Below are 230,686 nucleotides of genomic sequence, written 5' to 3'. Positions count from 1 at the left end.
ATAGGTGCAGTGGCAAGAATTTTGGGACCAAAGGGCTTAATGCCAAATCCAAAACTGGGGACTGTAACTACCGATATCGTAACGGCAATTAAAAATGCCAAAAGTGGTCAAGTAGAGTATAGGGTTGAAAAGGCAGGTATTATTCATGCTGGAATTGGTAAATTATCATTTTCCAAACAAGATTTGCTAGATAATGCATCAACTTTAATATCTGCTGTAGTTAAAGCAAAGCCTTCTGGTGCTAAAGGAAATTATTTAAAAGCAATATATCTATCTTCTACTATGAGTCCATCAGTAAAAATAGATTTAGCAAGTATATCGTAAAATACGACAAGGAGAGTTAAGGTGTTAAGATCAAAGAAACATGAATTTGTCGTAGAACTTGAAGAGGTGTATAAACGGTCAAATTCCGTGATAATTACTCATTATCATGGGCTTACTGTTAGTCAAGTAACTCTACTACGTAGGTCTCTTAAAGCAAAAAATGCGGGGTTCAAAGTAGTTAAAAATACTTTGTCAAAAATAGCAGCAAATAAGGCTGGTATTGGTGATATTGTACATTTGCTTGTTGGTCCGACAGCCTTTGCATATTCTGAAGACCCTGTTGAAGCTGCGAAAGTTGTTGTAGAATTTGCTAAAACTAATGAATGTTTGAAAATAGTTGGTGGTTTAGTAAATAATCAAGTATTAGATGCGAATTTTGTACAGCAACTTGCAAAATTGCCTTCATTAAATGAGCTTAGAGGCAAAATTATTGGTGTGGTACAAGCTCCTGCAACTAAAATTGCTGGTGTGGTGCAAGCTCCTGCAGCCAAGCTTGCTAGAGTTTTTCAAGCTTATGCAAATAAAGAATAATTTAATAAAAAAGTTTTAAAAGGAAGAAAATTATGACAGACCTAGTAAAAATTGTAGATCAATTGTCAACACTTACAGTAATTCAAGCAGCAGAGCTTGCAAAAATGCTAGAAGAAAAATGGGGTGTAACAGCTGCAGCTCCTGTAGCACAGGTGGCGGGTCCTGTAGCATCAGAAGCAGTAGCTGAAAAGACAGCGTTTGAAGTTGTTTTAGTCAGTAGTGGTGATAAAAAAATAGAAGTAATTAAGGTAACTAGAGAACTTACTGGTCTTGGCTTAAAAGAGGCTAAAGAGTTAGTAGATGCTGCCCCAAAAACTATTAAATCCGGTGTAAATAAAGAAGATGCTGAAAGTTTTAAAGCAAAATTAGAAGCAGCTGGAGCAAAAATTGAATTAAAGTAATTGAGTATACCATCGGGCGGGAAAACCTAGAGTTTATTTTGGGGGTGTATTAAAAACTTGTTTGTGTAAGCTCATATTAATTAGGCTCTGTGAAGGTTGTTAGGATAACTTTCTAAGTTAATTATAGAGTATAGTGATTAAAGAATAGGGACAAAGGGGTAAAAGATTAAGCGTACATTTGTAAGTATGAGAATCCCCATTTATGGGTATTAACTTAAGCACAGGGTTGTTATTGTTGAGCAGTATTTTAACAAAAAAGATGTCATTCCCGTGTAGGCAGGAATGACATTAACCGTCACAGGGATGATATACTCGAATGATTTGGAGAATTGGATTTGAAAATGAGGGGCGAGTCAATGGAGCGTACATAAGGTACGTGAGTACACGAGTCCCTGATATTTTAAAAAACAATTTTTCAAAGCAGAAGAGTATACTTAGGCTGCTTAAGTTATACCCATGTAGTAGTTTTGTGATAGCCTTTCTTTATAAAGCAAAACAATAATAAATATATGTATACTTGAATGTGACTCCGAATTATTTTTTGAAAATATCAGGGACTCTTGTACTCACGTACCTTATGTACGCTCCATTGACTCGCCCCTCATTTTCAAATCCAATTTGGAGTCACATTCGAGTATACCGCAAGATTTAGAATATACATAGATTGGTAGAAACATTTTGGGACTAAATCTAGGTTTGTATTGTTAATAATGGAAATGAACTTGTTGTGTGATATTCTATTTGGTTTACGAGTTATGTTGCTAAATATGTTATCATACCCGTATAAACTATTACATTTTGTACAAAAACTTATAAGACAAAGTTCTTTTGCTTTAATAGGTCTTTGTATTTATTTATCCAAAATTCTGAATCAGATGAAGATAAGAAACAGATTTGTACATTTTAGTATATTTTTCTACTTTAAAGAATTGGTGTGGCAAAATTTCGGGTATTTGTGTATTTACGTACTAGATGTACGCCTAGTTCGCTTAGCCCTTGTTTATTGTCCCCATTCTTCAAATCATTTAAGTACACTCCTATTATATTTGAATAATTTAACGAATTGGTTTCGCAAAATTACAGAGTATTCGCATGTTTTTATTCCTAATGTACATATGCTATGCTCCCCTCTTGTTTTATGCTCTAATTCTTTAAATCATTCAAGTAATATTTTTAAATCGAGTTTTTTTAGATTTTTATCTTTATTTGGAGTTTATATAGAATACTAAAAAAGAAATTTAAGGTATACTCTTCTGCTTTGAAGAATTGTTTTCGCAAATACTTGCGGGGATTTCGCGTACGAACAACGGTTTACTACGTTGCGTTTGCTCACCCTTTGTTTGTTGTCCCCATTCTTCAGATCATTCGAGTATAACAATTTAGTTTATGTTAAGGTAAAGAAATTGGTAATTAAAGTTTAATTTTGAATTAAATAATCTGAATTTGATGTAACAAGTTAGTAGCAAATTTAATGTTATCTTTATTAGGGTTGATGTTATCCGAGCTATGATACACGGATAAGCAAACTCTATATTATCTCAGCGTAGGTAGTGGAATCTAAAAAAGTAGCCTTCTAGACCTTGCTACTTTCGTAGGGGGACATTGAGACTATTGTAATATGTGAGATTCCAAGTTTGAAGTAGATTTTTACTTGGTTTCAAAATAAAAAATTATTAAAAGCATTAATCGGGAGATTATATGACAACGCAATCCTTATCAATTGGCAAACGCGTAAGAAAAAATTTTGGTCACATAAATTTGGTAGCGTCTATACCAAATTTGATAGAGGTTCAGAAAAATTCTTATGAAAAAGGTTTTTTACAATTAGGAGTTAAAGATTCTGAGCGAGAAAACAGAGGATTACAATCAGTATTAAGTTCAATTTTTCCGATTCACGACCCCTCTAATATTGCATATTTAGAATTTGCTAAATATGAATTTGATAATCCTAAATATGATGTCGAAGAGTGTACTCAAAGAGGTCTTAGTTATGCTGCTCCTCTTAAAGTCACATTGCGATTAAGTATTTGGGATATTGATGAAGACACTGGAGCAAGAGAAATCAAAGGTATTAAAGAACAAGAAGTTTATATGGGGGATATTCCCCTAATGACAAAGAATGGTACTTTTATTATTAATGGTACAGAAAGAGTGGTGGTATCACAGATGCATAGGTCACCTGGCGTATTTTTCTATCATGATGATGGGAAAATTCATTCTTCAGGGAAGTTTCTATATTCTGCTAGAGTTATACCTTATAGAGGATCATGGCTAGATTTTGAATTTGATGCTAAAGATATTGTTTACTTTAGAATAGATAGGAAAAGAAAGCTTTATGCTACTACTCTTCTTAGAGCCATTGGAATGTCTACCAATGAAATTATAAAATTCTATTATGATACGGTAACATGTTTTACCAAAAATGCAAGCTGGGCAACAAAGTTTATACCTGAGTCTATAACTGCTCATAGGCTAGTTAATGACTTAGTGGATGCGGATACCGGCAATGTGATACTTGCATTTGGTCAGAAGATTACTCCTCGTTTGGCTAAAAAATTTGCTAAAGATGGAGTGAAAAATATTTTGGTAGAACGTGAATATTTAGTAGGCAAATATTTAGCACAAGATCTTGTTAATCCGGATAATGGTGAGGTACTAGCCGAAATTGGTGAAATGATCACAATGGATATGCTGGACTCTATTATGACTCTTGAAATTCCGTCTGTCGATGTACTTGCTATAAATCCACAATCAAGTCCTTACATAAGGAATACCTTATTTGCTGATAAAAATCAAAATTATGAATCAGCATTGATAGACATATTTAGGGTATTAAGACCAGGAGAACCAGCTAATATTGAAGCTGCTAAAACATTATTTAACAACTTGTTCTTTGACCATGAAAGATATGATCTTTCAGAAGTTGGTCGTATTAAAATGAATGCAAGATTGGAACTTAATATACCAGAATCTACAGCTATTTTAACTATTGAAGATATTAAAAATATTCTTAAAGTTTTAGTAGAGCTAAAAGATGGTAAAGGTTCGATAGATGATATTGATCACCTTGGTAACAGAAGAGTTAGGTCAGTTGGTGAACTAATTGAGAATCAGTTCAGAATTGGTCTTGTTCGTATAGAGAAATCAGTACTTGAAAGAATGTCGGTGGTTGATCTTGATGCCGTTATGCCTCATGATTTAGTAAATTCAAAAGTTTTGGTTTCTGTAGTAAAAGAATTTTTTAGTACTTCACAACTTTCTCAATTTATGGATCAAACTAATCCATTATCAGAAATAACTCATAAAAGAAGATTATCAGCTTTAGGACCTGGTGGAATTAACAGGGAGAGAGCAGGGTTTGAAGTGAGGGACGTCCACCCTACTCATTACGGGAGGATTTGTCCAATTGAAACACCAGAAGGACAGAACATAGGTTTGATTAATTCCATGGCTACTTATGCTAGAGTTAATAAGCATGGCTTCATTGAAACACCTTATCGAAAAGTCGTGGATTGTCATGTAACTGACGAAGTTGTTTACTTGTCAGCTATTGAAGAAGGAAAATATAAAATTGCTCAAGCTAATGCAGTTGTCGATCAAAAAGGTTTGTTACAAGAAGAATTAATTAACTGTCGAACGGAAGGTGGTAATTTTGTTATGGTTACCCCTCTAGAAGTAGATTACATTGACGTTACCCCGATGCAGGTTGTTTCCGTTGCTGCATCACTTATTCCATTTTTAGAAAATGACGATGCTAATAGAGCCTTGATGGGGTCAAACATGCAACGTCAGGCTGTCCCGCTTATTAGAAGTGATGCTCCTTTAGTTGGTACTGGTATTGAAGGAATTGTTGCACAAGATTCTGGGGTTTCAGTTGTAGCCTTGCATGATGGAATAGTAGAGCAAGTTGATTCAACTAGAATAGTTGTAAGGACTAAGGAGCAGAAAACAGATGGATCACCTAGTGTGGACATTTATAATTTATTAAAATTTCAAAGATCTAACCATAATACTTGTATTAATCAAAAGCCGTTGATTAACGTTGGTGATTATGTAAAAAAAGGTGAAGTAATTGCTGATGGACCAAGTACAGATAATGGTGAAATAGCTCTTGGTAGAAATGTGCTGGTAGCTTTTTTACCATGGAATGGTTATAATTTTGAAGATTCGATTTTAATATCAGAACGTATTGTAAAAGATGATATTTATACCTCAATTCATATTGAAGAATTTGAAATAATTGCTAGAGATACAAGACTTGGTCCCGAAGAAATTACTCGCGATATTCCAAATGTTAGTGATGAAAGTTTACGCCATCTTGACGAAGTAGGTATAGTATATGTTGGTGCAGAAATAAAACCAGGCGATATCTTGGTGGGTAAGGTTACCCCTAAAAGTGAGTCACCTATGACTCCAGAAGAGAAATTACTCAGAGCTATTTTTGGAGAAAAAGCTTCAGATGTTCGGGATTCATCTTTACGTGTTCCTACTGGGATCACTGGTACAGTGGTAGAAGTACGAGTGTTTTCTCGTAGGGGAATAGAAAAAGATGAGCGTGCTATAGCTATTGAAAAGCAACAAATTGAAAAATTATCAAAAGATAGGGATGATGAACTTCGAATCATAGAGCATTTTGTTTTTATGCGTTTAGAAAAGATTTTAACAGGACAAATAATTGTTAGTGGTCCTAAATCCGTAAAATCCGGTCAATTGATTAGTGATCAAACCCTTAAGTCATTATCAAAAGGACAATTTTGGCAACTGATTGTTGAAGATGCTAATGTAATGAATGAAATTGAGCAAATTAAACGTCATTATGATGAAAAGCAAGACAAGCTTAATAAGCGTTTTACTAGCAAAGTAGAGAAATTACAAAGTGGTGATGACTTACCACAAGGGGCTCTTAAAGTTGTAAAAGTATTCATTGCTACTAAACATAAGTTACAACCTGGAGATAAAATGGCCGGAAGACACGGGAATAAGGGTGTTATCTCTCGTATTATGCCAGAAGAAGATATGCCATTTTTAGAAGATGGTACAGTAGTTGATATCGTTCTTAACCCACTTGGCTTACCTTCACGTATGAATGTTGGGCAGATTTTAGAGACTCATCTTGGTTGGGCGGCAGTAAATCTTGGTAAAAAAATATCTTCTATGTTGGATCAAGTTCATAACAAAAAAATTGATGTAGAAGAGCTTAAATCTTTTATTTCCGAGGTATATGGGCATAACTCAACGACAAAAAATATAAAGAAAATGTCCAATCAAGAGATTATTGAGTTTTGTAATAATATCGATAAGGGGGTATATTTTTCAACCCCAGTTTTTGACGGTGCAAAGGTTGAGAATGTAAAAGAAATGCTAGTCCTTGCAGATCAAGACCCATCAGGTCAAATTAGGTTGATTGATGGTAGAACAGGAGAGTATTTTGATCGTGCCGTTACAGTTGGCTATAAATATTTCCTAAAATTACATCATTTGGCCGATGATAAAATCCATGCTCGTTCTATCGGTCCTTATAGTTTGGTAACTCAGCAACCATTAGGTGGTAAGTCGCATTTTGGAGGTCAAAGATTCGGTGAGATGGAGTGTTGGGCACTGCAGGCTTATGGTGCTGCTTATACGTTACAAGAAATGTTAACTGTAAAATCGGACGATGTGGTTGGTAGAATTAAAATTTATGAATCTATTGTTCGAGGTGATAACAATTTTGAATCGGGTATTCCTGAGTCGTTTAACGTGATGATCAAAGAGTTCAGGTCTTTGTGCTTAAATGTAAAGCTTGAGGATACTACCACAGATTAAAGATATTTTTTGCAATTGCTACAGAAGGTCCAAGAGGCTTTTTACTAAACTATATCTGAAAAATTTTTTAAGGAAGAATCTTTATGACAACAGGGATGACAAATTTTTACGGACAATTAAGCAGTACTCAGCAATTTGATCAAATAAGAATTAATATTGCTAGTCCTGATCAAGTGCGTTCATGGTCTTTTGGTGAGGTAATGAAACCTGAGACAATAAATTACCGTACTTTCAAGCCAGAGAAAGAAGGATTATTTTGTGCTAGAATTTTTGGACCCGTGAAGGACTATGAGTGTCTTTGTGGTAAATATAAACGTATGAAATATCGTGGTATCACTTGTGAGAAGTGTGGTGTTGAAGTTACTACATCTAGAGTCCGAAGAGAAAGAATGGGGCATATTGAGCTAGCAGCACCAGTTGCCCATATATGGTTCTTGAAATCTTTACCATCAAGGATTAGTACATTGCTAGATATGACTATGAAGGATCTAGAAAAAGTTCTATATTTTGAAAGTTATGTTGTTGTTGATCCTGGGTTATCTGCTCTGCAAAAGGGTGACCTTTTATCAGAAGACAGTTTGCAAAAGGCACAAGATGAGTACGGAGAAGATAGTTTTACTGCTTCTATTGGGGCTGAAGTTATTCAGCAGATGCTTACAGAACTTGATTTACCTGAATTAAAGAAGAGTTTGCAAGAAGATTTATTAAATACATCTTCAGAAGTTAAAAAGAAGAAGATTGTTAAAAGACTTAAGTTAGTTGAAGATTTTCTTGAATCTGAGAATAAGCCAGAATGGATGATTATGACTGTTCTGCCAGTTATCCCACCTGAAATTAGACCATTAGTTATGCTTGATGGAGGAAGGTTTGCAACTTCTGATCTTAACGAACTTTATAGAAGGGTTATTAATAGAAATAATAGATTAAAGAGACTACTTGAACTAAAAGCACCGGATATTATCATCAGAAATGAAAAAAGGATGTTACAAGAATCGGTCGATGCATTATTTGATAATGGTCGTCGTGGTAAAGTAGTGAAAAATACTAATAAACGTCCATTTAAGTCACTTAGTGATATGCTAAAAGGTAAACAAGGTCGTTTTCGTCAGAATTTGCTTGGTAAACGAGTGGATTATTCTGGTCGTTCTGTTATCGTTGTGGGACCAGAACTTAAGTTGCATCAATGTGGTTTACCAAAGACGATGGCGTTGGAATTATTCAAGCCATTTATTTATTCAAAGCTTGAATTATATGGAATTGCTACCACTATAAAAGCCGCTAAGAAAATGGTTGAAGCTGAGAAATCAGAAGTATGGGATATTTTAGAAGAAGTTATACGTGAACATCCAGTGTTGTTGAATAGAGCACCAACTTTGCATCGTTTAGGTATCCAAGCTTTTGAACCTTTACTGATAGAAGGGAAAGCTATCCAGCTACATCCTTTAGTCTGTGCTGCGTTCAATGCTGATTTTGATGGTGATCAGATGGCAGTGCATATCCCTCTTTCAATTGAAGCTCAGCTTGAGGCAAGAGTACTTATGATGTCAACAAACAACATATTGAGTCCGGCAAATGGTCGTCCGATTATCGTCCCTGATAAGGACATAGTACTAGGTCTTTATTATTTAACAATGGTTTTTGACAATGAACCTGGTGAAGGGATGAGTTTTGCTAGCATGTCGGAGATTGAACATGCTTTGTATAATAAGGTAATAACTATTCACTCAAAGATAAAATTTCGTCGCGATGTGCTTAATATTGAAGGGGAGGTTGTATCAACTATAGTGGATACTAGCTTTGGTAGGTTAATTATAGGAGAATTATTACCACGTAATCATAATGTTGGATTTAAGTTTGTAAATAAATCCATGACTAAAAAGGATATATCTGCGGTTATTGATTTGGTATATCGCCACTGTGGACAAAAGGCTACAGTGATCTTTGCTGATCAACTAATGAAACTTGGATTTAAATATGCTTGTTCCTCAGGCATTTCTTTTGGTATGGACGACATGGTTGTACCAAAATCAAAAGATAGCCATATTAATTCAACATTGACTGAGGTAAAAGAATTTGAACAACAATATTCTGATGGTCTAATTACTTACGGTGAAAAATACAATAAAGTGATTGATGCTTGGTCTAAATGTACGGATAAAGTAGCAAATGACATGATGAAAGAAATTGCTATGATACCTGTTAATAATAAGCCTAATCATCAGAAAGTAAATTCGATATATATGATGGCTACTTCGGGAGCAAGGGGATCAGCAGCACAGATTAAGCAATTAGCTGGTATGCGTGGTTTGATGGCTAAACCATCAAGTGAGATTATTGAAACCCCGATTATTTCTAATTTTCGAGAAGGTCTTACTGTTCTTGAATATTTTAATTCTACACATGGTGCACGTAAAGGTCTTGCAGATACAGCGTTGAAAACAGCTAATTCTGGGTATTTAACCCGTAGATTAGTTGATGTTGCTCAAGATTGTATAATTACTGATGAAGATTGTAAAACTACAAAAGGCATAGAAGTCAGAAGTATTATCGATGGTGGTGAAGTTATTGTATCGCTCGCAGAGCAAATTTTAGGCAGAACAGTTGCGATTAACGTATATCACCCAGTTACTAATGCATTATTACTATCAGCCGGTGAATTAATTAATGAAGCAAAATTAGAAGAAATCGAATCTTCTGGTTTGGATGTGGTAATGGTAAGATCTGTTCTAACATGTGAGGTTGTTGATGGAATATGTGTAAGATGTTATGGTAGAGATCTAGCCACTGGTTCTTTAGTATCAGTTGGAGAAGCAATAGGAGTGATTGCTGCCCAGTCAATTGGTGAGCCAGGTACTCAGCTGACCATGAGAACTTTCCATATTGGAGGAGCTGCAACGAAAGGTGTTGAAATATCTTCAATAGAAGCCTCTCATGATGCAAAAGTGAAGATTTTAGGTCGTAATGTGGTTGTTGATTCTGAGGGACGTAAGATCGTAATGGGTCGTTCATGTGAGTTATTATTATTGGATGCTAATAATAATGAGAAAGCAAGGCATAAAGTAGCGTATGGTTCAAGATTAATAGCCGATGATTCAGATAAGGTAAAAAAAGGACAAAAATTAGTAGAGAGGGATCCGTACACTATTCCGATTATTACCGAGAAATCTGGAAAGGTTGTATTCAAGGATATGGTAGAAGGAGTGTCAATTCGTGATATCACTGATGAAGCAACTGGTATTTCTAGCAAAGTTATAATTGAATCAAAACAATATTCACGCGGAGCAGAGTTACGTCCTCGTATTCAATTAGTTGATGAGAATGGAGAAACTATTATGCTATCCAATGGTTTGGAGGCTAGATATTACATGCCAGTGAATGCTATTTTAAATGTTGAAGATGGTGCTAAGGTGTCAGTAGGTGATATTTTATCACGTATTCCAAAGGAATCAACCAAAACAAAAGATATTACTGGTGGTCTTCCACGAGTAGCTGAACTTGTTGAGGCTAGACGTCCAAAAGATCATGCTGTTATTGCAGAAGTAGATGGTAGAGTTGAATTTGGCAAAGACTATAAGTCAAAAAGGCGTATTGTTATTCAGCCAAGTGATAACACTACACCAATTGAGTATATGGTACCAAAGGGCAAACATGTTGTTGTTAATGAAGGTGATTTTGTAAAAAAAGGCGATATGTTAATTGATGGCAATCCAGTTCTACAGGATATTTTAAAGGTAATGGGAGTGGAAGCTCTTACAAGCTACATGGTAGGAGAAATCCAAGCGGTTTACCGTTTACAGGGCGTAAAAATTGACGATAAGCACATTGAGGTAATAATTCGTCAAATGTTACAAAAAGTAGAAGTAACCCATTCTGGGGATACGACATTAATGGTTGATGAGAAGATAGATTATCGTGAATTTGCCGAAATTAATAAAAAAGCTATAGATAATGGTTTAAGACCGGCTGAAGCCCAACCAATCCTACAAGGTATTACTAAGGCATCGCTGCAAACTAGATCATTTATTTCTGCTGCTTCTTTCCAAGAAACAACAAGAGTTCTAACGGAGTCTGCTATAGCTGGGAAAATTGATAAATTGCGTGGGTTGAAAGAAAATGTCATAGTTGGTAGATTAGTGCCAGCAGGAACAGGCTTTTACATGAATAGGATGCGTAAACTTGCAGCTAAATTGGACCAGGAAGAGGTCGATTATCAGAAAACTTTAGGATAGATTCTCTTTAATAGGGAGTGTACTCTTCTGCTTGGAAGAATTGTTTTTTGAAAATATCAAGGATTCGCGTGTTCATGTACCTTATGTCGCCTAGCATGCCCACTTCTCATTTTCAAATCCAATTTTCCAAATCATTTGAGGATGTTGCTATGATTTACGCGAATTTGGGATAAGAATTGACAAATTCTTATCCCAAATTCGGTGAAATTATAGATTGCCTACGGTCTCCTTGCTAATAGACGTATATGTCTATTAGCAAGCGAACGTACGTAAGCGTGGCAATCCATGAAGCTTGTCATATCGAAACAATCAGATTTGAGACGACTCTGCATCTGATTGTTAAATTAATATTTTGCTAAAAACATGATTTTAATCTTTTAAAATCATGTTTTTAGCTTTAGAAAGGTTTAAAATGCATTCGCGTTAGCCGCTTTAAGAATGCATTTTTCCTTGAGTATATCTTATCTTTAAATCAGCAGAGCATTAGTCACGAATCTAGTTAGTGTAGGTTGCAAGAATGTTTCTAATTCTTTACGGACTTCATCAATATTATCTATTTTTTTACCGTCACGGCTTAATGTCATCTCACCAGAATTAACATGCTGCATGACAGATTCAATTATTTGCTTATTATCATGCTTACCGTCCATATATTGCAGAGCAAATTTTTCAAAAAGGTTAATAGCTACCACCTCATGTCTTTGGTTTGTTACCCACATATTGGGTGTATGAGCTACCTGATATGCGATCAGCTTTGATGCTTTAGGTTTATTAAGATCTACTTCTTTTCGAGTTACCTGTAACGTTATATTAATATATCCTTGCAATACTAATTTCATGGCATTAGCTAAGAACTCAGCCTTTATTTCATTCAATTTTGTTCCATGTAATTTTTTATTGCTACTCACGGCAATTTTATCAAAACTCATTGGGTTATTGATATTCTCAGAGAAAGTATAGAGTATTGCTTTCATATAAGGAGAAGATGTTGATAAACTACTATCCTTATTACCATTATAAAAAAACTTCTCTGTTTCAAGTGAATTAAGATCTATATCAACAAGAGGCTTTTCTGGTACTATATTAAATGTCATATTAAATTTATTAATATCCTCATTATTGATAGATCTATTTAATTTAACACTATTATGGCAAAGTAAGGTTGATCTAAATCGACGATTGGTAATGAAATTCATATATTGTTCGGTTCTAACAATATCATTTATCGCTTGTAATTTTTCCACCACTTTTGCCGGCATATTTCCTAAATACATGCTAGCTATACTACAATCAGACAGATATTGTAGATTATTTTTTTTAGCCTCATCCATAAATTCATGAAAATAATATTGTACATTATCTTCTTCTAGATGGTCATGACGCAAATAATGGTCATTTTGTTTGGCAAGCAAACTGGCTTCAGATTTTAACACTTGAGCATAAGGAGAGTCGGAAGTTTCCAAGCTATCCTTAACAAATTCAAGTAACAATCTAGATTGAGCAATTTTATCTTGAATGTTATTAAATGTATTTGAGTGATAAAGCATCATATCTCTTATGGTACGAACCATATTCCAACCAGGTAGTGTATTATAACTAATATACGCGATTCCATTCTCTGATAAATTTTTACTACTTACTTCAAAAATCTTATCCTGAACAAATTTTGGTACCCAAGAGATTACTCCATGAGTAATTATGTAATCAAATTTACCAAATGATTCATCAATATCTGTAATAGAACAATGTCGGAATTCTATATTTTTAAGAGCTAATCCTTCTTTATGTTTATTAGCCTCATCTATTTGCACTTTAGATAGATCAACTCCAACAAAATGTGCTTTAGGATAGTTAACAGCATGAGGTATTAAATTCCCGCCTGCAGCACATCCTAGCTCTAGAACTCGTGCAGTTTCAATTGCTATTGGTTTCATCCCAAATAAAACAGCAAGCGTCCGTAGGTGATATGGATTGGTTAAGGCGTACGGATAACTTTCGTAAGGCACTTCATCGTATGTATTATGAGGTGCTGAGGTGAGTTCTAAATTAGTGGTCATATATTCTCCATAACGTAAAACAAAACAAGGATAACACCGTATTTTGTTGTCAATTCTTTAAATTTTTACTAGTATAACCTCAAGTATCGATATAAGAATTATTAATTCTTATATCGATACTTGCTTTGTTATAAGGAAAAATGTACTCTTGAAGCGGTTCTACGAGTGCATTTTAACTTTTTTCATCATTCAATATGTGATTTTAATTATTAAAATCACATATTGAATGGAGTGTTATATTTTAACGATCAGGTGGGCAGCCGTTTCAAACCTGATTGTTTCTATATATAACACTGAATTCGATGTAACTTGTTACATCGAATTCAGGTTAGTATACACTAAAAAATTCAATACACTAATAGTCTTCTTGCATTAAATTGGTAACTTATAAGTAAACCCTATACCAAATTCTCCAACCCCTATGGTCTTTTTAATAGGAGTGGCTGGTATAAATTGCTGGGTTTTCATATCCAAAGTAGCATAGTTAATCTTTATTGAATGAGCAGCTTGTAATTTTACTGCTGCATCAATGCTAAAATTGCTAGATAACTCCTTAGAAAATCCAAGACCCACTTGCCAAGCAAAACAATTACTACGAGTTGTTTTAATTCTAAAATACTCTACATTCATTAAATCCCAACGAGAAGAAGCAGAGTTAACTTTTACCCGTGCCACCCCAGCACCTAATATAACAAAAGGAGTTATTTCCTGCACTTTATCGAGATCATATACTAAATTAATCATATATATATTGGAAATTACCTTAGTGATCCCTGGAGTTTGTGGTATAATTAGAGAGGGAGCTAGTTCTTTTTGTGGTAAAACATAATGTAGTCGGTATTTTGGTTGGTGTGTTACCGAAAGCTCAATTGCCATTTGCGGATAGAAGTTGTAACCAATCTTACCGCTATACATCTTAGACCTTTTTAAAGTAAAACCACTACCTGAACTATGACGGAACTTTTTCACTACTGGTTCTACTATACCAGCTTCAGTACCAATATAAAAAAATCTTTGATCAGCTGTAATCTCATCTGCCTGAGCATTCACAAAAACTAAGAAACATATATAAGTTGTAAATAATATTTTTTGTAATTTAATCATTATAATTTTATACTTATTGAAAGCGTGGATTATATAATTATCTATAGGCAGGTCAATATAAAAAATTTTTTATTGTTGTATTTCCGTCTAATTTAGTTACTTCAAATGTTTATTTAATACTTCTTGTTTCATTTCTTTTGCATTTATTAAAAATTGTTTTGCTCGTTCAGTTTTTTGTTCAATTTCTTCAACTTCTTTTACAATTTTTTCTTGGATTTTAAGTAATGGTAGTTGGACTTTTACATCAGATATTTTAGGTATGGTTAATTGGGGTATTACTGAACCAGTATTTTTAATTCCTATTCTACTTAGGATATATTTCAAATACAGAGGATTTGCTACTTCTATTTTTGGTATTAATACAATTAATCTAATTATCGGATAGAATTTTTCATTTCTAAATTCAACATGACCTATTGTTCCACGGGCAGTTATTGTAACACACGGCTCGTTAACTTTGACAATGTTTGTATAACCATATATTGCTTTTGTTACATTATTGGAATAAATCGGTATTTGAAATTCATCTGTTTTCGATTTTGAAAAATTATCTCTTGGAATATCACCTCCAGCAAATAAACTTTTTGCAATATCTTTAATTGCGATTTCTTTAGCACTTACAGTGTTTTTTTGATATTCGAATATCTTGCAAAACTTACGCTATGTAAGGTTCTAAATAGCGTAAAGAGGGTGAACGTAACTGCTGTTGCATATAATGATCTAAAAGCCCTAACTTTATTTGATAAACCGTCTTACCTATTTTGTGTGCAGTTCTTTTTAGAAAAGCCCACACTAAAAATGCACAACTAATGTGATTACGCTGGATGCGTTGTTTTCTGCATTGGCATCGTTCTATACCGGTAAGTTGCTTGATTTCTCTATGCATGCTCTCAATTACCCAACGAAAGCCACACTCATCTTGTACGGCTTTAGAAGATTTTTGAGTTTTGTTATTGGTAACAATATAATCAACTCTGTTGGTAGAAACAGTAAGTTTAAACAAATTAACATGCTTATCTTTTGCAAAGCCCTTTATATGAATCTCCACTCCGCTCTTAATTTCCTCATCTGAAAACGTTAACTTGCTAACAGCTTTATAAGGCTTAGAAGAGGAAGTTTTAGTAACGTTTCTATTTGCTTTAATAGGAGCATAATAATATTTACCCAAGGAATCAACATGTTGCATAATTTTATGCGTAGCATACCATGTGTCAAAAAGCACAGTTTGAAAAGGAATCTTTTTGCTATACACAGCATTATTTAACATATTTAATAGGTGTTCTACTTTTGTCGCTCCATCATGTTCGGGCGAAAAAATTCGGTAATCTATTACCCAAAACTTATTAATATCCGGATTATAATATACCAAACTTACTACTCCTATACCAGTAGTAATACCACCTGTAGCCCCACTGTACTGTGATCTAGCAATTTCTATTTTCTTGGTATTTCTTTTATTTAACACCGTATCATCAAATATTGTATATCCGTTAGGCGATAAAATAACATCATCCTTAATATGTTCCCATAACAAAGAAGGTGTATATTTTTCATTTTTTAAAAATCTATTAATAACATCATGGCTACATTTTTTGGCATGTTCAGCATAGTAGGTCAAACTATAATTCTTTTGACTCACTATTAGAAATTGACAGTAATCTGTCCTATTAACTGGTATTGCTTGCAATTTTATCCTCTTGGCATTTGTAAATTATACTCAACATAATGTACCATTTTTTTTCTCATAGCGTAAGTTTTGCTTGTTAATTCTGTCTTGTAATTTATTAATTTTTTGCTTTGCTTCACTTTCTTTTTTCTCAATTTCTGTGATTTCTCCTATAATTTTTTCTTGGATTTCAATAGGGGGGAGAGGAACTAAAAAATCTCTTAACATTTGAGTATTGACGTGTTTTACTCCAACATTATCTGTTAAAACACTTAAAGAATTAGTTTTATTTTCAAAAAAATATCCAAGATACTCAGGTTTTAGAATATTTTTACATACAATACTATTGATTTGCTGATTAGTTGTTAATGCAATTTTATTTATAGCAACCTTACCTATCGTCCCTGTACAACTAAGTAACACACTGTTAACTGGTACAATTCTAACTTTATCTAATCCTTTTCTCGATATATGTTGCATTGTGTTTTCAATATACAAACTTGTAAAATCTTTAATTGTTGCCCAATTAATATCTTTACTATTCCAGTATTCTCTAATGCGTTTTGAAGGTGTTGAGCCGCTTATAATATCTTCACATACCTCTCCTAATTTCACTAATTTCCACTTACTTTCAATTTTTAAATTATCCTTTTTGTTTAGATTGATTGACTTATCAAATTTTTTCAAATCAAACGATATTAACTGCGAAAGACGAACATAATGTATATGTTCTTTCAGTGGATGATCATCGGAAATTTGAATTTCTGCAATTTTTTGTTCAATTTTACTATCTTTTTTATAATTCCTTAAAATATAGCTGTTTAACTTGTTCGGGTCTTCAAGATATTCGAATTCAGGATTATAGAGTTTTGAATTTAAGTTACCTTCTTCATCTTTATAAATATAAATTCCCTCACTTCCACGCCGATTTGAAAATTCATATCCATAAAATTCTTTTTCAATATTTTTTTCACCGCTATCAGCTAAAACAACTTTTTGAGAATAAGTTGTGATAAAATAAATCAGTTTCTGTTTTTCTAGTTCAATAATCTCATTGTAAGAAAGAGAATTGTACTCTTTAGTTAATACACTTTCTTGTTCATTCCTTGTTGATTTATTTTGTAAAATACTTACATAATCTTCAAAAGTTAAATCTTCATAAGTATTTCTTACATAAGTTGAAAAAACGTTGTGAATTCCACCACAAATTACATCATTAAAATTGGTAAAAAATCTGTTTACGATATGTTTTATTTGAATAAATTCAGAGTATTGGCGTTTTTCTAAAAATAAGATGATTGTTTTTGTTCCTGTTGCCATGAACGCACTAGAACCAGTAGAAACAATCGCCTTAGTAGAGAAATTATCTAAAATAATTTCTCTTGCTTTTTCGTAAATACCACCATTTGTTAATATTGAAATTGGCAAAACAATACCTGCAACAGCACCATCTTTCATTAGCTGTTTTGTTCTTTCAATAAATAAGCATTCAATTTCTGATGATTTATCTGTTAAAGAATTAAACAATTCAAAAGTATCTTTTCCGTTCTTTACAGTATTTTTAAATCCACTTACTGAATAAGGTGGATTTGCTACAATTATATCAAAAACATTATTTTCTTTTCCTTTTTCTTTTTTGTAAAGTTTCCCTTTGTATTTATCGTTATCAAAAGGAGCTAGTCCATCAGCACAAATTACATTAGCATCTCCATCACCATTTAAAAAGGAGCTGACCTTAGAAATTTTTACGAGACGGTAGTCTTTTTCTATTGCATAAACATAATTTTTTGCCCATTTTAGATTTTTACTTTGACTATTAAAGTTATTAATCGCATTTCTGCCAGCTTTAATATCAGCGTCTTTTATTTGATTTACATAGATATCTATCTCATCCATTATTTCCGTTATAAAGTGTCCAGAGCCAGAGGCGTAGTCTAGGACATAAGGCAAGAAATCTATATCACTCTCTATTTTTTTATCTATTATTTGTTTAATAGGTAGAGATTTACAAATAAATCTTGTCAGAGGTATTGGTGTAAAAAATTGTCCAGATTCTTGCTTAAAACCAGTATTAAGTAATAATTCAAAGAAATCTCCCAGATATTGATGTTTTTTTGAATATTTTATCTTAAACTTTTGTAGTAGTTTTACAACTTCCTTAACAATTTCAGCATTATCTATAAAAGTATCTTCGTCATATACGTCTTTAAACGCAAATTCTTGAGAGCTTCTGTAATATCTTAGCTTATAAAAAGTCTTTCTTAATTCTGCATTTTGAGTATGTTCAATCACTGCCTCAAATTCTGCACTACTAACATCTGGAACAATAATGTTGATATAATTACTTAATCCTTTCTTATAAAGATTATTTAATCGATCAAATAAACTTTCAAAATTATCATTTACTTTAAATTGGAAATCTAAATCTATGTTTAGATCTATTGATTTTGTATCTTCATCTTGTATTTTGCAAATAAAAAGATTGAATATTTTATTAAAAGCATTAGGTTTATCCGAGACAATATGCCTCCTTAAAATTTCTGCAAATTGATGAAAAATTGTTTGACCATCAGCAAACTCTAAATCATCTAAATCACCATATGTAAGACCAATATTTTTGAACTCATAGCAATTTATACTATTTTCAAAAATACCTTTCTTATTAAATGTCTTATCCCAAGAGTTAAAAATCTCAATATCATTTTCACCATTTAGACTGCTCGTATCTATTATTTCATTTGTATAAACAATTTTATTGCCCGCTAACTTAGAAGCATAAAGACAAAGAGCTTTTGCTTTTCTATCTTGCCTAAAATAACTTAAAAGTTGTCCACCGTCCCTAAACATTTTATTCTTTTCTTTATTAAAACTTGCACCCCAGTTTTTACATTCTATCATGAAGAGTGAGTTACCTTCTGCGTTCCTAACAAACCCCAGTTGCCAATTAAATAGGAGAGATGAAAGGTAGATTTTAAAAGGGACATAGGTTATTTTATCTTTTTCAACCAATAACAAAATAACCTATGAAAAAAGATTTTACCGCAATTTACTGTTTTGTCGACGATTTTATAAAGAATTTGGAAAATAATTTGCCTACAATTAATAGTAGTAAATTTAAACCTGGTGTAAGTAATTATTTATCAATAAGCGAAGTATTAACCATATTAATTGGTTACTATGATTCATATTGTGATTGTTTTAAGCATTATTACAAACAAGTAATCTTACATAATTATACAGAAGATTTTAAACTTGTTAGTTATGAACATTTTACTAAATTGATAGGTAGAAGTATGCCTTATTTAGCAATATTACTGAATCATTTGCTTGCTGAATGCACAGGTCTGTCTTTTGTAGATGCTACAGGTATAGCCGTATGTAAGAATTATCGTATAAGTTCACATAAGGTTTTTAAAGGAATAGCGGCAAGAGGAAAAACCACTAAGGGGTGGTTTTATGGACTAAAGTTACATTTAATCATAGATTCCGAAGGTAATCTGATAAAGGTATCTTTCAGCAGTGGTAATAAGGATGATAGGAAAGGACTTAAAGGAATGATATTTGGTATATATGGCAAAGTTTTTGGCGATCGCGGTTATATATCTAAAGAATTATTTGATGATTTGTATGACAAAGGCATCCAACTTATTACTCGGGTTAAAAAGAATATGAAAAATATATTAATCCCTATTATAGATAAGGTTATGTTGCTCAAAAGAACTCTGATAGAAACCGTAATAGGCAAACTTAAATTTCTTGATAAGTTAGAGCATTCTAGACATAGATCAGTTACAAATGCATTTAGTCATATGCTATCCTGCCTAATCAATTATCAGTTGCTAGAAAACAAACCTTCTATCAAAACTTTGCTTCCTATAGAACTTTTTGATATACAAAATTAATTGGCAACTGGGGTTGTTTTAGAAACTACTGGTGGATATGAAATGGAACTATTACTAACGCTTTGCAAATCAGGGTTTTGCTGTACATAGAGCCAATACTCGCAAAGTTAAAAATTTTATTAGGTCTTTTGGTAATGCAGCTAAAACTGACAGTCTTGACGCTAAAGCTTTGGCACTTTATGGTTTTGAACGATCAGAAAGATTAGAGCTATTTAACCCGAGTTGCCAATTAATTTATAAGAGCAGAGCTAGGTTTTATGAACATTTGAAGTTAATTTGTAACATTAAAACACTTAATAAAAACTATATTTTTTAGAAATATGTTTGTATTAAAAATGTTTTAGTATCGAGCCTCACATGAAACCAGCGTTAAATATAGCTTTTGCCAGTATAATTAATTGGCAACTCGGGTTATTTAAAGTACAATCTAAGCAAGCTTTAAACTTGTATGAATTAGTAGGACGTAGGAATGATCTTAAACAAATGTTGATTGCAGAAAAAAATAGGTTTCAGTTCCCGAGAGCTGATTTAATTAAGTCTAGTTGTGTTAAAATAATCGAAGTACTAGAAGAACAAATTGCATCTATTACTAAAGAAATAGATGACTTAATAGCAAAAGATAAACTCTTGCAGGCTAAGAAAGAGACTCTGCAAACTATTAGTGGTATAGGCACAGTAGTATCTAATGAGCTTATAGCTTTGTTACCTGAACTTGGTACATTGAACCGCAAACAAATAGCATCATTAGTAGGTGTTGCACCAATATCTAATGATAGCGGTAGATATAACGGATATAGACATACAGGTCATGGTCGAAATTTTGTTAGACCTATGTTGTTTGTAGCTGCTATGGCTGCTAGAAACTCTAACTCTGAACTGAAGGTATTTTATGAAAAATTGATCAATAGAGGAAAAAAGAAAATGGTGGCGATGGTAGCATTAATGCGTAAAATCATTGTGATTGCAAACGCTAAGTTACGTGATTTAACTAGCTCTGCAGAAGCAATAAAAATTTAAACCAAATTTATTTAAATTTTTATTGCGAACATAGTTGATCTAATAGACCTCTTTCGAAACTCGCTTATGCTGAGGGATTTGAAGGAGACGCTTCACCTCGAACCGCAGCGTACTCTAATGTACGTGAGGATTCGAGTACCGCATCGACGTACAAATCGCCAGCAGAAGTAGAGTTTCGAAAGAGGTCTAATGAATGTGGATTGCCTCGACACTCATGTGGTCTTGCTAATAGACGTCTTGTACTTTTCTACAATTTTTAAATGCTATACGTAAGGTGAATGGTTAATTATCATTTTCTTGCATTTTTTTATGATATAAAGCACCAAAATCAATCGGGTCAATCATCAATGGTTGGAAACCACCATCCTGAGTGACATCAGCAATAATTTTTCTAGCAAATGGGAAAATCATTGCTGGACAATGAATTGCTAGTATTATTTGGTGTTGATCTTCCTCTATATTAATTAAATTAAAAACCCCTGCATATTTTAAGTCCACTATAAATAGTCTATGCTTTTCACTCATTGCTTTAGCTTCTATACTTAATTCTACCTCATAAAAATTCTCTTCAGGTAAATTAGAAATATTGAGGTCTAAGAATAAGTCAATTTGTGGATTACGTTCCAAAGATACTAAAGATCTCGGAGCGTCTGGATTTTCAAAAGATAAATCCTTTATGTATTGTGCATTAACAGCGATATGAGGCATTTCTTTTTGGTTAGTATCTTTCATAATAATATAGTCCTTTACATTTTAAATTTTAAGTTATTGGAAGGGTAACACCTTTTTGTTTCATATATTTCCCATAACGATCGGCATAAGATATATTACAAGTTTGATCACCTTTTAAAAACAAAAATTGACATGCTCCTTCATTAGCATAAATTCTTGCTGGCAGTGGGGTAGTATTGGAAAACTCTAATGTTACATGCCCTTCCCATTCCGGTTCTAACGGCGTTACGTTAACAATTATACCACATCTTGCATAGGTTGATTTACCAACACAGATAACTAGCACATCTCTTGGAATTTTAAAATACTCAATTGTTCTTGCTAAGGCAAAACTGTTTGGCGGAATAATACAAACATCAACCTCTCTGTCTACTAAACTATATTCATCAAAATTTTTTGGATCAACTATTGCCGAATTAATATTAGTAAATATTTTAAATTCCTTCGAGACTCTTGCATCATAACCGTATGAAGATAAACCATAAGAAATAATTCTCTCTGAATTATTCAATCTAACCTGCGTATCAGTAAAAGGTGCAATCATATCGTGTTCTATACACATTTTTCTTATCCAATTATCAGACATAATGGTCATATATAATTACACATACTATGTTTAAATTACCGAATATAAATGATATAGTTAAAAATTAAAAGTACTAAAACTTTAATTAGCAGCTTTAATTAGCAGGGCAGCCTCATTAAAATATTTATATATTCTTCTACTTTAACCTTAGTTCGATATAAGAATTATTAATTCTTATATCGATACTTGCTTTGTTATAAGGAAAAATGCACTATTGAAGCGGTTCTACACCTGATTGTTTCTATATATAATACTGAATTCGATGTAACTTGTTACATCGAATTCAGGTTAATTTAAATAATTAGTTTCGCAAAACTGTAGGAGATTCACGTATATACTCAAATGATTTGAAGAATTGGATTTGAAAATGAATGATGAGCATGCGAATCCATGATATTTTCAAAAAACAATTCGTAGGAGCAAAAGAGTATACTCGGATGATCTAAAGAATGGGAACAACAAACAAGGAAAGCTTTGCCAGCATAGGATGACATCTAGACTACCGATACTAGAGTTAACGATAGCTGACATATAAGGCAAATATCCATTCATTATAAGAACGACTAACTACTTTGTTTTTACTTCTACTTGGACAACTTTCTGAAGACCATTATCGAAATATAAGGATAAATCAAAGTTATCACCAACTTTTAGTATAGTTCTTAGATCCAAGAGCATAATATGCATACCACCCGGTTGTAAAATAGCACTACTTTTAGCTGGGATGACTAGCTTATCGAGTTTTACCATTTTACTAACCCCTTTTTCATCAACAAAACTTTTATGTAATTCAACCTTGTTAGCTATATCTGAAGAAACATTTACCAAATTGTAATCGAGGTCAGAGTCATTAAAAATCTCAAAATATATTGCAGAATTATTATTTTTGCTAACAGTAGCAGAAGGTCTTGCCCAAGCATTTAGTATTGTAACAGATGCAGTAGGGGCTGATGCTTCTAATGATGCTGCTGGATTGTTATTACTTGGCATGGTAGTTGCAAAACATATTGATAGACTAAAATATAAAGTAACAGCAATGAAGGTTACTATGTTCTTAAGTAGCATATTATTACCATAAATTAAATTAATTACACAATCGATTCACTTAATTATATAACATATTATACATACACTAAGTATATTTTGCAAAAAAATAATATATTTATAGTGTATAATGCTAACTTTGGCTTACTTTAACAAATCTTTGTTTAAAAGAATCCCAATGATAGTGAACATTTACTGTTTTAATTTCTGTAACTGTAATATCTCCATTAGGTAACTGTGCAACATCAAAGCCTTTTTGTATAGATTCAGTAATTAGAGTCGTTGATTGACAAATATACCTAACATTAAAAAAGGGATTATTATCAGTATCTAATGAGCTTGTAGTTTTCTTAGTTGGGGTATTCAAAATAGGTACGTTTTTTTCTTTCATTCTAAACAACTTCAGATATTCTGTACGTTTTTATAACAGTTTAGTAATAAGGTGGCAAGAGTTTGTTGTTAGATTAATTTAGGTTATTTAGTCTAATTAGTTTTTTTTGTAATGAGGTGTGTGCTGTGTTAGAAGGTTTTGATTTTTCAAAGTCTGCAATAAGGTTATTTTTCTATTTTTTAAAGAAAAGAAGAATTAAACTAACTATTTTAGGGGTGTTATGCATAATACGGGGAATGATACCAGCTATTGATAGTGTGTTGCTACAAAAAATTATAAATTTGATTGAGTCTTTTTCTAATGAAACAGTTAAAGACCTACCTTCCTCCATGTTGTTTTGGGCAATAATATATGCATTTTGGTGGGTATGTGTAAATACTATGTGGCGAATTTATGATTATATTTATCTAAAAACCATGCCATATATCAAAGCTCAGATATTAGACGAAATGTATAATTACACTCAGTACCATAATCATAGATTTTTTCAAGAAAACCTTGCTGGTCATATTACCAATCGTATTACTGAAGGGGCTAGATCTTTTGAAATGGTTTTGTCTTTATTTGGAGAGAAAATTCTATACAAACTAGCTATAATTGTTTTTGCTCTTGGAACAATGTACTGGATACATCAAATATTTGCTACTATATTCCTTATACATATTTGTGTTTTTGTAGGTACTAGTGTTATCTGTTCAAGTACAATAAACAAATATTCAGTAAATTATGCACGAAGCAAATCAATAGTTGCCGGCAGTATTGTTGATGCAATTGCAAATATTGGTGCAATACGGATGTTTACTTCTCATAAATTTGAACGTCAGAATCTAGAAGTAAGGATAGATGATGCTGTAGTTAATGAACAAATTATGCAACTCTTTATGTTTAAGCTACGTATTGTACTAGGCATAGCTTGTTCTATAATGATTTTTATAATGGTTTATTATCTAGCTCAACTTCGTAGTCAAATGCAAATAACTATAGGAGATTGCGTGTTGATACTTACTTTATCTATAACGGTTAGTAGTGAAATTTGGGATCTAACGCAGGAAGTAGGAGATATGTTCGAAGAGTTTGGTTCTTTTAATCAAAGTGTATCATTAATGAAACCTCATATTATAGAAGATATTGAGAATGCCCATCTTCTAAAGGTTACAAAAGGTGAGATAATATTTAAAAATGTTAGTTTTAAATATTACCATAATAATAATTTATTTGAGAATAAATCCGTTACAATTTTGAGTCAACAAAGGGTCGGATTAGTAGGGTTTTCTGGTTCAGGAAAAACAACTTTTATTAATCTTATTACACGGTTGCACGATATAGACCAAGGAGAAATTCTAATTGATGGGCAAAATATTAGATATGTAACTCAAGACTCTTTACGAGAAAATATTAGTATAATACCGCAAGAACCAATCCTATTTCATAGGACAGTCATGGATAATATTAGATATGGAAAAAAAGATGCTAGCTTAGAAGAGATAATAGAGGCAGCAAAACTAGCTCATATACATGAATTTATTGAGAGCCTAACAGAAGGATACCAAAGCTTATGTGGTGAAAGGGGCAATAACTTGTCAGGTGGTCAGAGGCAGAGAATAATAATAGCACGGGCAATATTAAAGAATGCTCCAATATTAATTCTTGATGAAGCAACAAGTAGTCTAGATAGTGAGACTGAGGAGTTGATACAAGATTCTCTATATTACTTAATGCAAAATAAAACTGTATTAGTTATAGCTCATAGATTATCAACTTTGTTGAATATGGATAGAATTTTGGTTTTTAATGAAGGTAGCATAGTTGAAGATGGACAACATGAGGAATTACTAAAAAACAGTAAATTGTACAAAAAACTATGGAAATCACAAGTAAAAGGCTTAATAATTTAAAGAAATTGCTGATTATTTCACCTTATATACTCGGTGAACTTCAAGAATTGGCGTCGTCGTGTCTAAAGATCGAAGCTGCTCACGTACTAATGTACGCCTAGCAGCTCGACTTTGACACACTCCTAGCTCTTCTTGAAGTTATACTATCGTCTACCAACTCTTCATTTACGAGCAGTATACGTAAGGTGAGTGATTATTTATTACATGACTTATAGTTCTCGTACCATTTCCGATTATGGCATACACTCAACTATTGATTACAATTTTTAAATTACTCTGCTAATTCATTTAAGATTTGGTATTGTAATACATTATTATTTTGTGTATCATAACTTGAGTTCGATGTAAGACATCGGTTTAATAGCCTAGGGTGATATCACCCCTAATGAGGATAATACTGAGCCTAGTATTAATTTGCTACATCGATACTTAAGGTTATCATAAGAAATATTTTTAATCACTTGAAACTGAAGGAATTTAAAATGCAAGTATTCGTTGGAAAAGCTGCACCGGATTTTACAGCTAAAGCTATTATGCCTGATAATAGTATAGAATCTGAATTTAATCTTAAAAATTATGCTAAGGGTCATAAAGTTGTATTGTTTTTTTATCCCCTAGATTTTACTTTTGTTTGTCCATCAGAAATTATAGCCTTTAATAATAGATTAGGAGAATTTACTGAAAGAAATACAAAGTTAATAGCAATAAGCGTTGACTCGCATTTTTCTCATTTGGCTTGGAAGAATACTCCTTACAATAAAGGTGGTGTCGGCAATATCCAAATTCCTATGGTGGCAGATCTTAATAAAAATGCCTCACATAGTTATAATGTACTTCATGATGATGGAATATCACTGCGTGGTACTTTTGTTATTGATGAAGAATTCATAGTACGCCATTTGTCAGTTAATGATTTGCCAATTGGTAGAAATATTGATGAAGTAATAAGACTGATAGATGCCCTAGACTATAATGCAAAGCATGGTGAAGTATGTCCAGCTGGGTGGCATAAAGGTGATGAAGGTATTACCCCATCACATAAAGGAGTAGCAGATTACTTAGCTTCCAATGCAGAAAAATTATAGTATATAGAGTAGGTTTGCCGGATCAGTAGATGTCATTGCTAGCTACGAACACCAATGTACCGTATACCGTAGCTAGAGATGACATCGAGATTACCATATATGACACGCATAGGTTTACGCAGGTTTCTACCGCTAGTTGTAGCTTTTAAACTTCTCTAGTTAGAAATTAATTGTTTTTTTACTTAGTGGGGAAAAATTTTGTTATATACTGCAAATATCATCTAAGAGACTCCAATTTGGGATAAGAATTGACAAATTCTTATCTCGAATTCGCGTAAGGGATAATTTATGTCAAAGTAAGCTTAAAGCCAAAGAAAGAGATTTGATGCTTAAGGAGCTATTTTTGGATACTAACTAACCGAGTATCTTATACAAAAGAAACAATTGATATTCTAAGACTAATTAGGAGTGAAAATGTTGGTCCAAGGACTTTTTGGAGTTTAATAAAGATATTTGGTAGTAGTAGTACTGCAATTGAAAATATACAAGAATTCTCACTGCGAGGTGGACGCTCTAAACCAGTAAAGGTATTTTCACAAAGTGAGGCAAGTAAAGAACTTGAGCTTTTGGAAAAGAATAACGCCAAAATTATTACCTATAAGTCTTTAGAATATTCAAGGTTATTGTTAGAGATTTTTGATTGCCCGCCTATACTAAGTTATAAGGGCAATATCGGGTTATTATCACACGAAAGATGTTTAGCAATTGTTGGAGCAAGAAATGCTTCAGTAAATGGTCGTGCTTTTGCAGCTAGAATCGCTAAGGAATTGACAGACGCAGATTATATAATGGTTTCTGGACTTGCAAGAGGTATTGATACGGCAGTGCATCAAGTTAATATCTCTAAAACAATAGGAGTTATCGCTGGAGGAATTGATCATGTCTATCCCCTAGAAAATGTTAAATTATTCGAGCAAATTCAGCAAGAGGGGTTAATAATTGCTGAATTACCAATAGGGTCAAAACCTCTTGGACAACATTTCCCACAACGTAATCGATTGATTTCTGGTATATCTCTTGGAACGGTAGTAATTGAGGCAAGCCTAAAATCTGGATCATTAATAACAGCAAGGTTTGCTTTAGAACAGAATAGAGAAGTATTCGCAGTGCCAGGATTTCCGTTAGATCCTAGGTGTCAGGGTACTAATAAACTTATCAAGGAAGGAGCATATATGGTGGAATCTACCCAAGATATAGTAACTAATCTACCACATTTTTCTAAGGTTGTCAGCAAATCTAAGGATGTGGCGAATGATTCAGCTGAAAATAACCAGTTTAAAGCGTTAGATATAAAATATGCTAATCCAATTACCAACGATATGCGTATGAAAGTTAAGGAGCTTTTATCTTCAACTCCTATAGATTTTGATTGTTTGCATCAAACGCAGCTACCTTTGCAGGTTATATATATGATAATACTGAAGCTAGAACTGGCTGGAAAAATAACTAGATATCCTGGCAACAAGATATCTTTAATTTATAAATAAATATGAAATTAGTAATAGTAGAATCGCCAGCAAAGGCGAAAACGATAAATAAATATCTAGATAATGGTTTTAAAGTTATTGCTTCGTTTGGGCATATTAGAGATTTACCATCTAAAAATGGTTCAGTTCTGCCAGATGAAGATTTTGCGATGAAATATATTATATCAGATAAAGCAGAAAAATATGTTGAAGCAATAACTAAAGATGCTGCCAAGGCTGAAATGGTTTATCTAGCAACAGATCGAGACCGAGAAGGAGAATCAATTGCTTGGCATGTTGCAGAAATAATAAAAGAAAGAAACTTGGTTAAATCTAGTGATTTCTTTAAAAGAGTAGCATTTGATGAAGTTACAAAAAAAGCTATTTTACATGCAATTGAAAACCCAAGAAAGATTGATATTGATTTGGTTAATGCTCAGCAAGCAAGGAGGGCGTTGGATTATTTGGTAGGATTTACTTTATCACCGATATTATGGCGTAAATTGCCAGGATGTAGATCAGCCGGAAGAGTCCAGTCTGTAGCACTGAGACTTATTTGCGAACGAGAAGACGAAATTGAACGTTTTAAATCGCAAGAATATTGGGATATTAGTCTTAATATTCTTAATAGTAATAATGAACCGTTTTTAGCAAGATTAACTCATGTTAATGGTAAAAAATTAGAGAAATTCTCAATTACTAATGAACTAGCTGCCAATGATCTAGTCGAGAAAATAAAACTAAAGAATTTTCATGTTGCCTCTATAGAAAAAAAACAGCAAAAACGTCAACCGCAACCACCTTTTATTACCTCTTCGCTGCAGCAAGAAGCTGCAAGAAAATTAGGGTTTACTGCTAAGAAGACTATGCAAATTGCCCAAAAACTTTACGAAGGTATGGATATAGGTAATGAAACTATAGGTTTGATCACTTATATGAGAACGGACGGGACAACTCTTGCTAGTGAAGCTGTTGAGCAAATACGTCAGTTGATAGATAAGAATTTTGGGGATAAATATCTGCCAGCTAGCCAGCGAGTTTATAAATCTAAAGCTAAAAATGCCCAAGAAGCTCACGAAGCGATTAGACCAACTGATATTACCCTGCTACCAGAAAAGTTAAAGGATAAACTAGATAAAGATTTTTACAAGCTTTATGACCTAATTTGGAAGAGGACGGTAGCTTGCCAAATGGAAAATGTTATTATTGATTTGGTAGTAGCTCAGCTTGATACAGAAGATAAAGAATTTACATGCAGAGCAAATGGCTCAATTATTGCGTTTGATGGTTTTTATAAAATTTATCGAGAAGGTCTAGATGATGAAACAGAAGAAGAAAATAGGCTTCTACCACCGCTAAAAGAAGGAGAGAAATTAATTACAGATTCAGTGAATCCAGCACAACATTTCACTGATCCGCCACCAAGATATTCTGAAGCTAGTTTAGTAAAGAGGCTTGAGGAACTTGGTATTGGTCGCCCGTCTACTTATGCTTCGATTATATCAGTGTTGCAAGATAGAAAATATGTAGTTGTTGAGAAAAAACGATTCTTTCCAGAGGAATTAGGGCGTTTAGTTACAATATTTTTAACAGGTTTTTTTAAGAAATATGTGGAATATGATTTCACAGCTGATCTTGAAAATGATTTAGATGAGGTGGCAGAAGGTAAAATAGAATGGAAGTTTTTACTAAAAAAATTCTGGGATGGGTTTAATAACAATGTAGAAGTAGTTAGTGGAAAGAAAATATCTGATATAATTATTTATGTTGAAGAAGCCTTAGATTATCACTTATTTGGAGAAAAGTCAGAAAGTAACAAGTCAAGAATTTGCCCATCCTGCTCTACAGGTCAATTAGATCTGAAGCTTGGTAAGTTTGGAGCATTCTTAGCTTGTAGTAATTACCCAGAATGTACTTTCAAAAAACAAATTACCTCTAAAAATAGTGATGATGTTGCTACTACTATGGAAGAGAACAAACTATTAGGAGTAAATAAGGATGGTTTTGATGTTTTTCTAAAGAAAGGCCCATATGGTTTATATGTACAGACTAGTGAGCAAGTTGCCAAGGGTGAAAAGCCAAAGCGTGCATCATTGCCACCTTCTATTGCCCAAAATGATGTCACTCTTGCTTTAGCTATGAGGTTGCTTGAGTTACCGGCTAAATTATGTTTGCATCCTGAATCTCAACAAGAGATTATACTTGGTATAGGTAGATATGGCCCGTATCTTAAATATCTTGATAGGTTTATTTCAATACCAAAAAGATACGATCCTTTTACCATAACAACAGAGATCGCTGTAGAAATAATTGAAGCTAGTAATAATAAGTTAAAGAATAAACAAGAGAAAGATAATGGCAAGCAGGTAATAGTTGCAAAAAAAACTTCTAAAAAGAATGCTACAGCAAAAGAAACAACAAAAAAGAAAAAAGTACAATAAGCGGTTAAGATAAAATTATGGGAAGGGTTATCACAAGATTCGCACCATCACCAACAGGTATGTTGCATATAGGTAATAGTAGGACAGCTCTGATAAATTGGTTGTATGCTAGAAAGCATAAAGGCATATTCATTTTAAGGTTTGATGATACTGATTTTGAGCGTAGCAAACAGCAATATAAAAATGCTATTGAACAGGATTTAAAATTTCTAGGGCTTAACTGGGATCAAACCTTTTGTCAATCTAATAGACTTGCTAAATATGAGGCTGTAAAGACATTATTATTACAAAAAAATAGATTATATCCCTGTTTTGAGACTCAAGAAGAGCTGGAACTGAAACGTAAATTACAATTATCAAGAGGACTCCCCCCCATCTATGATCGGGCAGCTTTGAATTTGACTCAACAACAAATAAATGATTATATTAGTCAAGGAAGAAAGCCGCATTATCGATTCTTGGTATCGCATACTCCAATTATATGGCAAGATATGATTAAGGGTGAAGTTAAATATGATGGGAAAAATCTTGGTGATCCGATAGTTATCAGAGAAGATAATAGTATGACTTATATGCTTTGTTCAGTTATTGATGATATTGATTATTCGATTACCCATATTATTAGGGGCGAGGATCATGTAACTAATACGACGATTCAGCTACAAATGTTTGAAGCCCTACAGGAAGAACTATACTCAAATCAAAAGAGTATACCGAATTTTGCTCATCTTGGTCTAATTATTAGCCGAGATGACAAAATATCTAAAAGAATAGGAGGATTTGAGATCGCTGCTCTAAGGGATGAAATTGGATTAGAACCAATGGCAATTAACAGTTTTTTTAGTTTAATTGGTTCGTCATCAAGTATTGTATCGTTTAAGAATTTAGATCAGCTAATAAAAGAGTTTGACATTAATAATTTTTCTAAAAGTCCAACAACTTATTTGCCGGAAGAATTAGAACGTCTGAATCATAAATTACTAATTAGCCTTAGTTTTGATGAAGTAAAAGATCGCTTAAGAGAGATTAAGGCTGAGCAAGTAACTGAACAGTTTTGGTTGGCAGTGAGAGCTAATTTGCAAAAATTATATGAAATAAAAGATTGGTGGAATATTTGTTACTCACCATCCAAAGTTGAAGGATTAGATAAAGATTTTTTAAAACAGGCAGCTATATTGTTACCAAACGAACCAATAACCCTCGACAGCTGGAGCATATGGACTAAAAAAATTATGGTCGTTACTGGTAAAAAGGGCAAGGATATATTCTTACCTCTAAGGCTTAGCATAACGGGAATGGCATCCGGACCAGAAATGTCAGTAATATTACCATTACTTCGCAGAGAGGAAATTATAAAAAGATTAAGTTGATTTTTTTGTTGATCTAAAAAAATAACCTGAAAGGCTATTACCCCCAACTGTCGAAAGTTCGAAGGTAGAGCGGGTTTTAGGCAGGGCAGTTTAAAAGTTGTATATGGTCAACGTCATTGCTAGAAGACCGTAGGTCGACAAAGCAATCTATAATTTCACCGAATTTGGGATAAGAATTGACAAATTCTTATCCCGAATTCGCGTCTCATCTTCGAGATAAATATGAGCAAAAATTATGCTTCAAAGTAGTATTATTATGCGGTGTGTGGGATAAAAATTTATATTTTCGTTCCTGGCTACATATTGTCATTTTGCAGATTTTGTCATTTGGGGCATAGTTAAATCAAATAAATTGAACAAACTTTACCCTAGGCTATCAAACCGATATCTTCTAACAAACTGTTCTAATAGTTTGTTTTTACATAATTCGTAGCATTTTGTTTGCTGCTTACATAAAACTGAAGTTAAAGTAAATTAGGGAACACCATGACCTCCTACCTTCCGAGTTTTAAAAGTAGTAACTGGCTTTTTGGATTCTTGCTTAATTTCAACAATTCTATCATTTAGGAATTTTTGTAAATTTACATCATCTTTAACATTAACATGTTCTCCTTTCTGTTGGTATCCTATTTTAGGAGATCCATTTATACTTTCTTTCCTCTGTGCTGTCATTACTCTAACCGGCCCTACATTCGCTTCTTCCTCTCTTCCAAGAGCAATTTGTTGAACTTTTTCCATCCTTTTATCCGATTCAACCCGTACCAATTCCTGTAATAGTTCTATCTTTTCTTGAGGAGTTGATAATTTGTCTAATTCTCCATTGATATGTTCTTTTTTTCCTGCAAGATCTTTTCCACGTAAATTTGCATATAAAGATTCTGCTAGTTTCGTAATATCCTTACTGATTTTCCGCACTGGAAATAATAGAGAGTGCCTAAGACTACTCACCGTCTTTTCCAAAGTGTCCTCAAAATGCTTTGGCATAGCTGATTTGCTAGCTGTACGTACCATATCATCGTTTGTTGTTGGTATAACAGAGTGTCCTTGGACAAGATCATGTTTCTCAAAATGCTTTGGCATAGCTGGTTTGCTAGCTGTACGTACCATATCATCGTTTGTTGTTGATATAAAAGAGTGTCCCTGGACAAGATCAGATTCCTCAGAATGCTCTGCTGGCATAGCTGGTTTGCTAGCTGTATGTACCATACCATCGTTTGTTGGGAATTGCATGAGATCAACTTCAGGAGTTTTAACCTCTAATTTCACTTCTTCACTTTTGAGTTCATGAGGAGAGGAAACCACAGCTTCTTTTGTTCTATCCAACTCCTCAGTCTTCTGAGGGGAAGTTATAATACTGTCCACAGATAGTGTATCGATAGATTGTGAAATATCCACGCCATGTCCCTTGTTTTTGGCTACTTCTTGCATCATTGCTTTATATTTTTCTTGCGTTACTGGCAAGGTATAGATTTGTCCACCATGTTCTATATACCCAACTGCATCAGAACCAGTTCCATTAAACTTAACTGGACGTGGCGAGCTGACCTCGATTAGCTTACCATCATCATCATAGTGAGCCGTAAAATATACAGCCTTACTTGCAGCAATATTCCTGCCATGCTGATCCTTTACCGCTAGCGATAAATGCATTGGACCACCATCCTTAAGTTCTATCGGAAAATCTATCGTCCTATAATTTTTAATTTCTACTGTAGTACCATCACTTTTTTGCACTGTTTTAGGAGGATTTATTTGATGTGTTGCTTCTGTTAATGTAGCAATCTCGTTACCACTTGCATCTCGTACTATCTGCGTTTTAGTAGTAATACCATTACCACTTTCTTCTCCAACTCCATCCTTCCATTCCATAGGACTAAATCTATCTGTAAACTGGGTATGAACATTTTTGTAGCCGGCAATTTCTACTTGTTCTAAAGCTCTTTTTAACTCAGATCCTTTAAGAACTTCACTGATTTTCTCTTTGTTTTCTTCATTTTCACAGTACACACGAAATTTAGTTATATCTTCAATTTCTTCTAGTTTCGCTACATTATTATTTACTAGAGCTGCAACTATTAGCTCCCTCTGCTTGCTTAAGATTTGCTCTCTAATTGCTTGGGTTATAGGGTCAACATCTCGATCAGCAGCAGAAAAAGAAGGGGTACGGATAGCGTCAAGAGAATGGTCTACTAATTCTCTAGGATTTTCCTCAGCAGGATCTTGTAACACAAAGACGTCCTGAGCAAGTTCTTCTAGAGCAGGTTCCTCTCCTTTAGTAAAAGCAATGATTGCCTGCAACTTATCTTCATATCCTTGCCAACTATCAGGCATTTCCCCGTTCTGTATGGATTGTGCCAATTTGTCAGCTAGTTTCTCAAACACTATAGCTTTCTTAAATGTTAACTCATCTTGTTCAGTATTTTCCCCTATCTTTTTACCTTCATCAGCAGTAGTCTTGATTGTTTCAGCCAAGCCGTCTAATACATCATTTATTACAGCAACCTTGTTTTCTTTTGAAAGCAAATGATTTCCCGAAACTCTATTTGGAATTTCAAGTAGATGGTTAAATAGAGGATCAACAACCTCATTTTCAACTGTAATACTTTTTTCCTTAATGTCTACTTTTTCTCCAGCTTTATCTATTTCAATCATCAAGTCTGTATAATAATCAAAATACTCTCTAGGATTTTCTCCTTTACTCATTTTTACCACCCTATTCTTAAATTCTAATTATATTGATGCTAGATAATATTCTTCTTTAAAGCAACTAATTTGTTTTTATTTTGTTTTATTTTTAAGGCAACTTCCTTAAAAAGTATAGTCCATCACTTTAATTATCACCTCAACTATTGATGTAAGGCATCGGTTTAATAGCCTAGGGTGAAAGTTAAAAAATCGTCATTGCGAGAAGACCGTAGGTCGACGAAGCAATCTATATGACAAGCTTCATGGATTGCCGTGCTCACGTACGTTCGCTCGCTAATAGACGGTTTTTTAACTTTCAACAGTTATAGGATGACACCCTAGGCTATTAAACCGATGTCTTACATCAATAGTTGAGGTTAATTATATCATAAATAATATTAGCACTAAGCATATACGCAATTATATCTTGACATTTTCTTTGCCTAGAGGCAAACTAAGCTTTAACAAGCGGAAGTAACGGTAATTATGATCTTGATATTTATTTTAATGTTTTATGTTTTTACAATTAATAGGCATAGAGATAGTCAAAAGAGCTATAATTTTATCATACCATTATTTTATATTAATTTTTTAATAGCTAGTATCTATTTTTACTTACATGCTACTGACCACTTAAATATCTCTTTTTAATTTGCTATGAACCCAGTTTCAAACCAACCTACGATAATTATATATATTGCCATTGCTATTTTATGTATAGTAACAAATGTCGTAGCCTTTATTTTCCAATTTTTTTATTATGAACCACCCTGCCCTTTATGTTTATTACAAAGATTCGGTTTTATTGCTATCGGACTTGGAGCACTACTTAGCATAATATATAATCCTTCTTGAAAATATGATATGATTATATTCACCTCTAGTATTTATACGTTGATGGTAGGGCTTAGGCAGGTTTTGCTGCATATTTTACCCCATGATTTAGGATATGGTAATACTTTCCTTGGGTTACATTTTTATACATGGTCAGCAATAATTTCTTTTTCTTTAATCCTATTAATGTCTATAATTCCTATAATTAGCCTTATTCTAAGTAAATTTAGTATACTACAATTTTATCCTAGTTTTGTACCTACATTAATTGAGATTAGTTTGATAATTATCACTCTTGTTAATGTGTTTGCAACTTATTTTGAATGTGGTTTTGGCATGTGTCCTAGCGATCCTACAACTTACTTAGAATGGAAAAATTTACAGCAATTATTTGGTAGTAGTTAAGTAATTTTAACTTATTATATCTATGTTTAAAAAAGATAACTCTAAAGTTGCTGTAAGCCCAGAAACTGCAAAAACTTTGCGGAAGATAGAAGGAAAAATAGGGGTTAAGCCAAGTCCACAAAATCTTGCTGAAATAGTTGATGACTTACATAATCTCAAAGATAATTTTATGAAAGATATGAAAACCCCAAAAGTTATCACTCAATTCGGTGATTTTTTAAAATCTACTGTCGCTTTAATAGGATCTATTGGTAAATCTGCTAAAGAACGTGGAAAAGCATATGATAACTTTACCAAATCAGCAGAAGTCTAGGTAAAGCGATTAGCAAAGCATTCGAGGAGTCAAGAACACGTTGAAGATAAAATAATATTACCAAGGCAGATATTGATTCCCTGCGTGGGTTCATTAGTGTCCGGAGCTATCTTTATAGTTAACCAAAGAAGATTTTTGCTATAATAAGAGAAGTGCTGTCACCCCTGCTTCAGTGCGGGGTCTAAAAAAGTCTAACAAACCATCTTGGTTTATTTTTTTAGATTCCCGCCTACGCGGGAATGACAGCTCTGTGTAGTAACTACAACTGTAGTAGCCTGAATTCAACGTAACAAGTTACATCAAATTCAGGTTATTAGGTCATACTAGATTATTTTTTAGTCTCATTTGTTATTTGTGACTTCGGTAACATTATTTTGATATCAGCTTTACTTTCAAGATCAGCAACATACTTTAATATAGCATCTCTACTAAGTTGATTGGTTATACTAGCAGTAGCTTCCTCCTTAGAAGGTATTTGTGCAGGTCTTTTATCAAGTACAGTAATTATATGCCAACCAAATTGGGTTTTAACTGGAGAAGAGATTTCATTTACTTTCATTGATAATGCTTTATCTTCAAATTCAGGCACTAGCTGTCCAGAAGTAATATAGCCTATTTCTCCACCATTGGCTTTAGACCCTTCATCTTTTGAGAAATCCTTAGCAAGCTTAGCAAATTTTTCCCCTTTTTTAAGTCTATTTTGTACATTTATTGCGTCTTTTTCAGTTGCAACCAAAATATGACTTACTTTTACTTCCTCTTTTCCTTTTAGGCTAGCAACTAATTTATCATATTCAGCATTAATCATTTTCTCATCAACATGAGATTTTACATAACGCTCCATCAATTCTTGCTGAACCAATTGGTTTTTTACTATATTCAACTTAGATTGGAATTCTTTTGAAGATTCAATATTAGAATTCTTGGCTTCTTGCTCAAGCAATTTTGCATCGATATAGCCCTTTACTAACATTTCCTGTATATTCGCATCGAAATCAGTAAACTTTTTTCCTTTAGCACTTGGTTGGGTATCTAAAGAAGATTGGAATTGTTGCATAACCTGTGATTCTTTCACTTCACCACCTTTGTAGGTAGCAACAATTTTATCTTCATCAGCAAAAGCACTACTCGCAAGTAAACTAGCAGCTAAAAAAATTATAGTTGTTCTTTTCATTTGTTGTCCATTATTATATATTGTTTATGATAGCTGGATTTTATAAGGATAACCCTTCTACGTCAACAGCTATTTACAATTTGTTTGATAAATATCATAAAATATCATATTTTACAGGATATTTACTATTTGAATCTAGGATATAAATGCTTTCTTTACTTAAAAAATTATTCGGCACAGCAAATGATAGAAGTATAAAAAAATTATCTTCAGAAATTGAAAAAATTAATTTGCTCGAGCCTTCAATACAAAAACTTTCTGATGACGATTTGAGAAATAAAACAGAACAATTTAGGCAAAGATTAAAAGATGGTGAGTCAGTAGATGACTTAACTTATGAAGCTTTTGCTGTTGTACGGGAAGCTTCAAAAAGAATTTATGGAATGAGGCATTTTGATGTTCAGCTAATTGGTGGATTGATATTGCACCGTGCTATGATTACTGAAATGCGTACAGGAGAAGGAAAAACTTTAGTTGCTACATTACCTGCATATTTGAATGCTCTTACTGGTGAAGGGGTGCATGTTGTTACGGTAAATGATTATTTAGCAAAACGTGATTCTGAGTGGATGGGAAGAATTCATAATTTCCTAGGGTTATCTGTTGGTTGTATCACTGCTAATATCAGTGATGATGATAGACGTAACGCTTATAGAGCAGATATTACTTATGCAACTAATAACGAGCTTGGATTTGATTTCCTCAGAGATAACATGAAATATAGTGAAGATTCTAAGGTACTTCGCCCTTTTAAATTCGCTATTATTGATGAAGTTGACTCAATTTTAATTGATGAAGCAAGAACTCCGCTAATTATATCAGGTCCAGTAGACGATCGCTCGGATTTATACAGCACAATTGATAAATTAGTTCGTCAGTTTAAAGATGAAGATTACGAAAAAGATGAGAAATTACGGACAGTTAATCTTACTGAGAATGGTATAACTCATGTAGAATCAATGCTTGTAGCTAATAGTCTTATTGAAAAAGATTCAAGCCTTTACGATTTTGAAAATTTAAGTTTAGTTCATTATATCAATCAATCATTAAGGGCTCATATCCTCTTCAATCGTGATGTTGATTATTTAGTACGCGATGGAAAAGTTATGATTATTGATGAATTTACTGGACGCGTTATGGAAGGTAGACGGTATTCTGAAGGGTTACACCAGTCACTAGAGGCAAAAGAGCATGTACAAATTCAAAATGAGAATCAAACCTTAGCTTCTATTACTTTCCAAAACTATTTTAGGAATTATCCCAAATTATCAGGTATGACTGGTACAGCAATGACCGAAGATGCAGAGCTAAAAGACATATACAATCTTGATGTTCTTGCTGTTCCTACCCATAATCCAATTACTAGAGTTGATTATGATGACGAGATTTATGGCAGTAAACAAGATAAATATGAAGCTATCCTAAAATTAATAAAAGAATGTCATGATCGTGGTCAACCTGTTTTGGTTGGAACGGTTAGTATAGAGAAGTCTGAAGAAATTTCTAACTTACTTACCAAAAATAAAATAACTCATAATGTTTTAAACGCAAAATTTCATCAGCAGGAAGCATTTATTATAGCTCAAGCCGGACGATTTAAGGCTGTGACTATTGCCACAAATATGGCAGGTCGTGGTACAGATATTATGCTTGGCGGTAACCCAGAAATGCTAATAGAACAACTATCTCTAAAGAACCTAGCAAAAGAGCAATATGAATTAGAAATAGTAAAAATAAAAGAGCAGATAGCTGAAGAGAAGCAGCGTGTAATAGAGGCTGGAGGATTATTTGTTATAGGTACTGAAAGGCATGAGAGTCGTAGGATAGATAACCAGTTACGAGGAAGAGCTGGTAGACAAGGTGATCCAGGCAATACAAAATTTTTCTTGTCTTTAGAAGATGATCTGATGCGTATTTTTGCCTCAGACCGTATCTCCGGAGTTTTAAGAACGTTAGGTTTAAAAGATGGTGAAGCAATCCATCACCCTATGATTAGTCGTTCACTTGAAAAAGCTCAACAGAAAGTTGAAGGACATAATTACGAAATACGTAAAAATTTATTACGTTTTGATGATGTTATGAATGATCAACGTAAGATAGTTTATGAACAGCGCAGTGACATTATTAAGTCAAAAGATGCACATGATTTTTTAACTAACATGACAAAAGAACTAGTAGAAAAAGTAGTATTAACTTTTATTCCACCTAGTTCTTATAGAGAAGACTGGGATATAAATGCTCTAACAGGAGAGTTGCAGCGTATTTTTGCTATAAAACTACAGCATGAATCTATAACAAAAGCTGATGTTACCGAAGTACAGGTGATATCTAACGTTGTAAAAATGGTAAATGACTTGTACCAAGCAAAAGAGGAAGCATATAGTGTTAACTTGATGAATGACGCAATTAAGTATATTTTACTGACAACTTTAGATCAAGTATGGAAAGATCACTTACATAATTTAGATCATTTACGACAAGGTATATCACTAAGGGCTTATGCCCAAAAAGATCCTCTTAACGAGTATAAAAGAGAAGCTTTCAATTTATTTGAACAAATGCTCGATAATTTGAAGGAATTATTTATCCAAAGAGTTTGTCATCTCCATATGGATACTAGCCATATTAAAAAAGAGTCAATGTCTTTGGAAAATAAAAAACTTCAAAAGACAATGCAAGAAACTAGGGAGGACCCAGCTTTTCATAAATATAATGCTGGTGTTAGTATTGAAACTCAACTTAAAACCATCAAAACTCAAGTCAATCCACAGGATAGAGTACAATCAGACCCATCAAGTTGGGGAAAAGTGGCTAGAAATGAGTTATGTCCCTGTGGTTCTAGCAAGAAATATAAATATTGTCACGGAAGTAATGAATAAGCAGTGCAATTTAATGATAGACAGTCAACTTGTGAGTTGCTTAGTAGCCACCCAGTTTCCACAATTTAGAGATTTGCCTGTTCAGCCGGTCGAACTCAGTGGTTGGGACAACAGAACATTTCGCTTGGGTAAGCACATGCTTGTACGCATGCCTAGTAGCGAGAGGTATGCAATACAGGTAGAAAAAGAGCAAAAGTGGTTGCCTAGATTGGCATCTTTGCTGCCACTTCCAATTCCACTGCCTGTAGCAATGGGAGAAGCTGGTGAGGGCTATCCATGGCGATGGTCCATTTACCGCTGGATTGAGGGCGAAACTGCTACATCTGCACACATAGCCGACCTAGGTGACTTCGCAACCAATCTCGCACAATTTCTTATCGCTCTGCAAAGCATTGATCCCACGGACGGACCTCTACCAGGCTTACATAACTTCTATCGTGGTGGACCTCTAACGATCTACGACACTGAGACACGACAAGCAATCTCTGCATTAAGTAACAAGATCGATATCAGCACTGCTACTAAAATTTGGGAAGAAGCTCTGACTACTACTTGGCAAGCTTCGCCAATATGGATTCATGGTGACATCAGCACCGGCAACCTGCTAGTACAAGAAGGAAAGTTGAGTGCTGTCATTGATTTTGGAGGGCTAGGGATCGGCGACCCAGCCTGTGATTTGGCGATTACTTGGATGTTATTTCAAGGAAGAAGTCGGGAAATCTTTCGGACAATGCTTCCATTAGACGCCGGCACTTGGACTCGCGGTCGTGCATGGACATTATGGAAGGCCTTAATTATCGCAGCAGACCTCCCGGGTACAAATACTGCAGAAGTCACACAATCATGGCGTGTTATTGATGAAGTACTTACAGATTACAGGCATAACTAAACAATGTTATGAATAGCAAAAATAGGACATAGAAGTAATTTCTATATTAAAGCTCTTGTGTAACCTACAATAAATGATCATGATGATAAAAATAATCTTTATCATGGAATATATGTAATTATAATATTTTGGAGATGATGAGTTTTGTAGATTAACAGTAATAAAAAGATCTGCATTTGAGAAAATAGCTGGGTTCTATGAAGAAAGTAATAAAAATAGGTACAAGAAGAAGTCCTTTGGCTTTAATACAAACAAATTTAGTAGTAGACCAAATTAAAATTCATTATCCAAACATAATTTATGAAATAGTTCCAATAATTACCTCTGGTGATTTGATTAAGGATAAAAATCTGTATGATATAGGTGGCAAAGCTTTATTTTTAAAAGAAATAGAAAATGCTCTTATAAATGGCAAAATTGACTTAGCTGTACATTCCTTAAAAGACGTACCTTGCAAACTACCGTCAGAATTGATGATATGTGCTGTACTTGAGAGAGAAGATGCACGAGATGTATTTGTCTGCTTAGATTATAAATCAATAGAAGAACTGCCTTTTGCTAGTAAGGTAGGTACATCTTCAGTTCGTAGAAAAATCCTAATACAAAGAAAAAGACCTGATTTAAAAATTGTTACTTTTAGAGGAAATGTCGATTCAAGAATAAAAAAATTAATGCAAGGTGATGTTGATGCAACCATTTTAGCTTATAGTGGTTTAAAAAGATTAGGACTATTTAATACACAATATTGCCACTTAATAGAGACAAAAGAGATATTACCATCTGTAGGTCAGGGAGTTATAGCGGTAGAGATAAGAAAAAACGATCATAAAATACAGGAAATATGTAATAAAATTAACCATCTTGAAACATGGGAGCTAATGCAAGCTGGAAGGGCATTTTTGGAATATTTAGATGCAAATTGTAAAATTCCTGTAGCTGCTTATTCAACGTATATAGGTAATGATATTCTTACAGAGTTTATGCTTTCTGATTTTGACGGGAGTAAAATAGTTTTTCATAGCGACATTTCTAAACCAAAAGATTGTAAAAATTCTGGCATACAGGCTGCAAAAACTTTGATGTTAGCTATAGTGAATTGAGGAAAATTTGGTAACGTCGTCTTCGATCCCTCGCCTATTACATATAGGTGTCGCTCCATCGCTCCTGCTACTCAATTCTCTTCAATTGACTATAGGCTAAAACCTTCTTGGGTTAACTTAGAATTATTCTTAATAGCATTTCATTATTAATTCGAACTGGTTATCATTAGAAGGAATAATTTTTGTACTAGTATTGTAAATAATTGGATCATTAATTTGCTCGTGACCAAACCTATTAGTCTTAAATACTGGAATTTTTAAGGTTGCTGCAAAATCAGTAAGAACAGTAATGATACTCTTACCATCACCTCCACAAGTCCCAAATATTATAGCATTTACATGATCTAGCAGCCTTGCTTGTTTTAAATGATATAAAATGCGATCTAGCTGATATGGTTTTATGTCAACATCTTCCAAAAAAAGAATCTTATCTGCTGTTTTTATTTGCCATGATGTACCTATAGATGTTTGTACAATGGTTAGATTACCACCAGTAAGATTACCTGTAACAATTTTGCTAGATTTTGCAGCATGGTTGATTGCTGATAACCCTTTAATTTTAGCTAGAGTTTCTTTACCAGAAATTATTTTTGCTATTTTTATAAAATTCTGATGATCTCTTGTTGGATTAAATATTTCAATGATTCCGTTACCATGAATTGTCTTCCATCCCCATTCTTGAGAAAAGAAAATATGTAAAGCAGTCATATCACTAAACCCTATAAAAAACTTTTCCTTTATAGGTTTTTTCATGCGTTGTAAGTCAGGAATCAATTTTGCTGAACCATATCCCCCGCGAAGTGTCCATATTACGTCATTTGATTGATCCAGTAACGCGTTTTCTAAACACGATAACCTTGTTTTATCGTCGGTAGAATGGAATAAGCTTTTTCCTCCAAAGCAACTATTTGGAATATCTAGTTTCAATGAAGTAATATTTTTTAAATTAGATAATAATTTACTGCTTACCCCTGAGGCAGGAGCAACAACAGTAATTTTTGTATCTTTCAATAAGCTAATAAATTCCTTATTATTTTTGTTAAAGTCTAGATTCGAAAATGCTGATAATAACATAAAAACAACTGGTAGGAGTATTATACAAATATTACTTCTCATCGAGCATAGCCTATTTATGATATGGATGGTTTTCTATTATAGTCTGAATTTTATTATTGATTAATTAATTTGATTATACACGATAAAAGTTATGCACTAAGTAAAAATTAGTCAATGGCATTAATATTTTTTCTATTTACAATTAAGATATTAATAAGATTTAATCTATACTTTAAGCAATTATAGCAATATATTTGCTTGTTAATAAGATGTAAAATTAAGTTGAACATGGATTTTACAAAATGATCATTCATTTTTTATTCACAAACTTATCCACAATGCTTTTATATTATAGAGGACTATACATAGTTATATGCAGCAATTCCAAAAGTTGCCTAATTCTTTACATTTTCAATTATTTCTGTTATTGAACCACATTCTCTTCAATACATCATCTTTTCTTACAAAATGGTGATAAAAGGCAGCTAAAGTATGCAGAGCAATTAAAATACAGAGAATAAATGCTGAAAATTCATGCATTTTGTAAAATATTTTGGCAAATGATGCATTCTGAATGAATGAAGTGATAGTAAACAGTCCATATATATCAATGTTACGACCTGACATAATGGTCATTAATACACCACTGATTGGCATTATAAACATTAAAAGATAGAGTATATTGATATTTAAGGTAGCAACATTTTTTTGCCATCTTGGTAAATCACTTGGTAAGATTACTCTGATATTAATTAAACGCCATAGCAATCTTATGGATACTAGTAATAATACCATCACGCCTATAGCCTTGTGGGAGGCGTAAATTTGCTGTTTTATAACAGGATATTCTATGTTTTGCATAGAAAAACCAACTATAATCATTGACACTATCATAACTCCAACTATCCAATGTAGAAGTTTTGTAACTAAACCATAGGAATTTTCAGTGTTTTTAATAGTCATATTCAAACCTACAACATAGCTAAATAATTTTAAGTATATTCAAGTTTCTATCTTAATGTTAATATTTTTTTAGTTAGCAACTGTAAAATTATTATTCACTAAAGCTAATTTTAGTACTTGATCTATATTTGACACTGATAAAATTTCCAAGCTATTCTTTATATTCGGTGGAATATCTTTTAAGTCCTTGATATTCTCTTCAGGTATTAATACTGTTTGTATACCACCTCGGCTAGCAGCCAATAATTTTTCTTTTAGTCCTCCAATTGGTAACACTGTACCCCTTAGGGTAATTTCTCCAGTCATTGCCACAGTTCTTTTGACTGGTATTTTGGTCATAAGTGAAACAATAGTGGTAAATATTGCACATCCAGCAGATGGTCCATCTTTTGGAATTGCACCAGCCGGTACATGTAAATGGATATCAAGGTCTTTGTAATCTTCGTACTTCAGTCCAAAATTATTAGCTCTAGAGCGGAAACAACTATAAGCTGCTTGAGCGGATTCTTTCATTACATCCCCAAGCTTGCCTGTAGTTTTAATATCTCCCTTTCCAGGGAATGACAATGCTTCAATGGTTAATAGTTCTCCGCCAACTTCTGTATAAGCAAGCCCTGTGGTACTGCCTATTTGGTCTTCTTTCTCAGCTAAACCAAAATTATGTTTTCTAGCACCTAAATATTCTTCAAGATTTTCAGATGATATTGATATGCTTTTTACTTCTTTGTTACTCAGAATCTTTTGCAATACTTTTCTTGTAACAGAGCTAATTTCTCTTTCAAGCGATCTTACCCCTGATTCTTTGGTATAATATCTGATTAACTCTAAGATTGCTCCATCATCAATAATTAGCTCATTTTTCTTCATTTGATGTAGTTTCAATTGCTTTGGTATTAAATAGTTTTTAGCAATTTGTGATTTTTCTTCTTCAACATAACCAGAAACATTAATGATCTCCATACGATCTAGTAAAGCTCTTGGCAAATTATAAGAATTGGCTGTTGCAATAAACATTACTTCTGATAAATCATATTCTACTTCTAAATAATGATCAACGAAATGGCTGTTTTGTTCAGGATCCAAAACTTCAAGTAAAGCAGATGCTGGATCGCCTCGGAAATCAGAACCCATTTTATCAATTTCATCTAATAACATAACAGGGTTATTAGTTTTAACTTTTTTAATTAAGTTTATGATTTTTCCTGGCATAGAACCAAGATATGTTTTTCTATGACCTCTAATTTCCGATTCATCTCTAATGCCACCAAGAGCAAATTTAGCATATTTCCTACCCATTGCTTCAGCAATTGACTTGACCAGTGATGTTTTTCCCACTCCTGGAGGACCAATTAAGCATAGTATAGGTCCTTTAATTTTTTTAGAGCGTTGTAATACTGCTAAATATTCAATTATACGATCCTTGACTTTCTCAAGACCAAAATGATCCCGATCCAAAATTTCTCTAGTTTTGTTTATGTCAGTTTTACTATTATCAAATTTTCCCCATGGCATAGCTAATATTGTATCAAGATAGTTACGAATAACTGAGGATTCACCTGACATTTGATTCATAAGCTTTAGCTTTTTCAGTTCTGATTCAACTTTTTCTTTTGCTTCTTTTGAAAGTTTTAAGGTCTTAATCTTTTTTTCTATATCAGAAAAGTCAGATTTATCCTGCTCGAGTTCTTTTTGTATAGCTTTCATTTGTTCGTGCAAGTAATAATCACGCTGAGTTTTTTCAATTTGTTTTTTCACTCGTAGTTGTAAAGCTTGTTCTGCTTCCATTTGAGCCATACTAGATGTTAATGTATCTATTATAGTTTTAATTCGTGTTTGAGGTTTTGTTTCTTCTAATAAAGTTTGTTTTATTAGTAATGGTGCAGTCAGATAAGAGGCTAGCACATTAGTAATATAACTAAAATTTGTTGGATATTTGGTTATTTCATCAGCTATTGTTTCTATTATTTCTGAATTAATTTTTTTATGATTCTTGGTATATTTCATAAATAATTCAATGACAATTGACGTAGAAATTTTTAAAGCTTCCACATCAATTAGCTCTTCATCTTGTAGTATACTATATTCAGCCTCAAACATTTCTTCATTAGTTATGTTATGAAGTTTAACCTTCTGCATTGCTTCAACAAGAATTTTTGCATTATTTTGTAATCTTACTGTTTGTATAATTTTAGCAATTACTCCTGTAGAATAGAGATCTTGAATATCTGGAGTGTCTTGATCTTGTTGTTTTTGTAACACCAATAATATATATCTATTAGCATCTGTAGATTTAGTGTTAAGTAAGGCTTTTAGAGACTTTGTCCTACCGACAAGTATGGGAGCAACCATACCGGGGAATATCACCATGTCTTTTAATGCGAGTAGGGGTAATTTTTCTTTATTTGTCATACTAAAACCTTGAAAAATTTATATACTAAAGGGATTGTTAACTATATAATGTTGCCGTGCTGGGATTTCAAGCTACATTTATTTTGTATATGCATTTATCACCTCAATCTCCAAATATAATATCAATAGCAAGTAATAGGGTAAAACAATATCTGCATTTGACTCCAATAGTCCAGTCTGAAACTTTAAATGAAATGCTGGGGCATAAAATTTTCTTTAAAATAGAATCGTTGCAAAAAACTGGAGCATTCAAGGTTAGAGGGGTATTAAACCATTTATTAGAGTTACAAGAACGAGAACGTTTACTAGATAAAATTGTTGCATATAGTACAGGTAATCATGGAATTGGTCTTGCTTGGGTAGCAAAAATCCTTAATCTGAATGCAAGAATTTATTTACCAAAAGATACTTCTCCAATTAAGCAACAAGCAGCAAGATATTACGGAGCAGAGGTTATACTGACCGATACTAGGCAAGTGGCGGAAGATAGGGCAAAAGGTGACATAGAAAATGATTTCTACTATTTGCATCCTTCTGATAGTGATTCGAGTATAGCTGGAGCTGGTACTATGTGTTATGAAGCCTTGCAACAACTGGGGTTTAGCCCAGATGCTATTTTTGCTTCTTGTGGAGGAGGTGGATTACTTTCTGGATCATATTTAGCAAAAAAATTACTGTCTCCATCCAGCTTGCTTATAGGTTCAGAACCGGTTAATGCGAATGATGCTTTTTTATCTATTCAGCAAGGTTCAATATACAGATTTGCTAATTCACCACATACTATAGCAGATGGCTTGCGTACTTTAGCAGTTTCACCACGTACATTTAATTATCTAAATAAACTTGATGATTTCTTTCTTGCTGATGAATATTCTATATATTACTGGACCGCTTGGTTAACGCATTTACTAAAAATTGCTTGTGAACCATCATGTGCTTTAAATATGGTTGGAGTAGTTGATTGGTTAAAGAGACAATCAAAACCTAAGAGAGTTTTAGTACTTATATCAGGTGGAAACATTGATCCTGCTCTTTATCAGGAGCTTTGGAAGAGGAATTATCTATCTAATTTACCAAGCCCATTAATGTAACCTACCCCTGTTCGGGATAAGAATTAACTAATTCCTATCCTGAATTCGCATACTTTGAGAGTTGCAAACACAAATTAAGTAGTGCATAGTATTACTTATAAATACTTAGCGGAAGTTCGATGTAACTTGTTATACTGCTCGTAAATGAAGAGTTGGTAGACGATAGTATAACTTCAAGAAGAGCTAGGCAGTAGCAAAGTCGAGCTGCTAGGCGTACATGAGTAACGGAGCAGCTTCGATCTTTGGTCGCGGGAACGCCAATTCTTGAAGTTCACCGAGTATACATCGAATTCAGGTTACTTAATACTATAAAGGAGACTGAGTATGAAAAGAGCTGATGATAATATTGTAACCCCAGTTGCCAATTAAATAGGAGAGATGAAAGGTAGATTTTAAAAGGGACATAGGTTATTTTATCTTTTTCAACCAATAACAAAATAACCTATGAAAAAAGATTTTACCGCAATTTACTGTTTTGTCGACGATTTTATAAAGAATTTGGAAAATAATTTGCCTACAATTAATAGTAGTAAATTTAAACCTGGTGTAAGTAATTATTTATCAATAAGCGAAGTATTAACCATATTAATTGGTTACTATGATTCATATTGTGATTGTTTTAAGCATTATTACAAACAAGTAATCTTACATAATTATACAGAAGATTTTAAACTTGTTAGTTATGAACATTTTACTAAATTGATAGGTAGAAGTATGCCTTATTTAGCAATATTACTGAATCATTTGCTTGCTGAATGCACAGGTCTGTCTTTTGTAGATGCTACAGGTATAGCCGTATGTAAGAATTATCGTATAAGTTCACATAAGGTTTTTAAAGGAATAGCGGCAAGAGGAAAAACCACTAAGGGGTGGTTTTATGGACTAAAGTTACATTTAATCATAGATTCCGAAGGTAATCTGATAAAGGTATCTTTCAGCAGTGGTAATAAGGATGATAGGAAAGGACTTAAAGGAATGATATTTGGTATATATGGCAAAGTTTTTGGCGATCGCGGTTATATATCTAAAGAATTATTTGATGATTTGTATGACAAAGGCATCCAACTTATTACTCGGGTTAAAAAGAATATGAAAAATATATTAATCCCTATTATAGATAAGGTTATGTTGCTCAAAAGAACTCTGATAGAAACCGTAATAGGCAAACTTAAATTTCTTGATAAGTTAGAGCATTCTAGACATAGATCAGTTACAAATGCATTTAGTCATATGCTATCCTGCCTAATCAATTATCAGTTGCTAGAAAACAAACCTTCTATCAAAACTTTGCTTCCTATAGAACTTTTTGATATACAAAATTAATTGGCAACTGGGGTTATTGTAGTAAGCGTGAAACTTGCCCCGCAAATTAAGAAGAGGTTGCAAGTGCTTGGTAAAATTAAGCGACGTTCAGCACACTGGTTGATGAAGGAAGCAATTACTAATTATCTCAAATCAGAGGAACACGAAGAACAATTAAAACAAGAGACGATACAGCGTTGGCAAGAAGCAAGGGAAGGTAAATTTTTAGAAAATGATAAAATAACTGAGTAGCTTGATAGATGGGGAAGTGATAAAGAAGAGAAAAGACCTTAATGGAAAGATTAGTATGGTTGGAATCAGCAATTGCAGATTTGGTACGACTGAGAAAATTCATTGATAGAAATAATCCTAATGCTGCAAAGAGAGCAGCAGAAACAATAGACCTATTGCATAATTCTACTTCTGCTGGTAATTTGTGCGTTGGTACGGTACTCGAATCCTCACGTACGTTTGAGTACGCTGCGGTTCTGCGTTCCGGTCCTCCTATAAATTCTCTAGCAGAAGCGAATTCTGCAATAGGTCTAATAAAGAAAGCAGTTATCAAACTTATAGAATTTCCTTTGACAGGTAAACCGGTGACTAATCTAATAGATTATAGGGATTTATATATTCGATTTGGCTTATCAGGTTATATACTGCGATATCGAATATATGTGATACCATCTACGTAGTCCATATTAGACATGATAAGGAAATAGAATTTAAATGATTTGAGTTATTAAACATTAAAATTAAAATACTGATCCTTATAAGGTTCGTCTTGCAAGGTATAATGCCACCACTCAACCGAATATTCCTTAAAATTATGTTTTTTTCATTTTCTTACGTAGATAATTACGATTTTGTAAGTAAAGTTCATCAATTAGTTTACTATCATGGGAGGATACTATATCCATAAGATCTACAGAGCTATACATGTCAACCGTATTATCATCAAAATAAGGAATTAGACGACCATCTTTTAGAGGTCTTTTTATCATTTTAGGGCTTGGATTTAATTGTTTTCCAAGTTCGATAATAGTTAAATCTACAGTACTTCCACGACTATGAGGTGATCGTTTAGCAACATAACCTAATTGAAAAATTTCAGCCTTATTAATGTATGGATAATAAGAGTCTTTCATTTTTTGATCAGCAACATCTTCTCCCCATCTAACGAAATGTTGTACAGCTTTATTAGGTCTATAAGCATCATAAATTACCAAAGAGTAGTTATCATTTTTTATATCTTGCTGAAGATTTTTTAAGGCAGTAGCCGCTTCTTTAGTTAGTATAGCTCTATTAGCTTTATAGCCATCGATCTGCTTTCCTACAAAATTTCTAGTATCATAATACATCATCTGTTGAATTATAGTAGGATCTATTTGATCCAAATACACAAAACCTTCCGGTAAATTGACTGTTTCATTCAACATAATATATCTCTCAATTAAACCAATATTCAATATTTAGTAACAAAATTATTGTTAATAAAAAATAATAATTTATTATACTTTTTTCTACAATACAATATCTTAATTTATTGAATTGTCCTTGTGATAATATAGCTAACCCGACTAACATTTATCCATTTGTTTCAACGAAAAGGATGTCATTCCCATGAAGGCGGGAATCTATAATATTTCAGGGTTTTTTGAACACTATTTTAGATCACCGCCTACGCGGGGATGACAACATTGCCCTAGATCAACTGTGGATAAATACTAATCGAGTTAGCTATATTGTATATTATTTTAAGATTTTATAAAGAAACTTACAGAAAAAATTTAGCAGATAATTATGAATGAAATTCTAGAAGTACTAAATGGTGAAAGTAAAGTATTACTACACTCCTGTTGTGCTCCATGTTCAGGAGAGCTGATGGAAAAAATGTTAATGTCTGGTATTAATTTAACTATTTTTTTCTATAACCCTAATATTCATCCTAAAAAAGAGTATGAAATTCGTAAAAATGAAAATATCCGTTTTGCTGAAAAAATGGGTATCAGTTTCATTGACGCAGATTATGACGTGCAGAATTGGTTTGCAAGAAGCAAAGGTATGGAATATGAACCAGAAAGAGGTAAACGTTGTTCTATGTGTTTTGATATGCGTTTTGAACGGACAGCTCTTTATGCCTATGAGAATGATTTTAAAGTTATTACCAGTTCTCTTGGTCTTTCCCGTTGGAAAGATATGGATCAAATTAATGAATCAGGGATCAAGGCTGCTTCTCATTACGATGGAATAACTTACTGGACTTATAATTGGCGTAAAAATGGAGGTAGCAGTAGAATGTACGAAATAGCTAAACGTGAAAATTTTTATAAGCAAGAATATTGTGGCTACATCTACTCACTTAGGGACAGCAATAATTGGCGTAAGTTAAATAACCGTAGTGAAATTGAAATTGGAGAAGAATATTATAAGGAATAAGGATTTTTTTACACATGAATTGTAATAATTATCTTGATTATCAATAATAGTAAAGGTACTTTGGATAGGGAAAATGATTTATTCATCTTACGCGTGGCATTTAAAAGTTATAGGAGAAATAGCCCGGCGTCTATTAGCGAGGAGCTACTTTAGTAGCGACGAAGTGATCTAATGAATGTGGATTGCCATGACACTCATGTGGTCTTGCTAATAGACGTCTTGTATTTTTCTGCAATTTTTAAATGCCACGCGTAAGGTGAGTGATTTATTGAAAACAATTTATTAAATTTTAAGTCTTAAGGTATTAGTGGTCAATTATTTTTAGTGTATAGTGTTATTTATGAATAATTTCAGAGTTTTATTGGTAGTTTTTTGCCTATTTTTTACTAGTAATTGCGTTTTTGCTTCACAGAAAACAGTGAGAATTGGGTCTGGTTCTATTTTGAAGGGTTATTACTCTATCGGATTGGATTTGTGTAAAACCTTTACTTTAGCTGATAAAAGTGTGAATTGTGAAGTAGTACCTACCAGTGGAGGGGTTGAAAATTTAGCTTTGTTAAAAGAAGGTAAGATAGATTTAGCTTTAGTGCAATCTAATGTAGCACTTGAGGCTTTTGAAGGTACTGGATATTACTCTAATACAGAAAAAATGCAAGAAATGCGTCAGGTACTTAATCTATATGATGAGTTTTTTACTGTTGTTGTAAAAAATCGGGATGAGATAAAGACTTTTTCAGATATTGAGGGTAAGAGAATATCAAATGGCTTGCCATTCTCTATTAATACTATTACCTATAATGCTATAAGGAAGTTATATAATTTTACTAAAGAACCAATAGATGTTGATGAAATTAATTATGAAGAGTCAATAAAAGAATTTTGCGGTGGTAAAATTGATGTGATAATGATGACGGTAGGTCATCCTAATGCCTTGATGGGATTTACTGCTAATAGCTGTAAAGTTGATTTTGTGCCTATTGAAGATAATAAAATTGCACAATTAATTGCCACTAATAAAGCTTTTCATAAGGCATTACTGGATAAAAGATTATATCCTGGGATCACTCTTAATCAGAATACAGTAGCAGTAACAGCAATTTTAGTTACTAATAGTAATATGGATTCTAAACTATTGGATAAATTTATCGGAATGTTTCACAAAAACGTAAAACATTTTAAACATTCTAATTATATGTTATATAATATAGATATTGAGCATTTTGCTGATACTAATAATTTTGTTTTACCAAAACATTCAGTAGTAAGAAATAGATAATAATATAAATGCACCGGAGTAGTGTTAATTGTGTTTAAAAATATAATAATACCAATAGATTTGTCGGATAAACAATCAGTTAAGGTGATATTACCAAAGGCTTTAAGTTTTGCTACTATCTTTAGTGCAAAATTACATTTTCTTTATATCATCTCGGATTTCGGTATGAAAATGGTTGAGGATTATTTGCCTAAAAGTTGGGCAAAAGATCAAAAAGAAAAATATCGGGTACAAGTAACAGAATTAATTAGACAATATGTGCCGGAGGAGATCGAAGTTGAATTGCATATTGGTCGAGGGGCAGTATATGATGAAATAATACAATATGCCAATGAAGTGAAAGCTGACTTAATCATTATTTCAGCAGTAAGACCACAACTCAGAGATTATATGTTAGGTCCCAATGCGTCCAAGATTGTGCGGCACTCGGGTGTGTCTGTTTTGGTTGTCAGAGAATAAAACATTGGCTAGATATGAGAGAGGAATTTTTAGGAAGAACTATAAGTTTATGGCTATTGGAGGTTATCTTGATAAAATTTCTTGAAGACTTAATTAGTTTTCAATCAGTAACTCCTGAGAGTAGTGGTTGTATTGAATATATTAATGATTTATTAGAAGAAAATGGTTTTAAGACTGAAATCAAAATATTTGGAGAGGATAATTATAAAGTAACCAATCTTTATGCTGTTTATGGTAATGCAAGACCTAATATTTGTTTTGCTGGACATGTTGATGTCGTGCCAACAGGTGATAAGGCATTATGGCTTAACGACCCTTTTATAGCAACTACCGTAGGTGATAAGATTTATGGTAGGGGAGTTGTTGACATGAAGGGAGCGATAGCATGTTTCCTAGCTGCTAGCTTAGATTTTATTAAGTTAAATCCAACTCCGCATGGTTCAATTAGTTTTCTAATTACTAGCGATGAGGAAGGAAACGCCAAATACGGCACTGTGGAAATGTTAAAATATTTGCATAAGGGTGGTAATAATTTGATCGATCTTGCTATTGTAGGTGAACCAACAAATGAGCATCAAATAGGCGATACCATAAAAATTGGTCGGCGAGGAAGTGTTAACTTTAACTTAGCTCTATATGGTACAATGGGGCATGTGGCATATCCATTACAAGCCAGTAATCCGATTACTCCTTTAGTTCAGATACTCAATGAGTTGGTTAATTATCGACTGGATGAAGGAAGTGAATTTTTTCAACAGTCGAATCTAGAAGTTACGTCTATTGATGTAGGTAATGATGTTACTAATGTAATTCCTTCAAAAATTACAACAAAGTTTAATATTCGTTTTAATGATCTTCATTCATCATCGAGCATAACAGATTTGATAGATCAGATAATTAATAAATATTGTGCGAAATATAACTTTAAATACGAATTAAGTAGTGTAACTTCAGCTAATTGTTTTATCCAAGAACCAGTAGGGTTAATTGCCGATTTTGTTCGGGTAGTATCTAATACAACAGGAGTATATACAAAATTATCTACTAGTGGTGGTACTTCTGATGCGAGGTTTATCCAAAATTATTGTCCTGTTGTGGAATTTGGTTTACAATCTAATACAGCTCATAAAATTAATGAATACACAGAAATTAACGATTTACAAAGTCTGTATCATGTGTATTATAATTCTCTGATAAAATTCCTAGCTGAACCTATTTAATTAAGTTGTTAAAACAATCTATGTTAAGGTTAGGGATACAGCTATGCGGGTGTGACGAAATTGGGAGACGTACTAGATTTAGGTTCTAGCGCCGCAAGGCTTGGGGGTTCAAGTCCCTCCATCCGCACCACAAAATAATAATACAAAAACTGAAGAGCTTGATTTAATTTAGTAGCTCTTCAAGTTTTCGTAAGGTTTTAATATTGCTAATGAGTTTTTTAATATGCAAGTCACAGAACTTAAAAATGAAGGTCTAGATTTTGAAGTTAAAGTAGTCCTTCCTTCTTCTAAAATTACCAATGAAGTACAAAAAGAATTAGCTAGTTTAGCAAAAAAAGTTAAGCTTGATGGGTTTCGTGTTGGTAAAGTGCCAATCAGCATTGTTAATAAAAAATATAAGCAATCTGTTAGGTCTGATGTGGTAAACCATGAAATTAATCATGCAGTACAGCATGTTATTAAAGATCATAAACTAAAAACAATAGGTGATCCGCAGTTAGAAAATTTACGTAATGAAGAGAATGAGGATATAGAATTTACTCTAAAATTTGAATTATTACCTGATATTGAATTGCCAGATTTTAAAAAAATGAAAATTACTCATCCAAAGTTAGTAATTAAAGAAGATGATGTTAATAAGCAAATAGATAAGCTTGCATCTATATCAAAAATTTATAATAAAGAAAGTAAAGGGAAAGTAAAAAAAGGGCAGGAAGTTACTATTGATGCGATTGGTTATGTCAACAATGAGATTTTTGAAGGTGGTAAGGTTACAGATTATAAGCTAGTAATTGGTAGTGGAACTTTTATTGAGGGGTTTGAAGATCAGCTTATTGGAACTAAGATTGGAGATGAGGTAGAAGTCAACGTTAAATTTCCTGAAGATTATAATATGGAGCAAGTCGCAGGTCAACCGGCTAAGTTTATTGTACAAGTAAAGGCAGCACATTCTGCTGATGAGGTAGTTATTGATGATGAGTTTGCTAAGAAATTTAATTGTGAAACACTAGAAGAGTTACGTGATAATATTTCTAAAAGCATAGAAAATGAATATAGTGAGCCTATACGCACTTTAATGAAAATGAGCTTATTTGATCAATTAGAAAAGCTATTAATGTTTAATGTTCCTAAATCTTTAATAGACCAAGAGATAAGTATTCTGAAATCTCAAACGGAGGAGAGCAATAGTGACTCAGATTCGATATTTAAGGATAAATCAGAAGCAGAAATTAGTGAGTATTATAATAAGATAGTCTTACGTCGTGTTAGAATAGGTTTAATGTTATCCGAATATATGAAAATTAAGAATTTACATATCGAGCAGAAAGATCTTATAAGTGCTATTATGGCTCAAGCAAGGAAGTTTCCAGGTCAAGAAACAGCAATATTTGATTTTTATAAAAAAAATCCTAATGCTCTTGAACGCTTAAAAGGTCCGTTATTAGAAGAAAAAACAGTACAACATATTTTTGACAATGAAGTGATCTTAGAGGAAAAAAATTATACGAAAGAAAAGCTTGAAGAATTTTTAGCACAAGAAGAAGATCGTGTGGTATAGAGTCAAGTAGCAGGGCATTATCAGTAAGATATATTTGGAGGGTTTTATGCAAAATACTAATTTGATAATCGCTGTAGTAGGTTTATTTCTAGTGTTTGTCACATTCTTTATTTATAAAAAAAGCAAGAAAACATCGGTTAGAACGCTTGTTGATGATCCTAATAATGCAGAACCATTTAATAAAGAAAATAATAAAAAGAACCTCTCACTCAATGATAGAGTCGAGCTATCTTGGAAGTTTTTATATGAAATTACAGAATTAATTATTAGTAAATTCTCTAAAAAGGATGTAGAGTTAGTAAATAAACTTGGTCATATCCTGTTAGATAATGGAATGAGATATGAGCATGTAGTAGATCTTGGTATCAAACAACAGGCTATATCAAGGGTTGCAAGCATTGAACAACAAGCATATTCCCAATCTCAGAAAACTTTGGGTAAATAAGTATACTCAGGTAGAACTTCAAGAATTGGCGTTCCCGCGACCAAAGATCGAAGCTGCTCACGTACTAATGTACGCCTAGCAGCTCGACTTTGCTACTGCCTAGATCTTCTTGAAGTTATACTATCGTCTACCCAACTCTTCATATACTCAAATGATTTAAAAAATTGGTTTCGATAGTTGAGAGGTATTAACCATAGTACCCTACATTTTTTATATAACCACTATTAAAATAGCTGCTGATCGTCTATTAGTGAGGAGTCGCTGGAAGCGGCGACACGGCAATCCAGGATACGCGAAGCGTTACTCTAAAAAAACAGCTTCGTTGTTTACCTAGATCGCCACGACATCTAAAGAGCCTTGCTATGACGATTATAGAAAAATGTAGGGTACTATTGTTTAAGCCTTACAACAGTACTTCGCTAATAGACGGTTTTTTAACTTTCAATAGTTGTGCTTTAGACACGACGACCTTAATTCTTGAAGTTCTACCTGAGTATATTAGAATGCTTTATTATTTCTAGCAGGACCAGCATAAGGTTTCCTATCATTATTATTACGAGGAAAATAACTTTTTTTGCCATTATGACCATTAAATGGTTTTCTGCGATTCTTACTTTCCCTCATATCTGCTCTTGAAGTAGTTTCACCTTGATTTATTAGGCGGTCAATAGCTTTCCATCTGATATTATCTTCTGGCGAAATGAATGATAATGCACAACCTGAGAGACCAGCTCTACCAGTTCTACCTATTCTATGCAAATAATCTTCTGGAGCCATTGGTAAGTCATAATTAATAACATGCTGTGTATGAGGTATATCTAAGCCACGAGCTGCAACATCTGTTGCCACCATGATCCTATGACGAGAAGAGCGAAATGATGAAATTACACGATCACGTCTACCTTGTGTTAAATCACCATGTATAGCTTCAGCTTTGTGATCTTCAAATTTCAACATTTTTGCAAGCTGATCAGCACCACGCTTAGTTTTTACAAAAATAATTATAGAACCATCACGTTCATTTAATTGCTTTATAAGCTCAGGAAATTTCTCTTTATCAGAAACACGCAAAGTTTCTTGTTTTATTTGAGATGCAGCCTTAGTAGTTGATCCAACAGTAATACGATGAGGATTAACCACGTATTTTTGCGATAATGCAATAATATGTTTTGGCATAGTAGCTGAAAACATTAAAACCTGGCGTTTTGCAGGTATATATTTATTTATCTCTTCTAATTGTTCTTTCATACCCATATCAAGCATTCTGTCCATTTCATCAAGTACTACCAGTTGGATAGTATTTAATTTTAAAGTACCACGAAGTAAATGATCTATGATACGACCTGGTGTGCCAATTATAACTTTAGGATTTACTTTTAGTTGTGTAAATTGTTTATGCATTGGTTCACCGCCTATCAAAACCGCACTAGGAAGTTTTATTTGAGTAGTTACCTTAGTTAAAGTATCACGCACTTGAGTAGCTAATTCCCGAGTTGGAACAAGTACCAAAGACATTGATTTAGTCTGTATAAAAGAATTGATTATTGGTAGCAAATAGGCAAGGGTCTTACCCGAACCAGTTTGACTAGAAGCTAGAACATCATTACCTTGCATAGCAACCGGTATGGCCTTTCTTTGAATTTCCGTTGGAGAGGTTATGTTCATGCGTTCAAGTGATATAATCACTTCATTTGGTAAATTAAAACTTTTCATTATATAAGTCCAATATTATTTATCTTAAATTAAAAATGCTCAAATGCTTTACCCCAATTCGGGATTTTAACCGTCTATTAGCGAGAAACCGCTGCAAGCAGCGACACGCAAATTCGGGATAAGAATTAACTAATTCTTATCCCGAATTGGGGTACGATGTGGCAATCTTGTGAAGGAGACCTTATACTTCATGAAGATTGCCACAGTGCCTAACGGCACTTCGCTAATAGACGATTTTTTAATAAGAATTAGTTAATTCTTATCCAAAATTGAGACACCCTAGGCTATTAAACCAATGTCTTACATCGAATTCAGGTTAGTCAAAGCATTTGAGTAAACATATATTCTATACTTTAAAAGAATAAGTGTATGATTAAGTTCTTACGTTATAATGTGAGTTGTCAATTAATTGTGTAGTAAAAAACTATTATATTATGATGTAACAAAATATACTCACATGACCCAACAAAATTATAACTTTAACTTACAGTGAAACACTGAATTACAAAAAATAATCCATGAAGTGTATAAAAAGATGATACTACCCAAAATTCACTAGTTTAATAACCACTCATAAATTTTGAGTAGTTGCTTGTAGTTTTAAATAAATATTATTTTATTTGTAGATTAACAGCAGAAATTTTCCCCTTATTATCTTCTAGATCAAAGCCAACACTTTGACCTTCATTAAGATTACGGATACCGGCACGCTCTACAGCCGAGATGTGAACAAAAACGTCACTACCCCCATCGTCTGGCTGGATGAAACCGAAACCTTTGGTTGTATTAAACCATTTAACCTTACCTATTTTAGTAGCCATAAAAACCTTTTAGTATAGAGTTACTTATTCGAACTTAATTCACAACTCTTCCGTAGAAATTAAACCAAATAAATTGACAGATACAAGGTTTTCATGCTATTAAAGAGTTAATTATTAAACTCAAGCAAGTATGTTACTCTTTTTCTTAATAATTGTCAACAAGGGATAAGACAATTATGTGTAGATTCTATATTTTTCTTTGAAACATAGATATTTTAGCACAGTTTATTCACTGATTTATCAATTCTGTAAGTAGAATTTGAAAAATAAAAATTGTAAAATTGCTAGATGTATAGCATAGATATATAAAGCATTATGGCTTATAATCCGTAAATTTATAGTAATTTTTTGCTCAAAATTTCTTGCAACCATAAATATATATTGCAAAACTCCAAATATAACTACTATAAGTACATAGATATACGACAAGGGAAAAACAGCAATGGTATGCAGTACAGTCAAAATCATAGATATTGCAAGGGCAAGCCTAAGATTACCTAGATCATGTTTAGCTATATAGCCAAGTAACATGATAGCTAAACCTATGGTACCATAATCAACCAAAAACCAAGTGCAGAACCAAAGAGTCCCAAGGAAGACAACGTGAGAATAACCCTTATAGAAAAAATTATTTAGGCTATTTTGAAAACAATAAAGATAGCATTGACCTAGAAAAATAGGAATAAGTATGTTAGTTGTGGTGAACTGCTTAAATAATATGGTAGTAAAAATATGTAGTAGAACCCCGACTACAAGGATTTTAATTTTTGGTTTTTTATGAAAATTATAGCCAACAAAAAAGCAGAAAATCGGCATACTAATACGACCGATAACCCGCATTATTTCATATTCAGGGAAAAAGTATAACCCTAAATGATCTATCATCATGGTTATTATGGCTATAGTTTTCAAAAAATCTTGATAATTAGATTCAGTTTTCATCATTAATAAATTAACCTCAAATATCGATGTAACGAGTTAGTAGATTGAGCATAATTCTTGTATAGTTGGTGTTTTTGATCCACGTTTGCAAAGCCCCCCGCTTTCGTAGGAATGACACCGAAGCGATTTAACCTATGTCTTACATAGAACTAAGGTTAAATTATTTTGGATAAAGTTTAAAATAATAAACCATTAGAAAAAACGTTATCGCTCCAGCTAAAATTGTGGCTGCAAGCATAAAAGTTTTTACTAATAATAATTCGGAATAATAATATTCGGAACAATAGTGCTTAATCACCCAAATTACTAGTACCATTATTACGCAGCTGAATAAAATCTTGCCACAAAAAGAGTATAATTTTGAATCAATGAAAGAATGACCATATTTCTTTGTATATATATATAACAACCAAACATTATACCAAGCGGTAATAGAGCAGCCAAGAGCGATACCAAGATGACCAAATGGTTTCATCAGAACGATATTTAATATAGTATTCACAGTAAGAGAATATAATGTTATTTTTAAAGGAGTTTTCGTATCACTATTAGCATAAAATATAGGCATCAAAATTTTGGCAAGTATAAAAGCTGGTAAACCAAGGGCAAAACCGGAAATAGCTTCAGCAGTTTTAATTGTATCAGCATAAGTAAAAGCTCCACGCTCATATATTACATGAATGATTGATTCTGATAAAGCGATAATACCGAACGCAGCTGGCAAAGATAATAAAAGTCCAACTTTAATAGCATTATTTTGAATCCTTGCCGCTTTTTCTAAATCATTCATTTGGTATGTTTTTGATAATTCTGGTAATAATATCGTACCAAAAGTTACCCCTATTATAGATAAAGGAAATTGGTATATTCTATCTGCATAGGATAATATTGAAATTGTCCCTTCGATGAAGCTAGCTATTGATTGCGAGATAAATAAGTTAAGTTGCTGAAATCCAGAGCTAATAGTCGCTGGACCCATACCAAACAAAAACTTTTTTACATCTTTATTACATGGGTCAAAAACTAGTGGGAATGATAAACCAACCCTAATTACACAAAAAAACATAAAGATAATTTGTAATAACCCAGCAATCAACAAAGATAAACTAATCGATATAGGAGTAGATATATGTTCTTGTAATATTACTGTTGTAATTATAACAGTAATACTTAAAATGATCGGAGAAAAAGCAAAAGCTGCAAATCTTTTTACTGAATTTAAAATTCCCCCTAGTAAAGCACTTACCGAGATAAAAATTAAATATGGCATGGTAATGCGACACAAAATAACTGTCAAATTAAACTTGTCTATATCTTCATGAAAACCAGGAGCAATGATGAACATTAATGATGGCATGAAAACCTGCATTAACACTACTACACTTACTAAAATAATAAGTAAAATAGTAAAGATAATTCCAGTGAAATGGCGTGCTGCTTCTCGAGATTCTATGAGTTTTGTATTAAAAATAGGTACAAAAACGACTGAAAGAGCCCCTTCCCCAAAAATACGCCTAAATAGGTTGGGTAATTTAAAAGCAACATTAACACTATCAGCAATATTACCAGCACCAAATAATGAAGCAATGAATAATTCGCGAGCCAAACCAAATATACGGGAGATTAAAGTAAAGACAGATACTATAATTCCAGAACGAAATAATGTATATCCTTCGCCTTTCATTTAAGCTGCCTCGATATCATGTAAGCACTGTTCTTCACCTTATCGTTTTCGGTCATAAAGCAAATGCCAATTATTGATTTTCTATCTTAGTAGATACCCTTAATATACCTTCATTAATCAACTCCTTAGCTTTTTGAGCATTTTCCCAGCCAGTTACCTTCACCCACTTACCTTTCTCTAGATTTTTATAATGTTCAAAAAAATGTACTATACGTTGTTTCAACATCGGGCAAAGATCATCTAAATCTTTTATTGAATCAAAAGTAATATCTAGCTTAGAGCTAGGCACAGCGATAATTTTTTCATCCAATCCAGATTCATCTTCCATCATTAAAACACCAATAGGGCGTGACCTAATCACAGAGCTAGGTATGACAGGATAATGTGATACAACCAATACATCTACCGGGTCTCCATCCTCTGATAAGGTGTGCGGAATAAACCCATAATTACATGGGTAAAACATAGCGGTTTGCATAAACCTATCAACAAATATTGCTCCTGATTCCTTATCCATCTCATATTTTATAGGACTATCTTGCATTGGAATCTCGATAATCACATTTATCTCTTCATGACCAACTTTGGTCTTAATTTTTTCAACTAACATCATTTTACCCAATTAATAAATAAGTTCTTTTGCATTTTTGCAAGCAAACATCTACATAATGACTAATAAATGGCTTTAAAAGGTTTTCGTCACTTATCTTACCATTTTCATTAGATGCCACTAATACTCCAGCAGCAAATTTTTCAAATATTTTTTCTTCAATCTGTTGTATAGAGTTGTGTCCATCTAATAGTTCAATAATATGTTTTTCATGTAATTGCAATGAAACAACAGCATTAACTCGATTTGTCACAAACAAATTAGTTGAGTCTAATTTTTGGGCTTGATATCTTGCTAAATCGCTTACTTTTGGTTTGGACGAAATGTCATATATTGACTGAGGTCTTGTTGCAAATATTTGTACGTACCCTTGTAACACTAGTTTTATAATTACAGAATCTAATTCTTCTCTAATATCTTTAAGCTGTAATTTTTCTAATTTTTTCATAGCCAATTTACAAATTTGATCCAAAGTCAAAGGATTACCAATATTATCAGCATAAACATAGAAAACTGCCTTTATTATAGGAGAGGACGTCGAAATATTAGGGGATTCTGAATTATTATAATGAAATCCCAAACTTTCTACTGTATTATTCATATCCACTTCGTTTTCAGACATGACTGGTATAATATTAAAAGTAGTATAAAAATCACTTAACTTACTTGGTTCAATTGTCCTATTTATAGAGACATTATTGTGGCATAATAAAGTAGTCCTAAATTTACGATTAGTGATAAAATCCATATATTGTTCGGTTCTAACAATATCATTTATCGCTTGTAATTGCTCTGCAGCCTTGGCAGGTAAATTACCGACAAACATCGCAGAAAGTGTAGAATCCCCAAGGTAATTTAAATTATGTTTTCTAGCTGTACTTATAAATTCATTGAAATAAAAAGCTGTATTTTCTTCTCCAAGATATTCATGTAGTAAATATGAATCATTTGTAGTTTTAAGAAGTTTAGTTTCGTGTTGTAAGAATTTAGAATAAGAATTATCTGAACCTTCTAAAGAATCAGTAACAAAATCTAATAATAATTTAGCTTGTTGTATTTTACTATGGTTGTCAGTAAAGGTGCTACTGTGAAACATCATCATATCTCTGATAGTTTTTTGCATATTCCAGCCTGGTAGAGTATTATAACTAATAAAGACAATACCGTTAGGGTTTAATAATTTATTGCAAATTTCAAAAATCTTGTCCTTAACTATAGTAGACACCCACGAGATTACTCCATGGCAAATTATATAATCAAACTTACCAACTGACTCATCAAGATTTAGTATAGATAAGTGTTTTAGTTCAATATTTTTAAGACCTAAACTCTTAATTATTTCCATGCCATTAACAATTTGGACCTTTGACAAATCAATTCCTAAAGAATAAGATTTTGGGTAACTTTCAGCAAAATCAATCATATTGCCACCTTCAGCACAACCAATATCAAGTATCCTAGCAGTATCTATAGCAGGAGGTTTCATGTTAAATAATAGACCAATAGTTCTTAAATGTTCCGGTCTTGTATAAATAAAAGGAAAACTTTCATAAGGGAAATCATCATAATTAATATTATTTATTTGCTTTTCTAGTAAAGTGTTATTAGGATTATTTTTTTGCCCCATATATTTGCTCCATGATAAAAGTAATAATTTCTAGTGGATTTAGTTATTTTAAGCAAGGATTTTCTACATTTCTATAGGATACCTAATTAAAAGTATCTACGATTAAAATTAAATTTCTTTTGATGTTATTTCTTCTTGATCTTTTTACAGTATTTCCTTATATTCATGAGTTGTTTTTATATAAGTGAGCCTTTTAAAAGCGGGTGTAGCTCAGGGGTAGAGCACTACCTTGCCAAGGTCGAAGTCGAGGGTTCGAATCCCTTCACCCGCTCCAATATAAAAATGGTTCTAAGATAATACATATTCTCTCTACGGAGACGACCTAAATATGTCTGGAATAGAGTTAAATAAAATTGCCGCTTCTATTTTGTTAGCCAGTTTAATTGCAATGATGGTAGGGTTTATAACAAATATTTTGTATAAGCCTGTTTTACATCCTGAATCTCGAGGTTATAGTGTAGAAGTAACAGAAGATTCTCATAGTGACCTTGACGCTAAAGCTACTATAGAAGCACCAGTGAATATAGAAGAATTGATGAAAACTGCTAATGCTGAAGCAGGAAGGGAGATAGCAAAAAAATGCCTAATGTGCCATTCTCTTGATAAGAATAAAGCTAATAAGGTTGGACCACATCTATGGAATATCGTTGGGGCAGAAAAAGCTAAAGCAGAGAATTATAAATATTCAAGTGCTTTATCCAGCAAAGGGGGAATTTGGAATGAAGAAAGTTTATTTCATTTTTTGCATAAACCTAGTCAATATATACCTGGTACAAAGATGACTTTTGCTGGTTTAAATAAACCTCAAGATATAGCTAATGTTATAATGTTTTTAAAGACATTTGTTCATGACTAAATTCTCCCTTGATACCTCAATTTCGGATTAATTTCATTAATCCGAAATTGGAATGAGAAAGTAAACAATCAGGCTTAAAGCGGTTTGACGCCTGATTGTTAAATATTTCATTTGCTAATAATCTTATTTTTATACCAATAAAAATAAGATTATTAGCGATAATAGATTAAAATGCATTCGTAGAAGTGCTTCAAGAATGCATTTTTCTGATATTATAGCCAGTTTTGGATTAAAATTAAAAATTTTAATCCAAAATTGAGGTTTGATGTACGCGAATTCGGGATAAGAATTTGTCAATTCTTATCCCAAATTCGGTGAAATCATTTATCTATAGAAGGTATCCTATGATCCTATCTGAAATTTCAATAGTAGAATGGTGGCTGATCGCTGGCGTTATTTGTATAATTATAGAATTTGCTAACATTCCAAATGTTGGTTTTTTATTTTTGGGTCTAGGTGGAGTATCTACTGCAATAATATTAAACAATTACCCGGGTCTTTTAAAATACCAGTATATAATTTTTGGCTTTGCTTCTTTTATGTGGCTGATTACCTTATGGTATCCGCTAAAATTTTATGTTTACAAGAAATATGATAAGTACGAATATTCTGATATGGTTGGTAAGGAAGTAGTGGTATACAGCAATAAACTTCTAGTAGGGGAAACAGGACAGGTATTGTGGTCAGGAACTATTATGAATGCTAAACTCAGCAAAGATACTATAAAATCAGTACATAAAGGAGATATACTCCGCATAGTGCAAGTTGATGGTAATGTGCTTATATGTACTGCAAGAAATGGGAGTGTTACGAACTGATTTTTTTGGTAATTTTGTTGTCAAAATTTGCTTTTGCTCTATAACAATCGTCTGTGTATGCGAAGCACAACTGTTGAAAGTTTACAAATACCTATACCACAGCGTCATATATGGACGAAGCCCATATATGACGTGTAGAGAAGGTGTATACTGCTCGTAAATGAAGAGTTGGTAGACGATATACTCGATGAAAATCAAGAATTGCGTCGTCATTATCCAATATCTGCGGTACTCACGTACTATACTCAAATGATTTGAAGAATTGGATTTGAAAATGAATGGTGAGCAAGCGGAGCGTATATGTGTCACACTACTGGACAAAAAGGTTGGGTTGGTTGCACAAAGTGTAACTTAAACAATTTTATGATTAAGGAATCAAAAAATTGCTTATCTTTATTTCTTTCATGCTATCGATCCTAATCCATTGACCTTGTTTATTAACTATTCTATTTGTCCTTCTCACCCTTAATGCATAATTAATATTTTTATTGTGAAGATAGGTAATTAATTTCTCATTATCAAATTCCCTATCTCCTAATATTCCCTCTATCTTTTCCTTACCAAATTCCTCTATAAATTTCGATATTACTGCAATTTGATCGTCTGCCGTACATGCTCCTTTATAAGGAATTATTTTATATATTAATGGCATAGCAATTTTATATATGATACCGACAATACTAATATATTTCTTATCTCCTGTCCTAATTCCCAAGTGGTTCTATCTAAGTGTTATTAATCACTTGAATTCTTGATTTTATTAACTATAGAATATATTTCTTTTTTGCTGTAGCTTCTTCCAAAATTTTCATTAGCTATATCTGTGACACTTTTTGCACTCCATCCTTTAGATAAGTATAAATCTATAAATTTTTTTAAGTCATCTGCAAGAAGAGCTTTATGAGGTTCAGAAGCACTAGAAATTAGCAGTACTATTTCGCCCTTGATAATATTCGAGTTATAGAAATTTAGCACATCTTCTATTAACCCAGACTTTACTTCTTGATAAAATTTAGTAAGTTCTCGTGCTACACATACCTCCCTATTACCAAAAACAGTAAAAGCTGTATGTAGCGATTGTTCTATTCTGCTAGCAGTTTCAAAAAAAATCAAAGTTGCTTTTATATTAGATAATTCTGTAAAAATCTTCTTTTTACCTTCTGTAGTTTTTGGTAAGAATCCAGCAAATAAAAAGCGATCTGATGGTAATCCAGAAATGGTTATAGAGGTAGTTAATGCCGAAACGCCCGGCACTACATCTATGTGATAATTCAGTTTCCTTAAATCCCTTACTAGTTTATAACCAGGATCAGCAATTAACGGTGTTCCAGCATCGGATATTAGGCTAACTATTGCTCCATTATCAATTAATGTGCGGATAAATTCTCTTTCTTGATAATCACTATGATCATTATATACTTGTAACTTAGTCTTTATATTATGTTTTGCTAGTAATTTTCTTGATATTCTAGTATCCTCACACAGTATAATTGTGGAATTTTTTAACGTTTCTAAAGCCCGGAGTGTTATATCATCTAGGTTACCAATAGGTGTTGAGACAATGTATAGCCCTGGTTTAAAGATCATAATTTAATCCTATAAGTAAGCATTATGAGCAGTATAAAAGACTTCCTGCATAAGTCAAAGATAGTTGAAAGATTTTTAGGAGAAATGAAGTCAAGTCAAGCTGCGTACTCAAATGTACGTAAGGTACTAGGGCAAGTTCCGACGACAAAATCACCAGCTAGATTGACTTATGTACAAAAATTTTTAAAGGCTACCTTATCATTCATATGTCTTGTCTCTTTATTTTCTTGCCAATCTAATAAGGAGACTGTTGTTCCTAGGTCAAAAGAAGTTGCTCAGGAAACTCTAGAAGTGGCTATTTTAATGCCCCTAACAGGAGAACATTCTACATTAGGTAAGCAATACAACCAATTAATTAAAATGGGTCTAGAAGATGGCTTAAAAACTTATGTTCATGTTACTTCTTATGATGGTTCTAATGAAAAGCAGGTACTTGCTGCAATGGATAAAATACTACTACGTAAAACAAAAATTATTCTCGGACCATTATATTCAAATCTTACTTCTATAATTGCCAATAAAGCTAAAGCACATGATATTATTATCATTACCATGTCTAATAATCCTGTATTGGCAGACAAAAAACTTTTTGTATTTGGTCATGCTCCGTCAAAGCAGCTCACAAAAATAATTAATTACTTTGCCGATAATGATTATAAAAATTTCATTGCACTTTTACCTTCAGGTAGTCATGCACAAGCTATAAACCAACTTATCCAAAATATACTAATTCAAAAAAATTCTACCTTAGTGCGGAGTGAATTTTATGCTAATATACCGGAATCAATAGAAAAGGCGGTTTTAACTGTCTCAAATAGTGTTGATAATTTAAATGAAATGGAGGATACGGCAACTAAACCTGTAATTTATCTGTCAGATGATAGTAAAAATTTAGATTTGCTTTTTGATAGTATTCATAAGCATAATTTAGATAAGAAAGCAGTTATAATAGGTGATAACAGAATTGATATTGATCGTTCTGAACCGGTAGATATTATCTACACTGGTTCATTGAATATTGTTAATAGTAATATAATAGAAAGGGCTAAGAATATAGGTATTAATCATTTGTCTTTCATGCATACTGTAGCTTATGATCTAGGAAGGATAACATCAAAATATATAGGTAGCAACTTTAGCGAAGAACGATTTTTAGCAGCTATTAATGGCAAAACTCCGTATACTGGTATATCAGGTAATGTCTACTTCATCGATTCAATAGCTCAAAGAGAGTATGATATAATTAAGAAAGAAGATGGCTTGTATAGTACCATGGCAAGAAGTGATAACAAATTCTGATTTAGATATAGTTAACTCAAAAATGTTTAATTCGATAATCAAGTTTTTTTCTGAAGGCTACAATTCATGGCAGTTTATAGCGAGTAGGAATTATGTAGAAGCTACTTAAGTTAAGGTTAAATTCAATGAGATATTTTATAAAATATTCAAAAAAAACTCAGTCCAATTTTATCTTCAACTTGTTAACATTTTTGATAATCGCTAGCATCCTTATCTTTATTGCTTGGGGTTTAAAGCAGATGGCAGCACCAATAGCTGTATTAGAGCAACAACCAGTAACTCTAGAGTATAGTAATCTTTTGCAGTATTCTCTTAGAACGCTTTTGAGGATGCTAATTGCAGTAATTGTCTCATTAATTTTTACTTTTATTTATGCCAGCCTAGCTGTTAAAAGCAAGAAATGTGAACAAATATTAATTCCGTTACTAGATATTCTTCAATCTCTTCCTATTCTTGGATATATTTCTTTTACAGTTACAGTTTTTTTAGCTCTTTTCCCGTCAAGTATTATGGGAGCTGAATGTGCAGCGATATTTGCCATTTTTACATCGCAAGTTTGGAACATGACATTTAGTTTTTATTATTCGCTTAAGAATATCCCACAAGAATTGCATGATGCAGCATATATTTTTAGAATGTCAAAATGGAGGCAATTTTGGCAGGTCAGCGTTCCATATGCAGTGCCAGGATTAGTTTGGAATATTGTAGTATCAATATCTAGTGGGTGGTTTTTCGTAGTAGCTTCAGAGGTTATCACAGTTGGCAATACCCATATAACCTTGCCTGGAATAGGATCATATATTGCTTTAGCAATTACGCAGAAAAATCTTTATGCAATTAGCTCAGCAATTATGTCAATGTCACTGGTGATTATATTATATGATCAATTGCTACTTAGACCTCTAGTGGCATGGTCTGATAGATTTCGTTATGAAATGAACGCAGGTAACAATGTACCGCACTCTTGGGCATTCAATTTATTTCAAAGAAGTTTGATTATTCATAAATTATTCTCCCCTATTGCTTATATTGCAAAATTTATACTTTATCTCCCCATACTTAATCGTTATAGCGAAATAAATTCAAGTTCGTCAAATAATTTTTCCAATAATCCTTCGTGGAGCGATTATTTATGGTATACTATGCTGGGCGGCATAGCATGTTTTTCAGCCTATTACATATATCATTTCTTGCATTACGATATTGGTGGGTCTGAGCTATTGAATGTATTTGTTTTAGCATCAATTACTATGTTACGTGTGGTAGTACTTATAATTCTTGCGGCAATTATATGGGTACCGATTGGTATATATGTTGGACTAAATCCTAGAGTAACAGCTATTGTACAACCACTAGCACAATTTTTTGCAGCTTTTCCAGCAAACTTATTATTTCCAATTGTCTTTATAATTATTACTCGTTACGATTTAAACCCTAATATTTGGCTTAGTCCTTTGATGATTATGGGAGCTCAATGGTATATATTATTTAATGTTATAGTAGGAGCATCAACTATTCCCAATGATCTTAAAGATGCCACAAAAATTTTCAGAGTTAGTGGTTGGAATTGGTGGTTCAAAGTAATGTTACCAGCAATTACCCCATATTTTATAACAGGAGCAATAACTGCATCAGGTGGGGCATGGAATGCTAGTATCGTGGCAGAAATTATTAATTTTGGCGATCGAAAAATAGCAGCAAGCGGTATTGGAAGTTATATAGCTGAAATGACAATAAAGGCTGATTTTAATAAAATAGTTTTAGGTATGGGCATTATGGCTCTATTTGTGGTATTGTTTAATCGTTTATTTTGGCAACCGTTAAATGAGTATTCTATTAAAAGATTTCAGCTATAATTCTATGAATCTAGAATATCCAAAAATTTCAAAAAAGCCTATTGCATTTAACTGTAAAGTTATTATAATGTAATGTTTCGTTTAGCTAACCTAAATTCGGGATAAGAATTAGTTAATTCTTATCCCGAATTGGCTTGTTATAAGGAAAAATGCATTCTTAAAGCGGTTTTGCAAATGCATTTTAAGCCTTTCTAAAGCTAATAATTTTAATCTTTCAAAATCATGTTTTTAGCAAATTAATATTTAACAATCAGGTGAAGAACCGCTTCAAACCTGATTGTTTCTATATGTATCCCTGAATTCGATGTAACTTGTTACATTGAATTCAGGTTAGCTAGGCTAGCAATACAATGAATAATAGAATAAACAATCCATCTACGATAGTAGTTGCAATGTCTGGTGGGGTTGATAGCTCAGTAGTAGCTGCTATGCTCCATGAACAAGGCCATAAAGTCATTGGTATAACTTTACAATTATATGATCACGGTATAGCTACCAAGAAAAGAAATGCCTGTTGTGCTGGGCAGGACATTTACGATGCAAGAATGGTAGCAGATAAGTTGAACATTCCGCATTATATCTTAGACTATGAGTCTAAATTTAAAGAATCAGTAATTGATGAATTTGCTGATAGCTATATTAAAGGCGAAACCCCCCTGCCCTGCGTAAAATGTAATCAGTCAGTTAAATTTAAAGACTTATTAAAAGTAGCAAAAGATTTAGGGGCAGACTGTCTTGCTACTGGTCATTACGTGCGGAAAATCGAAGGTATCGATGGGGCAGAATTACATACTGGTATTGATATAACCAAGGATCAAAGCTATTTTTTGTTTGCAACTACCTTAGAACAACTAAATTATCTATCTTTTCCCTTGGGAGAATTAAGTAAAGAGCAAACAAGAAATATTGCTACTAGATTTAATTTAGGCGTCGCAGATAAGCCTGATAGCCAAGATATTTGTTTTGTGCCAGATGGTGATTATAGGAAGGTAATTAGTAAGATACGAACCAACGCTAATGAGAAAGGTAAAATAATTCATGTAGACGGCTTTGAACTTGGGACACATAATGGTATAATAAACTATACTGTAGGTCAACGTCGTGGGCTTGGAATAGCTTTTCATGAGCCACTTTATGTAGTAAGAATTGACCCTAATACAAAAATTGTATATGTTGGTCCAGATTCGGTATTAGATTCTACCGAATTTACTATTAAGGATGTTAATTGGCTAGGCAGAAAAATGGTTGCACAAGAGGAAATTGATGTGCAAGTTAAGATTCGCTCTACTCGTCCTGCTACCTTTGCCAAGATTAGTAAAATAAGTAATACAGAAATTAAAGTAAAATTAATCTCTGCAGAGAAAGCTGTAACTCCTGGTCAAGCTTGTGTCATATATGATAATGATCGGGTTCTTGGTGGGGGATGGATCACTAGAGAAATTGTATAGATCCAATTTCAGAAAAGTCTATTTTTATAAAATAAGTAATCTTAGCACTACAGTTGTAGTTACTCACAATGTTGTCCCTGCGAGGCTTTGCCCACGTGGATCACTAGTATGCCATTCCCGCGTAGGCGGGAATCTATAATATCTAATAGCCTTTGCAGGTTATTTTAGACCCCCTACCTACGCAGAGGTGACATCGTTTTTACTACTGATAGTCTAGTGATACGATACTACAACTGTAGTAATACACCGTTCTAGGGTTTTCTACTATTTAAAATCGGAGGAATTAATGAGTTTTTTAACGAGGAAAAGTTTTGAATCAATAAAAGAACTAGGTAAGACTAGTGGTCTTAGCAAAACCCTAGGAGCATTTGACTTAGTGCTACTAGGGCTTGGTGCTATAATAGGCACAGGTGTATTTGTAATGACTGGTATAGTCGCTGCCACATATTCTGGTCCTGCCGTCATGCTATCATATGCTATTGCCGGGATAACATGTATATTCGTTGCCCTTGCATATACAGAGCTTGCTACAATGTTACCTACTTCGGGTAGTGTATATACCTATGCTTACGTAGCTTTTGGGGAAATATTTGCTTGGTTAATTGGTAGCGTCATTGTACTAGAACTTGGTTTTGCTGCTGGTGCTGTTGCAGCCGGTTGGTCTGGATATGTTCAGGCAATATTGTCAGCAGGCGGAATATATTTACCTAAGGCTTTAACTGCTGTACCCGCCAATGGTGGCATGATAAATTTACCAGCTTTTCTTATTGTAGTATTTATTTCTTTTATTTTATATTTAGGAACAAAAGATAGTAAAAGACTCAATGCTATATTAGTATTTATAAAAATGGCAGCTATCTTTGCTTTTATCATATATGCTACACCACATTTTAATGCTACAAATTGGCAGAATTTTTTACCTTTCGGCTTTAATAATATGCTAGTTGGTGCGTCTATCCTATTTATTGCTATGACAGGTTTTGGTACGATAGCCGCTACAGCTGAAGAATGTAAAAACCCCAACCGTGATTTAATGATCGGAATTATTGGGTCACTGGTAATTTCAACAATAGTATATGTTATAATAGCTGGGTTGGCTACTGGCATAGCATCTTTTGATCAACTTAATAATGATCAACCACTTGCTTATGCACTGAGCCTAAATAACAGTAATATTGGTTCTGCCATTGTTGCTACTGGTGCTGTCGCTGGTATGACCACAGTATTAATGATGAATATTTATGGTACGTCTCGTATCTTTTATGTAATTGCCCGAGATGGGTTACTACCTAAAAGTTTTGCCAAACTACATCCTAAATATGATAGTCCATATATTACTATCTTACTATTTTCTGCCCTTGCTGCTATATTAGGGGGATTTTGTCCAACTGCAATTCTTGTTCAGCTATCATCTATGGGAGCTTTAATAGATTATACGGCAGTTGCTATAATAGTTATGTTATTTAGAATAAAAATGCCGGGTGCAACAAGACCGTTTAAATGTCCTGCTGCATTTATCATTATACCATTTGTTTTAGTAGCTTGTCTATATTTACTAGTTATACAAATAGTTGATGGTGAGTTTAATTTAATGACTGCAGGAAAAGCACTAATCTGCTGGTTTGTGGCAATGTTTGTCCTATATATTTTTAGGTCATTTTTCATAAAACGAGAGGTCTAATTTGTATGAGTGATAAATTACAATCTTTACGTGGTATGAAAGACCTACTACCTGAGGATTACCTAATTCACGATTACATAATAAACACAGCCAAACATATAGGCGGGCTTTATGGTTATCAAGCCATAAGTACACCTATAATTGAATATACTAAAGTCTTTGATCGTACACTTGGAGAGACTTCTGATGTAATAAGTAAGGAAATATATAGTTTTCTTGATAAAAGTGGTAATCATATCTCTCTTAGACCGGAGTTTACGGCTGGCATTATCAGGGCTTTTATATCTAATAATCTGCAACAAACATTACCTATTAAATTTTTTTCAAACGGTCCAGTGTTTCGTTACGACCGACCACAAGCTGGAAGACAAAGACAGTTCCATCAAATAAATTTTGAGTATATTGGTGGAGAACGACCTAGCACCGATGCCGAAACGATTAAGCTTGCATTAGATATCCTTCAAGCTTTAGAAATAGATCAAAATACAACTTTAGAAATAAACTCACTGGGTTGTACTACAACTCGTGCTGTTTACCAACAAAAGTTGGTAGAATATTTCAATGATTATAAGTCAGAATTATCAGAAGATAGCCAAAAGCGGCTTATCAAGAATCCAATGCGTATATTAGATTCGAAAGATGAGCATGATAAAAAAATAGTTGCAAATAGTCCGCTAATGTCACGCTATTATAGTAGTGATGCTGCAAAATATTTTGACGATTTGCTAAAATACTTAGATTTACTCAATGTAAAATATATCATTAATCCAAGATTAGTAAGGGGACTTGACTATTATTGTCATACAGCTTTTGAGTTTACTACTAGCAACCTTGGTAGTCAGTTTGGTAGTCAGTCGACAGTTCTTGCTGGTGGTCGTTATGATGGGCTGAGCAAACTTATGGGAGGTCCTGAAGTAAAAGCCATTGGCTTTGCTGCTGGAATTGAACGCCTTAGCCTAATGAGAGAGTACCACATATCTAAACCAAGACCAGTATTTGTCTTTCCCATTAGCGACAATAATTTAGAATATTGCTTAATTTTAACAAATCAATTGCGTCAAAAAAATATTCCTGTTACCTTAGATACTAACGGCAAAATGGCTAAAAGAATGGTACGAGCTAATCTACAAAAGGCTAAATATGCTATTTTTGTTGGCGATAATGAACAAATGAGCAATAATTTAAAATTAAAAGATCTTGATAAACAACAAGAATATCTATTGCAATTTGAACAAATTATGGAATTATTAGGTTCTGTGAACATTTCTATGTAAAGAGTAGATTTATAGGCATTTTCGCTCGCAGAACCGCAGCGTACTAAATGTCATATCTTTACCCACATCTTTTAAAAGTGGCATACTTATTAGGCTTTAAAAATACATCTTTGATATTAAAACCTGATATGTATAACCTTTAAAAAGATGTGGGTAAAGATATGACTAAATGTACGTGAGGATTCGAGTACCTGCTCGACGTACAAATTACCAGCAGAAGTAGAGTTTCGAAAGATATCTAATAAATAAAAAGATAATAGTCAAGTTAGTAATAGAGTATATGTTCATTAATAACTACATAAAAAGAATTTTTTGCTTGGTTCTATGAATATTGAATTTGTCAAGAAATGGCTAGATAGTTTAGGTTTTGTTTTAAAAAACGAAACACAAAACTCTTTTTCTAAATTTTTTAAAACCTATGAAATTGCTGTAACTTTGGATTCTGAAAGAATAGAAAAATCAATTATCGACTATAAAACAGAAATAAAACTTCACAGAAATACAACAGCTAATTTCTCTCAATCCGAAAATTTGGTAATCTTGGAATGCGTTTGTAGATTGCTTGAAAAGGGATATAGCCCAAATTCAATTGAATTAGAAAAAAGCTGGAACTTAGGACATACCGGCAAAGGTTTTGTTGATATTCTTGTTAACCCCAGTTGCCAATTAATTTTGTATATCAAAAAGTTCTATAAGAAGCAAAGTTTTGATAGAAGGTTTGTTTTCTAGCAACTGATAATTGATTAGGCAGGATAGCATATGACTAAATGCATTTGTAACTGATCTATGTCTAGAATGCTCTAACTTATCAAGAAATTTAAGTTTGCCTATTACGGTTTCTATCAGAGTTCTTTTGAGCAACATAACCTTATCTATAATAGGGATTAATATATTTTTCATATTCTTTTTAACCCGAGTAATAAGTTGGATGCCTTTGTCATACAAATCATCAAATAATTCTTTAGATATATAACCGCGATCGCCAAAAACTTTGCCATATATACCAAATATCATTCCTTTAAGTCCTTTCCTATCATCCTTATTACCACTGCTGAAAGATACCTTTATCAGATTACCTTCGGAATCTATGATTAAATGTAACTTTAGTCCATAAAACCACCCCTTAGTGGTTTTTCCTCTTGCCGCTATTCCTTTAAAAACCTTATGTGAACTTATACGATAATTCTTACATACGGCTATACCTGTAGCATCTACAAAAGACAGACCTGTGCATTCAGCAAGCAAATGATTCAGTAATATTGCTAAATAAGGCATACTTCTACCTATCAATTTAGTAAAATGTTCATAACTAACAAGTTTAAAATCTTCTGTATAATTATGTAAGATTACTTGTTTGTAATAATGCTTAAAACAATCACAATATGAATCATAGTAACCAATTAATATGGTTAATACTTCGCTTATTGATAAATAATTACTTACACCAGGTTTAAATTTACTACTATTAATTGTAGGCAAATTATTTTCCAAATTCTTTATAAAATCGTCGACAAAACAGTAAATTGCGGTAAAATCTTTTTTCATAGGTTATTTTGTTATTGGTTGAAAAAGATAAAATAACCTATGTCCCTTTTAAAATCTACCTTTCATCTCTCCTATTTAATTGGCAACTGGGGTTATGATAGTGAAACGAAAGAGTTTTTTCGTGGTTGCCTTTCTGCAACTTTAGTGTAAAATCAACAGAAAAGTTCTTGTGCAGAGTCACAGAATGTGCTAAGTATCTGATAAGATTGGTGAAGTTTGAACCAAAGATACTCTCCCAATTCGGGATGATACTTAAGTATTAACCTCAGTTTGATGTCAATCCCTGCGTAGGTAGGGGATATAAAAAAATGACCAAGATCAGGTTGAGTTAAGTTATTTTAGACCGCTACCTATGCATAGCACAACTGTTGAAAGTTAAAAAGTCGTCTATTAGCGAAGTGCTGTTGTAAGGCTTAAACCGTCTATTAGCGAGGAGACCGTAGGTCGACGAAGCAATCTATATGACAAGCTTCATGGATTGCCACGCTCACGTACGTTCGTTCGCTAATAGACGACTTTTTAACTTTCAACAGTTGTGCTATGCAGGGGGGTGACATCGTTAAGAGAGATAGGGGGAACATAATGATGGCAGGGATATAGAAATGAATTATATTTTTTAAATTATAGAATGGTAAAATGATGGCAAAAAAACAAAAATTCTTTAAATATTTACTGGCTAGTAGTGCAATCGCCTCGGTTGTAGCTAGCCTAGGCAGTAGTGGTGTGGTATTTGCGGCGCCTCAGGCTGATCGTGGTGCTATGATAACGTGGGACACGAATTTGAATAATATTGGTGATGATGGAGCGGGTAATCGCACTTGGAATCATATTAATAACGATGGTACAGATCGAGGGGCGAATTATGATATGCAGGCTGTTGTAATTGCAGCTGATAGACCAGCAATCAGCTATGGTGGTGGTTTTACACTTAATGCCGACATACTTGATGCCACTATTACAGCTATCAACCTAGCTAACCAGAATCCCGGCGAGCTTACGGTTAATCAAAATCTGTCAATCGGTTCTATAGTGCCTGATGCTCATCATGTTGGTGCAGGTGCTGGTAGGTTACCTATAAAGATAGAAGCTGGTCACACCTTAACTTTAACTGGTACTCCAGCTGCTGCGGTTGATCATGGCTTCGATGCAGACCCCAATACCTACACTGGCTTGGGTGCTGTAACGCTTGGTGGTGCAGGCTCAACTCTTGTAGTTCATTCTGATAATAATAGGGATATAGCTGTCGGCAATGTCTCGGCTGGTGTACATCAGCAGGGCGTATTAACCTTCGCAAGAGCTGGTACGGTAACCGGGACTATTGGTGCTACTAATGCTTTAGCAGAGGTTAATTTTGGAATTGCTGCTGGGCAGCCTAATGCGGGGGGAGGTGTTGTAAATTTAAGGGATGCAGTCAATGCCACCGATTTTAATATAAACCATAAAGATGTTATAGTTATTGCTAGAGGTTTGATGACTAGTACTGGTACTGTGAATTTTAATGCGGCTGGTAGGTTAACTGCTCATTCTGGGATTACGGGTAATGTGGATTTCCACGGTAATAACGGTACAATTATTTTAGGAAGTGGTAAGACAATCAATGGTGCTGTGAATAACACTGGTGGTGGTGGTGCTGGTATATTAAACTTCGCAGGAGCTGGTACGGTAACTGAGGCTATTGGTGCTACTAATGCTTTAACAGTGGTCAATTTCAGGGGAACTGAAACAGGTGTTGTAGAGTTACAGGGTGCAGCCAAGGTCACAAATTTTTATATAAATAATAATAAGATTACTGTCAATGCTAGAGGTTTGGTGAAGGGTAATGTGACTTTTAATGGGACTGGTACGTTAAATGCTGATGCTGGGATTGAGGGTAGTGTGGACTTCAAAGGTAATGATGGTATAATTACTCTAGGAGCTGGTCAGGAAATCGATGGTAATGTGGATAATAATAATGTTGGTGCTATTAAGGCTGGCATATTAAACTTCGCAGGAGATGGTGAGGTAACCGGGGCTATTGGTGCTGCTTGTGCTTTAGCAGAGGTTAATTTTGGAAATGCTGCTGGGGGAGGTGTTGTACAGTTAGGGGGTGCAGCCAAGGTCAGAAATTTTAATATTAACAATGCTGCTGCTAATGTTACCGCTGCAGGTTTGATTAGTGGTACTGTGAATTTTAATGCGGCTGGTACGTTAAATGCTAATGGGATTAGAGGTGGTGTGAATTTTAACGGTAATGCAGGTACAATTACTCTAGGAAATAATAAGACAATCACTGGTCCTATTACTGCGGGTGGAGCTGGTGTAGGCACATTAAATTTCGCAGGAGTTGGTACGATAACTAAGGATATTGGTGCTAAGGATGCAAGACTTGCCCGAATTAATATTAATGGTGCTACTACATTAAGAGGAAGTGTCTATACTAATGATCTGCACTTTGGTAATGCTGCTGGTCATACTGTAACAATTGGTGGTCATTTTGCAGGAGGAGTTACTTTTGATGCTGCTAATGATGGGATACTGACATTTAACGGTGCTGCTGGACCTTATGATTTCGACTCAACAATAGCAAATGGTAATCATGGTACTTTAAATGTTAATGCTAACCTCCAAGCTACACATAAAGACATTGGAAAGATTAAGACCATAAATATAGGTGCTGCTGGAGTAGGGAATAATAAGACTTTATTAATAAATGCCTCAGCTGATGATGTTGATCTTCTTAATGATGGTGTTGGTGGTAATCAAGCTATTATTTTCAGCAATGCAAATTCAGCATTGTCCTTACATACAAAAGATAATAATCGCACCATAACTTTTCACAATAATTTACCAGGATTTGTTGGTGTTGGTGGTGGTGGTCTCGTGTTGATGGATAGTAAGAATGCAATTTTAACTCTACAATCATCTGTAGGAGGAGTTAAGAGCCTTGGTACAGTTAATAATCTAACTAGTTTGATTGTTGGTGGCAAAGTTACCATCGCAGGAGGTGCTAATGGTCTTGACATCCATCGTGCAGATAGATTGAGCCTTATTAATGGAGCAGAATTTACCGATAAAAGTACCACCTCCGCACAGATTGTAGATATTCATATTGGGGCGGATGCTGGTGCTGGTGTCGGTCCAGCAAATTATATACTTGATGCAGAACACATTAATTTTGATTTAAATGCTCATGCTGATCATCAGATTATTTTTGACCATGCAGATGCTCAGTTAACCTTACGGAATAGTCATGCTGGAGATAGAACTATAACTTTGCAAAACAATCTAAATCCAGGTGCTCCTAATACAGGTGTGGTTGAGTTTGATTCTGTTAATGCTGGAGCAGAATTAAAGATTGCTGGATTTGGCTTATCTTTAGGTACTGCTGTTAATAAGTTACAAAAGGTAATTTTTTCTGGTGATGGCAAATTTAACACTCAGCAGATTACCATTAATAGTAAAAATATAGAATTAAATGTAAATGAACTAACATTGGGTGATGTTAATAGCAATATTTTATTTGCTACGAATACTGTATTTACCGCTAATGGTGATATTACAGGTAATGTAGATTTCAAAAATTATGCTGGTACAATTAGCTTGACACCTAATAAGAACATCAATGGTAGTATAATTGGCGGTGTTAATGGAACATTAGAATTCCTAGGAATTGGTGCAGTAACAAGTCCGATTACTAACTTAAAGATGTTAAAAGCTGGGGCAGGTGATGTAAGATTAGTAGGTGGCAATTATAATATTACTGAAATTCAAGGTAATGGTAATAATAATTTAATTTTTGCTAATAACTTTAATTTAACAGGTTCTATTAACTCAACAGGAGGAAATGCAGTTGGTTTAACATTCAAAGGCAACAATAGAGTTACTGGTGTAGTTGGAACGGCAACAAGTCCTGTTGGTACTATACAAGTCCAAGGTACTACCGTCTTTGGCGACAAAGTTCAAACTGCTAATGATAAGGACATCATAATATCTGCTGGAGCAACTGCTGAGTTTGCTAACAGCGTGACAACTCGTAATATTAAGGGATATGCAGCTGACCAAGGTACAGTTCAATTTAGTAATGCTGAAACTATAATCGTTAATAGTGCAATAGGTGCTACTAATGCAGTATATACTCTAGACATAGCGGGAGCAGATGTAAAGATTACCCAAGCAGTTTCAGCGAATTATATTAACTTCTCTAATGCTAATAAAGAGGCAACTTTAACGTTAGAAGGGACAAGTACTGTAGGTGGTATTAGGACTAATGGTAATAATGTTCATACTCTTGCATTAGCTGCAGATTTTACCACTGGAATACAAGATATTGGGTCAGAGAATAACAGGTTAAAATCTATTAAATTACTGGGTGATCATAAAATTACTATTAATAGTGGTTTATATTCCGATATATCAACTAAAACTAATAATACTGGTAAAGTAATTTTCAACTCGGATAGAAGCTTTGCTTATAATTTAGGAACAAATGATTTAAAATTGTCTGATGTAATCTTTGATAAGAATGCTACGGTAAGAGGTGATGTTTATTCTAAGCAAATAACCATTGCTAGTGATAAGACTGCAACTTTTGCTGGTGCTATAAACAGAACTATATCTGTGCCAAACTTCACTGTAGATGGAGCTAGCATATCAAGATCATTGAAAAGTTTTGCCTATAGTACACAAATTGGTTCGGATGAAATAAAAAATGAAGGTATTGCAAAATTTGATAAGGCAGTACTGGTTGATGCCAAAATTACTGGTGGTAAGGTAACGTTTGCCGATAATGTTTGGTTTAAACAAACTGCTAATGGGAAAGAAGTAAATTTTGCTGCAGATAAGTTTGTAATATTAGAACAAAATATCAGCTTTGCTAATATTAAAGCAGATCAAGCTAAGATAATTATATTACCTAAAACAGTCTCTATAACTGGTAATTTAGCAGCTAAAGATTTAACCGTAGATCTTGCAGCTAATCAATTAAAATATACTGGTCAGGCACAGCTGACAGGAAAGGTAGAATTAGTTACTGCCTCCTACGACACATCAAGCGGATCAGGTGGTAATATAGAGGTTCAGACAGGTAGTAAATTGGATTTATCGAAAGCAGACGAGCTGATTATAAAAGTGAAAGCTCAGACTGATATTAACAAAATCCCTGAGGAGGGTGCTAAGTATGTTGTGATTTCGTCAGTTAATGGTAATGGTCTTGTTGCAATTGATAACAGTAAAATTAAGCTTGACCCAACTGGTGAACAAAACCGTTTTGTAAAGTGTTCCATGGATTCTAGTGATCTAAAACTATATATAACTGACATTTCTAAGGAAGTTATAGCTAAAGAAATTGCTGATAAATCCCTATCACAGGAAGAACGGGAATTTTATATACAATTGAATAATGTAACAGATCGTAATAGTTCTGCTGGTAAGTTCAGGAACAATATAGGTTTGATGGATAGAGAGCATGCCCTTCAAGCGATGGATAGAATATTGCCTGGTAATGAAAATCCAATAGGAGAGAGCCTTGCAAGAAATCCAACATCTGAAATAATTAGAGGATTGATGGCTCAAGCTGATACCCAAATTACTGCAACAAGGATGGGAAATTCAGTACCTATGCAAAATGCTGCATCAGCTATAGGCTCTGGTGATGATGATCAGGTAATGTATGGAGTATGGGGTAGTCCATTCTATGGTACTGCTTGCCAAGAAACGTATAAAGGAGTTAGTGGTTATAAAGCGAAATCAGCTGGTGGAATAGTTGGATTTGATGGTTTAGTAAATGATAATCTGCTACTTGGTGCAGCTTATAGCCGAATTAACACACAAATGTCTCATCAGGATAAGAAATTTGGTGATAAAACTAACGGTAAGACTAATATCTTCTCCTTATATAGTTTATATAATCTTACCAATAATTGGTTTACTGAAGCTATAGCATCATATGGTATAACTAGGGTTAGGAACTCAGAAGGACGCCTAATTGCAACGAATGTGAAAAGAAATGTTACTGCTCTAGAGACTGCTGCTGCTAAGTATAAATCTATCTCTTATAGTGGTCAATTACTTACAGGGTATAATTATATAGCTTCTGAAAAGTTAATGATTACCCCAACAATTGGGTTCAGATATTCGCAATTTAAGGATGCTGGCTATACGGAAACTGGTACAAAATTCCAAAACCTAGTTGTTAAGAAAAGGTCGTACAATAAATTTGAAGGTATTTTGGGGTTAAGAACTGCGGCAACCCTGAAGGCTAACAAAGTACTGTTAATACCAGAATTGCATGGTTACGTTAATCATGACTTCAAAGGAAAAGCACCAATTATTGATGCAAGGTTAGATGGGATAAATGAACCATTACCGACTAAATCAGTTAAACCTGTTAAGACCTTCTTCACTGTTGGTACTGGTTTCACTGCGAAATATAATATGATGGAATGTGGTATTATCTATAATGTTAACATTGCCAGCAAATATATTGGTCACCAAGGTAGTTTGAAGGTTAAAGTGAATTTTTAAGTAGCTTATCCTCAATTTAATGAGTGCAAAATGGGGATATAAGAGTATTGTCATGGCAATTGTCATAACATAAACACTCTTAGCCCCGGAATTCTTTAAGATTTTAGCACATTTGTTAATGGTAGTGCCAGTGGTTAATACATCATCTACTAATAATATTTTTTGGTCTATAATTTGATATTTTTTATTGAATATAAGGCTATTTGATAAATTTTTTTCTCGTTCTTTTTTAGATAAAAAAGTTTGGGATTTGGTCCATCTTGACTTAATTAATACGTCAGGACTTACCGGTTTTTTTAGTAGTCTGCTGATTTCTTGAGCCATAATCAAAGCAGGATTATACATTCTAAACAATCTTTTGAATCTATTCATTGGAACTGGAACAATCAGGTCAATATCTTGAAATTCGCTGTGATATTGTATATAAAGTAATTTGCTGAAAGTTTTGGAAAAAATAGTCTTATCTTGATATTTAAAGGCATGAATTATTTCTTTGCTATGCTCATTAAATTTAATTAAGCTACGAGATACATCATACCAAGGTTTATGTTGAAAGCATTTTGCACAACACATATTATCTAAAATTGATATATCTAATCTACAACCACAAATATTGCAGTAAGGTTTTGTAATAAAATCAAGTTTCTTCCAACAATTTAGACAAAAACCCTCTTTAGTGGCAGTCATTTCAGCACAAGACAAACATCTTGCTGGCAAGATATAATCTATTAGGTAATTATACAATCTACTGATTTTGTACATTATTATAAAAGCAAACCTTTAGGCAATATCTCTAGTTAAGTTTACCGGTCTACGAACACATGGGTTGCCACTACTCGAAGAATCTGTTGATTCAACAGACACACAAGGGCTTTTAATCTCGTAAGGAGGACCAGGAGTGCATGATAATAATTGCAAGAGTATAACAAAAAACAGAGAAAATCTTAATAATTTTGTCATAATTGTCGTTTGGAATTAATTTTATTGTCTTAGATTCTATAGGAGGTTAACCTAGCTCGCAATAAATCTCAAGTACATTTGATAAAAAATAAGTTTTAGATACAAAATACATAATAGCTTGTGGCATTTTTCCTGACAAGCATATATACTCTCTTCAAATGTTTGCAAGTAATAACCTAAGGAAACGATGATAAGTACATCCTTCAAAGAAAGACCTCCTTATGCTAGAAAGTATAATAGCTGGCGTATTAGAATTTTATATTCAATAATTATTGGTTATTCAACATTCATATTTTGTCGTCAGAATTTTAATATTGCAATGCCTGCTTTAATGGATCATTTTGAGGTAACAAAAACTCAACTTGGCTGGATTTTAACAGTCTCTTCTATAGTTTATGGTGTAGGAAAGTTGTGTAATGGATTCTTTAGCGATAGATCAAATGCTCGTATATTTATGGTGGTTGGTCTTGCCCTTGTAGGCATCATAACATTGTTATCGGGTTTTGCTTCTAGTATAACCTTACTGGGTTTTTTATGGATTCTGAATAATTGGTTTCAATCCATGGGATGGCCGCCTGCAACACGTATGTTGACTTATTGGTACGCTTCTAAGGAATTAGGAATGAAATGGTCTTTAGGGGCTACTTCTAATCAAATTGGCGGAGCAACTACTATGATAGTGTGTGGCTATTTAATAGACGTTTATGGTTGGAAAGCAGCATTTATAATTCCTGGAATAGTGGCATTATTAATATCGTTATTTTTATTTAATAGATTACGTAATTCTCCCAATGAGGTTAATTTGCCCATAGTAGAAGAGTATAAAGAATGTGATATATCTCTTGGAAACAATGGTGATAATTTATTAACGCCTCAACTAATAAAAATTGTATTTTGTAATAAGTTGGTGTGGTATGTGTGTTTTGCTAATATGTTTGTTTATATTGTACGGTCAGGTGTAATTTTTTGGGCACCCGTATTTTTACATGAACTAAAAAACGTTACTATTGCTCAAGCTGGTCTACAAGTTGCTTCTTATGATATTTTAGGTTTAATTGGTGGTGTTGTTGCTGGATGGATGTCAGACAAGCTATTTCAAGGACGACGTGGTCCAGTTGGTTCAGTATTTATGTTTGTTTTGGCTTTTACTCTTATTTTATTTTGGCAAATACCAAACGAGTATGAAATATTTAGCATGATTATTCTTGCTTTGGCTGGTTTTTTTGTATCTGGACCGCAGGTCTTAATAGGTGTTGCTACAGCAGATTTTACTAATAAACAAGCAGTTGGTACAGCTAATGGTCTTTCAGGCTTATTTGGTTATCTTGGTGCTGCATTGGCTGGGGTATGTGTTGGTTGGATTTCTGATAATTTAGGTTGGAATGGTGTTTTTTTATTTTTTATCTTGTCTGCTTTCTTGGGGGCAATACTTTTTTCCTTAACTTGGAATTATAGTTCTAGAAAAATTGCATAAAGTACCACTTTAACCATGCTATCAGAATTTGCTTGCCAAAAATATATAAATTTATATAAATATTAACAATAAATTAATAAAGGTTTACTGTGACTCAAGAATATACATTTTCAATGATTAAGCCAGATGCTACGAAAAGAAATCTAATTGGTAAAATTATTTCTTACTTAGAAAATACTGGACTAAAAATAGTAGCTCAAAGAATGACTATTTTAACTAGAGATCAAGCAGAAAATTTCTATGCAGAACATAGGTCAAAGGCATTTTTTAATAGTTTAGTGGAATATATCATTTCTGGTCCAGTCGTCTTGCAGGTGCTTAAAGGGGAAAACGCTGTTTTAAAAAATCGTAGAATAATGGGAGCTACTAATCCAAATGATGCTGAACTAGGCACAATTCGAAAAGATTTTGCAGAGAATATTGAGGCTAATAGTATCCATGGTTCTGATAGTTTAGAAAGTGCAGAAAGAGAAGTGAAATTATTTTTTACTGAAAAAGAAATTGTAGAATAATTATAGTCTATATGAGATATAGTGTTGTAGTTATTGGTGGTGGTCATGCTGGTTGCGAGGCAGCTTCGGCTTCTGCGCGTTTAGGTGTAGATACTCTTTTAATTACTCTAAAATTAGATAATCTTGGTGAAATGTCTTGCAATCCTGCAATAGGTGGGGTAGCAAAAGGCACTTTAGTAAAAGAAATAGATGCACTTGACGGACTCATGGGTAAAATTATAGACCAAGCCGGTATCCATTATAAAATGCTCAATGAAAGTAAAGGACCAGCAGTTTGGGGACCAAGAGCTCAAGCTGATAGAAAACTTTATAAAAAAGCTATGCATAATGTCTTGATAAATCACCCAAATTTGACAATTTTATGTGCGTCTGTAGAAAATATTGAAGTCCACGACTCTAGAGTAAAGGCATTAACCTTAGATAATGGTACGTGTATTGAGTGTCAAAAAGTTGTGTTAACTACAGGTACATTTTTATCCGGACTCATTCACATAGGAACTAAAAAAATCCCATCTGGTAGAATAGGTGAAAAGCCGTCATACGGTTTATCTAACACTTTAAAATCTTTTGGTTTTTCTCTTGGTAGGTTAAAAACTGGTACCCCTCCAAGAATAGATGGAAGAACAATTGATTATAACGAAGTAGAAGTGCAGGCTGGAGATACCGTGCCACGTCCTTTCTCCGAACTTACAAATTCTGTTAAGATAAAGCAAATAAATTGTTTCGTTACTAGAACAACTGAACAAACTCATGAAATTATTAGGAATAATTTAGATAAATCAGCTATGTATTCTGGACAAATCAAGGGTATAGGACCAAGATATTGTCCATCCATCGAGGATAAGGTTACTAGATTCTCTAAAGCAAGTCATCAAATATTTTTAGAACCTGAAGGCTTGGACGACCATACTATATACCCAAATGGTATATCTACATCGTTGCCTGAAGATATACAATTAGCATTGCTAAAAACAATTCCTGGTCTTAAAAATGCCACTATGTTAAAACCAGGATATGCAATAGAATATGATTATGTTGATCCGAGAGAATTAAAAGTAACGTTAGAAACAAAAAAAATTAAAGGTTTGTATTTTGCTGGTCAAATTAATGGCACCACTGGCTATGAAGAAGCTGCGGGGCAAGGAATTATGGCTGGCATTAATGCAGCCTTATCGATAAAAAATCAATCAGATTTTATTTTGACCAGAGCAGATGCTTATATTGGTGTTATGATTGATGATTTAATTACCCTTGGTACAGTGGAGCCTTATAGAATGTTCACTTCCAGATCTGAATATAGACTTTCTGTTAGGGCTGATAATGCAGATTTAAGGCTAACTCAAATGGCCATAGATATTGGTGTTATATCCAATTTACGCAAAGAGATTTTTAGTAAGAAATGTGACGATATTCATAAGGTAGAAAATATTGTAAAAACTATTTCTTTAACAACTACTAAGTTAGCTAACTTGGGTGTGTCTATCGCACAAGATGGTTCATATAAAACAGCATTTGATTTACTAGGACTACCAAATTTTGGTGTTGATAAAACAATAGAGATATTCCCAGAACTTATTTCATTAAATAAAAAAATTCTTCATTATCTTTGTATTGAATCAAGATATTCTTCTTATTTGATTAGACAAAATGCAGATATTCAACTATTTAAAGAAGAAGAGTTGGAATTATTAGATGAGAATATTGACTACTTTAAAATACCAAGTCTGTCTACAGAAGTAAGAGAAAAGCTCCATTATCATAAACCGGCGACTATTGGTGCGGCTAGAAGAATATCTGGAGTTACTCCAGCTGCTTTAATAGCAATTATAATTTATATAAAAACAAGATATAAACATTAATGTATGACTGTCGTAATGTTCCACGTGAAATATTAGATGCCCTTGAAAAGTATCAAGCATTGACATTAAAATGGAATAAAACTATTAATCTCGTTTCTTGTAATACCGAGCGTGAGTTTTGGGTAAGACATATTTTAGATTCTTTACAGCTAATGAAGTATATAAATAACCAAAATATTCATTTAATAGATGTTGGTTCGGGTGGTGGATTTCCAGGGATAGTTTTGTCTATTGCTGGAATAAAAAATGTTACTTTAGTAGAATCTGATGTAAGAAAATCTATTTTTTTATTGCAAGCTTCTAAAATTTCTACTAATAAAGTCAATGTGGTTAATCAACGAATAGAAAATATTAAATTAGATTGTGATATATTAACTTCTAGAGCCTGTGCTCAGTTAGAGAAAATATTTGTTTATACCCAACATATTAATGTAAGAAATAAGTATTTATTATTTAAAGGTGAGCAATATCAAAAAGAAATTGAAATTGCTAAAAAGAGATGGTCTTTTTGTCATTCTATGTATGATAGTGAGACTTCTAATAATAGTAAGATTCTAGAAATTAGTAACATATATGACAAAAATAGTTGCGATAGTTAATCAAAAAGGTGGAGTTGCTAAAACTACAACTACTGTAAATTTATCGACAGCTTTATCTGTAATGGATAAAAAAATCTTGGTTATAGATTTAGATCCTCAAGGAAATAGTAGTACTGGTTTTGGTATAAACCAACAAGATAGAAAAGTTACTATTTATCAGGTATTAATTGGTTTAAGAACGATTGAAGAAGCCATAATACAAACAAATATTCCAAATTTACAATTAATTACAGCTAACACTAATTTATCCGGTGCTGAATCGGATTTATTAAGTATAAAAAAGCGTGAATATTTATTATCGGATTTGTTAAATAAGTTGGTCAGTAAATATGATTATATTATTATAGATTGTCCTCCTGCTCTTAACCTACTAACAGTTAATGCGTTAGTAGCTTGTGATTATGTATTAATCCCTATGCAGTGTGATTTTTATTCATTAGAAGGATTAAGTCATTTACTAAAAACAATTGAAATTGTAGAAAAGAATTTAAATCCGAAAATAAAAATTGCCGGTATTTTATTTACTATGTATGATAAGCGCAATCGATTAACTGAGCAAGTAGAGGATGATGTTAGAAAATGCTTAGGAAGATTGGTATTTAAGACAGTTATTCCACGGAATGTAAAACTATCTGAGGCACCATCTTACGGTCAGCCAGCAATTATTTATGATCATAAATGTACTGGCTCTATTGCTTATATAGAACTTACAAAAGAGATTTTAGGTAGAAATATATGAAAAACAAAGGTTTAGGCAAAGGGTTATCGGCTTTGCTTGGAGAAGAGGTTTTTACTGTAGAAAAAGATGAGTTAGTAAAAATTATAGATATTGATAAAATTGAAGCTAGGAATAATCAACCAAGGAAAAAATTTGAATATGATAAAATAAAAGAATTAGCTGACTCCATAAGTAATAATGGTTTATTGCAACCAATCATTGTTAATTCAACCAGTGATGGAAAATATAAAATTATAGCTGGCGAGAGACGTTGGCGTGCTTGTAAGATAGCTAGGCTTAGCGATATTCCTGCTATTGTAAAAGATATAGGGGATAAAGAAATTATAGAGATAGCACTAATTGAAAATATTCAAAGAGAGGAATTATCTGTTATAGAAGAATCAGAAGGATTTGAGCGGTTAATAAAAGAGTTTGGTTATACACAAGAGAAATTAGCAGAAAAACTTAGCAAGAGTCGTAGTCATGTAGCTAATTTATTAAGACTAAATCAATTACCACAATCTATCAAAGATAAAATAAATGAAGGGCTTTTAACTATGGGACATGCAAGATGCCTAATTAATCATCAGCAGGTCGAGGTAATAGCTAACCATATTATTGAAAATGATTTAAGCGTTCGACAAACTGAAGATATAGTAAAAAATTGGTCTAAAAATGAATATACAAAAATCCCAGAACATGATAGACATGTAGGGAAAAGATTTCTAAAAGAAAATAGTAAAGAGAATGATCTGCAATTATTAGCTAAATCATTGTCAGAAAGATTTAATATAAAAGTAACTATTGAAGACTACCCAATTGGTGGAAAATTAATATTTCACTATAGCAATTTAGAAGAACTTGATTCAATTTTGTCGAGGTTAAATTAAATGCAAATTTTTTTAGATAGTGCTGATATTAAAGAAATTGATGAGATTAATCAATTAGGTATAATTGATGGTATAACTACTAATCCTTCCTTAATGTCTAAGACAAAAGATGATTTTGGATCAACCATTGTTAAGATATGTAAGATAGTACGTTCTGATGTTAGTGTAGAAGTAGCTGGCAATGATGTTGACACTATGATTAGCCAGGGTAACAAAATTTTAGGAATATCAAGTAATATTGTTATCAAATTACCTATGACATGGAATGGTATTAAAGTGTGCCAGTATTTTGCAGATAAAGGAAAGAAAGTGAATATGACACTATGCTTTTCGGTTAATCAAGCTCTTATCGCTGCAAAAGCTGGAGCATATTATGTATCACCTTTTATAGGTAGGCTTGATGATATAGGTCAGAATGGTATGAGTTTAATAAGCGATATAAGACAGATGTATGATAATTATCAATATCAGACAAAAATACTAGCTGCATCTATAAGAAACCCGAACCATGTTTATCAATCTGCTATGTATGGAGCTGATGTTGCTACAATGTCTAGTAAAATTATCAAACAATTATTAGATCATCCACTAACAGATTCAGGTTTAGAGGTTTTTAATAGAGATTGGGATAAATCTGGATTAAAAATTGAGAATTGAAAATTTTAATAAGGTACTTACTTCCAATATAAATGTTACAAAATTTATAAAATTAATTTATACCGCAAGGTTAATCTTTTTCATCAACTATTTAGAGATTATAAGGAATTAAGAGTCATGTCATATCAATATGTTTATGTTATGAATGGTCTAAGTAAGACTATCAATGGTAAACAAATCTTAAAAGAAACGTATTTATCCTTCTTACCAGGGGCAAAAATCGGTATTATTGGTCCAAATGGTGCTGGTAAATCTACTCTTTTAAAAATTATGGCAGGTATTGACAAAGAATATGACGGTGAGGCGTTTGTAGCTAGTGGGGTTAGAGTTGGCTATTTAGCTCAGGAGCCGCATCTTGATCCTACTCAAAATGTTTTTGATAATATTATGGAAAGTTTAAGTGATAAGAAAGCTTTAATCGATGAATTTAATGAAATAAGCTATAAATTTGCTGAGGAAATGTCAGATGATGCAATGAACGAACTTCTAGCAAAACAGGCTGATCTACAGGAGAAAATAGATAGTTGTGATGCTTGGAGTTTAGAGAGGGAAATAGAGATTGCTATGTTTGCATTAAGGTGTCCAAATAAAGATGCCGATGTTACAAAAATCTCAGGTGGGGAAAAAAGACGAGTTGGGTTATGTAAACTTTTACTAGAAAAGCCTGATATGTTATTACTCGATGAACCAACAAACCATTTAGATGCTGAATCGGTATCTTGGCTAGAAAATTATTTAAAAAATTATAAAGGTACTGTAGTAGTTATTACCCATGATCGATATTTTCTTGATAATGTAACGGATTGGATATTAGAGGTGGATCGTGGTAGATGTGTTCCATGGCATTCTAATTACACTGCTTGGCTCGAGCAAAAGCAAGCAAAATTAGAGCTTGAAGATAAAGAAGAAGATGATAGAAGTAAACAATTAAAAAGAGAACTTGAATGGATACGTCAATCACCAAAAGCTAGGCAATCAAAAAGTAAGGCTAGAATTACCGCTTATCAGGATTTGTTGACCAAACAAAAAGAACAAAGATCCGGCACTGCACAAATTATTATACCTAATGGTCCACGCCTAGGCGATTTAGTTATAGAGGCAGAGCATATAGCGAAGAGATACGGTGATAAGGTATTGTTATCAGACTTTAGCTTTAAGGTTGTTCCAGGAGCTATTGTTGGTATTATAGGTCCAAATGGAGCAGGTAAATCTACTTTATTTAATATTATCACTGGCAAGACTGATCCAAATCACGGCTCTATTAAATTAGGACAGACTGTTAAACTTGGTTACGTTGATCAATCAAGAGATGATTTAGATGATAACAAGACTGTGTGGGATGAGATTTCCTCAGGTCTTGAAGAGTTGCAACTTGGTTCTAGATCAATGAAAAGTCGAGCTTATTGTGCAGCCTTTAATTTTAGGGGTGGAGACCAGCAGAAGAAAGTAGGGCAACTTTCTGGTGGTGAACGCAATAGGGTACATATAGCCAAATTACTAAAAGAGGGAGCTAACGTTATATTACTTGATGAACCATCTAATGATCTTGATGTTGACACATTACGAGCCTTAGAAGATGCTATTTTAGATTTTGCTGGATGTGTATTAGTAATAAGCCATGATCGTTGGTTTTTAGACAGAATAGCAACACATATTATTGCTTTTGATAAAGATGGAAATGCTACGTGGTTTGAAGGAAATTACCAAGATTACCATGATTATATGATTAATTTAACAGGGGAAAATATTATTAATCCTAAATATCGTCATAAAAAGTTAGTATAAACCTCAATTTTGGATTAATTTCATTAATCCGAAATTGGAATGAGAATGTAAACAATTAGGCTTAAAGCGGTTTGACGCCTGATTGTTAAATATTTCATTTGCTAATAATCTTATTTTTATTGGTATAAAAATAAGATTATTAGCGATAATAAATTAAAATGCATTCGTAACCAGCCGCTTCAAGAATGCATTTTTCTGATATTAGAGGTATATTATGTCTCTAGGAGAAATATTAGTGGTTATGTTAGTAGCACTGATAGTAGTGAAGCCAGAAGATATTCCAATCATTATAAAAAAAGTCCAAGAATTTAAATTATACTGCTCAGCTATCAAAAATCAAGCATTGGCCTATATTACGAAAGACCTAAAAATTGATAATGATATTCTAGAGAGTAATGCTGAGCAGTTGAATTTTTATTTAGAAAGAATCATTAATATCCAAGGCTATTATGATGGTAATTATTCTCTAGATGAGCTTAAAGCAAAGTATGATGAGCTTATAAAAATAAAAAGTACAAAGTATGTACAAGATTGTAAGAAATAATGAATTTATTGAATATATAAAAGATATATTAGCACCTTTTGGTCAAATAACTACTCGTGCGATGTTCGGTAGTTATGGCATATATAAAGATAGAGTGATAATAGGGATTATTGCAGAAAGTGAGCTATATTTTAAAGCAGATAGCTTCACTGCTAAATATTTTAAATCTTTTGGCTCACAGCCATTTACCTATAATAGCAAAAATAAGCTAGTAACTATATCATATTGGAAAGTATTACCTGAGATTTTAGATCAACAGGAAGAACTTGGAAAATGGGTCTCTATGGCATTTAATGTATCTATTAATTCCAAGAAAATACCTCATGCTTTAAATTATTGAGGTAGAATTGTGAATTATGAAGGACACCAAAAATCTGATATTGTATTTACTAGTAATTTAGCTGAGTCTACGGTAGAAAGTTTAATTAATCGTTGTGCAAAGGTCACCAACATATGCGTTGCTCTAGAGATGGTCTTAATCCGTTGTTGTAGATCAGGACTGTTTTACATAGTAAGGGAGAATGGTATAACAAGTGACCCCAATTCGGGATAAGAATTGACAAATTCTTATCCCAAATTCGCGTAAGCGGCAAACTGCTGTATTAAATGCAGCGTAAATATGTTGAAATCACTAAATATATTACGGTTTCACAAGTTCTGTACTGTCTGCAGTAGTGTCTTTTAAGGGCAAATCAAACTCCATGGCAAAAGCAGATTTTTCATCATTAGTGAAACAGCCTTCTGAGACTAATGTACGCTTCCAAATTTCAAGAAACATTTCAGGTGAGCAAGCTTCTTTAAGATCTTGTAAATAAGTACGCTTTTCAAGAAAATTCAAAACCGGGAAGAAGCTCGAGCTATTTAATAAAACATGTTTAGGCAGACCTCTATAACTATCTACGGTAACCTGCTGCAGCTCTGTATCAGAATAAAGATGCCATAATTCAGGCATTAATATGGTTTCTTCTTGATAAAAATGTAGAAGATTGTTAGACAAAAACTTATCATATAAGGAGCAGATATGGCAGCCCTGTATAACCCGTTCTTCATCATCCACTATTTTTATCGCATTTTCAAAAATCCCTTGAAACTCCATCAGCTCATCTTGCTGGTTGAAATGCTCTTGTTCAACATGCTTATGCACGGTTGATCCTTTTTCATTAAACAATGGGGTAAAATATTTTTCTTCTTTTTGTGCATGCATTTTTAGATCAACTGCAATATTATTAACAAAACTTACGCTATGTAAGGTTCTAAATAGCGTAAAGAGGGTGAACGTAACTGCTGTTGCATATAATGATCTAAAAGCCCTAACTTTATTTGATAAACCGTCTTACCTATTTTGTGTGCAGTTCTTTTTAGAAAAGCCCACACTAAAAATGCACAACTAATGTGATTACGCTGGATGCGTTGTTTTCTGCATTGGCATCGTTCTATACCGGTAAGTTGCTTGATTTCTCTATGCATGCTCTCAATTACCCAACGAAAGCCACACTCATCTTGTACGGCTTTAGAAGATTTTTGAGTTTTGTTATTGGTAACAATATAATCAACTCTGTTGGTAGAAACAGTAAGTTTAAACAAATTAACATGCTTATCTTTTGCAAAGCCCTTTATATGAATCTCCACTCCGCTCTTAATTTCCTCATCTGAAAACGTTAACTTGCTAACAGCTTTATAAGGCTTAGAAGAGGAAGTTTTAGTAACGTTTCTATTTGCTTTAATAGGAGCATAATAATATTTACCCAAGGAATCAACATGTTGCATAATTTTATGCGTAGCATACCATGTGTCAAAAAGCACAGTTTGAAAAGGAATCTTTTTGCTATACACAGCATTATTTAACATATTTAATAGGTGTTCTACTTTTGTCGCTCCATCATGTTCGGGCGAAAAAATTCGGTAATCTATTACCCAAAACTTATTAATATCCGGATTATAATATACCAAACTTACTACTCCTATACCAGTAGTAATACCACCTGTAGCCCCACTGTACTGTGATCTAGCAATTTCTATTTTCTTGGTATTTCTTTTATTTAACACCGTATCATCAAATATTGTATATCCGTTAGGCGATAAAATAACATCATCCTTAATATGTTCCCATAACAAAGAAGGTGTATATTTTTCATTTTTTAAAAATCTATTAATAACATCATGGCTACATTTTTTGGCATGTTCAGCATAGTAGGTCAAACTATAATTCTTTTGACTCACTATTAGAAATTGACAGTAATCTGTCCTATTAACTGGTATTGCTTGCAATTTTATCCTCTTGGCATTTGTAAATTATACTCAACATAATGTACCATTTTTTTTTCTCATAGCGTAAGTTTTGTTAAAAGAATCTTTAATACCAATTACAGCTGCTATTTTTCGAAAATCTGTTTTACCTAGCTCCTCTCCGAACTGGTACAGCTTCTTACGAATGAACTTATGTACACTTCTATACAAATCATATCTTAGCATTTGATTATATTCCTTAACTAAATTAGAGGATTAGATTGATCATAGGTTTGAAAAATAACGCGATAGCATTTCTATATTTACATATTATTAATTTATTACATCGATGGTTGAGGTTATGTTATAATCTTCTGAAATCATCTAATTCTAATTAGGTATAGCTTGTTTAAGAAAATACTAAAAATAAAATTTGTTTTTGTAACTATTACATTGATTTTGCTGATCAGCGGAATCAATTTTTGTATATTTTACTTATTTGTACCTGGTTTACTTGCAGAAAGTAAAACTCTAATAATTAAGCCTAAGTTGTCGATTGATCAAATTACTACGATATTAAATGATAACAAAATCATAAAATATCCTTATTTATTTGCATTTCTTACAAAAATATATTCATTAAAACATCCTATAAAAAGTGGGGAATATACTTTTACTCAAAATATTTCTCCAATGCAAACTTTAAAAATATTGTCCAGTGGCAAATCGATTATTCATAAAATGATTATACCTGAGGGTATACTTGTATATGAAATAATACAAAAGATTAATAATGAAGAACGCTTAATTGGTGAGATTCTAGGAACAATTCCTGAAGGATTTTTAATGCCATCTACTTATTTTTTTTCATATGGTGATCAAAAAGAGCAGATCATTGATAAAATGCGAAAATTAATGTCCCTGCATCTTGACAAAGTCATGGAAAAATTATCACCCAATTCCCCATTAAAAACCCGTCTTGACGTCTTAATTTTAGCGTCCATTGTGGAGAAGGAAGCTAGCTTAGACGCAGAAAAACCTTTGATTGCTTCTGTATTTCTAAATCGCCTTACCAAACATATGAAATTGCAAGCAGATCCAACGACGATTTATGCTATAACACTTGGGAAAGATAAACTAGCAAGGCGATTAACTAAAAAAGACTTAGCTATCCAATCACCCTATAATACATATTATGTCTTTAATTTACCACCTGGAGCTATTTCTTGTCCTGGAGTAAAATCTTTAGAAGCTGTAGTAAATCCTGCTAAAATTGATTCATTATATTTTGTCGTTAACATTATGGGAGGGCATAATTTTTCTAATAACCTTAACGATCACAATAAGTACGTTGAGATGTATCGCAAAAGTTTAAAGGAGCATTAAGTATGAACAATACTGAATTTGCCAAATTGGCTGAAAAAACAATATCTTTAATTGCTGATACAATTGAGGCAGAAGATAAGAATTGTCTTATCGATATTGATTTTCAAGGTGATATTCTAACCCTAACTACTAACCAAGGAGTATTTGTTATTAACAAACACTCAGCTGCTAAAGAAATTTGGTTATCTTCACCGATTAGTGGTCCTTACCATTTTTATTATGTTGCTGGTAAATGGAAATCAAAATCCTCTGATGATCTAGTTGTTATTTTAGAGCAGGAGTTAAAAATTAATATGCTAAATTGTAGCTATTAGTTGTTATCTTAACCTGAATTCGATGTAACAAGTTACATCGAATTCAGTATTATATATAGAAACAATCAGGTTTGAAGCGGCTGCCCACCTGATTGTTAAAATGTAATACTCCATTCAATATGTGATTTTAATAATTAAAATCACATATTGAATGATGAAAAAAGTTAAAATGCACTCGCGTCAGCCGCTTCAAGAGTGCATTTTTCCTTATAACAAAGCAAGTATCGATATAAGAATTATTAATTCTTATATCGATACTTGCTGAGGTTATCTTAGATTTAAGGAATAATGTCTAAGATTCATGATGTTATATCATTGTACTCTTTATTTAATTCTCTAACTGTCCAAATCCATATGATACAGATTATACCAAAGACTACCATTAAATAGATAGAGATGGATTGAAAAGTTGCAGAAGGCATAATAATAAATATTAAAGATTGGAGAAATGCACTTGTTGACTTTCCAAGCTTAGTGCCAATTATGTCTGCAGCTGCCTTACCTTTTGTTTTAAGTTCAGTATCTAAAGGAACATATGACATTTCTTTAGTAGAATCAAATAAAGTATACTTACTTGATTTACTTAACACATTATTAATTAGTCCCATTGTAATAGCAATCAAAGAAGGGTCGGTTAACATAAAGCTAACCACAATTAAGGCAGCAAATCCATCAAAGTCGGATACTGCAAAAAATAACATACCAGTTACAAAAACCATTATTGGTGTTATAATTGCTGCTGTAAACCAACCCAACCTTCTTACAATATTAGAACCAAGAATAACAAATAGAATAGTAAATATGCCAGTAATACTTAGATAGTTGCCAACAAAAGCAGCGAATTCAGTTGGCGTTTTATAAATTTTTGCAGCTGATGCCTTCCAAGGTCCTTCAACTAGATTTATAGCTATGCCATAGCAAATAAGTAGTGTAGCAATTAGTCTAATATATCTTGAAGCGATAATCATTTTAAAACTTTCCACAAGAGTTATTGATTGCTTCTTGACTGAAAATTTTAGTTGTTCTACCTGATCTTTAGCTAATATTTTATGGTTTAACATCCAAAAAGTTGCCACTGCTATTATACCAAGAACAAGTACACAGACTAAGATAATTTGTACTGAAAGTTCTGTATTTGTATGTTTTAAGTCAAAATTTTTAATTAAATATTGATTTAAATAAGCTAAATTTTCTAGAAACTTGCCTGATATATAAATACCTGTTTGTGCCAAGAGTCCAAATAAAGGATAAAATCTTTTCGATTGTTCTACCGAAGTGACATTATTAACAAACTGCCAAAAGAGTAATGCAAACATCACACCTGGCCATAATTCTGCTATAATATAGAATAGGGAAAAACTCCAATTAGATAAAAGTAATATAAACCACTTCAAATTAGGATAAGACTTTATTAAAATGCTGGCATGCTCACTACTCAAATGAAATATTGTATGATTAGGAAAAATATAAAAAGCAAATAAGGCAAAAAATATTAGAAAAATTGACAGTATAAGATAGAAGATATTTTCGCCTTTCATGTTATTTACTAATTTTACATAGATCATCATGACTAGAAATGAAGAAGGAAGAACACCCCAAAATTTGAGAAATGATACAGTTTCAGTACCAATCATAGTATTAACAAGGCTGTCTTTTAAGGCCCTGATAATGTTTTGTATAAACAAAATACAAAACATCAATAATGTTATGTATAGAAATTTGGATAATTCATGTCTTTCAACAGGCCAAATATATTCTAATAATTTATTTGTTAATTTTGAGGGTGAGGATGTATTGTGAGTTATAGAAAAATACGAAAGAATTCTAGAAATGACTGCCATATAAGACCTAACCTACTTATTTATTGGCTAGGGCTACATATTAAAGCTTATTGTCTTTAGTGTCAAGAAGAATAAGCACGAATTTGAGCAGGGTAATTAAAAATTATAATCAATAGTTGATATAAACATAAGTTTAACCGCTCCTGATATCATTCTTATACTAAAAGCGGGAATCCATAATATCTAATAGCCTTTGCAGGTTATTTTTTGGATTCCCGCTTTTAGCTAGGAATGATCGTTTTTGCCTAAAACCTTCTAGAGTTAGCTATACGTGACTACGGCTCATCCATGCTACTTTCAAAAAATAATTTTTGAAAGCAGCGAAGAATTGATACTAATATTAGACCTCTTGCAGAATTCGCTTCTGCTAGGGAATTTGTAGGAGGACCGGAACGCAGAACCGCAGCGTACTCAAACGTACGTGAGGATTCGACTACCGTACCGACGCACAAATTACCAGCAGAAGTAGAATTATGCAAGAGGTCTTTATTTTTATTACTGTTCTACCTGCGTTGTTGTATTACCTGCTAAAGATATATCTTGAATCTCTTCTAGTGGTATTGTTATTATTGACAAGTTAGTATCTACTGAGCAATCAATATTTTCGTTCTTACTATCAGAACTTTCACATACTTCTATTGGAAAAACTATTGGGTAATCAACGTTTTTGTTCTTACTATCAGAACTTTCACATACTTCTATTGGAAAAACTATTGGGTAATCAACGTTTTTGTTCTTACTATCAGAACTTTCACATACTTCTATTGGAAAAACTATTGGGTAATCAACGTTTTTGTTCTTACTGCCAAAACTTTTATATGCTTTGCATGCAGCAATCCCGACAAAACCTATAATAACACAACCAGTAGCTGCACCACCTATGCTTAACATTATTGTTCCACTATCCTGATTGTGATAAGTTGATTTTTCAGGAGTAGTATGTTTAGGAGTAGTAGTATTTTCTAATGTATAACCAGCATTTGTGTAACCCTAACTTATTGTACGTTTTGCAATATAATGTGCTGACAGATTATCTTTATCATCTATCGAGTTAGGACGAATCATAGAAAGAGTTGTCAATAACAGCATATCTTTAGCTGTATATAACTTAAGAGGCTCTACTTCTTTAGAAAGAGGTTTATCTTGTTTTAAAAAATTATGTTCCCGGTAATGATTAGCCCAGTCTCCCTGATTATGTTTGTTACGTCCCATATTTTTTCCTCCTTGTACATTAACAAATTTGTTGCGTTCAACCACTTTAGATAAAGTATCAATTAATATCAAGTAAAATTATTATATTTAATAGCTAATATTCTAAATATAATAGCATATTAAAAATTACTATATTATTTGGTGTTAAAAAGATTATTTCAGTATCTTTATGATTGACTAAATAGGATTATTATAGTGTATATTAAATTTTGCTAGATTTCACGTTTAGCAAAAAATATATAAAAACATTTTAGGAGCATATGATGATAAAAAAAAATAGATTAATTACTACTATAATAGGATTACTATTACTAAGTTCAAATAGCTTAGCAAGTACAACAGCTGCAAAATCAAATGCCAATAAAACTAATATTAGTAGTAGTGGCACTAATGATGAATTACAAAAAATTGAGAGTGATTTCAAGTCTTATGCTGCGGGAATTTCAGCAGAACTAAGAGAAGAAATAACAAAATATAGAATAGAAGTGGCTAAAATTAATGGTCAAAAACGTGAATTATATAAAAAAATCTCACAAGAAGCTCAAAACTATCTTGCCAAAGAACGAGACTATAAAAAAAGAATACTATCCTTAAGCAAAAATTCAGCTAAAAACCAAGAGGATACTAGCTCTATTGAGAAAAAATCTGACAAAAAAGATTTGCCTAAATAATGCTTTATGAACAATTTCAGCAGAATATTGAAAAGCTAGTTGATAGACCTCACCTGAGGTCTATCGCATTGGCTATTTCAGGTGGTTCTGATTCCATAGCCCTTTTAATGTTAACACATAAATGGGCTAGCACTAATAGTATTAAGCTAGTAGTGATGTTAGTTAATCATCATTTACGAGAGCAGGCTAAGTTGGAGCATGAGTATGTACGAGACTTAAGCCATAAATTGGGACATAGATATCACCAGCTTCATTTCGATCACCAAAATAATTTTTCTAATTTACAAGCAAGGGCTAGAGAAGGTCGTTATAAATTAATGACTGATTTATGTAGCAAATTAGATATATTGACAATTTTAACAGCACATCACTTGGATGATTATATTGAAAATTATTGTCTGAGATTAGAAAAAAAAAGTGGTCTATTTGGACTTAGTGCTAGCAATATTAATTGGTATAATAATGTTAAAATAGTGAGACCATTGTTTAACATTCCAAAACAACAGTTAATTGCATATTTAGTTACCAATAATGTAAAATGGTTTGAAGATGAATCTAATAAATCTAACAAATATCAACGAAATATCATTAGAAAAAAGCTATCCCTAGAAGGAGAATATATAAAGAATCAAATAACTTCTCAACAATCTAGAATTAACCAAGTAGTAGAAGAGAAATGGCAACCGGAATTGATTGCTTGCATCGCAGAATCAGTAAAAATTTATGATTTTGGTTTTGCTACTATAAATTTATTAAAATTTGCAGAATTTTCTAGTGCAATAATACTACAGGTAATCAGTTTTGTACTTATCATTATTAGCGGTAAGAACCGTGCCAGTAGATCAGGCTCAATAAGCATGATAACAGAACTATTACAACAAAAAATAGACTTTATTAAGACACTCCATGGTTGCGTGATTAAAAAAATTAGTAATAATCTAATAATTTACCGAGAATTTGGTAGGAATTTACCTATAGATATTAGACTTAATAATGTAGATGCATGGGATGGTAGATTTCATTTCTATATCAATAGACCTCTTGTAGAATTCGCTCTAGCTCAGGAATTTGCAGGATATCCGGAACGCAGAACCACATCATACTCAAATGCATGTGAGGATTCGAGTACCGCACCGACGTCCAAATTACCAGCAGAAGTAGAATTATACAAGAAGTCTAATAATTCAGGCTATTTGATCAGTAACCTAACGATCAAGGATTATAGTAAAATAAGGCAAGATTTAGATTTTAAAATACTGAAAGACGCAAGTTTTAACAATCATATAGCTATTTTATTCACCCTACCAGTAGTCAAGATACTTGAAAAAGTTATAGCCATACCCCATATATCGTATTATAATGACCAAGGTTTGAGAAGAAGGCTTAGTGTTTCTTTCTCTCCCAATTTTATGTCGCGTTTTACACATTTCTGTTAGGTGAGTAGTAGATGAATAATCAAAGTAAGAATGTTCTAATTTGGGTGTCGGTTTTTGTTTTAATGATACTTGTTTTTCATGCATTTCAAAATGATGGTTTTATTGAAGGAAGAAGTAATATCGCTTTTTCAGATTTTTTAACCAAAATTGATGAAAAAGCAATTAGTGCTGTTAAAATTCAGGGTAGAATGATTGAGGGAACTCTAAGCGATGGATCTTCTTTTTCGACTTATGCTGCTGACTATCCAGATCTAATAAATCGCCTAAATAGCAATTCGGTTCATATTGAAATAGTGCCACCTGATACAAAAATGAACTTGTTGTTTAACATATTTGTTTCGTGGTTTCCAATGATTCTTTTGATAGGTGGGTGGGTGTTTTTCATGCGTCAAATGCAAGGTGGAGGAAAAGCCATGGGTTTTGGTAAATCTAAAGCTAAGCTAGTTTCAGACAAAGGTCCAAAAATTACTTTTAAAGATGTTGCTGGAATTAACGAAGCTAAAGAAGAATTAACTGAAATTGTTGATTTCCTTAGAGACCCAAGCAAATTCCAAAAACTTGGTGGTAAAATTCCAAAGGGATGTTTACTTATAGGATCACCTGGAACAGGTAAAACTCTCCTAGCAAAAGCTATAGCCGGCGAGGCAAATGTCCCATTCTTTAGTATATCTGGCTCTGATTTTGTTGAAATGTTCGTTGGCGTTGGTGCTAGCCGTGTCCGTGATATGTTCGAACAAGGTAAACGCAATGCTCCTTGTATAATTTTTATTGACGAAATAGATGCAGTAGGTCGCCACAGAGGTATTGGTATGGGTGGTGGCAACGATGAACGTGAACAAACACTAAATCAAATGCTGGTCGAAATGGATGGGTTTGAGGATAATGAAGGGGTAGTTATTATTGCTGCAACTAACAGACCGGATGTATTGGATCCAGCGTTGCTAAGACCTGGGAGATTTGATCGCCAAATTACTGTTCCTAATCCAGATATTGATGGTAGAGAACAAATTTTACAAGTACATTTGAAGAAAATAAAATGTGCCTCAAATATAGTCGCTAGAATCATAGCTAGAGGAACTCCTGGATCTTCAGGAGCAGATCTTGCTAATCTTGTCAATGAATCTGCATTAATTGCTGCTCGCAAGGGTAAAAAAGAAGTAAGTATGACAGATTTAGAAGAGGCAAAAGATAAAGTGTTAATGGGTGTAGAAAGACGTTCTATGGTTATGTCAGATGAGCAGAAAAAACTAACTGCTTATCATGAGGGAGGGCATGCATTGGTTGGGTTGTATTGTCCTGCTTCTGATCCAATTCACAAAGCAACTATTATTCCAAGAGGTAGGTCACTTGGAATGGTTATGCGACTTCCTGAAAATGATCGTTTTTCTATGCCACGTGATAAAATGGAAGCTGACATAGCGGTGGCAATGGCTGGTAGGGTAGCTGAGGAGCTTATTTTTGGCAGAGATAAAGTTACTTCTGGGGCTTCTTCAGATATTAAAATGGCAACCCAAATGGCTAGAGCTATGGTAACGGACTGGGGGTTAAGTGATGCAATAGGACCAGTATATCATGGTTCGAGTAATGAAGATCTATATACTAGTGGTAGGGGAGCAGGTCATACTTCTGTACATACAGCAGAATTAATTGATACAGAAGTAAGAAAAATTATTGAAAAAGGTTATGATTTTGCCAAAAATATATTAACTACACATATTGATCAACTTCATTTGTTAGCTAAATTATTGATTGAACATGAGACATTGTCTGGTCAGCAAATTAAAAACTTGCTGAGTGATAGATCAATGAATTCAGAAGAGGAAAATTTATTTCCAATAAAAAATGACTATGGTGGTACTGTAAAAGTTAAGAAACTAAATCAGAAAAGAACAGCTGGGTAATTTAAAAGTCGTGGCTACGGTAAAGAAGTGTGCTTGATGTCACCCCACAACTGTTGAAAGTTAAAAATCGTCTATTAGCGAAGCACAGTTGTAAGTCTTAAACCGTCATTGCGAGGAGTCGCTGCAAGCGGCGACGTGGCAAGGAGGTCTTGACTATCATGAAGATTGCCACAGTGCCTAACGGCACTTCGCAATGACGATTTTTTAACTTTCAACAGTTGTGCCGTCTACGCGGGGATGACATCTTTTCACCATTGATTACAACTTTTAAATTGCTCTGAAATATAGTTAGAATTTTAGATAAGGAATAAACATGGCAGAACTTAGATTACCACCTAATTCTAAAGTCCGTAAAGGTACTACATATAAACATTCTGGAGAAGCGGTTAAGTTACGTAATATCAGAATTTATAGATATGACCCAAATTCTGAAGAAAACCCTAGAATTGATATTTATGAGTTAGATCTATGCAAAACAGGTCCAATGGTTCTAGATGCCTTAATTAAAATAAAAAATGAAATAGATTCTACATTGACTTTTAGGCGTTCTTGTCGTGAAGGAATTTGTGGTAGCTGTGCGATGAATATAGATGGAACTAACACACTTGCTTGCATTAAGGCTATTGAAGAAATTCGTGGTGATGTCAAGATATATCCTTTACCGCACATGAAGGTAGTAAAAGATTTAGTACCTGATATGTCGCATTTCTATGCTCAATATGAATCGATAGAACCTTGGCTAAAAACTGACAGTCCGCCACCTTCCAATACTGAAAGATTGCAGTCTCTTAAGGATAGAGAAAAACTGGATGGTTTATATGAATGCATATTATGTGCGTGTTGTTCCACCTCTTGCCCAAGTTATTGGTGGAATGGTGATAAATATTTAGGACCTGCGATTTTACTACAAGCATATCGGTGGATTGCTGATTCTAGGGATGAGTATACTGGAGAACGTTTAGATGCTTTAGAAGATCCATTTAAATTATATCGTTGTCATACGATTATGAACTGTACAAAGACTTGTCCGAAAGGTTTAAATCCAGCTAAAGCTATTGCAGAGATAAAAAGCCAAATAATAGAACGTCACGGAGTGTAAAGCGAATAGACTTACTTAACCTAAGTTCGATATAGCATTATGTATACTCGATGAAAATCAAGAATTGCGTTGTCGTCTTCAGGGATCTTCGGTGCTCACGTACTAATGTACGCTCCGCTCCTCGACCCTTTGACTCCTAGCACTTCATGATTTTGCTCTTCATCTATTAACTCTTCATTTACGAGCAGTATATATACTCTTCTGCTTTGAAGAATTGTTTTTTGGAAATATCATGGATTCGCATGCTCACCATTTATTTTCAAATCCGATTCTTTAAAGCATTTATAGATAAAAATCACTCTACATGATAATTTTTAATAAAATCAAACTTATAATTTTTTTTATGCAAAAGATCAACTAACTGACTTAAATTTTCTTTGCCATTAAATTGGTCTTGAAACATCTCATCATGCATAAGTAAAATTAATTTATTAGGTAAGGCAGTATCATTTCTGTTAAATTTATCTTCTATCTCTTGCACTAATTCATCTAAGGATTGAATTGGCTTGCCATGCTGATTATGAGCCCATTCTAAATCCCAGCCATATAGATAGAAGCCATTTTTATATATTCCATCATCATCTATTCTTTCTACTTTATCTTCTTCTTTTGAAATATATGGATCATCTTTACTTAGGTTAGGAAGACGGAATACATCTCTACCTGGTAGTCTAGTATTGACATGTGAACCAGTGAAACCAAAAACAGTATTATTTTTTTTAAGATCCTTAATTACATCCGGAAGCTGATGATAAAAATTCCTATAGTGGTTATGTGGTTATTAGCGTGAGTATAGCTGTGATTTCCTATTTCAATAAAAGGGTTTTTTTTAGCTAGATCAACAGCTTTCTTTAGGCTAGGACTCGAATTATCATAATGTAATCCTACCATGAACATGGTAATGGGAGTCTTTTTTTGGGTCATGACATTAATAACATTTTCGGTTCCTCCAAGAGGACCATCATCTGATGTTATATAAATTGTTTTATTTGTATCTGCACATAATGCATAAGGTAGATTTACTATAGCTACGAAACAATATATTAGGAAGATTTTGGTTATTCTCATAAAAATATACCTGAGATTATATGGTTAAGTAGGTTGCTTTTACCGTAAATAGAATTGTATCATTACATTACCAAGTATACCAAAGTAAAAAATTGACAATTAACAATAAATATTTACTGGTAGTGATATTAATAGCAATGTAGTGATTCATTTGAGTATACTCAGGTAGAACTTCAAGAATTGGCATTCCCGCGACCAAAGATATCCGCTGCTCCGTTACTCATGTACACCTAGCAGCTCGACTTTGCTACTGCCTAGCTCTTCTTGAAGTTATATTATCGTCTACCCAACTCTTGAAATCATAGTAGTATATAATTTTGCTAAGGACAAATAATCTTGCGATGATAAATTTTCAGATCGAGAAGAATTATCAATCTTTAATTGAGATAACAAATCTTCTATGTGCGGGGTTAGTTTCTTCAAAGATGATTTAATCATTTTACGACGTTCACTAAAGGCTAGTTTGGTAATTAGTTCAACTTTCCCAATTAGTTCAAGTGTTAATGGATTATTAAAAGGCACAAGTCTAACTATTGCAGAGTGGACTTTTGGTGCAGGGTAGAAAGCTTGCGGATTAACATCAAAGCATTTTTCAACTGAACAAAGTAACTGACATATTATTGATAATCTGCCATAAGATTTTGTCCCAACTTTACCACATATTCGCTCTACAACCTCTCTTTGCAGCATTAAAGTCATACTACTTATTAAGTATGATTTTTTTAACCATTTTATGACTAACTCTGTACCTATTCGGTAAGGTAAATTTGAAATAATAGTTATTTTATCATGTGTTTTGTCATGACTTAAGGTTGATAGATCAAATTTAGAAGCATCTGAATGAATAATATGTAGATTAGGGTATAACTCTCTTATTTCCGTCAGTAACGGTATGCATCTAGCGTCAGTTTCAACCACAGTTAAAGATTTAGGGTTGTAAGAAAGGATAGCTCTAGTGAGTCCGGCTGTACCAGGACCAACTTCTAATACAGAGTCATTTTCTCGGAGGCCACTTACGCTAACTATTTTATCACACAGACTACTATCAAAAATGAAATTCTGACCATATCTCTTAATAGGAACAATGCCATGTTGGCTGGCATGCTTGGCGATTGAAGGTAGTGTACTCAGATCATTCGAGTATATCACAAAGGTAACATTATTTTGATATATGCTTTCTTACGCATATCCTCAAAGTATTTTTGGGCTTTTTGTGACATTTTTTTATTGGTCAGAAGATTTACTACATAATTATTTTCATCTAGAGTAATATTAACTATCTTTTTATTACACATTAAGATTAACTTAAACCCATCTTGCATCTCGAAAACACTACTTTTCTCTCCTGTATTTAAATCCTTGAGAATTGTTTGTAGCGTAGAATCTAGAGTACTTAAATTTTGATTGACTATCTCTAACGTAGAAAAATCTTTATATAAAGATTCTTTGATATCGTGACAATTTGTAAGGCGTTTTTGTAACCCATACATCTTTTGCAAAGTTTTATCCTGTTTATCTTTTGAAGTAAAGATTTGAGCCGATACTTCTGCATCTTTTGAATTAGTCGCTAATATTATAGCATCAACTTCTTTTGCACTAATAGCAACTGATCTAGAAATACTAGATAAAATATTCATTTTGATAATTTCAGCACCAATCTGAGATTTAAAACTATTAATATCTACAGATTTACTCTTCAAAAGTTGCATTAATTGTCCTTTTGCCATTTTATTACGTTGCTCAATAGTCTCTATAGACTCATTTAACTCACTATCAGAACTTTTTTTACCGTTTACAGACTGATAAAGCAATAAATCATCAATCACGCTGTTAATTGCCATCTTGTCAAGTTGCTTATCTGTTTGAGAATCAGGATTGTTAATATTGTTAAGTGCCATGATCATGTGTTTTCTAGCTAAAAATTCATGTAATGTAATTGGCTCATTATTAACTAATGCAACTATATTGGATAATTCTGCTTTCGCTATAGCTAGGTTAAAAACGATAGCAACTAAACAAAATAACTTCTTCATAATTTTAGACTCACATATTTAATATTTTTAAACCTATAGAAATAGTAGGTACAGCAGAATTCTTTTTTATTCCCCTACTACCATCTTCCATGTAATTGTCTGAAAGTTTTCCGGCTATTCTAACACAATCATTTAAGTATGTCACTTGGATACTCTTAGAAAGAACATTTAGTTTGCTTTTTGGCCAATTTACTCTCATATCATAGACAACTGACCAATTTTCTGTTAATTGATAAGTGAGATTATAGTAGAATTGCCTTATTTTCTCATCAGTTAATTTATCTGTAAAATAATATTTCTGTAAATTTGAAATCTGAACCAATCCAGCAGTTAACTGAATTTTCTTAGAGTTAAGACTTCCACCTAATTCATCTCTAATTGGATCAAAATTTCTACTTTTTCTAAATCTATAGAATAGCTCTATCTTATCAGAAAAACTACTAGCAATTCTACCAACATTTTCGATACTATTAATAGAGTTAATATTAATAGTAGTGTTATAGGTTTGTCCTAGAAATAAACTTGTATAATTCTCCTCCGATAGTATAGAAGAATTAACCCCATAACTTAATCTATTGCCAAATTCATGATAATCTATACCACTATAACGATTCGAATTGAATATATTATTTTCTGATAGTTCATATTTTGATGGATCAATAAAGGAAAATTTCTTATTATAATTATGTCTACGTCCAATAGTCACGGATATAATTGGTTCTACAAACAGGCTAGTTTTATCAAAAATTGTTCCAACTAATGGATAACTCCAAATATTTTGGATTTCAGGTATATTTCTAGTTAGAACATGATTAGTCCTAGAATCATTTAGATATAGGTGATTAATAAAATATACATCTGATCTATTCCGTAAGGTAACATTAAATAAATGACCTGCCTCAGTTAAAAAATTATTATCCACTGCCAGTTGTAATGCAACTCGACCTAGTTCCTTTCCGCTTCTTTCTTTATAAATTAATGCATTATTCTCTACAACTAAGTTACTAGTTTCTTCGTCATTTAGAGGTATAACATTCTTAGTTCTAACCTTGGGGAAAATTAATGGATTCGTACTACTAGAATCATTTGTTCCCAATCCCTCAAAATATATTCCTTCCGTCAATAAGTAATTATAATTATTGACATGCTCTAAATATAACTTAGACATCAAATACGGAGTATAATTGTTATAGTAATTTTTTAAATAAGCTTTATCAGAAGTACGTTGTAACCTAAATCCATATCTATAATCGTTTTTGATAAAATTACCATTGCTTAATAGATAATATGAGTCCACCTTACGGTTTTTTATCGTTACATCACCATCCTTTATGGAATATGGCACTTTACCATAATTAGCGTCTAAAGATATATAATCAGTTTTATTCGGTTTGTAACGAGCTTCTAGTTCGAGAATTTTATATATAATATTATGCTTTTGCCAAAAAATCCTAGGGGTTAGAGTAAAGTCTAGATTAGGTTTAGCTCTATAATATAGCGGTATTCCCAAAGCATTATCCCGCACTCTAGGTATCAATATTCCCGATTCTGCGGAAGCCTTAGGTGTTGGATGAGAAAAATATGGTATATACAAGATTGGTACACCATATACCTCAAAAAATAGGTGATTATAAACCATTTTATTCTTATTAAGATATATCTCAGTATTTTTTGCAGAAACTTGCCAAATAGGTTTTTGGTTACATAGTATTTTGCATGGAGTAAAGGTACTATTATGCAGACGAAAAACATCTTCATTTACTCTTTCTGCTAGTTTTGATACTAATAGTGTATTATCACCAAAATATAAAATAAAATCTGAGATTATCCCTGCCTTTAGTTTGTCTTTTAATATGACAATATCTCCTAGAATAACTCTATTTTGCTGATCTTTAATTCTAATATCACCTTCAGCCCAAAGTTTATCTTGCCCTATATCATAAATCAAAGAATTAGCTGTTAGGAAGTAATTATCCAATATAACTTGAACATCACCTTTAGCATAAATAAACTGTTCTTTTTGGTTATATTCAATATAATCCGCTGACATAAAGCTAAATTGTTTGTTCATCCCTTGCTTATCAGCTATTGCAAAACCAAAAACCGATAACAAAGTAATAATAATCAATATATTGCAGAAAACTCGCATTAAAGATAACTTTTGAAGTGAGGGGGTATGTAAAATGCAGTCATTTAGTATCATAGTACTATATAACCAAGTATGCAAGTTTAAGTAGGTATAATAGTCCTCGATGTTCTAAGAGTGATGTTATCCCAGCGTAGGTAGCGGGATCTAAAAATGTTGATAGTCTTCCCAGCTGGTTTTTTAGACCTCTACTTTCGCAGGGGTGACAGCGAAGACTGGAATAACACCGAGGCTGCTTAAGTTAACAAAACTTGAACGCTTAGTTATATACTAAATTTGATATATTTATACGATAATTCGACGTTAAATAGTAGTAATTTTTAAAATTAGGCTGCAAGCTTGTAAAGTAAGAGATATAACCTTCAATTTACTTTCTATATCATCTAGCCTTTCAGGTTATTTTTTGAATCCCCACTATAGCTCAGATGATATCAGTAGTAGTTAAACTTAAGTTTTATATTAATTATTGACTGCGATTTTTAAACCGCCATGATAAAATAATACTTGACTAAATTAGTAGGGTATTATATAGTAATGTTATTATAGTGGAGTTGTTTGTATGCAATTAACTACAAAGGGGCGATATGCTGTAATGGCTATCTTAGAAATCGCATCGCAAATGTCGGATATACCTGTTACCTTGGCTGAAATTTCGGTGAAACAAAATATACCGGTCAACTACTTGGAGCAAATTTTTGCAAAGCTTAAGAAAGCTAATATAGTTAGATCAGCGAAAGGTCCAAAAGGTGGTTACATCATTAATGAAAAATTAAATAATATCAAGATTACTGATATTATTGATGCGGTAGATGAGAATATTGAAATGACAAGATGTTTAAGAAAATCTCAGAATAGTTGCGTACCTAATAAAGTAAAATGTAACGCTCATCATTTATGGTTAGGTTTAAGTAAGCATATAAGGAACTATTTTGACACCATCTCTGTAGCTGACATGCTAGCTGATACACTAGATTAGCTCTAAAAGTTTTTGAAAATTATTTTAACTTATGTATTAGTGGACGAATAAATTATGTTATATATATGTTATATTTAGACCATAATTCCACTACTAACGTTCATCCTAAGGTTAAGGAACTTATGAAGAATTTGCTCGAAGAAGCATATAATCCGTCTTCTATTCATACCAAAGGGCGTTATGCTCGGAGTTTAATGGAAATAGCTAGGCAGCAGGTCGCGAAATCTGTTGGCATTGATATAAATTCTAGGGAATATCAGGTAATTTTTACTTCCTCTGGCACAGAGAGTAATAATTTACTGATGAGTAATTATTATGATGGAGAAATTTTTGTTTCTGGCATAGAGCATTTATCGATTTTTGATCACACTAAATATCGAGATAATATTAAAATTATTAGGGTAGATAGTGATGGTGTTGTTAATGCTCAGCATTTAGGAGAACTACTATCGGTTAGTCATAGCAATAAAAAGCTCGTGTCTATAATGCTAGCTAATAATGAAAGTGGTGTTGTGCAAAATATACAAGAACTGGTTAAAATTGCCCAAAAATATGGGGCAGTATTTCATAGTGATTGCGTACAAGCAGTTGGTAAAATACCGGTCAATATTAAAGAATTAGCAGTTGATTTTGCTACTATATCGGCTCATAAATTAGGGGGAATGCAGGGAAGTAGTGCTTTAATTGTCAAGGCAGGACATACGCTTAAAGCGATGATGATTGGTGGAGGGCAAGAGAGAAATATTAGATCAGGTACAGAAAATGTGCCAGCAATCGCTTCGTTTGGGCTTGCATCATCAATAGCTGCTGATGAGGTAGAAGATAGATATAATAAAATGAAGAAATTACAAACATATTTGGAGCAAAATTTACTCAACTATAAAAATGTAAAAATAGTGTCAAAAAATGTTGAAAGACTACCTAATACTACCTTGATGATTGTGTCCAAAACTGATGCACAAACCAAGTTGATAGCTTTTGATTTACGGGGTATAGCGGTTAGTTCCGGTTCTGCCTGTTCATCAGGGAAAGTTGGTAAATCACATGTATTATCTTCTATGGGATTTAGTGAGGATGATGCTAGGTCTTCGATTAGGGTGAGTTTTGATTATCAACAAACTATTGAAGATGTTGTGACATTTGTTAAAGCGTTTGAAGAAGTATATTACCCGTTTTTATGTCATTCCCGCGTAGGCGGGAATCTATATCCCACATCGAAGCAAGGATGACATTCCTGTTGGAATGACACTAAGGAATAACTAGTATGGATGAATTAGAAAAATTAAGACAAAAAGTAAAATTAAGTGGTAAATCACTACCGATTTATATGGATTATCAATCGACAACTCCTATGGATCCAAGGGTCTTGGAATGTATGTTGCCATATTTTACCACTAAGTTTGGTAATCCGCACTCTAGGAGTCATTCTTTTGGCTGGGAAGCTGAAGAGGCTGTGGAAAAGTCAAGAGAACAAGTAGCAAAGCTTATTGGTGCCGATCCTAAAGAAATTATTTTTACTTCTGGAGCTACGGAGTCTAATAATTTAGCAATAAAAGGTATTGCTAAATTCTATGGTAGTAAAAAAAATCACATAGTGACAGTGATAAGTGAACATAAATGCGTTTTAGATGCTTGTCGGCATTTAGAAAATGAAGGTTTTAAGGTAACATATTTGCCAATTCAGCCAAGTGGTTTGATTAATTTACAACAATTAAGAGATGCCATAACTGATCAAACTATGTTGGTATCAGTGATGGCGGTAAATAATGAAATAGGTGTCATCCAACCAATTAAAGAAATTGGTAAAATTTGTCGGGAATTAGGGGTATTTTTTCATTCAGATATCGCCCAAGGATATGGTAAAATTCCTATAGATGTTAATGATTGTAACATTGATCTAGCAAGTATTTCCGGGCATAAAATTTATGGTCCCAAAGGTATTGGAGCTTTATATGTAAGGAAAAAACCTAGAGTACGATTGATGCCAATTTTAAATGGTGGTGGACAGGAAAGAGGCATGCGTTCTGGAACTCTACCAACTCCTTTAATTGTTGGGTTTGGCAAGGCTGCTGAAATAGCTCTGCTTGAGATGCAAAAAGATGCTAAGCATGTAGAAGAACTTTTTGATAGGTTTTATGGTAATATTACTAAAGAAATTGCCGACGTTTATCTAAACGGTGCTAGGCATAATAGATATAAGGGGAATCTAAATCTAAGTTTTGCTTATGTGGAAGGTGAGTCTATGATACTAGCTATTAAAGATCTAGCCGTTTCGTCCGGCTCTGCTTGTACATCATCTTCGCTTGAACCATCATATGTGCTAAAAGCTATGGGTGTTGATGAAGAAATGGCACATACCTCTATTAGGTTTGGTATTGGTAGATTTACCACTAAAGAAGAAATAGATTATGCTGTAGAGTTAATAAAGTCAAAAATTAACAAGTTAAGAGAGCTAAGCCCTCTTTGGGAGATGGTTCAAGAAGGAGTTAATTTAAAGCAAATCAAGTGGGCGGTACATTGATGAATGTGTTGTATTAATAATAATTAACTAAAAATATGGAAGAATAATGAAAGAATTGGAAGGATATTTAGAGAAGGAAAAGGGTATTGTTGATCTAACTGGATATAAGTGTGAAAATTGGAAGATAGAAGATTTAATACAGCTTATACGGGACAACCAAAATGTTACAATACTGAAATTAGCGGATACTGATATTTCATGTAAAGATTTACAGCTGTTGATTCAGAGTGGTGCATTAAATGATATTACGGAGTTGGATTTAAGTAATAATCAACTTGCGGATGGTGATATGAATGTTATACCATTCAATAAGCAATTGTTAAGTAAACTGACTGTTCTTAACTTACGTAATAATTGCATGGAGAATAATGATGTAGAGGTTATAGTAGAATCTAATTTGGTGCAGCAGCTTACCAATCTTGACTTAAGTGGTAATGAGATTGAAAATGAAGGGGCAGAATGTATAGCAAATGCTGATTTTGAGAATTTAATAGAGCTTAATTTAGCAAGTAATTCGATAGGTGATGAAGGGAGTACAGCTATATTAACCTATAGTGGCTTATCAAATCTTAAGGTACTTAATCTATCTTTCAACGCTATTACTGATCAAACGATGGAGGATATAAAAGAATATTATGATAACGATGATGGATTAAATGGGTTACAGGAGTTTTATATTGGTGCTAACTCTATTACTGCAAAAGGAGTGAGAGATTTAGTAAATACTGACGACTGCTTTAAAAATCTTCATACATTATCATTTGATAATGCTGGTTGTGAAGATGAGTTTATTGGTGATGAAGGGGTTAAAGCCATAGTGAACTCAGAAGGATTTCCTAATCTTACTAATTTGTCATTCGCTGCACAAGAGATAACTGATACAGGGGCTGAATATATTGCAAAATCTAAGAATTTAAAAAATCTTAAAGTTCTAGATATACAAGATAATAATATTCATGATGAAGGAATGAGAGATATAATAACATCTAAGAATTTACCAAAACTTAAGAAGTTGTGTTTTGCTGGTAATACTGTATATCCGATTATGGTTATGGAGGTCAAAAAATGGAGTGTTGATAAGGAGAGAGAGACTTCATTTGATAAAAATTTAGATAAGTTGTTAGAAGCTATATATAATAAAACATTATCGTTAATAGATATTATATTTAAATTATGTGAGGTTAAGATTGAGATTAAAGATGAATGTACAGAGGAAAAGAAGGTTGTTAATGAATGTACAGAGGAAAAGAAGGTTGTTAAACCAGGAATAAAATATGCTCAACATATTTTAGACGATTCTGAGCAATATCCCTTTGGACATTAATGATAAAGATAGTCAGGGGCGTTCATTTGATGACCTTGATACTCAATATTCATGTCTTAATATGTGGTTAATTAACAGATTCCCTGATCATACATTCCCTTGTGGTGATCATACAGCTCTTGACAGGCAACTATCTGCTAAGCTACTAGGAAGTACCATAAGTGATGGTGCAGAACATTAATAAAGAGGCAATAAAATGGCATATAGTCTAAAAGTACTGGATCACTATGAAAATCCGCGTAACGTAGGGTCATTAGACAAAAATAACGCATATGTTGGTACAGGTCTCGTGGGAGCTCCTGCCTGTGGGGATGTAATGAAGCTACAAATTGAAGTTAGTGAGGATGGAATTATTACAGATGCCAAATTTAAAACATTTGGTTGTGGTTCTGCTATTGCTTCAAGCTCTTTAGTAACTGAATGGGTTAAGGGTAAATCTCTTGATGAGGCTGGTAGTATAAAAAATACTGAAATAGCTAAGGAATTATCTTTGCCACCAGTAAAACTCCATTGTTCTTTATTGGCAGAAGATGCCATAAAAGCGGCAATAGCTGATTATAGAACTAAAAAACCATAAGTAGCTATTATGAAAAATATTATGTCATTGACTGATGCAGCAGCTAGGCAAATAAAGCTATTGATAGACAAACGTAATAAACCATCTTTTGGTATTAGGGTTGGGGTAAAATCTGGTGGTTGTTCTGGTCTATCTTATTACGTAGAATATGCGGATAACAAGAATAAGTTTGATGAGGTGATAGAAGATAAAGGTGTACGAATATTAATCGACCCAAAAGCTCTGATGTATATCCTAGCAAGTGAAATGGATTATGTAGAAGACAAGTTTAAATCCGGGTTTACTTTTAATAACCCAAACGAAAAAGGTAGTTGTGGGTGTGGGAAGTCGTTTAATATATAAGAAAATATTTCTGTTTTTATAAAAGATGCCGTAAAACCCCATATGTCTTTAGCGTGTAGAATGTAAGACGTTACTCACCTTGAGTTTCAATATATCCCGAATTTGCGTAATTTAATTCTAAGTGGCAGCAAAACGGCTCATTCTTAACACTGGTTCTTATATGAAACATAAACACTCTACAAAAGCGTCTACAAGTGTTAGCTTATTAGCTAGTAGTTCAGTACATGACTCTAGTATTAAACAACAACAATTTGATGATAAATTGCAAACAATTTTAAATAGCCCTTTAGGTGATAGTAAAATAGGAAATTTTATAGTCAATCGTATTTTATGTTCCCTTGATGCAACTAATATAACTAATGAAGAAAAAATAAAATATATAAAGATTATAGAGCGATTTTTGTCAAAGTTTGTTCAAGAAATGGATAAGGATGCAATAGAAAAATTAAAATTTTGGAGACAATTATATAATCTTGTATTAATTCGTGAGCATTTAAAGAAAGGTGAGGAAAATGTTATCAAAATATTAAAAAAATGCTCGCTTTTTTCATGATAAAAAGTCTGATAATCACCAAGAAACTTATCAAAGTTGGAACATTTCTGACGAAGTATCATATACAACAAAGAATAAAGATGTTGTAGTACGTCTTAGTAAGAAACATAATAATTATGCTAGCATTTGACCCTGAACTGTTAGGATCATTAGAGATATCCGAGCAGCAACAATTTACCACTGCTTTAAGAAAGGTATAGTAAAAAATCCTAACCTTAATGGGGTTAAAATGATTAGGCTCATGTTTTCTAGAACTTAAAATAAATGCAGATGCTCGGTTATACGCAAGCAAAATTTATGAAAATGATAATGGGGCTGTTTTAGTGTTTTTGATAAAAAAACTGATCATGATGGCATAAAAAGGGCATTGCGTGCTGAGAATATTGAGTGTATAAAAGTTTTTGGGGGTGTAGATCATAGTACACAGATAGAAGATTATCCTTTAAAGTGTGATGTTTTTCCGAAAGATTATTCCATGTATGAGGAAGTGAGCTGCATGGGAGATATTTAAATGCTTCACTAATTAAATCGATTTGTTGTATGAATTATTTGCTAAATTAAATTCGAGGATTGGTATTACATACTATTGAGCTTAAATTGCTTTCCATAATACTTAACAAAATGTTATTAAATCATGAACGAAAAAAACAAAAATGTTTATTAAAAGGAAGAACATTTTAAAAGCAAGTGCAATATCTATGATATTTGTGATTAGCTTTGTTATATTAACAAATATATTGGTACGTCGTTGTATCAATCATGAATATCATCAGCAAAACCTAATAAAATTAGAAGAATATCATAATATAATTAGATCGCTTTTAGTTGATAAATTTAATATTAATTATATATTAAGTAGTAATGATATACCTGATCAAATCTCTATTTTAAAAGAACATATTAGGAATCATGTTTTCATTTCGAAGTATCATATACCAAATAGCGTGTATGGCAAGAATGATCTACCTTATACCACTCTACAAGAACTACTAGATATAGTATCAAACCAAGCATTTAAATACAATATTACTATTAATAATCATTCAATTATATCTAATGGTGTGGTAGAATTTCAGGAGAGTGTGAACAAGCAGTATTACATTAATAAAGACCTCACTTATAATATCTCAATACAAATTTCTCCTAATTCTTATTATACACAACAAGCTATCTCTAGGGTTAAGCAGCAAATTTTATTATTAAATATAGGTTCTGTATTTACAATTTTAGTACTATGTATAATAGTATTGTATCTATCTTATAGAGATAAAAAAATTAAACTTAAACTTAACAAGTTAGAGACAGATTTAACTAACAGTATGGAGCATAGTAAAAATATTCTATTATTTCACAAAATAAACGAAGAGTTTACTCTAAAATGTTATCACTATTCTAAAAGTAGTAATAAATCATTTAATATCTCTAATACTGTTAATGTAGAAGAAGAACTAGGATATAATAGTGAATATTTTCCATTACCAATAACAACATTAGAGTCCCACAATGAAATTAACTACCATACAATAAAACTAACTCCGATAATTTTATATCTACAAAGTTATTATACAGGATACACAGCTTGCTATAATTCTAATATTAAATTAGATATAGTCAGTAATATAGAGACACTTGAAGTGCCTTTTGAATCGGAAATATTTAACCAAATTATGGTTAGTGTATTATCTAATATCTTGTACTTTAATAAAAATACAGAAAGATCGAGATGTGTAAAGTTAATATTTCAAAACAACTTGATTACCTTTATCGGTGAAGGGTTTAGTTTAGACCAAAATTTAGCAGTAAGATATTCTAAAAAAATATTTAATGATACAGCTAATTTATACATATTAAATTTGGGACAAATATTTATTTTGTTAAAAAGTTTTAAAATAAATTATCAAGTAACTAAAAATAAGTACTCTACAACAATAGAAATAAAATTAGATAATGTACCAACAGAGTTAAATACCGACACTACCCAAAAGGCACAGATAATTAAAATGAATAAGTATAGAAAACTTAACGATTTAAAATGAGAAACTTTATACTATTACTATTTATAGTAGTAATTTCTACTTGTGAAGCATATGCAGTACTTCTTTTTAATAAAGAAGAGCCAGTATACTATTTCGTTAATCATGAGGAACAAATTAACAACATAAGAAAGTTATTAATAAGAGACAAAATAGTAGGTATTACAGGTATCAGTGGTATAGGAAAAAGTGAAATAGCTAGAAAATATGCACAAAAATATCAACAAGATTACGATATTATTGCGTTTTTAGATGCAAGTATAGATTTAATCCCACAATTTGTTTTGTTGGTCAAAGAAATAAATCAAAAAATATGTTCAGAAATGGGGTGTTTCATTTCAGAAAGTACCGGAAGCGTTAAACAAAACCTTATGACATATCTTAAACCTCAGGGGAGGTGGTTATTAATATTCGATAATTTACATATTAATGAAAATAACAAAATTAAGGATATTATTGATTGGCATCATAATGGACATATTATAATTTGTTCACAAGATAGTCAATATTTGCTACCAAGAATCTCAGTTCCTTATTTACAAGAAAAAGACATTTTTATGGCAATTAATAAGCTTATAGACGAGCGATCAGAGGAATTTAAAAAAGATTTGGCATGTAATTTAAAAGGTTATCCAACTAATATAATTGGACATAGTGCTATTTTTTTACAAAGCAATAACCACATGACAATCAAAGAGTATATAAATTATATACGAAAACATGATAACAAATTAAATGCACATTTATCAATAGTATTAAATGAAATTACATCAGAAGCCAAAACACTATTATACTATATGGCGTTATTAAATAATCAAAAAATAGGTAATAATTTACTAGAACATCTAGTAGATGATAAGGAGAAATTATCCGATTTAATTGATGAGATAGTAAGATTTGGTTTAATTGAACAAATTAGTAACAATAGAAATAAAAAAGTATTTCGAATGCATGATGCAGTAAAATATGAGATATTAAATATATACGATTTAGCTACTAATAAGAAAACTATTGATAAACTACTTATTAAAATACAACATTTAATGTCAGGGGAGATGGTAAATCAATTTTATTTAATTATGCAGGATAATACCTTTGAAAGTAATGTAGAAGTACTGATAGCTAATGCGGATAAGTATAATAGTAATATTTATACAAGCATGGTCTTGCATAATAGCCTACTTGGCTACTACTTACGTTCTAGAGAACCATATAATGCCAAAAAAATGGTAAGTTGGTTTAAAGAACACGAACATAAGTTGATTTGGCAAAATATGACAGAATTAGAGCAAGTAGCGTATAGTAGGTATTTAGGACGTATAGGACGATATGAATACTTTGTTGTTAATCACCATTTAGATATAGTCATGCAATATTTAGTGAAGGCTAAAAACGCCATAAATAGTTTACCAAACAATGAGGTAGCAAAATCATCAATTTATTATGAAATGTTTCAAGTTCAGGTATTCACAGGGCAAATAAAGGAGGCAGAAGATAACTTACATATTATACAAAGTATAATGCTTAATAATAAAAACTTTATACATAAAGCAAGCATGATAGATTATGGTATGGCTAGAATATTATTAACTCAAGGAAAGTATCAGCAGGCTTTATTAGCAATTATAGATACGATAAGTAAAGAAAAAGCTCAGCTAAATAAATCTAGGATATTGGCACAAATAAGTGATGTAGAATTAAGACAAGAAAATGCATGGCTTGCACCCATTTATACTTTGCAAGCAGAAATACTAAATAATATGCAAAAATTTGAAGAGGCTTACGCTATAACTAACGATGTATATACTAAGATAATGAGTAGTGATCTAAATGAAATTAAAGATATCACATCTACAACAATAGCATATTGTTTAACAGAGTTGTCAAAATCTGAATTAGGACTAAAGAGGCAGAATGATGCTTGGAAACATATAGTAAAAGCAGTTGATATACTGATACAAGACCAAGATAGAAACAATAGGGAAAATGAGTTAGAGAATTCCATAGATATATTTTTAGCTAATGCTTTAGTAGTAAAAGCAAATATATTAAGTACTTTAGGGAAAGCAGAAGAGGCTATGATTAATTATAGATTAGCTAAAAATATTTATTGGAACATATTTAATATCAAAAACATCGGCAATATGGATAATGTAAGTTATGCCTTCTCTCAGGCAGCAAAAACTGCTACGAAATTAACCAATAAAAGTGACAGACATATACAATGCACTTATTTTTACTCACTTCTTTTGACATATTTTGGTTCTGATCACCCTAGGAGTAAAAAATTATATGGAGTATGCCCATAAAAGCATATTGTCTGAAGTGAATAATGCTCTAGAACCCAGTGTTAATCTAAATATTAGAGTTATTTTTTATAATGTTTTTGAATAAGCCATTTAGTAAAATTTTCATCAGCTTTATCTAAACTCAACTGTGAAGAGTATTCGTATACTTCTTTAATAAGAGCAAATACGTTACTATACCTTACAGCAATAGGATAGTGAATTAGCTCAAGTTCATTAATGATTTTATCACAAGTATCACGAAGCAAAGAAATATTAAGTATAGAATCTTGGTTATCGTGATCTAATAATAATTCTTGAATTTCAATATTAAAAGCACCTGCTATAGATTGCAATACTTCTATAGTAGGATTTTTGGAAGTACCCCTGAATATATTTGTAACGCTTCTACCTTGTCCAATCTTATTTTCAAGATCAGCAACACGCCAATTTTTTTCTTTTAATAGCCTTCCAATATTTTTCTTAATAATTAAGTGTGACATTCTTATAAATAAATGAATTTAGTTAGACATTTCAGTTGACAATATTATGTATTTATATACACTAAAAATAAATGTATATTATTATGCATAATATTATAAGTATTAACTGTATTGATATACTAAAGTTTGTACAAGGTAAAGTAGTTTATCAAAGTATTTATTTAAATAAGAGTGATTAATATTCATGTAAATGGATTTAAGAATGCATTTTTCCTTATATTAAAGCCAATTTGCGATAAGAATTAACTAATTCTTATTACGAATTGGGGTAGTATGTATGGAACAGCAAGATGCAACTCAAGATATTTTAATCCCAATATTAAAAGAACAAGATAGTTCACAAAAAAACATGTTGAAGCGATATCATAACAAAACAATAAGAAATTAGAATGTGGCAGCAATACTTAGCAATAATATTAATTATTATTGAAGGTTTATTAATCTTAATATCTTTGAAATATTTGCATCAGATAAATATAACTAGTAAAGATTTCTCAAATATATTTGGCAAAGCTAAGGCAGATACATCTCGTTTATTTAAAGAACTACAACAGTTAAGTGCTGTAACCAGTAAAAGAGATGATAACATTTTAAGCGTAGTGTATCACTTAGAGGATATCGAACTGTATATCAAAAGTATTTTGAGCATACTTGAACAACAAGAAAAGTGTAAGACAACTGAAGAGTCAACAAATAAATCCAAAATAAGTAATAGTAAAACCAAAATAAAATTATAGCATAGAAGACAGAATGTGTGGTTGTGATAAGGCAAGCAACTATCGCTGTTATACTCAAATGATTTGAAGAATTGGATTTGAAAATGAATGGTGAGCATGCGAATCCATGATATTTTCAAAAAACAATTCGTAGGAGCAGAAGAGTATACTAATCATGTCAACAATACAAGGTCAATAATAATGATTAGAAACTGTATTATTATAAATAATACGGGCTATCTTTTATTTATAGCATTATCTATTTAATTACGAATTGCTATTGACTAAAATAGTTGCTGGTAATATAATGCCGACTTAATTTGTTTAAATTTTAGTTAGGATATTTTTCATGTTCGCAATCGTCAAATCAGGCGGGAAACAGTATAAAGTCGGCAAAAACAGTGTCATCAAAGTAGAAAAAATTGACGGTGAAAGAGGTGCAAAAATCCAATTTGACCAAATATTGATGATTGGTGAAGATTCAAAGCCATCTTTTATAGGTACGCCAATGGTTAAAGGAGCTCTTGTTACTGCCGAAATTACTAACCAGTTTAAAGATAATAAGGTTATTGTCTTTAAGAAAAAACGTCGTCAGAATTATCGTCGCAAGACTGGTCATAGGCAGGAATTGACCGAACTGAAAATATTAGACATTACTAAACTATAATAGGATTTATTTAAGGATATATAAATGGCAACTAAAAAAGCTGGTGGTAGTTCTAGAAACGGCAGAGACTCGATCGGTCGTAGGTTGGGTGTTAAAAAATATGATGGACAATATGTGATACCAGGTAACATTATTGTTAGACAACGCGGTACTAAATTTCACCCAGGTAAAAATGTTGGACTTGGTAGAGATCATACGTTATTTGCATTGATTGCAGGCAAAGTAGAATTTTCTAGTAAGAGAGACTATAAAATAGTTAATATTGTGCAGTGATGATGCTATTTCTGCCTGCAGATGTCATCCCTATTCACCACACAATGTTACCCCTGCGTAGACAGGGGTCTAAAAAAGTCTAACAAACCCTCTTGGTCTATTTTTTTAGGTTCTGCTACCTACGTAGGAATGATATCGAAAATTACGCTTGCAGATTTATGTCAATAATAGTTCAAAAATTTGGTGGAACTTCCGTTGCTAACATTGCAAGAATAAAAGAAATTATTCCAATAATTAAGCTTGAAAAGCAGCAAGGCAATCAAGTAATAATTGTCGTTTCAGCTATGACCGGGGTTACCAACCAAATAGTTACTCTATGTAATGAAGTCTCTAGTCTTAAGACCAATTCAGAACTAGCAGAATATGATGCCGCTCTTTGTAGCGGGGAGATGGTAACAGCATCTTTACTAGCCCTTAAACTACAAGAACAAGGCATGAGTGCAAGATCTGTGCTGGCATGGCAATTACCGATTTTAACCAATGATAATTATAGCAAAGCTTTGGTTGAACAACTCTCTACTAGTTTGTTAATAGAATGTATTAAGCAAAACATCATTCCAATAGTTGCTGGATTCCAAGGTGTTACCAATAATAATAGGTTGACAACGCTTGGTCGAGGAGGATCAGATACTACCGCCTCTTTAATTGCAGCTGCTATGAAAGCTGATAGATGTGATATATACACTGATGTGGAAGGAGTGTTTACTGCCGATCCTCGCATTGTCCCGGGCGCAACAAAATTATCACAGATTAGTTTTGAAGAAATGCTAGAATTTACATCTTGTGGAGCTAAAGTGCTGCATCCACGTTCCTTAGAGGTTGCTATTAGATATAATGTACCCATACGCGTTTTATCGTCGTTTTTATTCCCATTATACCACGAAAAAAATGGTACACTAATAACATCTAGAGATAAAATTATGGAAAATAGGCAAATTACAGGTATTACTTCCAACAAAAATTTATTACAATTAGTGGTATTCTCCCAATTGAGTTTTTCTAAGATATACAAACTCATCGCTGACCATAATATTCACCTAGAATTAATGGAAAATATTAAGACAAATATACAATATAGTTTCATTATCCAACTATCCGATAAAAATAAATTACAACATTTACTAGATGATCTAAAAAATACTAATCAAATAAATAATTTTATCATTGACAGTCAAATTTCTATAGTATCAATTATTGGTTATGGTATTAAAAATGATCAGACCCTACTTGGTATGGTATTAAATGAACTAGAAAAAGAAAATATATCAGTGAAAAAGATACAAATCTCAGAAATTAAAATTTCTATCCTAATAAAAGACCTAGATACCGAGAAAACAATACGTTGTTTGCATCAATTATTTGAATTATCAGAAAATTAAGCAGAATTATGTCTAAAAGAAAAAAATTTGTAGAACTTTTTGTAACTTTTTTCTATATAGGTAGAATAAAATATTGTCCTGGTACATTTGGGTCTTTAGCTGCTTTCCCTTTGTGCTACTTGATCTTATATCTTTCTATAACTAATCAACTAATTTTTTCATTTACTAATTTCACAACTTTACAAGCACAACTTATTACTCTCTTTATTATTACTCTTTTGATTTGCCTATTGTTATTTATATTAGGCACGTACTTCTCTTCAATATACATACAGTATGATACACAGGACGATCCAAAAGAAGTGGTGATTGATGAGGTAGTTGGTCAAATGCTAACAATAATACTAAGTTGTTTTTCTGTGGTTTTCGTAAACTACTCAGGACTTACAAAATATTTAAGTTTACAACTAATAAATTTTATCTTTTTATTTGCTTTGCCCTTAATGTTATTTAGATTTTTTGATATAATAAAACCATGGTCAATAAATTGGCTCGATGCTAATATCAAAGGGGGTGTTGGTATTATGGTAGATGACATTGCAGCAGCAATCTTTGCTTCAGTCATGCATTATGCTATCACTTTTACTTTAATAAATTGGTTTGGCTAAATAATATTTTAATTAGGCTGTTCTAGGTTCAGGGCAGTTTAAAAAACCTAACTTTAAGTTGAGAATAGTTTAAATTTTCTCTAATTTCAGTAATTTTGTTTGAAAATATAGCTATTATAGCAAGAGTTATTGACCTCAATAATGACATTATTAACGGAGCTTCTCCAGTACTAATAGTTGACTTATCTTCTTCAAAAACCTTATCTTTTATCCAGTGTAAATTATTTTCGCATGACCAATGACTTCTGTTAAATTTTAACAATTCTTCTGGACTAAACTTTTTCTCTAAGCTAGTAATCATTAATACATTCTCTGTTTCACAGCTATTAGCCTTGTTCTTCTTTTCTCTTTTTCGGGTAATTTTGCATATTTGCTTGATATGACGAAACCCATTTAAATATTCAAATGGCATATCAATTATCTTAATTTTTCTTCTTTCTATTCTCCCATGCTATAAATCTATATTCTCTGCAAAACTCTTAATTTCTTGACCTTCTACCTGTATTTTATCAAATGTTTGTGTACTATGGTAATGTAAATTAGCTTCATTAGCTTTAAGAGTAAGCTCAAATTCTCCACCTTGTTCAACAATTTTTTCACATATAGCTTCATGAGTAAAGGATGCATCTGATGTTACAATTTTTCCTTGCATGTCGTAGTTTGATAAAAATTCAAACATTGACTTATATTCATCTTTATTTTCTATTTCTCTAAAACCAGTAAGAGCCTTGAGATGACTACTAAACGATGTTAAAATTTGTACTTGATCTTCAGTACCGTAAGTATTACTACCTCTTAACGTTTTTCCATCAATATGAATTAGATCATAATTTCCCTTACTTTGGCATATATACTTGATACATTCTGATATCACCTCTTTTATACTATCAGGACAAAATTTACGAATCATTAATGTTAAATTACTATAGCACGGCATTTGTTGCCTATGAAAACCTAGCATTTTCAATTCTTCTTTGCTAAAACTTTTTGCAAACCTCGATATCTATTCTAAGTTATTCTTATTGCTTAACAACCCTGCTACTATTAGTTTAACTACACTTACAGTATCGTACCTTCGTTCCCGCACTTTTCTAAAATCTTTGACTTTTTCTAAATATGTAATTATGCTTATAAATAGCTCCGTTATTTTAAGTTGTAAATCTATTAACGGAGTATTTTATACAAACTTTTACATTTTACAACTATTCATTACAACTCTTTCTTACTATCTTTATCCCTTTCTAGATACCTTATCTCCTAGCTTGCAGTATCTTTTAGTTCTTTTATTCTTGTTCTAAACATTTGCACCTTCTTTCTACTCACAGTTGTGATTTTTAAACTGCTCTGTTCTAGGTTTGGAAACTTATGATCTTGACATAATAGGAGTTTAGGGATATAGTATACTCTTTCTAAAAATTTTCAATTTTAAGATGTTTTATAAAAATAAACACACTATGCTATCTAGGATTCAAGTATACTCGAATGGTCTTACGAATTGAAAATGAATTAGGAACGCACTCAGCGTACTTTGGTACGTGAATCCAATAATATCTCAAAAAGCAATTCTTTAAAACAGAAGAGTATATATAGCACCCGTAGCTCAATTGGATAGAGTATATGACTACGGATCATAAGGTTAGGGGTTCGACTCCTCTCGGGTGCGCCAAACTCTTTCCACATCTGCGACCATCCACATTATGGCTTTACTGGCTGATGTGCTATTAATGTAGCTACTTCAGACAATAGCATAAAGGAAACCTTATCTCACTTGTTGTAATTGTTGATGGGTTACTTCAATTAAATCAGTAAGTTGTTGCCGTGTGTAACCTTTTGCCAATCTCAGAGAAGAAATTTTTTCCAATAAATGTGGATTGCTACTACACTCACGTGGTCTCGCTAATAGACGTCTTGTACTTTTCTGCAATTTTTAAATTGCCATGGGGGTTATGTGTAAGGTGAGTATATCACTTACAAAGCTAAAATTAAAGTTAAATGCAACAAAATCTTAAAAAACAAATTATTTTTTGTTACATGTCATGAATTCACAGTTGTGTAATATAAAATTATGTTGGATGCTAAGATAAAATTATAAAAATAAAAAGAGCTAAAATATTATACCTATAAAAGAATGTAATGAACGTACCAAGGAAGACAACGAAAATAACAATTCACAGTAAAAAAACTGTTATTGACTTTAGGGGAGTATAGTTTAAAATTAAAAGTGAAGTAACTGCAAAGTTACTTTGGGGTGTAGTAACCTGTAGTCCGTTAGTGGTAAGCATCAACCATTAAATGATGTATCCTCGACTGTAATGGTCGGGGAGATGTTAGCTATGTTCAAGGCTTAAGGTGTAAACCTTAGGTCTAAAGGCTAACGTAGCTGTCTAGCGGCAGTTTTACTAACTCCCCGATCGCCAAAGTAATCTCTCAAGATTCTTTGGTGGTTAAAACTTAATAACTTTAAGTTTAATCATAAAGGGGATACCATCATGATAGATAAAACAACTTTACCTTCCAAAGCAATAATTTTTTCTGATCCAGCTTATGACCTTAATCTTAGAGATGATGTCATTATTACCAGCCAACAAGAAGGACTAACAATAGTAGAAATTATTGAATCTAAAGGACCTTATGATTATTGTACTCTTGGCAAATTAATTCGCCGAGTAATGATTTGTAGTGATAAATCTGTCATCATTCTAATTGACGAGGACTTGCTATATACACCAATTAATACGTTACTTTGGGCTGTGCTTGGTACTTTGTCATCTGCCGGCTTAATTACCGTTACTACTTACAAAAGATTCTATAAAAAAGTACTCTTGAAAAAAGTGAATATAGAGGATGATTATTTTTTATACGTTGCTGCTACTTATTGTAAGAGATACCATACATTTGGTAGTAAAAAACCAAATTTAAATATAGATGAATAAACTTATTAATTAAAATAGGAGAGTGGTGGAGACGAAGGGAATCGAACCCCCGACCCTCTGCGTGCAAAGCAGATGCTCTACCCCTGAGCTACATCCCCAAACCATATTAATGATAGGTAGCTTATATACCTTTTTACATGTAAGGTCAACAAACTTGTTTGAAAACTTAATATTTAGGCTAAATTTTTGTTCTGTCCCAAGGTAATGCCTTGCCATCAGATCCAAGTACTAAATCTCCTGATACATCATATTCTGCTGCCAAAAAAGAAGATTTACCGGATATAAGTTTTACAGGTCTAATTTTTTGTCCATTATGAAAATACTCCTTTGCCTGTTCTCTAGAGGTTGGGTTATTTTTAGACGCTGTTTTAGCTTTTGACATATATGTAATAATCTCAAATATTTTTCTATAATATACAAACCTAAGTACAAAATATCTTACCTTTAATATTTGTCAAGAAAAAGCTGTGAAATGATGTAATAGTGAATTATAGTGCATCAATACAATTATATCATATTTTATTAAACCACTAAGATGTTTAAAATACTTCCAAAAACATTTTATGAAAGAAATACGCTTATTGTCTCACAAGAGTTACTTGGAAAGGTTTTGTGCTTTGGTAATATAGAAGCACGAATTATTGAAACAGAAGCTTATGTTGGAGAAGATGATCCTGCTTGTCATGCAGCAAAAGGTATAACGCCCCGTACAAAGATTATGTATGGTTCTGCAGGTCATGCATATGTATATTTGATTTATGGTATGTATTATTGTTTAAATATAGTAACAGAACAACAGGGATTTCCAGCTGCTGTATTAATTAGGGGAGTGTATCAATATAGCCCTTTACAAGTTTTACTTGATGGACCTGGTAAATTATGTCGTACTCTTGGAATTAATAAAACCCAAAATGGTCAAGATGTAACTAGTAATAAGTCTTTTTGTATTATTGATGTAGGTAATACCCCTAAATTTATTAATACTCCTAGGATTGGTATTAGCAAAGGTACAGACAGACTTTGGCGTTATTTAGAGGTATAATTTACGCGAATTCGCATAACTCAGGTTAAATTATAATGAATCTACAAGACCCAAATATTTCAAAGAGTCAAGCTACTTTGCCTAAGGTTACCATATACACTGATGGAGCTTGCTCAGGTAATCCTGGACCAGGTGGCTGGGGAGCGTTATTACAGTTTCATGGAGCTAGTGTAGAGCTAGATCCAAATGCTTTGAAAAATTGGTATAACAAAAAAAAGTTAAATATGTTAGATATATGTGAGAACTCTACGAAGTTTCGTGATAGCTTGCCTTTAAAGCAGAAGAGTATATTTGGTCATGAACTATATACCACTAATAATCAAATGGAAATGACAGCAGTAATTGAAGCATTAAAAATTCTTAAAAAATCATGCTATGTAGAAGTTTACACAGATAGTAAGTATTTACAGCTTGGAATAACACAGTGGATTAACACATGGATAAAAAATAACTGGCATAAAAACAACAATGATCCCGTCAAGAATGTTGATTTATGGAAAAAATTGTACGAAGAGTTAAGTAAACACTATATTATTTGGAATTGGGTTAAAGGTCACAATAATAATGAAGGTAATGAAGTGGCTGATAGACTAGCTGTGCAAGGAAAAGAAACTGCTATAAAAATACTTAAATGTCATTCATAGATAATTTTTTTATACCTATTTTCTCTAAGGAGATTGGAAAAGATCAATTTGGTAACAAATATTATCAAAGTAAAAAGCAGAATTATTTAGGTCAAGCTAGAAGACAGGTGGTTTATAAAGGTAAAGTGGAAGCATCGAAAGTTCCTCCCATGTGGCATGCTTGGTTGCATTATATGACTAATGAAGTACCAACTAACAATAATAAATTTGACTGGCAACAAAATTATCTCCCTAATATTACTGGCACTAGCTTATCTCATAACCTAATAAAAAATAGTACAACTGAAGCTAAATATAGTAGCTGGAAACCTTTAGATAAATCAAAATAATGAAACATAATGTTATAGAAACTTTAGTTGGCTTTATAGTAATACTAGTTGCTTTAGCCTTTTTTGTTTTTGCTTATAAAATTGGTAACTCATCAAAAGTTGCATCTGGGTATATAGTTAAGGCAAATTTTCAGAATGCGGAAGGGATAGTTCAAGGCAGTAGCGTGATGTTAGCGGGTATAAAAATCGGATCAGTAACTAACATAACTCTAGATAAAACTAGCTTTTTTGCCTTATTAACCATTAACATCAATAATGATATAAAGTTACCTAAAGACACTAGTATAGCAATAGTCACAAGTGGAATACTTGGTAGTAGATATATATCCGTAACTCCCGGTTCATCTGAAGAAAATTTGGCTGGAGGTGATCAGATAAAATACACCCAGTCAGCAGTTAATATTGAATCCTTAATAGGTAAATTAATCTATTTCTTTGGTAGTGGTCGTAAGTAACCGAAAGTTCGATGTAACAAGTTACATCGAATTCAGGAATATATATAGAAACAATCAGGTTTGAAGCGGTTCTTCACCTGATTGTTAAATATTAATTTGCTAATAATCTTATTTTTATACTTATAAAAATAAGATTATTAGCGATAATAGATTAAAATGCATTCGTAGGAGTGCTCCAAGAATGCATTTTTCCTTATAACACAGCCAATTCGATATAAGAATTACTAATTCTTATATCGAATTAAGGTTAAGTAATATTTTTAAATTATGACAAATAACCTATTAGTGTAGCTCGAAATTAGTGTATACTGCAAAAATATTGAGAATTGATGAATTATATTGTCAATGTTTTTGTTATGAAATAAGTTATGATCATAATTTATGATTATATTGTTTGAATTAATTTATTCACTAACTTGTCTTAGGTTTTACAAGTAGTGGGGATGTACAATGTTTAAGTTAGCTAATATATTAAATATACTAAAATCACCTTCTGATGTGGTAGAGAACCAAAGCGTTCAGTCTAATAACTTTGTTAAAGCTACTAGGAATTGGTACGAGGAAAGATCTGATAGGTTAATTGTACAACGTAATATCTTGTTGGTATTATCTATATTACTAATAATACTTATAATGGCATCCATAGCAGCGGTAACTATAGTGGTAAATTCAAGAGAGTTTAGTCCTTTTGTTATCCAAATTGATGATAGTACGGGAATGGCAACGATTGTAAATCCAATATCTTCGGAGATACTAAACGGTGACGAGGCACTTTCAAGGTATTTTATTAAAAAATACCTCATAGCTAGAGAAACATATAATCCTGTTGATTTTGATACTGAAGCAAGGAAAAGCGTTAGATTATTATCTTCAAGTCCAGTATATTATAACTATCTAGGATATATACAAAATAAAGATGTAAATCCAGTTTTAATATATGGTCAAAACAACACAACTTTTTTAGTAATTAAATCTTGGTCAGGAGTAGAAAAAAATAAATATATGGTTAGGTTCTCTATTAATGAAACAACAGGCAATAAAACGGTTTTCAATAAAATAGCTGTGGTAAGTTACACATATATTCCAATGGAATTAACAGATGCAGATCGAGATATTAATCCAGTAGGTTTTCAAGTTAATGATTATAGGGTAGATGATGATAATAGCTAGACTTCTTTTCGTAGCGGCAATATTATTACATTCGGTTATTGCCAACGCTTGTGCAGGTAATATGCATATAGATAATGATGTAGATGCTCTAGCCATAACTACTGATAACAGAATTAAAACTTATATACATAATCCTAATGAAGTTTATTTATTAGTTCTGCATTTTGGTTTTCAGTCAAGTATAGAATTTGCCAAAAATGAGGAGATACAAAATATTGTTCTAGGGGAATCCTATGCTTGGAAAATGACTCCGTTGGCAAATAGATTATTCATTAAGCCATTGGAAAAAAACATTAGAACAAATATGACTATCATAACTAATAAAAGGACTTACCAATTCGATGTTGTATCCAAAGAATTGGAAGAAGGTCGTGAAAAAGACTTGGTATATGTAGTTAGGTTTTATTATCCTAAAAAAAGGTTTAGTACTTCACAATAATACCTCAATTCGGGATAAGAATTAATTAATTCTTATCCCGAATTCGCGTAATAATGATATTAATTTACTATGGCAAAGCAAAATAACACCTCTTCTCAAATCAGTACACAGAGTGCAGAGGAACAAGACATACCAGAAGTTCAAAATGAGCTATCAAAAGTTGCCACTAATCCTAAGCAAAGCATTCTGATTCTACTTGTCATTTCTGCTGTCTTTATATTTATTTTTTTTAAACTTTTTATTGCTGATAATAAACCACCTGAGGTGGTAGCTCCATCAGCACCTACTGATATTACTAAACCGACACAAGATAATTCTAAAAATCTACCAGAGATTCCAAAATTACCAGAAGCACCTAAACTCGAAACACCTGTGGAGCTTCCACCACCTCCTCCCCCTAAAGTTGCTGATGTGCCAAAGCTTCCTTTACCTACTACTTCAGTAGATAATAATAGTGCTGATGACGCTTCTCTTCCTTCCGTTGTATCATCACCCCTTCCTGGAGGAATAGCTGAAAGTGACGAGGAAAAGAAACGCCGTGAAGCAAAGAGAAAATCTTCTATAGTATTAATTGCAGGAGTTCCAGAGAAAAAAACACCAAGTCAAATTGCCGAAGAAGCAAATTTTCAAGATCGTGGAAATATGGCATTTGTTCTTGGTCGTGGTAAGATAATTGAAGCGGTACTAGAGACTGCTATTAATAGTGATTTAGGTGGGGAAGTAAGGGCAATAATTAGCAGAAATGTATTTTCTGAAGGGGAAAAGATTATTTTAGTTCCTAAAGGATCAAAGATTTTTGGTGCTTATACAACTGGTATTGATGGAGCGTATGGTCGAATTGCAATAATATGGAATCGTATTGATCTGTCAAACGGTTATACCATTACCTTAGATGCTATAGCTGTTGATAATCTTGGAAGGAAAGGTGAGCAAGGAAGAGTAGATAATAAATATAAAGAACGATTAACCAATGCTGTATTATTATCGGCATTTAATATTGGACTTGCCAATGCCCTTGACAAAGTGGTAGCTCCCCCAGTTAATTCACAAGCTGCTGCTAATGCTGCTGTTGCTGCTAATATACAAAGTTTAGCACAAAGTATTAATAATGGTCCTGGTACTGAGGATGTTAAAATTTCACAGATATGTTCTAGTGTCATGAACGCCATTCCCGATAAGACCTCAGCAGCCTATATTTCCATGATGCAGGCTTGTAATACTGCACAAAATCCAACTGGATCACAGCCTGGTCAAAGGCTTGTTGCATTAATGACTGCAGTAACTAATGCAGCAGCTAGTTTGTTAACTAGCACTGCAACTGCTAGCACTCCAACCCAAGCACAAGCAGCTTCAAAAAAAGCTTTTACTGATATCAGTGATACTATGAAAGGTATGATTCAGCAACATGAATTTAAACCAACTATTACTATAGATCAAGGTACGGTAATTAAAATTTATGTCAATAAAGATTATAAATTTCCTCAATCTGTACTAAGAAAATCAAGATTGATAAAATGAGTGATAATTTTGCTGCATTAGAGACTTTTCTATTACCATTTAAAGAACTGTTCGCAGAAGATGGTGTTAATGAGATCATGGTAAATAAACCAGGAGAAGTATGGGTTGAGAAGAAAGGAGATTTGTTTTGTAAATCAGTACCTGAACTTGATTTTGAACATCTTATATCTCTTGGTAGGCTTGTAGCTCAGTCAACTGATCAGACAATTTCTGAGGAAAAACCTTTACTCTCTGCGTCCCTACCAAATGGCTATCGTATCCAAATAGTATTTCCTCCTGCTTGTGAACCAGGTCATGTCGGATATGCTATCAGGAAAGGTAGTACAATGAACCTTACACTAGATCAATATGCCAAGCTGGGAGCTTTTGATTCAACATCTACTGGAGAATTAATTGACGAGAATGCAAAAATCTTAAATAATTATTTAAAAGAAAATAAAATAAAAGAATTTATTCGACATGCTGTAATTTCTAAAAAAAATATTATTATTAGTGGTGGTACATCAACTGGTAAAACAACCTTTACTAACGCTGCTTTAGCAGAAATTCCAAATAGCGAGCGATTAATTACTGTTGAAGATGCTAGGGAGGTAATCTTAGCAAATCACCCTAATAAATTACATCTCCTCGCTTCAAAAGGGGGGCAAGGTCGTGCAAAAGTTACTACTCAGGATTTGATTGAAGCGTGTTTACGTCTAAGACCTGACAGAATTATTGTAGGTGAACTTAGAGGAGCTGAAGCATTTAGTTTCTTACGAGCAATTAATACAGGCCATCCTGGCTCTATATCTACTTTACATGCTGATGCACCAGCAATGGCCATAGAACAACTTAAGCTAATGGTTATGCAAGCTAGTTTAGGCATGCCACCAGAGGAAGTGAAAAAATATATATTAGCGGTCGTCGATATTGTGATACAATTAAAACGTGGTAGTGGTGGGAAGAGATATGTCTCAGAAATATACTATAGTAAGAATAGGCAAGACTAATGATGGGATTGGAGAGAATAGTAAACATTATCCGTAACCTCTTAGGTCATTTTATAATACACCCTTTGGTAGTATTTTGTACGATATGGATTAGTGGAGTGCTAGTTGCATTTACTACTAACGAGATTAGAGCTATAAATGTTGACTTAACAGCCATAGATATAGCTTATAAGTGGACTTATTGGCTAGTTAGTGTATGGTCGCAATTAACTTTTCAAGCATATAACTACTTAAAAGTTAAGTTAATATTATCCCTTACTATGCCGACAATTATAGTTATCATATTTTACTGGAAAAATTTTAAAAGAATAAAGAATTTACAATTTTTTATTCAACCGGAAAAAGTTTATGGTGATGCTAGTTGGGCTACTGAAGCTGATGTAGATAAAGCCGGTCTACGTTCAAAGCATGGTATGTTGCTTGGCACCAATAGCGGAGGATATTTTGTTGCTGATGGATTTCAGCACGCTTTGCTTTTTGCCCCAACCGGTTCAGGTAAGGGGGTAGGATTTGTAATTCCTAATTTATTATTTTGGGAACACTCTATTATAGTACATGACATTAAGCTAGAAAATCATGGTCTTACAAGTGGTTGGAGGCAGAAGCAAGGACAACGAGTATTTGTTTGGGAACCTTCCAATCCTGATGGGATAACTCATTGTTACAATCCTATAGACTGGGTAAGTACCAAACCAGGTCAAATGGTGGATGACGTACAAAAAATCTCAAATCTGATTATGCCTGAAAAAGATTTTTGGAATAATGAAGCACGAAGTTTATTTCTTGGTGTAGTACTATACTTAATTGCTGACCCGACAAAAACTAAATCCTTTGGCGAAGTGGTCAGGACAATGCGTAGTGATGACGTAGTGTACAACTTGGCAGTAGTTCTAGATACTTTAGGCAAGGTAATACATCCTGTGGCCTATATGAATATTGCTGCATTTCTACAAAAAGCAGATAAAGAGCGTTCAGGTGTTATCTCTACAATGAACTCTTCTTTAGAATTATGGGCAAACCCGCTAATTGACTCAGCTACTGCATCATCTGACTTTAATATACTTGAGTTTAAGAAGATTAAAACAAGCGTTTATGTTGGTTTAACTCCGGATAATATACAGCGTTTACAAAAATTGATGCAGGTTTTTTACCAGCAAGCTACAGAGTTTTTAAGCCGCAAAATGCCTGATTTAAAAGAAGAACCTTATGGGGTTATGTTTCTACTTGATGAATTCCCTACTTTAGGCAAAATGGATACATTTAAGGCTGGTATCGCATTTTTCAGGGGATATAGAGTTCGCCTATTCTTGATTATACAAGATACTCAGCAGCTCAAAGGAACTTATGAGGATGCTGGAATGAACTCATTCTTGTCAAATGCTACATATCGTATTACTTTTGCAGCTAATAACTATGAAACAGCCAACCTTATATCACAGCTAGTGGGTAATAAAACAGTTGAACAACGATCTTATAGTAAACCACTATTTTTTGATCTTAATATTTCAACAAGAACGCAGAATGTATCACAAGTTTCAAGAGCTCTGCTTTTGCCTCAAGAAGTAATTCAATTACCAAAAGATGAACAAATCGTTTTAATTGAATCTTTCCCACCTATTAAATCTTTAAAAATTAAGTATTATGAGGATAAGTTCTTTACAAATAGGTTATTACCGCCTACATTTGTTCCAACTCAAAAACCTTATGATCCAAATAAAAATAATGTAGATGAGGAACAAGAAAATACAGATTCTACTACTAAAGAAGATTAATTTTTTAAGTAAGCAATAAGATAAACCTCTATGCGTTCAGCCATTATTGATATTGGTTATAATGCCATAAGAGCTGTAGTTTATGAATGTGATAGACTTGGAGCTCCAGAAATTTTCAATGATAAATTTAAAAGTGATATTATCAATTTACTTAATCTAGATGACCTAGAAGTAAAGCATCAAGTATATTTATCACTACAATATTTTGTACATATTTTTGATAGGTTATCAGTAACAGATGTTAAATGCGTTGCTACTGCTGTACTTAGAGGGCATCCAAGAGCTGAAGAATTTAGAGAAATAGTTAAAAGAAAATTTAATATTAATATTGAAATTATTTATGGTAATCGCGAGGCCTATCTTACAGCTGCTGGATTAATTTCTGGTATCAATGATGCTTGTGGCATAGCAGCAGACCTAGGTGGAGGTAGCCTTGAGCTTGCCCAAATCAAAGACAAAAAAGTGGGAATCTTAAAATCTCTACCTTTAGGCACTAGCTTAATCACTAATAATCATTTTGACGATATTAATATAATTAGCCAAATGATCAACAAAGAGTTTGGAGAGGTATACCCAAATCATTCGGGTATACAACAATGTCAACAAGGGTATCATTGTCCAAACTTATACTTAATAGGAGGAGCTTTAAGGCTAATTGGACGCTCTTACATGGAGTTTGTTCATTATCCTCTTAAGAACTTACATAACCTTGAAATAAATCGTAGAGAATTTGAACTATATCTCGAAAAATTAGCCCATGCTCATAGTATGAGAACACAATATAAATCAAGAATTCATTCTAACGCAGTTTTGGTGGCAAAATCTATGCTGAATGTCTTTTTACCTGAAAAGGTAATAATTTCAAATTATGGTTTAAAAGAAGGTGTTAGATTTGTTTGTCTCCCTAAAGAAGAACAGGAGAAAGATATTATTTATGAAAGAATCAAGACATTAGTAAATTTTGATGAAACTACTTGTAATATCAAAAATTATACAGAAGTCATTAAGCCTATCTTAATTCAACCAGATACAACAACAATTAGTATAATTACTTTGGTCATAATGCTTGCACAATATAATAAAAATATCGATAAAACTCTTCGCTCTAATTTTATTGTTGAATTTATTTTAGCTTCAGATATTCCTTTTAGTCATCGTCAGAGGTTGATGCTTAGTATTGCTCTTGCACTTACCTATACAGCAAGAAGTGATACATATATTAATAGATTAGCAAAAAGAATGATTAATTCATATGATTATTGTAACAGTCATATAATAGGTAATTTTATAAAAATTGCTAGGGAAATTGATGGACCAAGATTTCAGTCACCATCTTTTTCTCTTGAGTTAAAAGATAATAGATATATTGAAATTTCTACACTAAATATTTTACCAAAAGCGGTGTTTGAAAAAGTGTGCGAACGTCTGAAAGCTATAGGTTTCGCCCGAAAAATATTTATTGAAATAAAATGATAACAGTCTTATATTGCAAGTGTACAAGCTTTTTTAGAGTACGTGAGTTCCTCATTGTCAAAAAACAATTCTTCAAAGCAGAAGAGTATACAATAAATTAATACAACTACTTTTACATAATACGTCAGGAGATATATATGTTTATAGAAAATGCCTACGCAGATAACAACGATACAATATCAATAACAGAAACTGAAGAAGTAGCTCCAGTAGCTGAACCATCATCTACTCAATCAATATTAACAAGCCTTGTACCGATGGTATTAATCTTCGTTGTATTCTATTTTTTTCTAATTAGACCACAAGATAAACGTCGTCGTGAGAAAGAGGCTATAGTTGGTAGCGTTAAGAAAGGAGAAGAGGTGGTAACTAATAGTGGAATTTTCGGAGTAGTAAGCAAGATTAACGATGCTGACAACACGGTAGATCTTGAAGTAGCTGAAAATATACGAATCAAAATTCTGAAATCTTCAATACTTGATATTACAAGTCGTCATAAAACAGAAGTTAGTGCCAAAAGTAAAAAAGATAAAGGGAAATGAGCTGTGTATAATATTCCTAAATGGAAAATATTCCTTTCTATTTTATGTACAATAGCAGCCTTTATTTGTGCTTTACCTAATTTTACAACTATAGATTCTAAAATATTGCCAAACCATAAGGTGAATCTTGGTCTTGATTTAAGAGGTGGTGCTCATCTATTGCTAGATGTAGATTTTGATAGTTACTTAAATGATGTAATGGACAGTCTAGCTGACCATTTACGAAAATATTTACGGGAAGATAAAATAGGTTATAAAAATCTTGTTGTTAAGAACAAGGCGGTGCAGTTTGAATTGAGAAACCTAGAAGATTATAAACAGGTCAAAAAGATCTTAGGTAAAGTCGACCGAGAAATTACTGTAGAAAACGATAATACTAATATTAAGCTTAGCTATAGTGATTCGAAGCTTGCTGAATTAAGGTATCAAGTTATTGCCCAATCAATTGAAATAATCAGAATGAGAGTGGATAGCACCGGCACAACAGAACCTAACATACAAAGGCAAGGTGATAAACATATATTACTGCAAGTACCAGGTGAGGAAAATCCACAACAACTCAAAAATATTCTTGGCAAAACTGCAAAACTAACCTTTCATTTAGTAGATGAAACTGCCAACATACAACAAGCATTAAATGGACATTTACCCTTTGGTTCAATTTTAGTGAAAGGGGAAAATGAAAATAAGCAAGAATATTACGTAGTTGTTAAGAAAAAAGCTATTGTTAGTGGTGACCAGCTAACAACTGCTCAAGCTTCTTTCAATCAAAATTCCCAACCTGCTGTTGCTTTTTCTTTTAATAATCTTGGTAGTAAATTATTTGCAGAAATAACCAAGAATAATTCTGGCAAGAGGCTTGCTATCGTGCTTGATAACAAATTATTAAGTGCACCAGTAATTAATGAACCAATTCTTGGAGGAAGCGGTATAATTTCAGGTAATTTTACTGTTGAATCAGCAAATGAATTAGCGTTATTACTTAGGGCTGGTTCGTTGCCAGCCCCTTTAAAAATAATAGAGGAAAGAACCGTAGGACCAAATCTTGGAGCAGATTCAATAGAGGCAGGCAAGAAAGCAGGTATGATTGGTTTTGTTAGTGTGGTAATATTCATGATTTGGTCTTACGGAATTCTTGGCATTTTTGCCAATATAGCATTAAGCCTAGCTTTACTTTATATTTTAGCGTTATTGTCACTTTTTCAAGCTACATTAACTCTGCCAGGAATTGCTGGTATAATCCTAACGATTGGTATGGCAGTTGATGCCAATGTACTCATTTATGAAAGGATAAGGGAAGAACTTAAAAAAGGTGCATCTAATCTATATGCCATAAGGATGGGATTTGAATCAGCTTTTGCTACAATCCTTGATTCAAATGTTACAACTTTGATTGCAGCATTTTTACTTTTTATATTTGGAGCTGGAGGTATAAAAGGTTTCGCAGTAACACTAACTATTGGTATAATATCATCTATGTTCTCTGCGATTATTATTACTAAGTTGTTGATTGATACTTGGATTAAGTATCAAAAGCCCAAAAATCTAGGGTTATAATTAAACGAAGAAAATTATATTATGCTTCAAGCCTTAAAAAGAATGCTACTATCTGTAACAGTTGCCCTAACTACCAGCGTAACATACGGGGATTATAAACATTCATCAGAACTTTCAGGATTCGAATTAGCTGCTAGCAAATTAGGTTTTACCTCACCAACCCAGCAAGAAGCTTTGTTAAAGATTTTTTATCTAGCTGGATATTTTGAACCACAAAAATTATGGCACGATCTAGTATGTTTTGACAAGACTAATGCAGACAAAATATTTCGTTTGATTCAGGGCAGTTTGGCTAAAGCTGGTGCTAATCAAAACGCTCCTAGTAAATTCAATGCTAAATCATTGCGTAAAAATTTATTTAAATCTATTAATGAGATAAATGTACGAAATATTAAAGATTGGTTACTATTTGTTGCTCAGGATGCGTTTGATCTTAATCTTGGTCAGGAACGGAATGAACTGACCACTAAAGATTGGATGACTAAATATAAGTCTCAATATATTGTAGATGCTAGACAATTGGGACTTATTAATGAAATAAAACCTAACTATCAAGAATACGACGAAGCTTGGATTGCCGGGGCAGCTAGAATTAGGTTATTGACACGTATAATCTATTATAATAAATTAACAGAACAAATTAAAGTTAACGGATTAGTACTAGTATTAACAGGAGCAAGACCCTTATGGGCTAATCTCGATGGCATTAACCCCAAAACATACACTGAATTGCTAGAAGCATGGCAAGGAAAGGCAGATATTAATAGATTGGATACTGTACAATTAGTTGGAAATGATTCAGCTTGTATGGAGGAAGGTGAAAGATATATCGAGTCTCTTGCTAAAGATTACGGTATTAAGTTAAATAAAGCTCAGCCATTTATTCAATATAAAACACAAGAAGAATGTCCATTAGGTCTTTTTCCTAGAAGATTCTATCCTAATTATGCAAGCAGCAATGAGAGAAAACTCACAGAAGACCTGATGAGTAGTGACCTAGTAAACAAGTTCCTTAATAAGGATCAAGTTAAACGTACTGAAATAATCAATACTAAAGTAGGCAAGAATAACGAAAGACCTGATACAGCCACTACTGCTCATGATGCAGTAGTTAATTTTGCTGAAAGAATTTTAAGTAGAAAATTTGGTAGACAAAAAGACTTTGTTATTTTATTTGTCAGTAATAATCCTCATATTGAACGCCAAACAATTGTTACTCAAAGAGAAGTTGATAAAGTATTACAACAATATGGATTAGATAAACAGGGTTATCATATTAAAATTGCAGGGATAGGTGCTAGTGCCGTACCGGATATTCCAATTATTCATTCTGAACTGGGTAAGTTGATAACGGCAAAATGGATAAATAAAAATCTACTAAGCACTGATAAATTTGGGCATTCTATTGATCAATTAATGTTCCAAACTCGTAAATGCCCTGATCCTAAATCAATACCTCCAATACCAAAAATTAAAGAAATATAATACTCCATTCAATATGTGATTTTAATTATTAAAATCACATATTGAATGATGAAAAAAGTTAAAATGTACTTGCAGAATCGCTTCAAGAGTGCATTTTTCCTTATAACAAAGCAAGTATCGATATAAGAATTATTAATTCTTATATCGAACTCATACAATAAAAAAACCATGATAAATATAACATGATCAGTTGAGGTTCTTTAAGATTAGAATGTCGTTGATCAATTGTGGTAAAATCAAAATTTGTGAGTATTTTTAAAGCATGAAGATACTGCATTGATTTGTTATCTGTAGATTTCGTTTCATTATAGGTATTACAAGCATTCTTTACAAACTTAGCTAAGTCATCATTGCTTAGATTATTAGTATCACAGTCCTTAACTTGGCTATAAAAATTTTTAATCAAAGTATCGTTTGCACTAAATTTAATATCTACCCCAGATGTTATAAAGATGTAATGTGATTATCATAGCAATTATGGCGACTTAGTTGTATATATTGTAGCGGAGGGGCTGATAAAATAAACTCTTCAAAGTTATCAAAACGACGTTGCTCAAGATAGTCAATATTAATAGAATCGACATTATCAAGCGTTCCTGGAAATTGTGCTTTATTTTGTAAAATATACTGGATTCCTTTAAAACCAATGGTTCCAATATACAATTGTCAATAGTTAAGGTGCTAGTTCCTATGCTGTTTCCAGCATCTTCTAATAATTTTAATATTTTGTCATTAGACCTCTTTCGAAACTCGCTTATGCTGAGGGATTTGAAGGAGACGTGGAACGCAGAACCGCAGCGTACTCGAATGTACGTGAGGATTCGAGTACCGCATCGACGTACAAATCACCAGCAGAAGTAGAGTTTCGAAAGAGGTCTATTGTCATATTCTAAATTTGGCATATAATTCCTACTCATCATTAAATTCCTAATCCGTTTAAAACGGATTATGGTCGGTCATTATATACAAAATTACTTAATTGTCTAGTATAATTAAGCTTTATTATTTTGCCTCTAATGAAATCAAATAAAACGCTATTGCAGCAGCATTTGAGACATTTAAGCTTTCTACTTTACTTGAAATGGGTATTTTAACTAAGTGATCACATGCTTCTTTAACTAGACGTCTGATTCCTTTATCTTCAGAACCAAGTACTATTGCCATTTTATCTGAAAATATTTTTGTACTTAAAGATTGTTTTGCATTGCCATCAAGACCAATAATCCAAAACCCATGTTTTTTTAGATATTCTACAAAACTTACGCTATGAGAAAAAAAAATGGTACATTATGTTGAGTATAATTTACAAATGCCAAGAGGATAAAATTGCAAGCAATACCAGTTAATAGGACAGATTACTGTCAATTTCTAATAGTGAGTCAAAAGAATTATAGTTTGACCTACTATGCTGAACATGCCAAAAAATGTAGCCATGATGTTATTAATAGATTTTTAAAAAATGAAAAATATACACCTTCTTTGTTATGGGAACATATTAAGGATGATGTTATTTTATCGCCTAACGGATATACAATATTTGATGATACGGTGTTAAATAAAAGAAATACCAAGAAAATAGAAATTGCTAGATCACAGTACAGTGGGGCTACAGGTGGTATTACTACTGGTATAGGAGTAGTAAGTTTGGTATATTATAATCCGGATATTAATAAGTTTTGGGTAATAGATTACCGAATTTTTTCGCCCGAACATGATGGAGCGACAAAAGTAGAACACCTATTAAATATGTTAAATAATGCTGTGTATAGCAAAAAGATTCCTTTTCAAACTGTGCTTTTTGACACATGGTATGCTACGCATAAAATTATGCAACATGTTGATTCCTTGGGTAAATATTATTATGCTCCTATTAAAGCAAATAGAAACGTTACTAAAACTTCCTCTTCTAAGCCTTATAAAGCTGTTAGCAAGTTAACGTTTTCAGATGAGGAAATTAAGAGCGGAGTGGAGATTCATATAAAGGGCTTTGCAAAAGATAAGCATGTTAATTTGTTTAAACTTACTGTTTCTACCAACAGAGTTGATTATATTGTTACCAATAACAAAACTCAAAAATCTTCTAAAGCCGTACAAGATGAGTGTGGCTTTCGTTGGGTAATTGAGAGCATGCATAGAGAAATCAAGCAACTTACCGGTATAGAAGATGCCAATGCAGAAAACAACGCATCCAGCGTAATCACATTAGTTGTGCATTTTTAGTGTGGGCTTTTCTAAAAAGAACTGCACACAAAATAGGTAAGACGGTTTATCAAATAAAGTTAGGGCTTTTAGATCATTATATGCAACAGCAGTTACGTTCACCCTCTTTACGCTATTTAGAACCTTACATAGCGTAAGTTTTGCTAATAAAGATAAGGGACGGTAGATCCCTGCCGTAGCCGTAACTCATGGGTATCAATTTAAGCAGTTTAAGTAGTCTGTTTTATTTTGAGTTCATAATGTCTGTTACTACAGTAACAATAGATGATAGCGGTGATAAGGAACTATATATAACTCACCTTACGCATGGCATTTAAAAGTTATAGGGAAAATAGCCTAGAGTCATTGCGAGGAGCCACTTTGGTGGCGACGAAGCAATCCAATAAATGTGGATTGCCACGACCACTACGTGGTCTCGCAATGACGTCTTGTACTTTTCTGCAATTTTTGAATTGCCATAGGGGTTATGCGTAAGGTGAGTATATAAGGTGGAAATACATAGAGTGTCATTTTATGGGAGGCATGATGTTTAAATTAGAACAAACATATTCAGGATTAGTCGCTGGAGTAGATGAAGCTGGCAGAGGACCACTAGTTGGTCCTGTAGTAGCTGCATCTGTTATCATTGATCAAACAAAAATCATACATGGTATCAAAGATTCTAAAAAACTTACTAAAACAATGAGGGAGTTGTTATATAAACAAATAACCCAAAATTATGTTTGGTCTGTTGGTATAGTACATCACGATGAGATAGATATAATTAATATCCTTGAAGCAACTAAAAAAGCTTGTACTATATCAGTAGCAAATCTTGCTGTTAAACCGGATACGGTATTAATAGATGGTAACATGAAATTTCACGATCCAAGATTTATTAGTATAATAAATGGCGATAATTTATCAATTTCTATTGGAGCAGCGTCTATTATTGCGAAAGTTACTAGAGATCGCTTAATGCTTGAATATGCCAAAGAATTTCCGGAATATATGTGGCACAAAAACTCCGGTTATGGTACTAAAGAACATTTAAATGCTATAAGCCTTCACGGTCTTTCGCCTTATCATAGAAAAAGTTTTAAGATAAGAAGTTCTACATTATAGGCTATAGCAGGGTTATTTAAAAAAACTTGATTATACTCTTCTGCTCCTACGAATTGTTTTTTGAAAATATCATGGAAAGGAAAAATGCATTCTTAAAGCGATTTTGCGAATGCATTTTAAACCTTTTTAAAGCTAATTATACTTCTCTGATTTGTTTAAATACTAATTTTTTTTTACTAAATATGTTTATTTTACGAAAAAAATTAGTTAGAGATCTTGGCTTTGACATATCACGTTTATAGCTTTGCTTAGTCATTAATACATAGTTAGAAATTAAGGAAGGTATAACTTCGGAATAATATACTTTATATAATCCTTGCATTGTTGCCATAGTCGTTAAATATCCCCATTTCATCACTTGTTGGGGTACTCTTGCTAGAGCTTCTATACAGGCAATTGTCTCTTCGATCTCAGGGTCACTATTTTTATAAACATCTGCGACTGGTGCTAAATTAAACTTCATATCTTCAATCATAGCTCTAATCATCATCCCCATATATTGCTCTTTTATGAATCTCTTAATAAAAAATAATTTTCTTCTATTAACGGAAAATAAAAATTTCTGTTTATATATAAAGCCAAGTAATCTTGCCCAATAAGCCCTTATACCCCGTACCTTGTTTTTATTATAAAATTTTATCTTTTCTTCATAAATAATCATTTGCCTCATCCCTATAGAGAGAAGCGTGGCTAATAATTTATCACAATTAATAATATCATCTATTCTAGACTGTCCTACATGGGGGGTTGCTTTTGTTCCAGAAAAATTTGCTGAATGACGACTTATTTGACGACCACTAGCATCTCTTTTAATATCAGCAAAATGCCCAAGTTCCTGCCCAGCTATAATTTGCAATCTAGCAGCTGCTGCCCATCCGTCACCATAAGTTGGGTGATTTTTATCATTTTCAGCAAATGGATTTCCACCACAGGAAACAAAGACTGCTACATTCTTACCGTCAGTACTTTGATACCGCTATTAGAACCAGAACGTTGCCAATCAACTATATCCATCATATCACCAATATTATGGGAATAAGTAATAAATACTTGGACCTTATCATGTAATAACCACCTAATAACTATAGGATGGGCTGACTGAACAAAAAGCCTTGTTAATTTTTCAGTAATAGATTGGTCAACTGGTTGTAATTTTTGAATTTGTTTTTTCAGATCTGTATAAATCGATGCCAGTTTTTTATCTGATATAGAAGATTTGTATAGATATCTTAATAACTGGTTAGTTTGTTCAATTAAATTTGGCTCGGTTATTTCCTCTTTACTTACCATCAAACTAATATTGAATTTTGGATCAGAGAATCTTGCAAAATTACAACTATTATCCGTATCTATTCTAAGTTTACCTGATTTGATTAATTGCTGAGCTAATTGTTCATATTCTATCTGCATGTCTTCAGGATAAATAGCAGGAACCTTATCAAGTATATGATAAATTGAACTCATAGGAATATATTCTTCAAGTCATTTGAGTATATACTGAATATTCTCATTTTCTACCTAAAACCTCAAAGAACTTATCCTTAATAACTTCATCAAATTGCTCGAATGTTACATCAACACCGAGTTTCTTTAACGAGGTTACAGGCATATCCTTTAACCCACAAGCAACAATTCCAGAGAACATATCAAGATTTGTTGAAATATTTACAGCAACACCATGATATGTAACCCATTTTTTAACTCTAATACCTATTGATGCAATCTTTGCGGGTACACCTTTTTCTTTTACCCATATTCCCACTATACCACTTATAGTAAAAGCTTTAATCCCAAAATATAAAAGGCTATTTATAATCCATTCTTCTAATAGTTTAATATATAGTTTTAAATCCTTTTGCCTTCGTTCTGAGGCTAAATCAAGAAGGGGGTATATTACTCTTTGTCCGCTACCGTGGTAGGTAAACTTCCCCCCCCTACCAGTATAAATTACCGGTATATCTCTAGGATTTAATAATTCATTTGCCTTAAAACTAGTACCTGCGGTATAAATATCCTTATATTCAACTAAATAAACAATCTCTTGTGAAGATTTATTGATTAAACTTGTAACCTTATCTTCCATCAACTTTACTGTGTCTTCATATTCTGAAAAGCCTGATAAGGTAACAAATTGAACCATAATATTAACCAAGGGTGAGCGAACGCAATCAGTACATGAAGTACATAAGTACGCGAAATCCCCGCAATTATTTGCAAAAACCAATTCTTCAAAGCAGAAGAGTATATTATAATAACCTAAGTTCGATATAAGCACCAAACAAAATGCTACGCATTATGTAAAAACATAAACAAACTATTAGAACAGTTTGTTAGAAGAATTAATAATTCTTCTATAGAACTGGTTTTGTCATAAGGAAAAATGCACTCTTGAAGTAATTCTGCGGGTGCATTTTAACTTTTTTCATTATTCAATATGTGATTTTAATTATTAAAATCACATATTGAATGGAGTATTATATTTTAACAATCAGGTGTAGAACTCGATAATCAAGTTTTTCCTTAACCATCATTGCAAGGAGGCGATTCCATCGCCTCCTTGCAATGACCTTGGTTATTTTTCTGCAACTTTTAAATTGCCATGATGAGCTTTAAAACCGCTCCCTTTTCTAACTTTCAACAGTTGTGGGGGCATCGTTCTGATGATTATTTATTCTGTTAACCGATGCCGGTGAGAAGAAATCGCCTTGCATATTATCAACTTTTAAGTTGATTAAAAAATTGGCTATCTCCCCATTTTCAACAAATTCTGCTACAGTTTGAACGCCTAAATTCTCAGAAATTTTAATTAATCGTTTAATGAAATCTTGACTTTGTATATCGCTAGTGATGTTACGTACGTAACTACCATCAATTTTAATAATATCTATCGGTAGATTTTGTAATTGTTTAAATGAAGTAAACCCAGCTCCAAAATCATCCAAAGCAAATTTACAACCGTATTTTCTTAGTCTGTGCATAAAGGATTTTATTTGTTGGTAATGTTGATTAAGGGTAGTCTCAGTAATCTCAATAATTAACCTTCCTGAAACATCATATGTTTGTAATAGTTTTTCTGCTATCTCTAGGAGAGAAGCATCTAATATACCAATATTTGAAATGTTAACTGCAAGCACTAAGCTAGGGTTAGCGTCTAGTTCTTTGATTGCCATTTCTAGCACTATTTGATCTATTATAAAAATTAAACCTTTCTTTTCAGCTTCTAGAATTATTGCTCCTACAGAAAATAGATTGTTATTTGTGTCAGGAATCCTTAGTAAACATTCATAGTAATGAATTTTCATTGTTTTACGGTCAATAACTGGCTGATAAGCAAAAACCATTGTTTTGTTTAATAAAGCTTTTCTTAAGAGATTCAGCTGCTTATTAGACTCTTTAACACACTCTATATTATAATATTTATCATACTCACGATAATAACTTTGGTCACCTTGATAAGAACCTAGCCAATTTAATAGATTATATACTTCTTCAGCTTTATTGGTAAATTTGGGAAACTCTATGCTAGCACTACTGCAATTCATATAAACTGCAGGTAATAGATCATCGACATAAAGTTGAGATAATAAATATATTTTTAGGACAACTTCCTTAACTAGATTTTGGTCTAGTGTGGGTAAAAGCAACAATATTCTATCATGCTCAATTTGTTTATAAACTGATATAGAAGGAGCAGTAATTAATTTATTACAAACTTCAGAAATAATTTTATTAAATTTGTCAATTATATAAATATCTCCTCCCATCATAGCATTCAATTCGTCGTAATTTAATAACTTAAAAGAGATACAATACCCATGCCCGGCTTTATCAAGCTCAGATTGCAAATTTCTAATTTTTGTATCTAATTTTGCCATAACCAACTAAATAATAATATTTGCTAAATACTAAAATCCTAGTAGACTTGATACAAGTAAAAGTTTTATATATATATAACTATGACCAAAATAAATAGAATAAAAAGAAAACTAGATGTGTTAAAACCACATTATTGCGAAATAGTTGACGAAAGTTACAAACATGCCAGCCATAATGGTGGCATTACTGAAAGTCATCTTAAGATCAAAATTTTTACAGCAGTTTTTATAGGAAAAAGTTTGCTAGAACAGCATAAAATAATTCACAATCTTTTAGCAGATGAACTAGCGAGCGGACTACACGCATTATCAATTGATACGAAAACCCCACTCACCTTACTCGATCTTGAAATAAATTTATTATGCTTAATATGTGTAATTGGAACAAAAATTTACCTATTCTAATGCTTGTTATTTTAGCTTGTGTAATATGGTATATACCGGCCCCTGAAGGACTTGATGTTAAGGTGTGGCATCTTTCTATTATATTTATTACCACTATTGCAGCTATAATTCTTAATCCTTTACCTATGGGTGCTATAGCCTTATTTAGCATACTCTGTTGTATTCTGACGCAAACCCTTTCCTTAGAACAAAGTCTATCCGGGTTTAGTCATAGCATTATATGGCTGGTGCTGTTTGCTTTTTTTATTGCTCAGGGTTTTATAAAAACAGGCTGTGGGGAACGGATAGCTTATCACATCATTCTACTTGTCGGACAAAGTACCCTTGGTCTTTCATATGCTCTAGTAATTGTTGATTTTATACTTGCACCTTTTATTCCTAGTGTATGTGCTAGGGGAGGAGGGATAATTTTTCCTATCGCTCAGTCACTCTGCACCGCTTACTCTGATAAAACAAATTACAAAACATCCGTTTCAAACGGTGGATTTCTCATGAAAGTAGTCTTTCAATCAAATGTGATAACTAGTGCTATGTTTATTACCTCTATGGCCGCTAATCCTTTAGCTGTTAAGTTTGCAGCTGATGCTGGGATTATAATTTCATGGAGTGATTGGGCAATAGCAGCTATAGTGCCAGGCGTAATTTCTCTTGCTGTCATGCCTCTTATTATTTATTATTTACATCCACCCTCAATTAAATACGATCCATCTGCTATACAAATAGCTAAGGCAAAATTGCAAGAAATAGGTGATATATCATTGCAAGAGATTATTATGCTAATGACTTTTGTAATTCTAATTTTTTTATGGATGCTTGGCAGCAAATGGGGATTATCAGCTACTACAGTTGCACTGTTGGGCGTATGTATTTTATTATTATGCAAAGTAATTAAGTTTGAAGATACTCTTGCAGATAAAGGGGCATGGCATACCTTTATTTGGTATGGCACTTTAGTTATGATTTCAAGTTTTTTGTCTGATTTTGGTTTAATATCATGGGTTAGTGATAAACTTAGAGACAATTTATTAAGTTTTTTCTCTCCAATGATTGGTATAATTATACTTTCTATAATATATTTTTATATACATTACTTTTTTGCCAGTACTACAACCCATATTGCTATACTTTTTCCTACTTTTCTAGCGTTATTTATACATGCTAAAATGCCTAGTTTACTATCTGCATTGCTACTTAGTTTTTTATCAATATTATCTTCGGGTCTTACTCATTATGGACTCAGTAGTGCTCCAATATATTTTGAGACAGGATATATGAAGATCAGAACATGGTGGTATCTTGGTTTAGTTTTGAGTCTAGTATATGGCATTATATGGATTTTTATAGGCGGTATGTGGTGGAAAACACTAGGTTTGTGGTAGAATTGCTACTAGAATATATAGCAATCATTGCTGACTAATTTTATTTATTATAAAATTAGTCTTTAACCTTGTATAATTTGCTGTTAGACTCTCTTTTAAGATTAAATATGATAAGAGTCTAATACCAATAGGTTATATATTATGACAGATGACAAAAAAGAATCTACGCCGTTTGAAAACCTTGAAAGTTCTGAGATAGATAGTACTACAACTGTGCCTAAAGAGATAGAAATAGCTAATACGTTGGACAATCAAACAGTGCAACCCAAGCAAAGAAAAGCAGAGCTTTCCAAAAGCTTTGATGATATGGAGCTTGAACGTGAAAATAAGTTAAAACGTACTCCCTCTCAAAAATCTGTAAAAAGTAAAGATGATTTACATATAATTGAGCAAGAGAAAAGTGAAAGATTAAAATCGGTTAAAACAAATGAAGTTAAAATTTCAGATGAATTTGCAAAATCTTTAGAACAGGAAAGTACAGAACCAAAGACAGAATCAAAATTTAAGAGATTTTTAAATAAAATTAAAGCTGCTTGGGATTGGACAAGGAGTACGAGACCTTTCAAGAGTATAGAGTGGCTGTTAGATACAAAATTGGCTAAGGTGCTATTTGGTAGTGCTATAGGTCGTACTGTTACAATTGCACTTGCAATAGTAACACTAGCCGGGGTTTCCCCTCCAGTAGCCTTGGCCGCAGCTACAATAGCATTAGTTGGAGTAACTAGCGAAATAGTAGTTGATGTTATCAAAACAAGAAGACTCCGTAAACTTGCCCAAGAAAATGACCTATTGATGCAAAATAGAGGGGACATAGACAAGCAACAATACTTACTACTACTCGATCCCAAATTAGCCAAGGCATTAGAAAATAAATTACATGTCCCAAATAATCATGTTCCAAATGACAAAGATAAACATTACTACTATGTAGATCCTAAAGTAGAAATGGCATTTAGTGCAAGCAAATTTATAGTTGATAATCTTCAAAATGCCGCTAATTTAGCATCTAACATAACTGCTGCTACTAGTGGGAATCCTGTTAAGATTCTTACAGCACTAAAAAGTGGTACACTTTCAGCTATTTCTATAATTGGCTCAGGTGTAACTGAAAAGAACTCAGCTAACCTTACTACAGCATTTAAAATCAATATTAATGATGAACTCCATAAGGATGATGTCGCCTATTATAGGAATTTACGAGAGTTACGTGAGATCACCCAAAAACAACATATCCAAACTGCAGCTTTGGCTGAATTAATACAAGATAAGGATTATTTTAAGTTAACCGATGAGCAAAAACAAAATAAATTTGATATATATCAACAAGCTTTAACTGAACTGATGTTTGACAAAAATTATAACAAGTTAACCGATGAGCAAAAACGAGCTACACTTCATACAGCAGTCAATAAGTTTGAAGAAAAACCTAATGAAAAAGCAACTGAACCTGAAACTAAAGAAAAGAATAAAAGTAATAATATACTGACAGCAGCTGCAAAAGGTACACTAAGCCTTTTAAAAGATATAGGTAGGACACATAATCCTTTTTATAAACAACCTAAGGTAATAAGAGATTATAGCCCATTAACGAAAGCTATGGAGGCTGCTAAAAAATCTGCTAAAGAGATCGTAACACCTGAGGTTATAGCACAGTTACGGAAAAGTAAATCTGCACCAAATTTATTACAAGAAGAAGAACGCTTTCTTCATCGGAAAAAACTGCAGAGAAGTAATTCTATAGATAACCATAATCAACATTCTATGTGACTCATCTACCACCCCTATTCTTATTTACTGGTGGTTTTACTAGAGGAGTACTAGGTGGTGAAGTAATAGATGAAGTACTAGAACGCAAAGGTTTATGAGTATCATGCTCTGCTAAATTACGCCTTAGTCTTTTTACCCTAACTTCTCTGCTTGTTTTTTGTTCTTCTTTTAATAATTTTGCTTTCTTTTGTGCCTGTATTACTGGTGCTAATATTTCTTGTCTTCTCTGCCTAAACTCCTGTATATTTTGTTGTTTAGGAGATGGAGTATCTTGATTTTGTGAATTGTTCAAGAGTTCTTTAACAATATCAACAACCTTATCTATAATCTTTGCAAACCAGCTTTTTTCCGGCTTTATATCATCCAAAATAGCGTTTTCCTTTGGAACATCGGGTTGTTTATTATTATTGTTAATTTTCGGTTTAGATGGGTTCTGCTCCTGTACCTTACGAGAATTAGCTGCTAAATTATTATTCCTTGAGCGTGGGACTACTTTACTTATCGGTTTTGTTGACTGAAGTATTTTTTTCTCATCTTCTTTTAATTTTTTCAGTGTTTCTCGCAAATCGTCTACAGTTGGAATTGGACCTTCCACAGTTGGAGTTGGATCTTTTTTTAATTTATTAAGTCTAGCTTCTATTTCTCGATCTTTTCGTTTACCTAATTCAGCATATTTATTATCTAAATTAACTTCAGATTGTATTTCTTCCATCAACTTATCTGCTTCCGAAGAAGAAACAGAACCAGCCATTCTATCTAATGAGTCATTAATCATACCTGTCACCATCTCGGATTCCAACAATGTCTTATCTAACTCGCCAAGTGTTTTCTCAAATTTTTCATTAATATTTTGTATTTTCTTACTCAAATCATTAGATTTTTTCTTGGACATATGTAACTAACCCGCTATTTAAATACATAAGTTATTATAGTTTATTCTATTAGATACTACTAAATAATTTTATCAAATATATATTTTTTGAGGATATTTGCTTGTAAGATTGTTACTTTTGTGATATAAGTGATATGCTATAATTAGGTTTCATTTTCTATGCAACAAGATCTTGACCCTCCCCCACTATCAAATAAGCAGTTACTTGCATTCTTTGCAATGATAGTAGGAATGTTTATGGCAGTGTTGGATATTCAAATTGTTGCCAGTTCTTTATCAGTTATTGCAGCCGGTCTTTCTGCTTCTAGTGATGAATTATCTTGGGTTCAAACATCATATCTTATAGCAGAAGTGATTATAATACCAATAACCGGTTTTACAGCCAAGCTTCTCTCCACTAGAATTTCTTATTTTATTGCTGCTCTTGGTTTTACCGTTATGAGTATTCTATGTTCGCTAGCCAGCAATATAGAAACAATGATTATTTTTAGAGCTTTACAAGGATTTTTTGGTGGAGCAATGATACCAATTGTCTTTAGTACAGTATTTATAATTTTTCCTGCCTCAAAACGCCCAGTAGTTACTGTGATAGTAGGATTAGTCGTAACAATAGCCCCAACACTTGGTGGTTACATTACTGAAAACTTATCTTGGCATTTTATGTTTTTACTCAATGTAATACCTGGTATTTTTGTTTGTGTGGTCGTATATTTATACGCTGATTTTGATCAACCTAATTACAATTTACTCAAGAATTTTGATTTTGTTGGCATTATTTTATTGACTGTTACTCTTGCTTCTTTGCAATATGTTTTAGAAGAAGGAAATAAGAAAGGCTGGATAGAAGATAATTTGATATTATTCCTTATCATACTAATTGTTGTTGGATTTATTATGCTAGTTATTAGAGAACTGACATTTATTAATCCAATCTTAGATTTAACAACTTTTGCTAACAAAAATTTTACCTTTGGTTGTATCTACTCTTTTGTCATAGGTATAGGATTGTATGGTGCAGTCTATTTATTACCTTTATTTTTATTTACAATAGCTGGTTTTAATACTGTACAAATTGGTTTCACCATGATGGTTACTGGTATGGCACAATTTCTGTCAGCTCCACTTGCAGGAAAAATGCTTGGTTCTGGATTAGATTTAAGAATTATTTTGGCTATCGGTCTAGCTACGTTTAGTTTAGGTTGCTACCTAAATAGTTTTTTAACAGCAGATGCTAAATTTGCCGAATTTTTTTTACCACAATTTATTAAGGGACTGGCGATGATGTTTTGCTTTTTACCTACTAATAATATTGCTTTAGGCAGTATGAGTAAAGACAAGGTGGGGAATGCTAGTGGGTTATATAATCTTACTCGTAATCTTGGAGGAGCTGTTGGTCTTGCGATTATTAGCACCCTTATTACAGATAAAACTAAGATTTTTAGCCAATATTTAAATGAGAATATTTCTTCCACTTCACCCTCTATTCTAATGAAATTACAATTTCTAGGACAATTATTGGATGGTAAAGTGGTTGATCCAGAAAAGGCTTCGTATTTTTGGTTAGCCAGTAATATAAATAAGGAAGCATTTGTAATTGCGATAAATAGCATTTTTGGTATTATAAGTGCATTATTTTTTGTGGTAATGATCTTTCTACCGTTTACATCAACTGTTAAAGGTGGAGGAAAGTATGATGCACACTAAAATCTTTACTTTAATTACTTTGTTATTGGTGTTGTTTGGTCTAACAGGAGTACCTAATGATATTTTTGCATTGTTGGTTTTCTTGATTATCCCCAGTATATCTTATCTTGTGGCAATAAAACTCAATTTGATCCCTGATAGGATCTATTTAAATTATCGTTCTATATTATATTTTATTTGGTTAATTAAAGAAATAGTTGTATCTAGCTTAGGAGTAATGAAGATTATATGGCGTAGAAATCTTAATCTACAGCCAGTCTTTGAGTGGATTAATTCAGAACAAAAAAACGATACAAGTCTTGTAATATATGGTAATTCTATTACTCTTACACCAGGAACTGTAACACTTAACATATCAAATGGTATGTTATTAGTTCATGCTTTAGAACAATCATCAATCGACAATCTAAAATTTGGTAATTTTACTATGAGTAAAAGAGTTCAGCACATTTCAAAGAACAACTAAAAAGAACGACTATAGTCAATTCAGGAGAATTGGATAGCAGGAACGATGGAGCGAAGCCTATAGATAATAGGCGAGCGATCGACGACATCACCAAATTCTCATCAATTGACTATATCATGAACGATAGGGGCGAATTCCTTAACTACAGCTTTATAAAGCTTGCGTTTAAAGGGAATTATAATTGATAATAACTCATCAAACTTAGCCCAACGCCATTCCTCAAACTCTGGGTTATGAGTATTAATATTAATATCTTCGTTAGTACCGGTAAACCTAATTAGAAACCATTTTTGTTTTTGACCTCGGAAATTACCACCCCATAATTTAGGTATTAAAATTTTAGGTACATCATAACTATACCAATATTTGCTTTCTGCAATAATATAACCTTTATTACAACCTATCTCTTCGAACATTTCTCTAAGGGCAGCAACACTAGGTGTTTCTCCTAGATCTATACCACCTTGAGGCATTTGCCAAGCTGATATTTTGGTATCTATTCTTTTACCAACAAATACTCTATTAGCACTATCTATTATCATCATGCCTACACTTGGCCTATATGGCAATTCACGATAACATTTACAAATAGTTTCATTTTTCATGATTTTAGGTTTTTATATGAAAGGTAGACTTCTTTAAGAACTACCTTCTCATAAGCTAATTTTACAATAGACCTTTTTCGAGACTCTACTTCTGCTGATAATTTGCACGTCGATGCGGTACTCGAATCCGTAACGGAATTAGAGTACGCTGTGGTTCGAGGTGAAGCGTCTCCTTCAAATCCCTCAGCATAAGCGAGTTTCGAAAGAGGTCTAATAAGTCTAGTATACCTGATTAGTTTTCATTTGTGTATCTAAATTATTCTTATCACTTTATTTCTTCCGTCCTCCTTTGCTTGATACAGAGCTTTATCGGTACGTTCTATAAAATCACTAATAGATTCCCCAATTTTGTATTCAGTTACTCCTATGGAGATAGTTTTCTTAATAGGGTCTTTTTGTGTTTTAACTTTAAAATCGATAGACTCCACTCTTGTTCTTGCCCGCTGCGCTATATACATAGCTTCGTCAATCGTTATGTCATTTAAAAGGATAGCAAATTCCTCTCCGCCATATCTAGCAACCAAGTCTGTAACCCTAAAAATACTCTTCAGAACATTAGCAATGGTTTTTAGCACTATGTCTCCTGCTTGATGACCATAAGTGTCATTAACTTGCTTAAAATGATCAATATCACACATAAGTAAGCATAAAGGTCTTTTACTATCAGTAGATTTTTTTACCATTTGCTTTATGTGTGTATCAAAATAATGACGATTAAATATGCCTGTCAAACCATCTTTGATCGACAAATTTACGCTTAACTCTAAATCATTGCGTAAAGTATCTTGGTAATGTTTTCTTTTCAATTGAGTTCTGATTCTAGCTAATAGCTCGTTTTTGTCTACTGGGTATGTAAAATAATCATTAATACCCAGCTCTAAACCTTTGATAACTATCGATGTATTTTCTTCTTCAGCTTGTAATATGAGTACCGTATCATGGAATTTAGCATCAGACCGTAGCATCACGCTTATTCTTAAAGGATCTCCTTGCTCTAATTGGCAGCTGATAATTACTAAATCCGGGGTATATTCGCTATCTTTCTCCAATTCATTAATATCAGATATTATTTTGATATTGGGGGTAAGGCTTAGAAGCATTTTATTTATGTTTCTTGCCTGCACTATATCATCGTTAACTAAAAGTATTTTACTATCTGAAAAATTATCTTTTACCTCTATAACGTCACCACCTAATTCAGCATTAGTAGTGTTTCTAAGCTTGAGTTCATCAATAACCGCCTTCATTCTAGCAAGAGATCGTACCCTTGCAAAAAGAGCAGTGTCATCAATAGGTTTTGTTAAGAATTCATCAGCTCCAGCTTCAAGACCTTTTATGCGATCCTCAGTATCAGAAAGAGCCGTAACCATAATCACTGGTATATGAATAGTGTAAGGATTAGACTTAATTCGTTTACAGATTTCAAATCCATCTATATTAGGCATCATGGCGTCAAGTAATACAATATCAATTCTATTAAGGGCAAGAACATCCAATGCATCTTTGCCGTTATTGGCAGTAAAGACTGTGTAATATTCTCCTAAAAGTTTAGCTTCCAGTAATTTAACATTTGATTCTATATCATCAACTACTAGTACATTGGCTGTCATAAAGTAATATATTTTTCTACAGACTCTTCAAATCCTTACACATAAGTGAATTTTGTAATAGGTCTCATGTTTCTTGGAAAAATTTTTTTTTATTTTAGCATGAATTTCTCATAGCACTAAGTAATATTACTCAAATAATTTGAAGAAGATGTTTCAAAGATCAATAAAATTTGGTATAATAGCCTAGAAATTATCATTTATACGCAAAAGAATTTTATTCTGAATTTTTTGTACTGTTTTGTCAAGAAAATCAGTTACTACAATTTTATAGTAGGGGTTGTAAGATAAAATTTATTACCCTAATTCTTTAGATACACTAAATAAGTTTAATAAAAAGTCCGCATTCATTAGCGAGTTCAATAGTTCTTTCTATCTCTAGAATAATCACTTTATCTTTTTGTATGGCTAACCCTTTATAAGCATAATTAGCTAAGTTACTTATTGTCTTTGCTCCTATTGTAGGTATATCAATTCTAGTATCTTGACCTTTCTTCATCATTTTAATAAGTACACCACCTGTAGAATTTTTACGTAAATATGAACATCTTTCTATTAAATTATCTGTACCCTCAGCCGCTTCAATACCTATAATATACCCATTATCAACAATTACTGACTGTCCTACATCAAGATATCCGATACTATCTAATAGCTTTATCCCCAGTTCGATATCTGTATTATCTATTCTAGATGGAACAGCTATGGTCATAACATCATTATTTGTTCTTAATATTTCATAACTAGAAACTACTTTAAACCCTTTTTCTTCTAGGAAATCTGTTACTATACCAAGAAGTTTATCATCTCCTAAAAATTTTTGTTTCAATATGCGTGCAAGTAACCTTGATCCCATTAAATCTACTTTAATTGATCGCAAATTAGGACGATTTACACTACCAGCAAGAATTATATTTTTTACATCATACTTACGAAAATATTCAATTATTGGCTTAACCATACCGATTTTAAAAAATTGGTGGGTAAAATCCTGATACAATACCGGATTTGCTTCTCCCTCCAAAGATGCGATATAACATTGCCCGCCTTGCTTAATGAAACTATTGGCGAGTGAAATTGGCAATAAGCCATTTCCTGCTATAATTCCAACTATACTCTTTTGCTTTAAAGGGTATATTTGCAACATTTTACTTACTTACCTTATCATGTTCAACTTGTCTTGGCTGGCAAAATGCTCTACTAATATCCTGTTTTATAAAAGTGATAATTTGTTCTACAATAGGATTACCTTTATATTGCTTTAAAACTATCTCAATTCTATCAGTAAAAATACCTTCGCCAATAAAAATCTCATCTACGGCTTTTATAGTATCAAGCGTTTCCTGATTATCAAAGCCACGTCTTTTCATCCCAACTAAGTTTATTCCTTCAAGAAATGCCCTTTCATTTGTAGCTAGCCCAAATGGAATCACATCTTTGCTCACCGCAGACATACCACCCACCATCGAATGTTGTCCTATACGTACGAATTGCAGAACAGCAGAAAGCCCTCCTATAATGGCATAATCATCAACTTTAACGTGACCAGCTAGGCTAACATAGTTAGCAAGAATTACATTATTACCCACAATACAATCATGTGCTATATGCACTCCAACCATCAATAAACAATTATTACCTACAGAGGTAACCATACCACCACCTTTACTACCGGCTTGAATAGTTACATATTCTCTAATAGTATTATTATTACCTATGATAACCTCTGACTCTTCCCCCCCATATTTAAGTATTTGAGGGGGCTGACCAATAGAAGCAAATGGATATATAACTGTATTAGCACCAATTTTTGTTTTGCCCTCTATAACTACGTGCGATTTTAACTCAATATTATCCGCCAAAATTACATCCGGCCCAACAGTACAAAAAGGACCAATTTTGACATTTTCACCAATCGAAGCCTTTGTATCTATTATGGCAGTTGCGTGTATAGCTGATAAAGTCATTGTTAATTCCTATTTTTAACCATTGCAGTAAATTTGCTCTCTGCAACTATATGATCATTAACTTTGCTGTTACTTGAAAATTTCCAAACAGAGCCTCTATTTTGTTCTATTTTAGCATAAATATGTAATGTATCACCTGGCTCAACAACTTTACGAAATTTTGCCTCTTCAATAGTCATAAAGAAAACATCTTTATCTTTGAAGTCCATTGATTTGGCTACTAAAATAGCAGATAATTGAGCCATAGCCTCAATAATTAGCACACCAGGCATTACTGGTTTTGTAGGAAAATGACCAGTAAATTGCGGCTCGTTAAAAGTGACATTCTTGATACCAACAATAGACTCATTAAGCTTAAATTCTAGCACCCTATCTATTAATAAAAATGGATAACGATGAGGTAGCATTTCCATTATTTCTATAATATTAATTGTCATTATATACATTCCTCTTTCTTATCTGTAAGCTATTTCATTTTTAGGTCAGCAAATCTTAAATCAAGCTTGTAATCATTTAAAGGACGACATGCTATTATCTTAAATTCTTCAAACATAGATTTTTTAGTTATCTAAACTCATTTTTTTGTTTACAAGTTGCTTCATAATTACTGATTGTTTATGCCAATCCCTAATTGGTACTGCAGGATATCCACCAACTGTAGCTCCTAGTGCAACATCTTTTATCACGCCAGATTTGGCTGCTACTTGGACTTTATCGCCTAATACTATATGTCCGGATATGCCTGACTGCCCCCCTAAAGCACAATATGCTCCTACCTTAGTACTACCTGCTATACCTACTTGGGCAACAATAACTGACCCCCGTCCTATTATAGCATTATGTCCTATCTGCACTAAGTTATCTATTCTACAAAAATCTTCTATTATTGTATAATTTATCGATCCTCTATCAATAGTAGTATTACTACCTATTTCAACATTATTACCTATTTTTACCATACCAGTGTGCAAAATTTTCTTATGAATTCCTTTATCTGTTGCAAAACCGAATCCATCTTGTCCAATTCTTGCTCCCGCTAATATTACCACATCATCACCTATTATACTGTAACTTACTGAAACATTTGAGTATATTAAGGCTCTATTACCTATTACTACTCCAAAATCTATACTCGTCCCAGATTCTATAACACAATCATCACCTATTATCACATGTTCTTCAATAACTACATTATGTCCTATATAACAATTCTTTCCTATAATAGCAGAATCTGCAATATAGCTAGAAGGCATAATTTTGTTAGGATAAGTTTTTGCTTTACTATAAAATAAATCTACTAATTTTGCATAAGCAAAATATGGATTTTTTGTTTTTAATAAAATTGTTCCATTATTAGATTCGTGCGAAAAATCCTCTGGGACTATGCAGCATGAAGCTTTAGTGTTTTGGAATTGAATAATATATTTGTTATGAATTAAAAAACTTATATCACCAACATCAGCCTCTTCTAATGACTTAACATTATGGATTAACAAATCATTTGAGTATACTATCTCAGCACCTATTAATTTTACAATTTCTGATAATTTATAAGGAGCAGATTTTTTATAAAAACGTGAGTTTATCATGGTTATTTAATTTTATAAAATAATGGCAACAGTATAAACGCCAGTTAGAAAATACTCAAGTTTTCTTACAATAATTTGTATTTCAGAATATTGTTCATTATTGTATAATAGTTATTATACAATCTAGAAGTATAGTATAAGAGATTTATCATAGAGATGGTGGCTAGAGCCGGGATCGAACCGGCGACACAAGGATTTTCAGTCCTTTGCTCTACCAACTGAGCTATCTAGCCGCATGAACAGACCTATTGTACCCCAATTTGGGATAAGAATTGACAAATTCTTATCCCAAATTCGCGTTGTAGTCCCATAAATCTAATTTCGTTACAACTAACTTTCGGATTTGACATCAGATATCTGAGCTTGATATTCCTTATTAAGTCCTTTAATTGCATATAGCCACAATATTACGATAACAAAAAATATACTAGCAAAATAAGGCGTAGCCTCAACAAAAGTAAAAGTAGGAAGCAAAATAAAGAACGTTGACTGGATGATACCCCCACCAGACTTACCGAACCTGCCACCTATAACCTCTACTGCTGCTTGACCTTTTGTTCTAAGATCCTTATCAAGAGGGATATATGCCATATTCTTGGTAGCATCAAATAGTGAGTATTTTGTTGCCTTGCTTAAAATATTTTGAACCATTCCAATCATTACTGCCACTGCCAAAGGTCCAGAAGCGAATAGACCAGTAACATACATTGCGATAGTGCTATCAAAGAAAATAAAAGCAAAAAAAGCAATCCCGGTAATTAACATCATCAAAGGAGTAATCATAGCGGCAGTAAACCAAGAAACCCTTCTTAAAATGTTAGAACCAACAATCATGAAGAATATAGCTGTCACACCTTGCCAAGCCTGAAATTGCCCCATATACATGGTATACTCTTCTTTAGTTGGATATAGCTGCTGAATTTTTGACTTCCATACACCTTCTACAAGATTCACTGATACCCCATAGCATAGAATTAGTAAAGCAATAAGCCCTAAATATTTTGAGCTAAAAATCATGTTAAAGCTTTCTATAAGAGATAGCTTAACCTTGCTTTTCTTATTACTAGCTTTACTTGTTGGATCATATAAAGTGGGATCGGTTAAAACATGTCGATTCATCCATCTATACAATAACATGATGACTACAGCACTACCCATCATAATAAGAAGCAGCGGAATAAATTTTAAATGTTCTGAAACTATTTGAGTTTCTTTGCTTAAAAAATAGCCAAGTATTAATGCAGTAACTGGTAAAGATAAATTCGCTAACATACCAAACATAGAATAAAAGCGTTTTGCCTCTTCAGTCTTAGTAATTTGGTTAGCAAACTGCCAAAATAATAAGCTAAGCATCATACTTCCCCAAAGTTCGGATATAGCATAAAATATGGCAAAACTCCATTTACCAACTACCCTAATAAACCACTTGAAATTCGGATATGCATTACTTAATGTATCAATTGTTTCAGGATTAGGATGCACCAACTCTGGGTATGGGTATAATACAAAAGTAAACAATACAAAATATGCTAGGAAAAAACCGGTCACAGTGTAAAAAACATTTTCTGCTTTTAAAAGATCACAAAGTTTTACATAAGCAACCATAAATAGTATTGCCATTGGTAAAACTACATAGGTTTTTACAAAACTTATTGCTTCAGGACCAATGGCTGTTACCACAAAACCATCTTTTATCGATCTAAGAGTGGAATAGTTAAGCAAAATGCAAAACATCATGGCAGCCATAGGCAAGAATTTCTTATTTTCATGCCCTTCAATTGGCCAAACCACTCTTCTTATTTCTGAGAAATAACTATTATCTTTCACTTTATCCATACTGTTTTATTATCATTATAAGTCAGTGGACTTATACAGATATATACAAGAAAAGTCAAACGAAATGATTATTTTTTGCTAGATATATCTAATTATAGGTTCTTATATCTTAAAAACATATTATGAAGTAGTTATAAGAGGGTGACTTGATAAGAGCCAAAACTTACGCTATGAGAAAAAAAATGGTACATTATGTTGAGTATAATTTACAAATGCCAAGAGGATAAAATTGCAAGCAATACCAGTTAATAGGACAGATTACTGTCAATTTCTAATAGTGAGTCAAAAGAATTATAGTTTGACCTACTATGCTGAACATGCCAAAAAATGTAGCCATGATGTTATTAATAGATTTTTAAAAAATGAAAAATATACACCTTCTTTGTTATGGGAACATATTAAGGATGATGTTATTTTATCGCCTAACGGATATACAATATTTGATGATACGGTGTTAAATAAAAGAAATACCAAGAAAATAGAAATTGCTAGATCACAGTACAGTGGGGCTACAGGTGGTATTACTACTGGTATAGGAGTAGTAAGTTTGGTATATTATAATCCGGATATTAATAAGTTTTGGGTAATAGATTACCGAATTTTTTCGCCCGAACATGATGGAGCGACAAAAGTAGAACACCTATTAAATATGTTAAATAATGCTGTGTATAGCAAAAAGATTCCTTTTCAAACTGTGCTTTTTGACACATGGTATGCTACGCATAAAATTATGCAACATGTTGATTCCTTGGGTAAATATTATTATGCTCCTATTAAAGCAAATAGAAACGTTACTAAAACTTCCTCTTCTAAGCCTTATAAAGCTGTTAGCAAGTTAACGTTTTCAGATGAGGAAATTAAGAGCGGAGTGGAGATTCATATAAAGGGCTTTGCAAAAGATAAGCATGTTAATTTGTTTAAACTTACTGTTTCTACCAACAGAGTTGATTATATTGTTACCAATAACAAAACTCAAAAATCTTCTAAAGCCGTACAAGATGAGTGTGGCTTTCGTTGGGTAATTGAGAGCATGCATAGAGAAATCAAGCAACTTACCGGTATAGAACGATGCCAATGCAGAAAACAACGCATCCAGCGTAATCACATTAGTTGTGCATTTTTAGTGTGGGCTTTTCTAAAAAGAACTGCACACAAAATAGGTAAGACGGTTTATCAAATAAAGTTAGGGCTTTTAGATCATTATATGCAACAGCAGTTACGTTCACCCTCTTTACGCTATTTAGAACCTTACATAGCGTAAGTTTTGGAGCTAGACTGAAATAGTCGTGCATAGAATAAGTACCCTCTTATCGTTAAGTTTGCTTTGAACAAATTGTGGAAGATATTGCAATGCAGTAGCCTTGTACAATAAGATGAAGGAAATTATACTATAGAATAAAATAATAGGTCTAGATGTAATACCAATTCCCAAAATTAATTTATGAAGCTTTTACTATATTGCATAGATATTATAAAAATAATAAATATACTCTATTAACTCCTTATCATTATTATGTACAACCAAAATAAAGTCGAGTAATCCACTCCAGTTACCTGTAGTTGATACGGAGTAGAGACCATTCAAAAGCATGGGCAAAGCTAAATTTTGCTAAAAAATATGCCTAGCTTTTTATAGTAACTGATAAATTGCTTTTATATGTCTGACAATACTAAGATTTACCAATTTAAAGTACATTTTAAAGATATAAGTCCAATGATTTGGCGTAGATTTCTAATTCAAATTTAGCTTTGTCCATGCTTTTAAATAGTCTCCAATTGCCAATTTGACTGCTGATTCTTTAAATTCGGTCGAATAAACCTTTGGTTTGCTATTAGTCATTTTTGTACTTCCTTTCTGTTAATCTTTCTGTTAATATTGTCTCGTATTAACTGTCCGGAAAACTGTTGACAGAACAATTTTTTCATAATACATTTAATCAGTAAAATGAGGTTATATTCAATAAAAATATTTTTAAGCTTTCTATTATAGATTTTCGTATTTGGGTTCATCTTGGATGTACTGAGGAAGAGAAGGTTCATCCCCAAATGGTTAGTTTCAATATTGACTTGTGTTTTAAGGTGTGTCCTCAAGGTGCTTATACAGATAATCTAAAGGATGTTGTTTGTTATCTTAAGATAGTTGAGTTAATTACCGTTTTTTGTCAAGGAAAGTGCTTTAATGTTGTTGAGCATTTGATAGAATCTATTTATAAGGCAATTTTTGATTACTTAAATTCATTCCAACATCTAATCCAATCAATTAAAATTGAGACTCGTAAAGTTTCTCCTCCTGTACCCAACATTCATGGGGGTATTAGTTGGACGCATTACATTAATTTTATTAATAGACCTCTTGCGAAATTCGCTTCTGCTAGGGAATTTGTAGGAGACACGGAACCTCGACCCGCAGCGTACTTAGATGTACGTGAGGATTCGAGTACCGGATCGACGCGCAAATTACCAGCAGAAGTAGAATTACGCAAGAGGTCTAATGAGGATGCGTGATGATTTATATAAGCTTGGGATCAAATTTAGGTAATCGCCTTGATAATTTATGGGAATCTGTTAACTTAATTAGGAAATATTGTTTATCAAATATTAGATGTTCTATAATCCTTGAAACTAAGGCAATTTTACCATGCAGTGCTTCTGATGACTGGGATAAGCCATTTTTAAATATGATAGTTGCTGGAGAAACAAACTTATCACCAACAGAATTATTGCAATCATTGCAAAATATAGAAGTAACTATAGGACGTCCTAGAAAGTATGAACTATGGGTTCCACGTATTATTGATTTAGATATTTTGTTTTATAACGATCTAATTATAAATACAGAAGATATTATTATTCCCCATCCTAAACTGGAAAATCGTGATTTCCTCAAACATCTATTAGCATTAATGGGTAAAGAGCCGTGGAAATTCCAACCAAGTATAGAGAACTCTTTTATAAAAAGCTCTGTTTTAAATCCTCGGTTGGTAGGAATCGTTAATATAACTAAGGATTCTTTTTCAGATGGCGGAAATTTTTATGAAACAAATAGAGCTATAGAACAAGTGATAAAGCTTGTAGAAGATGGAGCTAGCGTTATTGAAATTGGTGCTCAATCAACAAGGTCTAATGCAACTATTCAACCTATTGAATCTGAATACGCTAAGTTAGATGAAGTGTTAGGGGAGCTTGCGCCTATTATTGCTGATAAAAAGATCGATATAAGTGTTGATACACTACATCCTTTTATTGCTGTAAATCTTATAGAAAAATATCATATAAGATGGATTAATGATGTTGGTGGAGGATTTGATGATAACACATTAAGGGCTATAGCAAAAGCTGGTTGCAAATTTTGTCTTATGCACTCTATTACTGTTCCACCAAGCAAAAATCAGATTATACCTTTAAACGTTAAGCCAATTGATTATATGATTCAATGGGGCAAGTGTGCTATACAAAGACTTACTAAGCTTGGATTTACTTTAGAGAATATAGTTCTAGATCCTGGTATAGGGTTTGGCAAAACGGCTTATCAAAATATTGAAATATTAAGAAGTATAGATCAGCTTAAAACCTTAGGTTCTTTGATAATGATAGGTCATTCTAGAAAATCATATATTCATGCTTTTTCTGAAGAACCCCATGTTTATGCTAGAGATATAGAAACAATTGGAGTTTCCTTGGCTATTAAAGATAAAGTAGACTTTTTACGAGTACATAATGTGAAAGATCATATGAAGGCTTTGGTTGCCTATCACTCATCTAATAACGAGTAATGGCATGATAAGCAAACAATCTAGATCTATTATAGGAATCATGGCAGCAACAAAAGATGGGGTCATAGGTTGTAATAATGCCTTACCATGGTATTATCCAGGTGAGATCAAGCATTTTAGAGCTACTACCCACAATAGTATAGTTATTATGGGGCGTAATACTTATCAATCTATGCCGAAAACACTATTTATAGACAGGCAGACCTTTGTTTTATCTAATGATAACAACTTACAATTAAATGATACTAAAGTTTTTACCTCTCTACAAAAATGTTTAGAACATCTTAAAGAATCGAAAACTAACGATAAGATTTTTATGATCGGAGGGGGGCAAATAGCTCATTTATTTCTAGAACATAATTTAATTTCTTCTTTTATCCTTACAGAAATACATAAATTCTATTCTGGTGATGTATATTTGGATATTCGGTATTTCAGAAGATGGACAAGATATACTCTAAAGAAATCAAGTGATTATACAATTTATCTATTAAAAAACCCTGAGGAGGTTTCATGGAATTTATAAATAATTTGGACGATACATTGGAAAAATGGTCTTTACTTAAACATCCATTTTATCAAGATTGGAATAATGGTATCTTGGACAAGAATACACTGAACGTTTATGCTCAAGAATATTATAATCATGTTGCTGCTTTTCCTAGATATATCAGTCAGATTCACGCTTTATGTGTTGATATCCAGGCTAGACAAGTCTTATTAGAGAATTTGGTTGATGAAGAACAAGGGGACAATAATCATCCGGAGCTATGGTTACGTTTTATTGAAGGATTAGGGGGTTATCGAGATGATGATAAGAATCCAAAATTTGAGTCAACAAAAAGATTGGTTAATGGTTTTTTTGAGTTAACTCAAACAGATTATCCTACTGGACTTGGAGCCTTATATGCTTATGAAAGACAAACTCCAACAGTATCAAAAGTCAAGATTGATGGTCTGAAAAAACATTATAATATTCACAATCAAAGAACCTTAGAATTTTTCGTTGTCCATGCAAAAACTGATATATGGCATACCAATGAACTTATTAAGCTGATTAACAAACTTAATAGCATAGAACAAAAACAAGTACATTATGGAGCTGTGAAGGGGGCTAAATTACTCTGGCAATTTCTTGATGGGATGGAAGGGTTATATGCAAATTCATGCCATTAAGACTCATAAAATCCAATATGGTGAGTCATTACAAACTATATTGACTCAGTATATTGCAGATTTAAAAGAAGGTGATGTTGTAGCTATAACTTCAAAAGTAATTAGTGTATTAGAGGGAAGGTTTGTTAAAAAAGGTGATATTGATAAATATACATTAATTCTACAAGAGGCAGATCAAATATTAGAGACAGAAGAAAATAGGTATAATATTTACTTAACTATAAAAATGGCTTACTAATTTCCTCTGGCTGGTATTGATGAATCTAATGTCGATGGTGTTTATGTATTATATCCTCAAGATGTTCAGAAAACAGCCTATTGGATTTGGCAATATTTACGCAATAAACATAATATTCGCGATCTGGGAATTGTTATAACCGATAGTCATACAACTATTATGAGACGAGGTGTAACTGGAATTGCTCTTGGTTGGTGTGGTTTTAGCCCCGTATATTCCTATATTGGTAAGCATGATATTTATAATCAATCTTTAAATGTCACACAAATTAATATATTAGATTCATTAGCAGGAGCAGCTGTTTTTGTTATGGGAGAAGGCAATGAGCAAACCCCTATCACTATTATTAAGCATGCTCCCCGTTTGACCTTTCTTGACAGACCTCCATCGGAAGAAGAAAAACTTAGCATTGTCATTAGTATGGAAGAAGATTTATATGGTCCATTATTAAAATCGGCGAAATGGGTGGGTTAAAAAGCGTGCAATAATGATCCGGTAAATGGATTAATGTGCGTTGAAAAATAAGATTATTAACGGTAAGAGCTTCATTTTACTTAAAAACGATGATTGATATAAACCAACAACAAATACTAAATAAAATTTCAGATATCACTTTTAGTGACAATACAAAATTAGTCAGTATTATATCTAATATTATAATTAAGGATAAAAATATTGGGTTTGCCATTGATATTCTTGGTAAAGATTCCAAGGAAATCGATGAAATAAAAATTAAAGCTATTAATAAATTAAATGAAATACCTAATATTGGGAAAATAACTATAGTTTTAACTAGTAGCAAAGGTGTAGCTAAAAAATCAACTAATCCAAAAGTTAAGCATTTCATTGACGGAGTAAAGAAGATAATATTGGTGGCATCCGGTAAAGGGGGAGTTGGTAAATCTACTATAACAGCATTGATAGCGGAGCAATTAAATCTTGAAGGATACAAGGTAGGAATAGTGGATGCTGATATTTATGGTCCGTCAATTCCGCAAATATTTGGTATTAGTGGTGTACCTGAAATAGTGTATAATAAAGTGACCCCTTTAAAATCGCGGGGTATTGAAATTATTTCTATTGGATTTCTTATTAAGGATAATTCAGCTATTGTTTGGCGTGGTCCAATGGCCAGCAAGACCATTTATCAACTATTATCTCTCACCCATTGGCAGGAGTTAGATTATTTAATTATTGACATGCCTCCTGGTACTGGTGATATTCACTTAAGTATTTTAGAAAATTACCAACTAGATGGAGTAATAATAGTAACTACTCCACAAAAAATGGCTGCAATAGATGTCGTTAGATCGATTGATTTATACAGAAAATTTAACCTACCAATTTTAGGTATTATAGAAAATATGAGCTATCTAGTTGAACCAAGTTCGGGAAAGAAAATTCAGATATTTAACGGTAATAGTGGAGAAAATTTTGCCAAAGAATATAATATACCTTTAATCTGTAAGATTCCTATTGAACCCAAATTATCTTACAACTGTGATAACAGCACTAGCCTTACAGATATAGTTAAACTACCAATAAAACAATTTGTTTAATGATATACTAAAATGATTTGAATATAAAATTCATAAAAAAGCAGGTCATAAATAAAGCAGGATTATATGTCAAACATAATCAAGATAGAAGAAGCTCAACCCCTTAAAAGACCTGATTGGATAAAGGTTAAAGCACCAAATTCATATCAATATCATGATACAAGAAAACTAATTGAGAGTTTAAAATTAAATACAGTTTGTCAAGAAGCTGCTTGCCCTAATATAGGGGAATGTTGGGCAAAAAAACATGCTACAGTTATGATTTTAGGATCTGTCTGTACTCGTGCTTGTAGATTTTGTAATGTTAAAACTGGTCGTCCCGATTTACTCGATCCTCATGAGCCACAGAGACTAGCACAAGCCGTAATGAAATTAGGGCTTGAACATGTGGTAATTACTTCAGTTGATCGAGATGACTTAGATGATGGTGGGGCTGAGCATTTTGCCAATTGTATAAAGGAAATAAGACTAGTTGCTCCTAATACCACAATTGAAGTTCTAACCCCAGATTTTCTTAAGAAAGATGGGGCAGCTGAAATAGTGGTATTAGCAAAACCTGACGTTTATAATCATAATGTAGAGACAGTGCCTTCTCTATACAAAACTATCAGACCAGGAGCGAGATACTATAATTCATTAAGTCTTTTGCATAATGTAAAAAAATTAGACTCTGAGATTTTTACTAAATCAGGTATGATGGTTGGTCTTGGAGAAACAAACGATGAAATTATACAAGTAATGGACGATTTAAGGGAAGCTAAAGTTGATTTTCTAACTATAGGACAATATTTACAGCCAACCAAAAACCATGCAGCAGTTGCTAGATATGTTCCCCTAGAAGAATTTAAATATTTTGAAAGAGTAGCAAGGGTTAAAGGGTTTTTGATGGTTTCCGCCGGTCCATTAACCCGTTCTTCTTATCATGCTGGTGATGATTTCCAAAAATTAAAGGGGGCTAAGGTCTTGGTTTCGGCATAGTATAAGAAAATGAAAAAACTACCTAAAAAGCTTAATCTACACATAATAATATCGTTCTTACTCGGCATTACTATCGGGATAGGATATAATGAGGTACGAGAAACAGCTTCTTGGCACAGTTTTCATACCGAAACTGATAATTTAAATGTTTGTTTTACCCCGCCATCCGGCTGCGGATCATTAATAGCAAAAGAAATATCCAAGGCTAAGGATAGTATTTATGTTCAAGCATTTGGTTTAACTTCGCAAAATATAGTGGATCAACTAATTAAAGCTAAGCAAAACGGTGTTCAAATAAGGGTATTATTGGATCGTAGTAATTTACACGATAGATATTCTAAAATGCATGAATTAAAACGGGCTGGTATTGATGTTTCAATAGATAAAGTACCAGGTATTGCTCACAACAAAGTTATGATCATTGATAAAAGTAAGGTGATTACCGGTAGCTTTAATTTTACCAATGCAGCTGATAATAGAAATGCCGAAAACGTATTATTAATAGAGAATAGCGATATTGCAGCAACTTATTTGCAAAGCTGGTTTAGTCGTCGAGCAAAAAATTAATTAATTGAGGTATACTCGAATGATTCTGCGAATTTGGGTTAATTAGTTCTGACCGAAACTATAGCAGACATTCCTGGTATCAAATTACTAGTAATATCTTTAGGAGTCTTAAAATCTATTAGCACAGGAATCCGTTGAACAATCTTAGTAAAATTACCAGTTGCATTATCAGTCGGAATTAGACTAAATTTTGAGCCGGTAGCTGGTGATATATTACGTATTCTGCCGTATATGATCTTTTTTGGTAAAGAATTAAACTGTAATTTAACTTTTTGCTTTGGTTGCAATTTTGCAATTTGCGTCTCTTTAAAATTAGCTTTTACATACATTTGTTCATCCTGCACAACAAAAAATAATACTCTCCCTGGATTAATAAAATTACCTACCTGCAAGCTACTATTTGCTATTATTCCGTTAACTGGGGCTATAATTTGGGTATTTACTAAACTTCTAGCTACTATATTTTTATCTTCCAGTAACCCTTTCATTTTTTCTTCTTCAGCAGTTTTCTGTAAAGCTAAAAGTAGTAAGTTCTGCTGTGCAATTTGCAAGTTTAACTTTGCCTGATTATAATCAGTCTTTGCTTTAGTAAAAGACATTTTAGATTCATCTAATGTCTTTTTACTAGCAAATTTTTCTTTGTTAAGTTCTTGAGTTCTTATATAATCAACTGAGTTAATCTCCAAATTAGTACTAGCAGAATCAACAACCTCTTGACAAAGCTCTAAACTAATTTGAGCTATTAAAGTCTTTTGTTCTATGATTTCTATATTTTTAATAGATGCCTTAATAGAAGCTTCCAGTGAAGCAAGACGCGACTTATAATCCTGATCATCGATCTCAGCAATAAGATCACCTTTTTTTACCCTCATATTATCTGAAATAAATACATTCTTAATCACTCCATTAATCTCAGAGCTAACGTTTGGATATGTCAGCCTCAATATACGCATTATCAGTCGATTCTGTATGACTCCAAATATAAATATGATAAGCTAGGTAGACGACTATTACGCCAAACAAAATCAGAAAATATTTAGCAAATGGATGAGACTTATATTGTTCAAAGATTTTTAACATAAATTAACCTCAGCATCCGTAATAGAAGTCAATAAGAAAATAATAACTTAACATAAATTTTCATTCCAAGAAGAATTATTTTTGACAATAGAGTGCATAAAAGCTAGTAATTTACGCATAACAGCAACAAGAGCAACTTTTGCTGGTTTATGTTTAGCAATTAAGTGGTCATAAAAATTACGTAAACGCTTATTACATCGTAAGGCAGCTACTGCAGCCATATAAAGAACTCTTCGAAGATTACCTCTACCTGCAAAAATACTTCTTCTACCTTTATAACTACCGCTTTCTCTAGCAAAAGGAGCAAGACCTACTAAAGCAGTTAAGTTTCTAAAAGTAATATTACCAAGTTCTGGTGCTTCACATATTACAGTGGTAGCAAGAGTAATGCCAACTGCTGGAATAGAAGTAAGCTTATCAATTTTATCTTTGATTTCTTGATTCTTAGAAATTAAGGCTTTGATATTCTCATCAATCTCTTGTAATTGTTCTGTTAAACTAGTAATATGCTGGTTCAAAGATAAGATGATTACGTGGTTAAACTCGGTATCCTGCCTAGCAACTTCTTGATTCTTAAATACTAATAATTGTTCCCTTCTTTTTAATAAAGCATGTAACTGTTGTTGGCTATTATTATCATAAGTAACTTTAATTGCTAGTGCAAAGCATGTTGCATAATCATGTAGTAATTTACTATCGATGTTATCAGTTTTAGCAAGCCATCCTCTAGCTTTAGCATAACTACGCATTTTATTAGGGTGTACTGTAGCAAAAGGCAATTTATTTATTTTTAAAAATTCTCTTAAATTATGTTCATATCCACCAGTAGGTTCAAAGACAACAACTAACTCAGATAAGGCAGGATAGTATTTATTAATAGTGCTAAGCATAATAGTAACGCCATGTTGATCATTGGTAACTTCAAAAGCCTTGTTGGTAGTTGGTAGATAGATATTTAAAGTTTTTTACTAACGTCCACACCAATATAAGTTGTTACCATATAAAGCCTCATGATTTATATTAATAATAGGATATGCTACATACTCATACGCAAGGTTTAAACCTTATGACATCCGTTCGTAGTCTTTATCCAAAACAGGATGGGTCTTTGCTGAGGTACGAAGTCTTTAAAATTCAAAGCTTCAATTCGACATACAGTTTACCCATCCTACCACTATATATAACTGATCATGTTATATTTATCATGGTTTTTTTATTGTATGAGTTTGATATAATAAATTAATAGTAACCTCAAGTAATCATCGCCATTAGGGGTGATGTCCACAACTGTTGAAAGTTAAAAAACCGTCATTACAAGTTACCCACCAAAAATAAATTTTTAGGTACAAAAAAAATGACAAATGGTATAAAAAGTGTTAGCAACCTAGAGACCGTCGAGGCAATAGTGCCGAAAGAGCCTGATTGCGAGTTTAGTACGCAGAAGCTCCATACATGAGTTAATAGTCAACTCTAAGAAAATACAACCCACATGCTGGAGCTTTTATACCTGCTGCCTCTCTTTTTTTAGCATCCAAAGCTTTTTGTATATCACCTTCCTGCCATATATTGCGTCCAACTAATACTAAACTACCAACAATATTTCGAACCATATGATGTAAAAAAGATCGAGCAGAAACATATATTTTTATATCGTTGTTTTTTTGTGTAATAACTAACTTAGATAAGGTTTTTATAGGTGACTTTGCTTGGCAATATTTATCTCTAAATGAGCTAAAATCATGATTTCCTATGAGATAGAAAGCTCCATATTTCATTGCTTCAACATCAAGAGGTTGTTTTATCCACCAAGCACGATTTAAATCTATTATCACTTGACTAGGTCTATTAATAATTCTATATACATAATGACGTTCTACAGCAGAAAATCTTGCATGAAAATCTCCGCCGACTAGAATACAATCAACTACCCCTATATGATAAGATCTTACAAAATAGTTAATAGCCTGTATAACTTTATAGGGCTGCATATATTTCACTAAATCGAAATGTGCTACTTGCCCTAAAGCATGAACCCCTGCATCAGTCCTGCCAGCTCCATGAACCACTACTTTTTCACCAGTAAATTTGTATATACCATCTTCCAGTATTTGTTGAATAGATATAGCATTACACTGCCTTTGCCAACCAACAAAAGCAGTTCCTAAATATTCAATGGTAATTTTATACCTATAAAAATCTACTAGTTGATTCATGAATTTATTTACCGCCTATTTCAGCTCTCCATACTGCAATTCATACACTCTATGCATCTTATGTGCCATTTCATGATTATGAGTTACCACAATAATAGAGGTATGTTGTTGTTTGGCGGTTTTAAGTAATAAGTTAAAAACCTCATTAGCAGTATTAGGATCTAGATTACCAGTAGGTTCATCAGCTAAAATAATTTTAGGATTATTAATTAAGCTACGAGCGATAGCTACTCTTTGTTGCTCTCCACCAGATAGCTCACCCGGCATATTATGTATTTTATTGGCTAGTCCTAACTCTGCTAATAGCTCTTCTGCCTTCTTAAGAGTTAATTTATAACTATCGCCAGCAATTAATTTTGGCATTGCTACATTCTCTAAGGCAGTAAAATCTTTGAGTAAATGATGTTGTTGATAGACAAAACCTATATTACGCAGTCTTATTATATGAGCATGATTTTGGCAATAGTTTGTTGACTCTATCTGCACCTCTCCATTATTTGGGGTATCAAGTAGACCAGCTATATGCAGTAAAGTTGATTTACCACTACCAGAAGAGCCTATTATGGCAACTAGTTCTCCTTGCATTACAGTTAAGTTAACATTACTTAATACTTCAATAATAGATTTTCCCTGCTTATATTTTTTAGAAATATTTTTTAACATTAATACAGCTTTATTCATAACGCAAGGCATCCACAGGATTTAACTTAGCAGCTTTATATGAAGGATAAATTGTTGCACAAAAACATAAAACTATAGAGATAGTTGATACTAATATAACATCTTCTAATCTTACCTCTGACGGTAGAGTGTATAAAAAATAAATCGCTGCTTCAAAAATTTTAGTACCGGTTACTTTCTCCAAGATATTTCTAATAGACTGGATATTATAAGCAAAGCTTGTACCCAATATGATACCTAAAATCGTACCGAGCAAACCTATAAACATGCCATTACAAATAAAAATAAGCATAATCTGCCTAGTACTTGCACCAATAGTACGAAGCACTGCAATATCCGAAGTCTTGTCTTTAACTAACATAAATAAGCTAGACACGATGTTAAAGGCTGCTACCATAATAATCAAAGAGAGAATAGTAAACATTGCTATCCTTTCAACAGCTAAAGCATTTAGAAACTGTAAATGTGATTTCTGCCAACTTGTCACTCGTAATTTTGATCCTAAAAGATTTTGTATCTCCCAAGCATAAATTCCCGCGTTACTCGGTTCTATCGTTATTACTTCGATTAGATTAATAACTTCCTTGAAAGACAGAAAATTTTGGGCAGCAATAAGTGGCATTAAAATAGTTGCTGAATCATAATCATACATACCGCTAGTGAAAGTAGCCACAACCCTGAATTCTTTAGATCTAGGCATACTACCAAAAGCAGTAGAAATTGAATTGGGAGAAATTAATTTTATTTTTGTACCCGCTTGAACTCCTAGGTTACTAGCAAGTTCATTACCAACTGCTACCACATCTGTACCAAAAAAATCGGTAAAATCTCCAGTATTAACATTCTGTAAAATTTGATTTTTATATTTGAGTTCAGTTAAATCTATACCTTTAATTATAGCACCACTATTCATTCTTTTACCTAGTGCAAGAGCTTGACCGACAATGCTTGGAGAAATATGTTTTATATAATTCTGACTAATTAATTTTTTGTTAATTTCATCATAATTTGCGATAGAACGTGATACTGGTGTTATGCTAATGTCACCATTAAGACCAATAATGTTTTTAGTCAGTTCATAATGAAAACCGTTCATAACGGACATAACCACTATCAATGCAGCAACACCGATAGTTACACCCATCAAAGAAACACCAGCAATAATAGAAACAAATCGCTCATTCTTCTTAGCTCTAAAATATCGAACTGCTACTTTTAGAATAAAATTATCTTTTATCATTTATTTAGGTTCATCAAATATTCTATCTACTTGCAATAATTTATAACAACCAATCAATGCTATAACTGTAGTGATACACATAACAATTGCTAATGGCTTAAAAGTACCATGATAAAAATAACTAACCAACTGCAAACATAATGCGGTAACAATCAATCTTCCTGATACCAATACAGCAGTAATCCTGCCTTTAGCATTTGGTATAATCTCTATCGCCAAAGGTCATAAAATATTACAAGGGAATATCATACCAATAGCCACTAATTGTGTTACTATGGTTATGGTTAATGGATCATTAGTCTTGCATATCACCAAAACTATAGCGGCAATTATAAAAGCTACAAGTGCTAAAATACTAAAGAAAAAACATTTTTTTTGTCCAAAATTCTTCAATAAATAACCACTGCTAAAGCTTACAGCTGAAAATACTGCAGCCATTGCTCCCTGATAAAAACCAAATTCTTGAATAGACACTCCTATATCTCGCATATACAAGATAGGAGAGATACCAATAAAAATCCAATAACCTTGAAAAAGCATTAATAAGGTTATTATATAATAAATAGCTTTTCTCGATTTAAAGACCAAGCCATACTCTTTTAGAGATATTTCAACATTATAATTTACCTGCCCTTTGGGAATAAATAATAGACCGATTATCAAACAAAATATCCCAAATATTAACAGTATAGCAAAATTACCTCGCCAACTAAGCAAAAAATTTACATAACTTCCTATTACCGGTGCAAAAGCCATGGCTAAACTAACTACACCATTTAAAGTCCCCATCATTTTTTGTTGTTGCTTAACCGAATATAAATCAGCAAGTACTACATAACCCAACACGGCTACCCCAGATATACCAATTCCTTGCAGAAATCTACCAAGTAGTAACATGTAATAATTAAGACCAAACACACAAAAGATACTACCAACAACAAATATTATAAGACCTATAATAATAATTACTCTTCTGCCAAACCTATCTCCTAAATTTCCTACTATCAAGGAAGTAACACAGTGGGCTATGAGATTTATTCCTAATAAAAATTCCACCTTAAAAGTAGAAAGATTAAAAGTATCTTGTAAATCTGGAAAACTAGGGACAAATAAATCCACTTCAGCCCCAGCTAAAACTTCCATAATTAAAATAGTAATAAACAAATTCATAAAAAATATATACTCCTTGCAAATGAAGAGTTGATAAACAACAAAGCAATCTAAACGTCATAATCAACAGTTAATATAAACATAAGCAAAACTACCTGCTAACCACCTGCTTTTTTGTCTAAATTTTCCAGTCCATTATATACTTAAACTTCACAATTTGTAATACTTACTCTATAACTCCTTAATATTCAATCTTAATGTTCAATACTAACTTTAGGAAATAATATTATGACAAATTATCATTTATTTACTTCTGAGTCTGTCTCTGAGGGACATCCAGATAAAATGGCTGACCAAATTTCAGATTCTATACTGGATGCAATTCTTAAGGAGTATCCAAAAAAGAGTCGGGTAGCATGCGAAACACTTATAAAGACTGGACTAGTATTTATAGCTGGAGAAATCACAACAGATGCTTGGGTTAACATTGATCAAATAGTACGCAATATTATAAGAGAGATAGGCTATACTAGCTCTGATATAGGTTTTGGCGCAGACTCTTGTAGTGTGATTACTTCAATAAGTAATCAATCTCCGGATATTGCATTAGGTGTAGATAATCGTGAAGATCATGAAATAGGTGCTGGTGATCAAGGTTTGGTGTTTGGGTACACAACGAATGAGACTCCTACATTTATGCCTGCACCAATTATCTATGCTCATAAATTAGTTATGAGACAAGCTGAACTCAGAAAAAAGGGTATCTTACCTTGGTTAAGACCAGATGCTAAAAGCCAAGTCACTTTTAAATATGTTGAGAATAAACCAGTTGGTATAGACACCGTTGTGCTTTCTACGCAGCATCACCCTAATATCTCTCATGCTGATTTAGTAGAAGCAGTAATTGAAGAAATCATTAAGCCTGTGTTACCAGATGAATGGATTGATAAAAATACTAAATATCTTGTGAACCCAACAGGAAGGTTCGTAATTGGAGGGCCTTTGGGAGACTGTGGACTTACAGGAAGAAAAATAATAGTTGACACTTACGGTGGAATAGCACGCCACGGTGGCGGATGTTTTTCTGGTAAGGATCCAACAAAAATCGATAGATCTGCATCTTATGCAGCAAGATATCTAGCAAAAAATATTGTAGCAGCAGGTGTTGCACAGCGTTGTGAGATTCAAATTTCTTATGCTATTGGAGTTGTCCAGCCAGTTTCTATAAGTGTTGAAACGTTTGGGACTAGCAAAATGAGTGAATCAGCAATAATTGAATTAATAAAGAATAATTTTGATTTGAGCCCAGGCGGTATTATAAAAAAACTATCTTTATATAATCCAATTTATCTTAAAACAGCATCATATGGGCATTTTGGACGGGAAGATCAAGATTTTCCTTGGGAAAGAATAGATAATATAATGGGACTATAAAATAAGTTGATAATGCAATATATGAGTAAGATTTTTAACTATAACCCCAATAAGAAATTAGCCATTATTGCTCTTAAGGTTAAAGCTAACGCAAAGACAAATAAGATAGGCGAGTTTATTATAATTAATGATAAATATTATCTAAAATTATTTATAAAATCAGTGCCAGAGGATGGCAAGGCTAATAATTCTATTATCAATTTTCTATCTAAAAAATGGAAAATTAATAAAAATAATTTTGAGATAATATTAGGTTACACTAGTAGTTTAAAATTATTAGCAATAAAAAATATTGAATCAGACTATTTAAATTTACATTTAAAACACTATATACATAACATTAAATAGTATTATAGGACTTAACTATGACCCAAGAAAAAAAGAAGTTTGACGCTGAAGTTGGTAAGATTTTAAATTTAATGATCCATTCTCTTTATACTAATAAAGAGATTTTTATGCGTGAGTTAATATCTAACGCTTCGGATGCTTGTGATAAATTAAGATATTTATCACAAAGTGATGCAAAGCTTATTGCAGATGATCCTCACTTTAAAATTACCGTCAGAATTGATAAAGATAAAAGGCAGATTATTATTAGAGATAATGGTATTGGTATGAATCGAGAAGATTTGATCGATAATCTAGGAACTATTGCAAAGTCTGGTACAGGAAATTTCTTAAACAACCTGTCTGGAGATGCTAAAAAAGATAGTATGTTAATAGGACAGTTTGGTGTTGGATTTTATTCAGCTTTTATGGTTGCTGATAGCATCACTGTTACCTCACGAAAAGCAGGAGAAGAGAAAGCCTATGTCTGGCAATCAGATGGTCTTGGGGAATATATTGTTGATGATTTTGCTCATGATTTTACCAGGGGAACTGAGGTAGTTATTCACGTTAAGCTAGAAGAAGATAGTTATATTGATCATTTTAGATTGAAGCATATAGTTAAAAGTTATTCTGATCATATAGCCATACCTATATATTTTATTGATGAGTCAACTGCTAATGAAATACAACTTAATTCAGCTTCAGCATTGTGGACAAGACCTAAGTCTGATTTGACTTTTGAACAATATAAAGAATTTTATAAAACTCTGTCTTATTCGCTTGATGATCCTTGGTTAATTATTCATAATAAAAATGAGGGTACAGTTGAATTTACTAATTTGTTATTTATTCCGTCAACCAAGACTTTTGATTTATTCCACCCTGACCGTAAGAGAAGAGTAAAATTATACATTAAGAGAGTTTTCATTTCTGATGAGAATGTAGATTTAATACCTTCTTACCTAAGGTTTCTAAGAGGGGTAGTAGACTCAGAGGATTTACCTCTTAATATTAGCCGCGAATCTTTGCAGCATAATAGTACTTTAGAGAAGATTAAAGCTGCAATAACCAAAAAAGTCTTGGGTGAACTCAAAAAGAAAAAAGACGAGTCTATAGAGGAATATAGCAATTTCTGGTCCAATTTTGGGGCTGCTTTAAAAGAAGGATTATGTGAGGCAACTAGTGATCATGATAAATTACTTGAGACATGTATATTTAAAAGTAGCCTTTTAAGTAAGATGATTAGCCTTGATGACTATATTAGTAACTTTAAAGAAGGACAGGATACTATATATTATCTTAGCGGTGATGATCCAGCAAAATTACTCTCTAGCCCCCAAATAGAAGGATTTTTAAGCAAAAATATCGATGTACTGCTGTTTACTGATACAGTTGATGATTTTTGGGTTAATGTCAATAGTAGCTACAAAGGTTATGCCATAAAATCAGTTACTAGAAGTGATATTGATTTAGAGAAATCTGAGCAGAAAATAGAAGATGTAAAAAACGAAAATGATGAATATATAAAATTAACGGAATATTTTAAAGAAATATTAGGTGATTTAGTAAAAGATGTAAGGATTTCTAAAAAACTTACTTCAAGTCCAGCTTGCCTCGCCGTTGGAGACGGAGCTATGGATATTCGTATGGAAAGATTCTTAATTGAGCAAAAACAATTAATAGCAGCATCTGCTAAAATATTTGAGCTAAACCCTAAGCATAAAATTATTGAGAAAATTAACGCTGATGTAATCTCAAATAATAAGGACTATGCTAATGAAGAATTGGTTAGATTAATGTATGACCAAGCCTGTATTTTAGAAGGTGAGCCAGTCAATGATACTGGTGGATTTGCAAAAAGACTTAATGATATTATGCAAAAAGCTATCTTATAAACTTAACAATCAGATGCAGAGCCGTCTCGAATCTGATTGTTTCTATAATTTCACCGATTTGGGATAAGAATTGACAAATTCTTATCTCAAATTCGCGTTATACGGGTTTACTGGGTTTCCGAAATTTGTCCAAAACTATTATATTATCTGCTGAATTAGATTTACTTTTAGAATCGCTAGACACCTTAATTGTTTCTCTTTTCTTCTCGTTAGGCAATTCATTAGATTTGATTGTTTCTAGCTTAAACTTTAGGCTGTAACCATTATTAGGATCAACAAAGCTGATAAGCGAATCAAATGGTACATAGATAGTTTCTTTGATACCATCAAAACTAATTGTTACAGAAAAGCCATTGAGTCCTACAGTTAAATCTTCAAATTGATATTGTATTACTATAGTTATTTCTTTGGGATAACTTTCTTTTATCCTAGAAGATAAAACTACGGCAGGATTATCAGTTTTGTAAGAAATATACAAGAGTTGATTCAGCTGCAACTTATCGGTACGAATTTTTGAAAGAATCTTTTTTACAAATTCCAACATACATTCGTTAAGAAATTGTTGATATGGGGTCTTCATAGTTATAAACTAAACAAAGAAAATAACACAAAACTAGATATAGCTAATCCGAAAATGTTTGATCCATATAGTAACAACCCTGATGTCATTCCTAGCTAAAAACGGGAATGACATAGCTTATAGCTAGGTCACATTATAACTAAAACCTTTTCAGGTTAGCTATAGGCTGAACAAAATTTAAATAGTCTTATTCAAGCCTTATTCATATGAGGTTTTGTATATCTCTAGTTATGCAAGATAAAATTCTAGCGGGGCTTTTTCTGTTGCCCGGTTAAGCCCCCAACCGCGTAGGACTAGGCAGCTAGTGCTGCAGTTCCTACGAAACGTTCATTATCATTTGCGTTTCTTTTTTTTAACCCAACGACACAAGGTCCGGCGGAATTATACCGAGTAAAGATAATTTTTTTATTAAGCACGTCGATCCTATTTCGCCCCCATGAAAGCTTATGGATAAAACCTGTAGTATCCTTCTATCACAACTTAATTTGGTGGAAGCGTCGGGTACCGCCCCCGAGTCCGCAACCTCTATTCTAAATCACGTTTATTACTATAGCTACAAAAGCAGCAATTTTATACTACAACAATTATAATAGGATGTAAAGGGCAAATTTTAAAAAAGTCTATTGTATATACTTATAAGAAGTGCGATAATCAATTAACATGAGTTCGATTCTAATTCCCTCGATGTCATTCCCGCGTAGGCATTATACCCAGTATAGAAGGATAATTATTACATCGAACTCACGCGAATTTGGGATAAGAATTAGTCAATTCTTATCCCAAATTCGGGTAACTCAGATTAATTAAAACAGTTATTTGATTTTTATGAAACTAATAAAGCTATTCTTCCTTGTTATATGTTGTTCCTTTTTAATGATTGGTTGTGATAATCAATCTAAAGAACAAAATTTAATAGTTGCAACTTCTGCAGATAACCCCCCTTACGAATTTATCCAAAATGGCCAAATAGTAGGATTTGATATTGATATTATTAATGCTATAGGAGAACAAATAGAGAAAAAAGTTATAATTAAAAATTTTGATTTTAATGGTTTACTTGCATCTTTGACTACTGAAAATGTTGATATAGTGATAGCTGGGTTATCGGTAACCGAAGAGCGTAAAAAACATATTAGCTTTTCAGTTCCTTATATATCAACAAATGTGTCAATATTGTATAGATCAGCAGATAATTTAAAGAATACTGGAGATTTGGATAATAAAGCTGTGGGTGTACAACTTGGTACAACATGGGCGGTAATAGTTCAGGATTTAGCTAAGCAGTTTAATATTAGAATAAATTATTTATCAAATAATTTAATGCTAGTCGAAGAGTTAAAGTCAAAAGTTATAGATGCGGTGGTACTAGAGGCATCCCAATCTAAGAAATTTATTGAGAATAATCCTGATCTTGCTAGCTTCGGTTTAACAGAGTTTTCATCTGAACTAGCTATTGCTATGCCAAAAAATTCTAAACTTATTGATAGTGTTAATAAAGCTATTGCTGAATTGACAGAAGATGGAACAATTAGCCGTATTACTAAAAAATGGCTTCAACAGTGAATTCCGAACGATTTAAACAAGCTCTTAGCACTTTGCCTACAGGTGTTACTATTATCACTACTTTATACAATAATAAGCTATTTGGTTTTACTGCAGATTCCTTTACCTCAGTTTCCTTGTTACCACCTTTGGTATCGTTTTGTCTTGATAAACAGGCTTTTAGTATGAGTGCTTTTACTAGTAGTAAATATTTTGCTGTTAGTATTCTAGCTGAGGATCAAGAAGATATTTCTAGGCATTTTTCTAAGTTTAACACTGATAAATTTGCGGTATTTCGTATAATTTAGGGTGTACTACTAATTGTCCTTTGATTGAGGGAGCAGTTTGCCATATTGAATGCAACAAATTTAGTCAATATGAAGTAGGAGATCATGTTATATTGGTTGGTGAGGTGATAAATACTATAGTGAACAGTAACTTAAACCCACTAGTACATTGTTTAAGACAATATAGAGGATTAAAATGACTATTTGTATAGGTGTTTGTGGTGCAACTGGTAAAATGGGGCAGATGATAATTCAAAGAATGAATGGATTTAATGCTTGTACACTTTCTACAACATTTACTAGAAAAAATAGCATAGATGATCTTGCTGAGTTTTGTCAGAATTCTGATGTAATTATCGACTTTTCTAGCAGTGAAATATTAGAAAAATTACTTGATTATGCTATTAGCTACAACAATAAATTAGTGATTGGCACTACTGGTCTAACTCAATATCAGCTTGATCACTTAAACGCAGCTTCCAAAAGCTTGGCTATATTATATTCAGCTAATATGAGTTTAGGTGCGAACTTACTTACAGTACTGGCAGAAAAGGCAGCAAAAATTCTAGATAATACTTACGATATAGAGATTCTAGATTGTCACCATCGTATGAAGAAAGACGCACCTTCTGGTACAGCTATAATGTTGGGTAAGGCTGTAGCTAAGGCTAGAAATTTAGATTTTGATGAATATGCAGTATTTGATCGTAGTCAGAAAGGTCAAAGACAGCCTGATGAAATTGGTATTAGTTCTATTAGGGGAGGGCAGGTACATGGGGAACATGAAGTATTATTTTTAGGTAATAACCAAGTGCTTAGTATAAAACATCAAGCATTAAGTAAAGAATCCTTTGCTGATGGGGCAATTCAGGCTGCCATTTGGTTATTTGACAAACCAGCCGGGCTTTATTCAATGCGTGATATGTTCTCGCTACTTCAAAAGTGTTGACGATTTTTACATTAAAGTTTACATAATATTAATATACATATTGACATAAGACCTTATTATATAGTATAATCCTGTGTTATAAATTATGGGAAGGGAGATCACGATGTCTCGTAGATGTGAGCTTAGTGGAGTAGGTGTTTTATATGGTAATAAAGTATCACACTCACAAAGAAAAACTAGAAGACGATTTGAACCTAACCTAAGGGTGGTGAGGTTTGCAAGTGATCTGACGAAGCAAGAATATAAGCTTTCGGTAAATGCCAAGTGTATGCGTTCTGTTGAGAAAGTAGGTGGTTTTGATGCATATATGCTTAAAATATCATGTGATGTACTCTCAGATAAAGCAAAGGTAATTAAAAGAAAGATAGCTGAGAAAAAAGTTGGTGCTTCATTATGAAAACTGGAATACACCCAAAATATAAAAAATTCAAAATTATTATTAGTAAGGATGTTTTTGAAACAAACTCCGGTGGTCATGCAGAAGAGATTTTGATGGATGTTGATTATAGGAAACATCCAGCATGGACTAAAGAATCTGGAAATGTTGTTAACCAATCTAATAAAAATATCAGTGACTTTAATAAGAAGTTTGCTGGGCTTAGTTTTGGTAAAAAAGTATAGCTAGGCTTTTTACTCAAGGTGGATGTCATCCTAAGCGGGGTAGAGGATTTGTTAAAACTAAGTAGTTTAGGTTCTGAAATAAATTTAGGGTGACGTCATGGTAAGTGCGTGCGTATATTATAGGAGTGTCTACGAATTGAATAATTTTTAGGAAAAATGTAGAAGAGTATACTGCAAGCAGTACGCAAATATACGTAAGGAACGGAAGCAAGTTTTGACAATAAAATTACCAAGAAGAATCAATTCACAGGTACTTCCATTATCGTGGGGTGGAGCAGTTTGGTAGCTCGTCAGGCTCATAACCTGAAGGTCGTTGGTTCAAATCCAACCCCCGCAACCAATTATGGTACGAGTTTTAGTCTATCTGAGTTTGTTCTTGCAGTGTCCCATATATACTCGATGAAAATCAAGAATTGCGTTGTCATTATCCAAGATTCTAGCGATACTCACGTACTAATATGTATGCCTAGCACCTCGATTTGGTAATTCCTGCTACTATCATGATTTTGATTCTATCGTCTATCAACTCTTCATTTACGAACAGTATATGACGTCTATGTATTTTTATTACACTAGGATACACTTAGGTTCTGTGGAGTTTCTTAATAGAATCTAAAGTAGTTTCTAAAATCATACTTGCTGCGATTGAATCATCTTTTTGGTTACGTTCTCGTCTTTTGATTCCTAGCGATTTTAATAAACTATTGGCAGCAAGGGAAGTAAGTCTTTCATCTTGTAGATATATAGGAAGATTTATGGCTAAACTAAGCTTTTTGCTAAATTTTAATACAATCGCAGTTTGATTACTAGCCTGACCATTCATACTAATCGGCAGCCCTACGACAACACCACAGCTAGAATAGGTTGTGATCAAGTCTAATATTGATTTGATCTTATTTTCTTCTGTTATCTCATATATAGTTTTTATAGGCATAGCGATGGTATGTTCTTGATTTGAGACAGCGATGCCTGTTTTTCGTGTCCCATAATCAACAGATATAATTGGTCTATTAACTTGTAAAAGTTGAAAAAACTCTTGCAGTGTTGATGTTATCATGATACCTAAGTTACAATCATACAAAAGTACGTTATTTATATGTTAAAACTAATCCAAAAACATTTAGATAGTAAACTAATCAAACTATCTTTGGTGTTCTCTTTTATTTATTGTCTACTTTTTAATTCAGCAGTTATTGTTTATAAATTCAGCTACTACAAATTCACTTTTTTTAAAGCAATATTGGAGTTGAGTAAGGACTCTATTTATATTTGCTTTACTTGCTTTATCATTTTTTTTGGTTTAACTATCCATCGACTTGTTTTTATAATAGGAGCAATCTTTTTATTTGTAACGGGAGCAATTGCCAGCTATTATCTATATCTTTTCAAAATTTCTCCTACAAAAGAGATGATGGGTAGCTTTTTCTCTACTGACTTCAATGAAGTATATGAGATAGTTAGTATTAGGCTAATTGTTTGGCTAATTTTTAGCATAGCTACTTGTATTTATACGATGAAGCATTTCTCTATTTTAGATAGTAAACTATTTGTTACAAAATTACTAGCGGCAATTTGTCTTTTAATTACCATTAATAATATTATTATGCCGCAGTTTAATTTGCTAAGGGGTTATTTTCCTATCCAATATTTACATAACACATATTTATCTTTAAATAACAAAAGAAGTGCAATGCGTGATGATATAAGTAAGAAGTTTTCTTTCATTGATCAATCGGATCAAAATATTACAGTGGTACTTGTAATAGGAGAATCAGCACGATTTGATCATTTTGGTATTAATGGTTATCACAGGGACACTACGCCATATTTAAGTTCTGTTGAAAATCTTTTTTCATTTAAAGCACAGTCTGCTTCCAATCACACACATCTTTCTGTTCCATCTCTTCTATCTCGCCATCCTGCGAGTAGCTTAGACAAAAGTACAGAAGAAACGAGTTTTTTGTCAATTTTTACCATGCTTGGTTTTAACACTAATTGGATTGGCACTCAGAATATAGTAGGATACTTAAGAAGTAAAAACCCAATTACAATTTATGATGAAGTTAGGTTTACTATGATACCTGGTGGTTCTATTTTATTAAGGAGGCTTGATCACGATGGAAAAATGTTACCTCATATTGAAAATAATATTGTAAATTCTACTACTAAAAATGTTTTAGTTATCCACACAGCTGGTAGTCATTGGAAATATTCTGCTAGATATCCTAAAGAATTTCAAAAATTTACTCCTAAGTGTAATTCCATTACTAAGGTAGATCAGAGCAGTTGTGATATTGAAGAGTTGATTAATGATTACGATAACACCATTTTATATACAGATTTTTTTTTGTATAATGTAATAGATCTATTAAAAAATAGTAACGCTATCCTAATATATGTTTCTGATCATGCAGAATCTTTGGGAGAACATGGTTATTACGGTCACGGTGGACCTATGATCCCAGAACAAACCACGGTGCCTTTTCTAGTTTGGATATCGGATGAATTTAAAAAAAGACATCCTGATTTGGTAAGTTCTATAGCCAATCATTTAGGCACTGAAATTAGTCATGACTATGTATTTCATTCGATCCTTAATTGTGTTGGCATTCATTCTGCTGTGATTGACAAAAATTTAAGCCTATGTAGTAAGCAGAGGTTAAATGGCTAAAATTTATCTAATTGCTGGTGAAATTTCAGGAGATTTTATAGGGAGTCATTTGATACAAAGCCTAAAAGATCTCTATAAGCTGGAGGAGATACAATTAGAGTTCGTTGGTGTAGGGGGAAGCAAGATGGAAGAAGTGGGGTTAGAGCATAGCCTTTTTCCGATTAGTCAAATAAATCTTATGGGTTTCGTCGAAATTATACCACATATTTTTAAGATCACTAAGCTAATCAAGCGTACTATTGCTGATATAATTCAGCATGCCCCAGATTTGTTAATTACCATAGACTCGCCAGGCTTTACTTATAGAGTGGCAAAGAGGATTCGAGCAGTCCGCCCCAATTTAAAGATTATTCACATTGTAGCACCCTCTGTTTGGGCATACAAACCTTCTCGGGCTATGAAATACGCTAAAATTTATGATCATTTGTTGGCTTTACTGCCATTCGAGCCACCATACTTTCAGAAGGTAGGTCTAGATTGTCGGTATATTGGTCATCCAATATTAGAGCAGTATTTTTATGATGATAAAGATAAAGAGCTATTAAAGCAAGAATTACAAATACCTGTTCATTCAGAAGTGTTATGTGTCACTTGTGGTAGCCGCAAAGGTGAAATAACAAGACATGCTCCGGTATTCACGCCGGCGATCAATCTACTAGCAAAAAAATTCCCTAATCTTGAAGTGATATTTGTCACGGCTGAGTCTAGTCATAAATCTTTAATTGAACCATTTTTATCAGATGCAGCATTTAACTACCATTTCTCAAGTGATAGACTTAAGATTTTTGCTGTAGCTACCCTTGCTCTAGCAAAATCTGGCACTAATACCTTAGAAATTGCCGCTTGTAATACTCCAATGATTGTTGCTTATAAATTAAATATCTTAAGCTTTTTATTAATAAAGTTACTAATAAAAATACCTTATATTTCTTTGATTAATATTATTGCTAATAAAGAGATATTACCAGAATTTATCCAGTTTAACTGTACTAAATCAAATATAGCAGATAAGCTTACATCACTATTAGTTGACAGGAAAAAAGCAGCACAGCAAGTGAAAGAAAGCAGAAAGATTTTAATAGAATTAGGTTTTAAAAGTCCTAGCTCTCCTTCAAGCGTAGCAGCACATATTATAAAGTCAGAATGTTTAAACTGATATATCATAGTACCCTACATTTTTTATATAACCACTATTAAAATGGCTGCTGATCGTCTATTAGCGAGGAGTCGCGAAAAAGCGGCGACGCGGCAATCCAGGATACGCGAAGCGTTACTCTAAAAAAACAGCTTCGCTGTTTACTTGGATCGCCACGGCATCTAAAGAGCCTTGCTATGACGATTATAGAAAAATGTAGGGTACTATGATAACACCCCTCTTGTAAGAACTCGAGAACAAAAATAACGATGAAGTTGACTATTAGATACAAGAACCAGTTATATTAGAAGAAAAGTTATTATTTTTTGCACTTGAAAAAGATCACCTTAGCTGATATAAAACAAACATCTTTGTATATATACTCTTCTGCTTTGAAGAATTGGCTTTTGCAAATACTTGCAGGGATTTCGCGTACTCACGTACTTTATGTACTGCTTGCGTTCGCTCATCCCTTGTTTATTTATTGTCGCAATTCTCCAAATCATTTGAGTATACGCACCCTTAGCTCAGCTGGATAGAGCAACGGATTTCTAATCCGTAGGTCATAGGTTCGAATCCTCTAGGGTGCGCCATTCTCCGATTTTAGTGCATTTTGTGAACATATCAAACGGTGGACGTAGCATAAAGTCTAGCTTTCCGTCTTTTAATTCTAGGTTACCAAACACTAAATTTATCAATTTACGTTTTCTCTCAATAGTAGAACCTTTGAAGGCTACGAACGCTCCAGAAGCCAGTTCTACTAAGTTAATCAAGAGTTCTGAAAATTTATCATCAGCATTTGTATGATTCTCTATTTCTCTAATAATATCTTTACGTTTTTGTATTAATTGTTTATGTTTTTCTTCGTAAGTATTTTTGTCAATATCACCATCTAAAAATAAATCAGTCAATTTATCCACACGTGTCGTAATCTTTGCATGTTCACAATTAAGTTCCTTAATACGTTGTTGATAATATTCTTGCTCCGCATTGGCACCGCTTTTAATATGTGATATCACATTAGCTAACACCTGTGGTTTCAAATGCATAGATTCAAAGACTTTTTCTACTTCTTCTAATACTTTTTCTTCTTTTACGTATATTATCTTATTAGAGTTAGTGGAATCCCAAGTTCGTAAATATGTCCATTCTTCAGTTTGACCATTAATATAGGTTTTCTTTTTAGTAGCAGCAGTGACTATTCGGTCAGTAGCAGCACATTTTATTAACCCCCTAAATATATACTCTTTTTCTCCATATTTAAACGGTTTTTTATTCCAACCAAGGCGTACTGCTTGACAAGCATCAAATAACTCCTTACTAATGATTGGTGGATAAATATGCGGGTATTCTTTTTTAGTTTTTAGTACTCGCATTACTCCGTAATAAAATGGATTGGTAATAATAGAATGAAGATGAGAATGACACAAATAACCTTGATGACCTCTAGAATTACGCAGCCCCCATTCTTTGGTTTTCTTCAGCATCTCAGGAAGAGTATGACTGCCTGTAGCATATGTTTCAAATATTTTTTTAATTAAAGGACCACGATTAGGATCAATGATTATTTTTCCTTTGTTATGTCCTGTACCGTGTCCTTTGATATGCAAGTAACCAATAGGTGCAGTACTGATCCATTCCCCTAAACGTAATTTTTGGTCTATACTACGGTTGACATTATCTCTAAGACTATCAACAAATGCTTGAGCCATTAATACAAAAATATTCCACATCATCTTTTCTTGTGACGTAGAGTATTTATGTATTATACAATTTTCTGTGTACAAATGTAGTTCGATTTTTGCTCTTTCAATCAAGTCATTTAGTAGAGGAGTTTCTTTATAACTACGTTGTAATCGATCTACCTTATCTGCTACTACTGCTATAACTTCTTTTTGTTTTTTAGCAAAGTCTATAGCTTCCTGAAACTTTTTACGATTACCTACTGTTGATGATTCAGAGAATTCAAAGGTTTTTAGAATTTCTAAACCTTTACGCATACAATATTCTTGTAATCGGTATTTTTGTGCTTCAATAGAGTAGCCTTCTTCTTGTTCTTTTGATGAGACACGAGCTAGAAGAATAGCTTTAACAGCAATTATCTTTTTAAAAAAATTGAATATTTTTATCTTATTCTATCTCTGATTAAAATGAAGCAAGATTTTGACAAATTCTATCAAATTCCTAGTTGCCGTATGTGCTTCAACGTCGGATAATTTGCCGTTATATTTTACTCTGATGTTGTTAACTATCGATTCATATAATTCATCTTTACTCCTTTTATCTTGGTTGATATGTGAGTGTTGTTTGTATGCTGTCGTTGGTTCGAATCCAACCCGAGTTGCCAATTAATTATACTGGCAAAAGCTATATTTAACGCTGGTTTCATGTGAGGCTCGATACTAAAACATTTTTAATACAAACATATTTCTAAAAAATATAGTTTTTATTAAGTGTTTTAATGTTACAAATTAACTTCAAATGTTCATAAAACCTAGCTCTGCTCTTATAAATTAATTGGCAACTCGGGTTATCCATTATTCTTTCCTTAATTATATTTCTGTAAATTGTAATCAGGTTTTGCCCCCCTATTGTAATGAACTATTGCTCCCCCTAACCACATTAAAAATTAGTTAATTTAGGCACTTTTTAATTTAAATTCTAATCGAATCTAAATTAAAATTTAGATAATATTTAGTTACACTCAATTAGTGATTTTCAATTATACTTTTTGCTAATTTACATCTTTTCCTCCTCTAAAACTTTTATTACCAGTTTCTATGATGTGACAATGATGTGTCAATCTATCGATCATTACTTTTGTTGCTTTAGCATTACCAAATATATCACCCCATTCTTCAAATCTCAAATGGGTAGTGATAATAAGCGAAGACTGCTCATATAATTTAGCAAATACCTCAAATAACAGGAATCTAGCATCCACTTTTATTGGTACATAACCTAATTCATCTACTACAATCAGATGGAATCTCTTAACTGAATCGATGAATTTGCTTTCATAATTATGCGTTTTAGCATTAAGCAATTGGCTAGCTAATTCATTTAAAGTATAAAATCTTACCCTGTAATTTCTTTCAATTGCAGTGAACGCTAAGCCAATTGCTAGATGAGTTTTTGCAGAACCAGAACCACCTATGAGCATGATATTCTGATGATTATCAATCACTTTTTGTATATCAATATTATCTAAATTTTAATTTAGATTCGATTAGAATTTAAATTAAAAAGTGCCTAAATTAACTAATTCTTAATGTGGTTAGGGGGGCAATAGTTCATTACAATAGGGGGGCAAAACCTGATTACAATTTACACTGCTTTCCAAACGCTCTTCCAAACGTTCATCACTTCATCCTTGCTTACATCATAATGTTTAGTCATATAATTATCATTTCCTACCTAATTGGTTGTTTGATCATCTATAACCTCCAAAAGTAAAGCCCTTCGCTCCAGTTTGTTTCCAAACCTTCAACACTACTATAACTTTATCCGCCCCACTCTCTTGGAAGAAAAGAGAATGATTCCCAAGTTCTAAGTAATAGCCTAATTCAAGTTCACGCCATCTCTATATCGACTGTCACTAATCCAAAACACACATTACCGATTAGTCTATATCCCAAAGATAAGTCAGAATCTCTAGTTTTGACAGTATTAAAATTTATTTCGACACCTCATCGATTGGTTCGCTTACGCTCGTCTCCTTGAATCCTACGTGACGATTTAATCGCCTTTTCCCCATCCGCTCAACACCATCTCCTTGAAAGACACAGCACCCCCCGTGGGGTCGTTTGAGATCTGCTCGTGCTAGCCGATCTCGGTGGACCTACCACCATCTATTACTTAGCATTCAATCATTTACTACGATAACGTTATTGTTTCTTGGCACACTCAAGCTTCATGGATTGCCACGCTCACGTACGTTCGCTCGCAATGACGGTTTAAGTCTTACAACAGCACTTCGCTAATAGACGATTTTTTAACTTTCAACATTTGTGGGGTGATGTTGCCCCTACCGCCATTATGTCATCCCAGCGAAAGCTGGGATACTATCGTCTACCAACTCTTGAAATCATAGCAGTATATATTTACGAAGCCAATTCTTCAAAGCATAAGAGTGTACTTTTTTATCATCCTTTCTACTGAATTATCTAGCACAAGTTCTTGATAATTAGAAGCAAATTCTATCCATCGTAATTCGTTTGATTCAGAATTTTTTACAAAATAGTCGTTGCAAACGGTTTTTAATAAAAATCTCACATCATAATGATAATGTTCTTGGTCTATAGAATTACTAGGAATTAGATGAACATCTATATCATAAATCTGTTTAGAAATCGGTTCAATCTCTAAAATACTAGATTCTTCCTGTGCCTCTTTAATTGCTACAGCCAAAATGTTATTATTACCATCACAATGTCCTCCTGGTTGCAACCATTTATCCAACTTACGATGATGCATCAGTAAGAACTTTGTTTTATCAGAATTAAGCAAGAATCCTGAAGCGGTAAAATGTCCTTCTTTTGTCTCCCTACTAAATGGATTTTTACAATTATCTAGAAAGTCCAACATCCTTTCTTTATATTTATATTCTTCTTGAAAATTGCTGACATAGTTTTTTATACTCTCACGTAAGTTCATAATACTTCTTTTCGTCCCATCTCTGTCATTTCCATTACAAGCTGCTTTATTTTCTCAACTCTTGATTTATTTACGATCAATAAAGCATCCTCAGTATTAATAATTATTATATTATCAACTCCTATTACAGCAGTAAGCTTATTATTAGAACTAATATATGAATTTGTACTATCAATGTTTATAACATCGCCTTCGCAGTAATTATTCGTTATATCTTCTTTTTGTATTTGCCATAAAGAATGCCAATTGCCAATATCATTCCAACTAAAATTGGCTTCTATCATAATCATTTGACTAATATTTTCGATTATAGCATAGTCTAAAGAAATGGGGGTAATATATAGGTATGGTTCTAAAGCAAGTGTTATATTATTATGATCTTTGGTTGCAAAATAATATGCATCATACGCATGTTTAAAGAGTTCTTTTTGCCATAATTTAGCCTGCTCTAAAATAAAATCTATATTAAAAATAAAAATTCCTGAATTCCAAAAATATTTGCCATTTGCTAGATAATTTTGTGCTTGTTGAAGAGTAGGTTTTTCTACAAATTGTTGAGTGTTGTAAGTTCTATCTGCTAATAACTTATTTATTTTAATATAACCATATTCGGTATTTGCAAAACTAGGCTTAATCCCAATAGTACAAATACCAAATTTTGCGACATAATTCAAAGATTCATTAATAGTAATTAGGTACTTATCAATATCATGTATATAATGATCAGAAGGCAGTAGAATAACAGTATCATAACCGTTATTCTTTGCTTGAATAGCTGATATAATTGCACATGAAGCTGTATTTTTAGGCATAGGTTCTATATTATTAAGTCTGCTTCTATATTTAGCTCTCTAAGTTGCTCTTTTGCTATTAATTCATATTCCTTAGCAATTATTAAAGTTGGTTTGCCTAAAGTTCTGTTTGTAATCAAGGTTTTTTGTATTAAACTCAAATTCTTAAATATTTTTATAAATTGTTTTGGTTGCATCTGTCGTGATAATGGCCATAATCTAGTTCCTAGACCACCAGCCATAATTACTGGTTTTACTTTCATATATTATTAATTATATAATTATCTAACTAAAGCAACTTATAGTTTATAGCTTTAAAAAAGTCTACTAAAATAAACATGGGAATATATATGCACAAAAATCATAAAAAAACTAATAACTTTTTCTTTAAAATAGCTGGAGTAATTATAATTACTTATGGTTTGTATCTAGGCTATGTAGAGTTTTATGATCACCAATGGAGATATGTAACTCCTACCGACCAACAAGTACAGAAATATACAATTAGTGAAAATAAAGCCCTAAGCTTATACCAATTAATGAAAGATACTCATGAAATATTGACTAAACATAACATACAATATTGGATTACAAGTGGTACACTTCTTGGGACAGCAAGGCATAAAGGTCTTATACCTTATGATGATGACTTAGATATTGCTATAATGCACGCTGATGAAATAAGGTTACAAGATATACTAACAGATTTTGTCAAGTTAGGTTATAAAACTTACCATCAAGATTTTTACACTATATGCAACAAGGTATGTATAGATATTTTTATTTTCCGTCCAAAAGACAACATGTTTATATATGCTAATTTCAGAACGTTACGTAGATTTCCTAATGATTTCTTTTATATTGACGAAGTATTTCCACTGAAGAAATATAAATTTGGTGAGATTGAAGTTTATGGTCCTCATGAATTTAAAGGTAACCTAGATAGGCAATACCCAGAATGGGATAAATACGGGATAATTCAGCAACCGCATAGTTATTTTGTTACTCTTTCACCTATTGAACAAAAGACTAAATTCATTTTAACTCCGAAATTATTAAAGCCAGCTATGCCAACTGGTCCTTTAGAAGACCGGGTAATTCCAAAATTACTAACTAAAGAGTAAACTTATCAATGAGTTATATTCCATTATTGCTTACTACCGGACTTGTTGTTTTATTTGGTTTATTTGCTTGGTTTTATCATAAGACAACCAAATTAAATGCAGAATTAGGCTTTCTATCAAATAACTATTTAGAAACAAGTAAGCAGAATCAAATTTTGCAGCAAGAAAAAATTTCTTATATCCAAAAAATTGAGCAATTATCTAGTAAAGTAGACTATCAGAATCAATTGATAGCTGAAGCAGATAAAGCAAGGCAGGAGTCATATGTATCGGCAAAAAATGCTTTATTTGATCTTGGTAATGAATTGTCTAAACAATTAATTGAAATTCATAGACGGGAAAATCAAGAAGCAAGAGAATTATCAGAAAAAAATATTTCGGGGGCAACAAGCAAATTTAATAACGAGTTTGAACGTTTAATAAACATGGTTGGGTCATTAAGTAGGGATATCGAACAATCTAAAGGAACAGTAGACATTATTAAACAATCCCTTCTTTCTCCATCTGGAGCTGGATTACTTGCTGAAATTACTCTTGAGAACATTCTAAAATCATCAGGTCTACGTTCTAATTTAGACTTTATCATACAATATTCTGTGACAACTACCGATAATTTAAAACTGAGACCAGATGCCCTAGTTTTCTTACCTTCTGGTAACTTAATGGTTATAGATGCAAAAGCTTCAAAGTTTTTAGTAGATTTAGGGCAAGATAGTTCTAATCTTAGTAAAACCATGAATAATCATTTAAAGTCCTTAAATAGTAAAGATTACGCGGAAAATGTTTTAGCTAGTTTCCAAGATAAAAAGGAACATTTTGGTAATATAGTTACTTTGATGTTTGTCCCTACTGAACAGGCAATTGAAAAAATTCTGATTGCAGATAATAATTTTTTATACAAGGCCTGGGAAAGCAATATTTTCCCAGTTGGTCCAGTAGGACTTATGAATATGCTATCATTTGCTAAATTCCAAATTTCAGATTATAGACGGTCAGAAAATCACAAATTAATTATAGAAGAGGTAAGAAAATTATTGACCTCTATTGCTTCGTTAGCGGAGCATTCGCAGAAACTTGGCAATAATATTCAGCATATAGTCAATAATTATGATAAATTTGCCGCTTCTTTTAATCGACATTTTTTATCTAAGGCTAGGAATATTCAAAAATTAGGCATAGATATTGGTAACAAAACAATCCAGCATCCTATAGAGCGTTATCAGCTTGTTTCATCAAAATCTGAAATTATTGATGCCCAGTTGCTCGAATCATCCGATAAAATCAAGGAATTAGAATAGACCTCTTGCATAATTTGCTTATGTTGAGGAATTCGCATACACTCATAATTTCAAAAAATGAGGAATTGACTTTAATTGTTAAAATATATATACTCAAATGATTTGAAGAATTGGATTTGAAAATGAATGGTGAGCAAGCGGAACGTACATATAGTACGTGAGCATGCGAATCCATGATATTTCCAAAGCAGAAGAGTATACTTAAATTAACGTCATAATGACGTCAGTATGATATCAAAATTATGAGACATAGAGCGTGACAAAAATTATTAATTCTAAATATAAGGCTAGCAGAAGACTTGGTGTAAGCCTGTGGGGCGATAGTAAAGATGCCTTCAATACAAGAAATTATCGTCCTGGTCAACATGGTCAGAATAGTATGGTTAAAACTTCTGATTATGGTCTACATTTGAAGGCTAAACAAAAACTTAAATGCCATTATGGTAGAATTAACGAGAAGCAATTTAGAAATACTTTTACTCTCGCACAAAAAATGAAAGGCAATACGGGTGAAAATTTTATAGCCCTATTGGAAAGAAGGCTTGACGCTGTTATATACAGAATGAATATTGCACCAACGATTTTTGCTGCAAGACAATTTGTTACCCATGGTCACATTAAAGTGAATGGTAAAAAGGTTAATATCCCAAGTATAAGACTAAAAGAAGGAGATGTCATCGAGCTAAAGGAATCAGCAAAACAAATCCCTGTAATACTCGAGACAGCTAGCAAACAAGGAAACATTGTACCAAGCTATTTAACTTTTGATTCCAATTCATTGTCGGGTCAGTTTGTCAAAATCCCAGTAATTTCTGATGTTCCGTACCCATTTGAACCAGAAGTACATTTAGTAGTTGAACTCTATTCAAGATAATTAAGAGACTAAATATCATCCCTTGCTTCGGTGCAGCTTACTCGCCATGCTATCTCACCCCTGTGTAAACAGGGGGTTATGATATTTAACACATCCTTCTAGGCTATTTTTTTAGATATCAGCCTATGTTGGGATGACAATTCATATTAAAATCTGATCCTGCCTATAATAGCTTATTAGATATCTTTCGAAACTCGCTTATGCTGAAGAATTTAAAGAAGCCACGAAACCTCGACCTGCAGCGTACTCAAATGTGTGTGAGGAGCAGAGTTACCGGGAGCATGAATAAATTACCAACAGAAGTAGAGTTTGCCAAAGATATCTATTGATCACCACGTTCCAACCAATGTCCTTCAGCTGGTGACAAGTCACTTGCCACAGCTCTTCTGTCATCAAATACAAAACATTCTCCTTGCCATAACCTATTACGATTATGGGTCACTTCTAAATATTGTAAAATACCGCCTTTAAGATGGTACACATCATTAAAACCCAGTTTCTTCAAATAGGCTGTTGATTTCTCGCATCTAATCCCACCAGTACAAAACATTGCTACTTTTTTTCCAGCAAGTAATTCTTTATTCTGCTCTACCCATTTGGGAAATTGCTTAAACGTTTCTGTCTTCGGATCTATAGCCCCTTTAAAAGTACCTACACAAACTTCATAGTCATTTCTAGTGTCTACTAATACCACATTATTTTGGCTAATAAACTTGTCCCAGTCCTTTGGTTCAATATACTCTCCTTTAAGATTTGCAATATCAAGATCCCCAACTGTCATAGCAATAATTTCTTTTTTCAGCTTTACTTTTAATTTTTGAAAGGGATGGATATCACAATAATTTATTTTAATATTTACATCTTCCGCAGATGTAAGTTTTATAATTTCATCTACTAAAAAACTTACCTCTTCTTTTGTCCCAGAAATTGAACCATTAAATCCTTCTAGAGCTAAAAGAATAGTACCCCTAATTCTTCTTTTTTTACCAATAAGTAAAATCTTTGGCAGCAAAATCTCAAGGTTTTCTAGGTTAGTAAAACTATAAAAACTTAATACTGCTATTTTATCATTATCCATACTGACTTCATTACTACTAATTTTCAGATTTGGTAACTGGCAAGGCTATAAACATAGAAACACCCCGTCTCTGTACCAACAAGATTATATTTTGCTTTTTAATAGATTGGGCATTGTCATACAATACATTTAATTGATCTATAGAAGCTATAGGTTGTTGATTGCTCGCTATTACTAAATCACCAATTTTAAAACCATAATTTTTTCCATCTTTTGCGATATCAGTTACAATAATGCCCTCAATTTTACTTTTAATAGCAAATTTTCGTTTAAGGTTATCTGTTAAATTACTAAAAGTAACATTATTTTTTACAACAGAAAATTTATTATCAGAAGTTTTATCGCTTACCTTGTCGTTTACTTTTTTAGGCTCTATATCCTCTTCACTACTAATCTTGCCACTTAATTCTTGATTTTTGCCATTTCGTACAACGATAATTTTTACCTCTTGATCAACGGTAGTTTCAGCAACCATTATCTGCAGCCTCCTAGAATTTTTTACCGGTTGTCCAGCAAATTCTATTATTACATCCCCAGGTTTTATACCAAATTTATCAGCTGGACCATCTTTTTGTACTTCCACTACTAACGCTCCCGAAGCTTCTTTTAACTCAAACCCTTCAGCTATTTCATTAGTTACTTCTTGAATTACTACCCCAAGCCTACCGCGATTAATTTTTCCATTTTGCCTTAGCTGGTCAATAATTGATTTAGCAGTATTAGATGGAATAGCAAATCCAATACCAATACTAGTCCCAGAAGGTGAAAATATTGCTGTATTGACTCCTATAACTTCACCATTAATATTGAACATTGGACCACCGGAATTACCATTATTAATAGCCGCATCAGTCTGTATAAAATCATCTACTATACCGTTAGTGTTATCAATATCACGTCCCTTTGAAGATATAATACCAGCAGTTACTGTTCCTCCAAGTCTACCAAAAGGATTACCAATAGCAATAACCTGATCTCCTACCCTAGCTTTACTGGAATCACCGAATTTTACAAAAGGCAAAGGAGTTTCGATCTCAATTTTTAAAAGAGCAAGATCAGTTTTTTTGTCACTACCTACCAATTTAGCTGATAGCTCCCTATTATCCGTTAATTTTATGTGAACCTCATCTGCATTTGCAACTACATGATGGTTGGTAACAATAAAACCTGTAGGATCTATAATAAAACCAGAGCCAAGGGGAACAGATTTAGGATTTGAATACATCTCATCAAAATCAAAAGGTAGATTAAAACGCTCCAAAAGTTCATTAAAATGATCGAATGGAAAACGCTCAAAAGATTTTTTATGAGAATCCTCTAATTTTTGGTTATATTGTACTGTATACACATTTACCACAGCTGGAATAAGTGGCTCAACAATGTCTGCAAAACTATAATTATGGGATTCAGGTATCTTTATTGGCACTGACTGTAAATTATTAGATTCCTCAGGAGTAATTTTGCTTGGCTGGATATTTTCAGCAAAAACAGAAGATGCCAACCACATAGTCATCAGAAAAGTGACAATTAAATACCTTAGTAAATTGTTAAACTTACAAATATTTTGGACCATATCATCACCCAATTACTAATCATTTTTACTCTCTCAATGTCATTCTATTTACCCAAATTTAGATATTTAAATAGCTCTGCTTCCGGAGACAACACAAAAGAAGTATCATCTTTCTTTAAAGTATTTTTATATACTTCCAAGGATCTATAAAATTTATAGAATTCTGGATCAACAGAATAAGCAAGATTATATATCTTAGCTGCCTCCATATCACCATCCCCTTTTATGATTTGAGATTGCATATAAGCTTCAGCAAGTAATATTTTACTTTCTTTGTCAGCTCTTGATCTTATACGAGCCCCTTCTTCTTGTCCTTCAGCTCTTATTTGGGTAGCTTCTTTTTCACGAGCAGTTTGCATGCGGCGATAAATTGCTGCACTATTCTCTTTCGGTAAATCAGCTCTTAAGATTCTAACGTCAATTACATCAAGTCCAAAATTCTTTGCTTCCTCATTAACCTGATTTAAGATATTTGACATTATGTCAGACCTTGCACTTGTAAGAAGACTAGTCAAAGGTAATCTACCTATAACCTTTCTCATTGAAGATTCTAGGTTTTTATTAAGTCTAATTTTAACACCTTGGTAGTTATGTACAGTTTTGTAAAACATCACAGGATCAACAATACGAAATTTGGCAAAAGCATCTACGATTACCCTTTTTCCATCAGAAGCAGTTAGCTCTTTTGCTTCCGCCTCTACATTTAAGATATGTTTATCAAAAAATTCAACATTTTGAATAAATGGAATCTTTATATTTAATCCTGGACTTTCAATGGTTCTCATTGCTTCACCAAATTGAAATACCACAGCGGAATGGCGTTGATCAACAGTAAATAAAGCACTGGTAACTGATAATAATAATCCGAAAACTACGAAACTTATATAATAAATTGTCTTCATCCAGCACTACTCCTTAATTTTATTTTGCTGAATTGCCATATGCGGCAAAACGCCATTAGTACCCATAATAACTTTGCTGGTATCCATTAGAATATTTTCTATAGCTTCTAAGTAAATGCGATCCTTAGTTATTGACTTATTAGCAACATATTGTGTATATACAGCAGCAAACCTTTTGCTGTCTCCTTCAGCTCTTGAGATAACCTCTTGTCTGTAACCTTCTGCTTCTTGGACAATTTTAGCTGCCTGCCCTCTAGCTTTAGGTAAAATATCATTATTATAGGATTGTGCTTGATTTATCTCACGTTCTTTATCGGCTTTAGAAGTTTGTACATCCCTATAAGCATCAATTACTTCAGCTGGCGGCTCAGCTTTTAGTAACTGCACTTTCTCAATACCAACACCAGCATTATAATGATCAAGGATTTTCTGTGTTAAAGCTTCAATCTTATTAGTGATTTCTTGTTTTTGGTCTGATAATATCGAAGAGATAGGAGTATTGCCTATAACTTCTCTTATAGCACTTTCAGCAGCTGTTTTTACAGAATCTTCTGGATTAACAATATTAAAAATATATTTTTCTAAATCAGTAATATGCCACATTATATCACAATTTAGTGCAACAATATTCTCATCGCCAGTAAGCATAGTACTTTCAGCAGCCACAGCTTTGGTGTTGTCCACATTAGACCTAAGGCTACTTGTTGATCTATAGCCGATCTCAATTCTACGAGACTGGTTTACCTTCTCAACTACTACCTGTTCAAACGGTAATGGAAGGTGATAATTCAAACCAGGGAATCCTTTACGAACAAACTTACCAAACCTCATTACTGCAGCTTCTTCTCCTTCCTTAACTTCATAAACTCCGGAGGCAAACCAAACAGCAACTAACGACAACAAAACTAACACCATTATGTTATTGTTGAAGCCAAACTTATTATAGAAATCATTAAGGTTAAACTTATTTTTTTTCCTTGGCCTAGTAAATATATTATATTCACTTTTTTCTTCCTCTTCAGAATCTCCCCAAGGGGATTTTTTTAGAACCTGAGTATATATTCGATTAAACATTTTCTGCTATTGCTTTTTGTTAATTTGTATATTATATCACTAAATATAGTTAGCACTAATACTATTTGATAAAAAAATTTAGAATATAATTATATCTTGTATATCTAACCGCGTCAAGGCTCGTTACTAAAAAATCAACACCTGTATTATAACATTTCTAGCATCTGAGGCTTATGAAAATATAGAAGTACTAGAACTACATGGACCTACTACTAAGATTAATGCTAAAATTACTCCTGAATCTGAATTCGATGTAACTTGTTACATCGAATTCATTTGTAAACTTTCAACAGTTGTGCACCGGAGCGTACAACTAGTCATATCTTTACCCACATCTTTTTAAATAGGTTATACATATCAGGTTTTAATATCAAAGATGTATTTTTAAAGCCTAATAAGTATGCCGCTTTTAAAAGATGTGGGTAAAGATATGACAACTAGTACGTGAGGAGCGGAGATCATGAAATACGATGATGTGATGATTAGTTTTCGGAAATGGTATTAGATGGTTAATTTTTATTAGAGGGTCAAACACTGTTTACAATTTATAGTTACGACCTAATAGGTATTTTAAAGATATATTAATTAATTCGTTTGCTATATCATTCATATTAAGATGCATAGCAAGTGGTACAAAATAACATAAAGTTTCATTAACTGTTTTATCAATTTTTTCAGAGGATTTTGCGTAAAGAGTTCTCATATTATGCAAACGATCAAAAATTTTAATAATCAATATATCTGACTTTCCTTGAATAAATAAAGAATTAATCATTTCCACGACACTAATCTTTTTTTCTAGTTTTATTCTAGTTAAGTCTTGAACTTGATTAGCAACTTTACTACCAAAGATAATATTAATCGTTTCTTCAGTTATATTTGTATCTTCAAGGCAGTCATGAAGTAATGAGGTAACTATCATGTCTGTTCTAAAAAATCGTGGACGTGTTTGAGCCGTGTAAGTAGCAACCATGTAAGCTACCTCTATTGGATGTGAGTAATATGGCTCTCCTGATTGTCTTTTCTGGTCAGCATGATATTTCCTAGCATAATATATTGCTTTCTTAATTTCAATAATATCCACCTTGTCTTTAATATGTTTATTTAATATTAAAAGCTGGTTTAACAATCTTTTTGAGTATTGACACATTTTGAATTTTATTTGCCAATAATTCTGATCTCTCATAAAGTCTCGTATTTTTATAATAAATATAAAGAAACCATATATAAACACACTTGGTAAGACTAAAAATAGGAGGCAAGAATAGCATGCTAAAATTATGCTATTGTAATTTAGTGCTTTTTAATTTTAATGCTTATTTTAGAATAATAAAAAGCAGTTCCTCTAATTGTTCAATGGTAAAATTATGAATAACTGGAAATTAAGAGCTATTACTGATTCTTATAGAGAAACTAAGGAATTTAGATTTAATAATTATATTATTAACCCACACGTAAAAAATATTATAGGAAATGTAAGAGACAAGACTCTATTGGAGATAGGTTGTGGATTTGGTAGATATTTAGAAATTTTCTATGCTGAGAATCCACTGAAATTAGTAGGGTGTGACATTTCTCCTTATCAAGTAGAGCTATGTAAAGAAAATATCAAAAATAGTAATATTGAGTTACATGTATTAGATTTTTCTGATGTTGAAAGTTCTGCAATTTTGGGACAACAGGAATACGATATTGTATATAACCCCAGTTGCCAATTAAATAGGAGAGATGAAAGGTAGATTTTAAAAGGGACATAGGTTATTTTATCTTTTTCAACCAATAACAAAATAACCTATGAAAAAAGATTTTACCGCAATTTACTGTTTTGTCGACGATTTTATAAAGAATTTGGAAAATAATTTGCCTACAATTAATAGTAGTAAATTTAAACCTGGTGTAAGTAATTATTTATCAATAAGCGAAGTATTAACCATATTAATTGGTTACTATGATTCATATTGTGATTGTTTTAAGCATTATTACAAACAAGTAATCTTACATAATTATACAGAAGATTTTAAACTTGTTAGTTATGAACATTTTACTAACAAAACTTACGCTATGTAAGGTTCTAAATAGCGTAAAGAGGGTGAACGTAACTGCTGTTGCATATAATGATCTAAAAGCCCTAACTTTATTTGATAAACCGTCTTACCTATTTTGTGTGCAGTTCTTTTTAGAAAAGCCCACACTAAAAATGCACAACTAATGTGATTACGCTGGATGCGTTGTTTTCTGCATTGGCATCGTTCTATACCGGTAAGTTGCTTGATTTCTCTATGCATGCTCTCAATTACCCAACGAAAGCCACACTCATCTTGTACGGCTTTAGAAGATTTTTGAGTTTTGTTATTGGTAACAATATAATCAACTCTGTTGGTAGAAACAGTAAGTTTAAACAAATTAACATGCTTATCTTTTGCAAAGCCCTTTATATGAATCTCCACTCCGCTCTTAATTTCCTCATCTGAAAACGTTAACTTGCTAACAGCTTTATAAGGCTTAGAAGAGGAAGTTTTAGTAACGTTTCTATTTGCTTTAATAGGAGCATAATAATATTTACCCAAGGAATCAACATGTTGCATAATTTTATGCGTAGCATACCATGTGTCAAAAAGCACAGTTTGAAAAGGAATCTTTTTGCTATACACAGCATTATTTAACATATTTAATAGGTGTTCTACTTTTGTCGCTCCATCATGTTCGGGCGAAAAAATTCGGTAATCTATTACCCAAAACTTATTAATATCCGGATTATAATATACCAAACTTACTACTCCTATACCAGTAGTAATACCACCTGTAGCCCCACTGTACTGTGATCTAGCAACTTCTATTTTCTTGGTATTTCTTTTATTTAACACCGTATCATCAAATATTGTATATCCGTTAGGCGATAAAATAACATCATCCTTAATATGTTCCCATAACAAAGAAGGTGTATATTTTTCATTTTTTAAAAATCTATTAATAACATCATGGCTACATTTTTTGGCATGTTCAGCATAGTAGGTCAAACTATAATTCTTTTGACTCACTATTAGAAATTGACAGTAATCTGTCCTATTAACTGGTATTGCTTGCAATTTTATCCTCTTGGCATTTGTAAATTATACTCAACATAATGTACCATTTTTTTTCTCATAGCGTAAGTTTTGACTAAATTGATAGGTAGAAGTATGCCTTATTTAGCAATATTACTGAATCATTTGCTTGCTGAATGCACAGGTCTGTCTTTTGTAGATGCTACAGGTATAGCCGTATGTAAGAATTATCGTATAAGTTCACATAAGGTTTTTAAAGGAATAGCGGCAAGAGGAAAAACCACTAAGGGGTGGTTTTATGGACTAAAGTTACATTTAATCATAGATTCCGAAGGTAATCTGATAAAGGTATCTTTCAGCAGTGGTAATAAGGATGATAGGAAAGGACTTAAAGGAATGATACAAAACTTACGCTATGAGAAAAAAAATGGTACATTATGTTGAGTATAATTTACAAATGCCAAGAGGATAAAATTGCAAGCAATACCAGTTAATAGGACAGATTACTGTCAATTTCTAATAGTGAGTCAAAAGAATTATAGTTTGACCTACTATGCTGAACATGCCAAAAAATGTAGCCATGATGTTATTAATAGATTTTTAAAAAATGAAAAATATACACCTTCTTTGTTATGGGAACATATTAAGGATGATGTTATTTTATCGCCTAACGGATATACAATATTTGATGATACGGTGTTAAATAAAAGAAATACCAAGAAAATAGAAATTGCTAGATCACAGTACAGTGGGGCTACAGGTGGTATTACTACTGGTATAGGAGTAGTAAGTTTGGTATATTATAATCCGGATATTAATAAGTTTTGGGTAATAGATTACCGAATTTTTTCGCCCGAACATGATGGAGCGACAAAAGTAGAACACCTATTAAATATGTTAAATAATGCTGTGTATAGCAAAAAGATTCCTTTTCAAACTGTGCTTTTTGACACATGGTATGCTACGCATAAAATTATGCAACATGTTGATTCCTTGGGTAAATATTATTATGCTCCTATTAAAGCAAATAGAAACGTTACTAAAACTTCCTCTTCTAAGCCTTATAAAGCTGTTAGCAAGTTAACGTTTTCAGATGAGGAAATTAAGAGCGGAGTGGAGATTCATATAAAGGGCTTTGCAAAAGATAAGCATGTTAATTTGTTTAAACTTACTGTTTCTACCAACAGAGTTGATTATATTGTTACCAATAACAAAACTCAAAAATCTTCTAAAGCCGTACAAGATGAGTGTGGCTTTCGTTGGGTAATTGAGAGCATGCATAGAGAAATCAAGCAACTTACCCGGTATAGAACGATGCCAATGCAGAAAACAACGCATCCAGCGTAATCACATTAGTTGTGCATTTTTAGTGTGGGCTTTTCTAAAAAGAACTGCACACAAAATAGGTAAGACGGTTTATCAAATAAAGTTAGGGCTTTTAGATCATTATATGCAACAGCAGTTACGTTCACCCTCTTTACGCTATTTAGAACCTTACATAGCGTAAGTTTTGGATATTTGGTATATATGGCAAAGTTTTTGGCGATCGCGGTTATATATCTAAAGAATTATTTGATGATTTGTATGACAAAGGCATCCAACTTATTACTCGGGTTAAAAAGAATATGAAAAATATATTAATCCCTATTATAGATAAGGTTATGTTGCTCAAAAGAACTCTGATAGAAACCGTAATAGGCAAACTTAAATTTCTTGATAAGTTAGAGCATTCTAGACATAGATCAGTTACAAATGCATTTAGTCATATGCTATCCTGCCTAATCAATTATCAGTTGCTAGAAAACAAACCTTCTATCAAAACTTTGCTTCCTATAGAACTTTTTGATATACAAAATTAATTGGCAACTGGGGTTATATAGTATCTTTGTGATTTTATACAAAACTTACGCTATGAGAAAAAAAAATGGTACATTATGTTGAGTATAATTTACAAATGCCAAGAGGATAAAATTGCAAGCAATACCAGTTAATAGGACAGATTACTGTCAATTTCTAATAGTGAGTCAAAAGAATTATAGTTTGACCTACTATGCTGAACATGCCAAAAAATGTAGCCATGATGTTATTAATAGATTTTTAAAAAATGAAAAATATACACCTTCTTTGTTATGGGAACATATTAAGGATGATGTTATTTTATCGCCTAACGGATATACAATATTTGATGATACGGTGTTAAATAAAAGAAATACCAAGAAAATAGAAATTGCTAGATCACAGTACAGTGGGGCTACAGGTGGTATTACTACTGGTATAGGAGTAGTAAGTTTGGTATATTATAATCCGGATATTAATAAGTTTTGGGTAATAGATTACCGAATTTTTTCGCCCGAACATGATGGAGCGACAAAAGTAGAACACCTATTAAATATGTTAAATAATGCTGTGTATAGCAAAAAGATTCCTTTTCAAACTGTGCTTTTTGACACATGGTATGCTACGCATAAAATTATGCAACATGTTGATTCCTTGGGTAAATATTATTATGCTCCTATTAAAGCAAATAGAAACGTTACTAAAACTTCCTCTTCTAAGCCTTATAAAGCTGTTAGCAAGTTAACGTTTTCAGATGAGGAAATTAAGAGCGGAGTGGAGATTCATATAAAGGGCTTTGCAAAAGATAAGCATGTTAATTTGTTTAAACTTACTGTTTCTACCAACAGAGTTGATTATATTGTTACCAATAACAAAACTCAAAAATCTTCTAAAGCCGTACAAGATGAGTGTGGCTTTCGTTGGGTAATTGAGAGCATGCATAGAGAAATCAAGCAACTTACCGGTATAGAACGATGCCAATGCAGAAAACAACGCATCCAGCGTAATCACATTAGTTGTGCATTTTTAGTGTGGGCTTTTCTAAAAAGAACTGCACACAAAATAGGTAAGACGGTTTATCAAATAAAGTTAGGGCTTTTAGATCATTATATGCAACAGCAGTTACGTTCACCCTCTTTACGCTATTTAGAACCTTACATAGCGTAAGTTTTGATATATTAGTGCAGGCTTAAATATAGTATATTATTAAAGGGGGTGAGATTATTATGCAACTATATCTGTAAAATTTAACTTAAAATACAATGAGGCTGTAAAATGCATCAATACTGGTTTAGAGATATAATTGATTTGTATAGATTTGTTTTTTCGTTTAAGATGATAGTCAATTAGATATTGATGACTTTGGAGTATATATGGCAAAAACAGGTAAAAAAGAAAATAAGGTAAGGTTATTTAATATTAATGGTCATGTAGGTCAAGAGACTCAGCACAATATTATAGTGGCTAATTCTTACTTAAACATACCAACTAGGGAGCTTAAATATAACATTCAAAATGGCAAACTAAATAAAGATAATATAATAATTGAAATATTGCACGAAGTTAAACAAGGAGAAACTCCTATACTTAATATTCAATATAATTCAAACATGGAAAAACCTATAGTTGATATAAATGATTTAGCAGCATTAAAAAAATCAGGTATTCAAACTTGTTTTACCTTTAGTAATTATAATGCATATAATCAAACTTTGCCATATTATAACTACTGACCACCTCTTCTTACACAAGCCAATCACGTGTTTTTTACAAATGATAACGACCGAGATAATGCGATAACTCATAGGCATGTAGAACAAAAAAGAACTTCTTACATTCCATATATCCCAGTTACAAATTTAGTAGAGTCTGAAATTCTAAAAAGACCTCCTAACATATTAGTGTCGGGGAAATTGCCTAATAAAGAAAGATTGACTAAAGTTATACTTGCTACAAAAGAACTAGGCAGAAATACTAGAGTTATAGTAGCCAGCAATCCTTCATCTGTAGAGGATGTGGCTAATATTATTACGACCAAATTTGGCATCAACGACCAAAATCAACAATTAGGTATTAAGCTATAAGTTGAAGAAATATTAAAAGATAAAATTGGTGGTGCTAAAAAACTAGAGCATTACGTGTCACAATTATCTGAACAATTCAAGAAAGATCTTAATATGACGGAAATAAACCCTGTTGATATATATTTTGACCTATCTGATCCATTGAAGCTTCAGAATATTGCCAAACAAGCTAAATATGCTGTAATCCAAGGAGGCTCGGTTGAAAATTTGACTAATGGTTGTATCCCATTAGCTCAAGGTCATGGGAAAAGGGCTGACATTGTTGCTGAAGTTAAGCAAAGGGAAACTGTTCTTGGAATCAATAGCTTAACTATTAAGGATATGCAAGAGAATTTAAATGAGTATAAACAAGAAAATGCTAAAAGAATTACCAGTACTCTTCAGCAAGTGGCAGATGAAAGGGAGGTATCAACTAGACAAAATAAGGTAGAACATTCATTGCCTGAAGGTAGCAAATTAACTGCACTAGATTATTTATATGACGAAGATGATATTGGCAATGTATTAAAAGCGTCTGTAGATCAAACAAAGGTTTCTATTGTTACTCATGCTTCTATAGGAAAGTTGAAGAAATATTAAAGGACACTCTTTATCAAGCTGTGCATAGTGATTTAATAGCAAATAACAAGGAAGCGGTTATTATACCCCTTAATACTGGACATGCACATTGGGTTAGTTTAGCAATCACTAAAGACAAGGAGGGGGCTATAGTGTTTACCTATAATGATCCTAAGGGAACAGATATAGATACAAGAGTGGATTTAGTAGATATGGTTAAAGAAGTTTGTCCTGATGCTAAAATAGCAGATTTACAGACTGAGCAACAACAAAATGATAAAGATTGTGGAGCTTTCGTTGTGGATAATTTAATTAAAATGGCAAAAGGCAAAGCAATTCTTAGTACTGAAGAATCTAAAAACATAGGAACAACATTACGCCAAGCTCATGCAAAAACAATAGACCTTGAGAAAGCCAAGCAAAAAGCTAATACCATTAGAGAATCAATAAATACCTATCCATCTTGTCCTACTACATCTCCTCCTGCTATTAGGCACAATAGCCGTCCTACAGTTAGTCCTATCAGATAATATTAAAGTTTTGGGGTCATTCGCGCGGGTCACGATGCATAGTACCCTACATTTTTTATATAACCACTATTAAAATGGCTGCTGATCGTCTATTAGCGAGGAGTCGCTGAAAGCAGCGACGCGGCAATCCAAGATACGCGAAGCGTTACTCTAAAAAAACAGCTTCGCTGTTTACCTAGATCGCCACGGCATCTAAAGAGCCTTGCTATGACGATTATAGAAAAATGTAGGGTACTATGGTCACTATATTAAAAGAATTTTCCATAAAATTCCATGATCTTTTCTTTAACCTGAATTGGATCAGTCATCATATTAACCCCTCCTCTAAATTCAGCTGAGTTTGCTAAACCACTACTATACCAACCTATATGTTTTCTAGCTAGCTGAACAGCTGTATCATTTCCATAATACTCTAACATAGCATCATAATGACTCAGTATTATTTCTAATTGCTCTGCTATTGAAGGTGGTGGGAGTTCTTCTCCGGTTTTAAGATAATGTGCTATTTGAGAAATAAACCATGGTCTACCATATACTCCCCGACCAACCATTATGCCATCAGCACCTGATTTTTGTAAGCATTCCTTAGCTTTAGATAAGGAGGTAATATCTCCATTAGCGATAACTGGAATCTTTACCGCATCCTTAACTTGCCTTATAAACTCCCAATCTGCTTGACCAGAATAAAACTGACATCTTGTTCTACCATGGATGGTAATCATTTGTATACCAGCATCATAGGCTATTTTTGCCAAATTTGGTGCATTCTTAGTTTGATCATCCCAGCCAGTACGCATTTTTAAAGTTACTGGGATTTTTACCGCTTTGACCGTAGTCTCTAAAATTTTTGCCGCTAATTTCTCATTTCGCATTAAAGATGAACCAGAATACCCATCTACTACTTTTTTAGCTGGGCAACCAAAGTTTAAATCAATAATCTTGGTTTCCATATCCTCAATCGTTTTAGCTGATTCTGCTATTATATCAGGTTCACATCCAGCAATCTGTACACATGAACCAGTAGCGTCGTCTTGAATGATTGCACATCTTTGCAAAGATTGCCTTGTTTCAATAATCATTGCCCTACTTGCTACCATTTCAGAGACTACCAAACCTGCACCAAATTTTCGTACTAATTTTCTAAATGGTAGGTCAGTGACCCCAGACATTGGAGCTAATATCACCGAATGAGGTAGTTGAATATTGCCTATTTTTATCATAAATATATTTTCATTACTTTAAGTAGCTTTTAATTATAGAATAATTATTATAAATTATAATAAGATACCACAAACTAATGCTATCACTAAGAAAAATTTTTAGTATTATCTGCAGGATATTGTTATATAATATTATTGAGCATTTTCAGCTAAGAAACTATATCATGAAAATCAATGTAGAGATTATTCGAGCTTGTCAAGATTGGAAAAATCAAAAATTTATCAATAAACTATTAGTGAAGAAGGTTGTTGGTGCTATACTGAGTAAATATAAGAATTTTAAGGGAGTTGCAGAGTTTGAGTTAGCAATATTACTGACTAATAATAATGAAATGTTGAATTTGAATAACCAATTTCGTGGCAAAGCAAAAGCTACAAATGTACTATCATTTCCTGATATAGAATTAGACTTTCGGCATTTACTTGAATTTACTCCTAATGTACATTATATGTATTTGGGGGACATAGCTTTTGGCTATGAAATAATTCAAAGCGAAGCTATAAGTCAAAATAAAGACTTTGGGGATCATTTTATTCATCTTTTGGTACATAGTATTTTACATTTACTTGGCTTCGATCACCAAGATGACGAGGAAGCAGATATTATGGAAAATTTAGAAATAGAAATATTAAAGGGTTTTGCTATTGCTTCCCCATATTAGCTTCTGTTCGCTTCTTCGAAAAAAGAAAACCTTACATCTATTAATTCTAAAAGGGCTATGCTGAAAAATCCTTCAAAAATTGTTACTCTTAAATCTTTTTTCTCTCGGTTGTTTTTTAAAGAGAAGCTAGAGGATAATTTTTATGATGCAATTAAAAAGCTAAAATCTAACAGTAAAAAAATGACGTTAGAAGAAAAAAAGATTTTTATGAATCTTCTGAAATTTGGTCATAAAACTGTAGAAGATGTAATGATCCCTAGATCTGATATTAAGGCAGTAAAATTAACTGCCAATATAGATGAGTTAAGCCAAATGCTTAATAGCAAAATACCTAATACTAGAACATTAGTTTATGATGAAACTTTGGATAATATAGTGGGCTTTATTCATATAAAAGATTTATTCAAGATACTTGTTACTAAGCAACTTATTACAAATCAAGAGTTGCAGCTAAAAAAAATAATTCGTAAACCTATCATTTCTGCTCCTTCAATGAAATTGATAGATTTACTAGCAAAAATGCGAAGAGATTGTGTACAGATCTCGATAGTTGTGGATGAATATGGTGGAACTGACGGTATTGTAACCATGGAAGATATTATGGAGGAGATAGTTGGCAGAATAGATGATGAGCATGATAAGAAATCAGATAATGATAGTTTCAGAATTATCAATAATAATACTATTTTATCAAATGCTCGAGTGAAAGTTGAGGATCTTGAATCAGCTCTGGGTGTGAAACTAAAACTCCAGAATGATGAATTCGATACAATTGGTGGCCTAGTCTTAGCAAAAGTAGGTAATGTGCCTTTGGTTGGTACTAAAATTGATATTGAGCAGCAGGTTGAACTTGAAGTAATTGATGCAAGCCCAAGATCACTTAAACAAGTTAAGCTGCAGTTAAAAAATGGTACAATATTACCTGATAATACCTTATGATTATTACAACTAATTTGACCATAAGCTATGGTGCAAAAATATTATTTACTGATGTGAGCTTGCATATTAAGAAAGGTAATAGGTATGGGCTTGTTGGAGCAAATGGTGCTGGTAAATCTACGTTCTTTAAGATTTTGCTTCAAGAGGAAGAGGCTAGTATCGGAGAATTTACCTGTGTCAAAAATGCACGTATAGGATGTTTAAAGCAGGATCAATTTCTTTATGAAAATACTTCAATTATTAATACCGTTATTGCCGGTAGAAGTGAATTATGGCAAGCACTGCAAGAAAAAGAAAAATTATTAGCAATTGATCAATGTGATGAGGAAATCGGTTATCGATTAGGTGAGTTGGAACAAATTATAGCTGACAATGATGGATATATATCAGAAATTTTTGCAGTTGAGTTACTGCTTGGTTTAGGAATACAAGAAAAATATCATCATCAGCCTTTATCCGTTCTATCCGGCGGCTATAAACTTAGGGTGTTACTGGCACAAAGTTTATTCAATAATCCTGATATATTGTTACTTGATGAGCCAACAAACCATCTTGATATAGTCTCAATTTATTGGCTAGAAAATTATCTAAAACAGAAATTCAAAGGTGCTTTGGTATTTATTTCACACGATCTTGTTTTTCTTAATAATATTTCTACACATATTCTTGATATAGATTATGGTACTATCAAGATTTACACTGGTAATTATGATATTTTTGTTCGTGATAAACAGTTGGTTACCGAACAAAAGCTTAAAGAATTCTCTCATTTAGAGAAAAAAATTGCTACTATGCAGAGTTTCGTTGACCGGTTTAGAGCGTTGGCCACTAGAGTTAGACAGGCTGCATCCCGAGAAAAACAAATAGAAAAAATGGAATTACCTGACATCCAAAAAAGTTCGCGTGTTAGTCCATATTTTAATTTTAAGCAAAAAAGACCATCTGGAAAATTAGCGTTAAAAGTTCAGGGTATTTCTAAAAGCTACGAGGATAAAAAAATATTAAATAATGTGAATTTTATTGTCTCGCGTGGAGAAAAAATTGTTATTATTGGTCCAAATGGTATTGGTAAATCCACTTTGCTTAAGATTCTTATTAATAAAATTTTTGCTGATTTAGGAAATTATGAATGGGGTTATGAAACGCAAGTTTCTTATTTTGCTCAGGATCATCATGAATTACTAAATGAAAGTATGAGTGTTATTGATTGGTTATCCAACCAAATACCTACTGAAAGTGATAACGTGCTACGTAGTGTATTAGGTCAATTATTATTCAGTAAAGATGAAGTAAGCAAGAATATTCTAAATTTAAGTGGGGGGGAAGGAGCACGTTTATTACTAGCAAAAATTATATTGGAAGAAAGTAATATATTGGTATTAGATGAGCCAACTAATCACTTAGATATTGAATCTAAGGATATGTTAAAAAAGCTCTAATTAACTACCAAGGAACTCTAATATTAGTAACTCATGATCGAGATTTTGCTAGCAACATAGCCACAAGGGTTATTGCTCTATCCCACCGAACTATCACTGATTTTAAAGGTAAATATCAGGAATATTTGCATAAATATGGTAATGATTATTTGGATAGTAGTTGGGTGTTGGCAAATAAGAGAGTGAAATAGTATAGTAAACTCAGGTTACTTTAGCAATTGGAGATAATTATGATAGAAAATACTGAACTATTGAAAGAGTTTGTGGTTAAATGTTTAGAAGAAAAAAAAGCAGAAGATATAGTAGTAATAGATATAAGACAAAAAACTACATTAGCTGAATATATTATTTTTGCAAGCGGGCGTTCAACTAAAAATGTTGGAGCAATTGCTGAATATTTAGCTTTAGAGTTAAAACATCAAGTTAATATCGATACTAATATTGAAGGACTTGGAACATCTGAATGGGTATTAATAGATGCTGGAAATGTATTAGTTAATATTTTCTATCCAGAAACTAGAGAGTATTTTAAGTTGGAAGAGATGTGGAGCAAAAAATAAATTAAAAATATTAGATTTTTTACTGAAAACTACTTAGTGTATTTAAAAAATAATGTATTAATACTTCTAGGGAAAAGGTGTAAATGGAAGAGCATATTCTTATCAATATTATAATTTTAATAGGAACAGCTGTATTTGTTGTAGCAATACTTAAACGCCTTAATCTAAGCCCAGTTTTGGGTTATTTAATTGCAGGAGCGGTAATTGGAGACCATGGATTCAAGATTGTAACATATGATCAAACAAAATTACTAGGAGAATTAGGAGTAGTTTTTTTACTTTTTGCTATAGGTTTAGAATTATCTTTTGAAAGATTAAAGGTAATGAGGCGGTATGTATTTGGTCTTGGCTCACTACAAGTGTTAACTACAGCTATAGTGATTGCTGCCGCTGTTGTACTAATCAGCGGTAATAGTAGTGCTGCAATTATTATTGGAGGTGGTCTTGCTTTATCCTCAACTGCCCTTGTTATGCAAGTTATTGAGGAAAGCCGTAGCCAATCAACTCAACTAGGTCGTATATCCCTAGCTATCTTGTTGTTACAAGATTTAGCAGTTGTGCCATTGCTAGTTATGGTACCACTATTTGCTAGCAATAGTAAAGATTCGTTAGCGATAGCTCTAGGAACAGCTTTGCTTAAGGCTATCATAGCACTACTTGCAATATTTGTTGCAGGTAGAGTATTACTAAGACCTTTATTTGGGTTAATTTCATCGGACAATGGTGATATAAACGAACTACCAATTTCCATGACTCTATTGGTAGTTCTCTCTGCAGCTTGGGCCACGGAATATTTTGGTTTATCACTTGCTTTAGGAGCTTTTGTTGCAGGTGTTTTGGTTGCAGAGACAGAATTTCGGTTGCAAGCTGAAGAAAGTATATACCCTTTCAAAAGCTTATTGCTAGGGCTATTTTTTATGAGCGTTGGAATGAATATTGACGCTCAAGAAATATACGCTCAAATATCAACTATACTAACTTGTTCTATTGCCTTGATTGTAGTAAAAACACTAATTATTGCCGCCTCTTGCATTTTATTTGGTTTTAATAAAGGAGTAGCCTTGCATGCAGGTTTATTATTATCACAAGGTGGAGAATTTGCTTTTATCTTATTCGGTCTTGGTAAAGAAACTCAGGTTATTAGAGAGAGTACGGCTAATGTTCTGTTATTAGTGGTGACATGTACTATGGCACTAACTCCATTACTGGCAATTTTAGGAAGAAAACTTGCTGAAAGACTTGATAAACAACTTGGCAAGACTCCAATACAAATTATAGAACTTGGAGCAAGAGATTTAACAAACCATATAATAATTGCCGGTTTTGGTAGTGTTGGTAGAATGGTAGCATTAGTATTGGAAGCTGAAGGAATCAATTATATAGCACTAGATGTTAATGACGAGATTGTAAAAGCAGAAACAGCTAATGGCTTTCCAGTTTTTAAAGGAGATGTATCACAGATTGATACGCTAAAAGCTGTGGGAGCAGAAAGGATTTTAACTCTAGTACTTACAATGAATAATAGTGTTACTATCAAAAAATCTCTTCGAACAATTTCAAGTCATTTTCCAGATCTTGAAGTTATTGTAAGATTAAAGAATCTAGAGAAGGCTAGAGAATTTTATGATGCTGGAGCAACAACAATCATACCAGAGAATTATGAGACGGGGTTACAGCTTGGTGGAACAATTTTAAAATTTATTGGTCTTAGTGAATATGAAATAAATCGTATCAAAGGGCAATTTAGATCAGGTAATTATGTAATAGCTAAACGAGATGATGCTTTGCGTGAATTAGAAGAGAATGATTAAGAATAACCATGGCAATTAAGTTACTAAAGCAACAGTCATATATTTTGATTATAATCTTGACCATTACACCTTTACTAACGACAGCTGATAATCAGAAATTGCCGATACCTAGATTTGCCTCAATAAAGGCTAATGAGGTAAATGCTAGAGTTGGTCCTTCGATAAAAACACCTATAGAATGGGTATTTGTTAAAAAAGGTGAACCAGTAGAAATTATTGCAGAATATGAACAATGGAGGCAAATTCGTGATATAAAAGGAGAAGGAGGCTGGGTACATTCAAGTGTATTGTCCGGTAAAAGATCGGTGATTGTGGTAAGTTCCAAATTAGTAGCTCTGACTCAAGTAGCTAATGATCAACATAAAATTGTTGCAAGAGTAAGTAATTATGTCCGTTGCCTACTTAATAAATGCAAACAAGATTATTGTCAGGTGTGCTGCAAGAATTATACTGGATGGCTACCTAAAACAGTATTGTGGGGAGTATATAAGGATGAATAATATATACCATAGTACATTTTTCTATAATCGTCATAGCAAGGGTCTTTAGATGCCGTGGCGATCTAGGTAAACAGCGAAGCTGTTTTTTTAGAGTAACGCTTCGCATATCTTGGATTGCCACGTCGCCGCCTGCAGCGGCTTCTCGCAATGACGGTTAAGGAAAAACTTGATTATCGAGTTTAAATATCGTTGTCACTTAACAGTTTCACCTGCAGTAAATGATGTTGGTTCAGAAATCACCGTAAGATATAATTAAAAAAACTTATTGTTGATTTTAGCTAAGTAATAATTTAAAATTAAAAATGAAGTAACTGTAAAGTTATTTTGGGGTGTCGAAACCTCCATTTAAGAGCGGTAAGCATCAACCGATAAAATGATGCTCTTCGATTTGCCATGGTCGGGGAGATGCTAGCTATGTTCAAGGCTTGGGGTGTAAACTTCAAGCCTAAAGGCTATCGTAACTGTCTCTTAAAGGTTTTTCGAACTCCCCGATCGCCAAGATATATATAACCTATAAAATTTTCTTTTATCATTTTATCTTTGGCGATCAAAACTCTTAATTATTAAAACATTAGAGAAGGGGTCGCATATGAACAACCAACAAGCCATTATCTTATTATATTCATCACATGCCCGTTTTGAACTCATAAGGCAATCTTTGATCAATTTTTGTAAGGAAAATAATTTTACAATAATAAAAATTATCGACGCACCAAATAAATACGATGACAGTATACTTCGCGAATTAATTTATACAGTAAGCAAACAAAATAATTATAATAGCCCTATCAATCTAATCTCGATGACAGTATATTTGGTAATATTTGTTATTTCGTAACTTGGGTGGTAATTACTACTTTATTAGAAGCTAAGCTGATTAATAGGCTTTATATTCAAGAAAATATATTGCATACTGCCAATACTGAAAAAGATAAATTTGATAATTTTTTAGCAACTGACATAATAACTGAGCATTATTTATTAAAATTCTGTTTCTCATATTTTAACATTATAATGCATGCTGCTAAAGCAACAATGGATTTCGATGATGAAGAATTACATAAAGGCGGCAATGCATAATATATAGAGGCTTTTAAGTGTTTTTGAGACTTTGTACTTGTGTACATGAAAGTTTATAAATCATTTAGATCAACTGCTATAGCTTCTTTCTTTTCTTTTAGTCTTTCTTCAGCAAGTTTAAGTAAATCTCTATCATCTAATATTTCAACCATTTGTTCGTATAGTTCAGCTGGAACTAAATAAGCCGTTGGTTTATTATGATTCAATAAAGCAATAAGCTCACCACTAGACTTAGCAAGCAATGCTGTAGGACTTTTCTTAAATTCTGATATACTGGCAGTAAGATTAGTATAAATATGATTCATTGTTATACCATGATTAATATTTAATTATATACCTATTATAGTACTTAATTTAGGTTTTAACAATATTTTAATTTACCAATTTTTGACAAAGCTAGTTGTTTTTCTGATTGGCTTGATAAAGTTTAAACTCAGCTTTTCCTCAGTTTCTTCAAATCATTTGAGTATATTATATCGAATTCAGGTTATTTAAGAGGTATATTTTTAAAGCCTAAAGAAGTAAGCATATGCATGGTTTCCAGTAGTGGTAATCCTATAATATTTGAGTAAGATCCATATATGCTAGGAACAAAGGCTTCGGCATATCCATGAATTCCGCAGCCGCCTGCTTTGTTGATTCCTTCATCTAGGCTACAGTAAAATTCTATCTCTTGCTGGCTCAATCTTTTAAACTTGACTATGGTTTGCACTAATTTTTGTCTCAGCAGAACTTGTTCGAGAGTCTTTTTTATTATACAGATACCTGTATAAACCCTATGACGCCTTCCAGATAAAATATTAAGGCAATATCTAACATCTTCACTTGTTAAAGCCTTGGGTAGTATTTTTCTACCGTGAACCACAACAGTATCAGCTGCTATAATTATAGCTTCACCACTTATTTTTTTGGCAACAACCTCGGCTTTCTCCTGTGCTAATCTTGTTACCAATTGGTTTGGTAACTCTCGTAAGTACTCTGTTTCATTTATATTAGCGGGAATAATTTGTGTAGGAAATACCTTTATTCTTTTTAGTAATTCAAGCCTTGCAGGTGATTGTGAAGCTAGAACTATAGGTATATTCTGTTGTTTTAAAAAAGTGGATTCTATATTTGACATAAAATATGAAAGACTCTAATGACGGTGGATAACACGACCTTTTGTTAGATCATAAGGCGTCATTTCCACTGTGATTTTATCTCCGACAAGTATCCTAATACGATTCTTACGCATCCTACCAGAAGTATGGGCGATAATAAAATGACCATTTTCCAACTTCACTCTAAAAGTTGCGTTAGGCAAAAGCTCAAGGACAACGCCTTCAAAATTAATTAGCTCTTCTTTGCTCATTACAACTTAACTAGATTATAATTTTTAATTTCTAAAATGGCTTGCCGTAGTGGACAATTTCAGAACCACGCTTGACATAAAATTATAGTTATTCAAACGCTTATACACCAATATTAAAGAATCTACATTAATATAAAAAATTTGCAAGTAATATCAGGATCACCTCATGAAAAAAGATGTAGAAACGCGAATTATGGATAAGAATTGACAAATTCTTATCCATAATTCGGTGAAATTTTAGAAAATAAAGATTTATCAAAACTTACGCTATGTAAGGTTCTAAATAGCGTAAAGAGGGTGAACGTAACTGCTGTTGCATATAATGATCTAAAAGCCCTAACTTTATTTGATAAACCGTCTTACCTATTTTGTGTGCAGTTCTTTTTAGAAAAGCCCACACTAAAAATGCACAACTAATGTGATTACGCTGGATGCGTTGTTTTCTGCATTGGCATCGTTCTATACCGGTAAGTTGCTTGATTTCTCTATGCATGCTCTCAATTACCCAACGAAAGCCACACTCATCTTGTACGGCTTTAGAAGATTTTTGAGTTTTGTTATTGGTAACAATATAATCAACTCTGTTGGTAGAAACAGTAAGTTTAAACAAATTAACATGCTTATCTTTTGCAAAGCCCTTTATATGAATCTCCACTCCGCTCTTAATTTCCTCATCTGAAAACGTTAACTTGCTAACAGCTTTATAAGGCTTAGAAGAGGAAGTTTTAGTAACGTTTCTATTTGCTTTAATAGGAGCATAATAATATTTACCCAAGGAATCAACATGTTGCATAATTTTATGCGTAGCATACCATGTGTCAAAAAGCACAGTTTGAAAAGGAATCTTTTTGCTATACACAGCATTATTTAACATATTTAATAGGTGTTCTACTTTTGTCGCTCCATCATGTTCGGGCGAAAAAATTCGGTAATCTATTACCCAAAACTTATTAATATCCGGATTATAATATACCAAACTTACTACTCCTATACCAGTAGTAATACCACCTGTAGCCCCACTGTACTGTGATCTAGCAATTTCTATTTTCTTGGTATTTCTTTTATTTAACACCGTATCATCAAATATTGTATATCCGTTAGGTGATAAAATAACATCATCCTTAATATGTTCCCATAACAAAGAAGGTGTATATTTTTCATTTTTTAAAAATCTATTAATAACATCATGGCTACATTTTTTGGCATGTTCAGCATAGTAGGTCAAACTATAATTCTTTTGACTCACTATTAGAAATTGACAGTAATCTGTCCTATTAACTGGTATTGCTTGCAATTTTATCCTCTTGGCATTTGTAAATTATACTCAACATAATGTACCATTTTTTTTCTCATATCGTAAGTTTTGCTACCTGTCTAATAATAAAGAAATTGGTATATTTTATAAAATTAAGCTCTTTCAGAACACTAATAGGATAGTCTAAGTTCAGCCAAGAATATATATGACCAAAGATGGTTGCCAGCAGCAATTTTCTTATGAATTATTATTGCTATCAGCATTTTCCAAAAAAATTCGTACAATTTCAGTATTTGCTGAAAGTGTTTTTAGTTTTGGGCAAGACCTAAATAACCCATATACAAGAAGAAGTTATTATAGTTTTTCAATATCTGAAGGCATTGAATTTCAAAATGGCATTATGTTAGTAGACTTTACCAAATATTATACTAGGAGAAATTACGGTTCTATTTATAATAGAACTTTATATAAGCAATTTTCAATTGCAAAAAAGATTAAATTTGGTAATCTAAAGAAGAATAGCCTAACAACACAAATAGGGTATTTTTGTGATAAAAGCCTAATTAATAAGCATTATAAAATATCAGGAGTAATATTTTCAATATGGATGGATGTATAAAAAATATTAATAGAGAATTTTTAGATATTCTACTAAAAGAACAACTACTTACAGATTTACAAATATCTCACGTTAAGTTCAAATTAATTGATAGTACTGGAGAGAATGATTTTTTTAACGTGATAATTGCAGAAGGAATTATTAATAATGAGATGGTTATAGATATTTTGTATAAAAATAAATTATTGCCTTTATTGAATGTACAAGAAACACAGGTTAAGATTTGCGATTATGCAAAAATTGATCAATATGTAGAAAATGGTTATTTCATTTATGAAAACGATACAAGCAATAAAGTGCTTGCTATAAATGACCTAGCTTATTTAAGGAAGTTATCAACAATACATTATAATGTACAGATTAATTTGGTCAGAAAGAATGACTTCTATCAGCTACTTGAGCAGAATTTTAGCCATTTGAATATAATCAAATCCAAATATTTTCTTGAATTTATCTCAGTATACATGGTAGCAAAAAATATCAATTACACTAAGTCAATTATCATATTTTTTGTAATATATTTTGGAATATTATTTAATTTTAAACATCTTTTCCATCTGATTAACATTATTTGCTATTTTTCACAAAATATTTTAAAAATTATACTATTTAACCAAGCTGTAATTACACAAAATACAGAGTTTAAAAATAGTGATATCTCCATTTTCAAAAATGATTCTCTACCCATTTACACTATTTTACTTCCATTATATAAAGAATCAGGCAAACTAAAGTCCATTATTAGTTATGTCACTAATATTAATTATCCTAAACATAAATTAGATGTCAAAATTATTATTGAAGCAGATGATTATTTGATGATCAAGGAAAGTATCCTATATGAATTACCTTCTTATATACATTTGCTTAAAGTACCTTTTAGTTTACCTAGGACTAAACCTAAAGCCCTTAATTATGCCATGCAATATTGCAGAGGAAAGTATGTAGTAATATATGATGCAGAAGATAGACCTGATGCTGATCAACTCCTTAAAGCAGTAATAGCCTTTGATGAATTACCAAAAGAATATGTTTGTTTGCAGGCTAAACTTAACTTCTATAATGAGAATGAAAATTTACTCACTAAACTTTTTAGCATAGAATATTGTTTATGGTTTAAATATCTTCTGAAAGGTTTAAGCTTGATGGACTTACCAGTAACTCTTGGAGGAACTAGCAATCATTTTAAGGTTGACGCCTTACAAAAAATAGGTTTTTGGGATGCTTATAATGTTACTGAGGATGCTGATTTAGGAATTAGATTATATTCTTTTGGTTATAAAGTTCATATGATAGATTCTTATACTTTAGAGGAATCACCTATAAATCTTATAAGTTGGATAAATCAAAGATCTCGCTGGATAAAAGGATTTATCCAAACATTTTTGGTATTTCTTGCCCAAAAAGACAAATATAAAAGGTTTAAATTTTATCAAATAACTACTATTTTCATTTTTATTGGTTTTTCTTCTTATGGTTTTTGTTGTTTACCATTTCTAATACTAACTATTAAAATTAATACATTCGCCATAATTAATTATTTATGGATAATTAACAGTTTTTTTGCTTTTTCATACCTTTACGGAAGTGCTTTTTTTATTTTACTGACTAAAAAAGGTAAAATAACTAATTTTCGAGTATTAGATATTGCTGCCTTGTTTGTGTGACCTCTGTATTTTCTACTACATACGATAGCAAGTTATAAGGCGATTTGGGAGATTATTTTCATACCCTTCAAATGGGATAAAACTCAGCATGGGATTAGTACTCTAGACCTTGAATAAATCAGGGTATATACTCGGTCAACTTCAAGAATTAAGGTCGTCGTGTCTAAATATCCATAGTACCCTACATTTTTTTATAATCGTCATAGCAAGGCTCTTTAGATGCCGTGGCAATCCAGGTAAACAGCGAAGCTGTTTTTTTAGAGTAACGCTTCGCGTATTCTAGATTGCCGCGTCGCCGCTTTTTCGCGACTCCTCGCTAATAAACGATCAGCAGCCATTTTAATAGTGGTTATATAAAAAATGTAGGGTACTATGGCAGAATAGTATGGTTTGGCAAATTATCGGTAAACATTAGAACGCTTGATACTAACACCACCCAAAATAAGGTAAAAGGTAAAAATACTTTCCAACCTAAACGCATTAATTGGTCGTAACGATATCTAGGCAATGTTGCTCTTATCCATAAAAAACAAAATAATAAAACCCCGGTTTTTAGTACAAACCACATAAAACCTGGCACAAAATTTAAGACTTTAATGCCAAAAGGTGGCAAATAGCCACCTAAGAAAAATGTGGTGGTCATACCGCTAGCTAAAATCATATTAGCGTACTCACCAAGAAAAAATAATGCAAATCCCATGGAAGAATATTCAACATTATAACCAGCAACTAGCTCAGACTCAGCTTCTGATAAATCAAAAGGCAATCTGTTCGTTTCTACAAGTACTGATATGAAGAATATTACTGCCATAGGTAACAACATCAAATCAACCCACCAAGGCAATAATTGTTGCCTTTCTATGATTTCTGAAAGATTAAGCGTCCCCGTTGTTAAAAGTACAGTAACAATCACCAACCCTATAGATACTTCGTATGAAATCATCTGAGCCGACGAGCGAACAGCCCCAAGGAAAGCATATTTCGAATTACTTGCCCAACCCGCTATGATTACACCATAAACAGCTAACGATGAGATTGCCATAATATACAAAACACCAACATTTATGTTAGCTAGTACAAGTTTCTTATCAAAAGGTATTACCGCCCAACCAATTAAACTAAGTACAAGGGTAATCATAGGTGCTAGGGTGAATAATATTTTGTCAGCTTGGTTTGGTATAATTGTTTCTTTAAATAATAGTTTTACTGCATCGGCAATTGGTTGCAATAACCCAAAAGGTCCTACTACATTTGGACCTTTTCGGAGTTGCATTAGCCCTATTACTCTTCGCTCAGCATAGGTAAGGTAAGCTACGCACAACAAAAGAGGAATAGTGATAGATAAAACTTTCAAAGCTACAATAATTAATGGCAATAGATATTGTTGAAAGAACGATATCATGCAACTTTTTCCCTTTCTTGCTTTGACTCCACACATTTTGCCATAGTAACAGATGCTCTACTAATCGAGTCTGTCATATAGTAATTTATAGGTTTAGTCACTATATCGGATTTAAGTAAATTATCGAGGGAGGTAAATTTTATAAAATCACAGCTCATTATCTCAGAAATATTGGCAAATACCGGGAATTCTGCAGCCAACCTAGTTCTTATTTCATCTAAATTATTCATGCCAAGATTTAGCCCTAAACTATTAGCTAGATTCTTTATAATAACCCAATCTTCTTTCGCTTGTCCTACTGGATGAGTTGCGGCTTTACCATATTGAGGCCTTCCTTCAAAATTTACGTAAGTGGCGTCTTTTTCTGTATAGCTACTAGCAGGAAAGATTACATCTGCTACATTTGCTCCATTATCACCATGATGTCCTTGATATACTACAAAAGATGATTTTATTTTGTTCATATCAATTTCATCACTGCCTAGTAAATATACAAACTTAATCTCACCCTTTTCTGCCTTTTGTAAAATTTCAGAAACACCATTACCGCCGTTTTTAGGGCTAAAGCCTATGTCTAAACTACCGACCATTGATGCATGATTATGCAGTATATTAAAACCATTCCAATCATCTCTAACTATCTTATATTTATCAACCATTTGGTGAATGAGTGCCAAAATAGCATAGCCATCATCTCGAGAATATACACCATCACCAATAATTATAACTGGATTTTTTGCATGTTCTAATTCCTTAGCAAACTGATGTTCCTCTGATATTATTGCCTTAATTATGTTAGGGCTAGCCCCTAATTCATTTATATAGTAAGTTTGGTTAGTAATATTGCCAATTCGAGCTACTTTTAGCTTTCCTTCTCTTTGCAATATGCCAATACGAGCATTCAGGACAGGAGCTACTTGCCTGATATTTGCACCAATTAACAAAGCTAGATCAGCTTCTTTAAGTCTAGAAATTGTTGTGTTAAATAGATAGTTCCCCCTACTAGATTGGTCTATTTTATAATTAAACTGGTTGCTGTCAAAATTGTTACATCCAAGCTTCTGTAACAATGTTTTTAATAAAAACATTGATTCGGTACAGGCAAGTGTTCCAGCTATTGCCGCCATTTGATTACCGGCAAGAGACTTTAATTTTTGTGCTACTAGTGCAATAGCATCACTCCAAGAAGCTTCAACTAATTTACCATTTTGTCTTATATACGGAGAATCTAACCTTTGGTATTTCAAGCCATCATAAGCAAATCTTGCTTTATCTGATATCCATTCTTCATTGATATCATCATTAACCCTTGGTAATATCCTCATTACTTCAGATCCCCTACTATCAACCCTTATATTACAACCTTGTGCATCCAATACATCTATTGACCCAGTCTTTGTTAGTTCCCAACTACGAGCTTTAAAAGAATAAGGCTTGGAATTTAATGCTCCAACTGGGCAAATATCTATAATATTGCCTGATAATTCCGATTCAAGACTACGTTCAAGATACGAGGTTACCTCCATATGCTCTCCCCTGTAAAGAGTTCCTATCTCCTCAACTCCAGCAATATCAGTGGCAAACCTTATACATCTAGTACATTGTATGCATCTAGTCATATGAGTCTTAATCAAAGGTCCCATATACTTATCTTTGACTGTTCTTTTATTCTCCGAAAATCTAGAACTTGCTTTACCATATTTAAAGGCTTGGTCCTGTAAATCACACTCACCTCCTTGATCACAAATAGGACAATCTAGGGGGTGATTAATCAATAGAAATTCCATCACTCCTTCACGAGCCTTTTTAACACCTATGGTATTAGTGTGGATAACCATACCTGAAGTGGCAGGCATAGCACAAGAAGCAATGGGCTTGGGAGATTTTTCCATCTCCACCAAGCACATACGGCAGTTACCGGCAATCTTCAAACGTTCATGAAAACAAAAATGTGGGATTTCTATACCAAGCTTGCTGCAGGCACGAAATACGGTTGTGCCTTCCTCTACTTCGACTTCAGTACCATCTATAGTAAGTTTTATCATGATATATTGTATTTTATATTATACCATTTCCCAAAACTAAATTGCTACTCGGAGTACGAGTGTCGAGCACCGGAGCGTACATACTAGTACGTGAGGAGCGGAGATCATGAAGTACGACAACGTGATAATTAGTTTTCGGAAATGGTATTACGTCGAAATTATACCACATTATATGTTACTCACTAATCTAAATTTTCCAATTTTGCAAAATTAACTAACAAAAAGAAAGCAGAGATCTGTATATCATAACTTTTTAGGCTATTTTTTAGATCTCCGCATTTAAGATGAAAAGACTACTTAAGTTCCTTTACATGCATCAGTACCGGCAGCACTACCAGCTATCATGTTTATAATTTCGGGAGCCTTAAACAATATTATAACACCAGTCACAATAACCAATGCAACTTCCCATTTTAATTGTCCTCTGAGAGTTTGAATCCCTAGAACAACTATACCAATAATTGCTATACCACGAGCTGTATTACCACGAAATGTTTTGATCATCTTACACAATACATTACCTACTGGATCAGCAGCAGTAGTAGCAAAAGCATCCGATGCTGTAGTAATTAGAGCAATGCTACAAAGAATAAACAGCAAACGCCACACAAAACTACTATCAAACTGTTCAGAATAGGACCTACAAATATTCATATTTTACCTCGTTAACGAATTGTTTTATACATGTGAATGATTCTATACTGTACATTTTTACAGTTCAAGGATTAATATAGGGTGATCGTAATCTAATTAGATAATTGCTGGAGAAGCAAGGTTTACGTGGTGTTTTAGTCACAATTTTTGCAAGTTTAATTAATACTCCCGATGTTATCCCTGCACTTTCGGATGTCATCAACTATGATTTTAAACCGATGTCTTACATTAAATTGAGGTTACACTATATAGTTCTCTTTTGTGGGTAACTTCTAGAGTCTTTTTCTAACTTCTCAAAATGCAATAGCCCGTAGGCAAAAGCTATAATTGTAGGAATCATAATAATCAATATCCCCCAATTGCCAAAATAGTCAATAATCAAAACTTACGCTATGAGAAAAAAAAATGGTACATTATGTTGAGTATAATTTACAAATGCCAAGAGGATAAAATTGCAAGCAATACCAGTTAATAGGACAGATTACTGTCAATTTCTAATAGTGAGTCAAAAGAATTATAGTTTGACCTACTATGCTGAACATGCCAAAAAATGTAGCCATGATGTTATTAATAGATTTTTAAAAAATGAAAAATATACACCTTCTTTGTTATGGGAACATATTAAGGATGATGTTATTTTATCGCCTAACGGATATACAATATTTGATGATACGGTGTTAAATAAAAGAAATACCAAGAAAATAGAAATTGCTAGATCACAGTACAGTGGGGCTACAGGTGGTATTACTACTGGTATAGGAGTAGTAAGTTTGGTATATTATAATCCGGATATTAATAAGTTTTGGGTAATAGATTACCGAATTTTTTCGCCCGAACATGATGGAGCGACAAAAGTAGAACACCTATTAAATATGTTAAATAATGCTGTGTATAGCAAAAAGATTCCTTTTCAAACTGTGCTTTTTGACACATGGTATGCTACGCATAAAATTATGCAACATGTTGATTCCTTGGGTAAATATTATTATGCTCCTATTAAAGCAAATAGAAACGTTACTAAAACTTCCTCTTCTAAGCCTTATAAAGCTGTTAGCAAGTTAACGTTTTCAGATGAGGAAATTAAGAGCGGAGTGGAGATTCATATAAAGGGCTTTGCAAAAGATAAGCATGTTAATTTGTTTAAACTTACTGTTTCTACCAACAGAGTTGATTATATTGTTACCAATAACAAAACTCAAAAATCTTCTAAAGCCGTACAAGATGAGTGTGGCTTTCGTTGGGTAATTGAGAGCATGCATAGAGAAATCAAGCAACTTACCGGTATAGAACGATGCCAATGCAGAAAACAACGCATCCAGCGTAATCACATTAGTTGTGCATTTTTAGTGTGGGCTTTTCTAAAAAGAACTGCACACAAAATAGGTAAGACGGTTTATCAAATAAAGTTAGGGCTTTTAGATCATTATATGCAACAGCAGTTACGTTCACCCTCTTTACGCTATTTAGAACCTTACATAGCGTAAGTTTTGTAGTAATAATTGTTCTCTTCTTTTTAATAAAGCATGTAACTGTTGTTGACTATTACTATCATAACAAAACTTACGCTATGAGAAAAAAAAATGGTACATTATGTTGAATATAATTTACAAATGCCAAGAGGATAAAATTGCAAGCAATACCAGTTAATAGGACAGATTACTGTCAATTTCTAATAGTGAGTCAAAAGAATTATAGTTTGACCTACTATGCTGAACATGCCAAAAAATGTAGCCATGATGTTATTAATAGATTTTTAAAAAATGAAAAATATACACCTTCTTTGTTATGGGAACATATTAAGGATGATGTTATTTTATCGCCTAACGGATATACAATATTTGATGATACGGTGTTAAATAAAAGAAATACCAAGAAAATAGAAATTGCTAGATCACAGTACAGTGGGGCTACAGGTGGTATTACTACTGGTATAGGAGTAGTAAGTTTGGTATATTATAATCCGGATATTAATAAGTTTTGGGTAATAGATTACCGAATTTTTTCGCCCGAACATGATGGAGCGACAAAAGTAGAACACCTATTAAATATGTTAAATAATGCTGTGTATAGCAAAAAGATTCCTTTTCAAACTGTGCTTTTTGACACATGGTATGCTACGCATAAAATTATGCAACATGTTGATTCCTTGGGTAAATATTATTATGCTCCTATTAAAGCAAATAGAAACGTTACTAAAACTTCCTCTTCTAAGCCTTATAAAGCTGTTAGCAAGTTAACGTTTTCAGATGAGGAAATTAAGAGCGGAGTGGAGATTCATATAAAGGGCTTTGCAAAAGATAAGCATGTTAATTTGTTTAAACTTACTGTTTCTACCAACAGAGTTGATTATATTGTTACCAATAACAAAACTCAAAAATCTTCTAAAGCCGTACAAGATGAGTGTGGCTTTCGTTGGGTAATTGAGAGCATGCATAGAGAAATCAAGCAACTTACCGGTATAGAACGATGCCAATGCAGAAAACAACGCATCCAGCGTAATCACATTAGTTGTGCATTTTTAGTGTGGGCTTTTCTAAAAAGAACTGCACACAAAATAGGTAAGACGGTTTATCAAATAAAGTTAGGGCTTTTAGATCATTATATGCAACAGCAGTTACGTTCACCCTCTTTACGCTATTTAGAACCTTACATAGCGTAAGTTTTGACTATTTAAGAATCAAGAAATTGCTAGGCAGGATACTGAGTTTAATGCGGTCGTCATTTTATCTTTGAACCAGCATATTGCTAGTTTAACAGCACAATTACAAGAGATTGAGGATAGTATCAAAGAATTAATTTCTTAAGATCAAGAAATAAAGGATAAAATTGATCGGCTTACTTCTATTCCAGCAGTTGGCATTACTCTTGCTAGCACTGTAATATGTGAAGCACCGGAGCTTGGCAATATTACTTTTAGGCAGTTAACATCTTTAGTAGGTCTTGCTCCTTTTGCTAGAGAAAGCGGTAGTTATAAAGGTAGAAGAAGTATTTTTGCAGGTAGAGGTAATCTTCGAAGAGTTCTTTATATGGCTGCAGTAGCTGCCTTACGATGTAATAAGCGTTTACGTAATTTTTATGACCACTTAATTGCTAAACATAAACCAGCAAAAGTTGCTCTTGTTGCTGTTATGCGTAAATTACTAGCTTTTATGCACTCTATTGTCAAAAATAATTCTTCTTGGAATGAAAATTTATGTTAAGTTATTATTTTTTTATTGACTTCCATTACGGATGCTGAGGTTGAGGTTAAATACAGTGATTCACTTTCGTTCACCTCCATAGGTCATACCTGACTGTTTCCAGCCTTTTCCTTAACACTCACCACCATATTCCTTAGAATACAGCAG

209 protein-coding genes, 7 tRNA genes, 1 other RNA gene and 13 pseudogenes (1 of these 230 running past the window's edge) are annotated in these 230,686 nt (G+C 32.8%); 145 read left to right on the top strand and 85 right to left on the bottom strand.

Going from position 1 to position 230,686, the window contains the following annotated elements:
• The 5 genes from rplA to rpoC form a co-directional block, all read left to right on the top strand.
• Positions 1 to 324: the 3' portion of a 50S ribosomal protein L1 gene (rplA, locus tag AAGD19_RS04005; RefSeq protein ID WP_341747238.1), read on the top strand. It extends 384 nt beyond the left edge of the window; the window shows 324 of its 708 coding nt (coding positions 385–708); the start codon falls outside the window, past its left edge; it ends in the stop codon at positions 322 to 324.
• Positions 325 to 345: 21 nt separating this feature from the next.
• On the top strand, positions 346 to 855 hold the full coding sequence (gene rplJ, locus AAGD19_RS04000) for a 50S ribosomal protein L10 (protein WP_341747237.1): 510 nt from the start codon (positions 346 to 348) through the stop codon (positions 853 to 855).
• A 32-nt stretch (positions 856 to 887) separates the two neighbouring features.
• Positions 888 to 1,256: a 50S ribosomal protein L7/L12 gene (gene rplL, locus AAGD19_RS03995; protein WP_341747236.1), complete on the top strand. Its 369-nt coding sequence runs from the start codon at positions 888 to 890 to the stop codon at positions 1,254 to 1,256.
• 1,698 nt (positions 1,257 to 2,954) lie between these two features.
• Complete coding sequence (gene rpoB, locus AAGD19_RS03990) at positions 2,955 to 7,061, top strand: DNA-directed RNA polymerase subunit beta (RefSeq protein ID WP_341747235.1); 4,107 nt, start codon at positions 2,955 to 2,957, stop codon at positions 7,059 to 7,061.
• Positions 7,062 to 7,144: 83 nt separating this feature from the next.
• The gene (gene rpoC, locus AAGD19_RS03985; protein ID WP_410520794.1) at positions 7,145 to 11,290 is read left to right on the top strand and encodes a DNA-directed RNA polymerase subunit beta'; all 4,146 of its coding nucleotides are present in this window, start codon (positions 7,145 to 7,147) and stop codon (positions 11,288 to 11,290) included.
• 467 nt (positions 11,291 to 11,757) lie between these two features.
• Here rpoC and AAGD19_RS03980 read toward each other — a convergent pair.
• The 5 genes and pseudogenes from AAGD19_RS03980 to AAGD19_RS03960 form a co-directional block, all read right to left on the bottom strand.
• Positions 11,758 to 13,314 (bottom strand): annotated as a pseudogene (locus AAGD19_RS03980) (methyltransferase regulatory domain-containing protein); the annotation flags it as partial.
• A gap of 405 nt (positions 13,315 to 13,719) precedes the next feature.
• Positions 13,720 to 14,451, bottom strand: a complete 732-nt coding sequence (locus AAGD19_RS03975) for an outer membrane protein (protein ID WP_341747234.1) — start codon at positions 14,449 to 14,451, stop codon at positions 13,720 to 13,722.
• Between the two features lie 96 nt (positions 14,452 to 14,547).
• Positions 14,548 to 15,051 (bottom strand): restriction endonuclease subunit S, encoded by a 504-nt coding sequence (locus AAGD19_RS03970; RefSeq protein ID WP_341748450.1) that lies wholly within the window; start codon positions 15,049 to 15,051, stop codon positions 14,548 to 14,550.
• A gap of 55 nt (positions 15,052 to 15,106) precedes the next feature.
• Positions 15,107 to 16,090 carry a transposase gene (locus AAGD19_RS03965; protein WP_341747233.1) on the bottom strand — a complete coding sequence of 328 codons (984 nt, stop codon included), beginning with the start codon at positions 16,088 to 16,090 and terminating at the stop codon, positions 15,107 to 15,109.
• 78 nt (positions 16,091 to 16,168) lie between these two features.
• Positions 16,169 to 19,132 carry a restriction endonuclease subunit S gene (locus AAGD19_RS03960; protein ID WP_341747232.1) on the bottom strand — a complete coding sequence of 988 codons (2,964 nt, stop codon included), beginning with the start codon at positions 19,130 to 19,132 and terminating at the stop codon, positions 16,169 to 16,171.
• A gap of 8 nt (positions 19,133 to 19,140) precedes the next feature.
• Here AAGD19_RS03960 and AAGD19_RS03955 point away from each other — a divergent pair, with 8 nt between their 5' ends.
• Together AAGD19_RS03955 and AAGD19_RS03945 are read left to right on the top strand one after the other, a co-directional pair.
• Complete coding sequence (locus AAGD19_RS03955; RefSeq protein ID WP_341747213.1) at positions 19,141 to 20,019, top strand: IS982 family transposase; 879 nt, start codon at positions 19,141 to 19,143, stop codon at positions 20,017 to 20,019.
• A 357-nt stretch (positions 20,020 to 20,376) separates the two neighbouring features.
• Positions 20,377 to 21,036, top strand: a complete 660-nt coding sequence (locus AAGD19_RS03945) for a transposase (RefSeq protein WP_341747231.1) — start codon at positions 20,377 to 20,379, stop codon at positions 21,034 to 21,036.
• Between the two features lie 282 nt (positions 21,037 to 21,318).
• On the opposite strand, the gene secB is transcribed toward AAGD19_RS03945, so the two are convergent.
• From secB to AAGD19_RS03920, 4 genes are all read right to left on the bottom strand, one after another.
• The gene (secB, locus tag AAGD19_RS03935; RefSeq protein WP_341747230.1) at positions 21,319 to 21,768 is read right to left on the bottom strand and encodes a protein-export chaperone SecB; all 450 of its coding nucleotides are present in this window, start codon (positions 21,766 to 21,768) and stop codon (positions 21,319 to 21,321) included.
• A gap of 28 nt (positions 21,769 to 21,796) precedes the next feature.
• Entirely contained in the window at positions 21,797 to 22,363 is a 567-nt protein-coding gene (dcd, locus tag AAGD19_RS03930; protein ID WP_341747229.1) for a dCTP deaminase, read from the bottom strand.
• A 558-nt stretch (positions 22,364 to 22,921) separates the two neighbouring features.
• The gene (locus AAGD19_RS03925) at positions 22,922 to 23,419 is read right to left on the bottom strand and encodes a copper chaperone PCu(A)C (protein ID WP_341747228.1); all 498 of its coding nucleotides are present in this window, start codon (positions 23,417 to 23,419) and stop codon (positions 22,922 to 22,924) included.
• Between the two features lie 112 nt (positions 23,420 to 23,531).
• A complete protein-coding gene (locus tag AAGD19_RS03920) occupies positions 23,532 to 23,789 on the bottom strand; it encodes a DUF2671 domain-containing protein (RefSeq protein WP_341747227.1) in 258 nt (85 codons plus the stop codon).
• A gap of 125 nt (positions 23,790 to 23,914) precedes the next feature.
• On the opposite strand from AAGD19_RS03920, the gene AAGD19_RS03915 reads away from it, so the two are divergent.
• From AAGD19_RS03915 to gltX, 6 genes and pseudogenes are all read left to right on the top strand, one after another.
• Positions 23,915 to 25,684, top strand: coding sequence for an ABC transporter ATP-binding protein (locus tag AAGD19_RS03915; RefSeq protein ID WP_410520793.1), 1,770 nt, complete (start codon positions 23,915 to 23,917; stop codon positions 25,682 to 25,684).
• Between the two features lie 482 nt (positions 25,685 to 26,166).
• A complete protein-coding gene (locus AAGD19_RS03910; RefSeq protein ID WP_341747226.1) occupies positions 26,167 to 26,769 on the top strand; it encodes a peroxiredoxin in 603 nt (200 codons plus the stop codon).
• Between the two features lie 347 nt (positions 26,770 to 27,116).
• Positions 27,117 to 27,272: pseudogene (locus AAGD19_RS07490) on the top strand (DNA processing protein DprA); the annotation flags it as partial.
• Between the two features lie 63 nt (positions 27,273 to 27,335).
• Positions 27,336 to 28,256: a DNA-processing protein DprA gene (dprA, locus tag AAGD19_RS03905; protein ID WP_410520792.1), complete on the top strand. Its 921-nt coding sequence runs from the start codon at positions 27,336 to 27,338 to the stop codon at positions 28,254 to 28,256.
• Between the two features lie 2 nt (positions 28,257 to 28,258).
• Positions 28,259 to 30,676, top strand: coding sequence for a type I DNA topoisomerase (gene topA / locus AAGD19_RS03900; RefSeq protein WP_341747225.1), 2,418 nt, complete (start codon positions 28,259 to 28,261; stop codon positions 30,674 to 30,676).
• A 17-nt stretch (positions 30,677 to 30,693) separates the two neighbouring features.
• A complete protein-coding gene (gene gltX / locus AAGD19_RS03895; RefSeq protein WP_341747224.1) occupies positions 30,694 to 32,046 on the top strand; it encodes a glutamate--tRNA ligase in 1,353 nt (450 codons plus the stop codon).
• 474 nt (positions 32,047 to 32,520) lie between these two features.
• On the opposite strand, the gene AAGD19_RS03890 is transcribed toward gltX, so the two are convergent.
• A complete protein-coding gene (locus AAGD19_RS03890; protein WP_341747223.1) occupies positions 32,521 to 34,749 on the bottom strand; it encodes a Sca4 family protein in 2,229 nt (742 codons plus the stop codon).
• Between the two features lie 639 nt (positions 34,750 to 35,388).
• On the opposite strand from AAGD19_RS03890, the gene AAGD19_RS07485 reads away from it, so the two are divergent.
• Genes AAGD19_RS07485 through AAGD19_RS03880 form a run of 3 tightly spaced genes read left to right on the top strand, consistent with a single transcriptional unit; the run spans position 35,389 to position 36,283 of the window.
• Entirely contained in the window at positions 35,389 to 35,586 is a 198-nt protein-coding gene (locus tag AAGD19_RS07485; protein ID WP_410520791.1) for a disulfide bond formation protein B, read from the top strand.
• 9 nt (positions 35,587 to 35,595) lie between these two features.
• Complete coding sequence (locus tag AAGD19_RS03885) at positions 35,596 to 35,970, top strand: hypothetical protein (RefSeq protein ID WP_341747222.1); 375 nt, start codon at positions 35,596 to 35,598, stop codon at positions 35,968 to 35,970.
• 22 nt (positions 35,971 to 35,992) lie between these two features.
• Complete coding sequence (locus tag AAGD19_RS03880; protein ID WP_341747221.1) at positions 35,993 to 36,283, top strand: hypothetical protein; 291 nt, start codon at positions 35,993 to 35,995, stop codon at positions 36,281 to 36,283.
• A 328-nt stretch (positions 36,284 to 36,611) separates the two neighbouring features.
• On the opposite strand, the gene AAGD19_RS03875 is transcribed toward AAGD19_RS03880, so the two are convergent.
• Entirely contained in the window at positions 36,612 to 37,457 is an 846-nt protein-coding gene (locus AAGD19_RS03875; protein WP_341747220.1) for a peptidylprolyl isomerase, read from the bottom strand.
• A 146-nt stretch (positions 37,458 to 37,603) separates the two neighbouring features.
• Here AAGD19_RS03875 and secA point away from each other — a divergent pair, with 146 nt between their 5' ends.
• The 3 genes from secA to hemC all read left to right on the top strand — a co-directional run bounded on the left by secA (position 37,604) and on the right by hemC (position 42,325).
• Positions 37,604 to 40,336 carry a preprotein translocase subunit SecA gene (gene secA, locus AAGD19_RS03870; protein WP_341747219.1) on the top strand — a complete coding sequence of 911 codons (2,733 nt, stop codon included), beginning with the start codon at positions 37,604 to 37,606 and terminating at the stop codon, positions 40,334 to 40,336.
• The gene (locus AAGD19_RS03865) at positions 40,275 to 41,225 is read left to right on the top strand and encodes an aminoglycoside phosphotransferase family protein (RefSeq protein WP_341747218.1); all 951 of its coding nucleotides are present in this window, start codon (positions 40,275 to 40,277) and stop codon (positions 41,223 to 41,225) included. The genes secA and AAGD19_RS03865 overlap by 62 nt, the downstream gene beginning before the upstream one ends.
• A gap of 197 nt (positions 41,226 to 41,422) precedes the next feature.
• The gene (gene hemC, locus AAGD19_RS03860; protein ID WP_341747217.1) at positions 41,423 to 42,325 is read left to right on the top strand and encodes a hydroxymethylbilane synthase; all 903 of its coding nucleotides are present in this window, start codon (positions 41,423 to 41,425) and stop codon (positions 42,323 to 42,325) included.
• A 129-nt stretch (positions 42,326 to 42,454) separates the two neighbouring features.
• Here the strand turns inward: hemC and AAGD19_RS03855 are convergent, their stop codons facing one another.
• The 3 genes from AAGD19_RS03855 to lon all read right to left on the bottom strand — a co-directional run bounded on the left by AAGD19_RS03855 (position 42,455) and on the right by lon (position 46,753).
• Positions 42,455 to 43,423, bottom strand: a complete 969-nt coding sequence (locus AAGD19_RS03855; RefSeq protein WP_410520833.1) for an LD-carboxypeptidase — start codon at positions 43,421 to 43,423, stop codon at positions 42,455 to 42,457.
• Between the two features lie 369 nt (positions 43,424 to 43,792).
• Complete coding sequence (locus tag AAGD19_RS03850; RefSeq protein WP_341747215.1) at positions 43,793 to 44,344, bottom strand: cytochrome b; 552 nt, start codon at positions 44,342 to 44,344, stop codon at positions 43,793 to 43,795.
• 69 nt (positions 44,345 to 44,413) lie between these two features.
• Positions 44,414 to 46,753 (bottom strand): endopeptidase La, encoded by a 2,340-nt coding sequence (lon, locus tag AAGD19_RS03845; RefSeq protein ID WP_341747214.1) that lies wholly within the window; start codon positions 46,751 to 46,753, stop codon positions 44,414 to 44,416.
• 89 nt (positions 46,754 to 46,842) lie between these two features.
• On the opposite strand from lon, the gene AAGD19_RS03840 reads away from it, so the two are divergent.
• The 4 genes from AAGD19_RS03840 to AAGD19_RS07480 all read left to right on the top strand — a co-directional run bounded on the left by AAGD19_RS03840 (position 46,843) and on the right by AAGD19_RS07480 (position 49,838).
• Positions 46,843 to 47,844, top strand: a complete 1,002-nt coding sequence (locus AAGD19_RS03840; protein WP_341748447.1) for a serine/threonine dehydratase — start codon at positions 46,843 to 46,845, stop codon at positions 47,842 to 47,844.
• A 444-nt stretch (positions 47,845 to 48,288) separates the two neighbouring features.
• Positions 48,289 to 49,167 carry an IS982 family transposase gene (locus AAGD19_RS03835; protein ID WP_341747213.1) on the top strand — a complete coding sequence of 293 codons (879 nt, stop codon included), beginning with the start codon at positions 48,289 to 48,291 and terminating at the stop codon, positions 49,165 to 49,167.
• A complete protein-coding gene (locus AAGD19_RS03830; protein ID WP_341748505.1) occupies positions 49,168 to 49,398 on the top strand; it encodes a CopG family ribbon-helix-helix protein in 231 nt (76 codons plus the stop codon).
• Between the two features lie 41 nt (positions 49,399 to 49,439).
• On the top strand, positions 49,440 to 49,838 hold the full coding sequence (locus AAGD19_RS07480; protein WP_410520790.1) for a hypothetical protein: 399 nt from the start codon (positions 49,440 to 49,442) through the stop codon (positions 49,836 to 49,838).
• Between the two features lie 47 nt (positions 49,839 to 49,885).
• On the opposite strand, the gene AAGD19_RS03820 is transcribed toward AAGD19_RS07480, so the two are convergent.
• Positions 49,886 to 49,933, bottom strand: coding sequence for a hypothetical protein (locus tag AAGD19_RS03820; protein ID WP_341748446.1), 48 nt, complete (start codon positions 49,931 to 49,933; stop codon positions 49,886 to 49,888).
• A 37-nt stretch (positions 49,934 to 49,970) separates the two neighbouring features.
• Positions 49,971 to 50,612, bottom strand: a complete 642-nt coding sequence (locus AAGD19_RS03815; protein ID WP_341747211.1) for a M15 family metallopeptidase — start codon at positions 50,610 to 50,612, stop codon at positions 49,971 to 49,973.
• A gap of 334 nt (positions 50,613 to 50,946) precedes the next feature.
• Here AAGD19_RS03815 and AAGD19_RS03810 point away from each other — a divergent pair, with 334 nt between their 5' ends.
• The 7 genes from AAGD19_RS03810 (at position 50,947) to AAGD19_RS03780 (ending at position 56,540) form a co-directional block, all read left to right on the top strand.
• Positions 50,947 to 51,582 carry an epoxyqueuosine reductase QueH gene (locus AAGD19_RS03810; RefSeq protein WP_341747210.1) on the top strand — a complete coding sequence of 212 codons (636 nt, stop codon included), beginning with the start codon at positions 50,947 to 50,949 and terminating at the stop codon, positions 51,580 to 51,582.
• A gap of 340 nt (positions 51,583 to 51,922) precedes the next feature.
• On the top strand, positions 51,923 to 52,858 hold the full coding sequence (locus AAGD19_RS03805; protein WP_341747209.1) for a TAXI family TRAP transporter solute-binding subunit: 936 nt from the start codon (positions 51,923 to 51,925) through the stop codon (positions 52,856 to 52,858).
• Between the two features lie 30 nt (positions 52,859 to 52,888).
• Positions 52,889 to 53,317: a universal stress protein gene (locus tag AAGD19_RS03800; protein WP_341747208.1), complete on the top strand. Its 429-nt coding sequence runs from the start codon at positions 52,889 to 52,891 to the stop codon at positions 53,315 to 53,317.
• A gap of 65 nt (positions 53,318 to 53,382) precedes the next feature.
• Entirely contained in the window at positions 53,383 to 54,537 is a 1,155-nt protein-coding gene (dapE, locus tag AAGD19_RS03795; protein WP_341748445.1) for a succinyl-diaminopimelate desuccinylase, read from the top strand.
• Between the two features lie 45 nt (positions 54,538 to 54,582).
• A tRNA-Leu gene (locus AAGD19_RS03790) sits at positions 54,583 to 54,667 on the top strand.
• Between the two features lie 93 nt (positions 54,668 to 54,760).
• Positions 54,761 to 56,095 carry a trigger factor gene (gene tig / locus AAGD19_RS03785; protein WP_341747207.1) on the top strand — a complete coding sequence of 445 codons (1,335 nt, stop codon included), beginning with the start codon at positions 54,761 to 54,763 and terminating at the stop codon, positions 56,093 to 56,095.
• 46 nt (positions 56,096 to 56,141) lie between these two features.
• The gene (locus AAGD19_RS03780; RefSeq protein WP_341747206.1) at positions 56,142 to 56,540 is read left to right on the top strand and encodes a DUF2660 domain-containing protein; all 399 of its coding nucleotides are present in this window, start codon (positions 56,142 to 56,144) and stop codon (positions 56,538 to 56,540) included.
• Between the two features lie 498 nt (positions 56,541 to 57,038).
• Here the strand turns inward: AAGD19_RS03780 and AAGD19_RS03775 are convergent, their stop codons facing one another.
• The 6 genes from AAGD19_RS03775 to AAGD19_RS03750 all read right to left on the bottom strand — a co-directional run bounded on the left by AAGD19_RS03775 (position 57,039) and on the right by AAGD19_RS03750 (position 63,937).
• Positions 57,039 to 58,253: a DEAD/DEAH box helicase gene (locus tag AAGD19_RS03775; protein WP_341747205.1), complete on the bottom strand. Its 1,215-nt coding sequence runs from the start codon at positions 58,251 to 58,253 to the stop codon at positions 57,039 to 57,041.
• A gap of 611 nt (positions 58,254 to 58,864) precedes the next feature.
• On the bottom strand, positions 58,865 to 59,074 hold the full coding sequence (locus AAGD19_RS03770; protein WP_341747204.1) for a cold-shock protein: 210 nt from the start codon (positions 59,072 to 59,074) through the stop codon (positions 58,865 to 58,867).
• 240 nt (positions 59,075 to 59,314) lie between these two features.
• Positions 59,315 to 60,016, bottom strand: a complete 702-nt coding sequence (locus AAGD19_RS03765; protein ID WP_341748400.1) for a TraX family protein — start codon at positions 60,014 to 60,016, stop codon at positions 59,315 to 59,317.
• A 160-nt stretch (positions 60,017 to 60,176) separates the two neighbouring features.
• Positions 60,177 to 61,700 (bottom strand): murein biosynthesis integral membrane protein MurJ, encoded by a 1,524-nt coding sequence (murJ, locus tag AAGD19_RS03760; protein ID WP_341748399.1) that lies wholly within the window; start codon positions 61,698 to 61,700, stop codon positions 60,177 to 60,179.
• Positions 61,701 to 61,770: 70 nt separating this feature from the next.
• A complete protein-coding gene (ppa, locus tag AAGD19_RS03755; protein WP_341748398.1) occupies positions 61,771 to 62,310 on the bottom strand; it encodes an inorganic diphosphatase in 540 nt (179 codons plus the stop codon).
• Positions 62,311 to 62,314: 4 nt separating this feature from the next.
• Entirely contained in the window at positions 62,315 to 63,937 is a 1,623-nt protein-coding gene (locus AAGD19_RS03750; protein ID WP_341748397.1) for a class I SAM-dependent methyltransferase, read from the bottom strand.
• 199 nt (positions 63,938 to 64,136) lie between these two features.
• Here AAGD19_RS03750 and AAGD19_RS03745 point away from each other — a divergent pair.
• The 3 genes from AAGD19_RS03745 (at position 64,137) to AAGD19_RS03735 (ending at position 65,611) form a co-directional block, all read left to right on the top strand.
• Positions 64,137 to 64,211, top strand: a tRNA-Gly gene (locus tag AAGD19_RS03745).
• A 54-nt stretch (positions 64,212 to 64,265) separates the two neighbouring features.
• Positions 64,266 to 64,793, top strand: coding sequence for a cytochrome c family protein (locus tag AAGD19_RS03740; protein WP_341748396.1), 528 nt, complete (start codon positions 64,266 to 64,268; stop codon positions 64,791 to 64,793).
• A gap of 344 nt (positions 64,794 to 65,137) precedes the next feature.
• Positions 65,138 to 65,611, top strand: a complete 474-nt coding sequence (locus tag AAGD19_RS03735; protein WP_341748395.1) for an NfeD family protein — start codon at positions 65,138 to 65,140, stop codon at positions 65,609 to 65,611.
• Positions 65,612 to 65,978: 367 nt separating this feature from the next.
• Here AAGD19_RS03735 and AAGD19_RS03730 read toward each other — a convergent pair whose 3' ends face one another.
• Positions 65,979 to 66,326: a hypothetical protein gene (locus AAGD19_RS03730; RefSeq protein WP_341748394.1), complete on the bottom strand. Its 348-nt coding sequence runs from the start codon at positions 66,324 to 66,326 to the stop codon at positions 65,979 to 65,981.
• A gap of 20 nt (positions 66,327 to 66,346) precedes the next feature.
• On the bottom strand, positions 66,347 to 67,198 hold the full coding sequence (gene rsmI / locus AAGD19_RS03725; RefSeq protein WP_341748393.1) for a 16S rRNA (cytidine(1402)-2'-O)-methyltransferase: 852 nt from the start codon (positions 67,196 to 67,198) through the stop codon (positions 66,347 to 66,349).
• Between the two features lie 162 nt (positions 67,199 to 67,360).
• Here rsmI and AAGD19_RS03720 point away from each other — a divergent pair, with 162 nt between their 5' ends.
• From AAGD19_RS03720 to AAGD19_RS03690, 6 genes are all read left to right on the top strand, one after another.
• Positions 67,361 to 68,497 carry a penicillin-binding protein activator gene (locus AAGD19_RS03720; protein WP_341748444.1) on the top strand — a complete coding sequence of 379 codons (1,137 nt, stop codon included), beginning with the start codon at positions 67,361 to 67,363 and terminating at the stop codon, positions 68,495 to 68,497.
• Between the two features lie 239 nt (positions 68,498 to 68,736).
• Positions 68,737 to 70,353, top strand: a complete 1,617-nt coding sequence (locus AAGD19_RS03715; RefSeq protein ID WP_341748392.1) for an ABC transporter permease — start codon at positions 68,737 to 68,739, stop codon at positions 70,351 to 70,353.
• Between the two features lie 350 nt (positions 70,354 to 70,703).
• Entirely contained in the window at positions 70,704 to 71,801 is a 1,098-nt protein-coding gene (mnmA, locus tag AAGD19_RS03710; protein WP_341748391.1) for a tRNA 2-thiouridine(34) synthase MnmA, read from the top strand.
• Between the two features lie 286 nt (positions 71,802 to 72,087).
• Positions 72,088 to 73,482, top strand: a complete 1,395-nt coding sequence (locus AAGD19_RS03705) for an amino acid permease (protein ID WP_341748390.1) — start codon at positions 72,088 to 72,090, stop codon at positions 73,480 to 73,482.
• Positions 73,483 to 73,487: 5 nt separating this feature from the next.
• Complete coding sequence (gene hisS, locus AAGD19_RS03700; RefSeq protein ID WP_341748389.1) at positions 73,488 to 74,756, top strand: histidine--tRNA ligase; 1,269 nt, start codon at positions 73,488 to 73,490, stop codon at positions 74,754 to 74,756.
• 324 nt (positions 74,757 to 75,080) lie between these two features.
• Positions 75,081 to 75,485 (top strand): hypothetical protein, encoded by a 405-nt coding sequence (locus tag AAGD19_RS03690; protein ID WP_341748388.1) that lies wholly within the window; start codon positions 75,081 to 75,083, stop codon positions 75,483 to 75,485.
• Here the strand turns inward: AAGD19_RS03690 and AAGD19_RS03685 are convergent.
• Positions 75,423 to 76,301, bottom strand: a complete 879-nt coding sequence (locus AAGD19_RS03685) for an IS982 family transposase (RefSeq protein ID WP_341748387.1) — start codon at positions 76,299 to 76,301, stop codon at positions 75,423 to 75,425. The genes AAGD19_RS03690 and AAGD19_RS03685 overlap by 63 nt on opposite strands.
• Before the next feature lie 639 nt (positions 76,302 to 76,940).
• Between AAGD19_RS03685 and AAGD19_RS03680 the strand changes: the two genes are divergently transcribed.
• Positions 76,941 to 82,802, top strand: a complete 5,862-nt coding sequence (locus AAGD19_RS03680; RefSeq protein WP_341748386.1) for an autotransporter outer membrane beta-barrel domain-containing protein — start codon at positions 76,941 to 76,943, stop codon at positions 82,800 to 82,802.
• A gap of 117 nt (positions 82,803 to 82,919) precedes the next feature.
• Here the strand turns inward: AAGD19_RS03680 and AAGD19_RS03675 are convergent.
• Positions 82,920 to 83,489 (bottom strand): annotated as a pseudogene (locus tag AAGD19_RS03675) (ComF family protein); the annotation flags it as partial.
• Between the two features lie 93 nt (positions 83,490 to 83,582).
• Positions 83,583 to 83,762 carry a DUF2706 domain-containing protein gene (locus AAGD19_RS03670; RefSeq protein ID WP_341748385.1) on the bottom strand — a complete coding sequence of 60 codons (180 nt, stop codon included), beginning with the start codon at positions 83,760 to 83,762 and terminating at the stop codon, positions 83,583 to 83,585.
• A 187-nt stretch (positions 83,763 to 83,949) separates the two neighbouring features.
• Between AAGD19_RS03670 and AAGD19_RS03665 the strand changes: the two genes are divergently transcribed.
• The 11 genes from AAGD19_RS03665 to AAGD19_RS03615 all read left to right on the top strand — a co-directional run bounded on the left by AAGD19_RS03665 (position 83,950) and on the right by AAGD19_RS03615 (position 93,353).
• Positions 83,950 to 85,236, top strand: a complete 1,287-nt coding sequence (locus AAGD19_RS03665) for an MFS transporter (RefSeq protein WP_341748384.1) — start codon at positions 83,950 to 83,952, stop codon at positions 85,234 to 85,236.
• Positions 85,237 to 85,325: 89 nt separating this feature from the next.
• A complete protein-coding gene (gene ndk / locus AAGD19_RS03660) occupies positions 85,326 to 85,748 on the top strand; it encodes a nucleoside-diphosphate kinase (protein WP_341748383.1) in 423 nt (140 codons plus the stop codon).
• Positions 85,749 to 85,759: 11 nt separating this feature from the next.
• Complete coding sequence (mnmG, locus tag AAGD19_RS03655; RefSeq protein WP_341748382.1) at positions 85,760 to 87,607, top strand: tRNA uridine-5-carboxymethylaminomethyl(34) synthesis enzyme MnmG; 1,848 nt, start codon at positions 85,760 to 85,762, stop codon at positions 87,605 to 87,607.
• Positions 87,607 to 88,206 carry a 16S rRNA (guanine(527)-N(7))-methyltransferase RsmG gene (gene rsmG / locus AAGD19_RS03650; protein WP_341748381.1) on the top strand — a complete coding sequence of 200 codons (600 nt, stop codon included), beginning with the start codon at positions 87,607 to 87,609 and terminating at the stop codon, positions 88,204 to 88,206. Before mnmG ends, rsmG begins: the two co-directional genes overlap by 1 nt.
• Positions 88,181 to 88,945: an AAA family ATPase gene (locus AAGD19_RS03645; RefSeq protein WP_341748380.1), complete on the top strand. Its 765-nt coding sequence runs from the start codon at positions 88,181 to 88,183 to the stop codon at positions 88,943 to 88,945. The genes rsmG and AAGD19_RS03645 overlap by 26 nt, the downstream gene beginning before the upstream one ends.
• On the top strand, positions 88,942 to 89,814 hold the full coding sequence (locus AAGD19_RS03640; RefSeq protein WP_341748379.1) for a ParB/RepB/Spo0J family partition protein: 873 nt from the start codon (positions 88,942 to 88,944) through the stop codon (positions 89,812 to 89,814). Before AAGD19_RS03645 ends, AAGD19_RS03640 begins: the two co-directional genes overlap by 4 nt.
• Positions 89,815 to 90,471 carry a fructose-6-phosphate aldolase gene (gene fsa, locus AAGD19_RS03635; protein WP_341748378.1) on the top strand — a complete coding sequence of 219 codons (657 nt, stop codon included), beginning with the start codon at positions 89,815 to 89,817 and terminating at the stop codon, positions 90,469 to 90,471.
• A gap of 117 nt (positions 90,472 to 90,588) precedes the next feature.
• A complete protein-coding gene (gene ettA / locus AAGD19_RS03630; protein WP_341748377.1) occupies positions 90,589 to 92,256 on the top strand; it encodes an energy-dependent translational throttle protein EttA in 1,668 nt (555 codons plus the stop codon).
• A gap of 214 nt (positions 92,257 to 92,470) precedes the next feature.
• Positions 92,471 to 92,800, top strand: coding sequence for a DUF2672 domain-containing protein (locus AAGD19_RS03625; RefSeq protein ID WP_341748376.1), 330 nt, complete (start codon positions 92,471 to 92,473; stop codon positions 92,798 to 92,800).
• Positions 92,778 to 93,140, top strand: coding sequence for a TfoX/Sxy family protein (locus tag AAGD19_RS03620; protein ID WP_341748375.1), 363 nt, complete (start codon positions 92,778 to 92,780; stop codon positions 93,138 to 93,140). The genes AAGD19_RS03625 and AAGD19_RS03620 overlap by 23 nt, the downstream gene beginning before the upstream one ends.
• 9 nt (positions 93,141 to 93,149) lie before the next feature.
• Positions 93,150 to 93,353, top strand: coding sequence for a hypothetical protein (locus AAGD19_RS03615; protein WP_341748374.1), 204 nt, complete (start codon positions 93,150 to 93,152; stop codon positions 93,351 to 93,353).
• Positions 93,354 to 93,440: 87 nt separating this feature from the next.
• Here the strand turns inward: AAGD19_RS03615 and AAGD19_RS03610 are convergent, their stop codons facing one another.
• The 3 genes from AAGD19_RS03610 to AAGD19_RS03600 form a co-directional block, all read right to left on the bottom strand.
• Positions 93,441 to 94,004: a hypothetical protein gene (locus tag AAGD19_RS03610; protein WP_341748373.1), complete on the bottom strand. Its 564-nt coding sequence runs from the start codon at positions 94,002 to 94,004 to the stop codon at positions 93,441 to 93,443.
• A gap of 32 nt (positions 94,005 to 94,036) precedes the next feature.
• Entirely contained in the window at positions 94,037 to 95,020 is a 984-nt protein-coding gene (locus AAGD19_RS03605) for a transposase (protein WP_341747233.1), read from the bottom strand.
• A 78-nt stretch (positions 95,021 to 95,098) separates the two neighbouring features.
• Positions 95,099 to 95,272 (bottom strand): hypothetical protein, encoded by a 174-nt coding sequence (locus AAGD19_RS03600; protein ID WP_341748372.1) that lies wholly within the window; start codon positions 95,270 to 95,272, stop codon positions 95,099 to 95,101.
• 171 nt (positions 95,273 to 95,443) lie between these two features.
• On the opposite strand from AAGD19_RS03600, the gene mltG reads away from it, so the two are divergent.
• Both mltG and cyaY read left to right on the top strand, forming a co-directional pair.
• The gene (gene mltG / locus AAGD19_RS03595; RefSeq protein ID WP_410520832.1) at positions 95,444 to 96,412 is read left to right on the top strand and encodes an endolytic transglycosylase MltG; all 969 of its coding nucleotides are present in this window, start codon (positions 95,444 to 95,446) and stop codon (positions 96,410 to 96,412) included.
• Positions 96,413 to 96,414: 2 nt separating this feature from the next.
• Positions 96,415 to 96,726, top strand: a complete 312-nt coding sequence (gene cyaY, locus AAGD19_RS03590; protein ID WP_341748370.1) for an iron donor protein CyaY — start codon at positions 96,415 to 96,417, stop codon at positions 96,724 to 96,726.
• 299 nt (positions 96,727 to 97,025) lie between these two features.
• On the opposite strand, the gene AAGD19_RS03585 is transcribed toward cyaY, so the two are convergent.
• The 3 genes from AAGD19_RS03585 to AAGD19_RS03570 form a co-directional block, all read right to left on the bottom strand.
• The gene (locus tag AAGD19_RS03585) at positions 97,026 to 98,567 is read right to left on the bottom strand and encodes an Npt1/Npt2 family nucleotide transporter (protein WP_410520825.1); all 1,542 of its coding nucleotides are present in this window, start codon (positions 98,565 to 98,567) and stop codon (positions 97,026 to 97,028) included.
• A 495-nt stretch (positions 98,568 to 99,062) separates the two neighbouring features.
• Positions 99,063 to 99,458 carry a hypothetical protein gene (locus AAGD19_RS03575; RefSeq protein ID WP_341748369.1) on the bottom strand — a complete coding sequence of 132 codons (396 nt, stop codon included), beginning with the start codon at positions 99,456 to 99,458 and terminating at the stop codon, positions 99,063 to 99,065.
• 99 nt (positions 99,459 to 99,557) lie between these two features.
• Complete coding sequence (locus AAGD19_RS03570) at positions 99,558 to 99,851, bottom strand: hypothetical protein (protein WP_341748368.1); 294 nt, start codon at positions 99,849 to 99,851, stop codon at positions 99,558 to 99,560.
• Between the two features lie 191 nt (positions 99,852 to 100,042).
• Here AAGD19_RS03570 and AAGD19_RS03565 point away from each other — a divergent pair, with 191 nt between their 5' ends.
• From AAGD19_RS03565 to AAGD19_RS03550, 4 genes are all read left to right on the top strand, one after another.
• The gene (locus AAGD19_RS03565; RefSeq protein ID WP_341748367.1) at positions 100,043 to 100,450 is read left to right on the top strand and encodes a hypothetical protein; all 408 of its coding nucleotides are present in this window, start codon (positions 100,043 to 100,045) and stop codon (positions 100,448 to 100,450) included.
• Positions 100,450 to 101,886, top strand: a complete 1,437-nt coding sequence (tilS, locus tag AAGD19_RS03560; protein WP_341748366.1) for a tRNA lysidine(34) synthetase TilS — start codon at positions 100,450 to 100,452, stop codon at positions 101,884 to 101,886. Before AAGD19_RS03565 ends, tilS begins: the two co-directional genes overlap by 1 nt.
• 11 nt (positions 101,887 to 101,897) lie before the next feature.
• Positions 101,898 to 103,787 carry an ATP-dependent zinc metalloprotease FtsH gene (gene ftsH, locus AAGD19_RS03555; RefSeq protein ID WP_341748365.1) on the top strand — a complete coding sequence of 630 codons (1,890 nt, stop codon included), beginning with the start codon at positions 101,898 to 101,900 and terminating at the stop codon, positions 103,785 to 103,787.
• A gap of 313 nt (positions 103,788 to 104,100) precedes the next feature.
• Positions 104,101 to 104,886, top strand: a complete 786-nt coding sequence (locus AAGD19_RS03550) for a succinate dehydrogenase iron-sulfur subunit (protein ID WP_341748364.1) — start codon at positions 104,101 to 104,103, stop codon at positions 104,884 to 104,886.
• Between the two features lie 295 nt (positions 104,887 to 105,181).
• On the opposite strand, the gene AAGD19_RS03545 is transcribed toward AAGD19_RS03550, so the two are convergent.
• The 5 genes from AAGD19_RS03545 to AAGD19_RS03525 all read right to left on the bottom strand — a co-directional run bounded on the left by AAGD19_RS03545 (position 105,182) and on the right by AAGD19_RS03525 (position 110,136).
• Entirely contained in the window at positions 105,182 to 105,367 is a 186-nt protein-coding gene (locus AAGD19_RS03545) for a hypothetical protein (RefSeq protein WP_341748363.1), read from the bottom strand.
• 251 nt (positions 105,368 to 105,618) lie between these two features.
• A complete protein-coding gene (locus tag AAGD19_RS03540) occupies positions 105,619 to 105,954 on the bottom strand; it encodes a polysaccharide deacetylase family protein (RefSeq protein WP_341748362.1) in 336 nt (111 codons plus the stop codon).
• A 282-nt stretch (positions 105,955 to 106,236) separates the two neighbouring features.
• On the bottom strand, positions 106,237 to 107,085 hold the full coding sequence (gene rsmA, locus AAGD19_RS03535) for a 16S rRNA (adenine(1518)-N(6)/adenine(1519)-N(6))-dimethyltransferase RsmA (RefSeq protein WP_341748441.1): 849 nt from the start codon (positions 107,083 to 107,085) through the stop codon (positions 106,237 to 106,239).
• 14 nt (positions 107,086 to 107,099) lie between these two features.
• Positions 107,100 to 107,987, bottom strand: a complete 888-nt coding sequence (locus AAGD19_RS03530) for a SurA N-terminal domain-containing protein (protein ID WP_341748361.1) — start codon at positions 107,985 to 107,987, stop codon at positions 107,100 to 107,102.
• A gap of 10 nt (positions 107,988 to 107,997) precedes the next feature.
• The gene (locus AAGD19_RS03525) at positions 107,998 to 110,136 is read right to left on the bottom strand and encodes an LPS-assembly protein LptD (RefSeq protein WP_341748360.1); all 2,139 of its coding nucleotides are present in this window, start codon (positions 110,134 to 110,136) and stop codon (positions 107,998 to 108,000) included.
• Positions 110,137 to 110,692: 556 nt separating this feature from the next.
• On the opposite strand from AAGD19_RS03525, the gene AAGD19_RS03520 reads away from it, so the two are divergent.
• The 10 genes from AAGD19_RS03520 (at position 110,693) to AAGD19_RS03475 (ending at position 120,768) form a co-directional block, all read left to right on the top strand.
• The gene (locus AAGD19_RS03520; RefSeq protein WP_341748359.1) at positions 110,693 to 111,109 is read left to right on the top strand and encodes an Rrf2 family transcriptional regulator; all 417 of its coding nucleotides are present in this window, start codon (positions 110,693 to 110,695) and stop codon (positions 111,107 to 111,109) included.
• A gap of 65 nt (positions 111,110 to 111,174) precedes the next feature.
• Positions 111,175 to 112,338 carry a cysteine desulfurase family protein gene (locus AAGD19_RS03515; RefSeq protein ID WP_341748358.1) on the top strand — a complete coding sequence of 388 codons (1,164 nt, stop codon included), beginning with the start codon at positions 111,175 to 111,177 and terminating at the stop codon, positions 112,336 to 112,338.
• 35 nt (positions 112,339 to 112,373) lie between these two features.
• Positions 112,374 to 113,630: an IscS subfamily cysteine desulfurase gene (locus tag AAGD19_RS03510; RefSeq protein ID WP_341748357.1), complete on the top strand. Its 1,257-nt coding sequence runs from the start codon at positions 112,374 to 112,376 to the stop codon at positions 113,628 to 113,630.
• A 46-nt stretch (positions 113,631 to 113,676) separates the two neighbouring features.
• Entirely contained in the window at positions 113,677 to 114,954 is a 1,278-nt protein-coding gene (locus AAGD19_RS03505) for a hypothetical protein (RefSeq protein ID WP_341748356.1), read from the top strand.
• On the top strand, positions 114,944 to 115,135 hold the full coding sequence (locus tag AAGD19_RS03500) for a hypothetical protein (protein WP_341748355.1): 192 nt from the start codon (positions 114,944 to 114,946) through the stop codon (positions 115,133 to 115,135). The genes AAGD19_RS03505 and AAGD19_RS03500 overlap by 11 nt, the downstream gene beginning before the upstream one ends.
• Positions 115,136 to 115,150: 15 nt before the next feature.
• Positions 115,151 to 115,531, top strand: a complete 381-nt coding sequence (iscU, locus tag AAGD19_RS03495) for a Fe-S cluster assembly scaffold IscU (RefSeq protein ID WP_341748354.1) — start codon at positions 115,151 to 115,153, stop codon at positions 115,529 to 115,531.
• A 9-nt stretch (positions 115,532 to 115,540) separates the two neighbouring features.
• A complete protein-coding gene (locus AAGD19_RS03490) occupies positions 115,541 to 115,873 on the top strand; it encodes an iron-sulfur cluster assembly accessory protein (RefSeq protein WP_341748353.1) in 333 nt (110 codons plus the stop codon).
• 160 nt (positions 115,874 to 116,033) lie between these two features.
• Complete coding sequence (locus AAGD19_RS03485) at positions 116,034 to 116,426, top strand: hypothetical protein (RefSeq protein ID WP_341748352.1); 393 nt, start codon at positions 116,034 to 116,036, stop codon at positions 116,424 to 116,426.
• Between the two features lie 707 nt (positions 116,427 to 117,133).
• Entirely contained in the window at positions 117,134 to 118,462 is a 1,329-nt protein-coding gene (locus AAGD19_RS03480) for a hypothetical protein (RefSeq protein WP_341748351.1), read from the top strand.
• Entirely contained in the window at positions 118,459 to 120,768 is a 2,310-nt protein-coding gene (locus AAGD19_RS03475) for an NB-ARC domain-containing protein (protein WP_341748350.1), read from the top strand. Before AAGD19_RS03480 ends, AAGD19_RS03475 begins: the two co-directional genes overlap by 4 nt.
• Positions 120,769 to 120,827: 59 nt before the next feature.
• On the opposite strand, the gene AAGD19_RS03470 is transcribed toward AAGD19_RS03475, so the two are convergent.
• Positions 120,828 to 121,247: a helix-turn-helix transcriptional regulator gene (locus tag AAGD19_RS03470; RefSeq protein WP_341748349.1), complete on the bottom strand. Its 420-nt coding sequence runs from the start codon at positions 121,245 to 121,247 to the stop codon at positions 120,828 to 120,830.
• A gap of 389 nt (positions 121,248 to 121,636) precedes the next feature.
• Between AAGD19_RS03470 and AAGD19_RS03465 the strand changes: the two genes are divergently transcribed.
• From AAGD19_RS03465 to AAGD19_RS03445, 5 genes are all read left to right on the top strand, one after another.
• On the top strand, positions 121,637 to 121,984 hold the full coding sequence (locus AAGD19_RS03465; RefSeq protein WP_341748348.1) for a hypothetical protein: 348 nt from the start codon (positions 121,637 to 121,639) through the stop codon (positions 121,982 to 121,984).
• Between the two features lie 328 nt (positions 121,985 to 122,312).
• The gene (gene rplU, locus AAGD19_RS03460; protein ID WP_341748347.1) at positions 122,313 to 122,630 is read left to right on the top strand and encodes a 50S ribosomal protein L21; all 318 of its coding nucleotides are present in this window, start codon (positions 122,313 to 122,315) and stop codon (positions 122,628 to 122,630) included.
• 24 nt (positions 122,631 to 122,654) lie between these two features.
• Positions 122,655 to 122,903 (top strand): 50S ribosomal protein L27, encoded by a 249-nt coding sequence (gene rpmA, locus AAGD19_RS03455; RefSeq protein ID WP_341748346.1) that lies wholly within the window; start codon positions 122,655 to 122,657, stop codon positions 122,901 to 122,903.
• A 158-nt stretch (positions 122,904 to 123,061) separates the two neighbouring features.
• On the top strand, positions 123,062 to 124,282 hold the full coding sequence (locus AAGD19_RS03450) for an aspartate kinase (RefSeq protein WP_341748345.1): 1,221 nt from the start codon (positions 123,062 to 123,064) through the stop codon (positions 124,280 to 124,282).
• 8 nt (positions 124,283 to 124,290) lie between these two features.
• On the top strand, positions 124,291 to 124,890 hold the full coding sequence (locus AAGD19_RS03445) for a phosphatidylglycerophosphatase A (RefSeq protein WP_341748344.1): 600 nt from the start codon (positions 124,291 to 124,293) through the stop codon (positions 124,888 to 124,890).
• Positions 124,891 to 124,918: 28 nt separating this feature from the next.
• Here the strand turns inward: AAGD19_RS03445 and AAGD19_RS03440 are convergent.
• Positions 124,919 to 125,827, bottom strand: a pseudogene (locus AAGD19_RS03440) (ISAs1 family transposase).
• A gap of 652 nt (positions 125,828 to 126,479) precedes the next feature.
• On the opposite strand from AAGD19_RS03440, the gene AAGD19_RS03435 reads away from it, so the two are divergent.
• A tRNA-Arg gene (locus AAGD19_RS03435) sits at positions 126,480 to 126,556 on the top strand.
• Positions 126,557 to 126,658: 102 nt separating this feature from the next.
• On the opposite strand, the pseudogene AAGD19_RS07475 reads toward AAGD19_RS03435, so the two are convergent.
• Positions 126,659 to 126,751, bottom strand: a pseudogene (locus tag AAGD19_RS07475) (transcriptional regulator); the annotation flags it as partial.
• Between the two features lie 628 nt (positions 126,752 to 127,379).
• Between AAGD19_RS07475 and AAGD19_RS03430 the strand changes: the two are divergent.
• The gene (locus AAGD19_RS03430; protein WP_341748343.1) at positions 127,380 to 127,823 is read left to right on the top strand and encodes a hypothetical protein; all 444 of its coding nucleotides are present in this window, start codon (positions 127,380 to 127,382) and stop codon (positions 127,821 to 127,823) included.
• Between the two features lie 23 nt (positions 127,824 to 127,846).
• Here the strand turns inward: AAGD19_RS03430 and AAGD19_RS03425 are convergent.
• Positions 127,847 to 127,921: transfer RNA gene (locus AAGD19_RS03425), tRNA-Ala, on the bottom strand.
• Positions 127,922 to 128,001: 80 nt separating this feature from the next.
• Positions 128,002 to 128,205 carry a hypothetical protein gene (locus tag AAGD19_RS03420; protein ID WP_341748342.1) on the bottom strand — a complete coding sequence of 68 codons (204 nt, stop codon included), beginning with the start codon at positions 128,203 to 128,205 and terminating at the stop codon, positions 128,002 to 128,004.
• A 153-nt stretch (positions 128,206 to 128,358) separates the two neighbouring features.
• On the opposite strand from AAGD19_RS03420, the gene AAGD19_RS03415 reads away from it, so the two are divergent.
• The 13 genes from AAGD19_RS03415 (at position 128,359) to AAGD19_RS03355 (ending at position 141,238) form a co-directional block, all read left to right on the top strand.
• The gene (locus AAGD19_RS03415) at positions 128,359 to 128,865 is read left to right on the top strand and encodes a DNA-3-methyladenine glycosylase (protein WP_341748341.1); all 507 of its coding nucleotides are present in this window, start codon (positions 128,359 to 128,361) and stop codon (positions 128,863 to 128,865) included.
• A gap of 35 nt (positions 128,866 to 128,900) precedes the next feature.
• Positions 128,901 to 129,509 carry a ribonuclease HI gene (locus AAGD19_RS03410; protein WP_341748340.1) on the top strand — a complete coding sequence of 203 codons (609 nt, stop codon included), beginning with the start codon at positions 128,901 to 128,903 and terminating at the stop codon, positions 129,507 to 129,509.
• Positions 129,497 to 129,838 (top strand): complex I NDUFA12 subunit family protein, encoded by a 342-nt coding sequence (locus AAGD19_RS03405; protein ID WP_341748339.1) that lies wholly within the window; start codon positions 129,497 to 129,499, stop codon positions 129,836 to 129,838. Before AAGD19_RS03410 ends, AAGD19_RS03405 begins: the two co-directional genes overlap by 13 nt.
• Entirely contained in the window at positions 129,838 to 130,293 is a 456-nt protein-coding gene (gene mlaD / locus AAGD19_RS03400; protein WP_341748338.1) for an outer membrane lipid asymmetry maintenance protein MlaD, read from the top strand. The genes AAGD19_RS03405 and mlaD overlap by 1 nt, the downstream gene beginning before the upstream one ends.
• 450 nt (positions 130,294 to 130,743) lie before the next feature.
• Entirely contained in the window at positions 130,744 to 131,463 is a 720-nt protein-coding gene (locus AAGD19_RS03395) for a virB8 family protein (RefSeq protein WP_341748337.1), read from the top strand.
• Entirely contained in the window at positions 131,450 to 131,902 is a 453-nt protein-coding gene (locus tag AAGD19_RS03390) for a TrbG/VirB9 family P-type conjugative transfer protein (protein WP_341748336.1), read from the top strand. Before AAGD19_RS03395 ends, AAGD19_RS03390 begins: the two co-directional genes overlap by 14 nt.
• Before the next feature lie 69 nt (positions 131,903 to 131,971).
• Positions 131,972 to 133,420 carry a TrbI/VirB10 family protein gene (locus AAGD19_RS03385; RefSeq protein ID WP_341748335.1) on the top strand — a complete coding sequence of 483 codons (1,449 nt, stop codon included), beginning with the start codon at positions 131,972 to 131,974 and terminating at the stop codon, positions 133,418 to 133,420.
• The gene (virB11, locus tag AAGD19_RS03380) at positions 133,417 to 134,409 is read left to right on the top strand and encodes a P-type DNA transfer ATPase VirB11 (protein ID WP_341748334.1); all 993 of its coding nucleotides are present in this window, start codon (positions 133,417 to 133,419) and stop codon (positions 134,407 to 134,409) included. The genes AAGD19_RS03385 and virB11 overlap by 4 nt, the downstream gene beginning before the upstream one ends.
• Positions 134,410 to 134,411: 2 nt before the next feature.
• Positions 134,412 to 136,181 (top strand): type IV secretory system conjugative DNA transfer family protein, encoded by a 1,770-nt coding sequence (locus tag AAGD19_RS03375; protein ID WP_341748440.1) that lies wholly within the window; start codon positions 134,412 to 134,414, stop codon positions 136,179 to 136,181.
• Between the two features lie 30 nt (positions 136,182 to 136,211).
• Positions 136,212 to 137,654: a Ppx/GppA family phosphatase gene (locus tag AAGD19_RS03370; protein ID WP_341748333.1), complete on the top strand. Its 1,443-nt coding sequence runs from the start codon at positions 136,212 to 136,214 to the stop codon at positions 137,652 to 137,654.
• Positions 137,655 to 137,791: 137 nt separating this feature from the next.
• Positions 137,792 to 138,196 carry a preprotein translocase subunit YajC gene (gene yajC, locus AAGD19_RS03365; RefSeq protein WP_341748332.1) on the top strand — a complete coding sequence of 135 codons (405 nt, stop codon included), beginning with the start codon at positions 137,792 to 137,794 and terminating at the stop codon, positions 138,194 to 138,196.
• A gap of 3 nt (positions 138,197 to 138,199) precedes the next feature.
• Positions 138,200 to 139,753, top strand: a complete 1,554-nt coding sequence (gene secD / locus AAGD19_RS03360) for a protein translocase subunit SecD (RefSeq protein ID WP_341748331.1) — start codon at positions 138,200 to 138,202, stop codon at positions 139,751 to 139,753.
• A 21-nt stretch (positions 139,754 to 139,774) separates the two neighbouring features.
• On the top strand, positions 139,775 to 141,238 hold the full coding sequence (locus tag AAGD19_RS03355) for a hypothetical protein (protein ID WP_341748330.1): 1,464 nt from the start codon (positions 139,775 to 139,777) through the stop codon (positions 141,236 to 141,238).
• A gap of 444 nt (positions 141,239 to 141,682) precedes the next feature.
• On the opposite strand, the gene AAGD19_RS03350 is transcribed toward AAGD19_RS03355, so the two are convergent.
• Positions 141,683 to 141,901, bottom strand: a complete 219-nt coding sequence (locus AAGD19_RS03350; protein ID WP_341748329.1) for a hypothetical protein — start codon at positions 141,899 to 141,901, stop codon at positions 141,683 to 141,685.
• A gap of 116 nt (positions 141,902 to 142,017) precedes the next feature.
• Here AAGD19_RS03350 and AAGD19_RS03345 point away from each other — a divergent pair, with 116 nt between their 5' ends.
• Entirely contained in the window at positions 142,018 to 142,131 is a 114-nt protein-coding gene (locus AAGD19_RS03345; protein WP_341748328.1) for a palindromic element RPE1 domain-containing protein, read from the top strand.
• A gap of 109 nt (positions 142,132 to 142,240) precedes the next feature.
• On the opposite strand, the pseudogene AAGD19_RS03340 reads toward AAGD19_RS03345, so the two are convergent.
• Positions 142,241 to 142,498, bottom strand: a pseudogene (locus AAGD19_RS03340) (TrmH family RNA methyltransferase); the annotation flags it as partial.
• A 114-nt stretch (positions 142,499 to 142,612) separates the two neighbouring features.
• On the opposite strand from AAGD19_RS03340, the gene AAGD19_RS03335 reads away from it, so the two are divergent.
• The 3 genes from AAGD19_RS03335 (at position 142,613) to AAGD19_RS03325 (ending at position 144,562) form a co-directional block, all read left to right on the top strand.
• On the top strand, positions 142,613 to 143,458 hold the full coding sequence (locus AAGD19_RS03335) for a transposase (RefSeq protein ID WP_341748327.1): 846 nt from the start codon (positions 142,613 to 142,615) through the stop codon (positions 143,456 to 143,458).
• On the top strand, positions 143,458 to 143,595 hold the full coding sequence (locus tag AAGD19_RS03330; RefSeq protein ID WP_341748219.1) for a hypothetical protein: 138 nt from the start codon (positions 143,458 to 143,460) through the stop codon (positions 143,593 to 143,595). Before AAGD19_RS03335 ends, AAGD19_RS03330 begins: the two co-directional genes overlap by 1 nt.
• A 388-nt stretch (positions 143,596 to 143,983) precedes the next feature.
• The gene (locus tag AAGD19_RS03325; protein ID WP_341748326.1) at positions 143,984 to 144,562 is read left to right on the top strand and encodes a ribonuclease HII; all 579 of its coding nucleotides are present in this window, start codon (positions 143,984 to 143,986) and stop codon (positions 144,560 to 144,562) included.
• Between the two features lie 136 nt (positions 144,563 to 144,698).
• Here the strand turns inward: AAGD19_RS03325 and AAGD19_RS03320 are convergent.
• The 3 genes and pseudogenes from AAGD19_RS03320 to AAGD19_RS03310 all read right to left on the bottom strand — a co-directional run bounded on the left by AAGD19_RS03320 (position 144,699) and on the right by AAGD19_RS03310 (position 148,437).
• Positions 144,699 to 146,026 (bottom strand): annotated as a pseudogene (locus AAGD19_RS03320) (DUF2748 family protein).
• 43 nt (positions 146,027 to 146,069) lie between these two features.
• Positions 146,070 to 146,702: a lipoyl(octanoyl) transferase LipB gene (gene lipB, locus AAGD19_RS03315; RefSeq protein ID WP_341748325.1), complete on the bottom strand. Its 633-nt coding sequence runs from the start codon at positions 146,700 to 146,702 to the stop codon at positions 146,070 to 146,072.
• Between the two features lie 487 nt (positions 146,703 to 147,189).
• Positions 147,190 to 148,437: an EAL domain-containing protein gene (locus tag AAGD19_RS03310; protein ID WP_341748324.1), complete on the bottom strand. Its 1,248-nt coding sequence runs from the start codon at positions 148,435 to 148,437 to the stop codon at positions 147,190 to 147,192.
• An 81-nt stretch (positions 148,438 to 148,518) separates the two neighbouring features.
• On the opposite strand from AAGD19_RS03310, the pseudogene AAGD19_RS03305 reads away from it, so the two are divergent.
• The 3 genes and pseudogenes from AAGD19_RS03305 to AAGD19_RS03295 all read left to right on the top strand — a co-directional run.
• Positions 148,519 to 148,755 (top strand): annotated as a pseudogene (locus tag AAGD19_RS03305) (BolA family protein); the annotation flags it as partial.
• Positions 148,756 to 148,808: 53 nt separating this feature from the next.
• Entirely contained in the window at positions 148,809 to 150,221 is a 1,413-nt protein-coding gene (locus AAGD19_RS03300) for a DASS family sodium-coupled anion symporter (RefSeq protein WP_341748323.1), read from the top strand.
• A 141-nt stretch (positions 150,222 to 150,362) separates the two neighbouring features.
• Positions 150,363 to 151,988, top strand: a complete 1,626-nt coding sequence (locus tag AAGD19_RS03295) for a hypothetical protein (protein ID WP_341748322.1) — start codon at positions 150,363 to 150,365, stop codon at positions 151,986 to 151,988.
• A gap of 1 nt (position 151,989) precedes the next feature.
• Here AAGD19_RS03295 and AAGD19_RS03290 read toward each other — a convergent pair whose 3' ends face one another.
• Positions 151,990 to 152,880: a hypothetical protein gene (locus AAGD19_RS03290; RefSeq protein ID WP_341748321.1), complete on the bottom strand. Its 891-nt coding sequence runs from the start codon at positions 152,878 to 152,880 to the stop codon at positions 151,990 to 151,992.
• Positions 152,881 to 153,039: 159 nt separating this feature from the next.
• Between AAGD19_RS03290 and AAGD19_RS03285 the strand changes: the two genes are divergently transcribed.
• A complete protein-coding gene (locus tag AAGD19_RS03285) occupies positions 153,040 to 154,584 on the top strand; it encodes a DHA2 family efflux MFS transporter permease subunit (RefSeq protein WP_341748320.1) in 1,545 nt (514 codons plus the stop codon).
• Complete coding sequence (locus AAGD19_RS03280; RefSeq protein ID WP_341748319.1) at positions 154,571 to 155,050, top strand: Na+/H+ antiporter subunit E; 480 nt, start codon at positions 154,571 to 154,573, stop codon at positions 155,048 to 155,050. Before AAGD19_RS03285 ends, AAGD19_RS03280 begins: the two co-directional genes overlap by 14 nt.
• 101 nt (positions 155,051 to 155,151) lie before the next feature.
• Here the strand turns inward: AAGD19_RS03280 and AAGD19_RS03275 are convergent, their stop codons facing one another.
• The 8 genes from AAGD19_RS03275 to AAGD19_RS03235 all read right to left on the bottom strand — a co-directional run bounded on the left by AAGD19_RS03275 (position 155,152) and on the right by AAGD19_RS03235 (position 162,654).
• The gene (locus tag AAGD19_RS03275; RefSeq protein ID WP_341748318.1) at positions 155,152 to 155,655 is read right to left on the bottom strand and encodes an RNA pyrophosphohydrolase; all 504 of its coding nucleotides are present in this window, start codon (positions 155,653 to 155,655) and stop codon (positions 155,152 to 155,154) included.
• A 251-nt stretch (positions 155,656 to 155,906) separates the two neighbouring features.
• Positions 155,907 to 157,265: a PleD family two-component system response regulator gene (locus AAGD19_RS03265; protein ID WP_341748317.1), complete on the bottom strand. Its 1,359-nt coding sequence runs from the start codon at positions 157,263 to 157,265 to the stop codon at positions 155,907 to 155,909.
• Between the two features lie 316 nt (positions 157,266 to 157,581).
• Complete coding sequence (locus tag AAGD19_RS03260) at positions 157,582 to 158,409, bottom strand: LpxI family protein (RefSeq protein WP_341748316.1); 828 nt, start codon at positions 158,407 to 158,409, stop codon at positions 157,582 to 157,584.
• A gap of 1 nt (position 158,410) precedes the next feature.
• The gene (gene lpxA, locus AAGD19_RS03255) at positions 158,411 to 159,229 is read right to left on the bottom strand and encodes an acyl-ACP--UDP-N-acetylglucosamine O-acyltransferase (protein WP_341748315.1); all 819 of its coding nucleotides are present in this window, start codon (positions 159,227 to 159,229) and stop codon (positions 158,411 to 158,413) included.
• Between the two features lie 2 nt (positions 159,230 to 159,231).
• Positions 159,232 to 159,666, bottom strand: coding sequence for a 3-hydroxyacyl-ACP dehydratase FabZ (fabZ, locus tag AAGD19_RS03250; protein ID WP_341748314.1), 435 nt, complete (start codon positions 159,664 to 159,666; stop codon positions 159,232 to 159,234).
• 123 nt (positions 159,667 to 159,789) lie between these two features.
• Positions 159,790 to 160,818, bottom strand: a complete 1,029-nt coding sequence (lpxD, locus tag AAGD19_RS03245) for a UDP-3-O-(3-hydroxymyristoyl)glucosamine N-acyltransferase (RefSeq protein WP_341748313.1) — start codon at positions 160,816 to 160,818, stop codon at positions 159,790 to 159,792.
• A gap of 157 nt (positions 160,819 to 160,975) precedes the next feature.
• Positions 160,976 to 161,051: transfer RNA gene (locus AAGD19_RS03240), tRNA-Phe, on the bottom strand.
• A 97-nt stretch (positions 161,052 to 161,148) separates the two neighbouring features.
• A complete protein-coding gene (locus AAGD19_RS03235; RefSeq protein ID WP_341748312.1) occupies positions 161,149 to 162,654 on the bottom strand; it encodes an NTP/NDP exchange transporter in 1,506 nt (501 codons plus the stop codon).
• 277 nt (positions 162,655 to 162,931) lie between these two features.
• Between AAGD19_RS03235 and AAGD19_RS03230 the strand changes: the two genes are divergently transcribed.
• The 9 genes and pseudogenes from AAGD19_RS03230 (at position 162,932) to AAGD19_RS03190 (ending at position 170,945) form a co-directional block, all read left to right on the top strand.
• Positions 162,932 to 163,915, top strand: a complete 984-nt coding sequence (locus AAGD19_RS03230) for a transposase (RefSeq protein WP_341747233.1) — start codon at positions 162,932 to 162,934, stop codon at positions 163,913 to 163,915.
• 692 nt (positions 163,916 to 164,607) lie between these two features.
• Positions 164,608 to 165,159, top strand: coding sequence for a dihydroneopterin aldolase (locus AAGD19_RS03225; protein WP_341748437.1), 552 nt, complete (start codon positions 164,608 to 164,610; stop codon positions 165,157 to 165,159).
• A complete protein-coding gene (folP, locus tag AAGD19_RS03220) occupies positions 165,159 to 166,427 on the top strand; it encodes a dihydropteroate synthase (protein ID WP_341748311.1) in 1,269 nt (422 codons plus the stop codon). Before AAGD19_RS03225 ends, folP begins: the two co-directional genes overlap by 1 nt.
• Positions 166,428 to 166,431: 4 nt before the next feature.
• On the top strand, positions 166,432 to 166,953 hold the full coding sequence (locus AAGD19_RS03215; RefSeq protein ID WP_341748310.1) for a dihydrofolate reductase: 522 nt from the start codon (positions 166,432 to 166,434) through the stop codon (positions 166,951 to 166,953).
• Entirely contained in the window at positions 166,941 to 167,603 is a 663-nt protein-coding gene (locus AAGD19_RS03210; protein WP_341748309.1) for a CADD family putative folate metabolism protein, read from the top strand. Before AAGD19_RS03215 ends, AAGD19_RS03210 begins: the two co-directional genes overlap by 13 nt.
• Positions 167,566 to 168,315 (top strand): annotated as a pseudogene (locus AAGD19_RS03205) (coenzyme F420-0:L-glutamate ligase). Before AAGD19_RS03210 ends, AAGD19_RS03205 begins: the two are co-directional and overlap by 38 nt.
• 89 nt (positions 168,316 to 168,404) lie before the next feature.
• Entirely contained in the window at positions 168,405 to 169,400 is a 996-nt protein-coding gene (locus AAGD19_RS03200; protein ID WP_341748308.1) for an Mrp/NBP35 family ATP-binding protein, read from the top strand.
• 66 nt (positions 169,401 to 169,466) lie between these two features.
• A complete protein-coding gene (lipA, locus tag AAGD19_RS03195; protein WP_341748307.1) occupies positions 169,467 to 170,378 on the top strand; it encodes a lipoyl synthase in 912 nt (303 codons plus the stop codon).
• Positions 170,379 to 170,387: 9 nt separating this feature from the next.
• A complete protein-coding gene (locus AAGD19_RS03190; protein ID WP_341748306.1) occupies positions 170,388 to 170,945 on the top strand; it encodes a phospholipase D family protein in 558 nt (185 codons plus the stop codon).
• Between the two features lie 38 nt (positions 170,946 to 170,983).
• Here AAGD19_RS03190 and AAGD19_RS03185 read toward each other — a convergent pair.
• The 6 genes and pseudogenes from AAGD19_RS03185 to AAGD19_RS03160 all read right to left on the bottom strand — a co-directional run bounded on the left by AAGD19_RS03185 (position 170,984) and on the right by AAGD19_RS03160 (position 177,329).
• Positions 170,984 to 172,025, bottom strand: a pseudogene (locus AAGD19_RS03185) (HlyD family secretion protein).
• 47 nt (positions 172,026 to 172,072) lie between these two features.
• Positions 172,073 to 172,915 carry a transposase gene (locus AAGD19_RS03180; RefSeq protein ID WP_341748305.1) on the bottom strand — a complete coding sequence of 281 codons (843 nt, stop codon included), beginning with the start codon at positions 172,913 to 172,915 and terminating at the stop codon, positions 172,073 to 172,075.
• 567 nt (positions 172,916 to 173,482) lie between these two features.
• Positions 173,483 to 174,238 (bottom strand): tRNA pseudouridine(38-40) synthase TruA, encoded by a 756-nt coding sequence (gene truA / locus AAGD19_RS03175; protein ID WP_341748304.1) that lies wholly within the window; start codon positions 174,236 to 174,238, stop codon positions 173,483 to 173,485.
• Positions 174,239 to 174,253: 15 nt separating this feature from the next.
• On the bottom strand, positions 174,254 to 174,919 hold the full coding sequence (locus AAGD19_RS03170; RefSeq protein ID WP_341748303.1) for an ABC transporter ATP-binding protein: 666 nt from the start codon (positions 174,917 to 174,919) through the stop codon (positions 174,254 to 174,256).
• Complete coding sequence (locus tag AAGD19_RS03165) at positions 174,912 to 176,159, bottom strand: lipoprotein-releasing ABC transporter permease subunit (protein ID WP_341748302.1); 1,248 nt, start codon at positions 176,157 to 176,159, stop codon at positions 174,912 to 174,914. The genes AAGD19_RS03170 and AAGD19_RS03165 overlap by 8 nt, the downstream gene beginning before the upstream one ends.
• Positions 176,160 to 177,329, bottom strand: a pseudogene (locus AAGD19_RS03160) (multidrug effflux MFS transporter).
• 228 nt (positions 177,330 to 177,557) lie between these two features.
• On the opposite strand from AAGD19_RS03160, the gene metK reads away from it, so the two are divergent.
• From metK to htpG, 3 genes are read left to right on the top strand one after another with little or no spacing between them, the layout of a single operon-like run.
• Positions 177,558 to 178,703, top strand: a complete 1,146-nt coding sequence (gene metK, locus AAGD19_RS03155; RefSeq protein WP_341748301.1) for a methionine adenosyltransferase — start codon at positions 177,558 to 177,560, stop codon at positions 178,701 to 178,703.
• Positions 178,704 to 178,724: 21 nt separating this feature from the next.
• Positions 178,725 to 179,051: a DUF167 family protein gene (locus AAGD19_RS03150; RefSeq protein WP_341748436.1), complete on the top strand. Its 327-nt coding sequence runs from the start codon at positions 178,725 to 178,727 to the stop codon at positions 179,049 to 179,051.
• A 17-nt stretch (positions 179,052 to 179,068) separates the two neighbouring features.
• On the top strand, positions 179,069 to 180,928 hold the full coding sequence (gene htpG, locus AAGD19_RS03145) for a molecular chaperone HtpG (protein WP_341748300.1): 1,860 nt from the start codon (positions 179,069 to 179,071) through the stop codon (positions 180,926 to 180,928).
• Positions 180,929 to 181,025: 97 nt separating this feature from the next.
• On the opposite strand, the gene AAGD19_RS03140 is transcribed toward htpG, so the two are convergent.
• Both AAGD19_RS03140 and ssrA read right to left on the bottom strand, forming a co-directional pair.
• The gene (locus tag AAGD19_RS03140) at positions 181,026 to 181,508 is read right to left on the bottom strand and encodes a ClpXP protease specificity-enhancing factor SspB (RefSeq protein ID WP_341748299.1); all 483 of its coding nucleotides are present in this window, start codon (positions 181,506 to 181,508) and stop codon (positions 181,026 to 181,028) included.
• Between the two features lie 247 nt (positions 181,509 to 181,755).
• Positions 181,756 to 182,113, bottom strand: a transfer-messenger RNA (tmRNA) gene (gene ssrA, locus AAGD19_RS03135).
• A gap of 220 nt (positions 182,114 to 182,333) precedes the next feature.
• Here ssrA and AAGD19_RS03130 point away from each other — a divergent pair.
• From AAGD19_RS03130 to AAGD19_RS03105, 6 genes and pseudogenes are all read left to right on the top strand, one after another.
• On the top strand, positions 182,334 to 183,071 hold the full coding sequence (locus AAGD19_RS03130; protein WP_341748298.1) for a transporter substrate-binding domain-containing protein: 738 nt from the start codon (positions 182,334 to 182,336) through the stop codon (positions 183,069 to 183,071).
• Positions 183,056 to 183,537: pseudogene (locus tag AAGD19_RS03125) on the top strand (flavin reductase family protein). Before AAGD19_RS03130 ends, AAGD19_RS03125 begins: the two are co-directional and overlap by 16 nt.
• Entirely contained in the window at positions 183,534 to 184,286 is a 753-nt protein-coding gene (gene dapB / locus AAGD19_RS03120) for a 4-hydroxy-tetrahydrodipicolinate reductase (protein WP_341748297.1), read from the top strand. Before AAGD19_RS03125 ends, dapB begins: the two are co-directional and overlap by 4 nt.
• A gap of 103 nt (positions 184,287 to 184,389) precedes the next feature.
• On the top strand, positions 184,390 to 184,683 hold the full coding sequence (gene rpmB, locus AAGD19_RS03115; protein ID WP_341748296.1) for a 50S ribosomal protein L28: 294 nt from the start codon (positions 184,390 to 184,392) through the stop codon (positions 184,681 to 184,683).
• On the top strand, positions 184,680 to 184,907 hold the full coding sequence (gene rpmE, locus AAGD19_RS03110) for a 50S ribosomal protein L31 (protein WP_341748295.1): 228 nt from the start codon (positions 184,680 to 184,682) through the stop codon (positions 184,905 to 184,907). Before rpmB ends, rpmE begins: the two co-directional genes overlap by 4 nt.
• Before the next feature lie 263 nt (positions 184,908 to 185,170).
• Positions 185,171 to 185,247, top strand: a tRNA-Met gene (locus AAGD19_RS03105).
• 243 nt (positions 185,248 to 185,490) lie between these two features.
• Here the strand turns inward: AAGD19_RS03105 and ruvX are convergent.
• The gene (gene ruvX / locus AAGD19_RS03100) at positions 185,491 to 185,964 is read right to left on the bottom strand and encodes a Holliday junction resolvase RuvX (RefSeq protein ID WP_341748294.1); all 474 of its coding nucleotides are present in this window, start codon (positions 185,962 to 185,964) and stop codon (positions 185,491 to 185,493) included.
• A gap of 39 nt (positions 185,965 to 186,003) precedes the next feature.
• Here ruvX and AAGD19_RS03095 point away from each other — a divergent pair, with 39 nt between their 5' ends.
• The 3 genes from AAGD19_RS03095 to AAGD19_RS03085 all read left to right on the top strand — a co-directional run bounded on the left by AAGD19_RS03095 (position 186,004) and on the right by AAGD19_RS03085 (position 189,306).
• Positions 186,004 to 187,578: a phosphoethanolamine transferase gene (locus AAGD19_RS03095; RefSeq protein WP_341748293.1), complete on the top strand. Its 1,575-nt coding sequence runs from the start codon at positions 186,004 to 186,006 to the stop codon at positions 187,576 to 187,578.
• Positions 187,571 to 188,734, top strand: coding sequence for a lipid-A-disaccharide synthase (gene lpxB / locus AAGD19_RS03090; RefSeq protein ID WP_341748292.1), 1,164 nt, complete (start codon positions 187,571 to 187,573; stop codon positions 188,732 to 188,734). The genes AAGD19_RS03095 and lpxB overlap by 8 nt, the downstream gene beginning before the upstream one ends.
• 495 nt (positions 188,735 to 189,229) lie before the next feature.
• Positions 189,230 to 189,306, top strand: a tRNA-Arg gene (locus AAGD19_RS03085).
• Here AAGD19_RS03085 and AAGD19_RS03080 read toward each other — a convergent pair.
• Entirely contained in the window at positions 189,277 to 190,797 is a 1,521-nt protein-coding gene (locus tag AAGD19_RS03080) for a recombinase family protein (protein WP_341748435.1), read from the bottom strand. The genes AAGD19_RS03085 and AAGD19_RS03080 overlap by 30 nt on opposite strands.
• 79 nt (positions 190,798 to 190,876) lie before the next feature.
• Here AAGD19_RS03080 and AAGD19_RS03075 point away from each other — a divergent pair, with 79 nt between their 5' ends.
• Positions 190,877 to 191,065, top strand: coding sequence for a hypothetical protein (locus AAGD19_RS03075; protein ID WP_341748291.1), 189 nt, complete (start codon positions 190,877 to 190,879; stop codon positions 191,063 to 191,065).
• 382 nt (positions 191,066 to 191,447) lie between these two features.
• Here AAGD19_RS03075 and AAGD19_RS03070 read toward each other — a convergent pair whose 3' ends face one another.
• The 4 genes from AAGD19_RS03070 to AAGD19_RS03055 form a co-directional block, all read right to left on the bottom strand.
• On the bottom strand, positions 191,448 to 191,900 hold the full coding sequence (locus tag AAGD19_RS03070) for an ATP-binding protein (protein WP_341747698.1): 453 nt from the start codon (positions 191,898 to 191,900) through the stop codon (positions 191,448 to 191,450).
• 932 nt (positions 191,901 to 192,832) lie between these two features.
• Positions 192,833 to 193,369 carry an NUDIX hydrolase gene (locus tag AAGD19_RS03065; protein ID WP_341748290.1) on the bottom strand — a complete coding sequence of 179 codons (537 nt, stop codon included), beginning with the start codon at positions 193,367 to 193,369 and terminating at the stop codon, positions 192,833 to 192,835.
• Positions 193,366 to 194,181 carry a mannose-1-phosphate guanylyltransferase gene (locus AAGD19_RS03060; protein ID WP_341748289.1) on the bottom strand — a complete coding sequence of 272 codons (816 nt, stop codon included), beginning with the start codon at positions 194,179 to 194,181 and terminating at the stop codon, positions 193,366 to 193,368. Before AAGD19_RS03060 ends, AAGD19_RS03065 begins: the two co-directional genes overlap by 4 nt.
• A gap of 5 nt (positions 194,182 to 194,186) precedes the next feature.
• On the bottom strand, positions 194,187 to 194,423 hold the full coding sequence (locus AAGD19_RS03055) for a sugar phosphate nucleotidyltransferase (RefSeq protein WP_341748288.1): 237 nt from the start codon (positions 194,421 to 194,423) through the stop codon (positions 194,187 to 194,189).
• A gap of 87 nt (positions 194,424 to 194,510) precedes the next feature.
• On the opposite strand from AAGD19_RS03055, the gene AAGD19_RS03050 reads away from it, so the two are divergent.
• From AAGD19_RS03050 to rpsD, 3 genes are all read left to right on the top strand, one after another.
• On the top strand, positions 194,511 to 195,284 hold the full coding sequence (locus AAGD19_RS03050; protein ID WP_341748287.1) for a LicD family protein: 774 nt from the start codon (positions 194,511 to 194,513) through the stop codon (positions 195,282 to 195,284).
• An 8-nt stretch (positions 195,285 to 195,292) separates the two neighbouring features.
• Positions 195,293 to 196,582 (top strand): DNA recombination protein RmuC, encoded by a 1,290-nt coding sequence (locus AAGD19_RS03045; RefSeq protein WP_341748286.1) that lies wholly within the window; start codon positions 195,293 to 195,295, stop codon positions 196,580 to 196,582.
• Positions 196,583 to 196,838: 256 nt separating this feature from the next.
• Positions 196,839 to 197,456, top strand: a complete 618-nt coding sequence (gene rpsD / locus AAGD19_RS03040; RefSeq protein WP_341748285.1) for a 30S ribosomal protein S4 — start codon at positions 196,839 to 196,841, stop codon at positions 197,454 to 197,456.
• Between the two features lie 322 nt (positions 197,457 to 197,778).
• On the opposite strand, the gene AAGD19_RS03035 is transcribed toward rpsD, so the two are convergent.
• The 5 genes from AAGD19_RS03035 to AAGD19_RS03015 all read right to left on the bottom strand — a co-directional run bounded on the left by AAGD19_RS03035 (position 197,779) and on the right by AAGD19_RS03015 (position 203,269).
• Entirely contained in the window at positions 197,779 to 198,534 is a 756-nt protein-coding gene (locus AAGD19_RS03035; protein ID WP_341748284.1) for a rhodanese-like domain-containing protein, read from the bottom strand.
• Positions 198,535 to 198,550: 16 nt separating this feature from the next.
• Complete coding sequence (locus AAGD19_RS03030) at positions 198,551 to 200,107, bottom strand: Do family serine endopeptidase (RefSeq protein ID WP_341748283.1); 1,557 nt, start codon at positions 200,105 to 200,107, stop codon at positions 198,551 to 198,553.
• A 44-nt stretch (positions 200,108 to 200,151) separates the two neighbouring features.
• Entirely contained in the window at positions 200,152 to 201,009 is an 858-nt protein-coding gene (gene hflC, locus AAGD19_RS03025) for a protease modulator HflC (RefSeq protein ID WP_341748282.1), read from the bottom strand.
• Positions 201,010 to 201,015: 6 nt separating this feature from the next.
• Complete coding sequence (gene hflK / locus AAGD19_RS03020; protein ID WP_341748281.1) at positions 201,016 to 202,083, bottom strand: FtsH protease activity modulator HflK; 1,068 nt, start codon at positions 202,081 to 202,083, stop codon at positions 201,016 to 201,018.
• A 538-nt stretch (positions 202,084 to 202,621) separates the two neighbouring features.
• Complete coding sequence (locus AAGD19_RS03015) at positions 202,622 to 203,269, bottom strand: HD domain-containing protein (RefSeq protein ID WP_341748280.1); 648 nt, start codon at positions 203,267 to 203,269, stop codon at positions 202,622 to 202,624.
• 181 nt (positions 203,270 to 203,450) lie between these two features.
• Here AAGD19_RS03015 and AAGD19_RS03010 point away from each other — a divergent pair, with 181 nt between their 5' ends.
• Positions 203,451 to 203,822, top strand: a complete 372-nt coding sequence (locus tag AAGD19_RS03010) for a class I SAM-dependent methyltransferase (RefSeq protein ID WP_341748279.1) — start codon at positions 203,451 to 203,453, stop codon at positions 203,820 to 203,822.
• Positions 203,823 to 203,877: 55 nt separating this feature from the next.
• Positions 203,878 to 204,150, top strand: coding sequence for a hypothetical protein (locus AAGD19_RS03005; protein ID WP_341748278.1), 273 nt, complete (start codon positions 203,878 to 203,880; stop codon positions 204,148 to 204,150).
• On the opposite strand, the gene AAGD19_RS03000 is transcribed toward AAGD19_RS03005, so the two are convergent.
• Positions 204,138 to 205,121 (bottom strand): transposase, encoded by a 984-nt coding sequence (locus tag AAGD19_RS03000; RefSeq protein ID WP_341747601.1) that lies wholly within the window; start codon positions 205,119 to 205,121, stop codon positions 204,138 to 204,140. The two genes, AAGD19_RS03005 and AAGD19_RS03000, sit on opposite strands and share 13 nt — an antisense overlap.
• Before the next feature lie 141 nt (positions 205,122 to 205,262).
• Here AAGD19_RS03000 and AAGD19_RS02995 point away from each other — a divergent pair, with 141 nt between their 5' ends.
• From AAGD19_RS02995 to AAGD19_RS02955, 9 genes are all read left to right on the top strand, one after another.
• On the top strand, positions 205,263 to 205,571 hold the full coding sequence (locus AAGD19_RS02995; protein ID WP_341748277.1) for a transposase: 309 nt from the start codon (positions 205,263 to 205,265) through the stop codon (positions 205,569 to 205,571).
• A gap of 78 nt (positions 205,572 to 205,649) precedes the next feature.
• Entirely contained in the window at positions 205,650 to 206,474 is an 825-nt protein-coding gene (locus AAGD19_RS02990) for a transposase (protein ID WP_341748276.1), read from the top strand.
• Entirely contained in the window at positions 206,395 to 206,634 is a 240-nt protein-coding gene (locus AAGD19_RS02985) for a hypothetical protein (protein ID WP_341748017.1), read from the top strand. Before AAGD19_RS02990 ends, AAGD19_RS02985 begins: the two co-directional genes overlap by 80 nt.
• A 73-nt stretch (positions 206,635 to 206,707) precedes the next feature.
• Positions 206,708 to 206,986, top strand: coding sequence for a transposase (locus tag AAGD19_RS02980; protein ID WP_341747788.1), 279 nt, complete (start codon positions 206,708 to 206,710; stop codon positions 206,984 to 206,986).
• A 160-nt stretch (positions 206,987 to 207,146) separates the two neighbouring features.
• Positions 207,147 to 208,130, top strand: a complete 984-nt coding sequence (locus AAGD19_RS02975; protein WP_341747233.1) for a transposase — start codon at positions 207,147 to 207,149, stop codon at positions 208,128 to 208,130.
• Positions 208,131 to 208,336: 206 nt separating this feature from the next.
• Positions 208,337 to 208,696 (top strand): hypothetical protein, encoded by a 360-nt coding sequence (locus AAGD19_RS02970; protein WP_341748275.1) that lies wholly within the window; start codon positions 208,337 to 208,339, stop codon positions 208,694 to 208,696.
• Between the two features lie 27 nt (positions 208,697 to 208,723).
• Positions 208,724 to 209,047 carry a hypothetical protein gene (locus AAGD19_RS02965; RefSeq protein ID WP_341748274.1) on the top strand — a complete coding sequence of 108 codons (324 nt, stop codon included), beginning with the start codon at positions 208,724 to 208,726 and terminating at the stop codon, positions 209,045 to 209,047.
• Between the two features lie 54 nt (positions 209,048 to 209,101).
• Entirely contained in the window at positions 209,102 to 209,626 is a 525-nt protein-coding gene (locus AAGD19_RS02960; protein ID WP_341748273.1) for a hypothetical protein, read from the top strand.
• Between the two features lie 20 nt (positions 209,627 to 209,646).
• On the top strand, positions 209,647 to 210,135 hold the full coding sequence (locus AAGD19_RS02955) for a Ulp1 family isopeptidase (RefSeq protein ID WP_341748272.1): 489 nt from the start codon (positions 209,647 to 209,649) through the stop codon (positions 210,133 to 210,135).
• A 248-nt stretch (positions 210,136 to 210,383) separates the two neighbouring features.
• Here AAGD19_RS02955 and dusB read toward each other — a convergent pair whose 3' ends face one another.
• On the bottom strand, positions 210,384 to 211,355 hold the full coding sequence (gene dusB, locus AAGD19_RS02950) for a tRNA dihydrouridine synthase DusB (RefSeq protein ID WP_341748271.1): 972 nt from the start codon (positions 211,353 to 211,355) through the stop codon (positions 210,384 to 210,386).
• 164 nt (positions 211,356 to 211,519) lie between these two features.
• Between dusB and ybeY the strand changes: the two genes are divergently transcribed.
• From ybeY to AAGD19_RS02915, 7 genes are all read left to right on the top strand, one after another.
• The gene (gene ybeY, locus AAGD19_RS02945; RefSeq protein ID WP_341748270.1) at positions 211,520 to 212,017 is read left to right on the top strand and encodes an rRNA maturation RNase YbeY; all 498 of its coding nucleotides are present in this window, start codon (positions 211,520 to 211,522) and stop codon (positions 212,015 to 212,017) included.
• A gap of 3 nt (positions 212,018 to 212,020) precedes the next feature.
• Positions 212,021 to 212,956, top strand: coding sequence for a transporter associated domain-containing protein (locus tag AAGD19_RS02940; RefSeq protein WP_410520831.1), 936 nt, complete (start codon positions 212,021 to 212,023; stop codon positions 212,954 to 212,956).
• A complete protein-coding gene (locus tag AAGD19_RS02935; protein ID WP_341748268.1) occupies positions 212,953 to 214,395 on the top strand; it encodes an ABC-F family ATP-binding cassette domain-containing protein in 1,443 nt (480 codons plus the stop codon). The genes AAGD19_RS02940 and AAGD19_RS02935 overlap by 4 nt, the downstream gene beginning before the upstream one ends.
• 230 nt (positions 214,396 to 214,625) lie before the next feature.
• A complete protein-coding gene (gene rsfS / locus AAGD19_RS02930; RefSeq protein ID WP_341748267.1) occupies positions 214,626 to 214,955 on the top strand; it encodes a ribosome silencing factor in 330 nt (109 codons plus the stop codon).
• Positions 214,956 to 215,038: 83 nt separating this feature from the next.
• Positions 215,039 to 216,766: a cation:proton antiporter gene (locus AAGD19_RS02925; RefSeq protein ID WP_341748266.1), complete on the top strand. Its 1,728-nt coding sequence runs from the start codon at positions 215,039 to 215,041 to the stop codon at positions 216,764 to 216,766.
• An 8-nt stretch (positions 216,767 to 216,774) separates the two neighbouring features.
• The gene (locus AAGD19_RS02920; RefSeq protein ID WP_341748265.1) at positions 216,775 to 217,266 is read left to right on the top strand and encodes an SH3 domain-containing protein; all 492 of its coding nucleotides are present in this window, start codon (positions 216,775 to 216,777) and stop codon (positions 217,264 to 217,266) included.
• Between the two features lie 843 nt (positions 217,267 to 218,109).
• Positions 218,110 to 218,346, top strand: coding sequence for a hypothetical protein (locus tag AAGD19_RS02915; RefSeq protein ID WP_341748264.1), 237 nt, complete (start codon positions 218,110 to 218,112; stop codon positions 218,344 to 218,346).
• A gap of 53 nt (positions 218,347 to 218,399) precedes the next feature.
• On the opposite strand, the gene AAGD19_RS02910 is transcribed toward AAGD19_RS02915, so the two are convergent.
• The 4 genes from AAGD19_RS02910 to AAGD19_RS02895 form a co-directional block, all read right to left on the bottom strand.
• Positions 218,400 to 218,651: a type II toxin-antitoxin system Phd/YefM family antitoxin gene (locus tag AAGD19_RS02910; protein ID WP_341748263.1), complete on the bottom strand. Its 252-nt coding sequence runs from the start codon at positions 218,649 to 218,651 to the stop codon at positions 218,400 to 218,402.
• Between the two features lie 182 nt (positions 218,652 to 218,833).
• On the bottom strand, positions 218,834 to 219,466 hold the full coding sequence (locus tag AAGD19_RS02905) for a nucleoside triphosphate pyrophosphatase (RefSeq protein ID WP_341748262.1): 633 nt from the start codon (positions 219,464 to 219,466) through the stop codon (positions 218,834 to 218,836).
• Positions 219,467 to 219,481: 15 nt separating this feature from the next.
• The gene (gene infA, locus AAGD19_RS02900; protein WP_341748261.1) at positions 219,482 to 219,697 is read right to left on the bottom strand and encodes a translation initiation factor IF-1; all 216 of its coding nucleotides are present in this window, start codon (positions 219,695 to 219,697) and stop codon (positions 219,482 to 219,484) included.
• 262 nt (positions 219,698 to 219,959) lie between these two features.
• Complete coding sequence (locus AAGD19_RS02895; RefSeq protein ID WP_341747233.1) at positions 219,960 to 220,943, bottom strand: transposase; 984 nt, start codon at positions 220,941 to 220,943, stop codon at positions 219,960 to 219,962.
• A gap of 214 nt (positions 220,944 to 221,157) precedes the next feature.
• Between AAGD19_RS02895 and AAGD19_RS02890 the strand changes: the two genes are divergently transcribed.
• Positions 221,158 to 221,571, top strand: coding sequence for a hypothetical protein (locus tag AAGD19_RS02890; protein ID WP_341748260.1), 414 nt, complete (start codon positions 221,158 to 221,160; stop codon positions 221,569 to 221,571).
• The gene (locus AAGD19_RS02885; protein ID WP_341748259.1) at positions 221,556 to 223,238 is read left to right on the top strand and encodes a glycosyltransferase family 2 protein; all 1,683 of its coding nucleotides are present in this window, start codon (positions 221,556 to 221,558) and stop codon (positions 223,236 to 223,238) included. Before AAGD19_RS02890 ends, AAGD19_RS02885 begins: the two co-directional genes overlap by 16 nt.
• A 370-nt stretch (positions 223,239 to 223,608) precedes the next feature.
• On the opposite strand, the gene nuoH is transcribed toward AAGD19_RS02885, so the two are convergent.
• From nuoH to AAGD19_RS02870, 3 genes are all read right to left on the bottom strand, one after another.
• Positions 223,609 to 224,640: an NADH-quinone oxidoreductase subunit NuoH gene (gene nuoH / locus AAGD19_RS02880; RefSeq protein WP_341748258.1), complete on the bottom strand. Its 1,032-nt coding sequence runs from the start codon at positions 224,638 to 224,640 to the stop codon at positions 223,609 to 223,611.
• A complete protein-coding gene (nuoG, locus tag AAGD19_RS02875; RefSeq protein WP_341748257.1) occupies positions 224,637 to 226,685 on the bottom strand; it encodes an NADH-quinone oxidoreductase subunit NuoG in 2,049 nt (682 codons plus the stop codon). The genes nuoH and nuoG overlap by 4 nt, the downstream gene beginning before the upstream one ends.
• 297 nt (positions 226,686 to 226,982) lie before the next feature.
• Positions 226,983 to 227,339, bottom strand: coding sequence for a TrbC/VirB2 family protein (locus tag AAGD19_RS02870; RefSeq protein WP_341748256.1), 357 nt, complete (start codon positions 227,337 to 227,339; stop codon positions 226,983 to 226,985).
• Positions 227,340 to 227,839: 500 nt separating this feature from the next.
• Between AAGD19_RS02870 and AAGD19_RS02865 the strand changes: the two genes are divergently transcribed.
• The 4 genes and pseudogenes from AAGD19_RS02865 to AAGD19_RS02855 all read left to right on the top strand — a co-directional run bounded on the left by AAGD19_RS02865 (position 227,840) and on the right by AAGD19_RS02855 (position 230,539).
• A complete protein-coding gene (locus AAGD19_RS02865; protein ID WP_341747233.1) occupies positions 227,840 to 228,823 on the top strand; it encodes a transposase in 984 nt (327 codons plus the stop codon).
• Between the two features lie 191 nt (positions 228,824 to 229,014).
• Entirely contained in the window at positions 229,015 to 229,998 is a 984-nt protein-coding gene (locus AAGD19_RS02860; RefSeq protein WP_341747233.1) for a transposase, read from the top strand.
• A 154-nt stretch (positions 229,999 to 230,152) separates the two neighbouring features.
• Positions 230,153 to 230,356, top strand: a pseudogene (locus AAGD19_RS07470) (transposase); the annotation flags it as partial.
• Between the two features lie 9 nt (positions 230,357 to 230,365).
• Positions 230,366 to 230,539, top strand: coding sequence for a hypothetical protein (locus AAGD19_RS02855; RefSeq protein WP_341748255.1), 174 nt, complete (start codon positions 230,366 to 230,368; stop codon positions 230,537 to 230,539).
• The last annotated feature ends 147 nt before the right edge of the window (positions 230,540 to 230,686 follow it).

Source organism: Candidatus Tisiphia endosymbiont of Dascillus cervinus (genome assembly GCF_964026405.1).
In the GTDB taxonomy this organism is placed as follows: domain Bacteria; phylum Pseudomonadota; class Alphaproteobacteria; order Rickettsiales; family Rickettsiaceae; genus Tisiphia.
This window is presented reverse-complemented; position numbering and strand designations above follow the sequence as displayed.

Excerpts from the sequence above, each read along its gene's own strand:
- rplL (WP_341747236.1), top strand. The coding sequence starts at position 888 with ATGACAGACCTAGTAAAAATTGTAGATCAATTGTCAACACTTACAGTA.
- rpoB (WP_341747235.1), top strand. The coding sequence starts at position 2,955 with ATGACAACGCAATCCTTATCAATTGGCAAACGCGTAAGAAAAAATTTT.
- rpoC (WP_410520794.1), top strand. The coding sequence starts at position 7,145 with ATGACAACAGGGATGACAAATTTTTACGGACAATTAAGCAGTACTCAG.
- AAGD19_RS03975 (WP_341747234.1), bottom strand. The coding sequence starts at position 14,451 with ATGATTAAATTACAAAAAATATTATTTACAACTTATATATGTTTCTTA.
- AAGD19_RS03955 (WP_341747213.1), top strand. The coding sequence starts at position 19,141 with ATGAAAAAAGATTTTACCGCAATTTACTGTTTTGTCGACGATTTTATA.
- AAGD19_RS03945 (WP_341747231.1), top strand. The coding sequence starts at position 20,377 with ATGAAACCAGCGTTAAATATAGCTTTTGCCAGTATAATTAATTGGCAA.
- secB (WP_341747230.1), bottom strand. The coding sequence starts at position 21,768 with ATGAAAGATACTAACCAAAAAGAAATGCCTCATATCGCTGTTAATGCA.
- dcd (WP_341747229.1), bottom strand. The coding sequence starts at position 22,363 with ATGACCATTATGTCTGATAATTGGATAAGAAAAATGTGTATAGAACAC.
- AAGD19_RS03925 (WP_341747228.1), bottom strand. The coding sequence starts at position 23,419 with ATGCTACTTAAGAACATAGTAACCTTCATTGCTGTTACTTTATATTTT.
- AAGD19_RS03920 (WP_341747227.1), bottom strand. The coding sequence starts at position 23,789 with ATGAAAGAAAAAAACGTACCTATTTTGAATACCCCAACTAAGAAAACT.
- AAGD19_RS03910 (WP_341747226.1), top strand. The coding sequence starts at position 26,167 with ATGCAAGTATTCGTTGGAAAAGCTGCACCGGATTTTACAGCTAAAGCT.
- topA (WP_341747225.1), top strand. The coding sequence starts at position 28,259 with ATGAAATTAGTAATAGTAGAATCGCCAGCAAAGGCGAAAACGATAAAT.
- gltX (WP_341747224.1), top strand. The coding sequence starts at position 30,694 with ATGGGAAGGGTTATCACAAGATTCGCACCATCACCAACAGGTATGTTG.
- AAGD19_RS03890 (WP_341747223.1), bottom strand. The coding sequence starts at position 34,749 with ATGAGTAAAGGAGAAAATCCTAGAGAGTATTTTGATTATTATACAGAC.
- AAGD19_RS07485 (WP_410520791.1), top strand. The coding sequence starts at position 35,389 with ATGAACCCAGTTTCAAACCAACCTACGATAATTATATATATTGCCATT.
- AAGD19_RS03885 (WP_341747222.1), top strand. The coding sequence starts at position 35,596 with ATGATTATATTCACCTCTAGTATTTATACGTTGATGGTAGGGCTTAGG.
- AAGD19_RS03880 (WP_341747221.1), top strand. The coding sequence starts at position 35,993 with ATGTTTAAAAAAGATAACTCTAAAGTTGCTGTAAGCCCAGAAACTGCA.
- AAGD19_RS03875 (WP_341747220.1), bottom strand. The coding sequence starts at position 37,457 with ATGAAAAGAACAACTATAATTTTTTTAGCTGCTAGTTTACTTGCGAGT.
- secA (WP_341747219.1), top strand. The coding sequence starts at position 37,604 with ATGCTTTCTTTACTTAAAAAATTATTCGGCACAGCAAATGATAGAAGT.
- AAGD19_RS03865 (WP_341747218.1), top strand. The coding sequence starts at position 40,275 with ATGAGTTATGTCCCTGTGGTTCTAGCAAGAAATATAAATATTGTCACG.
- hemC (WP_341747217.1), top strand. The coding sequence starts at position 41,423 with ATGAAGAAAGTAATAAAAATAGGTACAAGAAGAAGTCCTTTGGCTTTA.
- AAGD19_RS03850 (WP_341747215.1), bottom strand. The coding sequence starts at position 44,344 with ATGACTATTAAAAACACTGAAAATTCCTATGGTTTAGTTACAAAACTT.
- lon (WP_341747214.1), bottom strand. The coding sequence starts at position 46,753 with ATGACAAATAAAGAAAAATTACCCCTACTCGCATTAAAAGACATGGTG.
- AAGD19_RS03840 (WP_341748447.1), top strand. The coding sequence starts at position 46,843 with ATGCATTTATCACCTCAATCTCCAAATATAATATCAATAGCAAGTAAT.
- AAGD19_RS03835 (WP_341747213.1), top strand. The coding sequence starts at position 48,289 with ATGAAAAAAGATTTTACCGCAATTTACTGTTTTGTCGACGATTTTATA.
- AAGD19_RS07480 (WP_410520790.1), top strand. The coding sequence starts at position 49,440 with ATGGAAAGATTAGTATGGTTGGAATCAGCAATTGCAGATTTGGTACGA.
- AAGD19_RS03810 (WP_341747210.1), top strand. The coding sequence starts at position 50,947 with ATGAATGAAATTCTAGAAGTACTAAATGGTGAAAGTAAAGTATTACTA.
- AAGD19_RS03805 (WP_341747209.1), top strand. The coding sequence starts at position 51,923 with ATGAATAATTTCAGAGTTTTATTGGTAGTTTTTTGCCTATTTTTTACT.
- tig (WP_341747207.1), top strand. The coding sequence starts at position 54,761 with ATGCAAGTCACAGAACTTAAAAATGAAGGTCTAGATTTTGAAGTTAAA.
- AAGD19_RS03780 (WP_341747206.1), top strand. The coding sequence starts at position 56,142 with ATGCAAAATACTAATTTGATAATCGCTGTAGTAGGTTTATTTCTAGTG.
- AAGD19_RS03775 (WP_341747205.1), bottom strand. The coding sequence starts at position 58,253 with ATGAAAAGTTTTAATTTACCAAATGAAGTGATTATATCACTTGAACGC.
- AAGD19_RS03770 (WP_341747204.1), bottom strand. The coding sequence starts at position 59,074 with ATGGCTACTAAAATAGGTAAGGTTAAATGGTTTAATACAACCAAAGGT.
- AAGD19_RS03765 (WP_341748400.1), bottom strand. The coding sequence starts at position 60,016 with ATGAAAACTGAATCTAATTATCAAGATTTTTTGAAAACTATAGCCATA.
- murJ (WP_341748399.1), bottom strand. The coding sequence starts at position 61,700 with ATGAAAGGCGAAGGATATACATTATTTCGTTCTGGAATTATAGTATCT.
- ppa (WP_341748398.1), bottom strand. The coding sequence starts at position 62,310 with ATGTTAGTTGAAAAAATTAAGACCAAAGTTGGTCATGAAGAGATAAAT.
- AAGD19_RS03750 (WP_341748397.1), bottom strand. The coding sequence starts at position 63,937 with ATGGGGCAAAAAAATAATCCTAATAACACTTTACTAGAAAAGCAAATA.
- AAGD19_RS03740 (WP_341748396.1), top strand. The coding sequence starts at position 64,266 with ATGTCTGGAATAGAGTTAAATAAAATTGCCGCTTCTATTTTGTTAGCC.
- AAGD19_RS03735 (WP_341748395.1), top strand. The coding sequence starts at position 65,138 with ATGATCCTATCTGAAATTTCAATAGTAGAATGGTGGCTGATCGCTGGC.
- rsmI (WP_341748393.1), bottom strand. The coding sequence starts at position 67,198 with ATGATCTTTAAACCAGGGCTATACATTGTCTCAACACCTATTGGTAAC.
- AAGD19_RS03715 (WP_341748392.1), top strand. The coding sequence starts at position 68,737 with ATGGCAGCACCAATAGCTGTATTAGAGCAACAACCAGTAACTCTAGAG.
- mnmA (WP_341748391.1), top strand. The coding sequence starts at position 70,704 with ATGAATAATAGAATAAACAATCCATCTACGATAGTAGTTGCAATGTCT.
- AAGD19_RS03705 (WP_341748390.1), top strand. The coding sequence starts at position 72,088 with ATGAGTTTTTTAACGAGGAAAAGTTTTGAATCAATAAAAGAACTAGGT.
- hisS (WP_341748389.1), top strand. The coding sequence starts at position 73,488 with ATGAGTGATAAATTACAATCTTTACGTGGTATGAAAGACCTACTACCT.
- AAGD19_RS03690 (WP_341748388.1), top strand. The coding sequence starts at position 75,081 with ATGAATATTGAATTTGTCAAGAAATGGCTAGATAGTTTAGGTTTTGTT.
- AAGD19_RS03685 (WP_341748387.1), bottom strand. The coding sequence starts at position 76,301 with ATGAAAAAAGATTTTACCGCAATTTACTGTTTTGTCGACGATTTTATA.
- AAGD19_RS03680 (WP_341748386.1), top strand. The coding sequence starts at position 76,941 with ATGGCAAAAAAACAAAAATTCTTTAAATATTTACTGGCTAGTAGTGCA.
- AAGD19_RS03670 (WP_341748385.1), bottom strand. The coding sequence starts at position 83,762 with ATGACAAAATTATTAAGATTTTCTCTGTTTTTTGTTATACTCTTGCAA.
- AAGD19_RS03665 (WP_341748384.1), top strand. The coding sequence starts at position 83,950 with ATGATAAGTACATCCTTCAAAGAAAGACCTCCTTATGCTAGAAAGTAT.
- mnmG (WP_341748382.1), top strand. The coding sequence starts at position 85,760 with ATGAGATATAGTGTTGTAGTTATTGGTGGTGGTCATGCTGGTTGCGAG.
- rsmG (WP_341748381.1), top strand. The coding sequence starts at position 87,607 with ATGTATGACTGTCGTAATGTTCCACGTGAAATATTAGATGCCCTTGAA.
- AAGD19_RS03645 (WP_341748380.1), top strand. The coding sequence starts at position 88,181 with ATGACAAAAATAGTTGCGATAGTTAATCAAAAAGGTGGAGTTGCTAAA.
- AAGD19_RS03640 (WP_341748379.1), top strand. The coding sequence starts at position 88,942 with ATGAAAAACAAAGGTTTAGGCAAAGGGTTATCGGCTTTGCTTGGAGAA.
- fsa (WP_341748378.1), top strand. The coding sequence starts at position 89,815 with ATGCAAATTTTTTTAGATAGTGCTGATATTAAAGAAATTGATGAGATT.
- ettA (WP_341748377.1), top strand. The coding sequence starts at position 90,589 with ATGTCATATCAATATGTTTATGTTATGAATGGTCTAAGTAAGACTATC.
- AAGD19_RS03625 (WP_341748376.1), top strand. The coding sequence starts at position 92,471 with ATGTCTCTAGGAGAAATATTAGTGGTTATGTTAGTAGCACTGATAGTA.
- AAGD19_RS03620 (WP_341748375.1), top strand. The coding sequence starts at position 92,778 with ATGTACAAGATTGTAAGAAATAATGAATTTATTGAATATATAAAAGAT.
- AAGD19_RS03610 (WP_341748373.1), bottom strand. The coding sequence starts at position 94,004 with ATGCATGCACAAAAAGAAGAAAAATATTTTACCCCATTGTTTAATGAA.
- AAGD19_RS03600 (WP_341748372.1), bottom strand. The coding sequence starts at position 95,272 with ATGCTAAGATATGATTTGTATAGAAGTGTACATAAGTTCATTCGTAAG.
- cyaY (WP_341748370.1), top strand. The coding sequence starts at position 96,415 with ATGAACAATACTGAATTTGCCAAATTGGCTGAAAAAACAATATCTTTA.
- AAGD19_RS03585 (WP_410520825.1), bottom strand. The coding sequence starts at position 98,567 with ATGGCAGTCATTTCTAGAATTCTTTCGTATTTTTCTATAACTCACAAT.
- AAGD19_RS03575 (WP_341748369.1), bottom strand. The coding sequence starts at position 99,458 with ATGTTAAGCATAGGTGGTGCAGCTACTGGTTGTGTTATTATAGGTTTT.
- AAGD19_RS03565 (WP_341748367.1), top strand. The coding sequence starts at position 100,043 with ATGATAAAAAAAAATAGATTAATTACTACTATAATAGGATTACTATTA.
- tilS (WP_341748366.1), top strand. The coding sequence starts at position 100,450 with ATGCTTTATGAACAATTTCAGCAGAATATTGAAAAGCTAGTTGATAGA.
- ftsH (WP_341748365.1), top strand. The coding sequence starts at position 101,898 with ATGAATAATCAAAGTAAGAATGTTCTAATTTGGGTGTCGGTTTTTGTT.
- AAGD19_RS03550 (WP_341748364.1), top strand. The coding sequence starts at position 104,101 with ATGGCAGAACTTAGATTACCACCTAATTCTAAAGTCCGTAAAGGTACT.
- AAGD19_RS03540 (WP_341748362.1), bottom strand. The coding sequence starts at position 105,954 with ATGAGAATAACCAAAATCTTCCTAATATATTGTTTCGTAGCTATAGTA.
- AAGD19_RS03530 (WP_341748361.1), bottom strand. The coding sequence starts at position 107,987 with ATGAAGAAGTTATTTTGTTTAGTTGCTATCGTTTTTAACCTAGCTATA.
- AAGD19_RS03525 (WP_341748360.1), bottom strand. The coding sequence starts at position 110,136 with ATGCGAGTTTTCTGCAATATATTGATTATTATTACTTTGTTATCGGTT.
- AAGD19_RS03520 (WP_341748359.1), top strand. The coding sequence starts at position 110,693 with ATGCAATTAACTACAAAGGGGCGATATGCTGTAATGGCTATCTTAGAA.
- AAGD19_RS03515 (WP_341748358.1), top strand. The coding sequence starts at position 111,175 with ATGTTATATTTAGACCATAATTCCACTACTAACGTTCATCCTAAGGTT.
- AAGD19_RS03510 (WP_341748357.1), top strand. The coding sequence starts at position 112,374 with ATGGATGAATTAGAAAAATTAAGACAAAAAGTAAAATTAAGTGGTAAA.
- AAGD19_RS03505 (WP_341748356.1), top strand. The coding sequence starts at position 113,677 with ATGAAAGAATTGGAAGGATATTTAGAGAAGGAAAAGGGTATTGTTGAT.
- iscU (WP_341748354.1), top strand. The coding sequence starts at position 115,151 with ATGGCATATAGTCTAAAAGTACTGGATCACTATGAAAATCCGCGTAAC.
- AAGD19_RS03490 (WP_341748353.1), top strand. The coding sequence starts at position 115,541 with ATGAAAAATATTATGTCATTGACTGATGCAGCAGCTAGGCAAATAAAG.
- AAGD19_RS03485 (WP_341748352.1), top strand. The coding sequence starts at position 116,034 with ATGAAACATAAACACTCTACAAAAGCGTCTACAAGTGTTAGCTTATTA.
- AAGD19_RS03475 (WP_341748350.1), top strand. The coding sequence starts at position 118,459 with ATGAGAAACTTTATACTATTACTATTTATAGTAGTAATTTCTACTTGT.
- AAGD19_RS03470 (WP_341748349.1), bottom strand. The coding sequence starts at position 121,247 with ATGTCACACTTAATTATTAAGAAAAATATTGGAAGGCTATTAAAAGAA.
- AAGD19_RS03465 (WP_341748348.1), top strand. The coding sequence starts at position 121,637 with ATGTGGCAGCAATACTTAGCAATAATATTAATTATTATTGAAGGTTTA.
- rplU (WP_341748347.1), top strand. The coding sequence starts at position 122,313 with ATGTTCGCAATCGTCAAATCAGGCGGGAAACAGTATAAAGTCGGCAAA.
- rpmA (WP_341748346.1), top strand. The coding sequence starts at position 122,655 with ATGGCAACTAAAAAAGCTGGTGGTAGTTCTAGAAACGGCAGAGACTCG.
- AAGD19_RS03450 (WP_341748345.1), top strand. The coding sequence starts at position 123,062 with ATGTCAATAATAGTTCAAAAATTTGGTGGAACTTCCGTTGCTAACATT.
- AAGD19_RS03445 (WP_341748344.1), top strand. The coding sequence starts at position 124,291 with ATGTCTAAAAGAAAAAAATTTGTAGAACTTTTTGTAACTTTTTTCTAT.
- AAGD19_RS03430 (WP_341748343.1), top strand. The coding sequence starts at position 127,380 with ATGATAGATAAAACAACTTTACCTTCCAAAGCAATAATTTTTTCTGAT.
- AAGD19_RS03420 (WP_341748342.1), bottom strand. The coding sequence starts at position 128,205 with ATGTCAAAAGCTAAAACAGCGTCTAAAAATAACCCAACCTCTAGAGAA.
- AAGD19_RS03415 (WP_341748341.1), top strand. The coding sequence starts at position 128,359 with ATGTTTAAAATACTTCCAAAAACATTTTATGAAAGAAATACGCTTATT.
- AAGD19_RS03410 (WP_341748340.1), top strand. The coding sequence starts at position 128,901 with ATGAATCTACAAGACCCAAATATTTCAAAGAGTCAAGCTACTTTGCCT.
- AAGD19_RS03405 (WP_341748339.1), top strand. The coding sequence starts at position 129,497 with ATGTCATTCATAGATAATTTTTTTATACCTATTTTCTCTAAGGAGATT.
- mlaD (WP_341748338.1), top strand. The coding sequence starts at position 129,838 with ATGAAACATAATGTTATAGAAACTTTAGTTGGCTTTATAGTAATACTA.
- AAGD19_RS03395 (WP_341748337.1), top strand. The coding sequence starts at position 130,744 with ATGTTTAAGTTAGCTAATATATTAAATATACTAAAATCACCTTCTGAT.
- AAGD19_RS03390 (WP_341748336.1), top strand. The coding sequence starts at position 131,450 with ATGATAATAGCTAGACTTCTTTTCGTAGCGGCAATATTATTACATTCG.
- AAGD19_RS03385 (WP_341748335.1), top strand. The coding sequence starts at position 131,972 with ATGGCAAAGCAAAATAACACCTCTTCTCAAATCAGTACACAGAGTGCA.
- virB11 (WP_341748334.1), top strand. The coding sequence starts at position 133,417 with ATGAGTGATAATTTTGCTGCATTAGAGACTTTTCTATTACCATTTAAA.
- AAGD19_RS03375 (WP_341748440.1), top strand. The coding sequence starts at position 134,412 with ATGGGATTGGAGAGAATAGTAAACATTATCCGTAACCTCTTAGGTCAT.
- AAGD19_RS03370 (WP_341748333.1), top strand. The coding sequence starts at position 136,212 with ATGCGTTCAGCCATTATTGATATTGGTTATAATGCCATAAGAGCTGTA.
- yajC (WP_341748332.1), top strand. The coding sequence starts at position 137,792 with ATGTTTATAGAAAATGCCTACGCAGATAACAACGATACAATATCAATA.
- AAGD19_RS03355 (WP_341748330.1), top strand. The coding sequence starts at position 139,775 with ATGCTTCAAGCCTTAAAAAGAATGCTACTATCTGTAACAGTTGCCCTA.
- AAGD19_RS03325 (WP_341748326.1), top strand. The coding sequence starts at position 143,984 with ATGTTTAAATTAGAACAAACATATTCAGGATTAGTCGCTGGAGTAGAT.
- lipB (WP_341748325.1), bottom strand. The coding sequence starts at position 146,702 with ATGGTTCAATTTGTTACCTTATCAGGCTTTTCAGAATATGAAGACACA.
- AAGD19_RS03310 (WP_341748324.1), bottom strand. The coding sequence starts at position 148,437 with ATGGCAAAATTAGATACAAAAATTAGAAATTTGCAATCTGAGCTTGAT.
- AAGD19_RS03300 (WP_341748323.1), top strand. The coding sequence starts at position 148,809 with ATGTGTAATTGGAACAAAAATTTACCTATTCTAATGCTTGTTATTTTA.
- AAGD19_RS03295 (WP_341748322.1), top strand. The coding sequence starts at position 150,363 with ATGACAGATGACAAAAAAGAATCTACGCCGTTTGAAAACCTTGAAAGT.
- AAGD19_RS03290 (WP_341748321.1), bottom strand. The coding sequence starts at position 152,880 with ATGTCCAAGAAAAAATCTAATGATTTGAGTAAGAAAATACAAAATATT.
- AAGD19_RS03285 (WP_341748320.1), top strand. The coding sequence starts at position 153,040 with ATGCAACAAGATCTTGACCCTCCCCCACTATCAAATAAGCAGTTACTT.
- AAGD19_RS03280 (WP_341748319.1), top strand. The coding sequence starts at position 154,571 with ATGATGCACACTAAAATCTTTACTTTAATTACTTTGTTATTGGTGTTG.
- AAGD19_RS03275 (WP_341748318.1), bottom strand. The coding sequence starts at position 155,655 with ATGAAAAATGAAACTATTTGTAAATGTTATCGTGAATTGCCATATAGG.
- AAGD19_RS03265 (WP_341748317.1), bottom strand. The coding sequence starts at position 157,265 with ATGACAGCCAATGTACTAGTAGTTGATGATATAGAATCAAATGTTAAA.
- AAGD19_RS03260 (WP_341748316.1), bottom strand. The coding sequence starts at position 158,409 with ATGTTGCAAATATACCCTTTAAAGCAAAAGAGTATAGTTGGAATTATA.
- lpxA (WP_341748315.1), bottom strand. The coding sequence starts at position 159,229 with ATGACTTTATCAGCTATACACGCAACTGCCATAATAGATACAAAGGCT.
- fabZ (WP_341748314.1), bottom strand. The coding sequence starts at position 159,666 with ATGACAATTAATATTATAGAAATAATGGAAATGCTACCTCATCGTTAT.
- lpxD (WP_341748313.1), bottom strand. The coding sequence starts at position 160,818 with ATGATAAACTCACGTTTTTATAAAAAATCTGCTCCTTATAAATTATCA.
- AAGD19_RS03235 (WP_341748312.1), bottom strand. The coding sequence starts at position 162,654 with ATGGATAAAGTGAAAGATAATAGTTATTTCTCAGAAATAAGAAGAGTG.
- folP (WP_341748311.1), top strand. The coding sequence starts at position 165,159 with ATGATTTATATAAGCTTGGGATCAAATTTAGGTAATCGCCTTGATAAT.
- AAGD19_RS03215 (WP_341748310.1), top strand. The coding sequence starts at position 166,432 with ATGATAAGCAAACAATCTAGATCTATTATAGGAATCATGGCAGCAACA.
- AAGD19_RS03210 (WP_341748309.1), top strand. The coding sequence starts at position 166,941 with ATGGAATTTATAAATAATTTGGACGATACATTGGAAAAATGGTCTTTA.
- AAGD19_RS03200 (WP_341748308.1), top strand. The coding sequence starts at position 168,405 with ATGATTGATATAAACCAACAACAAATACTAAATAAAATTTCAGATATC.
- lipA (WP_341748307.1), top strand. The coding sequence starts at position 169,467 with ATGTCAAACATAATCAAGATAGAAGAAGCTCAACCCCTTAAAAGACCT.
- AAGD19_RS03190 (WP_341748306.1), top strand. The coding sequence starts at position 170,388 with ATGAAAAAACTACCTAAAAAGCTTAATCTACACATAATAATATCGTTC.
- AAGD19_RS03180 (WP_341748305.1), bottom strand. The coding sequence starts at position 172,915 with ATGCTTAGCACTATTAATAAATACTATCCTGCCTTATCTGAGTTAGTT.
- truA (WP_341748304.1), bottom strand. The coding sequence starts at position 174,238 with ATGAATCAACTAGTAGATTTTTATAGGTATAAAATTACCATTGAATAT.
- AAGD19_RS03170 (WP_341748303.1), bottom strand. The coding sequence starts at position 174,919 with ATGAATAAAGCTGTATTAATGTTAAAAAATATTTCTAAAAAATATAAG.
- AAGD19_RS03165 (WP_341748302.1), bottom strand. The coding sequence starts at position 176,159 with ATGATAAAAGATAATTTTATTCTAAAAGTAGCAGTTCGATATTTTAGA.
- metK (WP_341748301.1), top strand. The coding sequence starts at position 177,558 with ATGACAAATTATCATTTATTTACTTCTGAGTCTGTCTCTGAGGGACAT.
- AAGD19_RS03150 (WP_341748436.1), top strand. The coding sequence starts at position 178,725 with ATGAGTAAGATTTTTAACTATAACCCCAATAAGAAATTAGCCATTATT.
- htpG (WP_341748300.1), top strand. The coding sequence starts at position 179,069 with ATGACCCAAGAAAAAAAGAAGTTTGACGCTGAAGTTGGTAAGATTTTA.
- AAGD19_RS03140 (WP_341748299.1), bottom strand. The coding sequence starts at position 181,508 with ATGAAGACCCCATATCAACAATTTCTTAACGAATGTATGTTGGAATTT.
- AAGD19_RS03130 (WP_341748298.1), top strand. The coding sequence starts at position 182,334 with ATGAAACTAATAAAGCTATTCTTCCTTGTTATATGTTGTTCCTTTTTA.
- dapB (WP_341748297.1), top strand. The coding sequence starts at position 183,534 with ATGACTATTTGTATAGGTGTTTGTGGTGCAACTGGTAAAATGGGGCAG.
- rpmB (WP_341748296.1), top strand. The coding sequence starts at position 184,390 with ATGTCTCGTAGATGTGAGCTTAGTGGAGTAGGTGTTTTATATGGTAAT.
- rpmE (WP_341748295.1), top strand. The coding sequence starts at position 184,680 with ATGAAAACTGGAATACACCCAAAATATAAAAAATTCAAAATTATTATT.
- ruvX (WP_341748294.1), bottom strand. The coding sequence starts at position 185,964 with ATGATAACATCAACACTGCAAGAGTTTTTTCAACTTTTACAAGTTAAT.
- AAGD19_RS03095 (WP_341748293.1), top strand. The coding sequence starts at position 186,004 with ATGTTAAAACTAATCCAAAAACATTTAGATAGTAAACTAATCAAACTA.
- lpxB (WP_341748292.1), top strand. The coding sequence starts at position 187,571 with ATGGCTAAAATTTATCTAATTGCTGGTGAAATTTCAGGAGATTTTATA.
- AAGD19_RS03065 (WP_341748290.1), bottom strand. The coding sequence starts at position 193,369 with ATGAACTTACGTGAGAGTATAAAAAACTATGTCAGCAATTTTCAAGAA.
- AAGD19_RS03060 (WP_341748289.1), bottom strand. The coding sequence starts at position 194,181 with ATGCCTAAAAATACAGCTTCATGTGCAATTATATCAGCTATTCAAGCA.
- AAGD19_RS03055 (WP_341748288.1), bottom strand. The coding sequence starts at position 194,423 with ATGAAAGTAAAACCAGTAATTATGGCTGGTGGTCTAGGAACTAGATTA.
- AAGD19_RS03050 (WP_341748287.1), top strand. The coding sequence starts at position 194,511 with ATGCACAAAAATCATAAAAAAACTAATAACTTTTTCTTTAAAATAGCT.
- AAGD19_RS03045 (WP_341748286.1), top strand. The coding sequence starts at position 195,293 with ATGAGTTATATTCCATTATTGCTTACTACCGGACTTGTTGTTTTATTT.
- AAGD19_RS03035 (WP_341748284.1), bottom strand. The coding sequence starts at position 198,534 with ATGGATAATGATAAAATAGCAGTATTAAGTTTTTATAGTTTTACTAAC.
- AAGD19_RS03030 (WP_341748283.1), bottom strand. The coding sequence starts at position 200,107 with ATGGTCCAAAATATTTGTAAGTTTAACAATTTACTAAGGTATTTAATT.
- hflC (WP_341748282.1), bottom strand. The coding sequence starts at position 201,009 with ATGAAGACAATTTATTATATAAGTTTCGTAGTTTTCGGATTATTATTA.
- hflK (WP_341748281.1), bottom strand. The coding sequence starts at position 202,083 with ATGTTTAATCGAATATATACTCAGGTTCTAAAAAAATCCCCTTGGGGA.
- AAGD19_RS03015 (WP_341748280.1), bottom strand. The coding sequence starts at position 203,269 with ATGAGAGATCAGAATTATTGGCAAATAAAATTCAAAATGTGTCAATAC.
- AAGD19_RS03010 (WP_341748279.1), top strand. The coding sequence starts at position 203,451 with ATGAATAACTGGAAATTAAGAGCTATTACTGATTCTTATAGAGAAACT.
- AAGD19_RS03005 (WP_341748278.1), top strand. The coding sequence starts at position 203,878 with ATGAAAAAAGATTTTACCGCAATTTACTGTTTTGTCGACGATTTTATA.
- AAGD19_RS02995 (WP_341748277.1), top strand. The coding sequence starts at position 205,263 with ATGCCTTATTTAGCAATATTACTGAATCATTTGCTTGCTGAATGCACA.
- AAGD19_RS02970 (WP_341748275.1), top strand. The coding sequence starts at position 208,337 with ATGGCAAAAACAGGTAAAAAAGAAAATAAGGTAAGGTTATTTAATATT.
- dusB (WP_341748271.1), bottom strand. The coding sequence starts at position 211,355 with ATGATAAAAATAGGCAATATTCAACTACCTCATTCGGTGATATTAGCT.
- ybeY (WP_341748270.1), top strand. The coding sequence starts at position 211,520 with ATGAAAATCAATGTAGAGATTATTCGAGCTTGTCAAGATTGGAAAAAT.
- AAGD19_RS02935 (WP_341748268.1), top strand. The coding sequence starts at position 212,953 with ATGATTATTACAACTAATTTGACCATAAGCTATGGTGCAAAAATATTA.
- rsfS (WP_341748267.1), top strand. The coding sequence starts at position 214,626 with ATGATAGAAAATACTGAACTATTGAAAGAGTTTGTGGTTAAATGTTTA.
- AAGD19_RS02925 (WP_341748266.1), top strand. The coding sequence starts at position 215,039 with ATGGAAGAGCATATTCTTATCAATATTATAATTTTAATAGGAACAGCT.
- AAGD19_RS02920 (WP_341748265.1), top strand. The coding sequence starts at position 216,775 with ATGGCAATTAAGTTACTAAAGCAACAGTCATATATTTTGATTATAATC.
- AAGD19_RS02910 (WP_341748263.1), bottom strand. The coding sequence starts at position 218,651 with ATGAATCATATTTATACTAATCTTACTGCCAGTATATCAGAATTTAAG.
- AAGD19_RS02905 (WP_341748262.1), bottom strand. The coding sequence starts at position 219,466 with ATGTCAAATATAGAATCCACTTTTTTAAAACAACAGAATATACCTATA.
- infA (WP_341748261.1), bottom strand. The coding sequence starts at position 219,697 with ATGAGCAAAGAAGAGCTAATTAATTTTGAAGGCGTTGTCCTTGAGCTT.
- AAGD19_RS02890 (WP_341748260.1), top strand. The coding sequence starts at position 221,158 with ATGACCAAAGATGGTTGCCAGCAGCAATTTTCTTATGAATTATTATTG.
- AAGD19_RS02885 (WP_341748259.1), top strand. The coding sequence starts at position 221,556 with ATGGATGGATGTATAAAAAATATTAATAGAGAATTTTTAGATATTCTA.
- nuoH (WP_341748258.1), bottom strand. The coding sequence starts at position 224,640 with ATGATATCGTTCTTTCAACAATATCTATTGCCATTAATTATTGTAGCT.
- nuoG (WP_341748257.1), bottom strand. The coding sequence starts at position 226,685 with ATGATAAAACTTACTATAGATGGTACTGAAGTCGAAGTAGAGGAAGGC.
- AAGD19_RS02870 (WP_341748256.1), bottom strand. The coding sequence starts at position 227,339 with ATGAATATTTGTAGGTCCTATTCTGAACAGTTTGATAGTAGTTTTGTG.
- AAGD19_RS02855 (WP_341748255.1), top strand. The coding sequence starts at position 230,366 with ATGGCTGCAGTAGCTGCCTTACGATGTAATAAGCGTTTACGTAATTTT.